This window comes from Helicobacter fennelliae (assembly GCF_900451005.1).
GTDB lineage: Bacteria > Campylobacterota > Campylobacteria > Campylobacterales > Helicobacteraceae > Helicobacter_B > Helicobacter_B fennelliae.
Map to the genome: position 1 here is coordinate 400,699 of NZ_UGIB01000001.1, position 230,686 is coordinate 631,384.

Consider the following 230,686-nt stretch of genomic DNA (forward strand, 5'->3'; position numbering starts at 1 on the left):
AGTTTTGGATTCTGGAGAATTAGATTTTGCGCGAAATCCTGCTGATTGTGCTGGTTTTGTGGATTATGGGGTGGATTCTGGGATTGTAGATTCTGATGTATTGATTGGGTTAGAATCCATACTTTTGCATGGATTTTGTATTTGGTATAAGAATGCTTAAAATCACCGATAAATGTGTAATTTTGGGGTTGATTGGGTTGCGGTGGGATTTGCGGGATTTGTGGCAATGATTGTGCGATTTGTGGTAGATTATAAAGATTATTGTAGAGCTTTTGGCTGGCTTTGATGAGTGCGATTTGTTTTTGGCTTTTATCAAGGATTATGGCTAGATTTAGAGTTAGATTCTGGTAGAGTGTTTTTTTATTTATGCCAAAAAGTTGCCAGCTTGCCCTGCCTTTGCAGAATCTAGAAATAGGACAGATGAGGCATTTTGGATTTTTGGGTGTGCAGATAGTCGCACCTATATCAAGCAAGGCTTGATTATACTCAAAGCTATGGTGCTTATCTAAAAGTGCCTGCGCCAATGATGAAAGCTCATTTGGGGTGAGATTTTGCTTTGCAAAAAGTCGTGAAAAAACACGCTTAATATTAGCATCGACAAATCCTACACTCTGCCCAAACCCAAAGCACAAAATCGCGCCCGCACTATATGTGCCAATGCCCGGCAGTGCAAGCAGAGCTTTTGTGTTGTCTGGGAGATTGCCATAATGAGATTGCACGCAGATTCTGGCAGTTTTTTGCATATTTTGCGCCCTTGTGTAGTAGCCAAGCCCTTGCCATAATGCCAAAACCTCTTCTGTGTTGGCGTTTGCTAGAGAGGTGAGCGTTGGAAATGCATTAAGAAATGGAAAAAAATACGACTCCAAAACCCTTGAGACTTGCGTTTGCTGGAGCATAATCTCGCTGACATAGACTTTGTAAGCCTCGCTTCCATCGCGCTTGTAGTTTCGCCAAGGCAGATTTTTTCTACCAAATGCGCTATACCATTCTAAGATACATTGATGAAAAATTTTTAGATGAGCCTCTAAATGCGACACAATATCCATTATCTCTATGCCCTCATGTTTTTGTCTATTTATGCTTTTTGATTCTGTAAGATGAGAGATTGTGCGATAGAAAAATACGCTCTACCATAAAGCAGCAAAGAAGTCAAAACACTTACATAAATAATGACAATCACGCTACTGAAGCAAAAAATTGCCAATACATTATCTTTGATAAACAAATCAAATTCTTGTGTATCCATAATCTGTATGATGTATTGTAAATCCATTCCAAAAATCACCAAAACCCCCAAAACAAACAATATAACAATCCATAACACTGATGAGATAAACTTCACCCTAAAAGCACTCATAAATAGCGCAATACGCGTAAGATTTGATAGCTCTTTGGCGATTTTGTATTCTAAAAAAATCAGCCAAAGATTGAGAAGACAGCTTACAAACGCAATACAAGAAATCTGAACAACATAAGAATGAATAAAACGAATCAAAATAGCAATGCTAATCCCTAGCACGCATAATGTAAGAAACCTGCATAAATTATATAAAAAAATCTGTGAGTGCGTGAGCTTTGAGAAAATATATACTCCAAACATGTAACAAATAATGCCACAACAATAACATATCAAACTAAGCAAGATGAGATTTTGGATATAGAGCAGTGAAATAATGCTAAGCAGCACAAATAATGGGCGGAATATAAATCCATATTTCATAAAGTTTTTGGCAAGTCTAAATTCTTTATTGGCGATAGTGATATAAGCGATTTGCGTAGTTTGTGAGGCTTGCGTGGCTTTCGTGGTGGATATAATTGGCGGTGCAGATGGCATAGATAGTGTGGGCTTATGTGGTGGTTTGTGTGATGTGGGCGGCGCAATTTGGGCGGGCATTATTTTCCTTATTTTCTTTTAGAGCTGTTTGACAAATCTTTACACTATACCTTACAAATCCCTATATTGCAAATCTCGTTCCTTAAATTGCATTTTGCAAAGCAAAAAATAAAATTAGTGTAATGTAAGTAAAGCAAATCAATACATTCCAAATACATTTAATAAAAAACAAAACTAACCAATCGAATGAGCAATAAGCTGCAAAAACTCTGTCCTTGTTTTTGAATCACTCTTAAAAAGTCCGCGCACGGCACTTGTTTTGATCGTGACGTTTTGCTTTTGTAATCCACGCATACTCATACATAAATGTTTGGCTTCACACACGACCATAACGCCTTTGGGCTTGAGTATCTCCATAATCGTATCTGCGATTTGGTTTGTAAGTGTTTCTTGGATTTGCAATCGCCTTGTAAAAACCTCGATCAAATGCGCCAAACCACCGATTCCAGCGATGTATTCATTTGGCACATAGCCGATACTAATAGATCCAAAAAATGGCAAAATGTGATGCTCGCACATTGAATAAAACTCAATATTACGCAATGTAATCATCTCATCAATGCCATTATTTTTAAAAAGACTGCCTAAAGCTAGCGCGGGATCTTTTTTGTATCCACCATACAAAAACTCCTCGCATTCACGAAGTCGCTTTGGGGTTTGGAGTAAGCCCTCGCGCTTAGGATTCTCGCCTATGCGATTACAAAACTCTTCAAATGCTGTTGTATCCATTGTCTGCCTTTATTGTCGCAATCACATTATCACATTATCACATTATCAAATTGTATTGCTTCTGTGAAGGAGCGATTTGATTCTGTTTTTGAGGCTTGGGTGCGTGCTAAATGCATCGCTAAAGTCAAAAATATACGCCGCTCTTCGCGTTGGATTAGAATCTAGCGCACTTGTGTGGTGGGTTGCATAATGATTAGAGATTTTTTGGAGTGCGGAGATAAGCGGGTGTGGATCGCCCATAATGTAGGCTGAACCACCATCAGCCATATATTCTCTTGATCTGCTCAAAAACATCTGCAACCACATCGTCAAAAGAGGCAGGACAAATTGCAAAACAAGTAAAATCATCTTCGCACTTTGCGCGCCAGAATTTCTATTGCCACCCATAAATAAATATGTCGCGCTATTGCAAACAAGCAATAAAATATTACTCAAAATCCCTACACACATCGTGAGGCGAATATCACCATGCCGAATGTGGCTTATCTCATGAGCTAAAACTGCCTTGAGCTCATCATCATCTAGATTCTGTGCTAAGGGCAGAGTGATTGCTACAAGCGAGTTTTCCTCTTTCCACCCGCTTGCAAAAGCATTCATATAATCTGCATAAATCAAATATAGCTTTGGTTTTGCCTTGAAATTTGCTAGCCTTAGCACTTCATCAAATGCGCTTAATATCCGCCTTTGCGTGACGTTTGGGTTAGAGAGGGATTGGAGTAATTCATATTCTTCACCTTTAAGCATAATCACATCAAAGCGATTAAGCGTCCAAAGCACGATAAGTCCGCCTACGCACGCCATAATGCAAGTTACTAATGGAAATTCTTGAAAGCTTAGCAATGCTGCAAATCCGCTACTTAAGCTCAACGCATCAATGCGCACAATATCAACAAGCAAGCCTATCACAATAAAGATTCCGATATAAAGGGCTAAAACGATATAGGTTTTGAGTGTGTTTGTAAAAAAAATCCTCTCAAGACTCATTGTTTCTCCTTTGCTTTTTGATTTATTCTTTGGCAAATGTATTATGTGATATTTCTTCCAAAAATGTTGTCGCGTATGAGCCTTTTGGCAGGCTAAAGCTAAGCTCAAAATGTGCTTCTTCAGGCTTATAAGTATAGCTTATATCACTCGCCCAAACCCACGCATAACGGCGACTTCCAATACAAGAGAGCGCAGAATCTAAAAATATCTTCTCCACTTCAAATGCTGCATACTTTGCGACTTGTAAATTTTTGCCACTTAGCGCACCTGTGGGCGAGAATCCTGTGTTATGAAAGCGCATATACTGATCTTTTGAAATGCAAGATTCTAGCGAGAAAAATTTTCCATACGGATAATGACAGCATAATTCCCCGCCAAGAAGCTTGAATCGCTGCGGCTGGGCTTGAATAGCTTTGATAGAATCCAAACTCAAATCTAGCCCTTCTGTTTTGAGTGCGCTTTGGGCTTCTTTGGCTGAAAATTGATGAAGATAAATGCTTAAAATAATGCGTTTATTGAGCCATTGATTAAATAAATAACTCTGATAGCTTGAGATGAGAAAATCTTTGATTTTTCTATTTTTGAGTGAGGCTTTTTTGTGTGCCAAATCTCTTCCAAGTTTGTAATTATCGCCATCAGTGCCAAATCTCTGGAATCCAAAGAAATTTGCAAACCCAAACTCTCCCACCTCATCAATGACGCGTTGAAGCTTTGTGGCATTGAGCTTATTGACATGTTTTAGGCGCACAAAAAACGCATTGCCCTTGAGATGTCCTAAGCGGAGTTTGTTATTATGAAGTGTGCTTGAGATAAGCTTTATATCAGAATCAAGATTAGAATTAAGGTGCGCGATTTTTGATTCAAAATCGCTCGCATATACATTTGGAAGTGAGATAAATTGCGTTGTTGTCGCGCTTTTGTCTTTGAGCCCTGCATAGCCGATACTGCTTAGCGGGCAGCCAAAAGATGCGCTAAGGATTTTGAGCATTTCAAAGGTGGTGAGGTTTTTTTTGCGAAGTTGCAAGATTCTATGCTCGCCACTTCCGCTGAATTCATAGAGTGGAATCTCACTCACGACAAAATCTCTAGACGTATGCGAAAAATAAAAATCAATCGGAGCGTGCGAATAAAGAGAGGCTCTGTTTTGGGCTAGATTTTCTGGATTCTGAAGTTCTAGATTCTGATTTTGATGTGGTGCTAGGTTCTGATTTCTCACTAGATGACAACTCGTTTCAAAAATGGTGAGAGATGAGTAAGGATCACATAAGGAATCGTCCTAAAAACGCGGGCAAATCCTGTTACATCATCAAACACGCAGATTCTGTCTTTTTGGCTCTCACAAGAGAAGCAATCCATCGACATTATCGGCAAAATCTCCTCTCCGCTCGCGCAAAAAAGCTTCCCAAATCCACGCGCCAATCTTGGCAATCCATCGCCATAGCCGACATCATAAGTGCTAAAGATTCCTTCTTTTTGCACGACACTTACGCCTCCATAGCCTATTTTGTCGCCTTTTTTAAGATGTTGAGAAGAGATTCTATCTGCCCAAAGACTCGCGATAGGTTTGAATTCTACATCAAGCGGAATCTCGCTTGTATGATACCCATACGCGCCTATGCCAATACGCACCAAATCATCAGTGATGTGTTTTGAGCGCAATGTCCCGCTTGTGCTTAATGAATGGAATCTAGGCTGTGAGAGATTGTGTGTGGCACAAAAGGTGCTGACTTTTTGCTTGATGTGGCTAAAAGTGCTTTGAGAAGTAAAAAACGTCTCATCATCATTATCGCCATAGCCATTATGCCCAAACACCCCAACCAAGCGCAATGATCGCTCGATAATTATACGCAGTGCAGAATCTAGTTCGCTAAGTTCTATACCATTGCGATTCATTCCGATATTGACTTTAAGCTCGATATTGCAATGAGAATGGAGGCTTTGGAGCTGGCTTAGTGAGGCTATCGAGCAGTAGATATTATCTGGGCAGCTATCTGGCACGCCTCCATAAAGCACAGAGATAGATGAGAAAAGATCTTTGATTTTTAGAGCTTCTGCATAGGATTTGACAAATACATTACAGATTCCATAGGTTTTTGCCATTTGAGCTATCTCTACTAATCCATGTCCATACGCGTTATCTTTTAGCACAAGTGCTAGTTTTTGGCGGGATTTGATGTGATGAGCTATACAATCAAGATTATGTATAAAGCGCGCAGAATCTAAAATAATCTCTGCCATTTCAAATCCAAACTTGACTTATATAAGCGATATGCGCGACATAATCGGTGCGAGTGATTAATGTGCCACAAATTGTGTGAAATTATGTGATGAAATCGTGCCATTGTTTGTATCATTCAGTCATATCAGGTGCTTCTTGTCTTGAGAGAAAGACTTGCATTTGCTTGCCTTTTAAGATCATTGATTTGTCATTAGGCTGAAGCACGATAAATGAGCCTTCTAATTCGCGTATAAACCTAAAATCAAAACGCATAACTTCATTTGGCTTGCATATTTTGCGCGTCTGTCCTCCGGGCGTGATGTTGATGATTGTTTTTTCAGTCCATGTGTAGCTTGCAAAATAAGCACTACAACCACTTGAGCCAGAGATTCTGCCATTTTTTTCATCAAAATCCATTGTCGCTATGCCATCAATTTCTGCAAGCTCTTGCAATGTTGTTTGGGATTGGGTAGCTTTAGATTCTGCAGAATCTGCGAGATTATCATCAGGAATATCATCAGAGGTGTCATTTGGCGTATGAGTTGGGGTGCTATCATTGTTATCATCAATTGTGTCATTGAGCTTATTTTGGAGTTTGTCTTGTGCGATTTTGGCTAAAACCTGCGGGGCTTGATATTCTTGATTATCAACGATAATTTTATCCACTCTCCAATGCAAGCCACCTTTGATTTCTCCTTCATTGAGCTTTTTTTGGACGATATTAAGCAAAGAACAGCTTCCAAACAACATAACCATACAGCCAAATATAACAACCGCACCAAGCCTTTTAGCAAGTTTTCTACCCCAAAATATATCACACATATATCTCACCCAAATCCTCAAAAATTTTTCTCAATATTATCTCATTTATTCTAAAAAATAACATAACTTTTGGCAATAAATCTCAAATTTAATGCGATGGTATTGCGTGATATGTTTGTGATTATTTTGTTTTTGTCCTGTTTAAAATCTCGCGACAAAGGGCATTTGATGAAAAAGGACATTTAAATGAAGGCTGCACGCTCAAATCATTTGGCTCGATACTAAAGGTTGTTTTTTGGCTGAATGCTTTGGCGATAAATCTTGATTTTTCAAACCCTAAAAAGCAATTTTTGGATTCAAAATGATGAGATTGAATGAGCGCAAATACTTTATTCTGATCGATGTGGCTTTGTGAGAGTGTGGCTTTGGTATAAAAAAATGAGAGATGATTTTGTAGATTTGAGAGATTGTGCGCGAGCTTTGTATAGCATGCTTTTTGCGGAATCTGAAGCTTTGGAATCACAATACCTAGCAAAATCCCAAACAAAGCGAGTATAAAGACAATCTCGATAAAACTAAACGCCTTAGAATGTTGTGTTTGCAAGGTTGATATTTAATGGTGTAGGATAGTTTTTTGCAAGCTTTACACAAAGCGGAGAATTTGGAAGATTTTGCACAGAGACTATAAGATGAAGATTGGTGATGTCGATTGAGACGCAATTATTTGTAGTGTCAATCGCACCATTTTTGGCAAGTCGCACGCCATTTGTAGAAGCGATCCACCGCGATGGCGAAAGCCCCGCTACTTGCATAATCAACGCTCCATTGAGCGTTTGACTACCAAGATCTGTGGTGAGTGCGTGAGCTTGGATAGAGCTAATGATTGTCTGCATATCGCTATTTATTGCTACATATTGCGCATCAGATCGTGTCGCAGTAAGCTTTGGGATCGCAATAGCTGCCAAAATCCCAATCACAGCGATCACAAATACAAGCTCAATCAAGCTAAACGCCTTGGATTTATCGTGCATGAATCCTCCTTCATTTATCTGCCCTTATCTGCCCTTGAATTTATCGCCCTTGATTGTTTGTTATTGCTTATTTGATGATTTTGTCAATCATTTTTTTGACAAATTGCGCGCTTATTTTGGCTGAAGATTCTAAGAATTCATCAAAGCTCACATCTGCCTCTCCATCGGCACTATCGCTAATGGATCGCAAAATACAAAAAGGAACGCCCAGACAATCGCAAGCCACAGCCACGCTTGCTCCTTCCATTTCGACTGCTATGGCATTGAAATGCTTGAGAATCCATTGTTTTTTTTCTATTGAATGAATGAATTGATCGCCTGAAGCGACAACGCCTTCATAAAGGTGGATACCAGAATCTTTAGCCACTTCTTTGGCTATGGCATTGAGACTAGAATCTGACTCGATAAATACTTGACTCTCAGGAATGAACCCCAAAGGATGACCAAATGCGCTAATATCCACATCATGCTGACAAAGCTTTGTAGCAAGGAGCAAATCTCCGACTTTTAGCCCTTGCAATCCTCCTGCTACACCGCTAAAAATGATTTTTTCACATTTGAATTGTAATATCATACTGCTTGCAGTAATGGCAGCATGGACTTTTCCTATTTTGCTATAAGCGAGGTAAATTTCTGTATTGTTGTAACTAATACGATAATACACATTCTTTCCAAACTCAATTTTTTCGTGCGTATCAAAAAGCTTCAAAAACGGCTGAATCTCTTCATTCATCGCCCCAATAATGCCAATAATCATTCGCGCTCCTTTTGAATATATGTGATTGTATCTTGAAGTGTGGCTATATTTGAGATGTTTAGGGTTGGCTTATCGCTAAGTCGTTTATTAAGCCCTTTTAGGACGCTATTATGCCCTAGCTCGATATACACATCAATGAGATTATCAATCGCCAAAATAGACTGCTTATATAGCACTGGGCTTGTGAGCTGCAAAGTCAGAAGATCTATGGCTTGTGTGGCTGTCCGATATGGTTTTGTTGTCGCATTTGAGATGATAGGAAGGGCAAATTCTGATTGAAGCATCGGGCTAATGATGTGTTTAAATTCTCCACACATAGGCTCCAATAAAGGACAATGGCTTGCTACTGACATCGGCAAAATGATTGTTTTTTTGGCGCCAAGCCCTTTGAGTAGAGATTCTGCTTGTGCTAAATCCGACTTTTTACCTGCCAAAACCACTTGTCCATTGCCATTATAATTCGCACACCAGATGCTTTTGCCATCATTTTGAAGATTTTTGCATGCGCCCTCTAGCACAGAATCTTCTAATCCCATGACAGCCATCATTCCCGCATCTTTTCCTTGACAAACCGCACTCATAAGCTCGCCTCGCTTTTGAGTAAGCTTCATACCATCTTCAAACCCAATCCCAAGAGCCACACATAGCGCGCTAATCTCTCCCAAAGAATGCCCCAAAGCAAGCTCTGCCAAAATAGGTGCTTCTTGCTGCAAAATACTATGGGCAATCTGACTAACCAAAAAAATCGCTGGCTGCGTGAATTGGGTTTGATTGAGATTGTCATTTTCTTCAAACAAAAGCTTTTTGAAATCAATCCCAAGAGCATCACTTGCATGCTCTATCATTTCTTTGGCGATCTCAAAGTTGTCGTAAAACTCCTGTCCCATTCCGATACCTTGCGATCCCTGCCCCGGAAAAATAAACGCATATTTCATCATTTAAATCCTTAAAAAATTAAAATAAATGCTGATTGTAGCAATTTCTTTCTTAAATTTAAAAATTCTCAAAATTTCTTAGAATCCTAAGATTGTGTTTTAGAGTCTTTGACTTAGAGGATCGACAAAACGACATAAAATCTAGAATCTATCGTTTTTGTCGTCATTACAAAGCCATTTAGGGCTGTGGCAATCTATTTTGACTAGATTGCTTCGTCCTATCGTCCTCGCAATGACAAACCTGCCCCTCAATTGCGAGCAAAATTTTCAAATTTTGCGTGGCAATCCATAAAATCCACTTTAGATTCTACACAAACACAAAAAGAGTGTTGGGGCTTTGCAAGGCGAGCAAATGAGTCGCTACTTTTTGTGCGTTGCAATGAGATAGCCAACGCAATCCGCAAAATTTACCCAAAAGCTAGAATCTTTTATGCTTTCTTTTATGCTTTATATTTTTACTTTGTATGTTTATATCTTAAACCACCTCATACACAGCTACAACCGTATGTCCATTTGCATTTTTGGGGATTTTTATAAAAGGCTTGACACACTTGCTTAATTTATTGACAACTTTTCGATAGATTCCGACATCAAGAAGTGATTTTTCACCAAGAAGTAAATGCGCTAACATTGTGCTTTTGTAAAAATCATAATGTTCTTTTTGGATAGGTTCATGATAGAGTGTGATAAGCTTGAGTGAGAAAATTTTTGCGATATTTTGCAAAGTTGTATCGCTAAATCGCGAAATATGATGAGGAGGCATATTTAAGATACCATTGGTAACATAATGCAAAAATGAATCTTCACTTGGAACTGCAATAATAAGCAAACTAGAATCTATTTGCCCCCCCCCCCCCGACAATATCGCTATTTGAGGTAGAATCTGAAGTGGAATCTGATAAAGACTTAAGCACCTTAATTTGTGAAGCAATAAAACTATGCGGATCGCTCACATGTTCTAATACCTGAAAACTGCAAGCGACATCAAATTTCTCTTTCTGACTTTTTTTTATATATCGCAAAGCCAAATCTTCAATGCTTATGTTTTGTATGTTGATGCCATTTTTTGCTGCCATAGTTTTTGCTTCAGTGCTAAATTCTAGTCCTGTGTAAGTAGCTGATTGTGGAATATATTTGGCAAACGCCCCCTTACCACAACCAACTTCAAGCACAGAGGCATTTTCTTTGATAAAATCTTTGGCAAAGCTGTATTCGTTTTTCTCATCAAAATAATACCAATCAAGCTGATTGAGAGCATTATAAAAATCATTATCACCAGTTGGAATACTTCCATCAAGACAAGCAAAAAATCGCAAATCGCAATCTTGACAATGCATATATGCCAAATCAGTATGCAAAAGTCGCTCTATATCAATCCCAAAATTCTTACGATAAAGAGAACTTAAAGTTGCCTTGCTAATGCTTTGAATATCCACAATTTGCGAGCTATGACATAATATACAATGCATATTTTTCCTTTATGGTGTGATAAAAGCAAAATTATAACCAAAAATCTTATTGTTCTGTTATTACTTCTGTGTTGTCAAGCTTGAGTGGTATTGCACGTAGCCTATGCAACCTAATGTTGTTAATTTTAGATTTAGTAGAAAGAGTAAATAATGGCGGACAGGGAGGGATTCGAACCCTCGGTAACCTTGCGGCTACGCGTCCTTAGCAGGGACGTGGTTTCAGCCAACTCACCCACCGGTCCAAAGTGTAATCTTTAAGCTATCTAAAGAATTGAATAAAAAGAATAATAAAATTTGGATTCTAAAATAAATTCAATAAAACAAACCTTAATTTTGTGTTTATTTATAGAGGATTTCTTTACGCTCGTTTGTGTTTGTGTAGAATCTAAAGTGGATTTTATGGATTGCCACGCAGTTTTACAACTGCTCGCAATGACGGGGCAGGTTTGTCATTGCAAGGACGATAGGACGAAGCAATCCAGTCAAAATGGATTGCCACGACTTCCTAGCGAAAGCCTCGCAATGACGATAAAAAAAATAATATAGAATCTAATTTCCATAGATTCTAAATCCTCTCTTTTTTGCATATTTCAGGGAGTTTGAAATTTTTAGCCTACAAACCTACAATGAACGCTTAATGTTACACTTTTGTGTTTTTGCTTGTCTAAAAATTTCTACACAACCCTGACTAAATCTGCCTAAAAATAGAGGATTTCTTAACGCCCCTTTGTGTTTTCATGGATTCTAGAATCCAGATTCTATCATCTATATTTTGCACTCAGCTGCCTCAAAAGCTCCATAAAAACTTCATAAAGCCCTTCGACTTCTTTGATTTTGACGCGCTCATCAATACTATGGATTCTGTCATTACACACGCCAAATTCCGCGACTGCGATGTTGTATCCTGCGCAAAATCTCGCATCGCTTGTCCCACCACTTGTGCTTAAAGTAGGCATTGTGCCACAGATATTTTGGATACTTTGGCTTAGGGCTTGTATAAGTGGAGATTGTCTTTGTGTGAGAAATGGCTTTGAGCTTTGATTGAGTGTAAGCTCGCATACAATCTTAGGCTCATTGCGCTTGATTTTATCAATCACCCCCGCAAAATAATGCTCCACATTTTCTAGTGTTGTATTTGGAGAATTGCGGATATTAAACATTATTTTAAGCTCATTTGGCGTTACATTCACAACCTCCATTCCACCGCGCATATCTGTAATCACAATCTTTGAGGGCGCGAAATTTTCATCTCCAGAATCTAGCTTTACTCCTGCTATCTCGCCCAAAACTCCGCCAAGTGCTTCGGTAGGATTGATACATTTTTGTGGATACGCGACATGCCCTTGTTTGCCTAGAATCTTTAGCACACCATTGATTGAACCTCGCCTGCCGATTTTTATCATATCGCCTAGATTCTGCACGCAAGTAGGCTCTGCGACAAGTGCCATATCAGGAAGTAAGCAAAGCTCGCTCAATCGCTCTAATACAATGCGCGTGCCATAAATGCCTGCGCCCTCCTCATCGCTTGTAAGCAAGATAGAAAGCGTTGGCAAGGGAAGTGATTGGGCTTTACTTTGAGCCAAAAAATCTTTGAGCGCACAGACAAAAGCACTCACACCGCTTTTCATATCTTGTGCGCCTCTGCCATAGATATAGCCATCTTGAATAAGCCCGCTAAATGCCTCTACACTCCAGCCTTCGCCCGGTGGCACGACATCAATATGCCCCATAAAGCAAAAATGCTTATCAAGCGCGCCTTTTTTGTATGCGAAAAGATTTTGGACGCCATGATCGCTAATGTGTATAAATTCAAAGTCATTGAGATATGATTGTATCAATTCATAGATTCCGCATTCTTTGGGCGTTATGGTTGGGTATTGTATGAGTTTTTGAAGGAGAGAGGCACATTCTTTCATAGCTTATTCCTATCGCTCTAGTTTTTGGGATTTACGCAAATGGATATACAAATGTATCACATCAATGCTTGCTGGCGTTATGCCACTGATTTGCGAAGCTTCAAAAAGCGTGCTTGGGCGATGAGTGCTAAGCTTTTCTATAACCTCCAAAGAAAGCCCCGAGATTCCGCTATATATGAAGTCTTCAGGGATTTTGACTTGGAGCATGGTGTGCATATTTTGGATTGAGTTTTGTTGTTTTTTGATATAGCTATGGTATTTAGATTCTATGTGGATTTGCTCTAATACCCTTTGGCTCATATTTGCAAAATCTGGAATCGCGCTAGAATCCTTTGAGTCTTTCACATCTTTTAAAGCTTGAGAATCTTTATATTGAGATAAAAAATCCTGCAAGGTTTTGAAATCTTTTGTGCTAAATTCATCGCGCCCGACAATAAGCAACATCGGCGATTTGTCATTGAGCAGGCTTTGGTGTATGGATTCCAAAAACGCATTTGTGGGTTTATTTGGCGTGAGGAAATGGGTTTGCAAAAATTCAAGTGATTGTTTTATATCGCACATATCTTGCTTAAACAGCCTGTAATGCGACTCTTCAATGGTATGCAGAGCTTTTGCGTATTTAAGCATTCGAAAAATCGCATTATCCTCGCGCAAAAGCAATCGATACTCAGCTCGCGAGGTAAATACGCGATATGGCTCTTGTGTGCCTTTGGTAACCAAATCATCAATCATTACGCCAATATACCCCTCATCGCGCGATAACACCAAAGATTCTAAGCCAAAGTCAAATCGAGCAGAATCTATCTCTTGCAAGCTCAAAGTCGCATTGATTCCAGCCATAAGCCCAAGTGCGCCGGCTTCCTCATAGCCTGTTGTGCCATTAATCTGCCCGGCAAGATAGAGGTTTTTTATTTTTTTGGTCTCAAGCGTGTGATATAGCTCGGTTGGATCGACATAATCGTATTCTATCGCATAGCCATATCGCGTGATTTTGGCGTGCTCTAATCCGCGAATTGAAGCGATCACTTTTTCTTGAATATCCACAGGCAAAGAAGTCGAAAGCCCGTTTATGTAGTATTCTACGCAGTCTTTTGTCTGTGGCTCTAAAAACAGCTGATGACTTGACTTTTCTGAAAAGCGATTGACTTTGTCCTCAATGCTAGGGCAATAGCGCGGTCCTACGCCTTGAATCTGCCCTGTAAAAAGTGGCGCACGATGAAAATTATCGCGGATAAAAGTATGTGTGCGCTCATTTGTGTGCGTGACAAAGCAAGGCAGTTGGGTTGGCTTAAAGTTATTTGCAAAGCCTGTGTGGTAGCTAAAATAAGGCGGATTGCTATCGCCATTATGCTGCTCTAAAATCCCAAAATCAATACTTCGCCCATCAATCCTTGGGCAAGTGCCGGTTTTTAGCCTACCCATTTTGAGTCCTAAACTCGCAAGCGATGTGCTTAAATCATAGCTCGCACTCTCGCCAAATCGCCCATTTGGAATCTGATTTTCCCCGATATGCACTAATCCCTTAAGAAATGTGCCTGTTGTGATGATTATTTTGTGTGCAGTGTAGGTTTTGTTGATATTTGTGCGAATGCCTATGGCTTTTGTTTGCGACTCATCAAGCAGAATCTGCGTTGCCATTTCTTGCGAGATACTAAGGTTTGGGGTATTGAGCGCGAGATTGCGTGCATAGATTCTGTATGCGTCCATATCGATTTGTGCGCGCGTGCCTCGCACGGCAGGTCCTTTTGAGGCATTGAGTGTGCGGTATTGGATTCCGCAATGATCGGTGATAATCCCCATAACTCCGCCCAATGCGTCTATTTCTTTGACTAAATGCCCCTTACCAAGTCCGCCTATGGCTGGATTACAGCTTGCAAGTGCGATATTTTCTACCAAAAGCGTTAGCAAATGCACTTTTGCGCCCATTTTAGCAACAATGCACGCCGCTTCAAGCCCTGCATGCCCGCCACCTACGACAATCACATCAAAATCCATTTGTATTCCTTAATCTTAATATTTTATAGTTGATTATGTTTATTTGTTTGGCAACTTTAAAAAACTTCAAAAATGAAATATTACAACATTTTGCAAAATCTAACCCAAAATCTAAAACCGCAAAAAGCAAAACATAATCTCACATAATCTTTGCGCTAGATTGTGTAATTTACAAAATATAGATAGAATTGCGCCTAGCTGTTTTTGCAGTCAAATCATAAATTTGGAGACATAATGAAAAAGCAATTAGTAAGCGTTGTTCTTGCAGGAATTTTGAGTGTTGGTTTTGTAAGCTTTGTGGAAGCAAAGGTTTTGGCAGTTGTTGATGGAGTCGAGATCACAGAAGATGTATTTGATGAGATCAGAACGCAAAATCCCGGGTTTGACTTTAGCAAACTTCCAAGCGCACAGCAAAAAGAATTAGTCGATCAAGCTATCAATAATGTGCTTATCGCCAAAGAAGCGCAAAAAAACAAGCTTGATTCTACAAAAGAATTTCAAGATGCATATAGCAAAATCACAAAAAGCATAAAAGAAAGACTGCTTATCCAAGCATGGGCGCAAACTGAAATCCGCACAATCGCACAAAAGACAAACATTACAGAGCAAGACGCAAGGGCGTATTTTGATTCTCATAAAGCAGAATTTGACAAAGAAAATATCCATGCGCGCCATATCGTCGTAAAAACAGAAGCAGAAGCGCAAAAGATTATCGATGAGCTTAATAAAACCCCAAAAGGCAATGTCGAGAAAAAATTTATCGAGCTAGCTAATAAACAAACTATCGATCCAGCCAATAAACAAGCTCAAAATGGTGGTGATTTGGGCGCATTTGAAAGAGGCAATATGGTTAAACCATTTTCTGATGCGGCATTTAGTATGAATAATGGCACATATTCAAAAACGCCTGTAAAGACAGACTTTGGGTATCACATTATCTATGTAATCAAAAAAGCAAATGCCTATGACTTCGATCAAATCAAACAACCCCTTATGAATATGCTAGGAGAGCAAAAAGTCCAGCAAGAAATGAAGCAAAAAGTCGATGATTTGCGTAAAAAAGCAAATATCAAACTCTCAATCTAAGGAGGTCTGCGATGTTGGTGAGTGGAAATGAGATTCTGCAAAAGGCTCATAAAGAGCATTATGGTGTAGGGGCGTTTAATTTTGTAAATTTTGAAATGCTCAATGCAATTTTTAGCGCAGCAGATGAAGCGAAATCACCTATCATCGCGCAAACAAGTGAGGGAGCGATCAAATATTTAGGCATCGATATGATAAAAGCGATGATTGATGTGATGGCAAAACGTTATCCTCACATTCCTGTGGCACTTCATCTTGACCATGGCACAAGCTTTGAGTCCTGCAAAAAAGCCATAGATTCTGGTTACACATCAGTGATGATTGATGCTTCTCATCATTGCTTTGAGGAAAATCTAGCACTAACTTCACAAGTCGTAGAATACGCTCATAGCAAAGGCGTAAGCGTGGAAGCGGAGCTTGGGCGACTTATGGGGATTGAGGATAATATTTCAGTTGATGAAAAAGATGCGGTGCTTGTCAATCCTGAAGAAGCGCAAGAATTTGTCGCCAAAAGCAAGGTTGATTATCTCGCGCCTGCGATTGGCACAAGCCATGGCGCGTTTAAATTCAAAGGTGAGCCAAAGCTTGATTTTGAGCGATTACAAGAAGTCAAACATAGGACAAATATTCCGCTTGTTTTGCATGGTGCAAGTGCGATTCCAGATTATGTCCGCGATGCTTTTCTCTCCACAGGTGGCGATCTCAAAGGTAGCAAGGGCGTGCCTTTTGAATTCCTCAAAGAAGCTGTAAGAGGCGGGATAAATAAAGTCAATACTGATACAGATTTGAGAATCGCGTTTATGGCAGAGGTGCGAAAAGTCGCAAATAACGATCCAACACAATTTGACTTACGCAAGTTTTTTACTCCAGCAATGGAAGCGATGAAAAAGGTGATGGTTGAGAGAATGCAGATTTTAGGAAGCGCTGGGAAAATATAGGCAGAATCTAGAATCTAAAAATCTAGATTCTATTTTGTTATATCTTAAGACTTACTAGAGCAATCCAATAAATCCAAAATCTGTTTGAGATTCTGGATTTATTTTATCGCTATTGCAAGCAGGGCAAGCCTTGTAGCAATAAAATCCCTAATTTATTCCTGTTTTGTCTGTTTTAATGGCAGACTCGCAGAATCTAAATCCAAACCAAAATAAAGGAGCAAAAATGGCAATCGGAATGAGTGAGCTCAAAAAAGGGCTCAAAATCGAAGTTGATGGGATTCCTTACAAAATCGTTGAGTATCAGCATGTTAAGCCCGGCAAAGGTGCGGCATTTGTGCGCGCAAAAATCAAATCCTTTCTTGATGGCAAGGTGATCGAAAAAACTTTCCACGCAGGTGATAAATGCGAAGAGCCAAATATCTTAGAAAAACCTATGCAATATTTGTATTTTGATGGGAGTTATTATCAGTTTATGGATCCAGAATCCTACGAGCAGATCGCACTCACGCAAGATCAAGTCGGAGACGCGAGCAAATGGATGCTTGATGGCGCGTCTATGCAGGTGCTTTTTTATAATCAAAAGGCAATTTCTGTAACGCCACCACAAATTGTCGAGCTCAAAATCACTGAAACACCGCCAAACTTCAAAGGCGATACTTCAAGTGCGGGCAAAAAGCCTGCCACGCTTGAGACAGGCGCGGTCGTGCAGATTCCATTTCATGTGCTAGAGGGTGAGGTGATCCGCGTGAATACTGAGACGGGGGATTATGTTGAGAAGGTGAAGTAGATTTTAATCTACTTTTACATAGAATCTAAATTCTAGCTTTTAAGCGATTTGAGCTGCGAGTTTGTTTTTCGTTTCGTCGATAGGCGACTAGCCTTATCTCCTTTCTCAAAATTTCACAATTTATCAAGCCCTTGCAAACTCATCTTAAAATCTAGAATTTTTTACACGCTCTTTTTGTTTTCATAGAATCTATCTTTGTCGTCATTGCAAGGCTTCCGCTAGGAAGTCGTGGCAATCCAGTAAAACTAGAATCTAATCTGTCATTCTTAAGCGCAAGCGAAGAATCCAAAAATAAAAAAATAAGAAAAGAGATAAATTAGATTCTATGGATTGCCACGCAGTTTTGCAACTGCTCGCAATGACAAGCCTGCTCGGTCATTGCGAGGACGACAGGACGAAGCAATCTAGTCAAAATGGATTGCCACAGCCCTAAAGGGCTTTGCAATGACAACAAAAATGGTATAGAATCTAGATTCTATACAAACACAAGAGAGCGTAAAAAAGTTTTCTATTTTTAGCTTATTTTTGTAGTTTTGCAAGTTTGGCGTAAGATAAAACCAAGTGAGTCGCTACTTTTCGTGCGTCGCCAAAATAACACAAGATAAGCCAAACGAAGCAATCTGCAAAAAGAAAAGATTTAAATTCTAAATCCAAAATCTAAAAAAAAACGAGGTGAATAATGAGTAAACAAATCTTAGTTCCATTAGCAGATGGTTTTGAAGAGATCGAATTTACAAGCATAGTTGATGTGCTTAGGCGCGCAGGGCTAGAGGTGCTTATAGGCGGGCTCAATGGAGCGCGATTATACAAAGGCGCGCATGGTATTGAGATTGCTGCGCCAAAAGCAGTAGATGAAATAGCGGTGGATTCTTTGGAGGGCATTGTCTTAGCGGGCGGATTCCAAGGTATGCTTAATCTCAAAAATAGCCCAAAAATCCTGCAAATAATCCAAACACTCCACGCCTCAAAAAAACTTGTAAGCGCAATTTGCGCTTCACCTATCGTGCTAAATGAAGCGGATGTTTTAAGCGGGGCATTTACTTGCTATCCGGGGTGCGAAAAGGAGTTCAAAAACTTCGATAACCAAACAACCCAAAGACTCAATCAAGCAGTCGTAATTTCCAAAAACATCATCACTTCAGCTGGTCCAGGCACGGCTATTTTGTTTGGACTAGAGATTGTCAAATATCTTTTGGGAGAATCCACCTACAAACAACTCTATGATGAGCTTTTGGTCTCGCTTGCGATATAGCAAGAGGGAGTTAATTTAAGCTATGGTTGCATAATGCCTCCTCACACACAGCCCACAGACAAAGCTTATGAGTCAAGCCAAACGCTTAGCACGCGCCAAAAAGTAATGCCCTCCACACTCAAAGAAGCCAAAAAATGCATTTGGGCGCAGCGGTGGCGCACTTTTAAATCCAACAAACGCGCGTATTATTCACTGATCCTTTTTAGCTTGATTTGCGTTGTGTGCTTGAGTGCAAATATTATCGCAAACCACAAGCCATTTTTGATTTATCATAATCATCACTTTTATTTTCCTTTGTTTAAAGTCTATCCTGAGACTGCTTTTGGCGGAGATTTTGAGAGTGAGCCAGATTATAATGATCCTTATATCAAGCAACTTCTCAAAGATGACATCGTGATTAGGGCGTTGATTCCATATAGTTATGAAACGATTATTATGGATTTGCAAGAGCCCTCGCCAACCCCGCCAGATTCTAAGCATTGGCTAGGCACGGACGATCAAGCGCGCGATGTGCTAGCAAGGCTTATTTATGGGCTACGGACTTCGATTGTTTTTGGGCTGATTTTGAGTGTGTGTAGTATGGTGATTGGGGTAGGCTTTGGGGCTTTGCAGGGGTATTATGGCGGGGCTATTGATCTGCTTGGGCAACGAGGCATTGAGATCTATTCAAGCATTCCGATTTTGTTTTTATTGATTATTCTCTCAAGCTTTATTACGCCAAATTTTTGGTGGATTTTATGTATCGTGCTTTGTTTTAGTTGGATTGGGCTTGTAGGAATCGTGCGCGCAGAGTTTTTGAAAGCAAGAAATATGGACTATGTCAAAGCAACCAAAGTGCTTGGCTTTGGATCGTTTTATATTATTTTTAGACATCTTTTGCCAAATGCAATGGTCGCTACAATCACTTATATGCCATTTCTTATGGTAAGCTCGATTACGACTTTGATCACTTTGGATTTTTTGGGGTTTGGCATGCCTGTGGGAAGTGCGAGTCTTGGTGAGCTACTTGAGCAAGCCAAAAACAACCTCAATGCGCCTCATTTGGCACTTTGTGGATTTGTCAGCATAGCAGTTTTGCTTTCTTGTCTTGTATTTATCGGAGAGGGCATACGCGATAGCTTTGACCCGCACGCCCATGCTTAAGATTCGCAATCTTTATGCGCGATTTGAGGATTTTTGCTTGCAAGATATTTGCCTTGATGTGCCAATAATCCAGAATCTAGCAAAACCCACTCAAAGCCCTAATCAAAGCTCCGCACAAACTTCCACGCAGAATCTAGCGCAAAGCTCCGATCAAAGCCCTGCGCAGAATCTAGCCCAAAAAATAGCAATAGTCGGAGAATCTGGAAGCGGGAAAAGCATTTTAGCCAAGCTTATTTTGGGGCTTGTAAAGCCTAGTCAAATCAGCGGTGAGATTGAGTTTTGCGGCAAATCACTACTCCATAATCCGCAAATCCGCAAAATTAGAGGGCAAGACATCGCCTACATTCCGCAATCACCCCTCTCCGCGCTCAACCCGCTCCACACGATAGAAAAGCAGATTCTTGAGATGTTTGAGCTACATCATTCGCGCCATAGCCAACTTAGCGCAAAGCAAAAGGTGAATTTGCTTGATGAGACGTTGCATAAAGTTGGATTAGCACTTGAGATAAAAACGCGATTGCCACACACTCTAAGTGGTGGGCAGGCACAGCGCGTGATGATTGCGATGATGAGTATTTTAAAGCCTAAGATTCTGATTTGCGATGAGCCGACAACAGCACTTGATGCAAATATCCAAAAGCAGATTCTCAATCTTTTATCTTCATTTACAGATACAAGTGTTGTGCTTATTAGCCATGATTTAGAGATTGTCAAGGCATTTGCGCAGCACATCATCGTGATGAAAGAAGGACAAATCATCGAAGAAGGCACAAAAGCTAGAATCTACACTTCGCCCAAAGCCCCTTACACAAAGCTTTTGCTTGATTCATTGCGACTTCCTAGAATCCAAACCACCCCGCAGTCAAAAGAATTGCTAAGTCTTACTGATTTTGGAGTGTTTTATACAAAGCGGAAGTTTTTTAAGTCTAGCCAAATAAAAGCCCTAGAGCATGTAACCTTAAGCCTAAAGCAAGGCGAGAGCTTTGGGATCATCGGAGAATCTGGAAGTGGCAAATCAAGCCTTGCGCTTGGGATTTTGGGATTAGAGCAAACTTTTGGGCAGTGTAGATTTGAATCGCTTGCTCTTCCATCGATGAAGCGGGATTTGCGCTTTAGGGACAATGTGCAGATTGTGTTTCAAGATCCATTTTTTGCGCTTAATCCGAGGTTTTGTGTGTATGAGATTATTTATGAGGCTTTATGCCCGCAATCATCGCGATCATCGCATATATCATCACAATCATCACCCATACCATCGCGCGCACACCAAGCCCAAGCCCTTAGCACCATTAAGCGTTTGCTTCAAAATGTCAAGCTTGATGAAGGGTTTTTGTATCGCTATCCACACACTCTAAGTGGCGGGCAAGCACAGCGCGTAGCGATCGCAAGAGCACTTGCCAAAAACCCGCAAATCCTTATCCTTGATGAGCCGACAAGTGCGCTTGACAAAACGACTCAAAAGGTGATTTTGGAGCTTTTGCTAGAGCTTCAAAAATCCTATGCGCTAAGCTATATGTGTATCAGCCACGATCTTGCCGTCATCGAGGCGATGTGTCATAATGTCATCGTGCTTAAAAATGGTAAAGCCATTGAGAGTGGAGCGACAAAAGAAGTGTTTGAGAATCCAAAGAGTAAATACACAAAAAGTTTGCTTGATGCTCGCGTTGTAGATTCTACTTTGCAGAGAATCTAAATTCTAGCTTTTTGGTAAATTTTGCGGATTGCGTCGGCTCCCTCATTGCGACGCACGAAAAGTAGCGACTCATTCGTTCGCCTTGCAAAGTTGCAAATCTCCTTTAGATTCCAAATCCTCTCTTTTTTGCATATTTCAGGGAGTTTGAAATTTTTAGCCTGCGATGAATACTTAATGTTACACTTTTTTATATTTTTTGCTTGCCTAAAAATTTCTACACAACCCTAAAATCTGTCTAAAAATAGAGGATTTTGTAATGCGCCGCCATTGCATCGGGTGGAATCAAAATCTAGAATGTCTTAATGCGTCATTGTGTTCGCATAAAATCTAGATTCTACGGCATTTTTATCGTCATTGCGAGCGAGTAAAACGAGCGTGGCAATCCAAAATCTAGTGTATTTGGATTTTTTGGATTCTTCGCTTAGAATGACGACAAAATAAACATAATTTGTGAATATCAAACCCCAGAATCTATTTTTAGATTCTGTGCTCTTCGGGCTAACTGCCCTAAGACAGATTTGAGGTTGTTAAGATTTAGAAAGTATATTTAAGTTCTGCGCGGGTTTTGGTGAGGTTTATATCACCTGCCATGACCGCTGCAAACACATTGATTTCAAGGTTTTTTGTGAAGTTATATGCGATTGAAGGAGTGATTTCTACAAAGTCTATGTTTTTAAATCGTTGCGAGTGATTCAAAAGCCCACCATTACTATTGTATGAGATCGCTCCGGCTTTTGTGCTATCGCTTGCAGAAGAGAGGATTGGCAAGTTATTATTTCCGCCGACATAAGTTGTATCAAGCGCGATTTTGATGTTGTTTTTGAATTTATAGGCGAGGTTGAGATAGGCTAGCATAATGTCTGTGCCGTTTTTTGAGCCAGAGCCAAGTATGCCAAACCCTTCATAAGTGGCAGTAAAGTATTCATTCCATGCTTTTCCTGACGCATCGATTCCGCCTTTGGTATCAAAGATCACCCCATAGCCATCGCCAAAGCTTCCCAAATACCCGATTTTGCTTGTAAATCCGCCGACTTTATAGCTCAAATTGACATTATAGATTCCGCGAAATTTCGCATAATCATCGGCATTGCTCCAGCCTAAAGGAAGCTTGGTGTTTGTGTTACTTGTAGAGTAGCCGACTTGGAGATTGTTTGGATCAGAGTTTATCCCTGTGGCGACAACTTGTGCTTTGAGTGCCAAACCACTTTTGCCAAATTTATACCCACCCTCAAGAAGTGCCATATAATCGACAAATTCATACGCATTTGCCAATGTCGCATTGAAGCTAAATCCACCAAAATCTAGATCTTTGCCTTCTTTGTTTTTGCCTGTTTTGATTGTAAGGACTGCGAGGTTATTACCGATACCCACAGCGCGCCCACTATTTGGCACTTCAGAACTACTTGGAAGCCTCCTGCGCAACGCATATGAGGTTTTATCCGGAATCCAGCTGTCATAATACCCTAGCTCATAGGCTATTTTCCCGCTCTGAAATGCCACAAATCCGCCCGTCCCTAAGTCTAGATTTTTGTCATTGAGCGCGGATTTGAGATTGAGTCTTCCAAGCTTTATTGCAAGCTTTGAGTCATTGCCAAATTCAATATCTTTATTTGCGCTAAATACGCTTATCCCAAATCTATCCGAATAATTGCCATTATCGACATAGCCACGTGAGCCTTGTATAGAGCCATGTGTTGCGTATCTGCTATCTGGTGTTGATGAACCTTGAGAGAAAAATATCCCACCTGTTATGCTGTAACCATTGACTTTTCCTGTGGTTACATCAAGCTTGAGGCGGTATTGTTGGCTATAACCTTTTGCGTCTGTGCCAAAATTTCCAAAATAGCGCGCAAACCCAAATCCTTCAAGCTTTGTGCCACTGACGATTTTTTGGGCTAGGCTCTCTTGTTTGGGCGGTTGGGCTTGTGTCGCTATGCTGTCTTTGCTTGCTTCTTGTGCCTTTACTTCTTGTGATTCTTGTGCGCTTTGAGGCTGAGCTTGTGGATTTTGCAGCTCAGATTCTAAGTTTTGCGCTTGTGCAATCGCAAGACTTGCAAGACTTGCGATACCTAATGTCTGTATTACTTTTTTCATTATTATCTCCTTGTGATAGATGTAGTGGAATTGTAAAAACGCGTCGTAAAAACTACAAACATCTTAAGTAAAGTCCATGTAAAATTTATATGAAGTGCTTGTGTGCTTATATTAGGCTAAAGATTTGTGCTCTTTTGCACCCTTAGAAAGAAGCAATCCAGTCAAAAATGGATTGCCACAGCCCTAAAGGGCTTCGCAATGACGACAAAAACAATAGAATCCAGATTCTATGCAAACACAAAGGGGTGTAAGGGGTGTAAAGAAATCCTCTATTTTTAGACAGATTTTAGGGTTGTGTAGAAATTTTTAGTCAAGCAAAAAATATAAAAAAGTGTAACATAAGCGTTCATTGTAGGTTTGCAGGCTAAAAATTTCAAACTCCCTGAAATATGACTTCTCAAGCAAAGCCCAATGAACGCATAGCAAAAAAGAGAGGATTTAGCTCTCATGGAAATTAGAATCCAGATTCTACAAATATATCTAGAATATGCTATAATCCTAGCTTTTTAATTTAATCCCAAACAAAAAGGCAAAAAATGAAAAATAATGAATATACAATTTGCTTTACTTGCGATGATAATTATATAAAATATTGCGCTGTGGCAATGAGTAGTATAATCTCTGCAATAGTAAATCAAAAAAATCAAGCAAATAATGCTTCAAATAGCCATATTATCGAGGGGGGGGGGGCAATATAACCTTAAAAATTTAGCAATAGATTCTGCTGATTCTATTTTAGATTCTGCGTCTAAACCCAAATCAGATTCTCATTTTTCACAAAATCTAGTAAATAAAATAGATTTAGATTCCACATTAAATTCCGCTTCCAAAGATTCTATCTTTCAAGATTCCGCCTCAAATCTTAATCTAACCCAAAATCCAAACACTCCAAACCAAAATAACTCTACATTAAATCACACTCCTATCGCATTTCATCTTATCACTGATACACTAAAGCCAAGCACGATTGCTAAACTTCGCAAACTAGAATCTAAACTTAATGCACTCTACCCCGCAAGTATCACACTACATCATCTAAGCCAAGATGAGTTCAAAGATTTACGCTCTTGGGGAGAAGCAGGGCAGAATTGGTGTGCGTATTTTCGCCTAAAGCTTGGTGATATTTTAGCTCCCTCGCTAAAAACCTGCCTTTATCTTGATGTTGATACATTTGTTTTACAAGATATTCGTCCATTGTTTGAGATGGATTTGGAGGGCAAAAGTATCGCTATGGTGCGTGATGTTACAAATATCACATCAATAGTCAAAGACAATGTTGTCAAATCCACTGATTATTGCAACTCTGGCATGTTGTTTATCGATCTTGACAAATGGCGCACAAAAGATATGAGCCAAATTCGCGGATTTAAATACAATGAGGCTCCCGATCAAGACTTTATCAACTATATCTTTAAAAATGAAAAAAAGATTCTGGCATTTCAATGGAATTTCTTATGGTTTGATGAGAGGAGATTACGATTTGATTCTGATAAACAAATCATCAAAAATGGCTTCAATGGAGCCTTTGATGTAATACCTTGTGTGTATAGTTTAGAAGAATTCCGCCAAGCACTCCAATCTCCTGTAATAGTGCATTTTATATGTGGTTACAAACCATGGGAGAAAATTGACTGGAATCCAAATGGCAAACCAGAATTTGTAAAGCACCCTTATGATAAAGCTTGGTGGCAAATAGCAAAATCTACACCTTTCTTTGCAGAGATAAAGAGATCTTACACAAAGCGATCATTTAAAGTTAGCACTCTTGCATATCTCAAATATTACGCACCATTTGTGTTTTATACCCTTCGTGCGATAAAGCGCGCATTGAAGGGGGTGAAGGTATTGCCAGCGCACAAAACACATCAAGAGTGCCAAGCGTATAAAACACGCGAGACGCAAAATCAAACACAAAATCAAGCCCAACAACATAACGCGACACACAAAGGAGGCATAATGCAAACCCCCTTACACTCACAAATTTTTAATCTGCGCTACATTAATCGCAATAGTGACAACGCGTTTTTGTCGTTTATGCGTAAAAATTACAAAAAATTTATCACAGATTCTCCCTCGCGTATGCTTAAGGTATGGAGGCTTGCCTATCTTGCGCCATTGCTTGTGTTTCGCAAATGTATTGTGATATTTTCGCTTCGCAAAAATGCGTGGCTACAATGTGCGTTTTTGACTAAGGATTATAAGGATTCTAGGCTGTGTTTTGTGTATTGTTTTATGCAAAAAGTCGCGCGCAAGATTTTGCTTACAAATTTTATCGTGCTATTTTTGCGCCCGTATTTTCGGTTTCGCGTGTGGCGTGGCAAGGTGGATATTCCGTATTTTGAGCTTGTGCTTACTACGCGCTGCACGATGCGCTGTGAATCGTGCAATAACCTTATGCAATATTTTGACTCTAATAATGCCTACACTTGCACGCTTGAAGGCATAAGAGGGGCATTAGAAAAGCTATTTGCAAATGTGGATTCTATCTCGTATGTGCGGATTATCGGCGGTGAGCCACTTTTGTTTAAAGACATCGCAAAAGTCGTAGAGATACTAGACTTCGAGCCAAAGGTAAAAAACTTTGACATCGTAACCAATGGCACGATAATCCCAAAGCAAGATCTGCTTATCGCACTGAGTCGATCATATAAAAGCTGGGTGAGTATCAGCGACTATTCCACCTCGCCAAATCTCAAAATCAAGCTTTATCAAGAAAAAATCACGCATTTGCTTCAAGAATACCGCATCGCCTATCATCTGATATGGCAGCAAGAGGGCGCGACTTGGTGGGATCCGGGCAAAATCTACAAAAGAGGACGCGACAAAGAGGAGATCATCAAAAATTTCAAATCCTGCCTTATGCCCTGCGTAAGCGTGATGAGCAATGAAGCAATAGCTACTCATACAGAGGCAGAATCTAGCGCAAAATCTACAACACAGGCTGGCTTTGTGGCAGAATCTAAAATAGATTCCATAGATTCCATAGATTCTGTGGAGTCTGTGGATTTTGCGGAATCTATGGATTCTAGGATTAATCCTTTAGATTCTAAGCGCGATTCTGTGGAATCTTTAGATTCTAGGATTGACCATTTAGATTCTGGGTGCGATCCTGCGGTGAGTCTGTGGCAAGGGAAAGACACGCAAAAATCTTGCGGGCAGATATTTATATGTCCGATTGCTAGCTCACTCTCAAGGCTCAAAGGGTTAGCGGCATTTGAGGGGGATTTTGTGGAGTTAGATTCTACTTTGAGTAGGGAGAAAATCTTGCGCTTTTATGCGCAGGAATTTTTCGAGGCGTGCGATTATTGCCACAATATGTGGGAGCAAAAACGTCCGATAAAAATAGCAATCCAAACAGATAAAGTGCTAAGCTTGACAGAATAAAATAACTCGATTTATTGTTTAGCATTTTTGTGTAGCAATCCGCTTTTAGAATCCCATTTACAATCTTAATTGCAACGCTCGCAATATTAATAGATCCTTAAGCGCACAAAGGCTTTACTCTCCAAACACCCGCTTATAGATAGAATCCACGCTCTTTGTGTAGTAGCTAAACTCAAAGCACTCTTTGATTGCCTCTTCTCCAATAAGCTCCACAAGTTTAGAATCTGCAAGTAAGTATTGCAGATATAAGCTCTCACCCTTTTCATTCAAAGCACTTTTGCCCTCTTGCAAATCCTGCCATACCTTCATCGCATTAGTCTGCACGATTTTATAGGCTTCCTCGCGCGAGATTCCCTTTTTTGGAAGTTCTAGCAAGATTCTTTGTGAAAAGACTAGCCCACCTGTAAGATTGAGATTTTTTAGCATATTTTTTGGATACACGACAAGCTTTTCAATGAGGCTTTTTAAGCGCGCAAGCATAAAATCTGTAGTGATAAAGCTATCAGGCAAGATAAAGCGCTCCACGCTTGAGTGGCTAATATCACGCTCATGCCAAAGCGCTACATTTTCCATTGCTGGTAGCACAAAGCTTCGTATCATACGACAAAGCCCTGTGATATTTTCGCTTAGCACGGGGTTTCGCTTATGAGGCATTGCGGAGCTTCCCTTTTGCCCTACTTCAAAGAATTCCTCTGCCTCATACACTTCAGTGCGTTGCAAATGCCGAATCTCTACTGCGATTTTCTCACATGAGCTAGCCAAAAGCGCTAAGTCTGCTATCACGCGCGCATATCTATCACGTTGAATGACTTGATTACTCACAGGGGCAGGTTTTAGCCCTAGATTTTCGCATACAAGCTCTTCTAGCTCTATTGGTGTGTGCGCAAGATTTCCCATTGCGCCGCTAAGCTGTCCTACGCTAATGCCTTCAAGGCTAGATTCTAGCGCGCGTAAATGCCTCCCTAGCTCATCGAACCAAATTGCTAACACAAGCCCAAAGGTAATTGGCTCGCCATGAATCCCATGACTTCGTCCTACCATAAGCGTGTATTTATGCTCCATTGCGCGCTGTTTTATCACCTCGCGCAAATCCCGCATATCGCGCAAAATAATCTGCATAGAATCGCGAATCTGCAAGGCTACCGCGGTATCAATGCAATCACTCGAAGTAATCCCATAATGCACCCAGCGCGATTCCTCGCCCAAAGATTCTGCCACGCTTGTAGTAAAGGCGATTACATCATGCTTGGTAACTTTTTCGATTTCATCTATGCGTGCGATGTCAAACTTGGCGTTTTTACAGATTTTCTCGCAATCGCTATCAGGGATTAGCCCTAGCTTATTCCAGCCTTTTACTAGCGCGATTTCTACCTTTAGCCACGCGCTATATTTTGCCTCCATGCTCCATAATGCCTTCATCTCCTCTCGTGCATAGCGCTCTACCATTGTTGCTCCTTACTTAAGATTCTATGCTCCTTTTTTGTCATTATCGCTCTTGTCATTTTTGTTCCTCAAAGATTTTTATTTTTGTGATTTTACTTTCTTTTTGGTTTGGTGAAGGTTAAGCGGGGTAAATTTGTGTATAATTACTTTGTAATTATTATTACAGATTCTAAAGGGGCAGAAATGACAAGCTTAATTAAAATTGGCAACTCTCAAGGTATCCGCATACCAAAGGCGCTCATCGAGCAAGCGCATTTGCAAGATGCACTCATTGAGCTAAAAGTGCTTGATAATGGCTTGCTCCTGCAGCCACAAAAAGCCGCAAGGCAGGGCTGGAATGAAGCAAACGTGCAAAAGCTTGCCAAAAAACACGCCAAAGAGGAGCGGGCTTTGAATGAAGAATTTGAAGGTATTAGCAAGGATTGGGAGTTTTGAGACTACAACGTTTTGAGATTTATTGGGTAGATCTTAATCCCACAAAAGGCTATGAGATAGCCAAAAAGTGCCCTTGCGTTATCATTAGCCCAAATGAGCTTCATTTTTTGCAAACAAGGCTCATTGCGCCCATTACCTCAAAGGGCTTTGATGCGCCTTTTAGGGTTGATTTCACGCTGGAGGGGCAAAAAGCTCGTATCCTTTGCGATCAGATCCGCTGCATTAGCACTGAGCACTTTCTCTCAAAAATCACCACACTTGAAGACACAAAGCAAGAGGAGCTTTTGGCGATATTAGCGCAGATGTTTATGAGGTAGCAGAGGTAGCAAGGGGGCTTTGCACTACTTCTTTATAGGCTTTCATTTTCTTTTCGTTCCACAAAACGACATTTTTAATCACTTCTTTTGTGAGTTTCACATAAAATTCCGCATTGAGATAAGCATTTTATAGCGCAAAATCATCTTATTGAGTGCGTTTGCGATGTTGTTTTTGGCATCTTGGCAGAATCCTTGAATGTCATTGCTTGGCAAATGCAAGGCTGAAAGCATAAGATTCTGGCAAATATGCGCCATACTTCCCTCAAACAAAATCCCCACATAAGGCGATTTAGCTGATTTTTTCGCGCAGATGTCAAACACGCAATCCACCCACACAAAAAGCTCTTTTTTGGTTGTGATTGGCGTTTGGAGCAGGTTTTGTAATTGCGCTTTGTATTGCAGAATCTCGCTTAGATAAAAATCATCGCGAATATCTGTAAAAATAAGCTTTTTGTCTTCTGTGAAATAGCTTTTGATTTGCTTTATGTATTTTGATTTTTTATTTTTTTTGAGCTCAAATTCACTCGGCTTTGTCGGGCGCGCATGCTCGATGTAGATTCCATCGCTTAGGTTGAGCGCGACTTTTGGCTTGAGGGTTTGTATGGCTTGAGAGATCATTTGCGCAGAGAGCAAAAAAATCGAATCACTATACACTTCAGAATCAAAATTTCCGCGCACTCGTATCGCATTTTGCGGAATAGCAACTTCTTCTTTGCCATACATTGAATTGCTTGCGTGCTTTGTTTTGCCTTTGATATATCCGCAGTCAAGCCCGCACATAATGATTTCACTTGAGAGCTGGCAAGCAAGCCCAAAGCCCGCATTACCCACAAATGGAGCGCAAAATTCCATCACATAGGGGCTTTTGAATATATAGCCACTCGCGCTTCCTCCGCGCATAAAGAGGTATTTTTCTTTTGAAAGGGCAAGCGCGTCTGGATTGACCATATTGCCACAAAGCAGAGGTGTTTTGTGTAGGATTGGCTCTAGATACTCTTTGAGATACTCAATACGCTCAATCTCTATCTGAAAATCAGGCTCAATGCCATAGTTTTTGAGCGGTTTTATCGCCGTTCCACAGCTAAAAATAATCATTTTGTCTTGGTTTTGCTTGATAAATTCTAGGCTTGCATCTAGGCTCGCGCCATTGCCGACAACGCAAATTGGCATATCGATTTTTTTGGGGTTTGCTAGAAAGTAGTTTTTTTTCTTTTTTTGTGGTAGGTTTTTGAGCGTGTTTTCAATGCCGATAAGCTCATCTTCAAAGCTTCCCCACCCACGAGAATTACTCGCGTATTCTTCATTGATAACTTGCAAGGCAGAATCTATTTTAGGGCTATCATAAAGCTTTAGTTCTAGGCGCAAAAAATTATTTGTGATTTTTTGTCTTGCAAAAAAATTGCGGATAAAAAAGCGATTGATAAGATCTTTGACAAAGAGATAGCACGCGCCTTGTGAGACATTTTCAAATAATTTAGGATAATCCACAAAATAGCAACTCACCCGAAACATATCGAGATTTTCTTCAAAAATCAGCAATGAGTGAAAAAATACCCCACGCTCGCGGATAAATTCCAAAAACATTCCACCCAAAAGCCCAAAAAGAGTCGTGCAAGGCAAAAAATCTTTGCTTAAAAAATATTCTTTTATACCATTGTGCTGAAACAAAAGATCAATAAAACTATTACAGGCTTCACCGGTTATTGGGAGCTTTTGCTCGTCTGTTTTGTCGAGGTAGATTCCATTAGAGTGGATTGTGTATTTTGGATTTTTGAGCGGAGAGAGGCTGAGTTCTTCATTGACTTCAAGCATTGTTGATTTGCCATTATTTAGCGGATAGACAAGCTCGTTATTGGTGAGATTTATGATGTTTATGCCTTGGGTATTGATGATGAGGTTGTATTCTTTTGATTCGTTTTTGAGTGCGTCAAAAAGCTCGGGAGAGGTTTTGTGAAAAAACTCCATATTGATAATAAATCGCTTGGAGATTTCTTTGTTAATCGCCTCTGTATCGTGACTTTTGAGTAATTCAAGTAGCATTGCTAATCCTTGGCTTTTATCGGGAATTTTAGGTGAGATTATATTGTAATTTTGTTGTGTATTGATTGAATTTTGTGATGAGAGAATTTAAATTCTATGCAAACACAAGCAAGCATTAAGAAATCCTCTATTTTTAAGTAGATTTTGGGGTTGTGTAGAAATTTTTAGGCAAGCAAAAATACAAAAAAGTGTAACATTAAGCGTTCATTGTAGGTTTGCAGGCTAAAAATTTCAAACTCCCTGAAATGTGGCTTCTCAAGTAAAGCCCAATGAACGCATAGCAAAAAAGAGAGGATTTAGCTCTCATGAAAATTAGAATCTAGATTCCAGAGTTGAATTTAAGCAAAATGCAGAATCTAAATTTAAGATTGTCGTTCAAGATTCTCGACTCTATTGCCATATTGCTTAAAAATATCTTGTGTGATTTTGTAACTACAAAATTTCGGTCCGCACATCGAGCAAAATTCCGCTTCTTTAAACACTTCTTGTGGCAATGCCTCATCATGATATTCGCGCGCTCTTTCAGGATCAAGGGCTAGCTCAAATTGCCTATTCCAATCAAAGCTATATCGCGCATCACTCATCGCATCATCTCGCTCTCGCGCTTTGATTCTACCGCGCGCTATATCTGCGGCGTGTGCAGCGATTTTGTAGGCTAAAATCCCCTCGCGCACATCTTTTGCATTTGGCAAGCCTAAATGCTCCTTTGGGGTTACATAGCATAGCATCGCCACGCCTTTCCATGCTGCCACACACGCCCCAATCGCACTTGCGATATGATCATATCCAGCAGCAATATCCGTAACCAATGGACCCAACACATAAAAAGGTGCTTGATTGCAATATTCTTTTTGGAGTTTGACATTGCGCTCGATTTGATTAAGCGGAATATGTCCCGGACCCTCAATCATCACTTGCACATCAGCATTATAAGCCCTTTTTGCAAGCTCACCTAGAATCTGCAATTCACTAAATTGCGCCTCATCGCTTGCATCAGCCAAGCAACCCGGACGCAAAGAATCCCCAAGTGAGAGTGAGACATCATATTTTTGACAAATCTTTAAGATCTCATCAAAGGCTTCATAGAATGGATTTTCTTTGTGATAATGAAGCATCCAGCTTGCCATAAGGCTTCCGCCCCGAGAGACGATACCCATTTTGCGCTTTGAGACAGCGGGCAAATGGCGGAGCAAAAACCCGCAGTGAATGGTGAAGTAACTCACGCCTTGTTCTGCTTGCTTGCGTAGCACCCCAAGCATCGTGTCAATATCAAGCTTTAAAATATCATTATTCACATCATGCAGAATCTGATACATAGGCACAGTGCCAATAGGCACGCTTGATTCTTGAATGATTGCTGTGCGGATTTTGTCTAGATCGCCACCTGTGGATAAATCCATAACCGTATCAGCACCATATTTGATAGAAGTTTTGAGCTTTTGCACTTCCTCATCGATAGAATGGATAATTTGGCTTGATCCGATATTAGAATTTATCTTTGTGCGCAAAGCGACGCCAATACCCATTGGCTGTAAATTTTTGTGGTTGATATTTGCAGGGATAATCAATCTTCCTTTGGCAACTTCATCGCACACCACTTGCGCGGAGATATTTTCGATATTGGCGATGTATTGCATTTCTTCAGTGATTATGGATTTTTTAGCATAATAAAGTTGTGTTTTTATAGTGTCATTTTCTCGTTTTTGTATCCATTGTGTTCTCATAGTTTGACTCACTTATATAAAGGTAAAGCCAAATTATAACAATAAATCAAAAGAAATCTTATGAAAAAATCTAACTAAAATTATGAATAAAAATATCAAATAATAATTTTTATCATTTAGAAAATAGTCTTATAATTTTTCATATTTCAAAAATAAGGAGACAACATGAGTAAAAAACTAACAACAGCAACAGGCACGCCCATTGGCGACAACCAAAACTCACTCACAGCGGGCAAAAGGGGACCCACACTTTTGCAAGACACATGGCTACTTGAGAAGCTCGCACATTTTGACAGAGAGCGCATACCTGAGCGCGTCGTGCATGCAAAAGGCAGTGCGGCGTATGGAGAGCTCACCATCACTAATGACATTACGCAATATTCAAAAGCTGATATTTTTAGCCAAATAGGCAAAAAGACAAAGGCGTTTTTGCGCTTCTCCACCGTGGCAGGCGAGCGGGGCGCAGCAGATGCGGAGCGCGATGTGCGAGGCTTTGCGCTCAAATTCTACACAAATGAGGGAAATTGGGATATTGTCGGCAACAACACGCCTGTGTTTTTCATTAAAGACGCGGTGAAATTCCCGGATTTTATCCACACACAAAAGCGCGATCCAAAGACAAATATGCGAAGCGCAACTGCGGCGTGGGATTTTTGGAGCTTACACCCAGAATCTTTGCACCAAGTAACAATCCTTATGAGTGATCGCGGGATTCCGCGCAGTTATCGAGAAATGCATGGCTTTGGTAGCCACACTTATAGCTTTATCAATGCCAAAAACGAGCGCTTTTGGGTGAAATTCCACTTCAAATGTATGCAAGGAATCCACAACCCCACTAATAAAGAAGCCGTGGCGATTATTGCAAACGATAGAGAAAGCCACCAAAAAGATTTATTTGAAAACATTGAGCGGGGCAACTTCCCCAAATGGCGATTCTGTGTGCAGGTGATGCCTGAAAAAGACGCGGAAAGCTACCGCTTTAATCCTTTTGACCTTACCAAGACTTGGAGCCATAAGGATTACCCGCTCATTGAGGTGGGGATTTTGGAGCTTAATAAGAATCCAGAGAATTACTTTGCCGAGGTTGAGCAAGCGGCATTTAACCCCGCAAATATCGTGCCGGGCATTGGATACAGCCCTGATAAAATGCTGCAAGGTAGGCTCTTTAGCTATGGCGACACGCAACGTTACCGACTAGGCATTAACCACACTCAACTGCCTGTGAATGCGCCCATCGCACCTGTGGCAAACACGCACCGCGATGGCTTTATGCAGATGGGCAGCTTTGGCGGCGCAAGGAACTACAACCCAAGCATGTATGATGATTACAGCGAGGATAAAAACGCAATCGAGCCGCCGCTCTTTATCAAAGAAGGCGAGGTAATGGATCATTACAATCACCGCGAGTATGAGGAGGATCATTTTAGCCAAGCAGGCGATTTGTATCGCCTATTGAACGCAGAGCAAAAAGAAGTGCTTTGCCAAAACATCAAAGAGGCGATGGAGGGCGTGCCCACAGAGATTAAAAAGCGCCAAATTGAGCATTTCAAAAAGGCAGATCCTGCCTATGGTAAGCGCATAGAAGAGCTTGTGCTTTGAGATAGTTTTATTATGTGCTTGCAATGCAAAATTGCAAGCACAAATCCTTAAGTCTCTTAAATTATTTTTCTTATTATTTTACTTTTATTATTTAGCGCATTGTTTTGATTTTGACGCATTAATCTAGAATCTAAAATAAAATTGATATAAATTTTTGCTTTATATGTGTTTAATTCTGCTAGAATAACCCCCGTTACAATCAAAAATAAGGAGCTTGAATGAAAATATATAATCGCATAACTGATATTATAGGCAACACGCCAATTATTAAGATAGAAGGCATTAGCGGGCAGATTTATGGTAAATGTGAATATCTCAATCCAAGCCATTCTGTCAAAGATAGGGCAGCATATGCAATGATAAAAAAAGGGCTTGATGAGGGCAAAATCAATAAAGACACTATCATCATAGAATCTACAAGTGGCAATATGGGTATTTCTTTGGCGATGATTTGTGCGGATTTGGGCTTGCAGATAATCCTCACTATGCCAGAATCTATGAGCATAGAGCGACGCAAAATGATGAATTTTTTTGGCGCAAAACTCGAGCTTACTCCTGCAAGCGAAGGTATGAAGGGCGCGTTTAATAAGGCATTAGAGCTTGTCAAAACCACTCCAAACTCATTTATGCCAAGCCAATTTGAAAACCTTGCTAATAAAGAAGCCCACAGGCGCACAACAGCCATTGAGATTTATGAAGCGTTTGAGGGATCGCTTGATTATTTTGTGGCAGGATTTGGCACAGGTGGCACGATTAGCGGTGTAGGCGAGGTGCTCAAAGAAAAAATCCCAAATATCAAAATCATCGGTGTTGAGCCTGCTGCTTCGCCATTGCTAAGCAAAGGACAAGCAGGACCACACAAAATTCAGGGCATTGGGGCAAATTTTGTGCCACAGATTCTCAACAAAGACATTATGGATTCTATCATGTGCGCAGAAAATGACGAAGCAATCGCTATGGCAAAAAGACTTGGCAAACTCGGCATAATGGTTGGAATCTCAAGTGGCGCAAATGTCGCTATCGCTGAAAAAATCGCAAAAGAAAATCCGGGCAAAAAAATCCTTACAATGCTTAATGATACAGCTGAGCGGTATCTCTCGACAGATTTGTTTGCATAGATTCTAGAATCTAATTTGCATAGATTCTAAATCCTCTCTTTTTTGCTATGCGTTCATTGGGCTTTGCTTGAGAAGTCATATTTCAGGGAGTTTGAAATTTTTAGCCTGCAAACCTACCAAACCTACAATGAACGCTTATGTTACACTTTTTTATATTTTTTGCTTGACTAAAAATTTCTACACAACCCTGACTAAATCTGCCTAAAAATAGAGGATTTCTTTACACCCCTTACACCCCTTTGTGTTTGCATAGAATCTGGATTCTGTCTTTTACTTCAATTCTCTTCATATCTTAAGCTTTTATCAAAAGCCTAAGAATCCAAAAATTTGTCATTACAAAACTTAAAACCAAAATAACACAATCCATAAATAAACAAAATAGATTTAGATTCTAGTTTAAAATCTTATAGTATCAGATTCTGTTTTTTGTCAAAAGCATTAAGATATGACGAAGTTATACATCATTGCGACGCACAAAAAGTGCGACCCACTCGCCAAACTCGCAAAACTACAAAAATAAGCTAAAAATAGAGAATTTCTTTCTGCTCTCTTGCGTTTGCATAGAATCTAGTTATAGAGCAAATCTAGATTCTCTTTTGCCGTCCTATCGCCCTCACAATGACGAAAAAACGATATAGAATCTAGATTCTCACTCTTTCTACCCTTAAATTCCTAAAATTTCTTTTTATTCACATCGTTGAGTATTTCTTCTGCTATGCCATTGACTTTTTGAGTGATTGTATTGGTGCTGTTAGCAACATTGACATTTTCATTTGTTACAGATTCTAGCTGGGCTATGGCTTTGTTGATTTGGTCTAATCCTTGCGTTTGCTCTTTGATAGAGTCGCTCATTTCATTGACTGATTGCACGAGGACATTGACATTTGCTTCTATCTCGCCTAAGCTCTTAGAGGTGCGCTCTGCAAGCTTTCTCACCTCATCAGCCACGACTGCAAACCCTCTTCCATGCTCGCCTGCCCTTGCTGCTTCAATCGCCGCATTGAGTGCCAAAAGATTTGTCTGATCAGCAATGTCTTTTATCACGCTTACAATATTTCGAATATCCTCCGCTTGCTTGGTGCAATCATCTGTTTTGTTGCTGATATTTTGCATTGAAGAGCTTATCTCCTCTACCGCAGTAGCACTTTGCTCTAATGAGCTTGCTTGCTCTTGTGAGCCTTGCGTTAGTTTTTCCATTGAGGCTTTTAGCTCATTGCTTTGAGAGCTTAAATCTTTGGCAAAGCTTGAGCTAGCAGTGAGCATTTTTTTGATCTCTTCACCCAAAGCATTTGTAACAACTTCTACTCTCCCTTTAGCATCTTTTACTTCAGTGGTAAAGTCTAGTCGCGTATAAGAATTAAACACCCTTGCTATTTCATTTGTATCGCTACCTATTTTTTCTTGCAAGACATCAAGCATATGATTCAGCACATTTTTAAGCTCTACTAGCTGAGGATTGCTAGGATTTTTGACAATACGCGCTTTGAGGTTGCCCCCTTCTATCTCTTTGGCGGTTTGGGCAGACTGCATGATTGCTTCTTTGTCTTGTAGCAAAGAGTCTTGCGTGCGAGAAATATTGCGCTCAATCGCTGCTGACATCAGCCCAAATTCATCTTTTGTGTTAAGGCTTTCAAGCTTAGGCGTGTTTGTCTCGTGATTGATATAAGCAAAAAAGCTTGCGATATTGCCTCCTAGGATTCTCACGCTTTTCATAATGTTGGTATAAAAAAGAAATGCCAATGGCAAAAATAAAATCAAAAATATCCCCATAGAAAACCACACAGCATTATCTATCGCGTCAAAGAAAGGCTCTATCACCTCATTAATAATGCCTTCTGTATGATTCTCAAGCGTATCGACATACTCGCCTGTGGAAAGCCAGATATTTTGCGTGTTGGGTATGAGCTCTGCATAGCCTATCTTTGGCACAGTGCCTAGAGTGCCATCAGGCAGTGGCTTTGAAAATGTAAAATGCACGAATTTACCCTCAGGCGAGTCATCTTTGGCACTTTCAAAAAGCTCGCGCACATAATACACGCCTTGATTATCTTTGAAATCATAAAGCGATTTACCAAGCAGATCTTTTCTCGTTGGGTGTGCGACTACACTATATTCTTTATAAGCAAAAAAGTAGCCTGATTTGTCATCATCAAATCTAAAATGCTCTATCGCCTCAGCGATGATTGCAATCTGCTCGCTCTCACTCTTGCCTTTGACAAGTTCACCTAACGCCACTGCTAGAGAATCTGTCGCGAGTTTTAGCTTTTGCTCGATCTCAGTTGTTATGATATGCTGGATCTCAGATTTGGCTTGTCTATCAAGGCTTTGTTTATTAAACATAATAATACATACAAGTGCGAGCAAGCTTATAATCGCTCCGCTAGAGAGGATAAGTATTTTTATCTTGAGTGAGAAATTTTTATAGCAAAATGGCATTTTGGCTCCTTTTTGTTTAAAGTATTGATATATTAAAGCCTTTATTTTACTAAAATAACACAAAATGTCTTTTTATTCAATAAAAAAGCAATCTCTTTGTAATTTATTTTGAAAGCATGTATTTTTTGAAATTTTTGTTACTATATCAATTTTTTGGATTCATTTTTATGTATAATCAAACAATCGTTTTAAATTTATATTTTAATTAATTTCAAGATTTTAGAATCTAAATTTATTTGTAGAGTTTTATTTTAGGAGATTACAATGCTTACTTTAGGCATAGACATAGGCAGCACCACCGCCAAGGTCGCCCTGCTTGATAATGATGAGGTGATTTACAGGAAATACGAGCGGCATTACTCAAAGGTGCGCGAGAAGAGCATCGAGATTGTAGAGGGCTTGCGCGAGCTCATTGGGGATCGTGAATTCAAGGTCTCCATCTCTGGCTCTGCGGGCTTTGGAATCTGCAAGGCTGTGGGGATTGACTTCGTGCAAGAAGTCTTTGCGACAGCGGAGGCGGTGAAATTTTTAGAGCCAGACACGGATGTAGTCATTGAGCTTGGCGGGGAAGACGCAAAGATTTTATTCCTAAGTGGTGGCACAGAAGAGCGTATGAATGGCTCTTGCGCGGGCGGCACGGGCGCGTTTATCGACCAGATGGTAACCCTGCTTGCCATTGATGCCAAAGAATTTGATGAAATCTCACTGCATAGCGATAAAATCTACCCTGTGGCTTCGCGTTGTGGCGTGTTTGCAAAAACTGATGTCCAGCCATTGCTCAATCAGGGCGTGAATAAAAAAGACATCACCGCTAGCATTTTTCAAGCCGTTGTTGATCAGACTATTAGCGGGCTAGCCCAAGGGCGCAAAATTGGTGGCAAGGTAATGTTTTTAGGCGGTCCGCTCTTTTTCTACAAGGGCTTGCAGAAGCGATTCCAAAATAGCCTGAATCTTGATAATGAGCATGCGATTTTCCCAGAATACGCGCAATACAGCGTGGCTATTGGCGTGGCGCTTTGCGCGCGTGAAAATGCGAGCTCCTACACATGTGAGAGCCTCATCAACAAACTCATAGAATCCAAAAATGTCGCCTCCAAAAACAAATACCTTGAGCCACTTTTTGTAGATTCTAAAGAATACGAGCAATTCCTCGCGCGCCACAGAGACGCAAGTGTAGAATCTATCAGCATTGATGAAGCCTTTGAGGCAAGCGGATTCCAAAAAATTCCCTGCTACCTTGGCATAGACTGCGGCAGCACGACCACAAAGCTTGTCATCATCGATGAGTTCGCGCGCATACTTTATGAGTTTTATAACTCCAACCAAGGCAACCCTGCGAGCGTGATTTTTGAGCAGTTAAGCTCAATTTATGAGCGATTTGGCGATAAAATCACAATCAAAGGCAGTGCCGTCACAGGCTATGGCGAGGAGCTCATCAAGGCTGGATTTAATTTAGATTCCGGGCTTGTGGAGACTATGGCACACTTAAAAGCCGCACAACACTTTAACCCGCAAGTGGATTTTATCATTGACATCGGCGGGCAGGACATCAAATGCTTTTATATCAAAAACCAAACCATTGATTCTATCATGCTTAATGAAGCCTGCTCAAGCGGCTGCGGGAGCTTTATTGAGACTTTTGCGCGCTCAATGGGCTATGATGTGGCAACCTTCTCAAAGCTGGGGCTAGAATCTAAGCACCCTGTCGAGCTTGGTAGTCGTTGCACGGTCTTTATGAATAGCTCGGTTAAGGAGGCGCAAAAAGAGGGTGCGTGCATTGAGGACATCAGCGCCGGGCTTTCTATGAGCGTGGTGAAAAATGCAATCTACAAGGTCATTCGCGCGCGCGATGCGGATGATTTGGGCAAGCAAATTGTCGTGCAGGGCGGGACATTTTATAATGACGCGGTTTTGCGCAGTTTTGAGAAAGAAATCGGGCGCAATGTGATACGTCCCAAAATTAGCGGGCTTATGGGTGCTTTTGGCGCGGCACTCTATGCTCAAAGCCTAAATCTTGCGCAATCAAGTATCATAAGCCCTGAGGCACTCAAAAACTTCCACCACACAGCAACAGCGACAATCTGCAAGCTCTGCGGGAATCATTGCAACCTCACGATAAATAAATTTGGCGACACGCAAGGCGCAAAAAAATTCATCTCTGGCAATCGTTGCGACAAACCGCTAGGCTTCAAGAAAGTCTTGCATTTGCCAAATATGCATGACTACAAGCTCACAAAGCTAAAAGATCTCTTTGCGTATAAACATTACGATAAAGCGCGCTCCGTGGTGAAATTTGGCTCGCGTGGCAAAATCGGGATTCCACTTGGGCTAAATATGTATGAGAATCTGCCCTTTTGGCATACGCTTTTAAGCGAGCTAGGCTATGAAGTGGTAGTCTCAGACATCACCACGCGCAAAACCTACGCACAAGGGCAATACAGCATACCAAGTGACACCGTGTGCTACCCCGCAAAGCTCCAGCACGGGCATATCGAAAATCTGATGAACCAAGGAATTAAGCTTATTTTCTACCCTTGTATGGGGTATAGCTTTGCCTCAAGCGCGCATAATAACGACACAAGCACGAATAACTACAACTGCCCTGTGGTAGCGTATTATCCAGAGCTACTAAATGCAAATGTCGATAGACTACGTGAGGTGAGATTCCTTTATCCTTACTTTGGCTTGCATAAAAAAGATGAGTTTTTTAGCAAATCGCTAGAGTTTTTCAAAAAAGAGCTGGGTGCGAGCAAGGGTGAGTTTAAAAAGGCGCTTGAAAGGGCATACACTTTCCGTGAAGATTGGCTAGCTGATGTGCAACGTGAGGGTGAGAGAAATCTAGCCTACATTAAAGAGCATAACCTCAAAGCAATTGTGCTTAGCGGACGCCCTTATCACATCGACCCTGAGATAAATCACGGCATTGATAAGCTTATAAATTCACTCGGGCTTGTGGTTTTGAGCGAAGATTCTATCGCGCATTTGGCGACTGCAAAAAATTTGCAAATTCTAAACCAATGGAGCTACCACTCACGGCTTTATAATGCTGCGGAATTTGTCTGCGAGCATGAAAACATCGAGCTAGTGCAGCTTGTGAGCTTTGGCTGCGGGATAGATTCTATCACCACTGATGAAGTGCGCGCGATATTAGAATCTCGCGGACGCTTTTACACACAGCTAAAGATTGATGAGATAAGCAATCTTGGCGCGGTAAAAATCCGCATCCGCTCACTGCTTGGGGCTATGGAAGAAAAGCTAAGCGGCAAGAAGCCAAGCTTTGCGCAAAGCATTTTGTTTCACAACACCTACGCGCAAAATGAGATCCGCAAATTTATGGCATTGACAAACTAAATCAACAAACTAAAATCTAAATAAGGAGACAATATGACACAAAAAATGAGCGCACCAAATGCGACAACAATGAGCGCACCACGAGATAATTCAGCATTTGTAAATTTCCGCCCAAGCAGAGAATCTAGTCCAGAATCTAGCGCAAACTTTCCAAACATAGGCAAGTGGAATGTCGGCTCAAGCACGGAGAGCATTTTAAAGACAAATCGCGAGATCACCAAAGTGCCATTCACAAAAGAAATGAAAGACACGCACACAATCCTTGTGCCTATGATGCTACCTATCCACTTTCGCTTTTTAGTCAATATTTTGCATTTGCATGGCTACAAGGCAGAATTACTACACAATGAAGGTGCTGACGTGGTAAATGAGGGGCTAAGGAATGTGCATAATGATACTTGCTATCCTGCGCTTTTGGTTATAGGGCAGATGATTGACGCACTCAAATCTGGCAAATGGGATTTAAGCAAGGTCGCACTGCTTATCACCCAAACAGGCGGAGGCTGTCGCGCGAGTAATTATATCCACCTTTTACGCAAGGCACTTAATAAAGCGGGATTTGGCGAGATTCCAGTCATCTCGCTAAACTTCAGCGGGCTAGAGAGCGAGCAGGGATTTTCTGTCTCGCGCCAAATGCTCCAAAACTTCCTCTCAGCCATTCTTTATGGTGATTTGCTTATGCATATCTCAAACCAAACCAAATCCTATGAGATAAACAAAGGCGACACAGAATCTAAGATCGCCAAATGGGTTGCGCGCATCACCACGTCGGGCACAAATGCAGGACTTACAAACTATAAAGTGCTCAAAAAAGATATGAAAGAGATTTTAGATGATTTTGCAAGTATTCCTATGAAGCGCGAAAAAAAGGTGCAAGTAGGAATCGTGGGAGAGATTTATATCAAATTCTCTCCGCTAGGGAATAACAACCTTGAAGACTTCCTCTTGGGCGAAAACTGCGAAGTAGTGATTCCGGGATTTTTAGACTTCTGCTTGTATTGCATAAATGACAGCATTGTCGAAAACAAAATGTATGGTGGCAAGCTCTCCACAAGGCTCATTTATCGCATAGCGTTTGAATACTTCTGCAAAAAGCAAAGTGATATGATAAATATCATCAAAAAGCATGGTGCATTCCGCGCACCAAGTGCATTTAAGCACACAAAATCACTTGCGCGTGGCTATGTAAGTGAGGCGATGAATATGGGTGAGGGCTGGTTGCTTACTGCTGAAATGCTTGAGCTCATCGAGCAAGGTGTAAATAACATCATCTGCACGCAACCTTTTGGTTGCTTGCCAAATCACATCGTAGGACGCGGGATGATGAAAACTATCAAAGAGAAAAACCCGCAAAGCAACATTGTTTCAATCGATTATGACCCAAGTGCTACGCGTGTAAATCAAGAAAATCGCATAAAGCTTATGCTAAGCAACGCAAGAAAAGAAATGCAAGAAAAAGCATTACAAGAAGCATAAAATATAAGCCAAGCACCTTTAGATTCCAGAATCTAAAGGTGCTGCAAACACTTGATTTCACTACAATCTACTAAAATCTCAACAATCACTAAAATTGCTAGACTTTAACATTATCTTTTTGAGGCACTAAGCGCATACACAAGATTGCGTAGCTCAAAAATATCATCATTTGGTGCTTGAATGCCATGTGGCAAATTGCTTGGCATAAAAACCTCACCATTACAACCATACCCATCAAACTTGCTAACTTTTAGCGTGCCAAGAACGATGTTCTCTCTTGCTCCTTCCCAAACTTGAGCAGTGTCTTTAATCTTATCGTTTTTATTTGGCACAACAAGTGTTAAATCAAACTCCACAGGAGCTTTTGATAACGCTTTTTTGAATGCAGATTCTAAAAATTCATCATTTAGCCCATCTAATTCCTCTTTGCTTAAACCCTTTATGCCAGCCTTTGGGATAAAGCTAAAGCGCGCCAAAAGCAAATCTCCATTTGATTGTAAAAACCCAAATGTATGCACGCTATGATATGCGCTATTTGCGAAGCTAGGTGTAATTGGCAGAGATTGGACTTCTTTGGCAAAGTTTGCAAACGAGCGCACTTTTGCCCGTTGTTTATCTGCCTCATCTTGCGTGATTTTACCCTCTTTTTGTTGCACTTGTAATCGCATAAACTGCTTAAACTCACTTGCATTGGTAGCAAAATTTATCCTCGCATTTGTCATTGCCATTTCCCAACTATCATTTTTGCCCTGTATTTTTAGTGCTAAGGAGCGATTTTTTGATTTATCGCTTTGTTTTAGATTCCCACCTGCTAGAGAAAATCGCACTTTCACCTTGCTTTTATTATGCAAAAGCGGGATAGCAAAGTCCTTTGCCACTTCTTTATTAGGGATAAACTCTCCAATAGCGCAAAAACCCTTAGCGTGATTGATTTTTTTATGTGGATTTGCCTCCTCTGCATTAAGTGTGTAAAAATACTCTACAATCTCTTGTGCATCATCTAGCACATCTGCTCTTAGCACACCAACAAATCCCAAAAACACCACAACAAGCACTTTTAGCCCATTCCAAACAAAAGTTTGTGAAATTCTTTTTTGCATTCTTACTTCCTTACAATAATTTCTAACCCAAACATTGTAGCATAAAACTTTCTTTAGAGAATCTTCGCACCCTTTGATAGCATGTTTGTTATACTCTTCGTATCGCAAAGCATTTCACGCTTTATAGAATCTAATCCTAGCATTAAGATTCTAGCCCTTGCGTTTTTAATCCTTGTTGGTGTTACGCTTGTAGCAGATAGTATACACTTCCATATACCAAAGGGCTATATTTATTTTGCTATTGCCTTTTCTAATGTGTGTGCGAGCTTTTGTGTAAAGACTTAAAAACACTCTTGGATAGTTTATTGATATAAATAAACTCAAACTCTAAATCAATACCAAAATACACAAAAAAGCTTTTTTATATAAAGCTTATGATGGCTTAATTTTGGCGATTTCTTCGGTAAAATAAAAATGCCACGACACAATATCTCAAAGGCAAACACCTTCTCCACACCGCCCGAGCTTTACGAGAGTTTTAATGCAACTAAAATTTTACTTAATCCTCCAATGAAGCAAAAATCTCTAATGCCCGTGCTATCGCCTTATCCATATCATAATATTTATATTCTCCCAAACGCCCTATGAAATATGTATTTTTTAGCTCTTTTGCCTTGGTAGCGTATCGTTCATAGATTTGCGCGCTTTGTGTAGTCGGCACAGGATAGTAACGTTCATCGCCTAGATTCCAAGATTTTGGATACTCATAAGTGATGATTGTATGTGGGGATTTTGTATCAAGGAAATATTTATGCTCGATAATGCGCGTAAAATCGTAATTATTTGGATAATTTATCACGCTATTTTGCCCAAAATATTCGCGCTCAATCTCCAAAGTCTGCAAAATAAGGCTTCTATAAGGCAACTCACCAAAGCAATAATCAAAATATTCATCAATCGCTCCACTATAAAAAATCCTATCAAATTTACTCACATCGATGCTTTTAAATTCACATTCAAGCTCAAGTGTGATGAGTGGATTGTCTATCATTTTTTCAAACATCGCGCTATATCCATTCTGTGGAATTCCTTGATAGGTGTCATTTGGAAAATATCTATCATCTTTACTAAGCACGATTGGCACGCGCAAAAACACACTAGAATCTAGCTCTTGTGGCGTGCATTGCCATTGCTTAAGTGTGTAGTGCAAAAATATATTTTCATAGATAAAATCCGCAATCATTTTGCAATTTTTATGCTTAGCAAGCTCCAAAATACTTACTTTCGCGCCAAATCCAAAATGCTGCAAAAGCGTAGATTCTGTGTCTTTTGCGAGCGAATGCGGAAAAATCATATAAAGCGAATTGAGATTAAAAGGAATAGGAATAAGCTTGCCAGAGACTAGCCCTATGACTTTATGCATATATGGATAAAACAATGTAAAATTTTTTAAGTAATCCCATACGATTTTATTTTGGGTGTGAAAAATATGTGCTCCATAAGTATGCACGAGGATTCCATTGTGATTTTTATCTACACAATTCCCGCCGATGCTCTTGCGTCTATCAATGAGTATTACTTCTTCTTTTTTGACATTTGCAAGCCGCTCTGCTAGCACTAGCCCGCTAAGCCCAGCTCCAACGATAAGATTTTTCATTGTATTTTCCTTTTTTTGATTCTTAGCCTTAAAAAATAAGTTCGCTTAAAGCCATTTTCAATGCTACTTCCAAACCATCTATGGATAGGCTGGCTAATCTCCCAGTGATTTTTTGTTTGTAGCTCTAAATCGGACGCAAAATCTCATTACCAATGATAAGAGGAATGGCTTTGTGGTAGCATACAAGGATATTGACTTTTGGTTTAGTTGTTTTGCTCAATTATTGTCCTTTGTTTTTAAAGCTTTGATTTCCATACGCGGACTCCAAAAAGAAAAAGTCGTTTATATGCACTATCATATTCAAATCCAAATTTTGGTCTATATTTAGGTGTGAAAATAATAGGCGCATAGGTAATCTTTAGTTGTGGTAAAGCTTGCGCTTTGTAATTTACCCATATATTCAATAATCTCTCTGCCAAAAATCCAAAAACTCTTGCTGCGTGTGTGTCATAGCTTTTATAATCTATCTTATCCTGCACTCCAAATAGCACATCAAAAATCCATTCGCAATATTCAAAATATAGCTCTTTTTTCATGATAAACATATTAGCTATGCTCCATCTTACTGGTTTCGTATAAAGAGTTTTTTGCATAGATTCTCGCATTTGTGGGTAATGCTCGTTTATGTGGTTTATACATACATCAAGATCTCTGATATTATGCGCGTTTTTATAGTGCTCGTATATACACATATTTTCATAATCGAGATTGTTTTTAGAATCTATATGATGATCTTTATATCGCGCCGATACGATTATGTCGTATTTGGATATTGTTTGGGTGGCAAGCTGTGGCTCAAGTCCAAATTGTTGCTCTATTTTTTTAAAGCTCATTAATGGAATGGTTATAGGCTCATTTTTGTAATTTTTCTCATCAAATTTCAAATCAAACACCCTTCGATAATGAAACAATCCATAATAATCAGAATCTAGATTTTTCCACGCCCAATACATCGCAGTAAGTTCGCAAAAGTAAGGGTTAAGTGTGGAGATATTTGGGCAAGTAGGGCTTTGAGGAGATTGAAAAGAGTGTATAGATGAGGTTAGATTCTGGTTGTTTTGGGTATTTGTAGATATGGGGCTATCATCTCGCCATAGTGTTACGCTAGACTTGCCTACTTTTTGCTTGTCGCATAGGGATTGGAGTTTAGAGATAATTTTTGGATTTGCATTGCTTGCACCTAAAAAAATCGGACGCAAAATCTCATTACCAATGATAAGAGGAATGGCTTTGTGATAGCATACAAGGATATTGACTTTTGGCATTATAGACTCCATAGAAATAATGCGTGATTATAGCAGATTTTGCTAAGAGTAGAATTAAGGCTTAGGTTTGAAATAATTGCAAAAAAAGTGCTTCCCATTGTGCTATCACGGCTTCTTGTGAGAAGTGCTCTTTTATCCGCTTATGTGCGTTTGCTCCTATTTTTGCGCGGAGTTTTTCATTTTGCATTAGGATTTGGAGTTGTTTAATGAATTGTTTTTTATCATTATCTTTGATAAGAAATCCACTGACATTGTTTTGAATAATATCTCTTGGACCAGTAGCGACATCATAAGCTATGCTTGGAAGCCCATAAGACATGGATTCTAAAAGCACCATAGGAAGTCCCTCAAATCTACTTGTCATCACATAGATAGAGGCATTAAGATATTCTTTTTGGACATCGTTTGTAAATGGATAAAATTTGATAAAATCCTGCATTCCAAACTCTTGCACCCTTTGGATATATTGCTGCTTGAAGTGCCCATCACCCACTATTGCAAGCTCCCACTGTGGATATTGTTTGGCTATTGTGGCATAAAGCTCTATAAGCCGATCAAATCCTTTTTGAGTCTCTATCCGCCCTACGCTTAGGATTCTTTTTTGAGAATAATCTGTCAAAACATCTGGAATCTGTGGCAAAAAATTTGGAATCACAACTACATGAGTGCAAACGCGTTTATACAGCTCAATCTCCATTGTTGATAAAACCACAAGCACATCATAAAATCTTACTTTAGCAAAAAAGAATATCCTTTTATACCAAGGTTTGCGAAATTTATAAAACGACCAATCAAACATCAAATGAAAAAATCGAATATAGCGAGTGTTTGATTTTTTGATATAAGGATAAAAATAAGTGTAGTTTGAGATAAGGATATTTTTCCCTTTTGACTCAAGCAAAGCATTTATTTTAAGATTAAATTTGATTCTAGAGAGAAGGTTTGTATGTTTCTCATACGAGGGATCATTGCTTAAAAAAATGATTCTGACGCGATTATCAATTACAAATGGAATCTCTGCATTACTTTTGCAATAGTTAATAATACTTACTTGATAACCCCTTGAAGCAAAGGCATTTGCCATATTTGCTACGACTCGCTCTGTCCCACCGATAGTTGTCATATCATGAAATGTGAGATAGATATGTGGTTTTTGAGTAAATGTGATATATTTCTTTGGTCTGTAGGCAAGCAAAATCCCAAAAAGCAAAAATAAATAGAGATTATTCCACCTCCAAACAAGGCAATCAGTAAGCATAGCCACACTTAAAGTGATAAGAAAAATACTAAGTCCAAAATAAAGAAGTGATTTGAGATCTTGTGGTCTCTTATATGCGGATTTGTGGCTAAGGTTTGTTAGAGGTATAAGCAAATATATACAAAAAAGCCCTATGGCTACAAATCCAATAATTCCAAGCTCAAAGAGAAGTGAGAGGATTTGATTATGAGGATGCCAATATCCTTCTAGAAGCAAAGGAGGAATACTTAATACATATGGGTGATTGAGAGAATCTCTTGGAAATACAGCTTGGATATTTTTATAATACTCCAAAAACCCAAAGCCATTTGGGCGAAATGGATTCTGTGCTATGGCAAGGAGAGTGGATTTATTCATAGCGATACGATTAAGCGAGCTTGACTCCCAGCTAAGATTAGGATCAGGCTTTTTGCCTGAATAATTTGAGCAAGTTACAAAAGTTCCAAAGCAGAGTTTATCAAATCTTCCCATTTCAGCGGGCGCATAGCTCCACACAAGGCTAAAATTATCAACCATTTTTTTGAAATTATATCGATCATCCCATTTGGCACTTAGATGATAAATACCACCTCCAAATACACATAAAAGCACGATTAAAGAAGCGAGAAGTTTGATTCTGTGTCTAAAGTGCAAGATAAAAAATGGAGCTATCAATGCGACAAGTGCAGCAATAAAAGTGCCTCGAGAATTATTTGCACAAATCCCAAGAATAGAGATTATGCATAATATTATCCCTAGAATCTTAAAACCTTTTAGTTTTGTAGTAAATTTATCACCCCAAACAAATGCAAGCGACAAAGAAAACGTCAAAAGAAGCACAAAGCTATATACAAGCTCTTGAGGATTGCCAAATCCAGTCGCACGATAGCCTAAATGCCCACCACCATTGACAAACCAGCTATAAATCGTCGCTAATGGCTGTATAAATATCCCGATACAAAGGAATGTAAAAAAGATTTTAAATCCTTTGCTATCAAGTCGCTTCATAATCAAATATGCCACAATCATAAAAAGTGATGGCTCAAGTAGATAGTGGCGGATATTGTCTTTTGTCGCTTTCACATCATACGCCCAATGCAAAGAAATATATGCCATAATAATCACCACAATCACACAAGCCAAAGGAAACCAAATCGCTTTAAATTCTCTAAAATCTATATCTTTGATATGCGAGATAAGAAACAATCCTAAGGCGATATAGAGCATTTGTATAAGTGGCTTGAGTGAAATATAACTCAACGAAAGAGGCAAGAGGGCAATGCAGCAAGCAAGTAGCACAGCACTTATAATAAGGCAATAATATTTGGCTTTAGATACATTCATAACGATCTCCTAGAGTGCAGATAAGCCGGATAAGAAAGATGAGAAAATAGAGGGGACAAAAAAGCAGAAATATGCAATATGATAAATGATTTATGTCGGAGTGATTGGTTAGTATAAAAAGGCAAAAAATATGCAAAATAAAAAGATGTATGTAAATGCTTGCGTGAGAAAAATGCAAAAAATGAAGTCAGAAAATAAAAAAACCCAGAATCTAGAGTGTCTAGAGTATTATGAGAAGCAAAAAAGCCAAGTCTTGCAAGACTAGATTCTAGTCTCGCCCCCCCCCCATTGGCATTAGAGGCTATTTTTTCATACAATGTATAACCAAAAAGTCGGATTATATTGTAGTTTTTGTGAAAAAGCCTGATACGGAAAAATCGCTTGAATATGTTTGTATTTAGAGTGAGTCGTTTGTATAGAAATGAATCCATATCAACTGCCTCCATAAAAGCACGCATAATATGATTTTTAGCAATGACAGCAGAGGGAATTTTTAGTTCTTTAATAAGATTTTTGGCTGTATGAAAATATTCTTGTTTATTGATTTCAAATCCACTAAAAGTATAAATAAGCTTAAATGGCAAGCCGTATTTATATAGAAAATCATAATGTTGATACCATTGATAAATTGATTTAAAAGTATCTAATGGTTCAAGTGGAATTTTTTGACTTTGCTGGATATAACCTATTGTAGAATCTTGTCTTTGACGATAATGATAAATACTACCTTGATAAAAAATAATATATGGCGCAAAACAAATATAACGATACAAAAAATCAGAATCTTCGGCATTAGAGCGTCCTATCGGAAAACGAATAGAATATTTTTGGATAATTTTGTATTTAAAAAGAGAATTTGTTACATAAAAAGAAAGATTATCTATAGAGCATGGATTTAGTTTAAAAGAACCATTTTTTTTGGGATAAAAACTTGTAGTAATTCTTTCTTGAATTTTTGTATTAAAAAGCACCCTATTTGTATTAATTGCTGTATTCTGTTTATCAGATTTTCTCACCAACTCCTCAATATATCCCAAATCAATCCAATCATCAGAATCTAAAAAATAAATATATTCTCCATTTACATAATCTAAGCCTTTATTTCTAGCAACACTTTGCCCTTGATTTTCTTGCTCAAAGTATCGTATCCTTTTGTCTTGAGAAGCATATTCTTTAGCTATATCTCCACTTTTATCAGTGCTTCCATCATTGATGAGGAGAATCTCTAGATTCTGATAGCTTTGATATATCACAGAATCTAGGCATTCTTTGAGATATAGCTCTACATTATAGATTGGGATTATGACAGAGACTAGGGGATTAGGCATTAGAATAACTCATATATATCTGTTCTAAAATCTTCAAAACTTGTATATTTTATAACTTCGCCATTTTGAGCTTGCTTGATAGCTTTGAGGAGTTTTTTGCTTGGCTGTTTTTGGTTGTTTATCATAAGGTTAGCATTTGTGGGTTTGACTATATCTTTGATAGCTTTTGTCAAATCGCTATTTGCATTTTTTATGACTAGAGTCATCTTTGCTCCTTATCTACAATCATCTTTCGTCCTTGTAAAGTATAACAAATCCAAACAAAATAATCACTTTAAGATTTTTGGAAATCCTGATTCTAAAAAGAGTTTTAAAGGCTTGCTTAAATCCTTGATGAAACCCCTTTCTTAAACGATAGGTGAAAAGATTTGGGCTTGTGATAATAAAATAAGTAAGCGGATCGGATTGGAATAGATCTTGAGGGTATTTACTTAGAACTTCTTTGGCTTTTTTGAAAAATATATTTGCATTGTTAAAGTATGGGTTTGCAAAACAATCTGTATCATCGCGCCCTCGTATGAGAAAAAATGGTAAATCATATCGCTGTAAAAGATTATGATTTTCATACCATTTGATAGAGCTTTCAAATAAATCAACGATGTCGATAGGTCTTATGTGGTTTATGCGAGTTTTGCTGGTGAGTGAATCTGGTCGCTGATGCTGGCGGTAGTGATAAGGTAAGCCATAAATAATTTTTATACTTTTAATCATCGTAATGACACTTAAAGCAAATAATTCATCTTCACACATTTTGCCATCTAAAAATCGCAAATACAAAGAATCTATCATGGATTTTTTGAAAAGGCGATTCCATACTACACCAATCACTTCTTGGTAAATAGTATTAAGATTTTGACGCGTTATGTATATTATTTTGCTTGTATATTGATTTGATTGAGTGATATGCGTCGTGCTTGGTGCTGGGGCTATAAATGGTATAAAATGTATATTACACACCAAATCAGAATCCCCCTTCAGGCTCTCTCCAACCAACTCCTCAATATATCCCAAATCAATCCAATCATCAGAATCTAAAAAATAAATATATTCTCCATTTACATAATCTAAGCCTTTATTTCTAGCAACACTTTGCCCTTGATTTTCTTGCTCAAAGTATCGTATCCTTTTGTCTTGAGAAGCATATTCTTTAGCTATATCTCCACTTTTATCAGTGCTTCCATCATTGATGAGGAGAATCTCTAGATTCTGATAGCTTTGATATATCACAGAATCTAGGCATTCTTTGAGATATAGCTCTACATTATAGATTGGGATTATGACAGAGACTAGGGGATTAGGCATTTTGACTCCTTGATAGTTGCCCTAGCAAGATTCCAAATAATGCAAAAATCATCAAAATAGATTCTCGTGTATAGTAGTTATGAAAAAATGCACTTGCACTAAGCCCAACAACAAACAGCACACCAAAAAAATCTATTATATGTTGATTTTTAAGATTGCTTTTTTTGAGTGATTTTATACACATTATCATGACATAAAGCAAAAAAGCTCCAATACTTAGCACGCCCAAAATCCCAAGCTCTAAATAAATAGACAAAACATGATTGTGTGGCTGATTGAATTGCTGATAGGTATTTATAAAGTTTCTAGGGTTGAACATTCTTGGATATGGCACATCTTTTGAAGGATTTTCTAATGAATCATTAAAAATGTGGTTGATAGTCCGATCAAACATCAAATAACCAAATCCTTGTGGAATAAATGGATTAGGCTTTTGGGCAGTGATTATGGATTTTGCCATAGAAATTCTTGCTAATGCACTATCATCGATAATGATTGAATCATCAAGTTGATTTCCAGAATATACAGAGCAAAGAAAAGTACCATTAAAACAAAGCCTATCGAATCTCCCCATTTGTGCTGCACTTAGATTCCAGATTGTTGAGAAGTTATTAAGCATAACGGCGAGATTATATCTTGGGGTAAGAGTTTTGCTGTATTGGTAATAAGAAAAAATAATCATACAGCAAAGCAAAAACCATATCAAAAACCCCCTAAGTGTTTTGATAGATTTGACAATAAATGCAATAAAAATCATACTAATAAAAGCAATATATACGCCTCTTGTGCCATTTGCATACATTGCCAAAATAGAAATAGCAAGTGATATGTAAGCAAGTATGGATTTAGGATATAAGAACACATACGCAATGCTAATGGCTAATGGAATAATGATCCAAAGTCCATATACAATAATGTCTTGATACCCAAAACCTGTTGCTCTAGAGTGATGATGAATGAAGAAATCATAAATACTTGCTATGGGATTTAAAAATATGCCTACAACAAGCAAAATATAAAAAAATTGAAGTGATTTTTGTGTGGAATTTGATACCAAAAAATATGCAACAAGCATAAATAGACTAGATTCAAATAAAAATTTTTTTATCGCGTATTTTGAATTTGCTATATCAACGCTATACCAAAGAGAGATAAAAGCCAAAATAATTACTACACAAATACAACCAATAGGAAACAGCACAACACGCCACTTAATGCCTTTGGATACAATCAAACCTAACACCAAAAACCCAAGACTTATATACAAAAAATTAACAGCTATTTTTATGTGTGTGTTAAGGATTGGAAGTAGGGTAATGCCTATGGCAAATGATATGATGGCAATAAGCATATTAAAACTTTTAAGATTCTCTAAAGCTTCCTTAAAAGCAAAAGGAGTTATTTTATACATTTTATTTTGACCCTAACAGCGATTTTGTCTATCTTTTTCTCTCGCGCCATAGGCAAATTTCACATATATCGCAAGTCCGATGAGAAGCACTGCCACACCGCAAGTGAGATATACCGCATACAGAATCTTATCTGGCTCTGAGATAGTAAATTTAAACACAAGCATCAAAGCCTCAATCGCAAGCGCGATGATGATAGAGCCAAGAAAGCGGATCATTGTGCGATGCACGGTGCGGTTATTATCCCCGCCGACATTGCGCCCTAGCACTTCTTCTTCAAATATCGCCTTGACTAAATCCACAATCGCAAGTGCAAGTGTCAGCAAAATCGTGGATTCAAAAATCTCTTTGATGTCAAACTGCCTAAAATGCCAAATCGCCTGCCAAAAGCTCGCCATTCCTTTGATGATGAGCAAAATCGCAATCAGCCCAAGTAGCACCGAAAGGATAAAATACACAATCGCATTAATCTTAGAAAATCCCTCAAATAGCTGGCTTGGCGAGCTGATATTAATCGCGTCTTTGAGCTGTATATCCACACATACAACAAAAAGCAGCTCATCTTTTTGGTTATAAACAGGATACGCAGCAGTGACTACAAGCATTCCGCCATTTTGCGTGGGGTAAGGATTGGTTAAAATCGTGCGCCCTTCTCTAATTGTCGTATAAAAATACGCCTTATCAGAATAATTGACATTCTCTTCGTGCGCTATATGCGGTATTTTGCCTATATTTTCGCTAATTTGATTACCATTTGCATCAAGCACAAAAATCGCATCAAAAACTTTAATCTCATCTTTGATTCTCTCCACCCCTTCTAAGACTTTTTGCAGGGTTTGTGAGGGCATATGATTTTGGATATTTTGCTCAAACAAATAGCACATATACGCGCGCAATTCATTGCGAATCTTTGAATAAGTGATAATGTCTTTTGAGAGCATACAAATCCTTTCACCCAAATGCCTAGAGCAAATATCAAATAAAAGTGGCTATTTTATATTGTTTTAGTTTAAACTTAACTATAATACAGGTCGTTTTTTTTGATTTTTTAGGATTTTTGGGCTTTGTAGTGGGTTAAAATGAGAATCTAATTTCCATAGAATCTAAATCCTAAAATTTAGCTTTTTGTGTTTGTGTAGAATCTAAAATAGATTCTGGCTTGATTTTCTCTGGATTCTTCACTGTCGCTTAAGACATGACAATAAGAATGACTAGAATCTAGAATCTATTTATGGATTGCTTCGGCTTCACGTCTCGTAATGACGGGGCAGGCTTGTCATTGCGAGCAAAATTAAAAATTTTGCGTGGCAATTCATAGAATCCACTTTTAGAATCTATGCAAACACAAGTAAGCATTAAAAAATTCTCTATTTTTAGCTTATTTTTGTAGTTTTGCAAGTTTAGCAGTGAGTCGCACTTTTCGTGCGTCGCCAAAATAATACAAGATAAGCCCTAAACGAAGCAATCTGCAAAAAGAAGCAAAAAGAGAGGATTTAGAATCTATGTAAAGTAGAATTTAGATTCTATGACAAACGCGACTTAAAGGGGTTTTTATGCTATATTATTTATATTCTGTCTTTGATATTAACATCTTCAAATACCTCACCTTTCGTGCGGGGGTGAGCTTTTTTGTGGGCTTTATACTTTGTGCGTTTTTGATGCCTAAGTTTATCGCTTGGGCAAAGCGCACAAAGGCAAATCAGCCCGTCTCAAAATTTGTCCCCGCACACAGAGGCAAAGTCAATACCCCAACAATGGGTGGTGTGGTATTTGTGCTAAGCACGATTATCGCATCGCTTCTGTGCGTGCAACTTGCAAATCTCTTTGCTGTGCTTGGTATGGTGGCGTTGGTTGTGTTTGGGCTTATTGGTGCGCGAGATGATTATGTCAAAATCATCGCCAAAACCAACGCCGGAATGAGCGCAAAAACAAAGCTTATTTTGCTATTTATCGTCGCACTTGCTATGAGCTTGGCATTGTATTATGGCGCGGGATTGGCGACTGATTTGTATATACCATTTGTCAAAAAGTCGATTTTTAGCCTAAGCAAAATGCCTGTGCTGATGATGGGGTTTTGGATTCTGGTGTTTTTGGCTACGACAAATGCTGTAAATGTAACAGATGGGCTTGATGGGCTAGCGACAATTCCTAGTGTTTGTGCGATTTTTACGCTTTGTGTGTTTGTGTATCTTTCTGGAAATGTGGAGCTTGGCGGGTATTTGTTTTTGCCAAAGGTTAATGCCGGCGAATTAATGGTTGTTGGAGTTGCGCTGATTGGCTCGCTTTTGGGGTTTTTGTGGTATAACTGCCACCCCGCACAAATATTTATGGGAGATAGCGGAAGCTTGGCTATTGGCGGATTTATGGCGTATATGGCGATTGTTTCAAATAATGAGATTTTGCTTTTGGTGATAGGATTTGTATTTGTAGTCGAGACGCTTTCTGTGATGCTTCAGATAGGTAGCTACAAAACGCGCAAAAAAAGGGTTTTTCTTATGGCACCCATTCATCATCATTTTGAGCAAAAAGGCTGGGCGGAAAATAAAATCATCGTGCGCTTTTGGATCATCGCTGTGCTAACAAATATCATCGCGCTAATGAGTATCAAGGTCAGATAATGCAAAATCCATTTCTTACATATCTTCAGAATCTAGGCAGAATTAGCGTTTTTGGATATGGCGTTACGAGCAAGCCACTTGTCAAATGGCTCAATACTCAAGGCATTGCTTGCGATATTTATGATGATAAGTTTGATCGTGCTAATCCTACTAAGCTTGCCAATCCTGCGTGCAAAAATAAATCAAGAGATGAGATGAGAGATGGACTTAATACTTTTGCCCCGCCAAGTAAATTTGATCCTAGCACTTCAAAGCTTGAATTTATAAGCCCCGGCATAGCACCTCATCATCGGTATTTTTCAAAGGCTTTGCATATCATAAGCGAATATGATTTTGTCGATAGGCTTTTGGATTCTAGCGCGGATTCTAATGCAGAATCAAGCCTAGATTCTGGAGATTGCGATTTGGATTCTCAATCTTTACAAACTAAAGTCCCGCAAACCAAAACCCCGCAAATCATCTGGATAAGCGGGACAAATGGCAAAACAACCACCACACAAATGCTTAGCCTTCTACTTGAAGACAAAGGCGCAAAAGCGGGCGGAAATATCGGAACACCACTCATTGAGCTATATGAAGAGGGAGCAAAGATTTGGATTCTGGAGACAAGCTCGTTTGCGATGCATTGGAGCAAGGTCGCAAAGCCACAAATCTATATCCTTTTGCCTATACGCGAGGATCATATCAGCTGGCATGGGAGCTTTGAGGCATATATCGATGATAAGTTGAATGTTTTGGTGCGAATGGAGGCAGAATCTAGCGCAATTTTGCCACTTGAGCTACAAAATCATCGCTTTGTGAAAGCATTTAGAGGCAAGGCGGTTTTTTATGCGGGATCTTGTGATTTGGAGCGGTTTTTGGGGCTAGAGTCAGAATCTAGCACAGATTCCAACACAAAATCTAACTTGGCGGAATCTAATTTAGATTCTAGTCTAAAGTCTTGTTTAGATTCTAACTTAGATTCTAGCGCAGGATCTAACACAAAGTTAAAAATTTCTTTTGGTGAGCCATTTTTGCTTGATGGGCTTTTGGCATTATGCGCGCAAAAAATCCTTTGCAACACCTACGATATAGCAAAGCTCAATACCTTTCATATCGGCGCGCATAGGATTGAGGAATTTTTGGATTCTTATGGATACATTTGGGTTGATGACTCAAAAGGCACAAACACAGATGCGACACTTCAGGCTATCAAGCGATATGAGGGCAAGAGTTTGTATATTGTTTTGGGTGGCGATGATAAGGGGGCTGATTGTGAAGAGATATTTCAGCTTTTGCAATCACGACAAAATGCAAGCCAAAATACGCAAAAAATCGAGGCTTCACAAGCGCACAATCAAGATAATCACCCTTGCCAAGCCCAAAAGCAAAAAGTCATAACGCATATTTTTACCATAGGCACAAATGAGCCAAAACTGCTCCATTTCGCGCAAAAATACCACATCAAAGCCACTGCTTGTGAGAATCTCAAAAATGCAGTTATGCAGATAAAATCCCAAATCAAGCAGGATTCTACGAGTAAAGATGAGTTTATAGGGTTATTATCACCCGCCGCAGCAAGTCTTGATCAGTTTGCTTCTTATAAAGAACGTGGCAAGCTTTTTAAACGATATGTGCTAGAGGACTAAGGTGCGATAAATGCGACTTGGATAAATGCATGCAAAGTTTGAAAAGTATAATAATAGGGCGTTCATCGCAAGCCAAAATTCAAGCTCCATGAAATACGCAAAAAAGAGCAGGATTAATAAACCTCTTGCAAGCCATTTTGTGTCAAGCGATAAACTTTACTGCATTGCTTGGCGATATCCTCATCGTGCGTGGCGATAATGAGTCCGGCTTTGTAAGATTTGAGATAGAGATGGATAGAATCCATTACATTTTTGGCAGTTTGCTTGTCAAGATTGCCTGTTGGCTCATCAGCAAAAATAATTTGAGGCTTTTTTATCAGCACGCGGGCGATTGAGAGACGTTGCTGCTGTCCGCCTGAGAGTTCGGCGCAGTTTTGGTGCAAAGTATGCGCAATCCCTAGATTCTCTAATAATTGCATATCAATAGTTTGATTGGATAAAATCGCGCCAACTTCGAGATTTTCTTTGGTGCTAAAGCCTCGCAAAAGATAATGCGCTTGAAAAATGATCCCTAGCTTATAGCGCAAAAGCTCTAGCCTTTGGCCACTTTTGAGCGCGTAAATGTCCTCATAATCAAAAAGTGAGATTTGCCCGAGATTTGGCTGTAACATCGTGCAGAGATTGGCAAGCAGGGTGGATTTACCAGAGCCAGAAACGCCCAAAATAGCGATACTTTCACATCGATCAAGCGTGAGGGTGATATTTTTGTAAAGCAATGTATCAAATGAATGAGAAAGATTTGTGGCGCGCAAAAGCATTAGAATCCTTTGTGTGAGTTTGTGTTTTGGCTTGCGTGTGCTTGACTCGGGCTAAATGGCGAGAGTGTGTAAGTAGTTGGCATATCACCAAACAAATACGGCGTGATGATACCAGATTCTGAACGATTTGTCGAATGCAAAATAAAGCTGTGGTTGAGCCTTGCGTAGTATTTGAGAAGCATTCGCTGCAAGTGTGATTCTATGCTTGGAGCAAACCAGCCATTGTTGCTAATCATCACGACAAATTGCGGTGAGTGCGATGAGTGCGTGGGTTGGGTAGAATCTACATTGCGCACAGGGGTAGATTGCGCGGAATTATTTTGTTGTATTGTAGATTCTGCGGAGGTTGTGGCTTTTGCAGAATCTATATTTTTGCTTGCGTCTTGTGCGGGAGTTGTGCGTGGCGCATAGATTTTACTTGTTGTGCCCTCATAGCAGATCGCATTTCTAAATGTGTATCCAAATAGCTCAAAATCTTGAGGCTCTGAAGCAAAAAAAAGCGAATCTTCCATGCCAAAAAATATCCGATACAAAGGCTTAGCAAGGAAATCTGGTAATGGGATTTTCTCGCCAAAAGGTGCAAGCACGACTTTGTTTAGGATTTGGACTTGGTGGCGATAGAGGACATAGGTGCTATTGTAGATTCTGTCTTCTTGCTGGCTAAAAGAGCCGATGACAATGGCAATATGGCTGGATTTGTCTTTGAGGATCTCAAGTATCGTGCGCGAATACGCAGAATCTGCATTCAGCACAAATGGCAACATTGTTTCAGGAAAGATAATCATAGCACTTGATTCTCTTATGGCTTTATCAATTTGACTCAAAACATTTGTAACGATGAGATTGAGTGATTGCTGATTCCATTTGAGATCTTGAGGGAGATTGGTTTGGATAATTTGTGTTTTTTGTGTGAGAAAATCATCTGTTTTGTGGATTTGAAATGTCGTAGAATCAATGCTACATACAAAAAGCACAAGCCCCAAAAGCATAAAAAATTTGCTCGATCTTACCAAAAAAAGCGCAATGGCGCATTCTAAACACACAAAATGCCACCACGATACCCCAAAAAAAGAATACGACAGCAGCGCAGGAGGCATAAACCAATCAAACCCAAATGGGTGGATAAAGCTCATAAGCACAAGTGTAATGAGGCGATAGAGTTTGCTCTCATAATACAACGCAAAAAATATCAGCACGCCATACACAAGCCCGATACAAAGTGGCACAAAAAGCCCCACAAAAGGCAGTGGTGAATACCGAAACGAAAGCCCAATCCAATAAAACAAAAATACCCCACAAAAAAACCCAAACCAAAACCGCAATGCTTTTGGGACAATAAACCATACCGCAATGCTTAACATCGCGCATATACTCATAAGTGTCGCGCCGATATAATTTTGCGCACTTAATGTTTGGCTTTGGGGGATTATCACATCAGGCATAGATTCTGGCACAAAAGCAAACAAATCGCTACACAGCGCAAACACATACACGCCCAAACAAAAAAGAAATGCAAAAATCGCACTACAAGCAATCACAACAGAAAATGCAATCCACTCTTTTTTTCGGAATTTTAAAAGCTTTTTGAATGTGGGTGCTTTAAAAGTTTCAGAAAATACAAAAATATTCAAATATTTACCTTATTTTTAGTTATTTTTAGTTAGCATACCAATTCGTAATTTTAGCCAAATTTTCGTTAAAAGAGTGTGTATGAATTATATTGATGTTGCTTTGATTGTTATTATCGTTGTGATTGGATTTAGGGGATTTGCGACTGGATTTATCGCAGAGTTATGCAGTTTGATTGGAATCTTGCTTGGTGTGTATTTGGCTTCGATTTTTGCTAAGCCAGTTGGAGATGCTTTTGAGAAAATCTATAATTTCAATAGCCCAACCATTCATCTTGTTTTGGGATTTGTGCTTGTATTGGGGATATGCTGGATTGTGTTTTTGGCGATAAGTTTGCTTCTTTCTAAGAGATTTCAATTTGGCGGACTTGAATTTATCAACAAAGCTTTGGGCTTTGTGTTTTCGTCTGTGAAGGTATTTTTTATCTTTAGCTTTATCGCGTATGTGCTCTCTCATATTAATTTCTTGAAAGAAAATTTTGTCGCCACGGCCGAGCAAAAAAGCCAAATGTATGTGAATATGATAAAAGTTGCGCGAGGCTTTATGGATTTTTCTATAATCAATAAAACACGCGAGAACATTCAAAATTCTATAGAGAATCCAGATCAATCCAAATCAATCCAAGACGCGCCAAAACAGCTTAAAAGCGATGCAAAAGATGTGCTAGATTCTGCGTCAGATTCTCTAGCGAAGTAGGCACAAATGTTTCATGGGACTTACATTCAGCAACGTATCCAAAAAGCAAATCAACTGCGAGAACAGCAAGCCAACCCATATCGAAACGATGCTATCCGCACAATCACCAATAAAGCATTTTTGCAAAAATATCATTTTTTAAAAGAAAATCCAGAATCTAGCGACAATCACACTCAATCAAATATTCAAGCCCAAAGCCAAACAAAATCTCAAATAGAATCCCAAACAGAATCAATAGTGGGGCGATTAAAATTTATGCGTATGATGGGTAAAGCCTGCTTTCTTAAAATCGAAGATGAAAGTGGCGTGCTTCAAGCCTATCTTTCCAAAGATGATTTAGGCGAGGAGACATGGCATATTGTCAAAAAGATTTTAGAAGTTGGAGATATTGTCAATATCAGCGGATTTGCGTTTGTAACCAAAACACAAGAACTCAGTATCCATGCCAAAAGTTTTAAGATTCTCACCAAATCAATCGTGCCATTGCCTGAGAAATTCCACGGGCTTACAGATGTCGAGCTCCGCTATCGACAGCGATATGTGGATTTGATTGTGAATCCTTCAGTCAAAGAAGTGTTTGTTTTGCGTAGTAAAATCATCTCTTATATTCGCAAATTTTTTGAAGAAAAAGGATTTTTAGAGGTTGAAACGCCAATGCTTCACCCAATTCCCGGCGGTGCAAATGCTAGACCATTTATCACACATCATAATGCCTTAGGCGTAGATCGGTATCTAAGAATCGCGCCGGAATTGTATTTGAAGCGATTGATTGTTGGCGGGTTTGAGGCGGTTTTTGAGATGAATCGCAACTTCCGCAATGAAGGTATGGATCACTCACATAATCCTGAATTTTCGATGATTGAATTTTATTGGGCGTATCATACATATAAGGATTTGATCGCTTTGACAAAAGAATTTTTTGCGTATTTGCTTCAAAATCTCAATTTGCCACGCAAGATTCCGCATGCAGATGGCGAGATTGATTTTGATGAGTGGAGGGTTTTGGGCTATCAAGAGAGCTTGATAGACATCGGGCAGATTCCGCAAGATGTCGTGCAAAATTGCGCTAAATTGCGCGCTTACCTAGAATCTAAACACATCGTACTTGAGGCAAATATGAATTATGGGCAGTTGCAAGATGTCGCATTTAGCGAATATGTAGAATCTAAACTCATCAACCCAACTTTTATCGTGGATTATCCGATTGAAATTAGCCCCTTGGCGCGCAGGAGCGATGTAGATTCTAGTGTTGCTGATAGATTTGAGCTTTTTATCGGTGGCAAAGAGATCGCAAATGGATTTAGTGAGCTTAATGATCCACTCGATCAATACGAGCGATTTATGGCGCAAGTCAGGCAAAAAGACGCAGGCGATGAAGAGGCGCAATATATGGACGAGGATTATGTATGGGCGTTAGGATATGGAATGCCCCCAACCGCAGGCGAAGGCATAGGCATAGATCGCTTGGTTATGCTTTTGACACAGAGCAAAACCATTAAAGATGTGATTTTGTTTCCTGCGATGAAGCCTACAAAAACAGAATCACAAGAAATAGCACAATCACAAAAAGCACAAAAAATAGATGCTAACACAACCCTAACTTCAACACCACAAAGGAGCAAACAATGAGCTATAAAATAGAGCAAGTCGATAAAGAAATTTATGATCTTATCGCATTAGAGCTAAAGCGTCAAAACGATCATTTGGAGATGATTGCAAGTGAGAATTACACTTTTGAAGCCGTTATGGAGGCAATGGGAAGTGTTTTGACAAACAAATACGCTGAAGGGTATCCAAATAAGCGGTATTATGGCGGTTGCGAGTTTGTAGATAAAATCGAATCACTTGCTATTGAGCGCGTGAAGCAGCTATTTGGCTGTGCGTATGCAAATGTGCAGCCACATTCTGGCTCTCAAGCAAATGGTGCGGTTTATAATGCGCTTTTAAAGCCTTATGATAAGATTCTAGGAATGGATCTAAGCCATGGCGGACATCTCACACATGGCGCAAAAGTAAGTATGACAGGGCAAGTGTATCAAAGCTTTTTTTATGGCGTTGGGCTTGATGGCAGGATAGATTATAATCAAGTGCGAGAAATCGCAAAAATAGTCAAACCTCGCCTTATTGTGTGTGGATTTTCAGCTTATACGCGCGAGCTTGATTTTGCGAAATTTAGAGAGATCGCAGATGAAGTGGGAGCGTTATTAATGGCTGATGTCGCTCATATCGCCGGGCTTGTTGTCGCTGGAGAATACCCCAATCCATTTCCACATTGTGATATTGTAACCTCAACCACACACAAAACCTTGCGAGGTGCAAGAGGCGGGATTATCCTCACAAATAACGAAGAAATCGCTACTAAAATAGATAAAAGCGTATTTCCGGGACTTCAAGGCGGTCCTTTGATGAATATCATTGCAGCTAAAGCGGTTGGATTCAAGGAGAATCTAAAGCCTGAGTGGAAGATTTATGCTAAACAAGTCAAAGCAAATATCAAAAAAATGGCAGAGGCTTTGATACAAAGAGGATATGATCTTGTGAGTGGTGGAAGTGATAATCACTTGATTTTGATGAGCTTTTTGGATAAAGAGTTTAGCGGAAAAGACGCAGATATGGCTTTAGGAAATGCCGGAATAACCGTGAATAAAAACACTGTTCCGGGTGAGAAAAGAAGCCCATTTGTTACAAGCGGGATTCGGATTGGCTCGCCTGCACTTACATCAAGAGGTATGAAAGAGAAAGAATTTGAGTGGATAGCTGGAAAAATCGCTGATATTTTGGATAATATTAACGATACCAAACTACAACATACAATCAAAGAAGAGATTAAAGAGCTCAACAAAAATTTTGTGGTGTATAAAAAGCCTATTTTTTAGAGAGTAATTTAAGAGGCAAAAAGGGGCAAATATGACTGAAATGGATATGAAACTCATCAAAATGTATACATCTTTTTATTATAAAAAGGTTGATGGGCTTGGTCAGAAAATTCAGTATATGGGAAGGCTACTTTTTGATAGATACGAGAGAGTCGATAGTATGCTTACAAGCCAAATCATCAGAGATCATTTAGCAAGAAAAATAGTTGTCGCGCACAGCTTGATTTTGCCAAATAACAAAATAGAAAATATTGTGTTTGATTATAATGGCAGAAATCCTGATAGATTCTACCAAAAAGCACAACTCATGCTACGCAATGAAGGGTTTATTAACTTTACTGCATATAATTCTAAAACTTCTGGTCATCTTCATCTGTATATCCACAAAGGACATACAGATTTGGGCGAGGGGCAGAGATTGGCACAATTACTTTCTTTGAAATTAGGACAAAAGATTCCGCTTGAATGGAGAATGTTTCCAAACAACAATCTACCTAAGGATTTTAATATTTTAGCGTTGCCTTATGAAGTGTTTGCAAAAGAACGTGGAGCTTCGTGGGCAAGACATATGTAACCACCAATAAGGAGTGTAAGTCATGGAAGATCGAAAAGAATTAAATGAGATTTTGTTAGGTGAGAGAAAAAAATCCTCAAGTGGCAAAAAAGCCGTATTTGTAGTGCTTGTAGCCGTCATTGTTATCGTTGTCATCGCATTTGTGATGTGGAAGGTATTAAGCCCAAAAGAAGAGTTACCTACAACCCCTAATGTTGGCATTGATTCTACAACAATGAAGCCTTTAGATTCATCAAATGGAGACAATATCTTTGGCAATGGCTTTGTGGATTTTGATTCGCTTAATACTGATACAAATCCTGCCAATACAAGCAATCATACACAATCAGAGCCAAATGACACAAAGCCATTTGATATGAATTTTGGTTCTGAAAATGACACAAAAGAATCAAACCTAGAATCCGCTCTGCCATCAAATATAGAATCTAGCACGCATCAAGCAAGCAAGAAAGAAACAGACATTGATGCAGCGATGAAAAATATCCCCGCTTTGATAGAAGAAGCCCCAAAACCAAAGCAAACTACTAGTCCTGCCAAGCCAACTACAAATCCTAAGCCACAAAAAGACTCACAAAGCATTCAAGCCCCTAAACAAACCCAAACCCCGCAGACACAAAAGCCAAAAGAGCCTATCGCAACGCCCACAAAGCCCTCACACACAAGCACTACTCAGACATCAAATACAAATAACACAAACGCGAGTGCAAATAATGGCTTAGCACCGACAAAAGGATTTTATTGGCAGATTGGTTCATTTGAAAAAGATCCAAATAATGAATTTTTGACACTCATCAAAAAATACCCTTACAGAATCCAGCACACCAAAAAAGACAATACGCCAACGACACGATACTTACTTGGACCATACAAAACCAAAAACGAAGCTCCAAATAAACAAGAAATAGCAGATTTGTTTAAAGAAAATCCAACGCCTGTTGAGATTCCATAATACAACGCCCGCAATGTTTATTGTGGGCAAAATGCAAGACCCCTTCATCTAGCGGTCAAGGATACTGCCCTTTCTAGGCAGTTACGGAAGTTCAAATCTTTCAGGGGTCGCCAAAAGTGGAATTAAAATTGCTTCTCTTTAGAATCAAAGTTAAGGAGGCATTATGGTTTCATTTGCAGTAGAATCTAAAATCTATCCACTTGTTTATAAAGCATTAGACTATCGCTCTTTCCGACAAGATCTCATCGCAAGCAATATAGCCAATCAAGATACGCCTTTTTATCGCCCAAGAGATATTGAATTCACTCAGACATTAGCCACGCAAGAAGCCGAGATTCTCGATCATAAAGCTCCACAAATCCTCCAAATGGCACAAACAAGTAGCAAGCACCTTAGCCTAGAAAATAGTAGCGTTTCTAAATCTGTATATAAACCAGATTTATTCTTTCGAGATGGGCATTTGGCTAGAAATGACGGCAATAGCGTTGATTTGGATATTGAGACAACAGAGCTTGGCAAAAACTCTGTCGTGTATCAAGCACTCACAACAGCACTCAAAAAGCACAAAGGGCTTTTAAATTACGCGATTGAAGCCGGAAAAAATATTTAAAGGGTAGATTATGAATTTTTTTAACTCATTTGATATTAGCGGATATGGCTTATCAGCCCAACGCATTCGAGCAAATCTCATCTCTGCAAATATCGCTAATGCAAATACAACAAGAACCGATGAGGGCGGACCTTATAGAAGACAGATGATTTCTTTTCGGGCATTTGATTTTAATAAACTTTTGAATGAAAAATTGGGTAAAAACTCCAATAATACAGAATATGAAGACCCATTGAATGAGGGAGATTTGGGCGAGTTACCAAAACCTGCTATAATGGGCGTTTATGTCGATAAAATCATTCGAGACGATAGACAGCCATTGATGAAGTATGAGCCAAGCCACCCAGATGCAAACTCTGAAGGTTATGTCGCTTATCCAAATATCAATCCAGTTGTCGAAATGGCTGATTTGATTGAAGCGACACGGGCATATCAAGCAAATGTCGCAGCATTTCAAAGCGCAAAAAATATGGCAAGCAATGCGATTTTGATGATGCAAGCGTAATGATTTGCGACAATTAAGATTAATGATTACAAATAAGGGTTTTTATGGAAGAGATTAAAAACATTGGATTAGCTCCAAATCTTAGCACACATTCTAAAACTTCTCACATCTCTACACAAAGCAAAGATAGTGGAGAATTTAGCAAAATGCTTAAAAAATCTATCGATGAGCTCAATCAAGTGCAAGAGACATCAGATAGAGCATTAGCAGATATGGCAAGCGGACAGCTCAAAGATTTACATCAAGCAGCTATTGCAATCGGCAAGGCTGAAACAAGTATGAAGCTTATGCTTGAAGTGCGCAATAAGGCACTTAGCGCATATAAAGAAATCCTAAGGACTCAAGTTTAGCTTGTGATTGAATGGACGACAAAATCAATAAATCACAATGTATTTTAATTATTTTTGCTTTTTTATGCCTAGCACTTTTGATTTTCATCATAGTTTTGTATTTCAAAATCATTCTTCCTCGCAAAATGCCAACTCTTATAATCCAAAAAAACGATGTCGCAGTGCGTGGAAGTGTTTTAACACAAGATAATTATTCCCTCGCTCGAAGCAAAAAGCTCTACAAACTCGGCTTTAATCCACGATCGATTGATCCTGATAAAAAAGAGCTTTTTGTAAAACTTTTGAGTATTTATAGCGACATTCCAGAATCCACCATACAAGAAGCCCTCAAACAGCCTAAATATAGGATTCTCTCCTATGCCATAAGCCCCAACACAGCTGCAAATCTCAAAACACTCAACGCAAAACTTTTGACATATAATGTCTTTCAAGATTATGAAGATGAAAGTGGCAAGCTTATCCAAAAAATGGGCTTAAGCGTCGAAGTGAGCGGGGTTGATAGAGAATACCCATACGAGAATCTCTTAGAGCCAATTGTCGGCTACACACAAAAAGATCAAAATGGCGATATGACAATCCCAAAGGGCGTAGGAGGCATAGAGAAATTCCAAGAAACAACGCTTAGAGCCATAAGCGATGGCTTCATAACCGGCAAGCGCGACATCGGCTTTAATGTCATCTACAACAAAATCTCCCAAAGTCAAAAACGGCTTGATGGATTTGATGTGCGTTTGGGTATCTCTTTGAGGCTTCAGCAGCAAATCGAGGAGATTTTAGATTCTGTGTTCCAGCAATATCAATCCGAAGAGATCATCGCAGGAATCCTTAACCCAACCAACGGGCAGATTCTAGCCCTTGCTACAACAAATAGATTTAACCCCAAAGCCATAAAAAAAGAGCAATACCCCAATCTCAACATTAAAGCCATAGAATCTTTTGAGCCCGGAAGCACGATAAAACCTCTTGTGTATTCACTACTCATCGAAAAAAAGCTCATCAATCCTTTGGCGCATATTGATCTTAATAATGGCTACTATCGCGTCGGAAAATATATGATTAGAGATGATGTGATTATGCCTAAAAACCCTACGATTGAAGATGTGCTTTTGCGCTCAAGCAATGTCGGAATGGTCAAACTCTCCATGCTTTTGAGCGGAAAGGAATTTTATGATGGCTTGCGAGATTTTGGATTAGCACAACTCACAGGCATTGATTTGCCCTATGAAAAAGATGGCATAATCCCATCTATCCGAGAATTAAGCCAAGAATCCTCCGCAGCTAAAGCCTCCGCTTCGTATGGATACAAAATCCGCGTTACATTTATGCAGCTTTTGCGCTCTTATGGGGTATTTTTAAATGGCGGTTTTTTGGTTACGCCACACATTACGCAAAACTTCATCGCACCTGATGGGCAAATCTATGTCCCGACACTTCCGCAGCCAAAGCAAGTGCTATCAAGCTTGAGTGCCAAAAAAATAGAGGAATTGCTCGTGCGTATTGTAGAAAATGGCACAGGTAAGGCAGCCAAAGTAGAAGGCATTATAGTCGGTGGCAAAACAGGCACCGCAAGAGTGGCGACGACAAGCGGTTATGGCGAAACTTACACTGGTTCATTTTTTGGGTTTGCTAAAGATAGAGAGAATACATATATAATCGGTGTTGTCGCATTTGGCTCTCACGGAAAGCATTATTATGGCGGGCAGACGGCTGCGCCTATTTTTAAGCATATTGTAGAAGCAATGGTTACACAAGGCTATCTAAAATTACAAAAGGATAAAAAATGAGAAAAACATTACCATTAGGAATTTTTATTTTGGCATTAGGATTTGTGGGATTGGGGCATTTGTATGCTGATAATGCCGCAATCACTGAGGTTTTTAAATCGCGCGGATATGATGTGAAAATTATCAGCACTCAAGATTCTGGGCTCAAAGATTTTGAGTTTGTGATTGTTGCGCAGGAGAATTTCTGGATTCCATTCCTAGCAAGTCAGAGCAAAAAAGTCCTCATCGGCGTAACGCCTGATACGATTTTGAGCGAGGATAGTGGGTTTTCAAAACATCTCACAGAGACGATACAAAAAGTGCGCGACCACAATCAAACAATCACAGATAATGCCGTTGTGGCTATATTTGAGAAATACAAAATAAATGTCGTGCATTTTGCGGGCAAAAATGCAAAATCTGAATATCTTGTTTTGGATATAAATTGTCCGCATTGCCAAACAGAAATCACCCAAAATTTTGCAAAACGACTCAAAAGTGGCGCGAATGTTTATGTGCTAGTTGCGGGCGTTTTGGGTATGGATTCTGCCAAAAAAGCGGCGACTTTTTATCAAGAGATAGAATCCAAAAAAAGCGACAAAGAAAAACAAGACTATATCAATGAGGTGTTTTCAAAAGGTATCAAGCCAAAAGACAATATCGATATAACAAGAATTATGAATATCACCATAGAGCTAGGAGCAGCTGGGCTTCGTGGCGTGCCTTATGTGATTGAGCGATAGAGGTTAAGTGCCATTTGGTGTCAAATCACAGAATCTAGATTCTATATCATTTTTGTCGTCATTGCGAGACTTCCGCTAAGAAGTCGTGGCAATCTAGTAAAACTAGAATCTAATCTGTCATTCTTAAGCGCAAGCGAAAAATCCAGAAATAAAAAAATAAGAAAAGAGATAAATTAGATTCTATGGATTGCCACGCAAGGATAAACCTTGCTCGCAATGACAAGCCTGCCCTGTCATTGCGAGGACGACAGGACGAAGCAAAAGAGAATCCAAAAATAGAGAATTTTTACACGCTCTTTTGTGTCTGCATAGAATCTATCTTTATTGTCATGTCTTAAGGAGTGCATAGCACGACTAAAGAATCCAGAAAAAAGCAATAAATAGAAATAAAAAAATCAAGTCTGCATAAGCAAAGCCTAGATTCTTCGGCAAGCCTCAGAATGAAGAGGTAATGCGTCATTGCGAGCAAAATTTTCAAATTTTGCGTGGCAATCTGCTTTTTGATTTTAGATTCTATAAAAACAAAAAGAGCGTGTAAAAATTCTAGATTTTAAGATGAGTTTGCAAGGGTTTGCAAGAGCTTGATAAATTGTGAAGTTTTGAGCAAGGAGATAAGGCTAATCGCCTATCGACGAAGTAAAAAACAAACTCATAGCTTAAAATCGCTTAAAAGCCAGGATTTAGATTCTAGAATCTAGCTTTAAATCGCGACTACTCCCACACGATAGCAACAAGTGCGGTAAATGGATTAGGCCCATCGCTGCTTGCACTCTCTCCGCCAAATGGACGCAGATCAAGCACACTCATAAGTAAGCCCATTTTCTTTCTATCATCAAGATAGCCAGAAAGACATTCTTCTAAGCATTTTGGCGCGGATTCTATATCTTTGAGATTAGGCTTTCCTTTTGGCGCATACACAAGCGGAATCACAAAAAGCGCAACTTTAAAGCTCGCACCATTAGCCAAAGAAACCATCTCCACTTTAGCACTTTTTATGTCTTTGAGTTGATTGAGTGCTTTTTGTATGCGCTCACAACACGCACTATCAAACTTCCAGCGCGCATTTTCGCTGATATTAAGCCAAAGTTTTTTGGATTCTATATAGGCTTCAAATTGCTTATTTGTGCTCATACACCAAAAATCTACAAACCGCCATTTATCCTTAGGCTTGCTTTCTTTGCCCTCGCTTGACATTGGCTGCTTGATATCAACGTGGCATTCACTCCAAGCATAAGGCGTGAGCGAATGGATTGCGTAAGAGATACTAGAATAGGCCTTTTTCTCCTCATAGGCAAGCGGAAACTCGCCGATGTCCTCATAGATTCTAAGATTTAGCACAAAAACCTGCTCGCCAAGCTCTTTAAAAAAGCCCTTAAAAGCCCGCCCATTTGTAAGGCTATCAGATTTGTAGTAAGAATCTAGTAGCCTCACATTTGCATTGCTTGGAAGTTGGTAGGTCATGATTAAATATCCTTTTTAAACTTTTTCTTTATATTTGACATCGCCTTCGCTCTCATAACCACAACTCTTGCATTTCCAAGTGATCCTTTTAACGCCCACTCGATAATGTTCCTTCTTGTTGTTTGCGATTTTAGAGATAGTGGATTCTGTAATAGTTTTTGTATCTAGATAGTCTATACAAAAAACTTTACCACATTTTGGGTATTTGCTTTGATTTTGAAAATACATTATCATAAGATTTCCAACAGGCACGCAAACAATAATAGCAATAATGCCAACCCAAAAAGCTCCACCAAACTCCATTGGTTTATCATCTAACATTTGTTAGCTTCTTAAAGCTTGCAAGATTTTATTGAGATTATCTTTTTTGATCCCCTTCCATACAAGAAACAAATCCACTATTATCCACACCAAGCCAATCCAATACATTATTGCTCCTAAACAAGTTACAATATCTATTTTACCTGCATCGCCTATAGCTGCTATATCAACCTATGACAAGCACAAGCTTAATAATACCAAGCAATGTATCGCCTTTATAAAATCTATCTGCTCCAAAACCACCCAAAAAAATTCCTAGCACAAGTCCTACAATCTTTGACTTAAAAGGTATTAGATTAAGTCTATTGGCTTTGTCTTGTGAGAGATTAGCAAGCTCATTTTGTAGCATATATGTTGATTCTTGTGGGATTTTATCCTGCCGCACTGCAAGTAAAGTTTGCACCTGATTAGATTCCATTTGTTACTCCTTAATTTGAATTGAGTCCAAGATCAAAACACTACATAACTTAAAAAACATCAAAGGAATATTTCCTTATATAAACTCAATATCAAGCAATTATTACTTTGTTATAAATTATGAGAAAAATTACTACACTTTTTCAAAAACCTCAAGGATTGTATGTCTAAATATGATAAGTTGCGCACATCTAAGCTCTCTCAGCGTGATATTGCAGGGATTTTGCAGATTGATACAAAGCCACTTTAGAATTGGCGTAAAAATAAGCCCGAACTTTATGCAATCGTAATGCTTAGATTTCGCTTCAAAGAATTGCTTGAGCTACAAAAAGCGCACTATGAAGAGTTGCAAGAGATAGAAAAAAGGTTTTATACCCGAAAAATCCAGCAATTAAACAAAAAGTATAGATTCGCAGAATCCAAACCCCCTCATTATCCCCTCTTGCCTATTTATTCCACCCGCCAATCAAAAGGAGTCTTGCCTGCTTGCTGCAAAATCTGCTGGGCTTTAAGAAACACTCCACTACCTACAAATCCCCTTGCCAATGGGCTTGGGTGCGGGGCTGTGATGATAAAGTGCTTGCGCGTGTCTATGAGCGGAATTTTTTGCTTCGCATAATTTCCCCAAAGCATAAAAATAATGCCCTCGCGCTGCGTTGAAAGGCGAGTGATAACCGCATCGCTAAACTTCTCCCAGCCAAAAGATTTATGAGAGCTTGCCATTCCTTTTTGCACGCTAAAAATAGAATTTAATAACAATGCTCCCCTTTTCGCCCACGCGGTGAGATCGCCTGTATTTGGCATTACAAGCCCTAAGCTTTGCTCTAGCTCTTTATAGATATTTTTTAGACTTGGTGGTATAGGCACACATCGTGGCACACTAAAGCTTAGCCCCATAGCTTGCGGAATCTCACGCAAAACCCCGCAATCATTATACATATAGCTTCCATGATAGGGATCTTGCCCCAAAATAACGATTTGGACTTTGTGCGGAGGTGTGAGATTAAAGGCATTAAATGTAAGCTCTCGTGGTGGAAAAATAATCTGTCGTTGCGCTATGGCGTGATTATAATGTTTGATAATTTCCTTAAAATATGGCTTTTCAAACTCATCGCCTAAAAATTCTATCCATTCAGGGCTTAGTGTTTTGGGAATTGACATTGCGTTTATATAGCGTTAAACCCAACGCTTTTTCCTCCATCAAAGTTGCCGCTTATCTCGCGCTTGATTTCTTCGATAAAGTCATTTTTGCTAAATACAGGACGTTCTCTTGTAGCGACTTTGTAGGCGGTATTTTTGATGATGAGTGCGATTTGAGCCCCGCTAAGATCATACTCACAAAGCTCTTTTGAGAGTGAATGAATCGTATCATTTTTGGCATATGTGGCGTTTTGTGGAAGGTATTTTTTCCAGATAGATTCTCTTTGTTCTTGTGTTGGACGCCTAAATTCTATTTTGTAATTAAATCGCCTTGAAAATGCAGAATCTATGGTCTCTATCAAGTTTGTTGTCGCGATGAGGATTCCGCTAAATTTCTCAATCTGCTCCAAAAAAATATTTTGCATTTGGTTATGCATTTTTTCTGTGGCATTGCCACTGCTAGCGCGCAAGCTCAAAAACTGATCCGCCTCATCGAGCAAAAGCACAGGTTCGTTTTTGATTTTTTTGGAGATTTCTTTGTAATCATCAAAAATTTTTCTGACATTTTTTTCAGATTCTCCGACATACATTGAGAGGATTTTAGAGCAATCAAAGCTTAGAATCTGCTTTTTGAGAGCTTTTGCCAAGCCTAATGCGCTTAATGTTTTGCCAGTCCCCGGAGGTCCAAAAAACAAAATCTTTGCCTCAATGCCCTTATTTTTGTCTTTGATTCCCCATTCTTTGAGCCTTGCTATGACCCTAGAATCCACTTGCTGCAAAATAGATTCTAGCATACTTTGCGTGTGTGGGGGCAGGATAATGTCTTTGAGGCTTGTTTTTGGCTCTAAAAGCTCAAAGACTTCTTGATTTTTGATTACAGATGCAAGGGTTGTGCGCGGGGTGGTTTTTTTGGCATTTTGGTGTGTGATTTTTTGGAGTATTTCTTCTGGGATAAAAAATGTGCGGATAATTCCACCAAAAGGATTAAGCATTTCATCATAATCGATAAGGTTTTTTTGGATAAGGGGCGATTTTTCATCAAGCAAAGAGCGGTTTTTGATTTTGTCGTATTCATCGATACTAATAAGCTCTATGAGGGTATTCATCTCTCTATAAATGCCATCGCCACCGGCGTATTCTTCTTTCAGCAATGCAAAAAAAATAATTTCTTCTTTGAAGTTGAGATTGTTTTCTTTAATGAGATGAAGCACAGAAATATTTGCTGTGGTGATCGCTAAGCGCGCTTTTATGCGCTCTTCTATGATTTTGAGCTGATGAGTCATTCGCGAGACAGAGAGCCCTTTAGAATCTAGATTGATTTTTTTGAGCATATCAATACGCAAAAACTGATCTTTTAAGAATTCTAAATGATCGCTATAAGGCGTGATTTCAGGAATGTCGATTTTTGGTGAGCCTTCTTCTAACAGCCGATAAAATGATGGCGAAAGGCAAACTTCAGTGCTTAGTAGCTCTAAAAGCGTCCAATCTTTGGTGCGGATAAATCCGCTTGAGATGATCCACCCAGAATCTAGTAAGTTTTTGATTTTGGGAAGATGTGCGATTATGGTGTTTTGCTCATTGCCAAAGCATGCTTTAAGGAGTTGCAAAATCTCAATCTCATTGCTTCCTTCAAAAAGCATTTTTGTCATAAAAAGTAAGATTCTCGCTTCATCAGCAGAGCATTTGAGATGTGGGTAAATGGCGGTTTTTTTGATGTCTTTGTGCTTTAAAAAATCATTCAAATATTGCATTGTGTTCCTTATTTATTTTTTGAGATCTTGAATGATTTTGAGATTGTCTTGATTAGAAAAAAGAGCTTGGATAGATTCTTGCTCATCAAGACTTAGCGCGTTTTGGTGCGTATTTTGGTGCGTATTTTGATGTGATTCTTCTTCCTCTTCCTCTTCTTCTTGCTGAAATGCAACCTCAGGATCAACGCGCGAAAAAATCACGCGCACACCAATGATAATCTGATAAATCCCATCAATGCTAACCTCAACAAAATTTCCTTCATCATCAGATCCAAACCCCGCTTCAAATGTAACCTTATCATCCCTTATATACAAGCTCTCAAATGTATAGCCCGCTAAGATAAAATGCGGAAAAGGACCAAATTTTTGCACGATTTCCTCAGGCAGTGGTGGATTGAAGCTGACTTTACTGATATGGCATACCATAGAAAAGTAGAATCTATTATCATACAAATAGCGCAACATATCGATACAAAAGGTATTGTAGATGTTTTTAAATTGCTTATATAACATGCAAAAGCCTTTTTTGCAACTCTTGAAATTCTTGAAGCATTTTTTGGACTTCTTTGATACCGATTTGCCAGAATCTCTCATCTTCTATATCAAATCCAAATGTCTTGATGAGATCTCTTGGCGATTTGCTTCCGCCAGCACTTAAGAAATTCGTATAGAGTTTGACAAAATTTTTGCACTTGCCACTTTTGTATAGCCCAAACAACGCAAGCACCAAAAGTTGCCCGTAGCTATACGCATAGCAATAAAATGGCGAATGGATAAAATGAGGAATGTAGCTCCACCAGCGATCATATCGCTTTGTAAGCGTGAGACTTTCGCCAAACATTTTTTGATTTTCCTCTCTCCAGATTCTGTCAAAATCTTGGATTTTGAGCTCATGCTCTTGATTGTGGATTGCGCGCTCAAAATTTGTCATCACAATCTGCCGAAAAAGCGTTGAAAATATATCCTCAAGCTTTGAAGAATAGATACTTAAAAGTTCTTGGGTGTTAAGATTTTGCTTGAGATAATCAAAAAGTAGCATTTCTCCAAATACAGAGGCTGTTTCTGCAGTTGTAAGCGGTGTATCGTGATTGAGACAGCCCACAGATTTGCTTAATTCTTGATGTATCATATGCCCAAATTCATGCGCTATGGTGAAAGCATCTCTGCGATTGCCAGTCCAATTCAAAAGCACATACGGGTGCGCGCTAGGCACGCAACCATGACTAAATGCGCCACCTCTTTTGTTTGGCGTTGGGTGTGAGCTTACCCAGCCCTCTTTGATCGCTTTTTTGGCGATTTCACCAAATGGCTTAGAAAAAGCACTATATGTTTGTATCACAAGCTCTAAAGCTTGGTTATATTGCAGAGTTGTATTACTTTGATAAATAGGCGCATAGCGATCATAATCTTTGAGCTTAAATCCCAAAACCTGTGATTTAATCGCATAGTATTGATGCACGATGTGAAAATTTTTATTCACGATTTTAATCATCGTATCGACACTTTTTTGGGTGGTTTGATTAGCAATATGCCGGAAAATCTCTTTATTAGGATAGTTTCGCAAACGTTTTTGAATGCTTAAATCCTTACGCACCATATTTAAAATATAACTAAGAAGCGCGCTAGAATCTTGCAAGGATTTAGAGAAGTCTTTTTGCGCTTTTTTGCGGACTTTTCTATCATTGCTATATAGCAGGGCTAAGACTTCCTCCTCGCTTTGTTTATGCTTGCCAATTTTTAGGCTTGCAAGATGCTCATCAAAGAGCCTACTAAACGCATTGACTCCGACAGCAGAAGTCGCCATAAGGGCTTTTTCGACATTAAGCTCAAGCTGATAGACTTTTTGGGCTAGTAGATTCTGCAAATAAAAGCTGTATTTTTTGGAAGCTTTGATAAATGATTTTTGGATTTTTGCAGGAAGATTGCAAAACTCAAGCTCAAAAAACAGCAAATGCTCATAAATTTCATTGCTTAGCATTTCGTATTTGCCATAGAAATCGCCCTTTGTCGTATCCTCTGCAAATACCAAAAACGCATAAGTCATAATCCTAGAAATGCGCTCAATGAGCGATTCGTATTGCATAATAGAATCTAAAAATTCATCAGGCATAAGCTTTGCAAGAGAGGAGGAGTATTTTTTTTCAAAGGCTAGGACTTGCTTTTGGGTTTCTTTGAGAAAAGTATCAAGGGCTTGTTTGCTTGCAAATAATGGTGTAAGATTCCATTTGTGAGTAAGAGATGTAGTAGCAGATGAGCGCGAATGAGGCGATGTGGCTGATGATGAAAAATTGGCTAAGGTGGCTGGTGTAGTTTTTGACATTAATTGTCCTTTGTGTAAAATTTGCGTAAAATCTGTGAAATCCTACAATTTTGCTATAAAATTTTGTATAAAAGCTTGATTGTAACACAAATTCAAAAATTAAATACTAAGCGTATGAAAAGTGTGTGAAAAATCCTAGATTCTAGAATCTACATTTGATTCTCTGGCATAATCTTTGCAAGCACACTCACAAACCTCACCCACCAGCTTGTATCCGGCGAATGCGTAAAACAAAGCGTTTTATTATCGCTTTCATCATCATAAGCACACCAAGTTGTTTTGTTATTAATCCGCTTAAGCTTCCAAGCTTTTTGCATATCGATTTGGATAAGCTTTGTCATTTCTTTTGCAAATTCCTCATTATCAAATATCGCCACAACTTCAGTATTAATCACACTTGAACGTGGATCAAGATTAAAGCTCCCAACACAAGATATTTTATTATCAAACACAAATATTTTGCTATGCAAGCTCGCCCCAGAGCTTACTTTACCGCGGATTTTGATTGTACCCTCACTTTTTCTGTATTCATAGATATTGGCATTGATTTTGACTAATTTATCCCTATACCGCTCCCACGCAGAATACACCGCCAAAACATCAGTGCTTGAGAGCGAATTTGTCAAAATAAAATAATTAATCCCTTTTTGCATAGATTCTTTAATGCCCTCAAAGCCCTTTTTGCCCGGCACAAAATACGCCGAAGAGATATACACAGAATCTGTAACATTCTCAAGGATTTTTGTAAGCTGTGCTAGAATCTTGCTTGTCGGATTCTTAGCATCAATTTTTTCTGGAGAATCCGCCACAAGTACGCCATTACCCCAATAGATTTTATTTTTTTTGTGCTGGTAATTATCAATAAAAACTTGCATAACATCGTGATATTTTTGCCATTCTCCTGTATCAGATTCTAGCTCTTGAATGACTTTTGAGTAATTTTTCAAAAATTTTTTCATCTTGCGTTTGGAGGGCAAAAACTCAACAGGAATTGAGCGATGATATTCCCAATATTCCTTGAAACTCTCTTGCGCTTCTTTGGCGACCTGCCCTAAGAAAAACGCATCTGTATCAGAAAAATTCACCCCCAAAGTATTGTCAAAATAATTATCAGCGATATTGCGCCCACCCACAATGAGCGCAATCCCATCAACGATAAACATTTTGTTATGCATTCGACGATTGACACGTTTAAAGTCAAGCACCATTTCAGAGAGGCGAAAGAGCTTGATTCTATTGCGATAAGGATTAAATATACGCACTTCGATATTTGGATGGTTATTGAGCGCGATAATGTCTGAATAATCAGAATCTAGCCCATTATCATCGACAAGGATTTTGATTTGCACGCCACGATTTGCTGCCTGCCAAATCTCGTGCATAAGCACCTGTGAGGCGATGTCGTTTTTGTAGATGTATGTTTGTATTTCGATTGAATACTTTGCCATTCTTGCTAAAGTTGCTCGATGAAGGAGTGCGTATGAGCCATCAGAGATAAGCATCGCTCCACTTTTGGTGATGTCTCTAAGCTCTTCAAGATAGGGCAGTGAGAGCGGGCTACTAAGCGGATTATACGCATTGAAGCTACTTTTTTGCAAAGGCTCTTTGAGATGATGAGTCGAAGGCACGATAGAAGCGCAACCCGCCAAAATAAATATACAAATAACAAACGTTGCCGTTACATAAGCATCATTCATATGCGCTCTTTTAGATTTGGATTTTAGTTTTAAGATTTTAGATTCTAGCCAAAAAAGAGCTATTCTAGCATAAATGCGCTAAATACAAAAATCAAATCCCGCAAAATCTCTACGCAAAATTTTTAAAAAAGTATTGAAAAATTTTTTAGCATGTCGATTGTAGTTTTTGTCCGAGGCAAGGAAGCCTTAGGTTATATTAATAAAAGGAGTTACAAATGGCTTTTCAAATTAACACAAACATAAATGCGCTTAACGCACATGCTTCAGGTGTAGGCACACAATTAGGTCTTAAAAATTCTTTGGAAAAATTAAGCTCAGGGCTTAGAATCAACAAAGCAGCAGATGATGCTTCTGGTATGACTATCGCTGATAGCTTAAGAAGTCAAGCAAGTGCTCTAGGTCAAGCAATCAGCAACACAAATGATGGTATCGGTATCATTCAAATCGCTGATAAGGCAATGGACGAAATGCTTAAAATCCTTGACACAGTGAAAGTCAAAGCGACACAAGCCGCACAAGATGGACAAACCAAAGACTCAAGAAAGGCTATCCAAAGCGACATTATTCGTTTGATTCAAGGGTTGGATTATATCGGTAATACAACATCTTACAACGGACAAGCTTTGCTTTCTGGTCAATGGACAAACAAAGAATTCCAAGTTGGTGCGTATTCAAACCAATCAATCAAAGCATCAATCGGAGCTACAACATCTGACAAAATCGGGCAAGTGCGCTTAGAAACAGGTGTGATGATTACAGCTTCTGGTGAAGTTGCATTGAAATTCCGACAAGTTGATGGAGTTAATGACGTGCAACTTGAAACTGTCAAAATCTCAACTTCTGCTGGCACAGGTCTAGGAAACCTCGCTGAAATCATCAACAAAAGCTCCGATAGAAGCGGAATCCGCGCAAACGCAGTTGTGCTCTCAACTTCAGATTCTGAAGTCAAAGCTGGTGAGATCCGCGGAATGGTTATCAATGGCTTTACAATCGGTGATATTCTCGGTATCAAGCAAGCTGATAGCGATGGTCGTTTGGTGCAAGCAATCAATGCTGCAAGCTCTGAAACAGGTGTAGAAGCATTCACAGATAATAAAGGTCGTTTGAATCTTAGAAGTATCGATGGACGCGGAATTGAAGTCAAAGTCAACCAACAAGGTGGTGGAGCTGGTGGGCAACAACAAGGCACTCTAGCGATCTCTGGAATCAATGGTCAAGATCTAGCTGGCACAGGCTCTGTAAATTATGGTCGCCTTTCTTTGACAAGACTCGATTCTCACGACATCATCATCACTGGGACAAATATCAGTGCAACTGGATTTGGAGCTAACCAAAATGCTGCTGAAACCATTGTCAATCTCCGTGATGTTTTGGGTTTCTTTAATGAATCTGTGCGATCTGCTGCTGGTGCAAATGAAAATAACGCTATTGCTGAGGGTAATGATGTGTTAGGTGCTGGTGTTACGACATTACGAGGCGCAATGGTCGTTATGGATATCGCAGAATCTGCTCAAAAAATGCTTGACAAAATCCGCGCGGATCTTGGTTCTGTGCAAGGGCAATTCACTGCGACAGTCAATAACATCACCGTAACTCAAGTGAATGTCAAAGCGGCTGAAAGTCAAATTCGTGAAGTGGATTTTGCAAGTGAGTCTGCAGAGTTTAACAAATTGAGTATCCTCGCTCAATCTGGAAGCTATGCGATGAGCCAAGCAAACGCCGCTCAACAAAACATCTTAAGACTTCTTTCTTAAGGCTTTAAGCTCCTTTTGGGGCTTAAATCTTTTTATTTTTATATTTTTCTCAATTTTTATCATTCCAATACACTAAACATACACCAAACACAGAATCTATTAATAAAGCACCAATCTAAAAACTTAAAACTAACCGCGTTATTTTGAAATGCAAACAAAAAATTCAGAATCTAAGAATCTAAAAGTGGATTGCCACGCTTAGCTTCTGCCTCGCTCGCAATGACAAACCCGCCCCCTCAATTGCGAGGACGATAGGACGAAGCAATCTAGTCAAAATGGATTGCCACGACTTCCTAGCGGAAGCCTCGCAATGACGACAAAAATGACAGATTCTAGTAGAATCCATGCAAACACAAAAAGAGTATAAAGAAATTCTCTATTTTTAGCTCATTTTTGTAGTTTTGCGAGTTTAGCAGTGAGTCGCACTATATCGTGCGTCGCCAAAATAAAACAAGATAAGCTAAACGAAGCAATCTACAAAAAAAAGCAAAAAGAGAGGATTTAGATCACATGGAAATTTAGATTCTAGATTCAAATCTGATGCGCACTTATACTTTTGAAAAAAAGCTCTCCATACTCGCTTTTTTGGCTTATAACTTTGCAACTTTGGATAAGATCCAAATCCTCCATCAAGCACGCAAGCAAAATCTCCATAATAAAGCACGAATCTTTTGGGTTGATGTGAGCGGGGCATTTTTGGGCGTTTGTGTAGTAATGGTGGATTCTGCGGATCAAGGAAGTATTGCGAATCTCAACGATAAGCATATCAAGCGGAACTTTAAAAAACATCAAATTTTCTTTGATATTAATCGAGAGATAAAACATTTCAAACCCATAGATTTTCTTATCATATGAGTCAAAGAAGTAAAGAGTTTTATTGAAATTATCCTTAAAAGTGTGGATCATCAATTCCAAAATCGCGATTTTTTGCTCTTTTGAATAAAAATTCCCAATCGGCGAGAAGCAAAATTCAAGCAAAGCCTTTATGCTATACCACTCACTCACCACAAAAGAATAATCCCGAATCTTTTCACCTCGCCTTTTGCGCGCGATTTTTACCTCTTCGCTATCGATGTTTTGATACACAAAAGGCATAATAAAATCCCGATAAGCTGGGTTTGGAAAGGTAGCATGAAGTATGATTGAGCCTTCATTTTCGTTTTCAAAAATATATTTTAATCCCCCTTCATAGCCTTCATCTATGATTTTTATCTCTTCATTATTGAGGTTGTTTAATATCGAGTAAAAATGCGTATTGTCGCTTTTCCAAATTTCTTTTGGGTAGCGAAAATGCTCGCAAACTTTGGATTTTATGCCATCATCAAGCTCTTTTTTGTGATCGCTCTCAAGCCAATTCGCAATCGTTCTCCTGTCTCTTCCAAGCAAAAAAGAAAACTTACTCAAGCTTAAGCCTGATTTTTTAAAAATCTCAAACAATCTTTCTTTGGAATTTAGCATTTCTCTACCTTATTTTTTGCTTGTTTTTGTCTAATTTACCACTTGATTTTTTTACTCAAAATTCAATAATTACTTTTTGTAACAAAACAAATGCCCTTGCTTTGAAAAATATTATGAAAAATTTGTGTAAATAACTCGACAAATTCTCAAAAATTGCACAAAATTTATACATTTTTTAAATTTTAGTTACAAATTCAAAGGCGATGTAACCAAATTTGGCATAGCTTTTTTGCATTCTTGCACCTATAATCAAAGAACAACTTGAAAAAAGGAGTGAGCTTATGAGTATTTATGCGCAAACTTATCAAGAATCCATTAGCGACCCAGAGAGATTCTGGGCTGAAGCCGCTAAAAAGGTGCATTGGTATAATGAATGGGACAAAGTGCTTGACTCAAGCGGAGAGCATTATAGGTGGTTTGTTGGAGGCTGTATGAATACCTGCTACAACGCCCTTGATTTGCATATTCACAATGGCAAGGGCGATCAAATAGCATTGATATATGATTCGCCTGTAACAGACACAAAGAAAAAATACACCTACAAAAAACTTCGCGATAGAGTCGCAAAAGTAGCCGGAATCTTGGCAAATAAAGGCGTTGTCAAAGGCGATAGGGTTGTGATTTATATGCCTATGATTCCTGAAGCTGTGATTGCTATGCTTGCTTGCGCGAGACTTGGCGCGATTCATAGTGTCGTGTTTGGAGGATTTGCAGCACACGAGCTTGCCGCAAGGATAGAAGACGCCAAACCGCGCGTGGTGATGAGTGCGAGCTGTGGCATAGAAGTAAGCAATATCATAGAATACAAGCCTATTTTAGATGAAGCGATCAAAAAATCAAGCCACAAACCCACTACTTGTATCATCTGGCAACGACCGCAGTTTAAAGCAAATATGTTGCCATGGCGTGATGTGGATTGGGAAAGCGAAGAGGAAAAAACAAAAGGAGTCGATCCTGTGCCCGTAGATGCTACTGATCCGCTGTATATCCTCTACACTTCGGGCACGACAGGCTCACCAAAAGGCGTCATACGCTCAAATGGTGGACATTCTGTGGCGATGAAATGGTCTATGGATAATATCTATAATGTCAAAACCGGCGATGTCATACTTACTGCTTCTGATGTAGGCTGGGTTGTGGGGCATTCTTATATCGTATATGGTCCTTTGATGAATGGTGCTACAACGGTGCTTTATGAGGGCAAACCGGTGCGCACACCAAATCCGGGGGCGTTTTGGCGAATGGTAGAAGAGCATAAAATCAATGTGCTTTTCTCTGCGCCTACTGCGTTTCGTGCGATAAGAAAAGAAGATCCAAAAGCCCAATGGCTCAAAAACTTCAATCTTGAGAGTTTGAGGGCGATTTTTGTAGCCGGCGAGCGATGTGATAGCGATACGCTCAAATGGATACAAAAAGTTACCCAAAAGCCTGTGATTGATAATTGGTGGCAAACAGAAACAGGCTGGGCGATCGTGGCAAATCCTTTAGGGCTTGAACCTCAACCAATCAAGCCCGGAAGCCCTACAAAGCCAATGCCCGGCTTTAACCTAAAAGTGCTTGATGAAAACGGAAAAGAACTCAAACACGACAAAAAAGGAGCATTATGCCTCAAACTTCCTTTGCCACCTGCAAGCCTTATGGGAATTTGGGAGAATGATGAGAGATACCGCCGAGGCTATCTTGATCAGTTTCCGGGATATTACATCACGGGCGATACAGGCTATATCGATAAAGACGGCTATGTGTATGTTTTAGGCAGAATGGACGGAATCATCAATGTCGCAAGGCATAGGCTCTCAACCGGAGAAATGGAAGAAATCATAGCCAAGCACCCCGATGTGGCAGAATGTGCAGTTATCGGGGTGAATGATGAACTCAAAGGCGAAATTCCTATGGGCTTTATCGTGCTTAAAAACGGTATAGAAAGAGATCATGATGGCATAGTTGAAGGCGTTGTGGCATTAGTCAGACAAGAAATCGGAGCGGTGGCGTGTTTTAAAATCGCTTGCGTGGTTGAGGCATTACCCAAAACACGAAGTGGCAAAATCCTAAGAAAAACGCTTCGAGAAATCGCTGATGGAGTGGATTTTAAGATTCCAGCAACTATTGAAAACGAAAGTGTTTTGAGAAATTGCGAGGGGGTAATCCATAAATTAGGCTATCCAAAAAAGCTAGATTCTAGTAAATTCTAGGATTTCTTTACGCTTCTTGAATTTGCATAGAATCTAAAATCTAGAATCTAAAACGAAACATCTCAAATTTTAGATTTTAAGATGAGTTTGTGGGTTGTGCAGAAATTTTTAGACAAGATAGAACATAAGCGTTCATCGCAGGCTAAAAATTTCAAATCTCCCGCAAAATCGCTTAAAAGCTAAAATTTACTCTAGAATCTAAATAACTCAAAAAAGGAGAAACAATGAAAAACCAAACACAAAGTGCAGGCAAACGTTTTAGAGAAGCGTTGCAATCAAGCTCACCGCTTATCATCGTAGGCGCAGTCAATGCATATGCAGCCTTGCAAGCTACAAAGCTAGGGCATAAGGCTATTTATCTTTCAGGAAGTGGAGTAGCAAGTGCAAGCTATGGACTGCCAGATCTTGGGATTGTAGGGCTTGAAGATGTGTGTATTGATGTCAGACGCATTACCTCACGCGTGGATACGCCTTTGCTTGTTGATATTGATACAGGCTTTGGCGGGGCGTTTAATATCGCACGAACAATCAAAGAAATGACAAGAGCTGGTGCTGCGGCTGTGCATATCGAGGATCAAGTCGCACAAAAAAGATGTGGGCATAGACCGGGCAAGGAGCTTGTCAGCAAAGAAGAGATGTGCGATAGGATAAAAGCCGCAATGGACGCAAAAATCGATAATGATTTCGTGGTGATGGCTCGGACAGACGCACACGCAAGCGAAGGACAACAAAAAGCTATTGAGCGAGCGTTAGCGTATGTGGAAGCGGGTGCGGAGATGATATTTGCAGAGGCTATCCATACTTTAGAAGAGTATAAAGAATTTACAAACCTCATCAAAGTGCCCGTGCTAGCAAATATCACAGAATTTGGCAAAACGCCGTATTTTAGCGCAAAAGAGCTTGCAGAAGTTGGTATTGCTATGGTGCTATATCCGCTCTCTGCAAATCGCGCTATGGGACGCGCCGCGCAACTTGTCTATCAAAGTATTTTAGAAAAAGGACACCAAAAAGATGTGCTTGAGATTATGCAAACGCGCGAGGAGCTTTACCAAACGCTTGATTATTACGCGTTTGAAAACAAACTTGATGAATTATTTAAAGGAGGCAAAAAATGAGTATGAGCGAAGCAAAGAAAAAAACAGGCGGTTTGGCTGGAGTTGTAGCTGGTGAGAGTGCGATATGCACTTGCGGGCTTGGAAATGGGCTGAATTATTATGGCTATGCGATTGAGGATTTGGCACAAAATTGTGAGTTTGAAGAAGTGGCATATCTTTTGCAATACGCCAAACTTCCAAATAATAAAGAGTTAGAGGATTACAAAGAGCAAATCATCGCGCAAAGAAGCTTAAATGAGAATCTAAAAGCGGTTTTAAGAGCCATACCAAAAAGCGCGCACCCGATGAATCTTATGCAAGCTGCGGTAGCGACTTTGGGAAGTGTAGAGTCGGAAGAAAATAACTTTAGCGATCAAGATTCTAAAATTATCAGGCTTTTGGGGGTACTACCTAGCGTGCTTTGCTATTGGCATCATTATGCAAATTTTGGCAAGGAGATTAGCTTTGATTCAGATCAAAAAAGTATAGCGGGATATTTCTTAGAAAAGCTCAAGCTTAAAACCCCAAAAGAAGAATTTATCAAAGCTATGCACTGCTCGCTTATCTTGTATGCAGAGCATGAATTTAACGCCTCAACTTTCACAGCTAGAATCTGTGCTTCGACAAAAAGCGATATTTTTAGCTGTGTGGCTGCAGCGATTGGGGCTTTGAGAGGTCCTTTGCATGGAGGGGCAAATGAGGCTGCAATGCACCTTATCGAAAGCTTTGCAAGTGTAGATTCTGCGATTGCAGGTGTCAATAAAAAACTAGAAAACAAAGAATTGCTTATGGGCTTTGGACACAGAATCTATGGGCTTGGTGGCGATCCTAGAAACGCACTCATCAAGGTATGGAGCAAGAGGCTTGGTGGCGATACACTGCTCTTTGAAGTCAGTGAAGCGATAGAAAATCTCATGAAAGAAAAAAAGCCAAACTTGCCACCAAATGCGGACTTTTATAGTGCTTCGACATATCATTTTATGGGGATTCCGACAGATTATTTCACGCCGATTTTTATCATAAGTCGCGTCAGTGGCTGGTGCGCTCATATCAAAGAGCAAAGGGCAAACAACAAGCTAATCCGTCCAAGTAGCACATACATAGGACCAGAACCTAGAGAATTTACACATATAACCAAACGATAAACGACAAAGGAGTAACAATGAATAATATGGGAATCTTAGAAGCAAAACGACCTGATTTTGATGCACTTTTGACAAAAATCGCAACATACGCGAGCGAATACGAAATCACAAGTGATTTGGCTATGCAAACAGCGCGATATTGTCTTATGGATACTTTGGGCTGCGCTCTTTTGGCTCTGAAATACCCAGCTTGCACGAAGCTTTTGGGACCAAGCGTTGAAGGAGCTGAATTTCGTCCATTAGGCGCAAAAATACCCGGCACTTCATATCAGCTTGAGCCTATACGCGCGGCATTTAATGTCGGTGCTATGGTGCGATGGCTAGATTTTAATGATACATGGCTCGCAGCTGAATGGGGACACCCAAGCGATAATTTAGGAGCGATTTGGGCGGTGGCAGATTATATCAGTCGCAAAAACATTTCTGAGGGCAAAGCGCCTTTGAAAGTGGGCTGTGTGCTAAAAGCTATGATAAAAGCGCATGAGATTCAAGGCGTTTTGGCACTTGAAAACTGCTTTAACAAAGTTGGGCTTGATCATGTTTTGCTTGTAAGAATTGCAAGTAGTGCTGTGGCTGCAAAGCTTTTGGGTTGTGATTTTGAAGAGATCCGAAATAGCGTCTCGCATGCATTTATTGACGGCGGGGCTTTGCGGACTTATCGCCACGCTCCAAACACAGGAAGTCGCAAAAGCTGGGCTGCTGGCGATGCTTCAAGTAGAGGTGTGGATCTAGCCCTAAAAGCCAAAACTGGTGAAATGGGCTATCCATCTGCTTTGAGTGCTTCATTTTGGGGATATGAAGATGTGAAAATGAAAGGGCAAAAGCTCACCATTCCTCAAGAATTTGGCACTTATGTAATGGAGAATGTGCTATTTAAAATCTCTTTTCCTGCTGAATTCCACGCGCAAACCGCAGTAGAAGCCGCGCTCAAACTTCATAATGAAGTCAAAGATCAACTAGATTCTATCGAAAAAATCATCATCACCACGCAAGAATCCGGACACAGAATCATCAACAAAGTAGGCGAGCTTGCTAATCCTGCCGATAGGGATCATTGCATTCAATATATGGTCGCGGTGCCTTTGATTTTTGGGCGTTTGGTGGCTGATGACTACGAAGATAGCGTAGCCAAAGACAAGAGAATCGATGCATTGCGCGAAAAAATGGTCGTTGAAGTTGATGAGAGATATACCAAAGAATACCTACAAAGCGATAAAAGAAGTATCGCTAATGCTGTGCAAATCTTTTATAAAGACGGCTCAAAAAGCCAAAAAATCGAGGTAGAATACCCAATAGGACACAAAAGAAGGCGAGATGAGGGCATTCCTGTTTTGATAGAGAAGTTTAAAGGCAATTTAGCTGTAAAACTTAGCCCAAAACAATGCGCAAAAATCCTATCAATCTGCCATGATCAAAACACCCTAGAATCTATGAATTTCAATGAATTTAGCGATTTGTTTTGGCTTGGGTGATTATAAATTAGGTGAAATTGCAAAAATTATAAGCAATAATACAGCCACTTATAATGCAGAATCTAAATGTGATTCTGCATAATTTCATAGACACAAAAATTAGATTTTAGATGTTTTGTTTTTCTGGATTCTTTGGCAAGCCTAAGACATAACAAAGGTGGCAAAGTATTTTATTTTAGATTCTAGCTTTTTGACAAGCTCTACTCTTTGTCATTCTGAAAGAATTTTGCAAGGCAAAACGACTGAAGAATCCAAAAAACTCACAAAAAGCCAAAATAAAAACAACGCAATATTTTTGTAAAACACAGAATCTAAATTCACATTAGATTTTGTGTTTCTTGGATTGCAACGCTTGCACTTAAAAATGACAACAACACCTGACTAGAATCTAGAATCTAAAAGTAGATTCTTATAGATTGCCACGCAAGGATAAACCTTGCTCGCAATTGAGTGGCGGGTTTGTCATTGCGAGGACGATAGGACGAAGCAATCCAGTCAAAAATAGATAAAAGAAAAATGCGATGTCTTATGTATGTGTATTGATTGGATTCTTCGCTTTCTGCGAAAGCTTAAGTAATGACGAGTAGAGTGCGTCAAAACAATATAGAATCTAGATTTTAATTTTTCTCAAAAAAGTCGAAATGAAAAATAACAATTCATAGCAAAAAAGATATTTTAATCATCGCTCATCAAGCAAAGGAATAAAACTTGCTAAAGAATAAATATGTTAAAATATCTGCTTCAAAGCTAAAGAACATAAAAGAGTAGGAATGAATATTAGGTATTGTGATCGGTATGTGCAAATCGAATTGCTTAAAGATACAAAGATATTGGGAAAGGTTTTGGACTATGCGTCAAAGCATTTCTCAAAGCGGTATCATTTATCAAGCTCTTTACTGATTCTTGATGATGGGGAGCGATTTAAGAAGGATTATCTAATCAACTGGACATATCATGCGACTTTGCAAAGCACTGATGGGGTTGATTTGGAGGAGATTTTAAAGCATAGCTATCTGCCAATCCGCATAAAAATCATCAGCCCAAATGATATGCTCAAAAAAGTCAAAGTGCATATCCACCTCTCAAATCTCGGTCAAGTGATTTTACGCTTAGATGAGGATAATCGTGTCGCCAAACGCTATATCCGCACGATTTTTGGCAATAAAATCGTATATGAAATGGAAAATGAATTTTGTATCAATGGTGTCGGATACAGCCAATCAATGTGGGAGGATCTCATGGAGCTTGTAAGCTCTAGGATTATCCATAATGTCGCTTTGGAGTTTGAATACCAAAAACCAGAATCTAGCGATTCATTTCTCACAAGAGAGGAATATTTGCTTCGCAAAAGTTATAGCGAACTGAATGCAAAATACAATGATGACTTTGAAAATATCAAAAAGCAATACTTAAAGCTTGCGAAGCTTTTTCACCCAGATAATGCGCATGGCAAAGATGAATACACGATTCAGGTATATCAAGATCGGTTTAATAAAATCTCACAAGCCTATCAGATGATAAAAAACACAAAAAGAACAATCGCGTAAGGCTTTTGGAAGCAGAATAATGGGCAACAAATATATAAAAATATGTTTTGGTATTTGGAGTGCGATATGCTTGATTGCATTGGGAAGTGTGTTTTATTTGGAGATACAATCAAAATCCGGCGCATATGAAGCGCAGATGATTGTTAAGAATCAATTAGAAAAATCTCCAGAGGATTTTGCAAAAATAAGCTTGCTCACCCCCCCCCCCAAAGGCGTTTTATAAGTATGATATAAAACTTAAGTTTTATACAAATATTTTTCGCCCACAAGCTCCAAATATTTTGCTTACACCCATTTCTAATCCGATTGATACCATAGCAGCACATATTGATAAGAGTGAAATTCTAAGTTTAGAAAATCATAATCGCGCTCATCATTATACTTTGATAACAACAAAAAAATTAACACAAGGCGATATGCTTGGTGTGTTAGACTATGCTATTGAGGTGCGATGGAAGTCAATATGTATGCAGATTTTGAGTATTTATATTTTTCCTATTTTGCTAGCACTGCTATATTTTGGGTTGCTAAAGCTAGAATCTAGGCGACTTTTTCCTTTTTCTAAAATCTCAGAATCTAAACCTATTGTGCCATTTGCTCAAAATTATCCCAATACAAAAATCTTATTGTGTATGTGCGGGGTTATTTTTGTTTGTGGCTTGTTTATGCGGTTTTATTATGCAAATCAAAAAGAGATTTTGTTTGTCGATGAGGCATGGAGTATTGCTATTGCATCAAGCTCAAAAGGCTGTATGGCTTTAAGTAATGATGGGTGTCAAGATAAAATTTATTATGATGAATTTGGCAAAACAATCAAGGAGCAGGAATTATGGAGAGATAAGAGCTTTGCTTCAGCTTTTATTGATATTAAAAACCTTTATCTTACAAATAATGGCGACGCGCATGCGCATACAAATCTCTACTATACGCTTTTTAGATTGTGGAATATCGGGGTGCAGACAGGAGATTTGCAGTGGATTATGCAAAGAGGCATAGGACTTAATATTGCTTTTTATTGTTTATCTTTTTTATTTGGGTTTTTGTTTGTAAGGAAACTTATTGGCTTTAATTATCTTGTTCCATTGTTTTTGGGTGTGGTGTTTTTAAATGGTGCGAGCGTTTCAAATACTCTTTTTATGCGAGAATATGCATTGCAAGAATGCTTACTTCTGGCTTTTTGTTTGATGTTGTCTTTGTTTTATTTTAATCAGAAAAATTCTTTCAAATTTCTTGGTTTGTTTGTGCTTGTAACGAGTTTATTGTTGCTATCAGGCTATTTTATGATTGTTTTTGTGGCTTTGTGCTTTGGAATCATTGGATTTTTGACTTTAAGAGAGCATAAGCCTAGCAAGTTTAAAGTGTTATGTTGTGTCGGTGTAGTAGCACTTGTTGGTTGTGAGCTGTTATTTCCTCTTTATTCGCGTGGGTTTTTTGGCGGTCATGCGCATTCTGCGACATCTAAGGTTAGCAATGCTACATTTTCTAATCTTACAAACTCCTTGGACGCGTATATTGAAATATTACATGTGCATCTGTTTAATTTTATAACACTTATTGTGCTTTTTATGCTTTTTGTCTTTAAGCCATTCATAAAAGACAAAGCTTTTATGCAGAGCAAAAATGCTGTAATGTTTTTGGTTTTGATTGTGGTGGGTTTTGCTTTTGGAATTGTTATTATATATTTGGCTCCTTGGAAAATGTTGCGATATGTGGTAGCTTCTTTGCCTTTAGTGGGGTTAGTCGTAGTGCTTGTTTTTGTCCCGTATCTAGCCAAAAAATACACAAAAATAGGCATTAGCGCAGGGGTAGTGCTCCTTGGTGGATTGATATATTATCAAGAGATTGGATTTTTGAAGTTTCCAGAGCCAAGAATGTATGGAATGGAGTTTGTTTTACAAGAAAAAGATGATATTGAAATTCCTACAATCTATAATGTTCGTTCTTCTTATCTTGCTTGTCATATCATTCCTTATTTTAGCGATTTTCGTAAGTATTATTTTATTGATAATGTAGATGATGCGATCAAAAAAGTCAAAGAATTTAAACAAGTGTATTTGATAACGCAATATCCTATTCCAGAACAAGAATTGCAGATTCTCTCAAAAAAGGATATTTTTATAGATTCCAGAATCTATCTTATTCAAAACTAATCACTTTTTCAAATCAACAGCTTTTATCAGAGAGTTTATACAACTTCATTTCACAGCTTTTTATGTTAGAATATTTGATCCAAAACAAACACAAAGAACAAAAATGAATCAGCCAATTTACAAAATCGGTGCTATTGTCCGCCCAAAAAGTCCCGAGCTTAAAGATTCTTGTGTGGAGATTTTTCGGATTCTAGCAGATTCTGGGATTGAGGTTTGGTGCGAGAGAGAGTCAAGCTGTATGCTCGGATTGCAAGGCGGGGTAGGCTTTGAGGAGATTTTAGATTCTGCTGATGCGATTTTAAGCATTGGCGGAGATGGCACGCTTATCTCTGCTGTGCGCAAAAGTATCGGAAGCAACCTGCCTATTTTTGGTATCAATATGGGAAGTTTAGGCTTTTTGACAGCGATTAAGCCAAATGAAGTCGCCTCATTTGCATCTTTGCTTGTGAGCGGAGGATATAAGCTTGATTTTCATCGTATGTTAGAAGCGAGATTTGTGGATTCTTCAGAGAAATTCTACGCACTCAATGAAGTATTTATCACCAAAAATAATCATTGTGGCATGATAAAAGTTGGCGCAAAAATCAATAATGAGTTTTTCAATACATACATCGTTGATGGGCTTATCATCGCTACGCCGACAGGATCAAGCGCGTATAATATCTCTGCGGGCGGCTCTGTGGTATATCCTTTTTGTAGCAATATCTTACTCACGCCTGTTTGCGCGCATTCGCTAACCCAGCGTCCGCTTGTGATTAGTGATGATTTGGAGCTTGAGTTTGTGCTTAAAGAAGATGGAATGATCCTTATTGACGGACAGCAAACAATTACCTTTCACAAAAACAAAACCCTAAATGTGCGCAAAAGTTGCAATATTCCTCTTATCCAGCACCCAAATCGTAGCTATTTTGCGGTATTGAAAGAAAAATTTAATTGGGGAGGTGGGAGTTGATACGAAAATTTGCCCTAGAACAATCACCTGTTTTTGAGAGTGTGGAGCTAAGTTTCAAAAAAGGATTCTGCGTATTTAGCGGTCCGAGTGGAAGTGGAAAATCCGCACTGATAGAATCTTTGCTTGCTTGCTTTGGGCTACGCGAGCCAAATGCCCTGACAATCGAGACGGATTTAATCCTAGATAAGCCGTTTTTAGAGGATTTTGGGCTTGAAGGCGCGGATTTAAATATAAAAATCGTCAAAAAAGACAAGGCGCGCTATTTTGTGAATTTCACGCCCATTGCCAAAAAACGTTTAAGCGAAGTACTAGGCGAATATGTCAAACATATCCATTCAAGAGGGGGCGAAGAGCTTGAGTCGGAGTTTATTTTGCAGACTTTAGATTCTCTCATCGCACAAAAGATTCCGCAATATCGCGATATGCTTAATGAGCTAGAATCTAGCTATAAGGCATTTGTAGAGCTTGATGGCAGGATAAAAGAATTAGCAAGCCAAGAGAGCCAGATCCAAAACCTCAAAGAAATGGCAGAATTTGAAATCGCTAAAATCACCTCTGTGAATCCAAAAGTAGGCGAGCATCAAAAGCTTCTTGATCTCAAAAAACTTCTCTCCAAAAAAGAAAAAATACAAGAATCCATAAACAAAGCCAATCAAGCCTTTGAGGTCGCAAATGATATTGTGCTTGCACTCGGGCAGATCCAATCAACAGATTGCCAAACGCTCCAAGAAACGCTTAGTGAAGCTCTCAATGACGCCCAAGCGCGACTTGAGGAGGAGAATCTAAAGTTAGGTGAATTAGATGAGCTAGATTCTGAAGAGATTCTCAATCGCCTCTCGCTCTTATCAGATCTTATCCATCGCTATGGAAGCATAGAAGGCGCGCTAACTAAGCTTGAAGAGCAGCAAAAAAAGCTCCAAGAGCTTGAAAATTTCAGCACCAACAAAAATGCACTTCTTCAGCAATTAGACTCATTGTATCAGAATCTACACACCTGCGCAAAAGCGATAGATAAGCAAAGAGAGGCGCATTTAGCGGAGTTTGAATCTATGCTTAAGGAATTATGTTTGGCACTCAAGCTCAATACCCCAAGCATAACACTTCAAGAAACCCAAATGTCTAAAAGCGGGGATACAACCTGCCAAATCACACTCAAAAATAGCCATATAAGCACGCTTTCAGCAGGAGAGTTTAACCGCTTGCGATTAGCGATGATGTGTATTGCTTCAAGGATTTCCAAAAAGCAAGGCGTGCTGATTTTGGACGAGATTGATGCGAATTTGAGCGGGGAAGAGAGCGAGGGAGTTGCAAAGATTCTCAAAGAACTTTCGCATTCTTATCAGATTTTTGCGATCTCTCATCAACCGCATATGCCCGCTCTTGCGACACAGCATTTTTTGGTCAATCGCGCAAATGGCAAGAGTTATGTTACTTTGCTTGACAAAGAAGGCAGAATCCTAGAGTTAGCGCGAATGATTAGCGGTGCGACAATCACGCAAGAAGCGATAGATTTTGCCAAAAAACGTTTGAGTGAAAATGCGCAAAACTCATAATCGCGCAGATAATTTAGAATCTATATTAGGCGCAAAATTTGGTGTAAAATGAAGTTTGAGGAGCTTTTGGCACTAAGCCAGATATTGAGGGATTCTGCTAGAATCCACCACATCAAGCGCATCAATGACAATCTCATCAAGCTTGAATGCGGAGGCGCACTCTATGGTGAGAGTTTGTATTTTGATATGATGCGCTCGCAGAGTTGCGTATTTGTCGCGCCCCCACATCTATCACTCATCGCCTCAAAGTCCTATAACGCGCCATTTGATATATATTTGCAGAAGTTGTGCCAAGCGCAAATCCAAGACTGCTTTATGGTTGGTGGCGATAGGATTTTGCGCTTTGTGCTTTTAATCAGCAAAGCCTATAAGCAAGAGCACGTTTTTTTGCAGTTTGAATTCAGTGGCAAGCACACAAATATCATTGTTTTGAATCAAGATGAGGTTGTGCTTGAGGCATTGAGGCATATTTCGCCAAATAAGAGCTTTCGCTGTGTCAAAGTCGGCGAGAAGCTTTTAGGCATTCCGCTAAATCCAAACATCACAAACCAAAAACCCACGCATACAAATTTGCAGAATCTAGCCCAGAATCCAAACACTAAGAATCCAAATCCGCAGAATCTAAAATCACAGAATCTAAATCCACAAACCACAAATCGCGCCTTAAGCGCACCAAATATCCAAACACCAGAAATAAACAAAGATATGGTATTTGCCCTCCTTGCCAAAAACTATCAGCACAAAATCACAAAAGAGCTTCAATCTCAAAAACAGATTCTCATCAATTCGCTTACCAAACAATGCACAAAGCTAGAGCAGATTCTGCGCTCACTTCCACGCAAAGATGATTTGCTTGCAAAAAGCACTCTGCTTCAATCTCAAGCGACTTTGCTTTTGGCGCGTATTCATGAGATCACAAACTATCAACAAGAAATTTGCGTGCAGGATTTTGAAGGTAAAAACACTAAAATCACATTGCCAAAGGCAAATACCCCAGCTTTAGCCATTGATATGATGTTTAGAGAATCTAAAAAGCTTAATAAAAAAGCCCAAAATATCCATATCCAACAAGAAAATATCCAAAGCAAAATACACTTTTTGCACCAAGAAATCGCCTTTATCACGCATACACAAAGTATTGATAATATAAAAATCCTCAAACAGCCAAAATCTAAGCGCAGTCATGATGAGCGATTTGAATGCTTTTTTATCGAGGGCTTCAAAGTCTCTTTAGGACGCAACAAAGCCGAAAATCAAGCCCTACTAGAATCTGCTAAGGCTGATGATTTGTGGTTACACATTCGAGATATTCCTTCATCGCATATGATTATCCATTGTGGTAAGCAAAAACTCACCAAAGAAGTCATACAAAAAGCAGGCGAGATTCTCGTTGGGGTATGCTCGATTCAAAGTGGGGATTTTTGGGTCGATTATACAAAAAGGAAGTTTGTAAAGATAATACAAGGAGCAAATGTTATATACTCAAAACAGCAAGCCTTATACTATCGCAAGCATTCATAACCTATACACCTATACCATCAAGGCAAGGAGGCACAAATGGCAATCTCACAAATAGGTAATATCACATATATCAATCAAAATATGCAAACAACTTCAGCCCAGCATGCTAACGCAATGCAAAGGGGTGATTTCATACCTGACGAGTTTGAGGATAAGCTCAAAGAAATCGAGGAAGTCCGCCCCACAGAGCAGAATCAAGCTATCAATAAAGATTCTAAAAGTAAGCAAGAATTCACACAACAAGAGCAAAAAAACAAATCCAAATCCGCTCAAAATGATGATGAGACACAAGAAGATTCTGATGTGTTACGAAATGGATATATTCTCAATATTAAGATATAAATAAGTGTGAATAAATTTTAAATCATGTTACAATCCATAGTTATTACTAAAATATAAAAAGTAATATAAAAAATTTTAGGATTGTAAAATGAGTTTTCAAGCATATCGGGCGTGTCGTGTGTATCAGATAGTGGCGATTGTGTGTGTATTTGGGGTGATGAGTGTTTGGGCTGATGAGCTTTATCAAACAACAGATACAAATGCAGAATCCAAAAAAGAGCAAAATCCACAAATGCAGAATCCAAAAAGCGAGCAAGACAAAAAAGCAGAGCAGAATCTAAAATATGATGACATCATGCTTGACAACATCGTGAGTGTCGGCACCAAAGTTCCAAGCACAATCGAGCAAACGCCGGGCAACGCAAGCATAATCAATCAAAAACAAATCAAAATCCGCCCAAATTATCGCTTCACAGATACTTTGCGTGGAGAGGAGGGCATTATCCAGCCAAAAGGCAGGGGAATGGAGACTTTTGATAATGTGATGGTTCGCGGAATTAGCAATGGTGCGCTCATTATGGTTGATGGTGTGCCACTCAATGACATCAACAACAACACAAAAATGCTTACTGCAATGCGCGCACACGAGCTAGAACGAGTAGAGATCGTGCGAGGACCAAGCTCTGTGCTGTATGGCTCAGGGGGTTTAAGCGGAGCGGTAAATTTCATCACAAAAATGCCAAAAGAGCTAGAAGTATATGGCTCTGTGGGCTATGGCAATCCATTTACTAATCAAAACGCCCCGCAGAATTTCACGCAATGGTATTTGAGCGCAGGAGATGCGTTTTTTGATAAGCGATTTCGAGTCAAAGCTAGCTATGGCGGGAGTTTTTCAAATGGATATGCTGCTGATAATGCGTGGGTGAATACCACAGGTAATGGGCTAGATTCTGGCATTACAGGTGCGATTCCTTCGCAAAATCCGCAAGGGACAAATATTTTGATTGTCGGTGATATGGGACGACAAAAATTCCAAACCCATGATGCAAGAATCAAACTAGAATCTGACATAAGCGAAAATGGCATACTTTCAGCATGGGTGCAGTATTCAAATTATAATTACATTCATCATAATCAAACAAGCCTCTTAAGAGATGCTAATGGTAATGTTACATGGGGGAATCTAAATTCTAGTTCAAATGGACCGGGCACTGCTCCTTATGCGTTTGTAGGCGGTATGGGAAATGAAAAATACAATCAAATCATCGCTGCTTCAAGCTATAAACATTATTTTGATGAAAATGAACTTAGCGTGCTTGTCTCTTATATGTATGGCAATGATATATGGGCTGGACCAAATGCTTCCGCAACTATCGCGCCATCGCCATTTGGCGGAAGCGGGAATCTATGGAATTATACGCATAATATTCTTAATATAGAATCACATTTTAATTGGCAGGTTACAGCCGCACATAGTGTGCTTTTTGGGGTGCAAGAGAAGTTTTTGAATTATCAGCAAAATGCCTATGTGATGAGTGATTGGCGGGATTTTGCAAGCGCGCCACAAACGCAGGCAAATCGCACAGATAATAGTGGCGGAAGCAGTAATTTTATCGGCGCGTTTGTTGATTGGCGAGCACAATGGCTTGAGTCTTTAAGCACAAGTCTTGGCGTGCGGTGGGATTTGTGGAATGGATTTGGGTATTATAAAAATACGCGCACAAGTCTAGAATCTGCATTTTTGACTTCGACAAATATCGCAGATAATACCCGCAATCAATTCTCACCCAAAGCAAGCCTTAATTATGCGCCCATATCCACGCAGAATCTAAAGACTTTATTTAAAGCATCATTTGGGCAGTCTTTTCGCGCGCCGACTTTTAGTCAAATGTTTCGTGAATACACGCGCAATGATGGCGTTACATTTCTTGGGAATCCATACCTAAAGCCTGAAGTGCTGACAAGTTATGATATTGGGTTTGAGCAGCATTTTGGGCTAGATTCTGGATTTGGCGGGGTGGTGAAGTTGTATTATTTTGATAGTTTTTTGAATAATGCAATAACTATCCTCAATAATAACTACACAAACGCGCAAAAAGCTAGAATCAATGGGATTGAACTCTCCTATAATCAAGCGTTTTGGGCTGTTTTGGGACTGCGCTTAACTTACACTTGGACAAATGCAAAACTCACGCAGAATCTAGGCGATATACAAGCGGGCAATCACTTGCCAAATGTGCCAGAGCATAGCGGATACGCGCAGGTGTATTATGATGATTCTAGATTCTATGGAAGTTTGGGGGTTGAGATGGCAAGCAAGCAGTATCGATCGCTTGATAATGCTTCACAAAAAGTATGGGGTGTGTATGGCGCAAGCGATGCGTATTATATTATGGATATGCGTTTGGGGCTTCATTTGCGACATTTTGATGTGAGTGCAAATTTTACAAACTTGCTTGATTATACTTATTATGCGTATTATAGAGCACCGGGGCGCGCTTTTTATGTGGAGATTGCGACAAGGATTTGAGATAAAATAGCACTATAATTTAGGATAAAATGCAAAAATATAATCAATAATCAAACAAAAAACAAAAATCGGAGCAAAAGTGAAGACATTTATTGTAGTGCTATTTGTGTGTATTTGGGGGGTTTTAGATTCTGCGAAAGCAACATCGTTTGAGTCTTTAGAATCTATGAAGCCTTTAGATTCTGTAAGACTTGCAGAATCTACACAATTAAAAGAATCTAGCGCGCATTCACAAGCGCTTTTGCAGACTCAAGCGCATTTTCCGCTTGAAATCAAGGATTTTTGGCATAGCACGATTTTTGATGCGCCTGCCAAAACGCACATTTTTCTAAGCTTTTGTGAGATGATTGCTATGCTTGATATTTGGGAGGGTGCGCGCGGTTTGAGCCGACATGTTTTTTATGAGCCACTTTTAAGGCAGAGCTACCCATTGATTGATACACTGCCAAAGATTGGCGGTGGCAATGGAAGCACAATCAACCCCGAAATGCTTAAACGCATAAATCCTGATGTGGTGTTTGTATGGGCGGGCGATAAAAAGCTTGTTGATTTTTCGCGCAAGCTTGGGGTAAAAATGATCGCGTTTTATCCTCAAAGCATATATGAGCTTTTTGCCACGCTTTATCGCATAGCACTTGTTTTTGACAAGCAAGAGATGTATCTCAAAAAGCAAGATAAGGCATTTGAGATGATAGAGCTCATCACATCGCGCACCAAATCACTGCCGCACAAAAAGCGTGCGATATATATTTGGGATAAGCTCACTTCCATATCGGGCAGAGTCGGTATGGTAGGCGATATGCTAGAGATTGCAGGGCTAGATTCTATGGGTAAAGATATGCGCGTTGATTCCTATCAGACAAATGTAGAATCTATTTTGCGATTTGATCCTGAAGTGATTTTTATTTGGGGAGGATCAAGCCTCAATGAAGCGACTTTATATGCAAATCCTCAACTCAAAAACATTACCGCCATACAAAACAAAAAAGTCTATAAACTGCCTATTTGGGATAACTGGGGACCGCGAATTGTGCAAACCTCACTTCTTGTCTCTGCATTGGCATATCCTACGCTTTTTGACAAGCAAGAAGTGCGCACACAAATCCAGAATCTTAATTTAATGTGGTTTGGGCTTAAGGAGTTTCCTACGACTATTCCATTGCTTGATGAGCCACAATGACACAAAAAATAAAATAACAAGATACAAACTTAAAAAGATGAAGTAATAATGAAAAAAGGCTATATGATCGCGAGCATAAGCGCTTTGGTGCTACTTATGTGTGTGGGGGTTTTTTGGGGAAATGGCAGTTTGGGTGTGGGATCAAAAGACATTATGCTTGAAGTGCGATTTCCTCGAGTGCTATTAGCGGTGTTGGTTGGCGCGAGCCTTGCAGGAAGTGGGGCGATTATGCAGCTTGCGTTTCGCAATGTTTTGGTTGATCCATTTTTGCTTGGCATTTCTTCAGGAGCGGCGTTTGGCTGTGCGTTATCAATCTGGCTTTTTGACTCAAGTATGCTTAGTGTGCTAGCGTTTATAGGGTCGTTTGGGGCGATTGTGTGTGTGATGTGTATCGCTCATATTTGTGGTAAATCCACAACTGCTTTGATTCTCTCTGGCGTGGTGTTATCGGCTTTTTTTAGCGCGCTAAGTGGGTATATCAAATTTTTTGTCGAGCCACAAAAAGCACAAGCGATTGTCATTTGGCTTTTGGGTAATCTCAATACCGCGCAATGGAGCGATGTATGGGTGGCAAGCATTGGCTTTGTGGTGGGGTTTGTGCCATTGTGGCTTATGCGCTGGAAGCTTAATGTTTTTGCCCTTAGTGATGAGCAGGCTTTAAGCTTTGGGGTTTCAATTAGGAGATTCCGCTTGTTTGTGCTATTTTGTATAAGTTTTGCGATAGCGTTGTGCGTGAGCGTGAGTGGGGTGATTGGCTGGATTGGATTAGTTATGCCTCATATTGCGCGCGCAATTTTTGGAAGTGATATGAGGGTTTTACTTCCGGGAAGTTTGGTATTGGGTGCTATTGCGTTGCTTGTGGCTGATAGTATAGCTAGAAATATCGCAAGTTTTGACATTCCTGTTGGGATCATTACAGCGATTTTGGGCGCGCCTTGCTTTTTGTTTTTGCTTATAAGGCTAGGCTATGTTAAATCATAATTCAGTTTTAGAGATTGAAAATCTTTCCTTTAGCTACACGCAAAATGCATTGAAAAAAGATGTTTTAAAATCCTTATGTGCGAGATTTTATGGCGGGGAGATTTGCGGGATTTTGGCTGCTAATGGTTCGGGTAAAACGACATTATTTCGCCTTATTTTAGGATTTCTCAACGCTCAAAATGGCACAATCACACTCAATCAATCCTATCAGCCCAATCAACCTAGCCAACTTAATAAAGCACACCAAGTGCGCCAATCATGCCAAAATATCGCACTTCATGCAATGAGCGCGCATAAAAGATCTTCATATATAAGCTATATGCCGCAATTTATAGAGACACCATTTGATTACAAAGTGCTTGATATGGTGCTTATGGGGCTACATTTTGGGTATTTTGATATGCCAAACCAAACTATGAAAAACAAGGCATTAAAGATTTTAGATGAGCTTGGAGTGGGAGATTTAGCAGAAGAATCAATCACAAAGCTAAGTGGCGGGCAAAAGCAAATGGTATTTTTAGCGCAGATTCTCATCAAACAAAGCCCTATTATTTTACTTGATGAGCCAAGCTCGCATTTAGACATCAAAAACAAACTTATGCTTTTTGATATGATCGCCTACCAAACCAAAAAACACAATCTCATAACACTTGTTAATATCCATGATATTGAGCTTATCAAGCATTATGGCGATAGAATCTATATGCTTAAAAACGCAGAAGTGTATAAAAGCGGGGATACATCGATATTGTCTGACGATATTGTAAGGGAGTTTTTTGAGCTAGAATCTAGATTCTATGCAAACACAAGAGAGCGTAAAGAAATCCTCTATTTTTAGGTAGATTTTAGGGTTGTGTAGAAATTTTTAGGCAAGCAAAAATACAAAAAAGTGTAGCATAGAAGTTCATCGCAGGCTAAAAATTTCAAACTCCCTGAAATGTGGCTTCTCAAGCAAAGCGTTCGGGCAAAGCCCTAGAGTTGCATAGCAAAAAAGAGAGAGAATTTAGATTCTTATATGAATTAGAATTTAGATTCTAGAATCCTAAGATTTTGTGCTAGATTCTGTATCTTCTTTATACCATTTTGAAATAGGCTCTGCCAAGCCATATTGAGGGTATTTAAAGCTATCAAGCACGACTTGAGCCATTGTGTGATTGTCAAAGTTAAATACCACAGGAGCGAGAAAATTTATCGTAGAGTTTTGAATTGGATTTTGCATAACCATTATATTAGCGACAAGAATGTTTTTGGAAGTATCAAGATCAAGGAGGAGCTTTATTGCTGTTGGCACTTCAAAATCATATTCTCTTAGCACAAAAGGATTGATAAGCACAAAAACAGGCGCGATCGCCTCGGTATTGCTTAGACGCATAAAAATGTCGTCTATTTTTTCTAATTTCATTTTTGAGACATCTTCAAAGCCTAAGATTGGTGATTTGACATCAAAAACCATAAATCTACACCTTATAATTATGAATTTGCAAATGTAAAAACTTTTGCATTTTATCTAAAAAAATATTCATAATCAAATTTTATTATCAAATATTTGCTTTTATGACTGATTTTGTAAAACAAAAATCATACATATATTTTGTAAAAGTTTTAATCAAAGTTTGAAAACATGTGCTAAAATCCGAAAAGTTTAAATTTTTCTTAAATTTACAGATAATCAAATCACAACATCAATACAACAAGTATCAAATTGTTTATAAAGTCATTATTTTGTTTGGACTTTTATTATATTTTGAGTTTAAAGGGGAAAGAGAATGCAAAAAAGAATTTATCTTGATAATAATGCCACGACAATGGTCGATCCAAAAGTAAAATCCGCTATGGAGCCGTTTTTTTGCGATCTATATGGGAATCCAAATAGTTTGCATAAATTTGGCACAGAAACCCATCCGGCCATAGCCGATGCTTTGGGAAAGATTTATAATGGCATTCATGCAAGAGATGAAGATGATGTCATCATTACAAGTTGCGCGACAGAATCAAATAATTGGGTGCTTAAGGGTGTGTATTTTGATCTGATTCATAATGGCAAAAAAAATCACATCATTACTACTGATGTTGAGCATCCAGCAGTCGGAGCGACTTGTAGTTTTTTGGAAGGTTTGGGTGTAAAGGTTACGCGCCTCAAAGTCAATAAACATGGAAATGTATATCCAGAGCAAGTGCGAGAATCTATCACCAACGAGACTGCATTAGTTAGCGTAATGTGGGCAAATAACGAAACAGGAGCGATTTTTCCGATAGAAGAAATCGGAGCGATTTGCAAAGAAAAAGGCGTGCTTTTTCACACTGATGCAGTGCAGGCTATCGGTAAGATTCCCGTTGATGTGCAGAGCGCAAATGTGGATTTTCTAAGCTTTAGCGCGCATAAGTTTCATGGACCAAAGGGTATCGGCGGGCTTTATATCAGAAATGGGCTTGAGCTTACGCCATTGCTTCATGGTGGAGAGCATATGCGAGGAAGGCGAAGCGGGACGCTTAATGTTCCTTATATCATCGGAATGGGCGAGGCAATGAAGCTTGCAGTGGATTATTTGGATTATGAAAACTCGTATGTGAAAAAATTACGAGACAAACTAGAATCTGGATTGCTAGCGATTAAAGATGTAGTCGTGATAGGTGATATTATACATCGTGTGCCAAATACTATTCTTGTGAGTGTGAAAGGGATTGAGGGTGAGGCGATGCTTTGGGATCTCAATAAAGCTGGGATCGCTTGCTCTACTGGAAGTGCGTGCGCGAGTGAAGATTTGGAAGCAAATCCTATCATGGTGGCTGTGGGTGCTGACAAAGAGTTGGCACACACTGCGATTAGAATCTCACTAGGGCGATTTAATACAGAAGAAGAGATTGATTATACGCTTGAAGCGTTCAAAAAAGCAGTTGCTCGATTACGCAATATTTCGAGCTCTTATATGTAAGGAGAATACATGCAATATACAACAATACAAAATCAAATTTTAGAGGCTATGCGCTTTCGCTATGCGTGCAAAGAATTTAATGGAGCAAAGATTCCGCAAGAGGATTTAGAGGTGATTTTGCAAGCTGGGCTACTTGCGCCAAGCTCTTTTGGGCTTGAGCATACGCGATTATTAGTCGTGCAAGATACAGAAGTCAAAAAAACTTTGCAAGAAGCAAGCTTTAACCAAAAGCAAATCACCACTTCAAGCGAAGTTGTTGTTTTTGTCGGATTAATTGGTGCATTAAGGACACCAAGTAATTATATCGATACAATGATTAGGCGCAAAACAGGCAAAGATGAAGCACAATATCAAGCCTACAAAAAAGCCATAGAATCTAAAATCAATAGTCTTAGCGATGTTGAGCTTATACATTGGAGCTTGAAGCAATCGTATTTAATGGCGCAGGCAATGATGGATGCTGCGGCGTTTTTGGGTATTGATTCTTGTCCTATGGAAGGCTTTGACAAAAAAGCAGTTGAGCGGATTTTGGGGATTGATTCTTTTAGAGAGCAGGTTTCGCTGATTGTTCCTTTTGGATATAGAAAAGCGCAACCAACCCAACCAAAAATCCGATTAAATTATGATGAATTAATCAAATTTATATAAATACAAGATAGTAAATATATGCAAAGATAAAGCAAAAGGCAAAAAAGGATAAAAAATGGCAAAAAATGACTTAGTAGGTGGCGCACTCTGGGATGCGTATTCAAAAAAAGTAAGCGATCGAATGGATAATCCAACGCACCTTGGCGTGCTAACGCAAAAAGACGCAGAAGCTAAAGACGCCAAACTCATCGTAGCAGACTATGGCGCAGAATCTTGTGGCGATGCGGTGCGGCTGTATTGGCTTGTGGATAAAAATGATGTAATCATTGACGCAAAGTTTAAGAGTTTTGGTTGCGGGACGGCGATCGCTAGCTCTGATATGATGGTGGAGCTCTGCCTTGGCAAGAAGGTGCAAGACGCGGTGAAAATCACAAATCTTGATGTCGAGCACGCCTTGCGCGATGATCCTGATATGCCCGCAGTGCCGGGGCAAAAAATGCATTGCTCTGTCATGGCGTATGATGTGATAAAGCAGGCTGCTGGGCAGTATCTAGGCAAAAAGCCTGAAGACTTTGAAGATGAAATCATTGTGTGTGAGTGCGCGCGCGTGAGCCTTGGGACGATAAAAGAAGTCATTAGGCTAAATGATCTAAAAAGCGTGGAAGAAATCACGCAATACACTAAAGCCGGTGCGTTTTGTAAAAGCTGTATAAAGCCCGGTGGGCATGAGAAAAGAGACTATTATTTGGTAGATATACTCTCTGAAGTACGCGCAGAAATGGAATCTAAAAAACTCAAAAATAATCTCGAAAAAAGCGCGCAAGGCATACTAGCTTTCAAAGAAATGACGATGGTGCAAAAAGTAAAAGCTGTGGATAAAACAATCGATGACACAATCCGCCCAATGCTTATGATGGACGGGGGCAATATGGAGATCATCGACATCAAAGATACAAGCGATGGACATATCGATGTGTATATCCGCTATATGGGCGCGTGCGATGGCTGTGCGAGCGCAGCAACTGGCACGCTTTTTGCAATTGAGAATGTATTGCAAGAAAACCTTGATCAAAATATCCGCGTTATGCCAATTTAGATTCTAGATTCTGTGGTTTTTTGCAAGCTTAAGAATATGAGATTCTCTTAAGGCTTCAAGCAAACATTTCAAGCACTTCCAAAATGGTATTTTTGGGAATGTCATTTTTAATCACAACATCGCCGATACCATTTGGCAGGATAAATGTAAGATTGCCTTGGTGTGATTTTTTGTCGAGGAAAAACTTCTGATAAAACTCATTAATATTTTGGATTTTGAAATCAAGATTGAGATTGTAAGTTTGGAGGAGTTGCTTTATCCCATCGCGTTGGCTCTGTGTGATGAGGGCGAGTTTGAGTGCTAATTCATTTGCCATAATCATACCCATACCCACCGCTTCTCCGTGCAGATAGGTTTTGTAATGCGTGAGATTCTCGATGATATGCCCAAAAGTATGTCCGTAATTTAGTGCAGCGCGAATGCCACTCTCTCGCTCATCTTGACTGACGACAGCAGCCTTTGTCTTAATAGCTTTTTGGATAAATCGCTCTAGCTCATTAGGATTATATAAATTTGCTTTTTGTAATGCGTAGAATCCATCTCTATCAAAGCAGATTGCCATTTTTATCATCTCTGCAATGCCCGCATTAAGCTCTCTTTTGGGTAATGTCTGCAAAAACGCAGAATCCACATACACTGCTTTTGGCTGATGAAAAAGTCCGACAAGATTTTTGCCATAGGCATTGTTGATTCCGCATTTGCCACCCACAGAAGCATCAACTTGCGCCAAAAGTGTAGTCGGAATCGAGACAAAATCAATGCCTCGCTCATAGATTCCGCTTGCAAATCCGACCATATCACTTATCACACCTCCGCCAAGTGCGATCATAAGCGACTTTCTATCAAGTTTATTGCTAAAAGCACATTCTAAAATCTGCTCGATACTTTGCATAGTTTTAAACCTCTCGCCATCAGGAATACTACATACAAACACTTCCTTAGCATCGATACGAGAGAGGACTTTTGATAAGTAGAGCCCGCCGACTTTTGGGTTTGTAATAAGCAAGACTTTTGAGTTGTGCGTGATAGATTCTAGTGCGTTGATGTGGATTGGATAGCTTTCTTGCTGTGTGTTTATGGTGATTGTAGGCATTGTTGTCCTTATTCTATGATTGGGATAAAAATTTGCGGGTGATCATTAAGCAATATCGAGAGGCTCTCACTGCGTGTAGATATGAGAGAATAGATTTTAAACTGCGTGATACATTCCTCAAACGGCAAAAATTGTAGCACTGCCTCTTTGCTCTCTTGAAGATAGAATATAGGATTTTTGATTGAGGTTTTGATGAGTGTGATTTTTTTATCAAGATTTCTACCCATTGTTTCGTAGTCTTTAATGATATTATTTTGGTGATGTCCATCAGGATCAAAGTCATAGACACAGACATTGAGTTTGATTTGGATTGAGATGTCAAAAATCACTGATGAGATATTCTCGCCCTCATTCATTTGAGAATTCAGCACGACAAAGCTTGTCTTCACGCTCTCTAAGCTTCGTTTGGCGATTTTTAGCACAGGAGAATCTATCGCAAAAAGTGCTTTACGATTTTTACGCGATTTAAAGATTTCATTACCCACGATGACAAGTCCTATTTTTTTCTCGCTATCTTTTTTGAGCTTTTCTCTAAAATCCATTTCGTGGTATTCAAAGATGAGATTGATACTCATATCAGCCCCACAAAGCTCTTGTATATGGTAGATTGTCTGAAAATTTGTCGGGTGAAGGACATTGATGATGAGTTTTGTTGATTTGATATGCGAATGCACAAATATCGCCTCTTTGATATTATGGATAATCACCTCATCACTTTGCAATAACATATCCACATACAGATAAATATCTCGCCCAAAAGGTGCTGGAAACTGCCCGATATTTGCTTTGACTTGATTATACACAGAAGTTAGGGCTTTGGGATCGCCAGCCACTAGGATAATATCTTGTGGCTGGATAATGAGTGAAAAAGTCGCTAATATCAGCTCATTTTGGCGATACACACCGATGATTTTGTATTTTTTTTGCTGGATTGAGCCTATATGTCGATAGGCAAATACACTTCCAAAAGGCACGCCAATCTCCATAATCTCGCCTAACCCAAGCCCAAATCCATTTGGAATAATCGGCACATTTGGCAGTCTTGAGATAAACTGCCCTGCAACTAAATCATTTCTATCGATAAAGACATTTTTTTCATCTTTTTTGGCATCATAATCCTCAAACCCATCTAAAAAAGTAATCACGCGCGCATCTTTATATAACTCTCGCATGATCTCAAACACAGCCTTTTTTTCGTGGGTATTTTCCATAATGATAAAAATATCGCTCACATCGCCCACTTCATTTGATACAGATTCTAGTCGAAATCGCGAAGTCGGATCGAAGCAAAAAAAGCTAAAAGAGCTTGGAATTTTAGCAGGAATGAGATTTGGCTCGTTTGTAATCACGATGTAGAGATTATTACTAAAGTATTTTTCTAAAATCGTGTTGAGGAATTTTTTTGCTACAATTCCCTCTAAAATCAGCATAACCTTTTTCAAAATAACCCCTGAAATCATAATGTGTTGTTAAGAATGAGGAATTATACCAAAGGTTTGATATGTTTTTTAAAATTGATAGCAAAGATTCTGCCGCAAGGGCTGGCACGCTTACTTTGGCACATTCTGTGGTGCAAACGCCTGTGTTTATGCCCGTTGGCACGCAAGCATGCGTAAAAAGCATAGATGCACTTGATATAGAATCTATCTTAGGCGCACAAATCATCTTAGCAAACACTTATCATACTTATTTGCGACCGGGCATTGAGACATTAAAGCACTTTGGTGGCGTGCATAAATTTAGCGGTTTTAGCGGAAGTTTTTTGAGCGATAGCGGCGGATTCCAAGCCTTTAGCTTAGGACAAAATGTCAAAAAGCAAGATAATGGAATTGTGTTTTCTTCGCATATTGATGGTAGCAAACATTTATTCACGCCAGAATCTGTGCTTGATATTCAATATGCGCTCAATAGCGACATAATGATGGTTTTAGATGATCTTATCGCCCTGCCAGCTGATAGCAATCGCCTCAAACAAAGCATAGATACCACTATAAAATGGGCAAAACAAAGCATTAGCTATCACAACCAAAACAAGCAACAAGGCTTAAGCCTTACAAACAATCTCTTTGGTATCGTGCAAGGCGGAGTGGATTTGACATTTCGTAAGCAATGCGCGCAAAGTCTTGTAGAGCTTGAATTTGACGGCTATGCTTTGGGTGGGCTTGCTGTGGGCGAGGAGACAAATGCAATGTATGATACGATTGCTTTTAGCGCGCCATTACTTCCAGAATCTAAACCGCGCTATCTTATGGGCGTTGGCACACCGCAAAATCTAATCGAAGCGATTGATCGGGGGATTGATATGTTTGATTGCGTGATGCCGACACGAAATGCGCGCAATGGCACGCTTTTTACAAGCTTTGGCAAACTCAATATCAAAAACCAAATACACAAAAACGATGAGAATCCAATTGATTTACAATGCTCTTGCTATACTTGCAAGCACTTTAGTAGGGGATATTTACATCATTTGTGTAAAGCAAGAGAAATTACTTATTTTCGTCTCGCAACTTTGCATAATTTATGGTATTATCTTGAGCTTATGAGGAATGCAAGAGAAGCAATACTTCACCAAAAATGGAATCAATTCAAAAGTGAGTTTTATATCAAATTAAATAAGGAGCACACATGAAATACGAAACTATCACAAAAGAAGGACTTGATCGGCTTATGGATCTTTTTTATGGCAAGGTGCGAAAAGATCCAAATTTAGGACCTATTTTTAATGGCAAAATCGGCACTGATGAGGAGAGCTGGAAAGCACATAAGCAAAAAATCTCTTCATTTTGGGGCGGAATGTTTCTAGGAGAGTCAGATTATCATGGAGCACCACTTAAGGCGCATTTGGATCTTCCGCCTTTTCCTCAAGAGTTTTTTAGCATTTGGCTGAATCTTTTTTCAGAATCTTGCTCGCAGGTTTTTGAGCAGACCCCAGCGCAAATGCTTCTTTTTAGGGCTCAAGCTATCGCCGAGCGATTTCAAAAAATGCTCTATGAATTTCCACATTAAGATAAGTAGTGAAAGTAGATTTTTTGGATTTAAAGGCTCAATTTAGCGACATCAAAGAAGAGGTTATGGAGGGAATCTCTGAAGTTTTGGAGAGTGGGGAGTTTGTGCTTGGACGCGCGCTTTTGGAGTTTGAGCAGGAATTTAGTGATTTTATCTTCGCGCAAGAGACAAAAAATCCTAGCACAAATATAGATATTGATGAGGCGATACATTCTAGAATCCAGCACATGTATAAGCAAAATTATTGCGTGGGTGTGGGGAATGGCTGCGATGCGCTAGAGATAGCACTCCGCGCACTTGAGCTACCACAAGGAAGTGAAGTTATCATTCCAGCAAACACTTACTTTGCTTGCGCTGAAGCGGTGCTTAATGCCGGACTTAAGCTAGCGATTGTTGATTGCGAAGATGACGGAGGATTTGTGCCAAAGACAAGTATGCTTAGCGCAGAATCTAGGGCGATTATCGCGGTGCATTTGTATGGCAAAGTCTTAGAGCTAGAATCTTTTGAATCTTTTGCAAAAGCGCATAATCTCAAGCTAATCGAGGATTGCGCACAAGCTCATGGAGGCGTGGATAGACATGGTCGCAAAGTCGGAAGTATAGGTGATGTGGGTTGCTTTAGCTTCTATCCTGCCAAAAATCTAGGCGCATATGGCGATGGCGGGGCAATCGTCTCAAAAGATATGGCATTACTTCATAGAGCAAGACAAATCGCAAATCATGGACAAGTCTATGAAAACTCTATTCCAAATCCGCATTGGCAAAAAAACAATCACATCTACATAGGGCGCAATTCACGACTTGACTGCGTGCAAGCCAAAATCCTACATATCAAGCTAAAAAACCTCCAATACCACAACACTTATCGCGTCCGATGTGCGCGCGAATACAATCATTTTCTTGAAGAGTTTTCATTTTTGCGACTTCCCGATGCGTTTGCGCAAAGTATATGGCATTTGTTTGTGGTGGAGTGCCAGCACAAAGCGCAAGGCAGACGCGATGAGATTATGGCATTTTTGAAAGAGCATAACATCGAGTGTGCGGTGCATTACCCGCATGCACTTAGCGATATAGAAGTGCTCAAAAACAATCCACAAGTCAGAATCCAAAGCACGCCAAATGCCTCAAGGCGAGCGGCAAATATTTTGAGCTTGCCAATTGGCGAGCATTTGAGCATGGAGCATGTAGAATACATCGCCTCTGTAATAAAAGAGCTAGAATCTAGATTCCATAGTTTAAGTTAGTTAAGGATTATTATGACTCAATTTTTAAAAAGTGTGATACAAGCTTCAAAGCAGATTATTCCTTGTATCACAAGTCGCGATGAAGCCATGCTTAAATCATACGGAAAAGGCGTGGGTGGCGATATAAGCAAAGGTGTGGATTTATTTTGTGAGAAGGTATTTTGTCAGAATCTAGTGCATATCGCACATATAGATTCTGAAGAATCTGGCTTCATACAATCCAAAAGCAAAAGCAGTGATGTCATCATTCTTGATCCACTTGATGGAAGCGATAATTATCTCTCAAATATCCCATATTATGGCGCGTCCTTAGCATTGTGCGATAAGCATGGCAGAGTCAAAGAAGCAAGTATTATTAATTTTTGTTTGGGCGAGGTGATTTATGATAGCACCACAGCAAATGCCCCACGCAAGCTCAATATATTCACAAATCAAGAGATTCCAATAGGCAATACCATTTCAAAATGTGGTATTTTTGAAAAAGCCTACTACCACCCCAAAATCGCCAAAAAACTTTACAAGCAGAATCTAAAATTTCGATCGCTTGGAGCAAGCGCGCTTTCTTTGGCGTATGCGCTCGAAAACAACTTTATGCTTTTTGGTGGTAAAATCCGCAAATACGACTGCAAAGCTGGGCTGTTTTTGTGTCGGAATCTTGAAGTGCTACACAAAAAAGATTTTTTACTCATAAGTCAAAATAAGAAAGTTTTTGGTATGATACACAAAATCCTCCAAAAATAAAAAGTGCAAAAACAAAACAAGGAAAATAGGAAACAAAGGGAGATAAATGGGGTTTGTTGAGTTTCTAAAAAACCTAAAGCGCAATGAAGAACGAAGTGCAAGAGATACTGCTTCACATTGGATAAAATGCCAAAAATGTAACGCTCTAATGTATCACAAAGAAGTGATCGCACATCAGCAAGTCTGCCCAAAATGCAATTATCACTTCAGAATCTCCGCACAAGAGAGAATCGCTCTAATGTGCGATGAAGAGAGCTTCATCGAATACGATAAAACGCTCGCCCCAATCGATCCGCTTAATTTTGTCGATAAAGAAAGCTACAAACAACGTATCAAAAAACACGAGAGCAAAACAGGGCGCCCAAGCTCAGTAATCGCTGGAGAAGGGCTTATTAATCGCGTGCCAATGCAAATTGTAGTCTTTGATTTTGCTTTTATGGGCGGGAGTTTGGGCTCGGTTGAGGGTGAGAAAATCGTGCGCGCTATCAATCGCGCCATACAAAAAAGACAATCTCTAGTCATCGTATCTACAAGTGGTGGTGCGAGAATGCAAGAATCTACTTATTCTTTAATGCAAATGGCAAAAACTTCAGCAGCACTCAATCTCCTATCACAGCATGGGTTGCCGTTTTTTTCTGTGCTTAGTGATCCGACTTTTGGCGGAGTGAGCGCGAGCTTTGCGTTTTTGGGTGATGTCATCATTGCAGAGCCCGGAGCGATGATTGGATTTGCAGGGGCTAGGGTGATTAAGCAGACTATCGGCTCTGACTTACCGGAAGGCTTTCAGACTGCGGAATTTTTGCTCGAACACGGGCTAATTGATATGATTGTAAATAGACAAGATTTGAGAAAAACTTTGAGCGATTTAAGCCTTTATCTCAACCCAAACGCGTATGAAAATTCTACTCTACACTATCTCCAAAGCTAAGCACACAGAATCCATTGAAATGCATTACCAAAAACAATGTAAGCAATTTGGCGCAGAAGTCATCATAGAAGATGTATTCACACCACATATTCACACCGCCCAAAAGCTCTCAGCACAAAAAGCACAGCTTGCTTATACTCAAGCTTTTTTGCCATATTTAGATTCTGGGCTTAATGTCGCTTTGCACCCAAAGGGCAGGGAGCTTGACACCTTGAAATTTGCCAAAATGCTAGAAGGGCAGATACAGGTGAAGTTTTTTATCGGTGGGGCTTTTGGATTTGGGGAGGAGTTTTTGCAAAAAACTTTGCCAATAAGCTTAAGTCGCCTTACTTTCGGACACAAAATCGCTAGAATCGTGATTTTGGAGCAGATTTATCGCGCATTAAGTATCATCAATAACCACCCATATCACAAATAAAGGAGAATCTTTTGGGCAAATATAGTGAATTTGAGGAAATGTTACAAAAAAGAAAAGAGACTTTACTTGAGATTTTGGATATGAGAAATTCAAATATCAAAAATATCCACTCAAGCCATCTCAAAGAAGACAGCGATTTGATTGCGGCTTCGATTCAAGGGCAGCTTGATTCATTGATTATTGAAAAATATCATTTAGAATTAAAAGAAGTCGAGAAAGCATTGCAAAAAATCGCACAAAACCTCTATGGAATCTGTGAAATGTGTGATGATGAAATCGATATAGAGCGACTCAAAATCAAGCCTCACGCGCGATTTTGCATCATTTGCAGAGAGCTGTATGAAAAATCTCAAAAAAACAAAACAACAGCAAAACCAAAAAAAGATAAAAACAAAAAAGATGAAGGAGATGAAAATGAAACTTAAATATTATGTCATTTTTTCGCTGGTATTTTTGGCGATTACATTTTTGATCGTTTTTGCTATAACGCAAGAAGAATACAATCTAGGCTTTGGCTCTCTTCCTATCGCACTATGGTTTTGCATAGTTGTGGGGTTGTTTTTTGTATGTTCGATTGTGTTTTTTATGGCGGATTGGCTGAAAGAAAAGTTTGCCCAAAGAAATAACCAAAAAGACTTTGACATCATCATCGATCAAATCATCTCTCAAGATCCAGACCAAAAAAATCTCTCCAAAATCAAAAATGCTTATTTTGCTAAATTTTCAAAAATCTTGCAACGATACGAGCTCAAGCCAAAGCTTGATACGCCAGATTCTACGACAAGCAAAATCGATAAGGTTTTTAATATTTACAAAAATATCAAAAACGGTGTCCAAGAGGATCTGCATAAAATCTCTTCAAAGCATACCGAATACGAAAGGCTCAATGATTGTAACTATGCCTCAAAAGGCAATAAAAACGCGCTAGAAATACTCAAAAATACTTCCAAACCGCTTGAAGTCCGACAATTTGCGTTTCATGTGATTTGCGAATCCAAAAAAGACAAAGATATATTTAAGGCTTTAAGCTATGTGCAAGATTGTCTCAATAAAGATTTAGTCTATATAATCGCTAATCAACTCACAGAGCTAAAGCTTGAATCATCACAGATTTCGGAGTATTGCAAGCAAGTGGGATTTGAATGCGATGATTATGTCAAGCTTGCCCAGAATCTACACACAAAGCTTAGCCCTGATGAATGGTTGAAGCTTTTTGCGGATTTGGCACACCTTGATGAAAAAGCCCAAAAAGCGTATATATATGTGCTACTTGAGCTTGAGATGATTTCTCAAGCCACTGATGAGCTTAAATCCAATCAAAATGACGAGCTTTTAGGATTGCGCGCTTATATCGACCTCAAAAAAGCAGGCAAAAACTACCCCCTTGAATTATTTACGTGTTAGATCTTTTTAGATTCTGGGACTTGATGAGGTTTGATTATCACAAAATCTCATCTGCTCCTAACACATAAACCCACACATAAATAAAATAAATCCCTAGAGAAAACCTCATAGATTTGAACTTCATAGTATCAATATATTATTCAAGATTTTTGCATTATTTTTGATTTAAGACTTTTAGATTCTCACACTTTAAGATTCTTAGGCTTATTATATGCGATTTAATGCACTATTGTTTTGTGTATTTTATATGTATTTTCTATGATAAATTCATAAACACATATTGTGTTTGTATATAAAAGTAACACTAAGCTATTTATTTTTATAAATTTTGATAAAACACATATTGTGTTTATAAAAAATAGATTAGAATCACTCTTGTATTAAAAAAAAATAACAAAGGATACACAATGGCAAATCTTACACATCATAATTTCACACCAAACACTCTAGCACTTCATGCTGGATATGAATACGACTCACAGAGAACACTCAGTGTGCCGATCTACCAAAGCAGTGCTTATAACTTCGAGAATCTAGCACAAGCTAAAGCGCGATTTGGGCTTGAAGAATTAGGCAATATCTACTCACGACTCACCAATCCAACGATTGACATTCTTGCCAAAAGGCTTGCAGCCGTAGAAGATGGCGCATTTGGCACGATTACAGCAAGTGGAGGCGCGGCTATATTTTATGCTCTTGTCAATCTCGCTCAAAACGGCGATAATATCGCGTTTTCAAACAAAATCTATGGCGGGACGCAAACGCTCATCGTGCATACATTGAAACGTTTTGGCATAGAAGGAAGGGTATTTGATATTGATGATTTGAGTAGCTTAGAAAAAGTGATAGATTCTAAGACAAAGGCTATATTTTTTGAATCTCTCTCCAATCCGCAAATCTCAATTCCTGACATTGAGGTCATCACGCGCATTGCCAAAAAATCTGGCATCGTTACAATCTGTGATAACACCGTGGCTACACCGATTTTATTTCGTCCTTTTGACTTTGGGATTGATATTTCTGTGCATAGTTTGACAAAATACATCAATGGTCATGGTAGCGGATTAGGTGGGGCTATTATCGAGCGTGAGGGCTTAAATGATCTCATCAAAGGTAACCCTCGCTATGAAGCGTTTAACACCCCTGATGAAAGCTACCATGGGCTTGTGTATGCAAGCCTTCCGCTACCTATTTTTAGTATTCGCATTATCACAGAATGGCTACGCAATATCGGCGCGACTCTAAGCCCGCAAAACGCGTGGATTCATCTGCAAGGATTAGAGACATTAGAGCTTAGGATCAAACAACACAGCGATAATGCCCTAAAAGTCGCGCAATTCCTAGAATCTCACCCAAAAGTTACGCAAGTTGATTACCCAGCACTAGAATCTAACCCCTATCATAAATTATTAAAAAAATATTTTGTAGGTGGGCTATCAAGCGGACTTTTGAGCTTTGAAGCACAAAGCTATGAAGCTGCACAACAAATCTGCAACACTTTGGAGCTTTTCTCAATTACCGCAAATATCGGGGATTCTAAATCATTAGTGATCCACCCATACTCAACCACGCATTCACAACTCAGCGAAGCCGAGCTTAAATCCTCAGGAATCACGCCAAATACAATAAGACTTAGCGTGGGATTAGAATCCGCAAGCGACTTGATCGCTGATCTCAAAAAAGCGATTGAAAAATAAGCTCTATAATACGCAAAGTATAAATAAGCCTTTTGGCTTATTTGAGCCTTAAAATAAAATACAAGTAAATAAACAATTTTGAAGTGAAAGGAGCAAAATGCCACTTATTATTCCCGAGCAGATTCCAGCGTATAAACTTCTGAAAGATTATGTATTTATCATCGGGCAAAAGCGTGCTATCATGCAAGATATACGACCACTAGAAGTGCTTATAGTCAATCTTATGCCTATCAAAATCCAAACAGAAAATCAGATTCTCTCTTTGATTGGAAACTCGCCATTACAAGTTAATATCACACTTCTTGCGACGCAGAGCTACAAAGGCACAAATACGCCACAAAGCCATTTGGATAGATTCTATACAAAATTTAGCGATATTGTTGGCAAAAATTTTGATGGCGCAATCGTTACTGGCGCGCCCATCGAGCATTTGGCATTTGAAGAGGTCAAATATTGGCAGGAGCTTAAAGAAGTGATGAACTATTTGCGCAAGCATTGCACAAGCACGATGTATCTTTGCTGGGGAGCTATGGCTGGACTTTATCATTTTCATCATATTGACAAAATCGCGTTGTCTCATAAGTTATTTGGCGTTTTTAAGCACCGCGCTACCGCAGATGATGTGCTTTTAAGTGGGCTTAATGATACGATAAAAATTCCGCATTCTAGGCATTCAGGCATTGATGAGAAAAAAGTCAGGGCATTAAGCAAGCAAGGCACTTTAAAAATCCTGCTTGAAGGCAAAAAAAGCGGCATAAGTATCATCAAAGATCACAAAGATATTTTTATACTCGGACACCCCGAATACAGCAAAGAAACGCTAGATAACGAATACAAGCGTGACAAAGCCAAAGGGCTTTCTATCTCCAAACCAAAAAAATATTACGACAAAAATGGCACACCGCAAATGACTTGGCGATCTGATGCAAGTGTGATTTTTGCAAATTGGCTCAATTTTAATGTTTATCAAGCCACACCTTTTAAATTCTAGATTTTGGCTATAATGCAATCTACAAATTAAAAAGTTTTGCTAAAAGGATTTTGCGTTTATGATAAATATTGTCGCTTTTGTTGTGCTTGGGCTAATTGTCGCTTTATTTGGCGTGCTACTTGTGCGGATATTTATCCAAAAGCAAGACATCATCAAAGACTATCACCACCTCAAAGCTATACTTGAAAATGAGCTTGCTACAAAACTTAGCCTACAACAATCCTTGCAAAATGCAGAATCTCAAAACCTTATCCTTAATCAAGAAAACGCCAAACTCCAAGAGCGTCTCAAAGCACATCTTGAGACATCACAAAACCTCCTTAAAGAAAAAGATTCTGCGATGGCAAAAGCGCAAAACGACTACAAAGAAGCACAGGCAAATCTTGAAAGCAAATACGAAAAAACCCTAGAGCTTATCAAGCAAGAACTCCAAGAGCGATTTACAAAACAGCAAGAAGCATTGCTTAATGAAAATCGAGTCGCGCTCAATAAAGATTCTAGAAAGCTTATGGACGAAATCTTTACGCCCATACAAAAAAGTATCAAAGAATACGAAGATCGACTCACAAAAAACGAATCCGCGATCAAAACAAATATCGAAAAAATGTTTGATTACAGCAAGCAGATCAAAGATGATGCTAATAAATTTGCCAGAATCTTAAGTGGCGAGAAAAAAATCCGCGGAAATTTTGCCGAGATCCAGCTCAAAAGCGTGCTACAAAATAGCGGACTTCTTGAGGGCGAACATTACAAACTCCAGCAATCTTTCAAATATGAGGGCAAAACCTACATCATTGATGCAGTTGTCAGCCTTGATAAAGAAAAAAGCTTTGCTGTCGATGCGAAATTCTCCCTCCCTGATACGCAATCACTGCAAAATCAAAACGACGAATATGATGATAAACCTCAAGACACAAAAGCCCAAGAGGCTCAAAAAGAAATCCTTTGCAAAGAATTAGCCCAGAATCTCAAAGCGCGTATCGATGAGCTTGCAGCAAAGCCGTATGAAAAATACAATCTCTACACCTATGATTTTATATTTCTTTTTATCCCCTACCAAAATATCCTTGATCTCGCGCTTAGTGCTGATAGCACGCTATATCAATACGCTTCCAAAAAAAATATTTATCTTGCAACTCCATATATACTTTTTATGGCTCTTAAGGCAGTCAATATCTCTTGGCGACATACCGATAGCAATGAAAAAGTTATGCGCGCGTTTGAAGAGATAAAAAAAATCCGCGATAAATTTAATGGCGTAATTGATGATTTTGAAAAAATCAAAAGAAACATTGGAACTCTGAATAACTCAATTGGTGATTTAGACAAAAAGCTCCTCAGCGGCAATGGTAATTTCCATAAGCGACTTCAAGACATCGAAGCACTCGAGCTCAAAACCCAAAAAGCAATCGCTGAAAATTAGCATTTGCAATGGCAAGTTAGAATCTAGATTCTAAAATAGATTCTGGTTTGATTCCCCATAGATTCTTCGGCAAGCCTAAGATATGACAAGAGGGTGGTAAGGTATTTTGTCCTGGAATCTAGATTCTATGCAAAATATAGATTCTAGATTGTGGTAGATTTTATAAAGCAAACTTTAGAGAAATTTTTTATTTCAGGAGAAATGTAGAAAAATGCAGGGCTACATTTTATCGACACATACCCAAAAAAACGAGGATCTCATCGTCAAAATCCTCACGCAAGATTCCATAGAAAACCTTTATCGCTTTTATGGCGCGAGGCATTCGATCGTGCATATTGGGCATAAGATTGACTTTATCAAAGAACATAATGGAATCTTTATGCCAAGATTGCGTAATATCATTCATTTGGGCTTTGGCTGGGAGAGAGACCTTGAGAGAGTGTATGCGTGGCAGCGATTTATGGAGCTTTTAAGCGCGCATTTAAAAGACATTTATCATATTGAGCCGTTTTATTTTGAGATTCTAGATTCTGGAGCAAAAAAGCTTCACAAACAAAATCCTTATCGCGTGATGCTTGAGATGTATGCGCAAATACTACACAACGAAGGACGCAATCCTCTTAATAACGATAAATGCCTGCTGTGCGGAGGGGCTTTGTATGCACAATCTAACACCACAGAATCTAGCGCAAAATTAATTGCAGAATCCAACACACAATCCATCTCGCTTATTCGTGGATTTTTACCGATACACACGCACTGCTCACAAAGCACGATGTGCTTTAATGCCTCTCAAATTTATACATTTTTTACACAACTCTCAACCCTGCATTTAGACGATGAAGACATTATCAAACTCTATAAAATCCTTCTTTTGGGCTTATAAAATTAGTTTATTAAGCAGGCTTTAATGAGGCTAGCTTAATATAAATTCATTTTTAAGACTTAAATTGATAACATTATGCGTTTTTTGCTTTTATGTATGATAATTTTCGAATGGGACAATCTTAGCTTTAGGATAAAAATGCAATATATAAGATTCTGGATTTTTGCGTTATGTGTGGTATTGCTTGGCTCTTGTGCGCTACCTCCAAAGCCCACAGCACAAAATAGCGCGACACTTAGCATTGACTTTTATAGTGAAGTCATCACAAATCCCAAATCCAAACCCATACACCGCTCTGTGCTGACATATTGGCGCAAGCTAAATCCTGATGGCACAAAAGGCGATCGCTTTGCTATCGGTGGGGCAAATGCGTTTAATCGTGCGATGAATACTTCGCGCTTTCGTAAGCAAAAAGAAGAGAATCTAAAGCTTGATGCGGGGTTGTATTATTTGGATTCGTTTGAGGTGATGGATAGAGATAATAAGCAGATTCTCATCTCCCAAAGGGGAGATTATACAGAGCGCAATGGCTGGAATGATGAGACAAATCAGCCGCGGTATTTTATGCTTAAGCTCAAAGAAAACCAGCACCTCAAACTTCAAGCCAAAGTTAATGCTATCGATAGTATTGATAGTATCGATAGTAGCGCCACTACAAGCACAACTAAAAAGCACATACAATTTGTATTTACACATCTCACACCAAGCGATGTTTATACGCAAATCCATAAGGGCGTAGAAGTTGAAGTGATTTTTGATTCTGATATATCTAATCAAGCCAACCAAATAGAGCAAGCAGAATCTAGTAATACATTAGAAAATTAACAAACACGAAATTTAACAAACATAAGGAGGAATTTTGCAGTATTATAATCAACCTAAAAAGCAATCCAAAAGGAATATGAATTGCTTTGCAAACACAGAAATATCATTCACATTTATCATACATAGAGAGTTGAGAGGATTCAATAGAAAAATCAATGGAGTGTTCAATGGCTGAAATCATCACAATAACTTCCGGAAAAGGTGGCGTAGGTAAATCAACTGCCACTGCAAATATTGCTGTCGGATTAGCACAAATGCAAACTAAAGTCGTCGCGATTGACTTTGATATAGGATTGCGGAATCTTGATATGATTTTGGGATTAGAAAATCGTATCGTATATGATGTGGTTGATGTAATGGAAGGCAAATGCAATCTCGCACAAGCCCTTATCCAAGACAAAAAAACGCCAACACTTTATTTTTTGCCCGCAAGCCAAAGCAAAGACAAAAACATTCTTGACAAAAACAAAGTCAAAGCCCTCATAGAAGAGCTCAAAAAAGATTTTGATTATATTTTGCTTGATTCTCCTGCGGGCATAGAGGGTGGATTTGAGCATGCTATTTTTTGGGCTGATAGGGCACTCATTGTCGTAACGCCAGAAGTAAGCTCTGTGCGAGATAGCGATAGGGTTATAGGTATCATTGATGCCAAATCCGACAAAGCCGCCAAAGGACAAAAAATCCAAAAACATCTCATCATTAATCGCATAAAGCCAGAGCTCGTCAAAAACGGACAAATGCTCCAAACTGAAGACATACTCAAAATCCTTGCTATTCCACTTATAGGGCTTATCCCTGAAGATGAGCAAATCGTCTCTGCGACAAATCGCGGTGAGCCAGTGATTTATGACAAAAACAGCATAAGCGCGCAATGCTACAAAAGAATCGCGCGCAGAATCGCAGGCGAAGAAGTGCCATTTGAGGAGCTGAAAGCTCAAGGCGGAATCTTTAGCACTTTCAAAAGGCTATTTCAATGAGCTGGTTAAAAATATTTGCTAAAGATTCTAGCGCAAATGTCGCCAAAGATAGACTCACGCTTGTTTTGGCGCATGAGCGCAGTATCAAGGTCCCATATATGGACGATATGAAACGAGAGATTTTAGAAGTTGTCAAAAAATACACAAACGCTAATGCCGACAAAATCACGATCAAAGCGGATTCTAATCAGCATATCAATACCTTAGAAGTTGAGATAAAATTGGAGCAATAATGAATAGTAGCAGACTCCTTAAAACACTCAAAATCATCAGCACCATTGCGGCAATTGCGATATTGTGTATATGCGGGTATTTTGGGTATGAATTCTACCAAAGCCAAACACACCAAACACAAGAATCTACACCCAAAATAGCAGAATCTAGCCCAGAATCTAACCCCATACAATCCAATACAGAATCAAATACACAATCCTCAGCAGAAGCCTCGCCACTTGATAAAATCACAACAGATCTTGATGAGCAATGGGCAAGTATTTTAGACAAAGCCCAAAACGCCAAACAATCCCAAGAGCAAGATAGCAAACAAGACAAAGATCAAAATAGAGAACAAAGCAAAGAGCAAGCCCAGAATCTAGAATCTAGCCAGCCACAAAATCCAAAGCATTCTGCCAAAGCAACTAAGTCAAAACCACAAGCCACAACTTCCAGAGCAAAAAAGCCTTACCTTGCGATCATTATGGACGATATGGCATACCAAAGCCAGCTCTCTGAGCTCAAAAAACTCAATCTCCGCATAACGCCATCGTTTTTCCCTGTGAGTGAGGATTCAAAAGATACTGCCAAAATGGCAAAAACAATGCCGTTTTATATGGTGCATCTCCCGCTAGAAGCAGAGCATGCGCAGCACTCTCACCATCAGTGGATTCTCACAGGCTCAAGCCTCCAAAGCATTAGAGACAATATCGCGACAATCAAAAAAGACTTCCCAAATCTCCAATACATCAACAACCACACTGGAAGCAAATTTAGCGCAAGCCTCATAGATATGCAGAATCTTTTATTTGTGCTAAATGAATATGGCATTGATTTTGTGGATTCTCGCACGACTCCACATACCGCCGCGCCAGAGATTTATAAACAAAGCAAGCGCGCATTGCTCTATCGCGATGTGTTTTTGGATAATGAGCAAAACACCGCCTATACGCTTAAGCAACTGCAATTAGCGATTTCTATCGCCAAAAAGAAAGGCTATGCGATTGCGATTTGCCACCCACACACAAGCACTTTTAAAGCACTCAAAATCGCAAAAGAAAAGCTTTTTGACGAAGTGGAGCTTGTCTATATCAAAGATCTACCAATCGCGCAAAATCGACCACCTTTGCATATCACAATCAGTGCGGAAAATGCGGAGTTTTTGCCACATAGCCAAGCCACAAAAGATTCTCTTCTATCAGAATCCACATCAAAAACCGCAGAATCTGCAGAATCCATAGAGCGACAACGACCCTCAAAAATCGATCAAAGCGTATTTGAGGAAGTCAAGCGCACACAAGCATTACAACAAAAGCAAAATCCAAAATCCAAAAATCCCAAATCCACAAGCCACAATCCCGCAACATACACGACACAAGAGACCATAACGGCAACTACACAAGAATGCGAGCAAAGCGAAATAGAAGCATTTATATCAGGCTGTCCTATGCCTAAAGGATACAAAGAGCAGAGCGGGTTTATAAATTTGCAATGGAGCAAAGAACAACACACAAAAGAAAACACAAAAACAAACAAAAACAACAATTCTACGCAAATATCACATAAGCCAAAAGATTTTCTTGATATAGAAAACACGCAATAAATGGATAATGTATGAATAGTGGTTTTGAGGCACAATCACTCTCTCAAATCCCACATCAATTCAATATCCTTAGCACCCCTCCAAAGCAGTTGTTTTATACAGGCGATATATCTTTGCTTGACAAATCCCCCAAAATCGCTATCATAGGCACAAGAAAACCAAATGTGTATAGCAAAACCCTTACTTCATTTTTGGCAAAAGAAATAAGCCAAGCAGGCGGAATCGTCGTAAGTGGCGGGGCATTAGGAATCGACATCATCGCACACAACGTCGCCTTACCTCAAACAATCCTCATCTCACCTGCAAGCCTTGATACAATCTATCCTGCATTTAACGCGCCTATCATCAAGCAAATCGCAGAATCTGGGCTTATCCTTAGCGAATATGAAAGCAACACACAGCCCAAACAATACGAATTCCTCCATAGAAATCGCCTCATCATCGCACTTAGTGATATAGTCATTATCCCGCAAGCCGATCTCAAAAGCGGCTCGATGCATAGCGCAAAGCTTAGTCAAACCTTGCAAAAACCATTGTTTGTGTTTTCACATCGCATAGGAGAATCTCAAGGCACACAATCACTTTTGCAAAACAATCAAGCAAAGCCTATTTATGACATTGAGGCATTTTTGCAAGAAATCAACCTCAAAAAAGCCCTAAATAATGCAGAGATAACTTCAGATGAGATTTTGGAATTTTGCAAATCAAACCCAATCTTTGAAGAGGCGTATTTACGCTTTGGAGAAAGTATCCTTGAATACGAGTTTGAGGGCAAAATTATGCGACAAAACGGAAGATTATTTATACATAATCCATGAGAGAATCTATGCAAGATCTGACAAATCAAACAATAATAGGCTGTGATATTGGGCTAAAGCGCATAGGTTTGGCTAAAATCTGCAATGGTATTATTTTGCCACTTGCCCCACTCTTACGCAAAAACAGAAATCAAGCAGCACAAGAGCTATCAAAACTCTTAATAGAGCAGAATCCTATCACACTTGTAGTCGGTATGCCAAGCCAAAATCTCGAAATGCAAAAACGTATTAAGCATTTTATCTCGCTTGTGGCATTTGATGGGCAAATAATCTACATCAACGAGGATAATACAAGTCTAGAAGCCCTCGAATCACTTTGTCATTTCTCAAGAGGCAATAAAATCAACGCACAAAAAAATGGCAAACTCGACTCTCTAGCAGCATGCAAGATTCTAGAGAGATATATTGCAAATACCACAAACAAGAGTGAATTATAGATTTTTTGCGAGATTCTAGATTCTGCAAAATCATATTTACCAAATTTATATTTACAATGTTCCCAAAAATGCCTCTAAGGCTTGCAATTCATCTTTGCTAAGATTGAGCTCATGAAGGAGATTATCAGTTAGAGGAAAAAGCGGGTCGTTTTCTTGCTCTGGGGTTTTTGGCTTGAGATGATACATTCCTTTGTTATAAGCATTCAGCACGCCTTTGAGATGAGGAAACTTACCATTATGCATATATGGCGCGCTCTTTGCTACGCCTCGCAAGCTTGGGGTTTTAAATTTTCCAGAATCTTGCGGATTTTTGGTTACTTCATATCGTCCTAAGTCTTGATACTTTCTTCCATACCAGCTCAATCCTAAATTATGATACCCCTCATCACTAAAAGCCACGCCACTATGGCAATTCATACAGCGCGCTTTTGTGCGAAAGATATGTAGCCCCCACACCTCCTCATCGCTTAATGCCTTAACATTGCCTCGTATAAATCTATCAAATCGTGAAGTCTTTGGCATAAGGCTTCGCTCATAAGTAGCGATTGCCTGTGCGATGCGCTCACTATTTATAGCACCATCACCAAAAGCCGCTTTGAAATCTGCTTTATAAGATTCTATTTTATTGAGTTTTTTTGCGGCTTTGCCTATATCATAAGCCATTTCTTTTTTGTCAGCGATTGGAAAGCTTACTTGTGCTTCCAAAGATTCTGCGCGCCCGTCCCAAAACTTCTCCTTACCAAACGCACTCATCACTACACTTGGTGCATTGCGTCTGCCAAGAGCCCTATCATGCCCATAGCTTACACTGCGCCCATTTGAATACCCCTGCTCTTTGTCATGGCAAGAGGTGCAAGCGATTTGGTTTGAGAGTGAGAGTTTGGGGTCATTAAATAATCTCTCGCCAAGTTTTGCCTTTGCCTCGCTGTATGGGTTAGATTCTGGATAGGGGGCTTCATCAGGAAGTGCGCCTATTTCTTGCCACTGCACGCCTTCATCGACAAGCGGCTTCTCCCAATGGCTAGAATCTTTGCTATACATTTTTCTTATATCATCTATATCTCGTGGTAGCTCTATACCAAAAGCACTCTCACACATTACTATCGCAATACTTAACGCAAAAATATTCCTTATCATTTGATCTCTCCTTTGTTGTGGTTGTTTGTGGTTGTTTGTGGTTGTTGTGTGTTGATTATAATTTATAGCCTACCTGTAGCCAAAACTGCCGCCCTAGCTCATAGACTGCAATCGCAGTGCTAGAAGCTATGCCTGTCACTGCGCCACCTGTAATTCCGCTTCCTTGCAAGGCTGTGAGATTTTGCGTATTAAGCACATTATAAATATCAAGATTCACATAGAGCGTATTTTTATGCCACATATCCACTTCAAAGCCTATGCGCATATCCCAAGTGAAAGCGCCCGGAAAGCGCATTTTGGCATATTGCTGAATGGAGGGGTCTATGCTTGTATTATATCCGGGCTGATTTCTGCTAATTAGCACCATTCGCTCATACCCATCGCGATAGCGAAAAAAGTTATTCCACAGCCATTTTGTGCGCCAAATGTTATAAGTGTGCGTTGTGGTAAGGCGCAGGGTAAAAGGGCGCGCCCAATTTTCGGTAGGTCTATCGCGGTAGTTTATAAGCTGCCCGTCATAATAGATTTGATTATTTTCGATATAGGCATCATCGGCAGCATAGATATTGTAGCTGCGCCTTGTGTTTGTGTAGTCAAAGGCAAAAAGATAATGGTGCGTGATTCCAAAAGTTTGTATGGGCTTTACATTTTGCACCATAAGGGCGATAATATCACTTTGCGAGCTACCATCATTACTCCAAGAGCTTACTGCATTGCTCCCGCTGCCTGTTTGTCTTTGCATTATCTCATCTTTGCCGCTTCTATGGATATATTTTAGGCTTGCATTAAAGAGCCAAAGATTTTGCGTGATTCCAAAGGTTAGCTCATCATCATAGGGGACATTAAGCTTTGAGAATGTATAGCCTAAGTCACTAGTATTTGTGGTATTAAGCGCCCAATCTCCGGGCGTTTGCCCAGCGGTAATACTGCGTTTGTAATTTTCTCTATTTGTTATCGCTTCTGCATAGAGCCGATAGCTTAAGAGATTGCGCCCATAGTAGCGATTTGCTCCAAAAATAAAAGTCGTTTTGTAGGAATCCTCCCAAGGCGCTATATGATTAAGTGAAAATCTTGGCGCTAAAGTATGCTTACTCATATAAGTATCGCCATCTAGCCTAAGCCCAAAGCGTGCATTCATGCTTCCTGCATTGCCAAAGTCAAACTTCATATCATCTTCTACATAGCTTCCATAGGAGAAAAGATTAAAGCCAAAGTTGCCCGCTTTCCAAATATATATTTGGTTTGCATACTGCCCAACCGAACTATTTTGCCCAAAGACAGGCGACATAGAGCATAAATCAAGCCCCAAGCTATCTACCCCGCAAGTTTGACTGCTTGTTAGAGGCTGTGGATTCCCTTGCACTGCGGTTAGGTCATTTAAGCGATTGCGTGCGACATCTTGGTAGGAAAACTCCGCACCCACCCTAAAGGTATTTTCAATGCGCCAAAAGCTAAGGGGCTCAAACTGCATATCTGATTTGTAATTTAGCGTATGCTGTCTTTGGTCTATATCGCCATAGCCACCTTCAAAGACTATGCCCGCTCCTGTGGTAGCGTTGCTTGTCCCGCCCCAGTTTTTCTCTGCACTTCTGCGCCACTGATAAAAGTAGTTTGCATCACTGCGCCTTGAGTTTTCAAGCCATGAGTAGCTTAGCGTATTTGTCCATAGCCCCAAGTCTGTATCCCATAGCGCTTTTAGCCCACTTTGCACGCCTCCGCTTTGCATAGCATAGTAGCTATTTCTTGCTAGAGGGTTAAAGTAGGTATTATCTTGTGGCATATAGGCTAATGTTGCTTCAAGCGTGAAAGATTCAGTAGGGTTATAATTTGCCTTTAGGTAGTAGTTATAGCTTTGGCGCTTTTGCTCCCTGCCTTGTGCTACATCATCGCCAGCATTTGAGTAGTTTGAGCGATAGCTTGCCAAAGGGATAAAGCTTTGCGTGGTGGAAAAGCTTGCAATTAGCCCTAGATTCTTTGTGATATAGCCCTCTGTATTTGCCCGCACAAGGTGCTTTACAAAATTTGGCTGATAGTTTTCCTCCGCACTTGTGGCAAACATGGATTCTGCACTTGGGTGGATAAAGTATTGCGTGAATTTATCGCTTGTGTATTGATAGGAGACATTTGCATGCCAGCCATCAAAGCGAGGCTTGCGCACATTTGCTTCTATCACGCCACCAGTGAATCGCCCATACGCCGCAGAGATATTGCTATCCTGCACGACAATAGATTCTAGCAGGCTTGTATCCACCGCTAAGCCTTGACTTCTACCACCGCGGATATTACTTTGATTATTCGTCGTGCCGCCATTTGGATCCAAGTCATTATTCATATTGAATCCATCAAGTTGGAAATTATTTTGATAGAAAAGCCCGCCACTAATGCTGACATTTGCGGGGTCGATTTCGCCAGGCGTCGTGCTTCTTAGCTGCGCGTTGTCATACTGCACATTTGGCAGGATTCTAAGGATTGAGGTAATATCGCCATTCCCGCTAGGGTTGGAATCTAGCATTTCTCTATTGATAGAGCCAGCGGTATTTTGGTATTTGTCATCGCTATTTTTCTTGCCAAAAGCGGTAACTTTTTTGAGCTGATAGTGAGAATCTTGATTGGCTTTTAAAGTTGTATTTGCCCCCCCCCCTTACAGAAAATATGGCATTATCGCTAGCTTGATTCTCCTCTAGATTGTCCGCATAACTTAGCATAAAACTCATACAAACCCCTACGCATATCTGATACACATTACTATATTGCGTTATTTTGTGCCAATTCATTTTATTTGCCTTAAATATTAAAGATAAATTGGAATCATTCCTATTATTTACTTAAATAAAAATAAATAATAAGAATAAATATTGAAAAATTCTTAACACTTACTTGAAACCCAAAACCAACCTAAAGCCTAGACTACTAGAATCTAGTTGTAGAGCAAATCTAGATTCTGGATTGCTTTGGCTTCACACCTCGCTTCGCCTCGCCTCATAATGACAAAAATGGCATAAAGCCCAGAATCTACTAGAATCTAAAAATAGCGATTTGTTTCATATTGTAAAACCATTTAATCTAACATTCTACAATCACTACTCACACTTGATTTAGTATCAAATCTTACTAGCTAAAGGAGGATCTCATGAAAACCTTATTGAGTTTAGCCCTTATTTCTGCATTTGTCTCTACATTGTCATTGCAAGCGTATTCGATCTCTGAAATGCCAAAGCCAAGCAAGCGCGTCAATCCGATAGGAGATTCTAATATCGTGTATTCTTATCATGACGCGATCAAAAACGCAACGCAAGCTGTCGTCAATATCTCGACACAAAAAAAAGTCAGCAACCAAATCAATGCAAATCCAATGTTTAACGATCCGTTTTTTCAGCAATTTTTTGGCGATCTCTATAACCAAATCCCGCGCGATCGCGTAGAGCGATCATTAGGAAGTGGAGTTATCGTCTCAAGCGATGGCTACATCATCACCAATAACCATGTCATCGATGGTGCGGACAAAATCATCGTAACGCTTCCGGGCGATACCAATGAATACACTGCAACGCTCATAGGCACAGACAAAGAAGGCGATATAGCAATCATTAGAATCAATAAAAACAACTTGCCTTTTATTAAGTTTGCCGATAGCTCTGATGTCAAAGTCGGCGATGTCGTGTTTGCTATCGGAAATCCATTTGGAGTCGGCGAAACGGTAACACAAGGCATCGTCTCTGCGACAAATAAAAATATCCAAATCAATGCGTATGAAAACTTTATCCAAACAGACGCTTCGATAAATCCGGGTAATTCAGGCGGTGCGCTGATAGATTCTAGGGGCGCGCTCATCGGCATGAATACCGCCATACTCTCGCGCACAGGGGGCAATCACGGCGTAGGATTTGCCATACCTGCAAATATGGTCAAAGAAGTCGCTAACTCACTTGTCAAAGATGGCAAAATCCAACGCGGCTATATCGGCGTAGGCACACAAGATATTTCGCAAAACCTCCGCCAAAACTATGGTGATACGCAAGGTGCGGTGGTCGTCAGCATAGATCCAAACTCACCTGCCAAAAAAGCCGGGCTTCTTGTATGGGATCTTATCACTGCGGTTAATGACACATCAGTTAAGGATTCTGCGCAATTACGCAACGCCATAGGAAGTCTCAAGCCAAATTCAAAAATCACACTTAGCATTATCCGCGATGGCAAACCTCAAAAAATCACCCTCACTCTAGCAGAGCGCAAAGATGGAAGCTCAAGTGCGCCTGTAAGCGTGCCAGAATCTAGCGAGGAGAGCTCGCTTAAAGGTATGCGCGTAGAGCCATTGACTGCGCAAATCCGCCAACGATATAGGATTCCTGATGATATTGAGGGTGTGATTGTTACAAATGTAGCAAACAATTCACAAGCCCAAGAAGTAGGCTTCGCGCAAGGCGACATCATCGCTCAAGTCGAAGACATCACGATCAAGGATACTGCCGACTTCACAAAAGCACTCAATAAATACAAAGGCAAGACAAAAAGATTTTTGGTGTATTCTGACGAGGGCATAAAAACAATCGTTACAAAATAATAGATTCTACGATAGGAGAAGTTTTAAGATTCTCACAATAAGATTCTAGCTAGAGATTCTGCGATAATCAATCCAGAATCTCAAATCCTAAAGCCTAATCCAAACACAAAATCTATAAGCTTTAGATTTTATAAATGTAGATTCTGCTTGTCGCATTTATCACTCCAAATAGCCAAATCCATAAATCTATGCTGAAACTACACACTATAAATCCATAACCACAAATCCATAATCGCTTAACGCAACATCACAAAGCAAGGGTTTAAAGGATTCTTTGGAAGATTCTTAGCTGCTAATTACTAAGTTTTTTAGGCTAGATTCTACAACCATTTTGTATTTGCCGTAAAACTCACGCTGAGCCAAATTTTATAACTTGGAATCTGCAAGGCTTTTTCTATGCGATCTCTAATATCATCAAGCTCGCTTACAGAGCTTATCTGAAAACTTTTGGGAATCAAAATATTCACCTCAACCATATAAAACCTTCCATTTTTGGCTACATGCGCATCATAATCCTCAAACCCAAATTCTTCACTTAGATTCTCCATAATGATTGTGATTTTTTCATCTATCTCTTTTGGCGCGACCATAAGGAGATCTTTGAGATTCTCGATACATATCCGCAATGGCGAAATACACAAAAATGCTGACAAAATAGCCAAAAGTATCGGATCGATATAATGCGCAAATAAGGTTTTGTCAAGCTGCTCGATAGAGCCACCAAACTCCAGCACAACCACCGCATACACAATGCCAAAAGCAAAAATAGTGCTACAATACAACACACAATCGATTTTCCATTCGGTATTATCAACCTTAATCAAATCAGAATCCCTCACAAAGGCACGCGTATAAATAAAAAGCACCAAGCAAAAAATAAACGCAAATGCAGCATACACAACACCAAATCCAAGCTCTATCTCATAACCGCCTCGAATGATATTATTTATCGCACTCACAAAAGCATACAAACACAGCACCACAAGCACGCTTGATTTAAAAAGATTTACCATGGGCTCAAAGCGCACATATCCATACTGAAACACATCATCATCTTCTTTGTAAATATAGCGCGAAGTTACAAGACTCAAAAGTCCAAGTCCCACACTCACAAATGCGATAAAGCCATCAAAAATAACCGCCAAAGATTTGATCGCCACGCCAAAGCTAATGCCAAAAATCGCTAATATCAGCGCGCTTAATGTAGAAACTTTGAGCACGGATTGCTCTTTTTGGGCTTGTGCCTGCAAATCAGAATTTGTAGTATTTGATTGCACTTGCTTATTGCGCCTTTTGCGCACTCTTTTGCTATAATTTTTAAATATTTTATACATGTGATTCTCATTATATTGTATTAAAAGTGCAGATATTGTAATACTTTTTGGTTATTACTTTTAATGTTGAATCGATTTTTTTGTGAATATGTGAGAATCTCTCACTTTATGCGAAATGTCTCTATTCCAAAATATTTTGCATAGACATTATTTGGCCACTCAAGTGGGTTTTTGCCCGGATTAACCCAATCCCCATAACCCCTATAAAATGACTTGAAAGTATCAGAATCTACCACTATATCTTTCGCGCCCAAATCTTTTTGCCCTTCAATATAGCCTACCATTTTTTGCCATTTGAAGCTCATATCTATACACGCTGCGCCAACATAAATCCCATACCCAACACAAAGCAAAATAATTATGCTCGATAATCCACGCGCTAGCAAGGGTCTATAATGCCAAATAGCACATATAATCACTACACATATAGCCACTTTAATCAATGTGTAATGAAGCTGCGCTCTCCCAGGAAGCCCAACTTGAATCGTCGCACTGATATAAAGCATATACAATGCAAACAAACTTCCAAGGATAAAAAACAATCGTTTTTGATACGATTCGTTTGCGCTAAAGCTTGCCACAAAGCAAAATAATGTGCTTAAAGATAAAAGCAAAAGTCCATTTTTACGCAGAATCCAAGCTATACCAACGCCAAGCACAATAAGAAAAAATGTAAGGAAAATTTTTTTAGAAATTGCAATATTTACTCGCGCCTTTGCCCACAATACCACCCACAAAATCCAGCATACATTGATAATAAACACCCATTTTGAAGACAGCCTACCAAAAGTATTTTTGATATGCGTAAATTTTTGAGCCAAGCTCATATCCCATAAATCGCGCAAACTATAATAACCAAACCCAAGCTGCCTATAAAGTGCTGCTCTCTTTGCGCTTCCGGGGCTAAAATACAACAAAAGCCAACCAGCACAAAGCCCAACTACCCCAGCAAAATACCATAATGGCAGTCTAATATGGACTTTGCGAACTTTAAGTGCATAGATGATAAATAGAGTATGCACAACCAAAATGACAATCCCAAGCTCACTTCCCCAGCCAGCCATAAAACTCAATAAAAATATGGTTATAGATTTTGCAAAACTTACAAACAAAGAGTCATTGCTATGAGTAGAATCTTTTTGTGTATTTTTAGAATCTAATTTTATAGATTTACTTGCAAAGACTCTCCCCCAAAATAAGCGATATGGAATCAAATACAAACATAAAAGCAAATACATCCAAAGATAACTAAAACTTCCAGCAGCCCAGAAAAATATAGATCCAAATGTAGCATCGCTCATCATCAGCAACAAAATAAGACATAAAAATGTCAAATCAAAAAGGCAGGCTTTAGGCATTCTCCCAAAAACAACTACAAAAAATGCAACTATAAAGCTCAACCCAACAAAAGCATTGATGAAAGGAAAAAGGAGCGTTGTTGCCATATAGCTCCCAAACCACAAACCCAAAAAAACACCAAAACGACCATTTAAATTCATATAAAAATCTATAGCTCTTTGAATATCTATAGAATCTATACCAATATCATCACTTTGAGTAGGAAAGATAGCATTAAGAAAAAATAAAAACAGATATATGCAAGCCAAAAAGGCTATGAGATAAGAGGTATTATATCTATTTTTTTGGGGGGGGGGGCAGAAAAAATACTGACTATTTTTTGAGTGAGATTATTATGTTTTCTTTTATTTTTTACCACTGGATTTGATGATAGCATGGATAACCCTTAAATATACAAAATAACTTTATTTAAAAGTCGTTCCGCCATCAATAACGATAGTCTGTCCTGTAAGCCATGCGCTTTGCGTAGAATCACAAAGAAAAAATGCCGCGCCTGCCAAATCCTCAGGCGTGCCCATACGATTAAGAGGAGATTGCTCTTGGACTTTGGCTCTGACTTCTGCATAGTCTGGAAATGCGCGCAATGCATCTGTATCAATCGGTCCTCCACTCACTGCATTGACGCGGATACCCCATTCGCCAAGCTCTACTGCGGCATATTTAACCATTGTCTCCACAGCGTTTTTAGAATTGCCATGTCCTGCGTAGTTTGGCATATACACGAGATTCCCCGTAGAGCTAAGAGATACGATTGCACCGCCTCCAACTTCTTTCATTCGCTTTGCTGCTTCTTGCGCCCCTACGACAAATGCAAGAACAGTGGCAATGTAGATGTTATTAAGCCCTTTTGGACGCAAACGCATAAAAGGCGCAAAGCCACCTGCTACACTTTTGCCATAAATAATCGCATTTGAGACAAAAAAATCCACGCGCCCAAAATCTTCATCAATTTTTTTAAATAACTCGATGTATTGCTCGGGTTCAAGGACATTAAGCGGGTAGAATCTTGCTTTGATTTTGTATTTAGATTCTACATCGTGAGCGATTTTTTGGGCTTCCTCTTCGTTTTTGTTATAAGTGAAAGCAACATTAACTCCATTTTGTGCAAACTTATAGAGGATAGCTTTGCCTATGCCCCTTGTCGCTCCACTAATTACAAGGGTTTTTCCTCTCATAAAGTCTGTTGTATTTTGATCATTTGTCATTTCTTCACCTCATATTTTTGTAGCACTTGCTCGATTAACTGCATATTAGCTCCACTTGGTGCAAGCAATGGTAACCGATATTCAAGATTAGGTATCAATCCAGCTATAAACATCGCGGCTTTAATCGGTATCGGATTGCTCTCGCAAAATAATGTTGTATTTATATCATAAAGTTCATTATTTATAGCTTTAGATTCCAACATTTTTCCCTCCATCGCCAAATGTGTGAGTTGAGCGATTTTATCAGGCAGTAAATTACCCGTAACTGACACAACTCCACTGCCTCCATTTGCCAAAATAGGATAATTAATCATATCCTCACCGCTGAGAATCTGTAAATCACTTGCTTGGGTATTAAGCTCAATAATGCGCTCCATAGATCCGCTTGCTTCTTTGATCGCTGTGATATTTGCGACATCTCTAAAAAGTCGTATTGCAGTTTTTGGCGCAATATCCACGCCTGTGCGTCCGGGAACATTATAGAGCATAAGCGGAATCTCCACAGATTCTGCCACTGCTTTATAATGCTGATACAAGCCCTCTTGCGTTGGTTTATTATAATACGGACTCACGCACAATATTGCGTCAGCTCCGCATTTTTGGGCAAATTGTGCTAACTCGATCGCCTCTGTTGTCGCATTGCTTCCTGCGCCAGCTAGCACTTTTGTTTTGGTCCCCTTACACACACTCACTGCGATTTCTATGCATTCCATGTGTTCTTTGTGCGTAAGTGTCGCTGACTCTCCTGTCGTGCCTACTGGCACACAAGCGTCCATTCCGTATTTTATCTGTCGCTCAATAAGAGTGATAAAAGTTTGAGAATCTATTTTTCCATTTTTAAATGGTGTGATTAATGCACTCATCGCTCCACGCATTCTTTTGCTCCTATTTTTTCAAAATACCAACACTCAAAGTATCTTGATTAAAATACTTCTTTGCGACTTCTTGAATATCTTTTGCGCTCAGTTTAGCAAATCTCTCTTCATATTCTAATAAAGGATTAAGATTTCCGCGCACCAAAAACGACCCAAAAAGCGAAGCAACAGAGCTTGAACGCTCAAAAATCGATACAAACTTTGCTTTCATATTGAGCTTGACTTTGTCAAGATCTTCTTGAGTGATGCCTTCTTTTTTGATTCTATCAAGGATTTTGATGATCTCTTTTTGCATTGTTTGGGCTTGAATGTCTTTATTGCCAACCGCAGTAATCACAAACACCCCATCATCTCTAAGTGCCATAGGATAGGCTGAAACCTCACTTGCGATCTGCTGATTATGCACAAGCTCAACCTCAAAAATAGAAGACTGCCCATCACTTAAAATATCTGCTAACGCTGAAAGCGCGACTTGATCTTTATGCTCAAAATTTGGAATCTTATACCCCATCATAAGCCACTGAATCTGCGTGTCTTTTTTGATAATGATTTCACGATAGCCATCTTGTGGTGGTTCTTTTTGCCATGCGTCTTGCAATGGGCGGGTATTAGCAATAGATGCAAAATGCCTCTTTGCACTCTCAAATACTTCCTTAGGCTCGATATCCCCAGCTACAAGGATAATAGCATTACTTGGCTGATAAAAGCGTGTATAAAAATCCTGAATATCCTCCAATTTCCAATGCAAAATATCCTCCATAAATCCAATAGGCGTCCAATGGTATGGGTGATAGGTGAAAGCGGTATTGAAAAATTTAAAATACAAATATCCAGCGGGCGAATTATCCGTGCGCCATCTTCGCTCTTCTGCGACAACTTGTCGCTCTGAAGCAAATTCTTGCTCTTTGAGATTGAGATTACTCATAAGCTCTGCAAATAATTCAAGCGATTTATCGACATTTTGCGCGCTTGATCTGATGAAATATCTTGTGTAATCAAAACTTGTAGAAGCGTTATTAACCCCACCAAATCCTTTGACAATCTCATCAAATTCTCCAGCTTCAAGATTTTTGGTGGATTTGAAGCTTAAATGCTCTAACATATGCGCGATACCACTTTTGCCCATAACTTCATTGCGTGAGCCAACTTTATAAAACACATTTGTCTCAATCACATTGCTTTCATTATGTATAGGAATAACAACGACCATTAGCCCATTATCAAGCATAATTGACTCAGACTTTGGAAGCACACTTTTTGCAAAAACAACACTCATAACAACCCCCAAACACAATAAAATCTTTTTCATACATCAACGCCTATGGCTTGTGAGATATGCTCAAATCCATCTCTTTGAAGCAGAGAATCTAACTCTTTAGCAATAGAGCGACAGATACTTGGACCTTTGAAAATAAGCGCGCTATAAAGCTGAATCAAGCTCGCACCCATTCGGATTCTCTGATATGCTTCTTGTACGCTATCGATTCCACCTACTGAAATGAGTGTAGTGCGCTTAAAAAACGCTTTTGCAAGATGAGAAAACACTTCATGGCTTTTTTCGCGTAATGCAAGCCCGCTAATCCCGCCACTAGATTCTGGATTCTCTACAACAGAATAATCAATCGTTGTATTTGTAGCGATAATCCCGCTTGCACGAGAATCTATGGCTTTTTGGCAGATTTTAAGCATATTGTCTGTATCCATATCTGGAGAGATTTTTAGAAACAATGGCTTTTTGGTTTTTTCACTTGCCATAGCAAAAAGCTCGCCCACAAAGCTTTCATTTTGCAAATCTCGAAGCTTTGGGGTGTTTGGCGATGAGAGATTAAATGTATAATAATCTCCGATTTCAAGCATATCTTCAAGTGCCTTTTGGTAATTAAGCAGTGAATCTTCTTGTGCGATTGCTTTGTTTTTGCCTATATTAATGCCAATAGGTATGCAAAAAGGATAATGTTTTTTCAGCCTTGAAGCGAAGCTAAAACTGCCATCATTATTAAATCCCATTGAGTTTTGCAAGCTCTCTTCTTTTATGTGCCGAAAAATGCGTGGTTTTGGATTGCCTGCTTGCGCGATTTTTGTGATCGTGCCTAATTCCAAAAACCCAAATCCAAGCCCACAAAGACTCTGAAGCATTTTTCCATTTTTGTCAAATCCTGCTGCCAAACCAATAGGATTATAAAAATCCATATTGCATATTGTATTTTCTAACCGCGCACTTTCATAGCCTCCAATGCCTATAAACACATCATCAGCAAATGGAAGTTTCCTTATATATCCCAAAGTATTAGTGATGAGATAATGCGCTTTTTCAGGATCGAGTTTAAATAATAATGGTCGTATTTTTTGATAAATTTCCATTAATTGCTATTCTCCTTTTAGATTCTCATTGTAGATTTTAAGATTCTCCAATCATTCGTTGCAAGAGTTTTTTTGCCTTTGCGTCCTTGTCTTTTTTGCTTGAATTATAAATCTCATTGACATAGCATTCATACACGACTTGAGAAGAAATCGCTTTGTCTTTTGGGGTCGGAATCTTTATGTATTCTCCATTGCTTTGAAGCTCATGCATTTGGACATTATCGCTAAGTTGGATTGTCAAAATCTCAATAAGTCGTGAAGCGATTGTTTCATTTGTAGCGGGCGTGAGAATCTCGACACGACGTTCAAGATTGCGTGGCATCATATCTGCGCTTGAGAAAAATACCTTTTCTTTTGCGTGGCTAAAATAATAGATTCTGGCATGCTCTAAATATTTGCCTATGATAGAAAATACGCGGATATTTTCGCTCATTCCCTTCACGCCCGGACGCAAACAACAAATCCCGCGGATAATCAAATCAATCTGCACGCCTGCTTTTGACGCCTCATACAATGCCAAAATCACATCTTCATCAACAATCGCATTTGCTTTCAAAATAATGCGCCCTTCTTTGCCATATTTAGATTCTGCTTTGATAAGCTCTAAGAGCTTTGGCTTGATCTGAGTTGGCGCGACGCAGAGGGTTTTGAGCTCAGTTTTATAAGAGCTTCCGGTTGAGAGTGAATGAAAGAGCTTGATAACATCATTTGCGATGTCGGCATTAGCTGTAAAAAGGCTTATGTCTGTGTAGATTTTAGCTGAAGCGGTATTGTAATTTCCTGTGCTTAAATGCACATATTCAATCAATCTATCGCCGATTTTTTTGATTACAAGCGCGACTTTTGCATGCACTTTGAGTCCGGGCACTCCATAAATCACATGTGCGCCCGCAGATTCTAGTGCCTTTGCCCAATGCAAATTATTTTCCTCATCAAATCGCGCCTTAAGCTCGACAAGCACGGTAACTTGCTTATTGTTTTCTGCGGCTTGTATTAGAGCTTTGACAATCGGTGAATTTTTGCCGACACGATAAAGCGTCATACGAATAGATAGAACATCAGGATCTTTTGCTGCGGTTTGGATAAAGCTCACGACAGAATCAAAGCTTTCATAAGGGTGAAATAACACAACATCTTGAGAATCTATCACTTCAAGCGGATTGCTTTCTGGATCAAATGGAAGTAAGATTTTGGGATTAAACGGCACTGAACGCAAATGCGCGAAATCTTTTGCACCGACAAGCTCCCATAACGATCCGAGATTAAGCGGAATATGATAATCATATATATCTTCAGAGACAACCATAACTTGCTTGCGGACAAATGCTTTGAGGCTCTCTTTGCCCTCGCCCACTTCAAGTCGCGTAATCTCACCTTTTTTGCGCGCTTGTAGCCCCTCACTCATAAGCTGCATAAAATCATCAGCTTCATCTTCTTCTATTTCAAAATCCGCATTTCTTGTTACACGAAATGGAATATAATCCCGCACACTATACCCCAAGAAAAGCTCGCCTGCAAATTCTCCAACAATCGTCTCTACCGGCACAAAAAGTCCTTTGTCAATCTCGACAAATCGCTTCAAAACTCGCGGAATCCTTACAATGCCAAACTTAATTTCTTTTGTCTCGATATTTTCAAGCTCGATGACAATCCCAAAACTCAAATTATTTAAATGCGGAAATGGGTGCGTAGAATCTACAACAATAGGCACAATGACTGAATAAAGATATTTAGTGAAGTAATCTTTGAGCCAAAGTTTTTGGGTTTTATTAAGCTCGTTGAGATTTTTGATAGCGAAATTTTCTTTATCAAGGGCTTGCTTGATGTCATTAAAGAGTGTTTGGAGCTCTTTTTTTTCATTATGCACATACGCCCGAATGCTCTCTAACTGTTGCGCTGAAGTCAGCTTATCTGCACCCGTTTCGCTAATACCGCTTGCATAGAGCCTCTTAAGCCCTGCGACACGAATCATATAAAATTCATCTAAATTTGTCCCATAAATTGCCAAAAATTTCAATCGATCAAGCAATGGAGTAGAGCTATTTCTTGTTTCATTGAGCACACGCGTATTAAATCGCAACCACGACAACTCACGATTAAAAAATTTTGCTTCTGTTTTCATTTATGCTCCTTTTTGGTTTATTTGGCACAGCACATAAAGGTATATTTTATCTAAAATATTAATTTTCAAGCTAGATTTTAGTTATATTTTGATTGGATTTTGATACTTTAAGCTAAATTGAAAAATCATAAAACGCAAAGCTTACGATAAGCGAATACCCTAAAAATATAGGATTCCCGTATTTAGAAGCATCAACACCGCGCAAAATTCCCATTGGATACAACGCCTTTGCTTCAAACTTCAGCCCAAATCCACGATACACATTGACAAATAACCCCATATCATAATGCAAGCCATGGATATTGTATTGTGCAGAATCTTGCGGAAATTGTATGTGCTGAAGTCCATAGCCAAGCCCAACGCTTGGTATAACATATCTCCATAATACATACGAAGCCCTCATTCCAAACCCCAAAGAATAATCATCGCCTGCCACACCATAAAGATAGCCACCAAACATAAAATTTTTAACCATGCTTCCGCGCTCTAGCCCAAACAACGCGCCATGTGCGCTCTTTTTGTATGAGGATTTTGCGTTTTGAAGAGAGATTTTGTCAGTGAGGATTTGATTGTATGAATAGCCTATCGAAAATGAAGCATAGGTGGTTTTGGTGATAGAGATTGGCTGATAGATTTTAGAATGGGCTTTGGTGGTGTGAGTTTGTGCTAGATTCTGCCCTAGATTTTGTGGAGGATTTTGCAACCGCCTAGAATCTATTTGTGGATTTATTTGAGAATCCGTAGCTAAATTTTTATTAGAATCCGAACTAGAATCTAATTTAATATGAGTTTTGGATTCTGGTTTGGATTCTGCTTCTAAAGGCTCTGAAGGCTCTATGGAAGGGTATTTTTTGATGGGTGGGGCAGAGGAATTATCAGAGGCATCATTGGCTAAATTGGCTAAATTGGCTAAATTGGTTGAATTTGTATCAGACGAAGGATTATCAGCAGAAAAATCATCAAGCATATAAACAAAAGCTAAAGTGTCGTTATAGCTATTTTTTTGTTTATTTTGTGGATTTTGCGCTGTGTGGATTTGGTGAGTTTTGGCAATATCATCAGTGCTAAAATTGCCAAATTCACTTATATTTTTAGCATATACGCCACTTACCAAACAGCTTACAATCATATATACTTTGTATATATCTTTTTTGCTATTCATCACAAACCCTCATCATTCACAAACTCCTAATCAGATTCCCAAGCACTTGTCTAAACTCTTCAAAACTTCCCAAATCCATACATTCATTGAGAGAGTGTGGATACAAAATCGTAGGACCGATTGAAGCCATGACGATACCACGCAAACCCATTGATGCAAACCTTCCTTGCAAAATCCCGCATTCAAGCCCAGCATGGATTTGAGTGATTTCTGTGTGTCGCCACCCAAATGCGCGGATTATTTTTTGCAAAATCGGGTGATCTGTATCTAAATCTCTTTGCCAAGGCATATACAAATGACTAAATGTAAAGGTGGTTTTAGGGCTACAGGCTGTATGGATTGCGTGCTGGATATGCTCTTTTATCTGCGTGAGTAAATCCTGTGTGTTTGCCCTTGCTTTGAGTGTTATTTTTAGATTCTTATTATCCTCTTGTATCATTGCGATATTGAGCGAGCTTAGGATTTGATGATCTTGCCAAACATGCACGCCATGCTTGAGTGTATGTATAAATTTCACAAATGTGTCTTTATCATAATAAGTCGTAGATTTTGGATTATTGATAAATTTTAATACAAACCCAGAATCTGCATTGATATGCACCCTCAAAGAATCGTATCGTTCATCATAATCACATATAAGATTCTTATTTTTGTTTTGCAAATAAATATTATTTATATCGTTTTTATCGCTTTGTGTTAAGCCTTTTTGCAATGCTGCGATAAATGAATGCTTATGCTGCGCAAAGTCCTGCTTCAAGCCAAGAGTTGCTTGAAGTGAGACGGGAATAGAGTTTGACTTCTCACCGGCACAAATAGAGAGAATCTCACTTTCTGTCTGCTCTATCAATAAAGCAAATGCCACGATACTTGATGGGATATTTTTGTGAATATCAACGCCACTATGTCCCCCGACAAACCCAAACGCACTCACTTCACAAATCCATTGAAACTCCTCTGTTTGAAACTCTGTTTGGATCTCTTTTTGATTCTGTGCTTTAGCATTTTTTGTAGTCTTTTTTGTAATTTTTTCTTGCGTCTTTACAATCTCTGCTTGAGCCTGCGCAAACTCTATCACGCTATCAAATCCGCCCGCACAGCCTACAATGATTTCACCAAAAAATTCACTATCAAGATTGAGTAAAAAGTTTGAACGAATCGGAAGTGAAAGTGCATTTGCGCCATCAAGCCCGACTTCTTCATTATTTGTAAAAAGCACTTCTATGTCTGCATTTGCCTCTATAAGCTCCAAAATCACCGCTATTGCTGCGCCATTATCTGCGCCAAGAGATGAATTTTTGGCACGCACATATTGCCCATCGATATAAATCTCCAAAGGCTTAAGCAAATCCGCCTCGCCCACACCGACCATATCATAATGAGATTGAAGGCATAGTTTTGGTTTGTTGGTTTTGCTTGCGTAGATGTTTTTGGCTTCATCAATTTTGACTTCATAACCATATCTTTGACAAAACCCACTCAAAAACGCAAACATTTCTTGCGTGTGATAAGACTTATGCGGTATCTGACAAAGTTGTTGAAAAATCTCAAATGCGCTCACTCATCGTTCCTTAGATTCTATCTTTTTGACTTTTGCTTTTTGATTGGCTATTTTCAATCCTCAAATTATATATTGTTATGTTTTAGATTCTGTAATGCTTTGTTTATATTGCTTTTGGTTTTTGATATATCAACCACCAAAAGGCAGGGCAAAAGCCCCGCTGCCTTAGTGTTTGAAATTAATCTTCACTTTAAGTCTAAAGAGTTTAAAATTTAGATATAATGCAAACCTAAGGCGTCTGTTATTCTTACACATAACAAACCCTTTTGGTTGGTTTTGCCTCCGATCATACGATTGGGGGCTTTGTCATTATAGCACACCCATTTATTTCTTTTGCTTCTGTATTTTTTTGTTTTTACGTTTGATTCTAGATGTTTTGTATATTTTTGAGGCTATTTATATGCAGACACCCTATAAATTCTCATTTTCAAGTCGCATTTTTCTTTTTGAGAACTCCACGATTTTTCCATGATAGCGCGCATAAATTTGTGCTAAAGGCATATCTTTATACAATCGATGCAAATCCCCCAAAGCTAAATCCATAAACCAAGATTGAAGCTCATTGTATTCGTATATTTCTATGCCTAATTGCTGCAAAAGACGAAAGCTATACTTATCAACAACCATAACTTCCCGCCCGCAGGCATAATTCAAAATACTATCAGCACTCTCAAATCCTATGCCTTTTTGCAAGAGTAGCCATTCTCTTTCTACATTATCACAAAACCCACCAAAATCCCCAAAATCACTCTGCATAGCCCTCGCAAGCGCAATAAGGCGCGATGATTTTTGGCGATAAAACCCACTTGCAATGATATGATTTTCAATACTCTGACACAAAGCAAGATTGTGCAAACTCTCCTCATCATCATCACTTAAGATTCTAGCTACTTTTAGATTCTGCAAGGATTTTTCTACATTTTCCCATTTTGTGTTTTGTGTCAAAACAGCACCTATGACAACCTCAAAACTTAGCGCATTTGGCCACCACCATACATCACGATCTTTTAATAAATCCAGCCCCTTCAGTCGCTCTAAAATCCACAAACTTTCCAAATAACAATCTCCAAATCAAATCACAAATCAAAATCTCGTATTTCTTTACTATCTCCAATCACCATAACCGCATCATCTTTATGTATAATCTCATCTTCATTTGGATTCAGATCCCAAGACTCATCAAGCTTTTTAAACGCTATAATCTTAATCCTTTTAGCAATGTCTTTTATCATTTGTCCGGAAGTTTTTTGCGTAACTTTGATTCTAGCGATACTCATTGTATTTGAAATATCAGTGATCTCAAAATCAGGGTGCGATAAAAACCCTTTAATCAACGCGGCTGCGGATTCTCGCTCAGGATAGATGATTTTATTTGCTCCAAGTTTGGCTAGAATCTTGCCATGCACAGGGGTAATGGCTTTGGCGATGATTTGCTTTATCTCAAGCTCTTTGAGTGCCATTACGGTTAGAATACTAGATTCTATATCCTCACCAATGCTTACAATCACATAATCAAGTCGGACAAATCCAGCCTCTTCAAGTGCAGACTTATCAGTAGAATCTAAAATATATGCCATACTTGTGAGATCGGCAAATTCCTTGACTTGCGCTTCTCCTTGATCAGCGACAATTACACTTTGCCCTTGCTCTATTAGCCCCTTTGCGACATGGAATCCAAACTTTCCAAGACCAATCACACCATAAGTTAAACGATTTTTCATAATAACACTCTCCCTTCAGGATATTCAAAATTCTTTCGTTTTTGTTTGGCAAAAATAGCAAACGAAAATGCCAGCACGCCAACCCGCCCACTAAGCATAAGCAAAATAATTAATATTTTACCACCGCTTCCAAATGAGTTTACCAAACTCAAACTTCCGCCATCACCAATCGAGACGCCAACCGTCCCAAACGCCGAACAAACCTCAAACACAAGCCCCAAAAATCCCCTTGAGCCACCTTCCTCAAAAAACGAAAGAAGTGTAATACAAATCGCGATATACGAAGCTGCGACAACCATAATCAAAAACGCATCGTCTACAGTTCTTTGAGGAATTTTTTTATTAAACACAACGATATTGTTTTTCTCTCGTAAAATACAATACGAATACACAAGCAAAACCGCAATAGTTGTAACTTTTATCCCGCCTGCTGTCCCTCCCGGAGCTCCACCTATAGCCATAAAAATAGACCCAAAAAGCAATGTCCCGTCCTTGAATGTGCTTAAATCAAGGGTATTAAACCCTGAAGTTCTGAAATTTACTGAAGTAAAAAATGAGCTTAGAATCTGCTCATATAAGCTTAGCTCTCCTATGCTTTTATTGTTATGGTATTCAAACAAAAATACCATTAATGTGCCTAATACAATTAATGTTGCTGTCGTGATAAGCACTATTTTTGTGTGAATAGAGAGATAAAAAAATCTCTTTTTTTGAAACATATAGCACTCAAGAAGCACAAGATAGCCAAGCCCACCGATGATTATCAGCGAACAGATTACAAGATTGATGAATAAATCACCGCGATAATGCATCATTCCGCCATCAAAAATCGTAAAGCCAGCGTTATTAAAAGCCGAAATAGCGTGAAAAATCCCTCCCCACAATGCCTCCATAAATGGATAATCAATCATAAAACGCAAAGTCAGCAAAACCGCTCCACACCCCTCAAAAATCAACACAAACACAATCACTCTTTTTACAAATCGCATCACGCCATCAACGGTTGGGTGATTGAGCGATTCTTTGAGGATAAGTTTGCTTTTGAAATCAAGCTTTATCCTAAAAATAATGTACACTAAACTCACTATTACCATATAGCCAAGCCCGCCAATTTGTATCAAAAACGCGATGAGAATCTGCCCCCAAATCGTAAAATCCACAGGGGTATTTTTTACGATAAGCCCCGTCATACTCACTGCTGAGCTTGCTGTGAAAAACGCATCAATAAAAGAGAGATCACCCTTATGCATAACCGGTAGCATTAGCAATAATCCAGCCAAAATAGCTATCCCCAAATAGCCAAGCAATAAATATCTTGCCGCTTTTCTCCGATCCAAACTATCTCCTCACATCAATTTGCATTCATTCTAAAACATTAAATTCTCTAGAATCTCTAAAAATTGAAAAATGATATTATAATGCAAACTCCAAAAAGTGATACAAAAAATCAAGAAATTTTAAATATTTAAGGCTTAAGAATAACCCTTAATTAATTTGTGTAAATTTATAAAAGTATGTTATTTATACTACACAAACCACAACAAACAACCAGAATCTAAAAAGAGGAAAATATGCTTACAAAAGAGCAACTTTTTTTATCTGCTTGCATAGACGAAGCGTGGAGTTTTCAAGGACTTACCCTTCCAAATCCTGCAGTTGGAGCTATGATTATTGACAAAAACTTCAATATCCTAAGTATCAAAGCACATCAAAAAGCAGGTGATGCTCATGCTGAAGTTTTGGCATTACTCGAAGCATATGAAGCCCTCACACAGCAAAAAACCAACCTCACAGATCCAGCACAAATCCATGAGTTTCTCTCCACACATCACAATGGACTTTTTTATGATAAAACAATCTTTGTAACCCTTGAACCTTGCAATCATTATGGTAAAACCCCACCTTGCGCCAAACTTTTATCCACGCTCAAACCAAAGCAAGTTGTAATTGGCGCACAAGATATTTGGGGACAATCCGCCGGTGGCAGTGCGAGGCTCAAAGAAGCTAAAATCTCGACATTATTTTTGGATTCTAAGGCTGATATAAAGCGCGCAACAGATCTGCTCTATCCATTTATGTGCCTCAAAAACTCTCATCATTTTAATCTTTTTAAGCTCGCTATGCGCATAAATGGCGATTATAAAAGCGGTATTATCTCTTGTGAGGCATCAAGGATTTTTACTCACAATCAACGCACCATAGCCACTTCGCTTATCATCTCTGGAAACACCATTCGCCATGATAGCCCAACGCTTGATTGTCGGTTTGCCACCTATGCAAAGCACAATCCAAATATCCAAATCCTAACCAAAGATTCTAGCTTGCAGAATCTAAATGCCCTGCGCAACGCCCCGCTATTTGCTATCCCTAATCGAGAAGTCTTAATCGCACACTCTCCAAATGACCTCATCTTAGATTCTGGTTACAATATCATTGAAGGCGGGTTTGGGCTATTTGCTAGCCTATCACATCACATAGATGCTTTGCTTATACACATCTCGCCGACACTAGCACATACACAGATATTACACAGCGCGCTAGAATCTATACATTCTTACAAGCTAGAGTTTGAAATCCTCCATACAACCCAATGCGACAAGGACACTCTCTTATGGCTCAAACCAATCAGATCCTAAGAATCTATCAGCTCACAAATGGCTATGCCTACAATAGCGATAGCTTTTTTTTGGTGGATTTTGCAAAGCAATGGCTCAAAGCAAAGCACACGATTTTAGATCTAGGAAGTGGAAGTGGCGTTGTGGGGCTATTGTGTGCGAGGCATTTTGGAAGTGCAGTAAGCCTGCTTGACATAAACCCGCTTAATGCCTTTCTCTCAAACCTCAACGCCCAAACAAACCATATCCAAGCACAGATTTTTCATCAAGACTTTCTCACTTCGCATGCTACTTTATCTGCCATACCTACTCCTAAAGCCTTACAAAATGCCCAATCAACGCACGCCACGCAAATCACACAAAATCCACAAACATTGCAGAATCCACTCATTACAAATACATCAAATCCATTTAGCACATATCCATTTGACGCATTTCTCACACTTCATAAATCACACAAATTTGACTTCATCATCTCAAATCCGCCATTTTATCGCACAGAATCCGTCCAATCCCAAAACCACCTCCTCGCCCAATCCAAAAACGCAAACTCAATGCCACCAGAGAAGTGGATTCCGCGCACAAAGCGATTTTTGAAGCCCCGTGGTGGTATTATTTTTTGCTACCGCCCTCACGACCTAGAATCTATCTTAAGCCTATTGCAAGAGCATAAATTTAACTGCGAAACGATACGCGTAGTCTATCCTTTGCTATCGCGAGAGGCGAGTTTGGTGCTACTTTTTGCGCGGCTAGATTCTAGGACGCCATTGCGTATCCTTCCGCCACTCATCACGCATAATTCTAGCATTCAGACAGACTTTAGCGATGAAGTGAAATTCATCTATGCGACATACCGCACACATAGCATTAAAGTGCATTCGGAGGATATTGTTTTGCCAGAAGCATTAGACATATTTTAGGTTATTTGGGTTTATTATTTAGATTTTATAGAAGACTTTAAAAAAATAATTTATCTTAGAATAAGTCTTAAATTGGAAATTAGAAATTTATATAGGCATATAATACACACTTAATTTTTGAGTATAAATTCCTCATAGCTATTCATAGGCATAATATCTATATTGTAAATTCCTTGCTTTTCTTTATTGATAATCACAGAATCAAAGCCTAAATTTTCAAGCTTTTCTAAGGTTGCTAATTCTCCAGCTTTGAGTTTTAAAATTTTTCTTAAAAGCCAATTTGCAAGAGCCTTGTTTGGATTACTCATCAAAGCTTTTGAATTATCTTGACAAAGTTTTGCTTGCAATTCTTCTTTTATATGATAAAAAGAATTTTCTATCCCATATAAATCTTTTGCAAGCTGTATTCGCTCGTTTCTAAGTCTTGCAAGTTCTAAACTTAAATCTCTTTTTGTCTGTAAGTGCTTTCAATGATTTGGATTTTTTATTAAATTCTGCAACTTTTTCTATCTTTGAAGTTTTTTCACAAATAAAAGTTTTTAATCCTATGCCTATTTTCTCAATTTTTGCATCAAAAGCAGTATCAGAACGACTTAAGTTTTCAGCCCCAAAACAAGAACAAAAGAGATTTTCCATAATTCTATAATGCAAAAATGGAACTTGATTTTCACTAAAAAGCTTCGAAAGACTAGCGATGATTTTGATAGTTTCTGCATAGTTTGATTTATTTGTCTCATCTCGTTTAAAAAAATCAATCATTATAACACCTTAAGAATTTCATTTGCTATTTTTTTTACAAGTGGGTAAGTAATACTATTACCAGCTTGCATATAAAGCTTTGAATTTGCAATATTTGGGAGTTTAAAGGATTTTGGATAACCTTGAAAATTAAAGCATTCTCTAGGAGTAAGCTTTCTAATGCCAAAATCATCTTTTATTATAGGCACATTGTGCCCTGCTATACTAAAAGCTTGACAAGGAAAGCCAGCACATAAAATATCAAAATGTTGCGGGATATTGTCTTGCATTTCTTTTAAGGTGATGTCTCCAAAAAGTAGAGTTTTGGGGAAGTTTAAATGATAGGTTTTTTGCGCGCTAGAATCTATCTCACTTGCAAAAAGACAATGAGCGGAGCTATTTGCCTTAGTAAAAGCAAGATGAAAACCTCCAACACCTGCAAACAAATCGATAAAAGTTAAGTTTTTCATATCACCATATCTTTTCATTATGTATGCAACTTGTGTGTCTCATGCTCTATCCTTATTTTGTATCTTGCCCAATCAAGCTATGTTGCTATAAGCACGAAGTGCAGATTTTATCTAAAAATACCTTAAAGCTTAGGAATGATTTTGAGAAAATCTAATTCATCCAAGTTTTACCTGCTATCTAATGCAAGAATCTGTTTATTAAGTCCCATAATTCTAAAGCAGTGTTAAATTCATTTTCTTTTAAACTTTTAGATTCTGCGCCCCATTTGGCGTGCAAGTAGGGGATCTTTGCTCTTTGTGCTGCGCCCCTGTCTTTGTTGCCATTGCCCACAAAAATGCTTCTCTCAAATGGCGCATTTTGCAAAATTAGCTCTATCATCATAGGGCTTGGCTTAGATTCTCTGCCGATTTTTGAGCCCAAAACCGCACTAAAATAGCCCAAAATATTAAGCCGCGCCAAAATCGGCTCTAAGCTCTCCTCAGGCGCATTGCTCGCAATCGCTAGATAACAATTTTGTGCCTTGCATTTTTGCAGCACGCAATCTACCCCCTCAAAAAGCTTCGCTTCCTTATAGGCTGCTTCAAAATACGCCTCAAAGCCCACTTTGTAGCTTGGTGCGATAGAATCTAGCTCGTAAAAAATCTGCGCGCAGTTTAGCCCCGGCGTATGCGTGGATTCTTTAATAAAGCTATGCGTAAGCGGGACTAAGCCTCTATCTTTGCGTATCGCATTTACTGCCTTGCAAATGCACTCCTCACTATCAATGAGTGTGCCATCCATATCAAAGATGATATTGAGCATAGAAACCTCCTTGCATATCACCTTTGCCTACCGCTTCTTGCCTCTGCCTCATCATAACTCATTTTTTCTACTTGTGATTTGTGAATATAGCCTATGAGCGCAGATTCTGTCTTATTTATATTTGGCGGAAAATACAGCACTTTGTGCCATTCATTTTTATTATTTCCAACGTAGGGCAAAACTTGATCATAATATTCCCAAATTGTATCTTGATCGACTTGACTAATATAATATCTCCAAACTTTATGCTTATCGATAAGTCCAATAAGAAGTATATTGTCTTTTTGGCTTGTTGGAATCTGTGTTAGGATTTTACCATTTGGGCTTTGACGCAAATTCACAAATTTATCCTTATCTTCAAGAATAAGCCCGTAGCCAAAAAGCATGTCGACTTGTTGATATGCTTTTTTATCAACTATCTTTTCACTTATTTTTCGAATCTGTAAATTTTTCACATTAATCTTGCTTGTCGTAAAATCGCATAATGCTTGACCTAGTGCTAATGCAATCTTTGCTCTATGTGGCTTTGTAATGCCCTCTTCATCATAATGCGAAGAAGCAATATCTTCCTCTCTATTTTCCACCTCAAAGCTTACTTGGAATCTTACTTCTCCAGCCACGCCATCTAAAAACCACTTTGGAAGTTGGGATTGCATCTGCTCTGCTATTTGCTTAGAATTCACACTTAAACGAAAAGTTTTTAGAAAGTCAAATCCTTTAGAATCTGATTCAATATATAAACGTGATTGCATATCACTTTGATCGCATTCGTCAAATTGCGCGAGATTCTCAAAAACTACCTCACCTTTTAGCTTTAGTGGTTTTTTTAATGTATAGTAAGCATAGAGTTCACCTGTCCCATCATGCTCGATTTGACACATTCCATCGCTAAACTTCCAATCACAGCCTCGCAAAATTGCAAAATATTCATTGAATGTATTTTCTTGAAATGTATTTTCTATTACTTGGCTAATCATAGCACCTGAAGCACCTTCCTCTTTAAATTCTATAGTTGAGCTAAATACAAAATACATTAAGAATTATTGCTAAAAATAACTCTTTCATTTTTGTCCCTTTTTAGAATCTACAAATTAAAATCCACAAATAAAAACCTGCATTGTAGCACAAAATACATAAAACCGCATAACCAAAAACCTTATTTGCGCAATATCCACAAATATTCTTTGATGAATTTATCGCCTTTGTTGTGATTGCTTTTGAATCTGGGATATTTTATCTCTTCAAAATGCAGCTTGGCATCTTGCTTTAAAAGGGATTGTTTTAAAAGCTTTTCAATCTCTTCTTTTTGTAATAAACCTTCGCTATTGTAGCTTAGGACTAAATATTTATAATTTTTCAATTCAAGAATCTTTGTAAGTGCATTTAAGGCAGTTTTTGCGTTACAAAATTGCGATTTTTGTTGCTGCCATTCTCTTAAACCTGCAATGCCTTTAATGTTTGGATTATCATATCTTGCGATAGTTTCTATGAGGTGATAATTGGGCGCGTATTGTCGTGCATTATATGGTGGGTCAAGGTAAAGTATGTCAAAAGTTTTATATTTTAAACTTTCTAAAATGTCTACACTATCGCCACAATAACAAAAACATTCTTGCGCACTTTGCAATAAATTTAACTCTTTGAGCGCAAAAGTTTTCAAAGCCCTTTTGTCCCACGTCTTACAAAATGCGGCATACACCCCAGCCACATTGGCATAAAATGAAACAGATTCTATGAGTGTGGCTAAGAGGATAAAATATTCATCCTCATTGATTGCCCCTTCTTTTTTCCACACTTCAATTTGTAAGCGAATGGCATCAATTTGCATCGCATTTTCATCACTAAAATACATTCTAGGGTTAGCTAAATCCAGCGTCCCACTTGGTGCATAGTTTTGATAAATAAAGCCCTGTTTTGGTTGTATATCATTCAAAAAAGCAAGCAGTTTTTGGTAATTACTAGCGAATAAATCGCGGGTATTTTGACTTTGTGATGATATATCCAAGCCCTTAAAGCATGGCAAAGCATTATTTTGTAAATACGCCCTTTGCAAACAATAAGAAAAATACAGCAAATCGCAACTATACACACTAAAGCCCTTTGCCTTAAAAAATCTCCCCACACTAGAGCTGCCAGCGAACATATCAAAAAATCTTTTTGAATCTTGTATGATATTGTGCTTTTCTAAAATCGTATAAATTTGGGGGATAAGATTTTCTTTATTGCCTATAAAACGCATCTTCTGCCTTATAGTTTGTGATTAAAACCTCACAAGTTTTGCTTTTGTCTTTATGCTTTGCTTGGTAATTGGCATTCGTATAATCCATGGAAAGAAAATAGAGATTGAATCCACATTTTTCTGCCCATTGTGTTAAAACTGTATTTTCTCTGTCTTTATGGCTCGAGACATTAGAAAGGGCAAATTTTATGCCTTTATCATGAAGCTCTTTTAAAGCACAAAGCAGCTTGCTTTCTAGTTTTTCATTCCAGCCGCTAAAGCCCCTTTTGCCGTCATTATACGTGCCTTGTGCGATAAGATAGGGCGGGTCAGCATACACAAAGCTTTGTGTATTTAAGGGGATATTTTTTAAGGCTTCTGTGAAATCCAGCTTGAAAAACTGCATATTTTTATGTTGCAATGCCTGTGTGAAAGCGATTAAATTTTGCCTCATCTTCGCGTTAAAACTTGAGCGATTCTTGCCAAAAGGCGTGTTAAATTTATGCGCACTATTAAAGCGGATTTGATGATTGAAGCCAAAGGCAATGAGGACAAATAAATTCAAAGGCGATTTTGTCTCATTATAATCAGCCCTTAAGGCATTATAGCCCTGTGCATTTTCTTTATTTAAAGCATATTTGGTGATGATTTGTTCTATATATTGCAAGGTTGTATCAATAGAATGCCCTTGCAAAAAAATATAAAGCTCTATAAGGTAGCTTAAATTGTCATTGCAATAGAACTTTTGCGCCTTGTAATTTATCGCCACATCCAGCCCACCACAAAATAAATCCACAAAGGTGTGTATATTTTTAGGGAAGAGTGGCAGAATCTGTGGTAATAATTTATACTTGCCACCTATGTAATTAAGCGGAGATTTTATATAATTTTTGTTTGATGTATAGGGTTTTGTCATGCTTGTTTCCAAAAGTCAAGTAAATTTTTTATTGCATAAACAAAAAGCTTTGGGGCTTGTATGCCAAGTATCATTTTACCTTTGCTGTTCAGCAAAAAACCTATTTCAACTTCTATGACTTTTTCTTCATTTGAACCAAACAAAACCACAGTGCGGATAATTTTATATTTTTCATAATGTTTTGCAATGTAAGTCTTTTCTATAAAATCATAATTTTTTAATTCGTCTATGCCTTGATTTTTGTTTTCATATTTTTTGCCCTCTGTGTTAATGATTTCTAGGTTGTCAATGTCTAGCAAAATCAAGTCTGGGATAAAAAGCCTAGCATTTTTATTGCCTTGTTTATACAAATCTTTATCCTCATATTTTTGCAAAGCAATAGGCTTGCCTTCACTGGTAATAAAATATCCCTTTTCACAACCCGCGTGATTTTCAAAAATAGCTGATGCACCCGTAAAATTTTCTGCCACAAGATGAATAAAAATCGTTGCTAATTTTTCGCCCTTTTGTTCATAATGCCAATATTCTTTGTTCATGTCAATCTTAGGAATACTTAGCCCCTCTAATGTTAAATGTAAAAGATTTGCAAGAATCAAAAATTTATTCTTTTGTTTTATATGTTGTTGCAAAAGTCCGTGAGCAATGATTTCTATTTTACCACTAAAACCAAGCTTCCTTAAAGCCGCTGCTATACCACTTATTGCCCCTATATTTGGGTCATGAGCTAAGGCATTGTTTTTGATTAGTCTTGCTGAAATTTGGATTTTATTGTTTGGTGTATATATGCTAATATCATCTTCTGCAAGCGGACATTCTCTGACATCAAAACTAGAATCAACAAGTTTTATTTCAATAGGTACATTGCCTTTTGGGGCTTTTCGCATATTCGCTTTAAACTTAATAAGCTCAGCTATATTTTCAAATGGTTTTAAGGTGTAACAATCAAATTCTTTTCCTGCTAGCCCTACTCCTAAGGTGCGTAAAAGTTTTGTCCCAAAAATAGAAGTTTGCGTTGGCTTTGCTTTTTGTGTGATAGAAAGATTATAAAGCATGATTTTTTTAGTGTTTGGGTAGAAATAGCTAAGATAGACAAATTTTGAAATCCTTTGATAAACACCAGTATTTCTGCTTTCACTATCATCTGTTTTTGTTTCTTCTATGGCATAAAGTGGGTTATCACTTGCTTTTGGTTCTAGCTCTTGAAAAAATACCAAATAATCCACAAAGCTAGAATTCCCGCTAATAATTTTAAGATAAATCTTATTAAATTGTTTGCATTCAACGCCCGCTACTTCATAGCAAAAAGTAAATTTTTCATTTTCTATGATGGGTAAAATTTTAAGATTATCAATAAAAGCACAAAATTTTTTATCTTGTAAAAATCTTTTGATGATGAAATTTAAAACTTTATAAACTCTTATCATAATTTCTTTTGTAATAGTTAAATTATAACTTAACCTATCTTAAAATATTCTATCAATATAATAGTAAAGATTTAATCTACAAAATCTCACATTCTCGCTAGCTTCAATACCAATGCATAGGGCAAAATGCGCGCTAAGATTCTATAAATTTTATAAAACACACTTGGCGTGTAAATGCGCTTATTTTTGAGTGCGGCTTTTAGCGTGCCAAGCGCGACTTTTTTGGGGTCTAGCTTTAAGAGTTTACGAGCATTTGGGCGCGCTTGCCCCAAGTTGGCAAACATTTCAGTTTGCATAAGCCCTGGGCAAAGCGCAGTTACGCTGATATTTTGCGCCCTTAGCTCCTCGCCTAGTCCCAAACTAAACGCGCTCAAATATGCCTTACTCGCGCTATATACGAGTAGATTCACATTTGGCGCAAAGGAGCTCACAGACGAGACTTCGACTATCTTGCTAGCGCTTTGCATAAAAGGCAGGCAGATTTTAGTAAGCGCGGTCGCAGCGGTGATATTTAGCGCGATAATCTCAAGTGCGCTTGCCAAGGAGATGTCGCTAAAGCTCCCATAGTGCGATACTCCAGCGTTGCTAATAAGCAGGCTAATGCGCGGGCTTTCATCTTTTAAAATCCTCTCTAACTCCGTGAAGCTTGCCATATCCGCCAAATCAAGTGCTAAGATTTTAAAACTCTTTTGTGGGAATCTGCGCGCTAGAGCTTCTAGCCTCTCACGCCTGCGGGCGATGAGCCAGATTTCATTTATTTGGGAAAATGGGGTTTGAAAAAATGGATTTTTTGCGCTGCATTTTGTGGCGTGCGCATTGTGATTTGTGTTATGATTTGCGCTGTGAGCGGATTTTTGGACGCAAGATTCCAAATCAGAATCTAATTTGGAATCCAATGTAGAATCTAAATAAAAATCTGCATGAGATTCCACATTGCAAGCCTGATTAGATTCTAGCGCAGAATCTAGCCTAGATTCCGCCCCACACTCGCTTAATTCCACTAAAGCTTCCACAAAGCATTCTCCAAGTCCCGAGCTTGCTCCGCTGATTATGGCAATATTTTTCATTGTGGCTCCTTCCTTGTATAGAATCTAGATTCTAGCACTTTTTGGGTGGATTTTATAGGTTTGGCTATAATGCACGCTCATTTACACAAAAAGGCGCACTATGCAAAAGCAAGAACTTTATAATACAATCTGAAAAGTGGCAACTGACCTTCGCGGAAGCGTCGATAGCTTGGACTTTAAGTCGTATGTCTTAGGATTTTTATTTTATCGCTTTATTAGCGAAAATCTCTGCGATTTTATAGCATTCTAAAATGGTTTTGATTTGATTTGTCGCGGTTACGCTTCTGTCAAGTTCATTTTTCTTATATTCCTTATCCTCATCAAAGCTTTGATAGAAAGTCTTTCGCGTTTGGCGGTTGTGCACAGGGAGGCTAAAGTCGCTTTCTATACGCCCTCCTTGCTCGCTTATCTTGGTTTTTATACGAAAAATATCAAAGCCTACATTGACGCCATCCATTATGGACTTTTCAAGGTTGTATTCACTCACCACATTTTGCCCAAAAAAGCCTAAGGTATGCTTTGAAGGCGTGGCAGTTAGCCCTATGATAAAAGCATCAAAATACTCAAGCACTTGCCTCCACTCGCCATAAATGCTTCTGTGGCACTCATCAACGATGATAAAATCAAAAAAACTATACCAAAAGTCGGATTGTATTCAAGCTCTTGCGTAAAAGTCTTACCCACCTCACTTTTATCATTCATCACAAACTCACGCACCGCTACGGCTGAAATGCTCACACTTGGCGCAATGGCTAAGCGGTTAAAATCCACTCTATCTTGCACCACAAAGCCAGCTTGCTCTAAAAGCGTGTTATCCTCTATCTTGCGTTTGATTCTAAGCTTATCGCAAACTTCAAAATTTAAAAATAAGCCCACATTATACCTCAAAATTTTGCTTAAAGCCCTTGACAAACACTAGGTGTGAGGCGGTATAATACGCGTTTAGATTTTGAAAAATGTAGAATCTAAAACCACACAATCTCATAAAGAAATTTAAAAATATAATGCGAGCGGATTTGAGAGATATAGATTTAAGTAGATCTCAATAGATTCTAAGTGGATTCTATGAATTCTTAAATCCGCACAAACGCGTAAATAAGGAGAATCTATGGCTTACACAATTATTGAGGTTGAGCGCAGGCTAGGTATCCCTTCGCGCACATTGCGCTTTTGGGCGAGCAAGGGGATATTTGACAATCTCGAGCGCGACAAAAATGGTGTGCTTTACTTTAGCGAATCAGGGCTAGAGCAGGTGATTTGGGTGGATTGCTTGCGTAAGGGCGGTATGAGTATAGAGCGGGTGCGTGAATACATTAATCTCATCGCAGAAGGAGCAGATAAGCACAATCTCAAAAAACGTCAAACAATGCTACGCGATCAGTTGGTGCTTCTGCGCGAGGAGCTTAAACGTTTGGCACTTGTGGAGGATATGCTTGAGGGTAAGCTGGAGTTTTATGAAGAATATATAAAACTTGGCAAAAAACCTAAAAATTTCAAGTGTAAGGGGTTTTGCGAAGTGCAAAAGCGTCTCAAAAAAGCACTCAATGTGCGCTAGAAATAAAATCTACAAATAAGGGACGCAAAAGATGAAAATTTTTATAGGCTTGCCCACTTGGCTTGGCGATAGCGTCATGGCAAGTGCTGCTTTGCACATGATTTTTGAGCATTTTTTAGCGCTTGATGAAAAGCTTAATAAAAAAAGTGAATTTGTGCTTTATGGCTCATTTGTCAGCACCGAGCTTTTTAAAGAAGCCAAAAATGTGCGCGTGTATGTGGAGGAGAAAAAGCATAGATTTACAAACTTTTATAAGCTCTCAAAAGCCTTAGGGTGCTTTGATTACGCCTTTTCTTTCCGCTCAGCATTTTCGGCAAAACTTATGCTTTTTATGCTTAAGTCTAAACATAAATTCTGCTTTGATAAGGCTAAAAATAGAGATTTACATCAAGTGTTAAAATACCTCTATTTTGTAGAAAATGCACTTAAAGTGCAGGCAAAAAATAGCGATCTTTTTTTGCCGATAAAAGCATTTGAAAATCTAGGCCAAGAGGCGCAAAATAAGCTTTTTGAGAAATTTAATATCACAAAAGGTAAAAAGCTCTTAGGTATTAATGCTGGCGCAAAATATGGCTCTGCGAAACGATGGAGCGAGGAATATTTTGCCAAAGTCGCGCAGGATTTTAGCGCGACACATCAGATTCTTATTTTTGGCGTGGCAAGTGAGGGTGAGATTTGCGCAAAAATAGCGCATATTCTTGCGCAAAATGGAATTAGCGCGCTCAATCTTTGTGCCAAAACGAGCATTAAGGAGCTTTGCGAGCTTATCTCAGCACTTGATATTTTTATCAGCAACGACAGCGGCGCTATGCACATAGCTGCAGCGTATGCGACCCCGACTATTGCGGTTTTTGGTCCTACGAAATTCACCCAAACTTCTCCTTGGCATAATAAAAACGCGCGGCTTGTGTATTTAAATCTGCCCTGCCAGCCCTGTATGCAGCGCACCTGCCCATTAAAGCATCATAAATGCATGCAAGACTTGCGCCCAGAGCTTGTAATACAAGAAACCCGCGCATTGCTTGCAAATACTAAGATTTTTTAAAATTTTTGCATTTCCCCCTTGACAAACATCAAGTGTAAGGCTTTATAATGCGACTTTTATTTCAAACTAAAAGGAACATTTATGGAATCCATAAACACACAAAACACAGCAAAGCCCGCAGCAGCGGCAAAAAATGCAGCAAATCTGCCAAATAGTAACCCAAAAACCCCGCAAGATGCAGATTCTAAACGTCGAGAGTTTTTAAAAGCCAGCGCGCAAATGGGTGCATTAAGTCTAGGTGCGCTAAGTCTCTCACTTTTGGGCTCAAGCACACTTAGCGCAAAAGAGCCAGCGCACAATATCGCAAAAACGCCACAAACCTAAGCCAAAGCGACATAGAATCCATAAACGTCGTGCTCAAAAGTGGCGCGCCCATCCCAGCGCGTGGCTACGCAACAGAAAGCAGCAAATGGCATTTTAGCCCCTTTCGCTTCACGCGCCACGCTTTAGGAGAGCGCGACATTTTGATAGAAATTCTCTACGCTGGCATCTGCCATAGCGATTTGCACGCAGCAAGCGGGGATCATCACGCACCAACTTTCCCCATTGTCCCAGGGCATGAGATAGCTGGGCGCGTCATTGCCGTGGGTGCAAAAGTGCGCAAGTTTAAAGTCGGTGATTTTGCGGGCATTGGCTGCATGGTGAATTCTTGCGGAGAATGCGAGGCGTGCAAAAGGAGCGAGGAGCAGTTTTGCCAAAACGCCAAAACCGTCTTTACTTATAATAGCAAAGATGTCTTCCACGGCGACATAAACACCTATGGCGGCTATTCAAACAATTATGTTCTCAGCGAAGATTTTGCGCTAAAAGTGCCCAAAAATGCCGACATCGCCAAAGTCGCCCTGCTTTTGTGCGCTGGCATCACCACTTACAGCCCGATAATGTATAGCAAGGTAAAAAGAGGGCAAAAAGTCGCCGTAGCGGGCGTGGGCGGGCTAGGGCACATGGCGTTAAAATACATGGTAGCCCTTGGCGCAGAAGTTACTTGCTTTGACATAGTCGATAAAAAAGTTCTGTGCTAAAGCTCGGCGCAAAGGAGTTTATAGACGCCAAAGACAGCGCAAAAATGGCAAGCATTAAAGACAGATTTGACTTCATCATCAGCACCATTCCCTACCATTACGATATAAATATGTATCAAAAAATGCTTAAAATGCACGGCGAAATGGCAATAGTGGGCTTGCCCGCAAATAAGGACAATCCAAGCTTTAATGCCAATGCCTTTATTTGGAATTTTAGGCGCAAGATTTACAGCTCGCTTATTGGCGGGATAAAAGAAACGCAAGAAATGCTAGATTTTAGCGTGAAAAATAATATCTATCCAGAAGTGGAGATGATGGCCATAGACGCGCTAGATTCTGCTTATCAAAAGGTGGCAAGAGGTGAGGCGAAATTTCGCTATGTCATTGATATGAAAACCTTAAAATCTAAAATTTTAATTAAGGATTGTCTTTTGCGCGCTTTTGCAGGAGTTTGCAAAAATGAGGACTGCGGCAGGTTTCTTACCTAGCCTTGCCTTATTTTTCCTGCACAACCTGCAAAATCATCGCAAAAATACTTCGCCTTAATAGTGACTTAAGTCGTCATTGCGAGCGCGTCAGCGCGTGGCAATCCACAAGCAAATTTTTCAAAAGTTTTACATTAGCCCCTTGACAAACACTAGGTGTAAGGCTTTATAATACGCTTTTTATGTCAAGATTTTTCACAACAAAGGAGGGCAAGCATGCCACACAAAGCACAAAAACGCAGGGAGTTTTCAAGACTTCGGCGAAAATCGCAAGCTTTAGCCTGCTAGCAAGCCCGCTCATTCTAGCAGAAGCCAGCGCACAAGATTCTAAATGCGCTTCACACGCAGCCAACACCAAAGGAGCAAGCATGCCACAAAACAGCCCAAATAGCTTATTTGACACGCAAGATTTTCACGCACTCACCCAAAGCGACCCTGAATTCATCGCCAATATGCGCTATTTTGTAGAATCTGAAGTAGCGCAAGCTAGCAGCCACATTGATTCACCCACAAGGGCAAAGATAAGCCTAGCAGCCACACTTGGCGCGCAAAGCACAAGCCTTTTTAGCGCGCTTTTAGATTCCATGCTTATTGCAGAATCTAGCCAAAAAGACGCACAAAATACGCCACACATCACCCCCATAGAAACAAAAGAGATAATCTACCAAGCCACGCACTACATCGGGCTAGTAAAAAGCCTAGAGTTTCTTAAGCTTTGCAATGCGATTTTTAAAGCAAAAGGCATAAAGCTACCCTTAGAATCGCAGGGCAAAATCACGCGATAAGAGAGGCAAGAAAAAGGATTGGAATCTCAACGCGCGATTTTTGGCGAAGCCATAGACAAGGGCAATGCCACCGTGCCAAAAGATGTGCAGCATATCCGCAGATTTTTAAGCGCAAATTGCTTTGGGGATTATTACACGCGAGGCGGGCTTGATTTGGAAATGCGCGAGTTGCTTACGCTTGTCTTTTTAGTCTCGCTTGGCGGGGCAGATTCTCAAGTCAAGTCGCACATTCAGGGTAATCTTAATATGGGCAAAACGCGCGCATTTTTGATAGAGACATTCAGCGCGATTTTGCCATTCATCGGCTACCCTAGGACGCTAAACGCGTTGAGTGCGCTAGATTCTCTAACTCTAAATAAGGAAGCAAATTGAAAACTTTAGTCGCATTTTTTAGCGCAAGTGGCATCACAAAAGAAGTGGCACAAACTTTGGCGGGTGTAGCAGGCGCAAAGCTGTATGAAATAGTGCCAAAAGAGCCATTACAGCAGGGCAGATTTGGACTGGACAAATGAGCAAAGCCGCACGAGTTTAGAATCTAAAGATAAATTCTCGCGCCCGCAGATTCTAAATATTGATGCGCTTAATATCGCGGAATTTGATGTGATATTTATAGGTTTTCCCATTTGGTGGTATTCCGCGCCGCACATCATTTTTAGTTTTTTAGAAAGCTTTGATTTTAGCAAAAAAACCATCATTCCTTTTGCACAAGTGGCGGGAGTGAATTAGGAAGCGCGCCAAGAGATATGCAAAAATGTGCGCCAAATGCGAGCTTTAAAGCAGGCAAAAAAATTAGCTTTGGGGCAAGCAAATCAGCCCTGCGCAAATGGCTAGCGGAGCTAGGGAATGTAAGGAAGCAAAAATGTAAGAAAAGAACACAAGAAGAGAATTTTTAGAAAAGAGTTTGAAATTTACAGGCGGTGTAAGTCTCTTGGGGCTTATGACACAGCAGAATCTAACAGCACAGAATCTAGCACCAAAAGAGTCAAACACAAAAGATTCGGCCACTTTGCCCCAAAGAAAACTAGGGAATCTAAGCGTGTCTGCTTTGGGGCTTGGCTGCATGGGTATGAGCCATGGGCACGGACCTGCACGCGACACAAAAGAGATGATAAAGTTAATCAGGCAAGCCTATGATTTGGGCGTGCGCTATTTTGACACAGCAGAGATTTACGGACTGCACACAAACGAGCTTTTGCTAGGCGAGGCGCTAAAGCCCTTACGCGATAAAGTCCTCATTGGCACAAAATTTGGGCTATATTATCCCTTTGGCAAGCAAATGCAAGATTCTAGTAAAAAGGCGATTTTAGGGCGATTGATGCGAGCCTTAAACGCTTGCAAAGCGATTATATCGATATTTACACCCAACACCGAGTGTATACCGACACGCCCATTGAAGAAGTCGCCGACACGATGAGAGAGCTTGTAAAAATGGGTAAAATCCGCCACTGGGGCTTAAGCGAGGCAGGGGCAAGGGCGATTGAGCGTGCGCATAAGGAGTTTGCCCTTACAGCCGTGCAAAGTCAGTATTCAATGAGCTTTAGGGAGCATGAAAATGACGGGGTGATACCCACTTGCAAGAGGCTTGACATAGGCTTTATAGCGTATTCGCCCTTAGATAGGGGCTTGCTTACTGGCGTTATGACGCCTGATTTTACATTCGTAAAGGGCGATATGCGGCTTTCTTTCCCGCGTTATACGCCTGAAGCGCTGAAGGCAAATCAAGCCATAGTTACATTTATAGAAAATATCGGCAAGCAAAAGGGTGCGACCATCGCTCAAACCGCGTTAGCGTGGATTCTTGCGCAAGGCGATTTCATCATGCCAATCCCAGAGACGACAAATCCCGCGCATTTGGTGGAGAATCTAAAAGCGGTAAATTTTCGCTTCAGCCAAGAGGAATTGCGCGCCGTTGATGAGGCATTACAAAAGATAGTCATCGTGGGTGAACGCTTTGCGCCGGGCTCTGATGCGGCAAAAAGCGTGGGTTTATAAGGAGTTTGAAATACAAAAATTTTGTTTGATTGCGCTAAGTTTTTTAAGCCTTATGGGCTTTGTAAAAGGAGAAAATATGCAGATTATTATGAATGTTAAAGGTGCGGAATTTGTGCTAGAGCTAGAGGACAACATCGCTACGCGCGATTTTTTAACGCTTTTACCGCTAAGTTTAGAATTTAGCGATTATGTGGGCAAAGAAAAGATTGCGCCAAAATTGCCAAAAAAGCTAAACACGGCAGGGCTAAATGGATATACACCCAGTGTTGGAGATTTCTTTTATTTTAGCCCGTTGGGCAATCTTGGAATCTTTTATGAAAAGCAACCCTTTCATAGCGGGCTAGTCAAACTCGGCAAGCTAGATTCTAAAGCCCTAGCGATAATCAAGGCACAAGATTCTAATTTTGTGATTGAGTTTAAACAAATAAATTAAAAAAGGAGCAAAAATGAATATTTTTGAAAAAGACTTAAGCGGGCAGCCTGTAAGCCCACAAGATGAGGGCTTTACGCAGATTCTAGAGATTATTGAAAATGCGCAAAAAATCACCGCACATTTAAATAACACACATCACAGCAAAGAGCAGGTGCGCGCCATTTTTAGCGAGCTTATCGGCAGGGAAGTGCATAGCAGTTGCTGGATTATGCCGCCTTTTTACACAGATTTTGGGCGCAATATTATTTTAGGCAAAAATGTCTTTATCAACCATTGCTGCACTTTTATGGACAGAGGCGGGATAACCATCGGTGATGGCGCATTCATCGGTCCCAAAGTCAGCCTTATTACGATAAATCACGACATAAATCCCCACAATCGCGAGACTACAATTTACAAATCCATAGTGTTAGAATCTCGCGTGTGGATTGGCGCAAATGCGGTGATTTTACCCGGTGTGAAAATTGGCGAAAACTCCATTATCGCCGCGGGTAGCGTGGCAACAAAAGATGTGCCAGCCAATGTAATAGTGGGCGGGAATCCAGCGAAGATTCTAAAACGTATACAGCCTTAAGGACTAAAGCGCGGGGGTTAGATAAAAATACTAAGACAAAAAGATAATATAAAAACGCGCAGATTCTCAAAAGTTTTATATTAATTTTAGCCCGATACCCTTGACAAACACTAGGTATAAGGCTTTATAATATAGCTTTTATTTTAAAAACAAAGCCCTAATAAAGTTAGCATTGCTAAGAGATCTGAGATGGCAGATTGTGTTAAACAATAATACAAAACGCTAAAAAACCTCACACACAAAAATCAGCTCTTTATGCTCTTTAAAATCAGTCTTTCCACTACTAAAAGCCTTAAAAGGAAATTCATAAAGAGTGGTTTTGCCTTTGCTTTGAAGTAGGCTTTTGATTTGCTCTAGGCCCATTCTTGTATTGCTTCTTGCATTGGCTGAATTTGTATTATTATAAGTGATAACTAAAAGCCTACTAAAACTTGAAAGGGTGGTTATTAAATCCTTAAAAGCCTCAAAGGCTTGAGCTTTACAATACGCACTTAAATTACTTGGCTTTGGCTTTAAGGCTACTCCGCTTAAAATGGGCTTATTATTAAGGCTTAAAGTTTCAAGCAAGTGATAAAAGCGTGAATACTGCCTTGAATTATAAGGCGGGTCTATAAAAACAAGGTCTAGCTTTTTAGCTTGCTTTTTAAAATCTAGAGCAAGTTTTTTAGCCAAAACATTGCTATCAGCTCTAAAAATTTCTATATTTTTATGCGTGATGATTGGCTGTATAAGCTTAAAGCTAAAGCTATCTTTTAGGCTTACATTTTTGCGGTAAGCATCATAATGTCCCACGGTGTTAGCAATTCTGTCGCTACTATATATAAGGCTTGCTAGAAGTATATAAAATTCTTTTTCATTAAGGACTTTAACACTTAAAAGCTTATCTAAATGCTCTCTAATATGCCCTATGACAAGGCTATCATTAAATGAAAAAAACTTACCTGCAAAATGCCTAGAATAATAATTTGCTTTTATATGTTGAGGCTTTAAATTTTGATAGCTTTGGGCTAAATCTTGTAATTTTTGCCAATCAAAGCTTTCTTTTGCAAAAAAAGCCTGATAAATAGCAAAATTTGAATGCAAAAAATCATTGATATAAAAATGCCTAAAACAAGGCTCATTCATCAAGGCTTCACTTACCACGCCTGTGCCAGCAAAGACATCAAAAAAACTTAGATTTTCTTTTGGGCTTGGCAAATGCGTGTTTATCACTTCTTTGATTTGAGTTAAAAGCTTAGTTTTAGCCCCTGTATAGCGACGGGAGGAGAGTTTGAAAGACTCATAAGGAGTTAATAAAAGATTTGACTTCGCTGTCATACCACTTACTCCCCCAATCATTCTTGCTTTGGAATAATTTTTGAAAAGATAAAACTAAGTCTTTGTAAGCTACATTTGATTCTAAAAGCAATATCAAATCCTGCGTGCTTAAAGGCAATATATTCATACCTCTAACAAATCCTGAAGTATCTTCAAAATAAGTATATATCCTAGCTCTAAAATCATTGAGCACATTTTTATCTAAATACGGAGCGATAAAAATACCAAAGGATTCTTTTTGAAAGCTTGCATCTAGGCTTAAAAGCATATTGCCTAAATGCCTTGAGATGCTTTCCATTTCCGCTCTTCTTTGATTTGTTTTCTCAGTTAAAGTCGCTTCTATCATTACATTATGAGTTTTATACGCAAATACAAAATCAGCCTCACCTCCTATGGTGTGACTTTTTGGTAAAAGTTTAGAATCAAGACTAAGCTTGGCATCTAAAATACGCTCCAATTTACACTCATCAAAATAATACCAAGCAAGAGCAATAACATATTCAAAAATAGTAGGAATGCTTGCTTCAGTCGTGGTAAGCTCGCTTATTGTTTCGTCATTTTTTCTATCGCTAAAAAGCCTTAAAAGCTCTATAACTCTTTCTTTTTGGAATTTAGAATCTATAAGAGCTTGGAGTTTTTGTTTATCAAGCTTTCTTTTATATTCTTTTAAATCCTCTGCTTTTGTGATATTATAGGCTTTAAAAAAGTCTAAGAATTCTTTATCATTAAAATATTCACTTAAAAGTCCTTGCGAAATTTCACTTGTAGCGATTTTTACCAAAAGTTCTTTATAACAAGAATGGGCTATAATCATCTTAAATATAGGCTCTAAGCTTATTTTATTATTAGAAAAATCAAATATACCTGTAAGATTTAAATATCTTCGGTTTAAGTCATAATAATCGCTTAAGTTAGCCAAAATTCTAGTATTGTATATAAGGGTATAAAATCTTATGCCAAAGTCTTTTAAATTTCCTTCGGTGATAAAAGTAGCAAGCTCTTTAAGCCTTTGTTCTTTTTTAGAGCTTTTAAAAAAAGACTTCAAATAAAGCTTTTTAAAATCCAAAAATTCTATTTTGCAAGAAGGAGAAAGCAAATTTTCTAAAAGCTTTAAGTCTTTACTATCTCTATATTTTAAAAAAACTTGCTCTAAGGTAGCAATAATGCTTTTTGCTGTTTTATCTCCTTTTGCAGTTCTAAAATACTCAATTTTCAAGCTTTTAGTTTCTAGATCACTAAGCAAAAGTTCTAAATTTTGCTCATCTATAAAATATGATAAGATTTTTTGCTCTTTTATAGCCTGTATAAATTCCTTAGTATTTGTAAAATTATTAACAAGAGGTAGAAATTTAAAAATTTCAAGGCTTAACTCCCCTTTAAATTCCTTAAAAACTTCTAAATATTTATACAATAAATCTTTAGACTTAGAAAAATTCAAAGTAGCTTTAAGAAAAAATAAAGAAATCAAGTCAATTTGCAAAAAGTCATTAGTGATTTTATAAGCCTCATTTTGCAGAAGTTTTAAAAGCTCATAACCGCTAGCTGTGATAAGTTTTTCTTTTCTTTTGATGAAATTATAATCTTCAAGTGGGGCTGATTTTACTCTTGCATCCTTAGTGCCAAGCTGGGCTGTTTTATTCTTATTTTCTAAAAGTTTATGCCTTTGCAAAAGTTCTAAATAGCGAAGTTGAAGCTCTGAATCATTGCTCCAAATATCTTTTTCATTAGCATTTGAAAAAAGTTCTTCAAATAAAATAAGCTGACTTTCAAAATTATAAAGTAAATTTTTAACTCTTAAGCTTGTATTGCCAAAATAATCATATCTAACTTCCATAATTCACCACCAAAACTTCCCTGCTTTCTAGCCTTTTGCTTTGATAATTGCAATTTTTATAGCTTTTGTTTAAAAAATGCACTTTAAAGCAAGGATTTTCTTTAAGCCAAGTTTGCAAAAGCTTGTGTTCTTTACCTTTGTGAGTAAGCACATTAGAAAGGGCAAATTTTATGTTTTTACTCTCTAAATTTTGCATAAATTCAAGCAAATCCTTTTCATCTTGTTCGCTCCAAGCCTTGTTTTCATTATAGCTTGCTAAGCATAAAAAATAAGGCGGGTCCATATAAATAAAAGCATTTTTATCTAAATTTTCTAGTTTAAAAGTTCTAAAATCCTCGTTTTTAAAGCTGATATTTTTTGATTTTAAAGCCTGAATAAAGCCTTGAAGTTTAGCCTGCATCTTAGCGTTAAAATCCCTCTTGCCACAAGGCAGGTTAAACTCACCTTTAGCATTAAAGCGGATTTGATTATTAAAAGAAAAGATGATTAAAACAAAAAGTTTGAGTATATCTTTATCTTCATTATAGGCTTTTCTTAGGTTTAAAAATCCTTGTTTATTGTAGCTTGATAAGCCCTTAGCACTATCACATTTATAAAATTCATAGCCAAATTTGGTGCTATTTGAAAGCTTAAATTCATTTATTAAGACATCAATTTTTTGTTTTATCATAGCAAATTCTTCTTTTTGAAAAAGCTTTAAAAGCTCCATTACAACCTTATTTTCATCATTTAAGATGATATTTTGTGCTTGTATATTTACCCCAACATTACCTCCCCCACAAAACAAATCCACAAAAGTGCTTATTTGCTTTGGAAAAAGCGGTAAAATTTGACTTAAAAGCGTAAATTTACCCCCTGTGTAATTTAGCGGACTTTGGATAATATTTTTCCTTGACTCTAAGGTGGGCTGGATGCGATTGTTGTGCCTTGTGTCTTGCATGGTATATTTAGAGCTCGTGAGATTCTTGGGCATTTCACAATGCCCACCAGAATCCACATAGCTTAATAGCAAATGCGCGACACCGGGCTTCTTTTGTCTCTGAGACTTTCTTTCTTGCCATCTCTCTACGTTGAGCCCGTCTCTGGCGTTATCTAGCCCCTTTGGCACTGTTTTTACTCCTTGTGATGCCCAGATTCCTCATTATTTGCCTGTGTTATTTACATCACATGATTCTAGTTCAAGGTGCCTTAAAATCTCTTAATGTTCACAAAAAAGCCAAAACTTTACTAAAGTTTTACATTAATTTTAGCCCCAAGCCATTGACAAACACTAGGTGTAATGCTTTATAATCGCATTCATAGAATCAAAGCTTAGATTCTACACCTCAACACAAAGGAGAGCAATGGAGCAAGATTCAAAACGCAGGGAGTTTATCAAAACCTCTACAAAGATTGTGGGCGTGAGCCTCCTAGCAAATACAGCGCTTTTTGCAGAATCAAAAAACGCGCAAAGCACACAAATTTCTAAAAACACAAAGGAGAAACATGGAATTTCTAATATTAAACACCCTCAATGGTGGCGTAAAAATGCCAATTTTGGGCTATGGCGTCTTTCAAATCGAGCCAAAAGAGGCTCAAAGATGCGTAGAGGATGCGCTAAGTGTGGGTTATCGCAGCATTGACACAGCGCAAAGCTATTTCAACGAAGCAGAAGTGGGCGCAGCACTCACAAACGCGCTAAAAGGCGGGGCAATAAAGCGCGAGGAGCTCTTCATCACCACAAAGCTTTGGATAAGCCACGCCAATGAAAAAGACGTAAACAAAGCCTTTGAAACTAGCCTTAAAAAGCTAGGGCTTGAGTATTTGGATTTGTATCTAATTCATCAGCCCTATAATGACGTGTATGGCGCGTGGAGGGCGATGAGCAAACTCCACAAAGAAGGGCGCATTCGTGCCATTGGCATGAGCAATTTTTACCCCGATAAAATCAGCGATTTTGCACTTTTTAACGAGATAAAGCCAGCGATAAATCAAATCGAGCTGCACCCCTTTTACCAAAAAGAATATGAGCAGCAAATAAACGCGGAATTTGGAGTAGCCACGCAGTCTTGGGCGAGCTTTGCGGAAGGGAAAAATGATATGTTTAATAACCCCGTTTTAAAGCAAATCGCACAAAAGCATGATAAAAGTGTGGCACAAGTCATTTTGCGCTGGCTCACACAAAGGCAAATCGTGGTAATTCCAAAGACGACAAAACTAGCACGCATGCAAGAAAATTTCAATGTCTTTGATTTTACGCTCAATTCTACTGATTTAAGCGCGATAAAAAGCCTTGATACAAATAAGACCTTATTTATCGACCACAGGGATGTTGAGCGCGTAAAATGGCTTGTGGATTACAGCAAGGATTCTAGGTTTAAGGAGTGAAAATGCAAAACCTGCATCTTATCGCCCTAGCGGGCATTTTTGGGCTAGGCAATATGGGGCTTTTGCACGCGGACTCTGTGGATTCTCAAATCACAGAATCTAAGGCGCGAGAAGCTAAAACTGCAAAATTGGCAAAATTAAAAGTGAGAGAATTTAGCGCGCAGGAACTGACAAAAGCGGGGAGTTTGGGAAGCTTTACGGGCGATTCCAAAATCTTTAGCGGTAAAGTCAAAGTGAGCGCGATGTTTAAGGCAAATGCGTGGCGAGCCTTTAGCAGCGGCTTAGTAGAGTTTGACAAAGGTGCAAGGAGTGCGTGGCACACGCACCCAGCAGGGCAAACTCTAATCGTAACAGAGGGCGAGATACTCACAGGCACGGCTGATGGCAAGGCGTGGCTAGCCAAAAAGGGTGATGTGATAAGCTGCCCGCCAAATATCAAGCATTTTCACGGCGCAAGCACGGACACAAAAGGCGTGCATATCGCGCTAACGGGTGTCAAAGATACACAAAATGTAAAATGGCTTGAGCTTGTAAGCGATGAGGAGTATAAAGAGGCGATGCAAAAAGCGCGGAAAGAGAGCAACTAAGGGTGCAAACTGCTAAAGCCCTTGATACTTAAGATTTTGTAAAAACCTTATCATACTATCTACGCTAAACCCAACACAACAAACTTATACGAATTTAATAAAAAAGGAAAAATATGAAAAAGACACTTTGTGTGGGATTTTTGCAATTTTTGGTTTGTAATGTGGCTTTAGCGTGCCCTTTGATATAGACAAAAAGCACTCAGCTATAAGCTTTAGTCTCACGCATTTGGGGATTTCAGAGCAAAATGGCATTTTTAGGGAGTTTGGAGGGAGCCTTGAGATTGATACTGGCACAGCGCATATCAAGGCTTTGGAGGGTTGGGTAGAGATTGCCTCCATAGATACCAACACAAAAGAGCGAGATACCAATCTCCAAAGTGAAGAATTTTTCTCCACAAAGAGTTTCGCTCGAGCGTATTTCAAAGCAAAAGAGATAAAAAATGGTAGTGTTTTGGCGGATCTAACGATAAAAGGAATCACAAAAGAGGTGTTTTTTGACTTAAAGATCTCACAAATAATCATCAATCAGCGCACCAAAAAGCCCACGATAGACATCATGCTCACAGCTACGATCAATCGCAAAGACTTCAAAATCGGCGAAGATGTGCTTAATGCTGTATTGAACGATAAAATCGCGCTAAAAATCCAACTCCAAGCAACGCAAAAAGAATAAGATAATCAAGGTAGTAAAAGGGGCAATGGAGCAATGGATTAATGCCTTATGCGATCAGAATCTTTATAACTCTCACCCCAGCTACTTAGGCTTTGTAGCACGCCCTCAAGGCTTTGTCCTAGCGGGGTGAGCGAGTATTCGACTTTTGGCGGGACTTCTGCATAGACTTTACGTTTTATGATTTTTGCGCTTTCTAGTTCTTTGAGGTTATCAGTTAGCACTTTTTGGGAAATAGTTTGGTTTTTGCTCGCGCCTATGGAGGCGCGTAGCTCACCAAATCGTTTTGTGCTAGAGAGCAAATCGCGGATAATAAGCATTTTCCATTTGTTGCCAATGAGATTTAGGGTAGTCTCTACAGGGCATGGTGAATGGTATTTTTTCATAAGTTTTTCTCCTTATTATTTCTTGTTATTTTTTCTCATCAGATTATAAATTTTCAAAAATATTATATCTTATAATATCAAATATTACGCAATAGTTTCAAAAATAATACTATATAATAAATTTATTCCTACTTGATTTTATAAACTAAGTTTGCTAAAGTTTCAGCACTCAAAAAATTTGAGAATCCAAAAAGGGAGTAGAGATGAAAAATCTCACAAAACAAAAAATAAATAGACGAAGTTTTTTAAAAACTTCAGTTGTAGGGGCACTAGCCCTGGGAGTGGGCTTTATGCCAATTTTTGCAAAACCAAATAAAAAAGGAGACAAAATGAAAATTGCAATCTTAGCAGCTAGCGGAAAGGCTGGCAAACTCATCACGCAAGAGGCGCTAAATAGGGGCTATGAGGTCACTGCATTTGTGCGAGATAGCACAAAAATGAGCAAGTTTAAAAATCTAAAAGTTGTGCAAAAAGATATTTTAGCGCTAGATTCTAAGGATTTAAGTGGCTTTGATGTCGTCATTAGCGCCTATGGCGTGGTAGCGACACCGCAGGATTATGAGCCAATTTATAAGCATTTAAGCGCAATTTTAGCAAATAATCCCGCGAGATTTTTAATCGTAGGCGGTGCAGGCAGTTATTATATGGATAAGGAGCGCAAAACGCAGTTCATCGACACACCCGAATTCCCTGATATTTATAAACCAGTGGCAAGCGCGCACAATAAGGTGCTAAGCTTTTTGCGCACGCAAGATTCACTAAATTGGGTTTATGTCAGCCCGCCAGCGGACTTTGTCTTTGATGCGCCAAAAAGTGGCAAATACAAAATTATCGGCGAATATTTTGAGGTAAATGAGCGCGGAGAATCTAAGGGCTCGTATGCGGACTACGCGAGTGCGATGCTTGATATTGCAGAGGATTCTAAAATTAATAAGGAGCGCGTAGGGGTGATTGGGTTGTAAAATTCTAGCTTTTGAGCGATTTTGTGGGAGTTTGTTTTTCGCGTCGTCGATAGGCGTTTAGCCTTATCTCCTCACTCAAAACCGCACAACCCACAAACTCATCTTAAAATCTAAAATTTACAGCACATTGTATGCTTTCGCACCCATTTGCGGGCTAAATTTTCGTATGATTGTGTCTAGTTTATTGCCACAAAGAACGGAATCCTGTGCGTCATTGCGAGCCGATTTATCGGCGTGGCAATCCAAAATCTAAAGCGCAAATTTTGCGCCAAATTTACAAAAACCCCTTGGCATACACTAGATGTAATGCTTTATAATCACATTTTTTAGTTTAGATTCAATCCACAAAGGAAAATCCATGGCAAAACTTTCGCGTATTTTGTATTTTTTATTCAGCATTAAAAGGAGTGAGCTACAGCTCTTTTTTGCCTCTTTTAGCTTTATTTTCTTGCTTTTTTGCGCATATAGTCTGCTGCGTCCTGTGCGCGATGCGCTGGGTATTGAGGGCGGGAGCAGAGCGCTAAAATGGCTCTTTTTAGGCACATTTATATTCTGTATACTTGCAAGCCTCGCGCTTATGTTTGTTGGCTCAAAAATTAGGCGCAAATTTTACACAGATCTTGTGCTTGGCTTTTTTGTGCTGAGCTTGCTTGTGTTTTATCTTGCGCTACTTAGCGTGAGTGAGGGCAGCAGCGGCTTTTTGTGGCTGTGCGCGGCATTTTATATTTGGGTGAGTGTTGGGAATCTCTTTTTGTTTAGCTCGGCGTGAAGCCTGCTAGCAGATGTTTTTAGCAAAGAATCAAGCGCGAGACTTTTTGGATTAATCGCAGCAGGTGCGAGCCTTGGGAGCATAGCAGGCGCGAGCTTGGCTAGGATTTTATCAAGCTATTTTTCGCTTGCTTCTTTCTTTTTGCTTTGCATTATATTTTTAGCATTTGCATTTTTGTTTAAAATATACATTATAAAAATCGTAAAGACAGAATCTAGCATGCTCAAAATTGCTTTAGAATCGCCTATAAACGCGAAGAATCCATTCATTGGGTTTAAGCTTATTATTAAGTCAAAATATCTTTTGTTTTTAAGCCTTTTTATCTTGCTTTTAACAAGCGTTTCGACATTTTTATACATGGAGCAAGCGCGCATTATAAAGGAGCTTTTTCCGCAGCGAGAGGCGCGCATAGCAGCCTTTGCAAACATCGATCTTGTGGTGCAGACTTTGAGCTTTTTTATTCAAATCTTTTTAACCGCAAAAATTGCCAAATATTTTGGGCTAAGTGCGCTTTTAGGCGTAGTGGGCTTTGTGCTAGGCTTTGGCTTTATTATTTTGGCTTTCACGCATCCTACGTTTTGCCATTAGCGATTGTGATGAGTATGCGCAGAGTTGGCGAATATGCGCTAGTTAAGCCCGGGCGCGAAATGCTTTTTGTGCCTTTGGGCGCTGATGAAAAATACAAAGTAAAAAGCTTTTTAGATTCTGTGCTTTACCGCGCAGGCGACGCATTTCAGCACAAATTGAGGGCTTACTGGCAAGTGTAAGCATTGCTTTAGTGCTTGCTTTTAGCTCTCTTATTTCCTTCATCTGGGGCGCTTTGGGATTATTCCTAGGCAGGTCGTATAAGGGGGATAGGTTTGGGTAAAAACATTATAATCAATCTTTTAATTCCTCTTAATGAGCTTAAATATGAAAAATTTATTTGTAAGCCTCAATATTTTTATTTTGAGTATTGCGCTTTACGCGTGTGCGAATCAAAATGGTTTTATCAGCATAGAAAAACAGGGTTCGTTCTTTGCGGGTGGCGTGGTGCAAAAGGATGCCAAAGGGCACACTAACCACGCAGACCATGCCTATGTCTTTTGGCAGATTCCCTTAAAGGCGTATAAATACCCGCTCATCTTTGCGCACGGCATAGAACAAAGTGCCAAAACCTGGCAAAGCACGCCCGATGGCAGAGAGGGCTTTGACACGCTCTTTTTGAAAGAGGGCTTTGGCGTGTATCTCGTTGACCAGCCAAGGCACGGCAAAGCGGGCAAGAGTAGCGAGGAGGTGCTGCTAAAGCCAAGCTTTAGTGATGAGATGTGGTTTAACCACTTTAGATTGGGTATTTACCCGCGTTTTTTTGAGGATGTGTCCTTTCCAAAAGATGCGGAGAGTTTGGAGCAGTTTTTAAGACAGAGTACGCCAACCATAGCAAAAACGCAGGATTTGGAGGTTTATGCAAGGGCTTATGTGGCATTGTTGGAGCGGCTTGACAACGGTGGCATTTTAATCACGCACTCTCAAGGCGGGGCCGTGGGCTGGAAAGTGGCTTTGCAAAGCGATAAAGTCAAGGGCATTGTAACTTATGAGCCCGGCGGGGATCTGCCCTTTCCAAAAGGAGAGATGCCAGAGCTTGGCAGGACGCTCACGCGTGCAGGCACGAGCGAGGGTATAGAGATAAGCAAGGAAGAGTTTTTGCAATTCACAAAAAACCGATTGTGATGTATTTTGGCGACTTCATACCAAAGAGCAGGAAGGAGGCGAGGGAATATCCGCTCAGTTATGCGTGGAATGTGCGGCTAGAGCTTGCCAGAAAATGGGCGGAGCTCATAAACGCTAATGGTGGCAATGCCAATGTAGTGCATCTGCCCGAAATTGGGCTAAAGGGCAACACACATTTTCCTTTTGCTGACTTGAATAATCGTAAAGTTGCCGCACTTTTAAAGACATGGCTAAAAACAAAGGGTTTTTATGAATGATTTGGGAAAGGCAAAATATAGGCTTACACGATAAAAGTCCTCTTAAGTCGTATAGTGTCGTTTATATGTGAAATATTAAGGAGAAAAAATGACAAGCAAAACAAACGATACAAATTATATGTGCCACATAAAAGCGCGCATAGAATCTTCACCAAATTTTAAAAATGGCAGGGCACAAAATAGAGGCCAATAGGGCGCGTGAGATTGAAGCACAGAATCTGTGTCTATAACGCCAGATCTGAGAGGCAAGATTCTGTACTTTCTATGTGAGAATCCAGCGCGCAGAGATACAGGATATAGGACTTTAATCTATTTTTGATGCTTGATAGCACCAAATCCTACTGACTATGTCCAAAGCTTTCCTATACACCAGCGCAGTGGAGTGTTGAGATGATTAGCTATATATTATTTGCTCCATCTCTTTTGTGCTCAAATAAACTCCAAAAATATGCTTTATTTTTCCACTTATTTTTACTAACATATCGCCTGAATCCGTGAGCTTTTCTGCACCTTCTTCGTCTAAAATAATTTTAGATTCACTAGCTTTTTGCACTTTCAATACAACGCTTGAAGGAATATTATTGCGCAAACCTTGAAGTAGCTTACCATCTGGTCTCTGTGTGCCAAGCACAAGATGAATACCTGCTTGTCTAGCTTTTTCTGCAAGCCTTGCTATTTTGTCTTTACGTGTCTTATCGTTTTCTATAAGGTTATTTAATTCATCGATAATTACAATTTTATATTTAAAACCTAATGCTAAAATATCATCACTTTTTGCTTTAGCTATGTGCAAATAGCGAGATTCCATTTCTTCTATTAGTGAGTCTAAAGTAGCATTAGCTTGTTGCATATCATAAATAAGTTCTGCTTTTTTGGCAAAAACATCAAATCCGCCCGCGCCATTTTTTGGGTCTATAATGATGACTTGTGTATTTTTGTTGTTTAAAAATGTGGCTACCATTACCTGCAAAAATACACTTTTGCCACTGCCTGTTGTACCTGCCACAAAGAGATGAGGACATTTAACTAAGTCAAAGCAAAAGGGTTTCTTATCTACACTCATACCAGCGAAAACGCCTAATGCAAAATTGTTTTTTTGCAAAGATTCTAAGCCGATTTTGTATTCCTTCATACCTAAATTCTGGTGCTCTAATTTTGGTTTTGTCACTTGGATGTTGTAGGTTTTTGAAAGTCCAGCACAAGATTCTATCAGCACAGGAAAACCAAGTTCTTCATCTAGGTCCTTAGTTTTTTTATGAAAATGATTAATTTTGGCAGAATCATTAAGCTCAATTTTGCATATGCGATGCCGATAAGAATCTTCTTCATTGACTAATTTTATTTCAATTGCAAAATTCTTAAAATACTGCTGGATTTTTGGAAAATAGATTAAGTTTTGATCGTTGTCTTTTGGGATGTCTAAAATTTGTTTTTGTTTTAAGTTTTCTTCACCAAAATCCAAATTATCAAGTAGCCACTGATAAAAACAATCCCTAGATTTAAAAGAAATGCTCATTTCATATAGTCCGCGCTGGATGTATTTACTAAGAATCTCTATATATGTCTTTTCATCTTCAAAGATATTAATATTGTTGTTTTCTAGTTCTTCTTTATGTTGAATACTAAAAAATGCTCGCAATAAAATATCAAAATCCTCATTTTTATCTTTCCCCTTACCTGTGATTTGTTCCAAATGATACTCTTTGCCTCTTTCACCTTTCATTTTTTTATTTTCCCAATCACTTGAATCCAATGATAGTTTTTTGCAAACTAAAGCCCTGGCGATAGCGATACGCAAAATAATATACTTAGGCAAATCGTTTCCTTGCATATTAAAGTCCAAACCATCTTTGCCTATGATTCTATTGATTAAATTCTCCTCATGATTGGTTGTATAGAAATCTGCCATATTTACTCCTTATAATATTTCTTCTATATCTACAGCGACTTTTATTGTAGCGTGGCTTCTGTCATCGTTATTCTCGATTTTATAAAGTCCTGCCAAGTAGGGTTTTGCATATTCGTATTCTTTTAGACTCATTTCTCCACTGTGTGGTAAGATAATCACTTGTTGGTTTTTGGCATAATAGTTTTGGATAATATTTGCACGATTTTTGGCATCGATTCTACTTAAAGGAGTATCAATGATAAGTGGAATTTGTGAGCGTGACAATTCATTCAGAGCCCAAAATATTGATATGGCTAAAATTTGTTTTTGTCCACTACTTTGACTCTCAACAACAATTGTTTCACCTTTATTGTTGTTTAGGCGCATAGCAAAGCTTTCATCGATGCTTAAATCAGTAATATTGTCATTGGGTAAAAGAAGTTTGTAGTTTTCTATTATTTTATTTTTTAATTCACCTCGCAAGGTATTAATTAGTTTATTTTTATAAGCTTGAATCGCTACACAAAGATTCTCCAAAATCTTTAATTTTTTATCGACTCGTTCTGTATTAATATTTTGTTCGAGATTATAAATACTCCTTTGCAATTCTTCTTTTTGTTTTTCTAAATCCTTTAGACTTTCTTTTATCTTATCTTTTTGCTGTTCTTTTTCATCTTTTTTGTTGGTGAGATTCTCTATTTCTTTTTCTATTTCTTCTTGCCTAGATTTTACATAATCATCACTATTAAGATGATTTAGCGCATCAAAGATTTTTGTTTGTTGATTTTTAGATTCTTTTATCTTTTGAATATCACTTGCAAGTTGATTATTCTCTAACTTTGCAAGTGATACCCCAAGCGATCCTATTTTATCACTTGGAATAAATGAGCTTATAATATTTCTTTGTTGTAACTTCTTAGGTAATTGTTCTAAAATATTTTCAAAAAGTTGTTTGATTTTATCTTGGTGTTCTAGATGCTCCAAATTTGTTATTTCCTTACTCGCTATTTCTCTTATGTCTGGCATAAGTCTTTTAAGCGCCTCTAAATCATCATTTTGTACGCTATTTTTTAAATTTTCAAGTTCATTTTCAAGCTTTTTACAAATTTCTTTATTGCCTAGAAAAATTATAGATTTTAGTTCTTCCTTCAATGAACTTTTTAAGCTTGCTATATTTTCATCTATGATATCTTTGTCATTTTGCAATTCTTTTATTTCGTTACTAAATTCCATACCAAGTTTTTGATGTTGTAATATTTTCTGATTGATCTTATTTTGTTTTTCATTAATATCTTGTTCTACTATTTTGAGACTTTCGGTGTGGTTTTCAAACTCTTGTTTTTTTGCTTGAAGTTCTAATTTTTTGGCTTGCAACTCACCTTTTAATTTTTCATCTTCGTTTTGGCTATCTCTAAGTTTTTCTTTAATTTCTTCGGCTTGTTTGATAATAATATCTAGAGGTTTGATCTGTAAAATTTCCTCGATTTTATCGCGTAATTCACTGCGCAAATTTTCACTAATATTTTCAATCTCTTCACCATCAAAAAAGAAAAATTCCACAAAGTTTGGTGGTAGAATCTTATTGATATAGTCTTGCGCTTCTTGGTTGTAAAAATATTCACCATCAATTTTTAACAATAATTTTTCTTCTGGTTGAGTGTATATATTTTCAAATGATCTTTGCAATATAAAATTTCTATCATCTAATTTTCCTTCAAACTGCACAAAGAATTGTTCTTTAGCCTCATTGATGGCATTTTCATTTAAAATTCCGCGCCAATTATTATCGCCCTTAAGAAACTTAGTTGCTAAAGCAATCTTATGTTTTGCAAATCGTGAAATAATACCAGGGACGCTATTTTCTTCCAATCCAACACCAGCAAAAAGCAATTTTGCGCAACGAATAAAGCTTGTTTTGCCAAAGCCATTATCACCATAAATACAATATAATCTTTTGTTTGGTAATTTATTAAATAAAACGCTCACTTCACCATAGTAGGCAAATAAATTACAAATAGTTATCTTTTGTATAAACATATTTATTACTCCCCTAGTTTTGCGCTCTTATCATCAAGGAGTTTTGCGATTTCATCTTTGATTTGCATTTGTGCATTATTTTTGCCTTTCAAACCCGAAGTATTAAAAATCTCAATACTCCTATTTACAAGATTTGAGAGATTCTCAAAACTTACATCTTGATTTGCCACCTCTTCTAAAAGTTCTGGGTGTAAAATTTTATTATCTGCCATGGTCTCCTCCTGTAATCTATGGAATTGTTGTGCAATTCTGATTGCTGATTTGCACATATCAAAGTCTTTATCCCATTCTGCCTGGATTGCTTTAATTTGTAAATCTGTTATGAGATATCCTGTATTGTTTTGCTTAAAACTATTTTCTGTTTCTAAGAGTTTGTAAAAGATATCTTTACGCACAGAGCTTAAAAATGGTCCTAAGCCTCCTACTCTGTATACTGCCCTACCATCGCGTTTATAATCCGCTCTTGCATTCGGATTTTCACGCAAAGCTTTAAGATAGTTGCGAAATTCATTTAGTGGCTTCAAATGCAAATCGCCTGATTCTATGAAACCCTGCATGGATTTATCTTCACTTATCACTGTGCAAACCCAACAACCAAAACGTGAGCCACCGCAACTACTTTGACTTAAATCCGTGATAAATTGACACTCATCACCACTTGCCTTAGAATACAATGCAAACAATTCACTATGATCTTTCTGCCATTTAGGTTTATGTGTAGCAAGATAACTCCACACATCATCAGTTCTCCATTTCGCAATGGGTGAATAAGTCATTGTATTTGGAAACTCATGATGTTGTGAATAACCATCTTCATTTAAAATTCGCTTTTGCATAGATTTTTTGCGATTATTTGATTCAGCCTCTCTTGTGCCAAGACATAAAATAACGCTTCCATATTTATGAGTGAGTTTAGCAACTTCAGCCTTTGCGGGTGTAATTTTAAGTCTATCCGTGCACCAACGAAATGTGCGAGTGGGGCTTGGATAGCCCTTGCCAATAAGATTCACCCAAAAATCATCTTTTAAACTTGGACTAACTTCTATAATTTTAAAAGGAATATTGTTTTCTTTTGCGTGTGTATTGATAGAATTTATTACAGATTTTAAGAACTTCTCAATATGTGGAGCTTCTACGAGTGTGTTTGACGCGATAGCAAAACTAGGTCTCCTTTGTGCTTTAGGCAAATTTAAAAGCATTTCATAAAAAAGCTGCAAGACACATGTAGAATCTTTCCCTCCACTAAAAGTGATTACAAAAGTTTTTGTGCTATTTAAAAATTTTTCTTTTAAATCATTTTGTGTTTGTGTAATGATTGAGTGACTAGTTATTTCTTTTGTTTTATCAATGTTTTCTTGTGTTTTTATGTTGTGTTGAGGCAAGGATAACGCATATTCTATCGTTTCTTGTGTTTCAACAATGGGGATTGTAGAATCTAAGAGTGCAAAAATGCTACAATCAAGATAATAAATGGCAGAATGTGGGTAGAAATTTTTTAGATTATTAGCCATTAAGTTTTTTTGAAAATCAAGCGCAAATTGCTTTGCTTTATAGCTTGAGTAACATACAAAAAGTATAGGCTTAGAAGATTGAGCTTGCAAATAATCTAATACTTGCCTCATGTTTTGCAATGAGAGAGAATGTGCGATATGTACATTTGCAAAAGCGAGTTTGGAGCGAATATCAATCACACAAAAATTGGTGAATTGTGCTTGAAAATCTATCAATGATAAAGCGTGTGTTTGCACAATATCTCCCGATTTTGTGGATGTTTCAGAGGGCATATTCTAATATAAAATCTTTTGATAGTCAAGAATAATAAGTCTAAATCATTGCTTGTTAAAATTTGCTATGATTTACTGTGTTATTAAGGAGCAAAAAATGGAGAATTTGATACAAAATGAATTTTTGTATTCGCCCCTGCACGCCAAAGCGCGCATAGAATCTTCGCCAAATTTTAAAAATGGCAGGGCGCAAAACAGAGAGCCAATAGTGCTGGGGAACAAAGACACAGAATCTAGCGCGCAAGATTTGGCACAATTACTACAACTTTACAATAAAGATTCTGTAATGTCTCATATTACACCTAGTGAAATTCCGCAGAGTTCGCACGATTTAAAAACACGCAATTTGCAATCTTCACAAAATCATAAAACGCCAAAGCCAAAAAGCCTACTTCGCGAGCTTTTAAGCCCTGATAGAGTGATAATTCCAAGCGTAAAAAGTGATTTGCTGCAAGCCCCAAAAGAGGATAGTTTTGTGTGGTTTGGGCACTCTTCCTTGCTTTTGTGGCTCAATGGCAAAACGCTGCTTGTCGATCCTGTGCTAAAATCTTGCGCTTCGCCCCTGCCTTGGGTGATACCACCATTTGCTGGTGCGGATATTTACAGTGCGCATGATTTGCCAAAAATCGATTATCTACTCATTACGCACAATCATTACGATCATCTAAGCAAGCGCACTTTACGCGATTTACGCGGTAAAATTGGGTGCGTGATTACACCACTTGGCGTGGGAAAATATCTTGTGCGATTTGGGATAGAGCCTTGCCAGATTATCGAGCTTGATTGGGATGAGCATATAAAGCTAGATTCTACTTTGCGCGTGCATTGCCTCACAGCACGGCATTTTTCGGGGCGCGGGATATTTGATAGGGATAAAAGTCTGTGGACGTCGTTTGTGCTAGAATCTCAAAATAAAAAGATATTTTTAAGCGGTGATGGCGGCTATGGCGCGCATTTTGGTGAGATTGGCGCGCGCTTTGGAGGTATTGATTTTGCCTTTATCGAAAATGGGCAGTATAATCTCAAATGGGCGCAGGTGCATTCTTTCCCACACGAGAGCCTGCAGGCGCTAAAGGATTTGCGTGCTAAAAAGGCGATGCCAATTCATAATTCAAAATTTAAGATTTCAACGCACAGCTGGCGCGCCCCGCTAGATTCTCTGCTTGCGCTTTATGAAAGAGATTTGAGCGCAGATTTTGTCCTGCTTACGCCAAAAATTGGCGCAATCACGCCTTTATGGCAGGATATAAAAACCCCGCGCTGGTGGCAAGAAGTAGCAGAATCTAAATAGATTCTCATAGTAAGCTCTAATGTCATAATTTAATACTTTTTATGCTTAAATACGCTCTAAAATACCTAAAATACTTTTAACTCTAGCCAAAAAGCTGTGAATGCGTGCCTAGCCTTGCAAGATAAATCACATCTCCTTAAATCTTAAAGACGACAAGCTTATCGCTTTCCTATATGAAACTCTTTATACTTTTTCCATTCGCCTTTTAGCTCATGAAGCCTTGCTTCTTTTGGCAAATCCTTGCCTTCGCAAAGCAAACTCAAATATTTTGCAAGCCTGCTAAATTCACTATCATTCAAATCAGTCTTTTTAAAGTCTTTCACAAAGCTTTTTTCTCTTCTAAGCTGATACATGTTTAGTCTTTTTGAGCTCTTCGTATTCTGCTTTCAGCTACTCTATGGTAAAGTCTTCTAGATCCACGCCATTTTCGATATTCTCTATCGCTTTTCTAGTTTCTGCATTTGGGATATTGCCTTTGCTTTTTACCTTAAAAGGTATGGCACTTTCTTGGATCACTGCTTTGGCAAAGATATTAAACGCCGCGCTTAGGCTTAGCCCCATATCTTTGAGTAGCTCTTCAAATCGCTCTTTTTCGGCTCTATCCATTTTGAAGCTCACGCTGACATTATTGTTTCGGATATTTTTAGTATTTTGCATGTTATGCTCCTTTTTAAGAAAATTGCTAGCATTATACTATTAAATCGACATAAATTTACTATGATTTTGACTGCTTATTTTAAGCATTAAGAGCTTTAAAGCTCAAAAGCCTTTCTCTGTAGTATTCATACTGCTTGTGTCGCGTTTCTAATTCTGTGAAGGTATCAAGAATTTTTACTATTTCATTTTGGATTTCTAAAGGTGGCAGGGGGATTTGGAGTTTTTTAATATGATTGCTATTTAATGCAGGAATTCCTGCCCCGTATTTTAAAGACATTAGATTATTTTCTAAATTTTTAAGAAAATAATAAAGAAATTTATTGATTAAATTCTTATTATTTGGCTTAACTACATAACAATGTGCTCCAGCCCAAAATTTTGAAAACATAAAATTAACATACCCTGCACTTGCGCCACCTTGTGAAATTGTAATTGTATTTTCTGTTTCATTAAAATTTTCAATATAGCCAGATGGGTAGATTCCACCATTTATAACAGGATAAGTTCCTATTTCTTGCATATCTCTTTTGTTAAATTGTTTTCCTGTGTAAATTTCTACATTATCCCCCAAAGCCTTAAACTCCACTCCATTGGGGCAAAGTTCCTTGATGAGTTTTTCTATATGATTCATTTAGATTCTCCTTTTTGTTTGGTTTTTGTCAGTGAGCTTGCCCCGTCATTCTGAGGGAGGCGATAGCCGACCGAAAAATCCACTTCCGATTGTGTGGATACTTTGCTACGCTCAGAATGACGAGTAGATTTAATCTTGCTTGCGATGATGATATGATAAATATTAGATGCACAGAGCAATTCCAAGATTTGCGATGAGAAATTGCCACAAAGAGATTCTGCGAATGAGGCGCACTTGCTCGTGCGCCACAGTAAAGCAGAAGCGATGCGTGGTGATTTATCGCGCAAAGCTGAATTGCTTGCAAACTTACAGGCTGTATTTTTCATAGAATTCCCTAAACGCTTGCAATATCTTTGCCTTCTGCTCTTTGCGCCTCTCTCCAGCCTCGCCAAAAAACCCAAAATCATTGGGCAGTGTCTTTTCTATATCCTCTCCAAGCTCTTCTACATAGCCGTTTTTGAAGCTATTGTCTGCAAAGATTTTGCTTTCTTTTTCGTTAAGGTTAAATTGCTGTATAAGCTGTGTGAGGTCTTTTTCTTTTTGTGTGGCGATAAAGTGTGTGAATTGCTCTTGGATAGTATCGCTGTTGTTGTCGCTATTTGGCGTAAATGTGCTTATAAATGCGTGAATAAGATCTTTTTTGCTTCTCAACTTTAGGCTTGAGTCTAGAATCTTATCAATATTTTCAAGCTCTTTTGTTGTGTCTTTGTGGAGATTTTGGGCGATTAGTGTAAGGATATAGTCTATATTTATATCGACTTGTTTTATTAGCTCGATTTCAAAGACTATGTCATCGTTTATGTTTGTTTTTTCTTGTTCTTTTGTTTGCTTTATCTCATCACAGATTCGCAGATACGCGCTTTGTAAGTCTTGCTTTTGGCACAGGGTGAGAAGCTCTTCTTCTTTTTCTAATTCTTCAAATTCATCAAAAGTGCTAAGGACATTATTGAGCTTTAAAATCTCATTAAAAAGCTTAATGAAGGCTTTTTTCTCTTCTATGGTTTGGAGGTTTTGAGGCTCTTTAAAGTTAGATTTTAGCTCATGTATGAGCTCTTTGTAGCCTTTATGCTCCTTACCGGACTCATCGATGTATCCTTCTAAATACTCTCTAAAGCTCTTAAGTAGCACGATAGAATCCGCGCCCTCATCGCTAAAAAGCGCGATACTTTCATTTGTGGCACTTTCTAGATTCCGAAAGCAGATGATATTGCCAAAGGTTTTGATAGAATTTAAGATTCTATTTGTCTTGTCCTAGAGTATGCCTGCAAAAGCCCTTGATAACGCAGATTTTTATCAACTCAGAGTGTGTTTAGTGTCGTGGCATCAAAGCCTGTGAGAAACATATTTACCACGATAAGTAAATCAAGCTCTCGCTCTTTCATTTTGTGTGAAATGTCTTTGTAGTAGTTATCAAAGCTATTGCTACTAGAATCTAGCGTGTATCCACTTTGAAACATAGCATTATAATCTTGCATAGCGGATTCTAGAAACTCTTTTGAGCTAGGATTTTCTATCCCATCGCCCTCATCTTCGCTTAGATCTTCATTTGCCACAAAGCTATAAATGATAGTGATTTTTTGTAAATACCCTCTGCTTCGTATTGATTGATGACTTGGAGGTGGTTATTTTGGAGATTATTTTTATCGATGATTTTTAGATTTTTTACCTTGCCATCATCAAAAGTAAAATCTTGGATATAGTTTTCGTGCGAGATATAGCTTTATCCTCGATATGATCGCTTTTCTTAGCTAGCACAAAGCTAAAAAACCGCTCCCATTCACTTAGGGTAAATTCGCAATTATTGAGCAAATTTGATAGACAAAAGTCTCGAAAAAGCCAAGCTTTTAAAGTAAAGCTTGCTCAAATCCGCTTTTAATGGGGAGCTTGATGAGTTGTGATAATGACTTTGGTGGTGAGCCCTTGTGCGATGAATTTGTTTTTACATGGGCTTGATAATGATACATCTTTGGTGGAGAAGGGAGATTCTTTACTTGAGCTTGGTAATAGACGTTTTTGTATGGTGCTTACTAATCTGCCTTTTGGCAAAAAGTCAAGCACGAAAATAATCAGCGATGATGGCAGTGTAAAAAGCGAGCAAGAAAGCTACACAAGAGAGGACTTTTTTGCGAGCACTTCAAACAAGTAGCTGAATTTCTTGTAGCACATAATGAGCCTTTTAAAGATAGGTGGTAAGGCGGCGGTGATTTTGCCTGATAATGTTTTGTTTGAGGGTGGAGCAGGTGAGAAGGTGTGAAAAAAGCTTTTGAGTGAGTTTGATTTGCATACCATCTTGCGTTTGCCAACGAGTATTTTTTACGCGCAGGGCGTGAAAGCAAATGTGCTATTTTTTGATAAATTTGAGCCTTTGGCAAGGGGATACCGCACAAGCAAACTTTGGGTGTATGACTTGCGCACAAATGTAAATTTAAGCCTTGTTGGCAATCCTTTAAGTATGGAGCATTTAAAAGACTTTGAGCAAAGTTTTTGTGCGACAGATTTTGGCGTGGAATTTGAGGCTTTAGCGCATTTACCCTAGAATACCCAAAGCCTGTCAAAATGCGAGATTCTAAATAAACCACAGAATCTAAAAACAAAGGAGCGCAAATGCAACGACAGATTGAAAAACTTATCCTTGGCACTCAGGCCATCGATGGCGCGGGCGTGAAGCTCACGCGCGTGCTGGGCGCGCAGAGTATGCAAGACTTCGATCCATTTTTGATGCTCGATAGCTTTGATAGCACCAATCCCACTGATTATATAAAAAGCTTTCCTATGCACCCGCACAGGGGGATTGAGACGATTAGTTATATCGCGCAGGGCGCTATGACGCACAAAGACAGCCTGGGCAATGTCGATACAATACGTTCTGGCGAAGTGCAGTGGATGAGTGCAGGCTCTGGAATCTTGCACGAGGAAATCCTGCCAGAGAGTCCTAGGATGCTGGGCGTGCAGCTCTGGCTCAATCTCCCCAAGCAGCACAAGATGAGCCAGCCAAGCTATAAAAGCATAAAGCAAATTCCCACGCTCACGCTTGAGTACGCAAGCCTTAAGCTCATAAGTGGCGAGTATCAGGGCGCTCAAGGCTTTAAACCAAAGTTTTTACCGCTGGATTTTTACGACATCCACCTTGCGCCAAATATGAGCCAAACCATCACGACTAAGCCTAGCCAAAATGTCGTGCTCTTTTTGCTGCAAGGCGATGCGTTGGTGCAAGGGCAGCTCGTGCGCGAGAAAACGGCGATAAAGCTTAGCCCCGGTGGAGATCTCAGCCTCTCTAGCATGGACAAAAACGCGCAGATTCTCTTCCTTAGCTCAATCGCGTTGCACGAGCCTACCGCGTGGGGCGGACCTGTGGTAATGAATACTAAAAAGGAATTGCAAGAGGCGTTTAAAGAGCTACGTGAAGGTACTTTCATAAAGCACAGCACGCGGATTTCCTAGCGCTTACTGCAGATTTTAAAATTTGTTACAAAATTTTAAAATCCCTCTTGACAAATACCAAGTGTAAGGCTTTATAATGCGACTTTTATTTCAAACTAAAAGGGGCATTTATGGAATCCATAAATACACACAAAGGCACAAAGTCCGCCATAATGATTACAAACGCAAGTTTAAAGAATGATAAAATTCATCAAACGCGAATGCAAGAGGCTATGGCAAAGAGCATAGTGGGCTTTCTAGCTGTATCTTTGCTAGAATTTAGGGCATAATCTAACGTTTCAAGCTCTGCCCAATCTCTCGCTCGTTAAGCCATTTAATCGTAGCGGGGTTATTGTGGTCTAGCATTTTTGTGGGCGTATCAAGTTTGGCGATTTTTGCCATATCTTGCGCGCTTAAAGTAAAATCAAAAATGCCAAAGTTTTCTCTCATGTGCGCGATTTTTTTGCTCGCCGCAATAGTTACAATGCCGCGCTGCACGATGTAGCGCGATATCACCTGTGTCGCGCTTTTATTATGCTTTTTGCCAATATTTAATAGCGTTTTATCCTGCAAGATATTATCGCGCGCTTGCTTAAGCGGGCTCCATGCCTCCATTTGCACATCCAATTCCTGCATGAATTTTTGCGCCTCTATTTGCTGAAAATACGGATGGCATTCTACCTGATTTACCGCTGGCTTTATTGCCTGATTTTGCACAAAGTCCATTAAACGCGCATTGTCAAAATTACTCACGCCAATGGCGCGCACTTTTTTGGCATTATAGAGCTTTATCATACCGCGGTAAGCCGCGTAAGTGTCATTCACAGGCTGATGGATTAAGAACAAATCCGCATAATCAATGCCTAGCTTTTTGCACGACTCTTCATAACTTTTTTGTACCTTTTCTTTGCTCGCATTTGCCTTAAAAAGCTTTGCGGTGATGAAGAGCTCCTCACGCTTTAGCACCCTATTTAAGGTATTTTTAAGCGTATAGCCCACGCCCTCTTCATTACCATAGCTTTGTGCGGTATCAAAGAGCTGAAAGCCCACTTCTAAGGCTTACTCAACATATTGTTGCGTCTCTTTTTGGCTGCCTAGCTTTAATGTGCCAAAGCTCAAAATTGGCATAAAAATGCCATTGTTTAGTTTCACGCTCGGGATTCCGTTAAAAAGCGGGTTAGATTCTGTGCGCTTTGCCAAAGCATTAGAATCCACAGAATCCGCCTTGCTAGAATCCCCTAGCTTGCAAAGCTCCACAAATTCCGCGACCTTTTTTAAACTCATGCCGCTCTCGTGCATACATTGCACCAAGTCCACCACTGCAAATCATATTCGCTAAAATAGCGGATATTGTTTTCATCGCGCTCAATGTGTGAAAACAGCCCCATTCTTGCCAAATGCCTTATCGTGTGTGCGCTCACGCCTGTTTTACTCTCAACTTCTCTTATCGTGTAAGCCATAGATTTTTCCTTGATTTTTCCTTGATGTATGTATTTGTAATGTATGCGTTTGTCTGCGTGTATTTATGATTATATATATTTTTAGAATCTATATTTTTAGAATCTAAACGCGTATTATACCGCCTCATATATAGTATTTGTCAAGAATTTATCATTGAATAATGTATTTTGCATTTACCTCAAAATAGCCAAAGCCTACTAGAATGTGAGATTCAACAAAAATCCAAAATGAGAATCTAAATGGCTCACTCATCGAATATATCAATCTCATCAACTTCATCAATGCCCGCGATCTTTGTCGGGCATGGCTCACCACTTAATGCCATAAGCGATAATGCTTTCACGCGCGCATGGGAGAGTCTTGGCGCGCTCTTTGCGCCCCGCGCGATAGTGGGGATCTCTGCGCATTACCACACACGTGGGCTAAGGATAAACTCCACGCCAACACCCAGACAAATCTATGATATGTCAGGCTTCCCGCGCGCGCTCTATGAGCTAGCCTACCAGCCAAAGGGCGATCCCGCGCTAGCAGAGCGACTAAGCAAGATTCTAAGCCCTTTTGACGCGCAGCTTGAGGACTCATGGGGCATTGATCATGGGCTGTGGAGCGTGCTTTGCAAAATGTATAAAAACGCAGACATTCCGCTAGTGTGCTTAAGCGTGGATCTAAGCGCGAGTTTGGAATCCCAGCTTGCTATCGGCAGGGTGCTAAGTGTTCTCAGGCAAGAGGGTGTGATGATTTTGGCAAGTGGCAATATCGTGCATAATCTCTCGCTCCTTGAGTGGGAGCGCGAGGACTTTGGCTATCCGTGGGCGCTTGAATTTGATCGCTATATCATCAAGCGCACATTAGAGCGCGATGTGCAGGGCTTGCTAGAGTTTGAGAAAATCGATGGCGCGAGGGCGTGCGTGCCGACTTTGGATCATTTCTTGCCCTTTCTTATAGCATTTGGCGCGAGCACGCCAGAGGATAGCATTAACGTGTTTAATAGATTCTATACCTGCGGCGTGATTTCGATGACTTCGTTTGTGTTTGCATAGAATCTAAATCCTAGCTTTTTGGTAAATTTTGCGGATTGCGTCGGCTCTCTCGACTAGCGACGCACGAAAAGTAGCGACTCATTCGCTCACCTTGCAAAACCCCAAAATTTATTCAAAAATCTAGAATTTCTTTACACTGGTTTTATCATTTGCTTTTTGTGTTTGCATAGATTCTAAAATCTAAATTGAGTAAAATCCACAAATGTCAGCCACTCATTATCAAAAAGATATGTAGCATTTGGATATAGTGCTAGGATTGTTTGAATGCCTTTTTGATTACGCAAATTTTTGGTGCGATTTTTGGCTTTTTTGGAAGCATTCACATCATCTGCACCAAGAAAGATAAAATCTACATTTATAACTTGCGGATAAAATCCTGCGCCCCTATCATAAACCACCCTTTTATCGCCACCATGATTACCCTCATAATCCCCACTATTTGGACTCTCAAGCAAATCAATATTATCTAATTTATAGCTTTTAGCAAGCTCTAGGCTTGATTTAAAATTATCCGTTTTGTGCTTATAACCCACGACTTTATTGTTTTGCAAAAGCGCAAAAAGATTGGGCTTTATGGACTTAGATTCTAGGGTATTTATCGTTTGCATGATAGCCTCTGCTTTTGTGTAATCTGGCACTTCTCTTGTATTTACCTCATCGCAAGGTATCACATCATCTTTGCGGACAAACCCTTTGACTGAAATCTGATTTGTGTTGTTTTTTGTATTTTGATAGAGGACAACCTCATAAAAATCGCTATCTTTTGGATTTTCTACTTGTCGCTTAGCTAGAATCTGACTTGTTTGGTTTTCTTCTTTTTCTGGCGAGCTAATGGCTTTGAGCGAGCTTCTGGTAAGCAAAAACTTATCGATAGATATTTGAGGTATTTTCTTTTTTGAGGGGCTTTGACTTGGATTTTCTGTATAGATTGTAAGGCTTTGCTGATAGAGGAGATTGCCACCGATACAGAGTTGAGTATTTTGCGAAAGCCCCTTGGGCGCGTGCAAAGAAATAATCTTAGGAACATGTAAAGAAATGAGCTTGACTTCCGCTTTGCTATCGATATAGCTTTGAAAATTTGGATCTATATCTACAATCAATGGCACTTCAAATGAGGTTTTGCCACGATTTTGGGCTTCTGACACAAGCTTGAAACGCTCTTTTTCAGAAAGGTAAGCGTTTATATCATCGCTTATCGGAAGCTTTGTAATAAGCGATAAATCCTTTAATTCAATGCGCTAGGTCGTGCTATCAAACACAGCTTGGATCACCATAGGAAAGCTTGCATGATATTCTTGGCGCAGAGATTCTAAGCTTGGCTGGATATAAAAAAGCCTATTGGGTTTATTAGATTCTGCGAGTGGTTTTTGAGGCGGCGAGGAAGGCTTTAAAGGGGAGGACTTTATAGAAGAGGGTTTTATAGACTTTATAGAAAGATATCAATCTTTTTTGAATCAAGTGCAATATACCCCCAAAAATACACACTTTCATCGTGAATTACAATCGCTTGATAAAAGCTTTCTTGATTTTGGCTTTGGCTTTGATCTTTTTCTAATCCCAAAAGATAGATAAAATCCTTATGCGCTTGAGAATCAGCCCCAAACACTTCAGACAAAATCACTTCAGAATCAGCTCGTGGCTCTTTATAAAGCTTTGGCAAGCGAGAATCTAAAGTGTGAGAATCTAAAATCCTAGAATCCAAAGAAAACGCTCTCAACTCACTCTCACTCAAGCGCAACGCCAAAAAATCCACATCAGGCACATCGCTATATTTTCCTGTCTGCACGGATTTATTTTTCTCATTATCTCCATAGCCAAAATACTTATAAATCAGTCCGATATTTATTTGGGTATTGTTCTGATTGCTTTCTTTAGCACTCAATGTGTCTAATTTATCAATGGAGAGAATCTTTGGCTTTGCGCTTTTTTTGTAATCAATCACAATACTTCCATGTGCCATAATACAAAGAGGCTTTTTGTCGCATACAAATTGCGTTTGAATTTTTTGTTGTCCTTGTCTTGTTTATAAAAAACAAACACTTGATTGGGCAAAATATAAGGCGGATTTGTGAGATTGATTTTTGTGCTGCTGACTATCTGACAGAAAATATATAGCTTCAGAATCTACAATCCACACACCATAAACAAAATCCCAAGCCTTAAGAGTAGAAAAACCAACAAATAAAGCCCAAACACATACAGACCAAAACGCAATACATTTTGTCATTATTGCTCTTTGCTTGAGTCTAGCTTTGTCTGGCTTGACTCTGTATCTAATATATCAAGCAATGGCGCAAACAATACAGGTTTATCTGCATAGATTGGGTCAAGATTCATCAATAGGTGGTGCGCTGATAGGGCATTTTATCGCACTTTTTTTGACAAAACCATTCACTGGCGTGATAGATTTCATATAATGTAGCGCATCATTTGTGTTGCCTTGATTAATGAGCGATTCTTTTACTTTTACCATTTGAGGATAGACAATCACTTGATAAAATTTCTCATCACTGCTTTTGGCAATCGCAAATACAATATCGTTTTTGTCTAGGCTACCAAGCGTTTTTGAAGAAGTGTTTGGCAATGCATAGATTGGTGATTTTGGTTTGAACTTTTCCTCATAAGGCATAAAGCAGCCTACCCCAAAAGGCACATAGCAGAGACTTTTAGATTCTTTGTCGGCTACGATTCCCTGCTCATCTTTATCTACAAAAAAATAAATCCAAAACGCAATCGTATCATCATAAGTATCCTCTGCCCACTGCATATCAACAACATCTCACGTTGGTGTAATGGTGTATGCTTGCGAGTTGGCAAGTAAATCCATTAAATCCATAGGAGAATCTAGCGATGAATCTGATGAGAGAGAATCTAGCAAATTTGCGGGTGAATGTGCAGATAAATTGATACTTGATTTTTTTGCGCTAATTATCGCATCTTCCCAAGGATTTGATGCGCTTTGATAGCCTGTATCAAGCAAATGCCTAACCCAAACAAACTGAATAAAGACATCAAGATTATCTGTATAGCCGTTTTGATTTGCTTGATATTTTTGCTCTGTAAAATCCTGCGCTTCTTGTTTATCTTTTTGCATATCTTGTGCTTGAAGGACGCAGCTCATAGCTACCAAAAATGCCAAAGCACAAGCGATATGACACTTGAAAAATCCCATATATACCTCCTTAGATTTGCCATATTATTTATTTGGTGTCAATCTCTTGGTGATTTTCTGAAATGTTGGTGGGTTGTGTGAGTGTTATTTTCTGTCGATTACAAAGTGTAGAATCTAAAAAATCCATAAAAAATTCCACACCTAATTTTTCACGGATTTTTGCATTAACTTCAAATATTTTGCTCTGTTTATTAAGTAGGTTTTTTAGATTATCATAATCTAGATTCATAATATTTAAGGCTTTTTTATAGTAGTCTTCTTCACAAAAAGCTATGGTTTGAGTAAAATCTAAAACAAGCTCTTTATACTCATTAAAGCTTATAGCAATTTCAGATTCTAGCTCTTGGATTGTGGATTTGAGATTGTGAAGTTTTTGACTCATATTTTTGTGCCATTGCAGGTAAGATTCTGTCGATAGTCGCAATGCCAAACCTTTGGCTTTGGCGATGTATTCTATCCGACTTTCACCCTGCTCCATAGGAAAGCTATCTGCCCAAAAATCAATAATATGCCCATAAACTCCGCTATCAACATACCCTGCAAAATAAAACCGCTCAAGCAAAGCAGAATCTATTGCGATGATTTTCTTTTTGATCTCAGCCTCATTGCCTATGCCACAAGCCAAAAACACATAATGGCTATTCTCGCGTAAAAGCTTACAAATCACCTGAAGATAGCGCACAGAATCTATCTTTGTCAATCGCCCTATCACACCTATGAGTTTTTTATCTTTTGGAAATCTAGCTCGCTCGCTATCAATCACCTCTTGCGCGACATTTGGCGTATAAAATAAAGAATCCATTTTTAGCGGAATCCCCAAAAACTCATACCCTTGATGTGTGATTTGTCTTTGATTATCGCAAATATGTGTCATTCTAAAATCAATACCCAAAATATCATACACATAATTGCCATGCGTATAAAAAACCTGAATCGGCGCACTTCGCGTAGAGAGCAAAAAATCGCTAATCCCATAGCCATTATTTGGGCTTATCAGCACAGATACTCCGTCTTCTTGCATTTTTTGGCGAAGTGCTAGGGCTTTTTGCAAATGTGAATTATGATATAAAGCCTTATTAAAAGGCTCACCCACATCAAAAATACTCACGCCTAAATCCTGCAAACTTTTTATCACTTGAAGATTATTTTCTGATTTTTCGATAAGGCTCATCGTGTAGATTCTGATTTCATATTGTTGATTAAATTTGTGATTGTTTATGAGGTTTTTAATCAAACTATATTCGACTTTAAATGGTGAGTTTTCTACAATCCTATCTCGTAAAATAGCTATTATTTTAAGTTTTTTATTAGAAAAAGTAGGAAGAAAAATAGGAAGTAATAAATGATTTTTTTGTGCAAAATCTTGATATATGATCGTTGCTTTTTTGGAGATCTCATCATTAAATTTTCTCCATTGATCTTGCGATGTAAAGCTATTTCCACACATATGATAGATAAAAAACTGAATATAAAGTGCCTCATCTATGCTTTGTGTATTATCAGAATCAAGCACAGCATAAAAAACCTTTTTCCAATCCTCATACAGATTGAGCCATGCTCGCGTATTGAAATACAACTTTATATTCCAAAATACATGCAACTGCCAATTTAACATATTTCTTCTATGAAGCGCAGAATCCACAGATTGCATAGCAAATCGCAATGCGCACTCAAGCCACCCAAAATCCACATGAAAAATTGCAAAAGATTCTGTGATGAATTGTGAAGTTTTTTGTGCGCTAAAGCTTGTAATATCGCAAAATACGATATGAGAAATCAAAAAACATAATCCATCATCAGCACTATATATTGCGTTTTGATCTATCGCAAATATTTGATTTTTAGGGTTTTTGAGAATCCTAGCCATAGCTCCAAGCTCAACAAGCATTACATATTCTTCATCGCTGACATTTTCTTTAAGCATTGTATCAACGAGTTTTACAAAAACTTCAAACCTTGAATCCTCCTCAAGATCGCGAGAAATAATAAATCCAAGATACAAAAACACAGAATCTAAAATATCCCCATTCTGAAAAATCTCAAAGATTCTATTGCGTAGATTCTGGCAAAAAAGCTTATAAAGTGCAAAATCCGCTTCAGATATGTGTGCTAATTTCACTGCTTCCACAGCTTTAAGCACAACATACTTTAACTCTTGTTTTGTCTGGGCAGATTGTAATGTATCAAGTAAATGCTGCATAAATCAAAATGGTGTTTTGTCTTGTGGCAGGGTTTGCGATGGCACTTTTGTATCAACAAGCCAAATATAATCAAGATCAAAATTCTTTGCATATGGCTTCACTTGCGCTGTGATATAGCCATAATCATGACTCACGGAGACGACTTCGCCGACTAAAACTCCCTTGATAAAAATGCCATCAAGCCCACTTGTAAAAACCTGATCGCCAATGTGAATTTCTTTCCATGAAGGAATAAAATCCGCAACTATATTTTCTGGAGATAGGCTATTGTAATGAATGATGGCTGGAATCTTCTCATCACCGATAAATACGCTATAACTGCTTTGCTTTTCACCATTGAGTAACCCAACAAGCTTCCTATCCTTGACAATAGCTATACCCAAAGCTTTTCCATCCTGAACGATTCCAAAAAGCCGTCCTTCTGGATAATGGCTTGTATCAAAGTCAATCCAAACTCGATTATAATTTCCCATTCCCACATACAAATACGCTCGAGCAGGCAAAAACTGCGCATCACGATAAAAAGTCTGCTGTGTATCAAACAACGATAAGGCATCGATTTCATTACGCACATTTTTGAGCTCTAGCTCAAGCTGATCGTAATCTTTGAGCTTTTCTTGGTATTTTTTTATTGTATGGGCTTGGTTGATGTATTGATTGTATTTTAGGGCGATCGCGTCTTTAGAATCTAGCACAAAAATTTTAATACCACCTCCGATACGCATGATATGATTTTGCAAAAAACTGCTTGAATCTATCGCAATAAAAAGCACTGCTATACATATAATCGTGATCGCAAGTGATTGGTATTTCATCGGTGAATTGTGGATTATTCGTATTTGCTTGTGTTATACAAAGTATCAAGCTCTTCGATAGCCTTTCCTGTGCCTTTTGCGACAGCAAGCAATGGCTCATCGCCGATAAACACAGGAAGCTTGATCGTGTCTGAAAGATAGCAATCAAGCCCGCGAATCAACGCACCTCCTCCTGTAAGCGTGAGTCCATTTTCTACCAAATCCCCTGCCAAATCTGCCGGCACAGATTCTATGACACTTTTGATAGCAGCACCGATTTCTCGTAATTGATCTTTAATCGCCTCGCGCACATCTTCGCTTGTAAGCTCGATAGCATTGAGTAATCCGCTCACCTGATCCCTTCCTTTGATCTGCATAGAAAGCGGTGTTTCAAGAGGAGCAGCCGCACCGATTTGGATTTTGATCTCTTCTCCTGCGCGCTCACCGATCAAAAGATTGTATTTTTTTCTGACATAATTCACAATTGCCATATCAAGCTTATCGCCAGCTACACGAATGGATTTAGAAATCACCAAACCTCCTAGTGAAATCACTCCAATCTCTGTGGTCCCACCTCCAATATCAACAATCAAGCTTCCTTGCGGTTCTTTAACAGGCAACCCAGCCCCAATCGCTGCAGCCATAGGCTCTTCTATCAAATACACTTCTCTTGCGCCAGCGCTCATAGCGGATTCTTTAACCGCCTTGCGCTCAACTCCTGTCAATCCATACGGCACACAAACCATAATCCTAGGACGAATGAGAGACTTTCTATTGTGTGCTTTTTCGATAAAATAGCGGATCATTTTTTCTGTGATGTCAAAATCTGCGATGACACCATCTTTCATAGGGCGGATAGCCCGAATCCCGCTTGGAGTTTTTCCTACCATTTCTTTGGCTTCATGCCCGACAGCCAAAATCTCGCCACTCTCTCTATCAAATCGATCAACGCGAACTGCCACAATAGATGGTTCATTGATGATAATTCCTTGTCCTTTGAGTAGCACAATCGTATTTGCTGTCCCCAAATCTATCGCAATATCATGCGAAAACATTCCAATCAATTTATTTAAAAACACTCTATGCTCCTTTTATTTTAGAGATTTTTTTATGTTTTATAAGCAGTGGTTTAGACTTTTTCTCTACACAATCTTTGGTAATGACAACCTCATACGATCGCAAAGATGGCAAATCAAACATAATATCTGTCATAAAGCCCTCGATAATAGCCTGCAAGCCCCTAGCTCCCGTCTTTCTTGCAATAGCTAAACGCGCTATTTCTTTTATGGCTTCTTTTTCAAACACAAGCTCAGCCCCATCAAGCTTAAAAAGCTTTTGATATTGTTTGATGAGTGCATTTTTGGGCTTTGTAAGAATATCAATCATCGCTTCTTGCGTGATCGCATCAAGCGTAGTAATCACATGCAACCGCCCGATAAGCTCCGGAATCAAACCATAAGCGACTAAATCATCTGGCTCTACATGATGAAGAATCTGCTCTTCTTGCTGAATCTTTGTCTGTTTTTCGCTACTAAATCCAAGCACATTATTACCCATTCGCCTTTTGATAATCTCACTCAATCCATCAAATGCCCCACCACAAATAAATAAAATATTGCTTGTATCTATTTGTATAAAATCTTGATTTGGGTGTTTTCTCCCACCTTTTGGTGGAATATTCACCACACTTCCTTCGATGATTTTAAGCAATGCCTGTTGCACGCCCTCGCCTGAAACATCTCGAGTGATTGAGCGGTTTTCTGAAAGTCTTGAGATCTTATCAATCTCATCGATAAAAACTATCCCTCTTTGTGCTTTTTGCACATCACCATCAGCGGCTTGAAAAAGTCGTGTCAAAATATTTTCCACATCTTCGCCGACATACCCAGCTTCTGTCAAACTTGTCGCATCTGAAATAGCTATAGGCAAATCCAAAAAGCGCGCCAAAGTCTGTGCCATAAGGGTTTTACCGCTTCCTGTGGGTCCTATAAGCAAAATATTTGATTTTGATATTTCGACATCATCAGAATCATCAGTGCTAGAATCATCACTATTGAGATTACTTAGAATCCTTTTGTAGTGGTTATACACTGCCACAGAAAATACCTTTTTGGCTTCTTCCTGCCCGATGACATATTCATCTAATTTGGCTTTGAGCTCTCGCGGAGAGGGTATTAAAGTAGAATCTACTGAAATTTTTTCTTTTATCGTTGATATGGATTTATCAGCCTTATTTTCGCCAAACGATCGCTGTGCGATGATGTGTTTATAAAATGCACTAATACAAACAAGACAAATCTTTGCCCTCACGCCGACATAATCCCTAACTCTGTCAGGATTAGTCAGAAGCGGAAAATCTTTTGTTTTTTCTCTACCGCAAAAATAGCATACATCTTTATCCATTAATGTCCTTTCGGATAGGTATTCCTCTTTGAGATTCTAAAATAAAATAGCATATTTTCTCTATGGATTCTAAGGCAGGTTGTGAGTCAAGCTCTTCTTGTGCGATTTGTCGTAATGGCGCATCAGAATGAAATAATTTGCGATAAAAGCTACTTATAGCATCAATTTCTTCGTGAGAAAATAGCTTTCTCATTCTGTGTTTATTGAGTCCGCGAATCACTGCGCGATTGCCTTCAGCCATACAAAATGGCGGAATATCTTGAGATAGGGCAGAAGCACCAGCTATCATCGCGCCATCGCCAACTTTGACAAACTGATGAACAGGCGTCATTCCGCCGATATTAACATAATCGCCAATTTCTATATGCCCGCCCAAAGTCGCATTATTTGCTAAGATACAATGATTGCCTATGATACAATCATGAGCGATATGCACAAATGCCATAAATAGATTCTGGTTGCCTATGATTGTTTTTTCGATACCACCTTTTGTGCCGGGATTAAACATACAATGCTCTCTAATCGTATTAAAATCTCCAATAATAAGCTCGACTTTTTCGCCATTATATTTCAAGTCTTGAGGTATAGTGCCTAAAACTGCATAAGGAAAAATTGTGTTGCTTTGTCCGATCGTTGTATGCCCCAAAATCGTTACATTATTATAAAGCTTTGTGTGATCGCCGATGGATACATCTTTGCCTATGACGCAAAACTCTCCAATCTCTACATTTTTACCAATTTTTGCGCCATTTTCGATAACTGCACTTTTGGCGATTTTGGCTCCGCACATTATTTTTCCTCTGTACTATCTGCAACCATAGCTTTAAGCTCGGCTTCACAGACTAATTTGCCATCGACAAAGGCTTTTGCGTCCAAAGACCAAACAGCACCCTTGTGTTTCAGCACTTCAAGATGATAATCCAATCTATCGCCCGGCACGACAGGAATACGAAATTTCACTCTATCAATCGTCATAAAATACACAATCTTACTTTCAGCAGCACTTATATCATCTCCCCAAGTGCTTACAAATGCCAAAACTCCTCCTGCTTGCGCCATTCCCTCTATAATCATCACGCCCGGATAAATCGGTTTGCTTGGAAAATGCCCCAAAAAAATCTGCTCATTTGCTGTTACATTTTTGTAACCTTCAACACATACATCTTTTTCTAACCGAGTAATCCTATCAACAAGAAGCAAAGGATAGCGATGTGGCAGAATCTTTTTGATCTTATTAATATCCATAACCATATCCATAATTTGTGCCTTTCTTATTTGTTACCTTAAGTTTCTATTGATTTTAAAAATCTAAATTATACATAATTTTTTTTAATTAAAACACTAAAATCTAAGAGATTGCATTTCATTTAAGATTCTATCTTTGATTTAGATTCTAAGTAATTGGATTCTAGAATGTAGATTCTGGTATTTAGCTCATAACATAATCTCTATTTATCTCTCATCTTTGATTGAAATCTACAAAATCTACAACTTGAAAGATTTTTTCTTCTTGAAAAACACTTTGTATTGTAATTTTTACATTATCGTATATGGGGTTTTCTATGATAATTATAGGATTTATGCTCTCATCGCCACAGATGATTTTTCGTATATGCAATTCGCATTCATAAGATAGCGGATTATAAAGCATATCGACAATATCTTTGTATGATGTTTGTGCCAAAGTATTCAAAGAATCCAGCGTCAAATACACACTATCATCTTTTTTGCTGATTCCGATTAAGAGCTTTTGACAAAGTGGGGGGTTTTGAGATGTGGTATTATGGGTAGCATTGTGAAATGTTTGAGTTGCAATTTGAGTATAACCCCAAAATATTTGCCCTGATTTACAATCCTTAGAATCTGAATGTGCCAAAATATAGCTTGGTATGACATTGCCATTTTGTGAGATTTTGCCTGATAAAAGCCTCCAAGTGATTTTTTTTCTTTGAGTGAGGATATAGTGCTGATTGTTTTTTTCAAGCATATCACGCAACGCAAAAATCTCTTGTCTTTCCTCAATACTTCCGGGTAGTTTTCTGCCTCCTATATCGCTTATCATCTCGAGACTCAAGCGGTTTTGCTTTTGTCTTTGCTGAGAAAGTGCAAAGGTGCAACCACAATAATTCTGTCTATATAAATTATCTTGCTTTGCAAGTTCATTTTGTCGCTGGACGCCACCATTAGATCGGACATTGACTTTGATAAAATCTAAGCCCATTTGCATACCGATTTGATCGCCTTGCTTGTAGAGAATCTCTTGCTCTTTCATGGGACTCGAAAGCAAAGTGGTTGTAAATTTTTGCTCTCCTAATTCTTGGGCTTTTTTGGCACTTTCTGTGAGCCGAATGTCAAAACATTTCAAGCACCTCTCGCCTTTTTCTGGCTCATTTTCCATTCCCCTTACGCCCACAAACCAATGCCTATCATTATATGCACCCTCGATAAGTCGGATACCAAGCATATCACAGCTTCTTTGCACATCACTTAGCCGCAAATCATATTCAGATTTTGGGTGTATGTTTGGATTATAAAAAAATCCCACAAAATCTTCATCTGGATATTTCTTTTTAAGCTCACTTAAAAAATAATGACTATCCACCGAGCAGCAAATATGCACGAGCATTACAAATCCTTTTTGTTATTGACAAAATAAATATACACAGCCACGCTTACGATCAAAAATACAGCCAAAAATACCAACAATACAATTTCCAATGGTTCCATTTTACTCCTTTATCGTTGTTTTATAAGTTGTTTCATGTGAAACGCAATCATCAAGATGGATTTTTTTCTCACGAAGTTGCCCACAAGCAGCGGAAATATCAATCCCTCTAGATTCTCGAATAGTAGCAAGCAATCCCTTATTTGTCAAAAAATCTGCAAATACCCTCACTTTTTGTATATCGGGTCGCTGGAATTTGGTGCGAGCATGAGGATTAAACAAAATAAGATTGACTTTTGCGCTGATTCCATTGAGGAGCTTAAGGAGTTTTTTTGCACTTGTAAGATCATCATTGATGTCTTTAATCACCAAATACTCAAACATAACTTTTTTTCTCGTATCGATAGGAAACTTCTTCACTGCCTCAATAATATTTTCAATATTGTATGTTTTATTCATAGGAATAAGCTGTGAACGTAGCTCATCATCAACCGCATGCAAAGAAATCGCAAGCTGCACGCTAAGCTTGAGCTCACCTAATTTATCTATAAAGGGGCTGATTCCGCTTGTCGATATAGTTTGTCTTTTTGGAGATATAGAAAGCCCGTCAAGCTCAGCGATGATTTGTATAGCTTTGACTACATTATCAAAATTATGCAACGGCTCACCCATTCCCATATAGACTATATTGACTCTCTTTTCTGGTGGAATCTTATTAAACTTTTTGAGATTGACAACTTGCTCGACAATCTCACCAGAATCTAAATTTCTTATAAATCCACCTTTTGCTGTCGAGCAAAAAGCACAGCCGACTTTGCAACCAATTTGACTTGAAATACAAAAAGTATATTTTTCGCTTTCCAATATTTTTCCATTTTGATCGATTTTTTTATCTTTCATTTTGAGAAAAACGCTCTCAAAAGTATGTCCATCTTTTGTTTTGAATAAATATTTTTTTGTCCCATCGACACTATGCTCTTGGGCTATACATTCAAGATTCTGAGCTGAAAACTCTTGGCTTAATTGCTCCCGCAATGTCTTTGGTAAATTCTGCATTGCCAAAAAATCTTTTTCATATTTTACATAGAGCCAATTATAAAGCTGTTTGGCTCGAAATGAAGGAGAGCAAATGGCAGACAAATCAGATAAAGAATAACTATAAATATTTTTTGTATTCATTTGCTATGTATTTCTCAAGCTCAATTTTTGCGCAACTTTGATTAATCAAAAAATCTCTATGCGCATTTTCATTGCAATAATTTGTGATACAAAAAATTCCACAAGCAGGAATATAAAATTCCTGTGCCACTCTCAAAACAGCAAAAAATTCCATATTTTCTATAAAGATTCCAGCATTTGTCATTTTGTTGGATACATTAGAATTGGTCGTGATGTAGTTTGAAGAATTGACTAAAATATGAGAATATGTTTCATGTGAAACTCCGGGCTGACTCTCAATCGCTATGCAATTTTCAAGCGGTGTATAACACTCTCCAAATAAAAAACCTGATTCGATTTGGGTCGCTTGAGTGCTCGTGCAAATAGAAAGCAATGGAATATCATAAGAATACGATCCTGCTGTGCCGACAAAAGTAACTTGCTTGACATTTTCTTTGAGACAAAGCTGAGTCAGTCCGATACTTGCCTCGACAAGTCCAACACCAATCGGTATGGCATATTTAATCATTTCATTTCGTCCAGCGCAAATTAACATCTCAAATCCTTATGGGAATATTTTGTTGTTTGAGGAATATTTTTAAATCGTGTATAGAGATTTCATTATTATGAAAAATACTCGCTGCCAATGCGGCATCAGCAAGATTTGCCTTAAAAATTTCTGCAATATCTTCCTTTTTGCCCGCTCCACCAGAAGCGATAATCGGACGACTTGTGCTTTGCCTCATTTGCTTCAATGTCTCAAGATCATAGCCTTGCTTTGTGCCATCAGTATCCATACTCGTCAATAAAAACTCTCCCGCTCCTTTGTCCTCACAAATTTTTGCCCAAGCACACATTTCAACATGTGTATTTTCACGCCCGCCTTTGATATAGACTTCTTTTTTGATTTGTTTTGCAGAATCTAACTTATCAGAATCTACCGCACTTCGCACATCAATCGCGACAACGATACATTGAGAGCCAAATCGCTTCGCACCTTGCGTGATGAGATCTGGATTCTGGATTGCTGCGCTATTTAAGCTTATCTTATCAGCCCCCGCATCAAGAAGCAAATACATATCCTCCAAATCTCTAATGCCCCCACCAATAGTCAGCGGAATATAGACATATTTAGAAATCTGTTTAATCAGCTCCACGATGATCTTTCTATGCTCAAAAGTCGCTGTAATATCCAAAATCACAATCTCATCTGCTCCAGCGTCATTATAAAATTGTGCCAATGCGACAGGATCGCCCATATCTTTTAAGCCGACAAAATTCACACCCTTTACAACAGAACCATTTTTAATATCTAAACAAGGAATAATTCTCCGAGCAAGATTATCCATATAATTTCCAACTCCATTAATTTTTTAAAATCATACTTTGAATTTACAAATAATTAATGAAAAAATTGATACAATAATTTTCACATTTTTAAGAGGGATTGATACTGCAACCTGAAGCTAAAAAATACTTTGGGCAGAATTTCTTAAAAGATTCTGCCGCTCTTGATAGGATCGTCCAATCGGTCTCCGATATACGAGAAAATAATAAACTCATAGAAATCGGGGTTGGCTTGGGTGATTTATCAGAAAGGCTATTGAGACTCTCGAGTCTAAAGACTTACGAAATCGATACCAATCTGTGTTCTTTTGTTTTGCGTAAATTTCAAAAATCACACAAAGATATGAAAAATAATTTCACATTAATCGAATGTGATGTGCTTTCACTTCCATTTCAGGAAGGTTGGCTTGAAAATGAAAAATATATTTTAGTATCTAATTTGCCATACTATATCGCGACACGAATTGTTATCAATGTCATCAAAGATCCATTATGCAGAGGATTTGTTGTGATGACACAAAAAGAAGTAGCTCAAAAATTTTGTGCGAATGAAGCAGATAAGCAATTTTGTGCTTTAAGTGTTTTGGCACAAAGTGTCGGAGAAGTGCAGATTCTCTTTGATGTGGCACCAGAGTGTTTTGAGCCTATGCCAAAAGTTTTTTCATCAGTATTTAAACTAACCAAATCCGATGAAACGCGCATTGAAGCAGGATTTGAAAATATGCTCAAAATCGCTTTTAATGCGCCTCGAAAAAAGCTACTCAATAATCTAGCGACACAATATGACAAACCAAAACTAGAATCTATTTTTACACAATTAGGTATTTCGCTTGATAAAAGACCGCACGAAGTTTCTACGCAAAACTATCACCATATTTACCAATACATAAAGGATTAGCGATGAATGAACCAAACCAAAATAACGAACCAAAAAAAAGATTTTTTCGTCCAAAATTTAAAAAGCCAGATTCTCAGCATACAGAGACAACTAAAGAAGCGCAACCTACGCAAAAAAGACAATGGCCAAACAAAAAGCCACATTCCCAAAGCCAAACCCATAGTGGCGCAAGAGAAGTGCAAGGAAGCAATGAAAGAGGCAATCTTGCATTCCATAAAGATCTCAAAAAAGGCGTTGAAACCAACACTAGAATCCAAAAAAACAGCCTCAATCCACATAACAAACTTGATCTCAACACCAAAGCAAAAGTAAGGATAACTCCTCTTGGTGGATTGGGTGAAATCGGCGGAAATATGATGGTAATGGAGACAGAAAATTCTGCGATAATAATTGATGTCGGAATGAGCTTTCCTGAAGAAAATATGCATGGAGTGGATATTTTGATTCCTGATTTTAGTTATTTGCAAACCATCAAAGACAAAATCGCTGGCGTTGTCATCACTCACGCACACGAAGATCACATTGGAGCTGTGCCATATTTATTCAAAGAATTGCAGTTTCCGCTTTATGGGACACCTTTGGCTCTTGGAATGATTGGCAATAAATTTGATGAGCATGGACTTAAAAAATTTCGATCATATTTTCGAGTCGTCCAAAAACGCCAACCCATTCAAATCGGAGATTTTGAGATTGAGTGGATTCACATCACGCACTCTATCATTGACTCATCAGCACTTGCTATCAAAACAGAAGCTGGGCTCATCATACACACTGGGGATTTCAAAATCGATCATACACCAATTGATAATCTTCCTACTGATCTTCACAGACTCGCACATTATGGCGAGCAGGGCGTTATGCTACTTTTAAGTGATTCGACCAATTCACACAAAACCGGTTGCACGCAAAGTGAAGCTGTGGTTGGACCGACATTTGATGCGCTATTTAAAAACGCAAGCGGAAGAGTGATTATGAGCACCTTTAGCTCAAATATCCACCGCGTCTATCAAGCCATAACTTATGGTATCAAATACAATAGAAAAGTCTCTGTCATAGGGCGATCAATGGAAAAAAATATCGACATCGCACGAGAGCTTGGCTATATTAATCTTCCAAGCAATATTTTTATCGAGGCACACGAGATTGAAAAATACCCTGATAATGAAGTGCTTATCGTAACTACCGGCTCACAAGGCGAGACAATGAGCGCATTATACAGAATGGCAACTGATGAACATCGCCATGTCAAAATCAAACCAAGCGATCTTATCATTCTTTCTGCCAAAGCCATTCCGGGCAATGAAGGTTCAGTCTCAGCGGTGCTTAATTTTCTTATGAAAGCAGGAGCGAGTGTCGCATATCAAGATTTCAGCGAAATCCATGTCAGCGGGCATGCCGCACAAGAAGAGCAAAAACTTATGTTGCGTTTGATTAAGCCAAAATTTTTCCTTCCTGTGCATGGCGAATACAACCATGTCGCCAAACACAAAGATACTGCAATCAAATGTGGGGTGCTTGAAAAAAACATATATCTTATGGAAGATGGCGATCAAATCGAGGTCAATCCAAGCTATATGCGCAAAGTGCGTAATGTAAAATCTGGCAAAATCTTTATCGATAATCAAGCCAATAAAGAAATCGATAATCTCACAGTCCAAGATCGAAATGATCTCGCACAATCTGGAATGGTTAGCATAGTTTTATTTATCAACAAAAACGAGCAAAAAATCCGATCACTAGAGCTTCAAACAATCGGCGTAGTCAGCACAAAAGAGCAAAAAGAAACGCACAAAGAGATAGAAGGCACACTTGAAATGGCTATCCGAAGTATGAAAAAAGAAACGCTTAATGACAAAAAATTGCTTGAAAACGAAGTGCGCAATTTGATACGAAAGTTTCTTTTCAAAAAAATCAAAAAATATCCAATTATTCTTACACATATTTTCACAGCATAATGGATACACAATGGATTATAGTCAAATTGCCAAAGAGATTTTAGAGCAAGAAGCAAAAGAGCTTTTAGATTCTGCAAAAAAATGTAGCACAATCCAATGGGATAAAATCATCACAGCAATCCTAGAATCTAAAGGCAAACTCATCGTGTGTGGAGTAGGAAAAAGTGGTCATATCGGAGCAAAAATTGCCGCCACACTCGCTAGCACTGGGACACCAAGCTTTTTTCTCCACCCGACAGAAGCCTTGCATGGTGATTTAGGAATGATCCAAAAAGAAGATATTGTTTTGGCTATCAGTTATAGTGGCGAAAGCAGTGAGATTCTAGAGATTTTTCCTCATCTCAAACGTCTAAGCAAAGCCACTATCACGATGAGTAAATCCATAGATTCTCCATTGAGTCGGCTTGGGGATTATTTTCTGCCGATTGCTATCTCCAAAGAAGCTTGCCCGATCCAAACAGCTCCGATGAGCTCAACAACGCTCACGCTTGCAATGGGTGATGCTTTGGCCGGGTGCTTGATGAAGGCACGAGGCTTCAGTAAAAAAGACTTTGGCAATCTCCACCCCGGCGGAAGTCTTGGCAAAAGGCTTTTTATCAAGATTTCAGATATTATGCAAACAACAAACCTTCCGATCATCACACCAGAAACTCCACTCAAAGATGCAATTGTCATTATGAGTGAAAAAAGATTGGGCAACGCAATAATCGCAAAAGATAATACACTTGTAGCAGTTCTAAGCGATGGAGATTTGCGAAGGGCAATGATGCGTGATGATTTTGATGTAAATGCGCCAGCACTACATTTTGCGACACACAACCCAAAAGTATGCACCAACAAAGATCAGCTCGCAAGCCAAACGCTAGATTTTATAGAGCAAAACAAAATCCAGCTTTTAGTCATTGTCGATGAAAACAATAAAATTTTAGGTGCTGTGCATATACATACGCTTATTAGCATAGGAATCAAACCTTAAAACAAGCAAAAGGAGTAGAATTATGTTTGAAAAAATCAATGAAATTATCGCTAGAATCGAAGAGATTCGAGATGAGATACAGATTCTGCTTGGAATGGGTAAAATCAGCTTTGTGGATTATATTATGATTAAACGTGGCTCTATGGATATGCCCGAGCATTTGCAAATGTCTGTTTTGGGGCAGATAAACGAACAAGTCGATAAACTCAAAGAGCAAATCGACTTACTCAATAAAATCAAACGCGAAATGCTTGTTTTTTAATCAAATCCAACTACTTTGGCACTCTCTCAAACTATAATACAAAAGGTCGATTCAGCCCGATACCAATCTCAAGCATAAGCACGAAATTATGAGTCGTAGGATAATAAAAAGCGGGCGTATCAATAGGATTCATATGATAATAAATACCCTTAAGATTCATATAAAAATCCGGCGTCTCAAAAATACTTTTGGCTCGCTGGCACCTCTTGTGCCATAGCATTTCCTCTACGCAATATTCCAAAAGAAGCCTCGATCCTATAACTACCATCAAATCTCTTGCTAGCCCTTGCATCGGATACATAATAGCGATGTCTCACATTAGTAGTAAAGCTCACTCTAGATTCTAGTCCAAATGTCTGCGTTAGCAAGGTGCGATTAAAAATACCTCCACCTATAAAAAACATATAATTTGCAAACCGCGTATTTGTATCATCAAGTGCTACATCATAAGATTCAAGAGGCATGGCAAAGTAAATAAAAGTCGGTGTTCTCAAAGAGCCAAGATTTATCCCGATACGAGGCTCAACAGCCAAAAGCTAATTTGTGTCTTTTTTGGACGCACCGCCTTGCTTCATATCAAGATAAGAAGCCCCATATCCACCTCTAACAACACCTCCAAAATAAAACCACTTGAAATAATGATCATCTGATAGTGATAAATACCCGCCTACATTATCTGAAGTTACAGCATTAGAGCCAAAGCTTGAATAATACCCTCCAATCCCCAAACGCCCATCTTCACAATAAAAATCCTCAGAGCATTTATATGCCAATGCGCTACCACACAATAAAGCAACACATAATACATGGTTTATAGCAAGCTTGCAAATATTCATCACATCTCCTCAATCATCAAAAATAAAATGGATTCATACTATACTATAAATGCTTAAAATCTATATAAAGTCAAAATCATGAAAATAAAAAGTGATATGAAAGACAAAAAGTGGTGGCTCGAGGCGGAATCGAACCACCGACACGGAGATTTTCAGTCTCCTGCTCTACCGACTGAGCTATCGAGCCTTATATTTGAGAGATAAAAGATTTAAAAATAGGATTTTGCCTAAGATTGTTTAAAAATTTGCTTAAACGATGAAAATCTGTTAGAATGCGACTTTAAAATTAACGATAGACAATATGGATTCTAGTGAAATACAAATTACAAGGATTCCAAAACATACAAAGCAGAATCTAGAATCTATGCAAACACAAAAAGCAAATGATAAAACCAGTGTAAAGAAATTCTAGATTTTTGAATAAATTTTGGGGTTTTGCAAGGTGAGCGAATGAGTCACTACTTTTCGTGCGTCGCTAATTAAGAGAGCTGAAGCAATCCGCAAAACCTACTAAAAAGCTAGAATTTAGAATCTAGATTTTCAAACAAAGGAAAAATATGAATCTTATATCATGGAATGTCAATGGTCTGCGCGCGTGTATGAACAAGGGCTTTATGGAGTTTTTTAACGCCATTGACGCTGATGTCTTTTGTATCCAAGAATCTAAGATGCAGCGCGATCAGGCAAGCTTTGACTTCCCGCGCTATGAGGAGTATTGGAACAGCGCGCAAAAAAAAGGCTACTCAGGCGTGGCGATCTTTAGCAAGACAAAGCCCTTAAGCGTCTCCTATGATATGGGTATCGCACACCACGACCTTGAGGGGCGCATCATCACTGCTGAATACAAGGACTTCTATCTTGTCAATGTCTATACGCCAAACAGCAAGCGCGAGCTTGAGCGGCTAGAGTATCGTATGGAGTGGGAAGATGACTTCCGCGCGTTTGTCAAGAATCTCGAGAAAACAAAGCCTGTGGTAATCTGTGGCGATCTCAATGTCGCACACAAAGAAATCGATCTCAAAAACCCCAAGACAAACCGCAGGAACGCAGGCTTCACCGATGAGGAGCGCAAGAAATTTAGCAAACTTTTAGATTCTGGCTTCACAGATACCTTCCGCTACTTCTACCCAGATAAAGAGGGTGCATATAGCTGGTGGAGCTACATGGGCAAAGCGCGAGAGAACAACACCGGCTGGCGGATTGACTACTTTTTGTGCTCACAGATTTTAGATTCTAGGCTCAAAGACGCTAGAATCTATCCTGAGATAATGGGGAGCGATCATTGTCCTGTCGGGCTTGAGATTGATATTTCATAATGATTCTTAAATCTTTAGCGATTTTTATACTTAGTGCATTTTTGGAAGTTGGTGGCGGGTATTTGGTTTGGCTTTGGCTCAAAAGCGGCAAACCGCTTTATATCGGGCTGTGTGGCTGTATTTTGCTGACTCTTTATGGTATAGTGGCTACCTTTCAGGCTCAAGGATTTGGGCGCGTGTATGCGACTTATGGGGGCATTTTTATTGCGTTTTCTATTTTGTGGGCTATGTGGTTTGATGATTTTAAGCCCGATAAATGGGATATGATAGGCGCATTTATCGCACTTTTTGGGGTTGGTATCATTATGTATATGCCACGCGACTAGATTTTTGCTCGCTAGATTCTCGCACACATAGAATCTAAGAGCAAGAATCTTTGCTGTTATTTAAGCAAATTCAGAATCTAAATCTATTTCATCTATTATAAATGCTTTACTTTGGCTTTAAAGTCTTATGATAACAACTCCTCCTAGATTCTTCGGTCAGCGATTGCCCCTCACTCAGAATAAATAAACCTCCTAGATTCTAGACTTTATCAATCAAACTTTTTTCCTCAAACTTTTCCTCTTGAAGAAGCACTTTTTCTATCTGCTGTATTTGCTTTGAATGCAATGCGACATAAAATTTCAGATGGTTTTTAACCTCCATATATTTGGTGCTTATATTGCTTTGCAAATCGTTTGCATTGCTTAAATCGCGCTCATCGCTTTCAAATAGCCCACACTCAAAGCCAAGCTGTATAAGCCTTTTAGATTCTGCTAAATCTTGGGCAAACAGCCCATAGCCCAAACCAAAATTTCCCCTCAAAGCCTCATTGCCAACGATATAAAATCCGATATGAGATTCTAGTTTCGCATTGTTTATAGTCGCGAGATTGCTCTTATCTATCCTCGCGATATTTGTCTCAAAAAGCGAAGCCTTCTCCAAAGACAGCCCATGCGTAATCGCATAATCAATCTTGCTCGCCTGATAAAGCGCATAGACGCATTTAGCCTCATCGTCCAAAAACGGCAATCTCCGCGTCCCATGAGAGATTTTGCTATACACCGCCTCAAAATCCACATCACGCAAGACTTTGCTATTTGCTCGCACCGCACAAAGTGCTGCTTCATTGACAAGCGTAGCGATCATCGCTCCGCTAAAGCCTGAAGTTTTTTGTGTGATTTCTTGTGTGTCGATTTGGTGTGGTTTATCGCGCAAATACATCTCAAGCATTTCTTTTCGCTCCGTAAGATTTGGTAGCTCAATAAAAATCCGCCTATCAAATCTCCCACTTCGCAAAAGCGCGCTATCAAGTGCTTCTATATGATTTGTCGCACCAATGACAATCACACCACTATTATCGCTAAATCCGTCCATCTCCATCAAAAGCTGATTGAGCGTGCTTTCTCGCTCGTTGTTGTTTGATTCTAGTCCGCGCTTCTTGCCTATCGCATCAATTTCATCGATAAAAATAATAGAAGGCGCGCTAGCCTTTGCTACACTAAAAAGCTCTCGAACTCTTTTTGCGCCCACGCCCACATACATTTCAACAAAGCTTGCGCCACTTTGATAAAAAAACGGCACGCCAGATTCTCCTGCTAACGCTTTGGCAATTAATGTCTTGCCAACTCCGGGCGCGCCAGAGAGCAAAACACCCTTTGGCAAAGTGATATGAAGTTTTTGGTATTTAGAGGGGTTTTTGAGAAAATCCACAATCTCCAAAAGCTCCTCTTTTGCTTCTTTGATCCCAGCTACATCTCTAAAGGTAATATGTGAATGTATCGGTTGGATTCTAGATTCTATGGAATTTGACATAGAAGAGATAGGTGAAGTAACTTTAGGCTGATACGACAATATATAACGCGCGATAAAATACACAATTACAACAACCACAAAAACTATAACCAAGAAAAATACCCATGTAATATTTGACTTTACTTCGATTGGCAGCTCGGCAAGCTTGGGCATATTTGGATTTATCTGCGATTTTGGCACTCGATAAAAAAATTCATCGCCAAACTTATTATAAGATTCTAGATAAAAATATTCACCTCGTATATATACTTTATTTATCTCATTGGTTTGTAAAATTTTTTGAAATTTATCAGCTGAAACAATCTGTGAGCTATCACGCAAGACCAAAACAGCACTCAAAATAAGCAAAATAATGCACCCGATAATAACGACTAAAAGATGCTTAGATTTTGGCATAATTCATATCCTCCTGCACCTCGTATTTTTCTAGGCAAAACCACTGCGGAAGTCGCGCATTTGATTCTATAACAATCTTATTAAAAAATTCATCTAATCCATAATAACAATCGCCAATTTGTTTCTCAAGCAGAATCCAAAGCGGTTTATTTTGGGCTTTGTGTGCTTGTCTAAATGCAAGATTCTTGGCTTTGATACATTCGCTTAATGCATGCAATCTTTGCTTTGCCTCATCTCCGCGCACTTTTGGGCTCATAAGAGCTGAAGGCGTGCCATCGCGCACCGAATACACAAACGGATGAATATGTGTGAGTGGCAAATATTTTGCATTTTCTAGTGCTTCTTGCCATATTTGCTCGCTCTCACCCGGGTGTCCTACGATAAAGTCCGTCCCAATCGCATAACCTAGTTTTGCAATGCGCTCCAAAAGCAAAAAATCACTCTCTACGCGATTGATTCTATTCATTTTGGCTAGAATCTCATTTTGCGTGTATTGTAACGCGATATGCAAATGCTTCTCAAGCTTTTCATGTCCTAAAAGCGTGAAAAACTCCTCGTCAATTTGGCTTGGCTCAAGGCTTCCTATGCGGATTCTTTTGAGTTGTTTAATCCTAAAAAGCTCTCTAAGCAATGCAGTAATACTACTTTTTTTATCCCTCCCATAGCTTCCGACATTTGTCCCTGTAAGCACAATCTCAAGCACACCTTTCTCTACTAGAATCTCAACTTGCTTAATAATCTGTCGCATATCATAACTTCGCGCCGCTCCTCGCACTGAAGGAATAATACAATAACTACACGCAAAATCACAGCCCTCTTGGATCTTGATAAATGCTCGAGACTTGCCGACAAATTCGCTAATAATCGTAGAATCTAAATGCCTCTCTTCAAGCCTGTCTTCATAAAAAAACCGCTCATTTAAAAGCAATGCGCGATTGAGATTCTCCTTATGGCTATGTCCCAAAACCCCACTGACAAGATGATTTTCAAAAAGTGCCCTGCCTTGTGTTTTGACCCCACAGCCTGCAAATATCACCCTCTTGCCATCGTTGTGTGCTTTTCTAATATAATTACGCACCCCAGAATCTGCGCCATTTGTTACCGTGCAAGAATTCACAACCACAATCTGTGCTTCTTGTTCGCTCTGCGTGCATTCAAAATCACTAAGATTCTCGCGCATCACTTGTGTATCATAAAGATTAGTGCGACAGCCAAAAGTCTTAAAAAATACTTTTTGCTTAGACATCATTATCCTTATTGTCTTGAGTATCTGTGGCGATTGCTCGTTTTGTAATGTCTTTATTACCAAAGCCATCATTTGGAGTTTGGACAAATTTTGTCGTATCATATGCGATGAATATATCAGGCTCTTTTAAAATAAGCTGCATAATCTCCAAAGAAATAGTCGATCGCAATGATAATGTAGCATAAGAATTTGTCTGATACCATACTGAGATTTTGATCCCATTTGGCTCGATAAAGCTATAAGTTCGAGGCTCTGTGTTAGAATTACGCAATGAATATTTATCGCGCATTTTGCGGAGTTGTTTTTTTGTTACTTGTGTGTAGCCTTTGGAATATTTAATAGCCACTTCTGTGGCGATTTTGACAGCTTTTTGGTAATTAGAATCAAATGTAATGCTAAAATCTATCCCGTCCCAAACAGTTCTCATTCCACCATGTGTGTAGTTTGCGATCATCATTGTGAAAATATAATTATTTGGTATAAAAATAATTCTTCCTGCGCGTCTATTAGTCATATAGCTTGTGAGTGTAATATCTTCATGGATTGTGATACGAAGCATAGAAATATCAAGCACATCGCCGATATAAATTGAGCCATCTTTTTCAACCCTAATCCTATCGCCTACATGGATACTCCCACCAATCACAATCACAATCCAGCCAAGCACGCTCATAAATAAATCTTTCATCGCAATAGCCAAGCCCGCTGAAGCAAAACCTAGCACCGCAACGACATAAGTTACATTTTCCATATAGCTAAAGAGCAAAATAAGCACGATGATTGTGATATTAAAAAAATTAATCACCTTACTAAAAGTATATGTGCGCTCATTATCTTTGATATAGCGACGCACGATGATTTTTAGCAGCAACGCAAGCCCAATACTAATCAAAACCGCCATACCAATATAGCCAAGCTTTAGGATTTGCGTCTTGATTCCGCTATAAATTTGCCCATACACCTCATCATATTTTTTGTTATAAATATCAATTGTTGTTGAGAGGATATTATGCGCGCCTTGAAACTCCAAAAGCTCAATCTGCACAGAATAAATATCTTCGATAATTGTTGGCGATTTATCAACCTTAGAAAGCTCAATCAAGAGATTGTATTTATTATTGACAAGTGCCATAACGCCATTGAGGCTGTTTTTTGTAGATTCTAGTGTATTGCGCTGGGTTTGGAGATTTTTGATGTAAGAAATACCACTAAAAATAATCAAAGGATTACTGATGATTGGTGGTTCTGGAATTTCTGGTTTTTGTATGAGATCTTGAAATGGATTGTCTTTGTAGTCTTTAAGAATATCAAGCTGTTTTTCTAAAGTCTCAAGTATGTGCTTTTTTTCTACGATGAGTTGCAAGCTTTGCGGATTTGAGCTATCGATATTTTTGAGATCGTCTTTGATTTTATCAATCTGATTTGATATGGTATGGTATTCTGTGTAGTTTGTGTATCTCTTAAGCCATACGCTATCATTTTTTTGCAATGCAGAATCTATATTCTCAATCTGTGTCCTTAGATTTTTGGCAAGCGGATTTGGTGATATTTGCATAGGGCTTTCATCTATCTTTGCTGCGCTTAATACTCCACACAAACAGCACACACACACAACATAAAAACTTGCATTTGTTATTTTCACTTGATAAACCTCATTCAATACTCATTTATCTTGGCAAACTTATTCTTAATTGGATTTAAGGATTTTGACTTGAGAATTTCCACACTTAAGAATTATCACTTTGGTTGTAGCATTATAGCTTATTTACAGCGACAAATTTATACAAAGATAAGAATATGATTTATTTTGGTTTATTTATCCAAAAAAGCCTTTTTTAAATCACAAGCTGCCCTCTTTGGATCGCTAGAATCCATAATCGCTCTAACAACAGCGATTCCACTTAGCCCGATCCCGCGAAGATCGGTGATAATATCTCTATCTATTCCGCCGATAGCCACCACAGGCAAAAAAGTGCGATGGGTGTGAGAAGTGCTGGGCTCTTGTAGATTCTGCAAGGCTTTTAGATTCTGTGGATTCTGAAAAATAAAATCTTGCGGATCTTGTGAAGTCATTTGTGAAGCGCGCAGAATCTGTGAGGCTTGATGTATTATGCTTTTGAGTCCATTTATACCGATAACAGCACTATCATTTTTGCTTGTTGTCGCTCGCACTGCACCTACACCCAAATAATCCACACTGCCAATATCACCACTCTTTTGCAAATCACTCAGATGCTTTGGCTCTCTCACGCTAAGCCCGATGATCTTGTCATCTCCTAGAATCCTACGCGCCACGGATAAGGGCATATCATCTTGCCCGATATGCACGCCACTAGCATTGCACGCTAAAGCGATATCGATTCTGTCATTGATGAGTAATGGAATCTGGAATCTATCGCACAGAATCTTTACTTTTGTCGCAAGATGATAAAACGCCTTGCTGCTTAAATGCTTTTCTCGAAGCTGAATAATATCCACACCGCCCTCAATGGCTTGTTTGATGATAGAGAGAAACTCCTCTTGGCTTCTATCGCCTTGAGTAGCGACAAGATAAAGGCTTAAGGGCAGGGCTTTTGGGCTAGATTCTGGCATTAGACAATCTCTTAGGCAATCTCATTCTCATTACACATAGCCTCCATAGCCCATTACAATCCACATCTTAAGATTATAAGCACCTAAATCCTAATCCTCAATAATCACGCGTCCATTGGCTTGTTGTACGGGGCGATTGTTTTTGCCTATAATGTTTGTAAATTGCTCTATTTGATCTTTTGAGGCACTCATGGGCTCTTTTGGAATAATCCAAATCACGCCCTCTGTGCAAGGTGGCGTTGTCAAAGAACCATCAAGGCGATAATATGGGGCATTGCTTTTGACTAGATTTGCAATATCCACCACTTCTATATTATTTGTTTCTCCGCTTTTTTGAGGCATTTTATCCCAGATTTGTTGGATTGTTGGATTCTGCTTTCCTTCTTGAAACATCACAGCCACCACAAGCATTTGCCCATCGCTACTTTTATGCACAAGATGCGCTACCATTGGGTAATGCTTATTGTCGATTGTGTATTCTGATGGCGTATGAAAATGCACTTGCACGAGCTCAAATTTTGTATTTTGCAGTGTAAAGCTTGAGCCACTTTTGAAATTCACCTGTATAGAATGCCCGTTATTCACGACATTTTGGGCGGTATTATTGAGATAGCTAAAATGCAGATTATTTTTGCTTTTTGCAGGGATTATGTTTTGAGATTCTATGTTGATTGGCGATTGGTATTTGCCATATTTGCACGCGTGAAATTCATTTGCAATATCACCCCATTTTGATACCTCATCATACGACCAATGCTTATGCTCCTCCGCATATCCAAAACTTAGCAAACCGCAGATAATTGCACCCATTACATGTAATTTTTTTGTATTTTTCATATTTACTCCTTTTATTCTTGACTAAAAGTTAAAATACTAAACCCTTTTATATTAAAGCACAATAAAATATTTCCAAATTTTTGAATAAATTGTGAAGTTACACAAAGCATAATATGATTTTAAAGTGTTTTAGGTATAATCTCGCATTTAAAAAGGAGGCAATATGCTACTTTTCACACCCGGACCAACACCCGTTCCAGAATCCTTGCGACAAGCAATGGCTCTGCCAACCATACATCACAGGACAAAAGAATTTGAAGCGATTTTTGCAAAAGCACGAGAGGAGCTAAAAGCACTTTTAGGATTGCCTGAAGTGCTTATGCTTGCAAGTAGCGGAAGTGGTGCTATGGAGGCAGGCGTTCTAAGTTTATGCAAATCCAAGCTTTTAAGCATAAATTGCGGTAAATTTGGCGAGCGATGGGGCAAAATTGCCAAAGCGCATAAGATTCCAAACACAGAAATCACACATCAATGGGATACTCCAGCAAATGTAGATGAGGTGCTTGAAGCCCTAAAAAGCGATTCTCAAATCGATGCAGTAGCTATCCAGATATGCGAATCTGCCGGTGGATTGCGCCACCCAGTCGAAAACATAGCAAAAGCTATCAAATCCTTTAACCCAAATATCATAGTCATCGCTGATGCGATCACTGCAATGGGTGTTGAGCCTATCGATACAACGCACATCGACGCGCTCATTGGCGGAAGCCAAAAAGCCTTTATGCTGCCTCCGGGAATGAGTATCATCGGGCTTTCACAATATGCCATAGACATCATAGAAGAGCGCAATGTAGGGCTGTATTTTAATCTTGCTACCGAGCTTAAAAATCAGCGCAAAAACACAACCGCTTGGACTGCACCGACAACCATTATCATCGGACTTGTGGCGTTTTTTGATCTTGTAGCCAAAAATGGCGGAATCCAAAATCTCTACGTACACACAAAAAAGCTCTCTATTGCCACACAAAGCGCGTTAGAATCTTTAGGGCTTCGTATTTACCCCAAAGAAAAAGCCCTTGCGATGACGACAATCTATGATGAAGCAAATGCTGCAAACATACGAAGCACGCTCAAAACATTTGATGTGAATGTCGCCGCCGGTCAAGATCATCTCAAAGAAAAAATCTTTCGTATCAATCACATGGGAATCATTCCAATTTATGAGGCTACGTGGGTTGTCAATGCGGTAGAGCTAAGCCTTGATGTGCTTCATATCAGGGCATTTGATGGCAGTGCCAATAAAGTATTTTTGGATTCTTATTACAAAAGCTAATGCCAACAATTCATTCAAAATCAAGCACACCAAAAACTAATGTGCCAAAATCTAACATTTCAAAATCTTTAGATTCCGGCGCGCTAGATTCTCACACTTCAGATTCTCACACTTCAGATTCTCACACTTCAGATTCTCACACTTCAGATTCTCCTGCTTTAGATTCTCAAATGTCAGAATCTAGCCAGCAAACAAACCCAAAACTTCATCTCATCTCGCTTGGTTGCACCAAAAATCTTGTCGATAGCGAGGTAATGCTTGGCAGACTACAAGAATACGAGCTCACCCCGCACATCGCGCAGGCTGATATTATCATCATCAATACCTGCGGATTTATCCAATCTGCCAAACAAGAAAGTATCCAAACAATCCTCAATGCCGCAAAGCAAAAAAGCAAAAATGCGATTTTGGTTGTGAGCGGGTGCTTGAGTGAACGTTACCAAAAAGAGCTTGAGGAGCAAATGCCAGAGATTGATATTTTAATCGGCGTGCGAGATTATGACAAAATCGATACATTTCTCGCCCAAAAGGGCTTTGCTTTTGCCACTTCTGCGCACACTACCAAAACCAAAAATACCCCCGCACATATTTCTACAAATCTATCTACAAACGCTAATAACGACAGAAAAGCACAAGGAGCGCATATTTTGCAATCCTTGCAACCGCCAAACCCACAGAATCTAAAAACTCCGCCAAACTCAACAACCCCGCAGAATCTAAAATCCTTGCAGAATCCACAAAGCCCTATATCACGCAACATTGCAATCAAAAATTTTTCTACCACAAACTCCTCTGCCACAAACTCCACTACTAAAAATTTCTCGACAAATAACAAAGTCTTTCTTGCCACAGAATCTGACAAAAGAGTCATCACAGGCTCATCTATCCACGCATATATCAAGCTCTCTGAAGGTTGCAATCAATCCTGCTCTTTTTGCTCGATTCCAAGCTTTAAGGGCAAACTCCAATCAAGAAGCATAGAATCTATCCTCAAAGAAATCGAACTCTTAAGCGCGCAAGGATTTAGAGACTTTAGCTTTATCGCGCAAGATTCTAGCTCGTATTTGCGCGACTTTGGGCTCAAAGATGGCTTAAGTGCGCTCATCAAAGCCATAGATTCTCAAAACATCGCCAAAAATGCCAGAATCCACTACCTCTACCCAAGCACCACATCGCCCAAACTCATAGAGTCTATCATAGATTCTCCTATTATCCAAAATTACTTCGATATGCCAATCCAGCACATTTCAGATTCTATGCTTAAACGTATGAAGAGAGGTGGCGGCAAAAAAGATATTTTGCAGCTTATCGCGCTTATGAAGCAAGCCCCAAACGCGTTTTTGCGAAGCACATTTATCATCGGACACCCGGGCGAGAGTGAGCGCGAATTTGAGGAATTATGCGATTTTGTCCGCGAGGGGTTGTTTCATCAGCTTAATCTTTTTGCGTTCTCCTCTGAAGAAGGCACACTTGCTGACATGATGGAAGACAAAATCCCTGCCAAAACCACAAATGCCCGCCTAAACACACTCAATAAGATTCTCAAAGCCCAAAACAAAAGCCAAAACACCGCGCTTAAAGGGCAGATTCTAGAGGTTATACTTGAGGGCAAATCAGCAATTAGTGAGTTTTTTTACAGCGCGCGCGATAGAAAATGGGGCGTAGAAATTGATGGCGAAATCCTCATTAATGACACGCATATCTCAAATCTCACACCCGGATTCTACCAAGCACAAATCACAGATTATAAGCAGAATCTGCTCTTTGGCACGATTCTAAAATCCCTATAATAGCGATGATACAAGAGTTATAATGTGAGAGCCATGTGAAAGCCAGAATAATAGGATAAACAAAATGAAAGTTGCAATCATTGGGTATGGGTATTGGGGACGCAATGTCCTTTTAGCTGTGCTAAAGAGTGATTTTTTTGAGCTTGCGTGCGTATTTGATGAGGATTATTCACAAATCCAAGCCGCAAAGCAAATATATGACTTTCAAGAATACAGCTCATTTGAGGCTATACTCAAAGATAGGACGATTGAAGCGGTAATGATTATCACGCCTCCGCAAACCCACTTCAGCCTCGCCAAGCAAGCCCTTGAAGCGCACAAACATACTTTTGTAGAAAAGCCCCTCTCCACAAGCCTGCAAGAATGTCAGATTCTGTATGATTTAGCTCATCAGCAGCACTGCATTTTGCATTGCGATCATATTTTTTTGTATAGCCCAGCGGTGCAATGGCTCAAAGCACATTTGCAGGATTTTGGCGAGATTATTTACTTGCAAGCAAGACGCATTAATCTTGGGTTATTTCAGACAAATGTCGATGTGATTTGGGATTTGGCGATTCATGATTTGGCGATTTTGGATTATTTATTTGGGCTTGAGATCATCTCACATCACACTTTACGTACGCATTATCGGCATTTTTGTGCGCTTGCTGATATTCACTTAGAGCTCAAAAATCCAAACGCCAATCAAAACACAAATAACACTCACATAAACGCCAATATCAATGTCTCGTGGCTCTCTCCGATCAAAGTGCGCGAGCTTATCATCGGGGGTGAGAAAAAAACAGCCATTTATGATGAAACCAAAAAAGACAAAATCACGCTTTTTGATTGCGGGATTGTGATTTCTGAAGAGTTTGAAAAAGACAATCTTTATAAAAAAATGGTGCAATACTACTTAGGCGACATTACCTATCCAAGCCTAGATTCTCGTGCGCCATTAGAAAACTCTATACAAAAATTCCAAGACCAAATCACAACAGATTCCATAGATATAGCCTTACAAAATCATACATTGCGCGTGATAAAAGGGCTAGAGATTATCTCATATTGATTAAAAATTTTGCTAGAATACACATCACAACCCAAAGAGAGATAAGAAAAAAAGGAGAAAGCATGAATACTAAAAGCACAAAAAACAGAAGCAAAGTGTGTTTATTTTTATCATTATTTGCTGTATTGTTTTTTGGAGCAAAAGTTATGCTTGCATCTGAAGGCGCGCAAATAACAGAATCTAATAAACTATCAGAATCTAGCACATCACAAAATGCTACACATAATATCTTACAAAACATCTTTAGCTCTCACATCTTTAATCCTCAAGACAATGCAAATTATCTACGAAAATTTGGAGACACAGCGCAATTTCTGCCCGCTCTTAGCATAGGATATACTTTGCTTATTAAGGATTTTGTCGGGCTCAAGCAGCAAATCATCGCAACCGTAGCCGTTGTGGCTACAACTTATGTGATTAAATACGCATTTCATGGACTTGCTTCTGTCAATACAAATCTAGCCACTATCAGCAAACGACCAAATGGCGAAAGCTATGAGGGCTTTCCTAGCGGGCATACTTCAGCGGCGTTTTCAGCGGCAGGGTTTTTGCAGAAGCGATATGGCTTGAAGCTTGGCTTGCCAGCTATTGCGATTTCAAGTTTGGTTGGATTCTCAAGGGTTGAAGCAGAAAGGCATACGACATTGCAAGTGATATGTGGCGCACTGCTTGGATTTTGTTTGAGCTTTTTTCTCACAAGCGCAAAACCCAAAAATCGCCCACATAATCGTAAAAATCACAAACTAGATTCTCGCACGCAAATCATAGAATGCGCTGTTTTGGCATTATTATTTATCTAAGGAGAGCGTATGCAATGCTCACACTGCCATTTAGAATATGACCGCCAAGAGCTAAAACACATCAAGCAAAACGGGCAGGATTTGTATTTTTGCTGTGCGGGCTGTGAGAGTGTGTATCATATCCTTTCAGATAGTGGGTTTGAGGGGTTTTATGAGCGATTAGGAAGCACGACTCTTTCGCCTCCAAAATCGCCAAGCTCACTAGATTCTCATCAGCAAGATTTCTCCTATCTCAATCACCAAGAATTCCTTGATAAAAACACCAAAAAAATCCAAAACAATTATGAAGTAAGCCTCATCATAGAAGGGATTCATTGTGCGGCTTGTATATGGCTCAATGAAAATATCTTAGGCGCGCAAAAAGGTATAAAAAAAGTGCATATCAACTACACAAATAATAAAGCAAAAATCCTTTTTGATCCACAAATAATTCCGCTCTCACGCATTTTTGAACTGATAGAATCTATCGGTTATAGCGCGCATATTTATGATCCAAGCCTGCAAGAGAGACAAATAAACAAGCAAAAACGAAGCTTTTTTATTTCGTTTGTTGTTGGCGTATTTTGCACGATGAATATTATGTGGATTGCTGTGGCGCAGTATGCGGGGTATTTTTCAGGTATGAGTCAAGATATGAAAGATGTGCTTAATCTCATCTCATGCCTCCTTGCTACACCTGTGCTGTTTTTTACTGGAAGGGTGTTTTTTGTCAGCGCGTATTATGGGCTAAAGCATGGTTTTATCGGTATGGATTTTTTGGTCGCATTTGGGGCGAGCTTAACTTTTATATACTCTTTGTATGCGGCGATTTCTCGAAGTGGCGAGACTTATTTTGAATCAGTGGCGATGATAATTTTATTTGTCTTTAGTGGTAAATTTTTAGAAATGCGCGCCAAAAGTGCCGCGGGGGATAGCTTAGATGGATTGCATTGTATTATGCCATCACTTGTGAGCGTAGAATCTAGTGGCAAACTTATCCAAAAAGATGTCAAACTCATCAAAAAAGATGAGATTATCCGCATAAAGCCCGGCGAAATGCTTGCATGTGATGGAATCTTGCTTGATGATTATGCCTTGCTTGATATGAAATCTTTGAGCGGAGAATCTATGCCGATAAAAAAAGAAAAAAATCAAGAAGTGCTCTCTGGAAGTATCGCGCTTGAGAGTGGATTTCGGTATAAGGTCTCAAAGCCTTATGAAAGCTCTATAATGTGCCATATTATAAATCTCTTAGAAGAGAGCCTTCATCACAAACCCTATATCCAGAATCTCGCAAACTCGCTCTCTCAAACTTTTTCACGAAGCGTGCTTTTTATCGTTTTGTGCGCCTTTATAGGCTGGTATCTGTATGATAGGGATTTTGAGCACGCGCTTATTATTGCCATTTCAGTAGTTGTCATCTCTTGTCCATGTGCGCTTGCTCTTGCCACGCCCATTGCAAGTGTGGTTGGCATTGCCAAAGCATACAAAAACGCTCTGCTTTTCAAAGAAGCGCGATTTCTAGAATCCATAGCCAAAGCCAAAGTGGTATTTCTAGACAAAACAGGCACACTCACAAAAGGCAAACCAAAGCTTTATAAACAAATCACGCTCAAATCCTTTGATGAGAATCTTTTGTATAATTTCCTCTCTTATTCCACACACCCGATCTCAAAAGCACTTTTGCAGACGCTTAGTACCAATGCCAAACTTCCAATCACAAACTTTAGTCAGATAAATTCCAAAGGCATTTGCGCTCAATTCAAAAATCAAGGGCATTGCCAAGAGCTTATCGGAGGCAGTATAGAATTTCTCAAAGAAAGGCGGATTTTGCATGATGAAAATCTCCCAAAAGACTTGCAAGACTTTGATATGAGCGTATTTGGATATGCGATTGATAGTGAGCTAGTGGCGTTGTTTTTCTTTGAAGATGAGCTAAAAGATGGTGCAAAAGAGTTCATAACCTATCTCAAACGCCACAACAAAACCCCAATAATCCTTAGTGGCGATCGATACGAAGTGGTGGCAAATCTTGCCAAAGAGCTTGAGATTGCGACTTTTTATGCTAACCTTTTGCCCGAGCAAAAATCTAACCTTATCACAGAGCAGCAAAAAAGCGGAGAGCAAAATGTGATGATTGGCGATGGGCTCAATGATATTTTAGCATTACAGCAAGCAAATGTCGGAATCTCAATGGGCGCAGGAAGTGATGTGGCAATCGCTTGCTCTGATGTCGTGATCCTTGATGATAGCCTAAAGAACGTGCAAAAAATGTTTGAAATCTCTTTGACAACTTATAAGAGAATCAAGCAAAATATCGCCCTAAGCATTGTGTATAACGCGCTTATGATTCCTTTGGCGTTGGCAGGATTTATCATTCCGCTTATCGCTGCACTTAGTATGAGTCTCTCCTCGCTTCTTGTCGTGGGCAATTCTATGCGTAAATAATACAAAGCTATCAAAAAAGCCACCAAAAATTATCAAAGCAGAATCCAAAACAAACAATCAAACATTCAAAAATCGCGCATGAGATGAAAAACAAAATGAAAACAATTCGCACGCGCAAGACAAGTAAAAATTAAGCTAGATTCTGAAATAATACAAGCTTTTATTTTTGTTAAGGATAAGCTATGAAGCATCAAATAAAGCATCAAAACCTCAAAAATCTCGGTAGGGGGGGGGTAGAGCGACAGCATAGTTCCAAATATAACTCCTCTTCCTCCAAAACCACATCATCAACCATATCATCAAGCACCTCATCCCTTGTATCTTATTTTAGCCACACATCTGACAATTTTTTAAATCTTATTTTTTGGTTTGTCATCATTGTATATGCGCTTTTGGTTTGGCTATGGGCGGATTTTGGTGTAATCGATGATCATACATTCACCAAAACTCTTTTCTTAGGGCAAAATATTCCATTTATTATTATCCCAAGTATCGGTAGATTTTTCCCGCTTGATGGGCAAGATCTCAATATTTTAAGCTTTTTGTTTGCGCCAAATGCAAGTGTGTTTTATGGGTTTAATGCCTTGTGTATCATCATTACCGCGCTTGCGTTGCGATATGCGTTTATGGTATTTTTGGATTCTATATACCCTCGGAATCCAAAAAATCCACACCCAAAAGCAAACGCCACCCTCACGCTCGCGCTAATCTTTCTTGTGCTTTTTAGTCCAAGCTTTGTTACTGCAAATTTAAGACTTTTTTGCCCCGAGCGAATGGAATTTGTGTTTTTAAGCTTATTCCTAGCAAGCTATGCGTATGTGTATAAATCCACCACAAATGCCACCACAAGTCCAATCTCAAACTCTACTTTTGTCTGGCTCGCACTTCTTTTTGGCTTAGTGTTTGCAAATTTGAGTTTGTATTACAAAGAAACAGCCTTTGCTATGCTTTTAGCATTTGGTGGGGTAGGGTTTATTTTAGGATTCAAGCAATCAAAGCTTTCAAGCCTCCCGCTCAAATTCTTTCACTTCTTGCTGATTCTCTCAAGTGTGATATGGCTTGTTGTGTATTATTTTGCCGTTGTGATTCATCAGAGTTCGCGCTATGGCGAGACTCCTTATAATCAGCTTATTGTCTTTGCAAAAGTGGCTTTTAATTATATGCTTAATGAGCCATTTTTGTTTATCGCATTGCCTTGTTTATTTTTGTATAGAATCTATGCTTGCACAATCAAAAAACAACAGCCAATTTTCTTGCTTGATGCCTCGATTATCGCGAGTCTTGTGCTGATATGTGAATATTTGGTGCTTCGCATAGGTGATACACACTATCCGCTTCCAGCATATATATTTGGGTGCGTTGGCATTGGCGGATTTTTGCTGCTTTATGGACGCTCTCTTTGGGTAAAGATTCTGTATGGATTCTGCCTTGTGCTCTTTGTCTGTAATGCCCTACCATACAGCGTATATCAATTTAATTTCTACAAAGCAGTCCCGCATAATTTCCAATCAAGTCTTGAGTTTTTGAGTGGCTATCTCAAGCAGCACCCAAATAGCAACATCTATCTTGAAGGCGTAAATCGCGCTTCTGGCACTGAAGTGCATCACAGCCTTAGCTCATGGCTGAATTTCTATGGAGTTAAAGATTTTGACTTGCGATCAGACATTGGCATTGATAATGCTTATCTTGGCAAGCCCGATCCCAAATCGCCTTATAGCGCACTTCAAAGCAATGCAATAATCCCTAAACAAAAAGGCGATATTGTCATCATTTGCCCTTATACTTTGCTCAATGTCGATACGCAATTTTTGCAGAATCTAGATTCTCAATACGAGCTTCTTTATGTCAGCGACTTTGGCTTTAATCTCCCCAAACTTGGCATTAAGCCATTTCTCAAATCTCAAGCGATCAAAAATGGCGCAAGCCAAACTGATGTGGTAATGAGTGAAAATATATGGGGATTGCCACTATATTTTTATATTTATAGAGTTAAGTAGTGCGTTTATCATTAGATTCTAGAATCTATTTTTTGTCATTGTGAGATGTTTTGTAGAATCCACCCGTTTATTTTGATTCTGCGACAAAGTCTAAGAATCTAGCAATACAGAATCTATTTAGATTCTGTATTTTGCAGGGTGCGATATTGCAAGATGTTTGCGCCTAAAACGATTAGATTCTAGAATCTAAAACAACGCCCTATCCATTTCTTTTGGAATCTCTAACCCCATGATTTTAAGCACACTTGGTGCAATATTATTTAGCGCGCCACTTTGGATAGATTTCACGCCATCAGCCATTACAAAGCACCACACATCGCCGACAGAATGGTTTGTCAATACCTCACCTTTTTCATTTTTCATCTCTTCGCAGTTTCCATGATCGCTTGTCAAAACCACAGCATAATGAAGCTCCTTGGCAAGCGCAAAGATTCTGCCTAGCTCTCTATCTACAGCTTCCACAGCTTTGATAGCCGCCTCAAGATTCCCTGTATGCCCGACCATATCGCCATTAGCAAAATTTACAACGATAAAGTCATCGCCCTTTTTCATAGCAGTCAAAACACTATCGCCGACCTCTTTTGCGCTCATCTCTGGCTGCAAATCATAAGTCTTGACTTTTGGCGAGGGTATCAGCACCCTGCTTTCATTGATAAATGGCTCCTCAACTCCGCCATTGAAAAAAAATGTTACATGGGCGTATTTTTCTGTTTCAGCGATATGGCTTTGGGTTTTGCCATTGAGCGAGATTATCTCTGAGAGCGTATTTTTGGGCTTTTGCTTCTCAAATAATATCGAATATGAAAATCGCTCATCATATTCACACATTGTAACAATATGCTTAAATCGTTTAGGATGCTCAAACTCGCTAAATCCCTCATCTCCCAAAGCTTGGATAATCTCCCTTGCTCGATCAGAGCGAAAATTTGTCATAACAAGCCCGTCGTTTTCATCAAATCCACCAAAGCCAAAACTCGCAGGCTTAATAAACTCATCAGTGATATTGTCTTTGTATGAATGCTGTATGTATTCTAATGGCGTAAGTTGCGAGGCTGGCTTCCCAAAAGCCAAAAGCATATAAGCTTCTTGGATTCGATCCCAACGCCTATCCCTATCCATAGCATAATACCTTCCGCAAATAGTTGCGATGCGTATCTTGCCATTTGAGCGCGCGCAGAGGTTTTGCACGGATTCTAGATATGTCGGCGCAGAAGTAGGCAACACATCTCGCCCATCGGTGATGAGGTGCAAAAACACCTGCTTTTGCTTGTCTGCAAAAATCTGTGCGAGTGCCAAAAAATGCTCGATATGCGAATGCACGCCACCATCGCTCATAAGCCCCAAAAGATGAATATTATTGCTTTTTTTGGCTAGATTCTCAAGCAAGGGGTGAGAATCTAACTCTTTATTTTTAATGCTAAGCGAAATACGCACCAAATCCTGATAAAGTACCCGCCCTGAGCCGATACTCATATGCCCGACTTCAGAGTTTCCCATTTGCCCGCAAGGAAGCCCCACGCTCTCTCCATAGGTATGGATAAGACTATATGGAATATGCTTAAATAGCCAATCATAAGTAGGCTTTTTGGCGTTAAAAAACGCATTATAAGGAGAATCTGGCTTGAATCCTATGCCATCTGTTATCACCAAAACACATTTTTGACTCATTTTTATCCCTGATGTAAAGATTATCGCTTTGTTTTTTCTTTGATCATTTTGACAAGCAAAATCGCATTTTCTCGTGGCAAATCCGGAATCATTCCATGCCCTAAATTAAAAATATGCCCTGCTTGATTACCCATAATCCTAAGAATCTCATCTACACCATCTTCCATTGCGTTGGCATTATAGAGCCTTGCTGGCTCAAGATTGCCTTGAAGCACATATCTATCGCCTAGAATCTGCTTTGCTCGTTGCATACTCACACCCCAATCCACGCCAAACACATCAAATTCTGCCCCACTACAAAAGCTAATCTCCTCCAAATACGCCCCAACACCCTTTGGAAAGAGCATTACAGGAATGTGTGGGTATTGAGATTTTATGTCTTTGGCGATTTCTAGCATATATTTCCAACTAAAATCCATATACGCGCTCATCTCTAAAGCCCCACCCCATGAGTCAAATATCTGCACTGCGTCCGCGCCGGCTTTGATTTGAGATTTGAGGTAGCCTTTGAGCTCTTGGGTGATTTTATCAAGCAAAGTATGAAGCAATGCAGGATCAGAATAGAGGATTTTTTTGCTTTGATGATAGGTTTTGCTTCCCTCGCCCTCTATCATATATGTCGCCAAAGTCCAAGGAGAGCCGCAGAATCCTATCAATGCCTTATCTTTGGCAAGCTTTGCTCTAATGCTAAATAGGCTATCATACACATAATCCAAATCTTTATAAGCATTGATTTTTAGTGCATTGATACTTTGAAAATCTCTTGTCGTGTCTAAAAATTTCGGTCCTTCTCCTGCGACAAATTCCAATGGAAGCCCCATTGCCAATGGAACAACCAAAATATCGCTAAACAAAATCGCCGCATCAACATCAAGAATTTCTACGGGTTGGAGCGTTACTTCTGTCGCCAAGGCGACATTTTGACAAAGATCCAAAAAGCTTCCAGCTTTTGCTCTTGTAGCTTTGTATTCGCTCAAATATCGTCCTGCCTGACGCATAAGCCAAATAGGCGTATAGGGGGTTTGTTTTCGTAATGCCGCATCAACAAAGATCATTTTGTCTCCAAATCTAGCAGTAAATCTATAAAATTAAACCAAAATAGTAGCAAACAACTCTAAATCATCATTAAGTCAAAAATAATGATATTTGAGGAATGTATGTAACCAAAATCAAGCCTATAACCATCACCATAAGCCATGGCAGGACAGAGACAACAACATCTTTGAGGTTAAGTCCTGTCAGTGAGCTTGCGACAAAAAGATTTAATCCCACTGGTGGCGTTATCATACCTATTTCCATATTGACAACCATCATAATCCCAAAATGCACAGGATCAATCCCAAGCGATACGGCAATCGGCAAAAGCAATGGCGTCATAATCATCACCACAGAGCTAGGCTCCATAAATTGCCCCATGATAAACAAAATAATATTTACAGCGATGAGAAACATCCACCGGCTCATATTTTGCTCAATCAAAAACTGCGCGATATGATGCGGAATGCGCTCGCTTGTCAAAAAATGCGCAAAAACAACCGCAAATCCGATAATAAGAAAAATCATAGAAGTCGTAATAGCTGCATCAAGGCAGACATTATACAAATCTTTGAGCTTGAGATCTCTATAAACAAATACAGAAATAATAAAAGCATACACAACCGCAAATCCAGCCGCTTCTGTCGCGGTAAAAAATCCACCATAGATTCCGCCAATGACTATAAAAATAATCAATAACGCCCAAAATGCCTTGCCAAATGATTTGAGTCGCGCTTTGGGTGATTCTTTTTGTGTCGCTTTAAATCCTAATCTTTTCGCGCCAATATACGCATACAACATCATCATAAAGCCAATCATAAGCCCCGGAATAATCCCGGCTTTGAAAAGAGATTCTATCGAGACTGAAATTTCTTTTCCATTGAGATCAGTAAGTCCGCTAGCTGTAACTCCATATACGATCATAACAACTGAAGGCGGAATCAATATCCCAAGACTTCCTGATGTCGTAATCGCCCCTATGGCATAGGATTTAGGATAGCCTGCTTCTTTGATAGCCACAAACATCACGGATCCTATCGCTACAACCGTAGCCGGCGAGCTTCCACTCACAGCAGCAAAAATAATACAAGCCAAAATAGCACTCATAGGAAGCCCACCGGGCAAATGCCCTACAAGTGATTTCGCAAAATCTACGATTCGCTTCGCTGCACTTCCTTTACTTAGAAGCGATCCGGCTAAAATAAACATCGGAATTGCCATAAGTGTGGGCTTGAAAGCTGAGATAAAGATTTCTGGAATGCCTCCTATATCGTGCGAAGTAAATAAAAGCATACACACAAGCGCACTCACCCCCAACGCGATAGCGACAGGCACACCAATCAAAATTAACGCAAACAGAACTATAAAAAGAACCGCTATACTCATTTTTTCTGCCTTTTTCTTCTCTCCGTGATGCTTTCTGCACCAATCCCCCAATTATCTGTCTCAACCTCATCAATCACAACAATTGTTGTTTGTGGATTTTTGTTTAAAACTTTTGATAAAAGCTCTGTTACCCCACTGATGAGCTGCTGTTTTTGCGTCTGTGTTGGCTCACCATTTTCGCGAGTGATTTTTATATTTACAAATGGCATTTTTATTCCTTAATCGCGCTATCGTGTATGATTTCATCTTGTGTCGCTTTGACGACTTTGTCTGCTGGCATCCATGAGACTTCATAGATTTTTTCTATAACACGATAAGTAGCACCCAAAAAAGCCAATGGCAAACAAACTAAAAATATCCATAATGGTACATTATGAAGTGCTTCTGAATACCTGCCTAATTCAAAATTAAGCTCACACACCAAAAATCCCGCCCAAGCCATAAAAAGCAAAAAACAAGCACTCAAAATATACGAAAACAAAACGCAAGCTTTTGCTATATTTGACGGAAATCGCTCAACTAAAATCATCACCGAAATATGCACGCCTTTGCGGAATCCATAAGCCGCTCCAAAAAGCGCACTCCAAATAAAGCAATAGCTTGAAACCTCTTCACCCCAAGTGAGCGAATATACTTCAGGATAAAAGCCAGATATAAAGCGCGTTACTACATTTACAGCCACGATCAAAACACCAATCACAAGCCCAAACACAGCGATATTTTTATTGATTCCAGCGATAATCACATCTAAAATCTTAAAAAACCGATTGACACCCGGACTCAAATGCGCCCATTTAAAGGGCTTTTGCACCCATAAAAGAAAAGCTTTCATTCACCCTCCTTTGATGTTTATTGTGTTTGGATAGTTTGTTCGATCAAATCCTTACTAATCAAATCATAAAATTTTGGATAAATAGCCTGCATAACTTCTTTCCATTGCTCTTTTTGCGCATCATCAAGCGTATAAATAGTGAGTTTTCCTGTTTCTTGAGCGTATTTTTCTAGATTCTCAAACAAGTTTTTTTCTTCTTTTTGGCTTTCTTCTCGCTCATATATTGTGGCTTCATCTAATGCTTGTTTGACTACATCTTTCATATCTTGAGGCAATTCTTCCCAGAATTTCTCACTTGCGATCACCAAATACCCTAAATATCCGTGATTTGACATTGTTATAGATTTTTGCACTTCATAGAATTTAGAATTATAGAGGTTAGAAAGTGGATTCTCTGCACCATCGACAACACCTGTTTGCAACGCAGAATACACTTCACCAAAATTGATGATTTGTGGATTTGCACCTATGGCTTTGATTTGCTCTTCTAAGACTCTTGAGCTCATAATGCGGATTTTTTGTCCTTTTGCATCTTCAGGCAAAACAATCGGTTTTTTGTTTGTGCTAAATTGCTTAAACCCAGCGTCCCAATAATCAAGTGCGATAAATCCTTTTTGCGAAATCTTATCTTTGAGAATCTGTCCCACTTCGCCGTCCATTACATGATGAAGATGTGTTTCATCTCTAAACAAAAAAGGCACATCCCAAAGGTTAAATTCTTTTACAATAGGCGTAAATTTAGAAAAACTTGGTGCTGCCATTTGGATATTGTTGCGTTTAAGCTCTTGAAATACTTTATCATCATCGACAAGTTGCGCTGAAGGAAATACCTCAACTTTGATTTTGCCACCACTAAGCTCTTCTGCTCTTTTGGCAAACAAATCAGCAGCCTTGCCCTTTGGAGTCCCAGAGCTTACGACATGCGCAAATTTAATCGTCCAAGTCTTGTTTTCTGCTTGTTTTGTATCTTTAGCCTGATCTCCACACCCTGCAAAAATCCCTATCAATCCAGCCAATAAAGCCAATCGTAATGCTTTTTTCATTCTTGTGTTCTCCTTTTGTATGTAGGTAATTTTGATTCTATGTTAAAACTCTAAAAATACCTAAAGTTTTATGTATTTTTCTGACACTTAAAAATAAAAGTTTTCATTTTTTAACATTTTTGTATTTCGTTTAGTTTTTATCTATGCTTGAAGCTTGTAGTTGTATTATTCTATTTATTCAATGAGTTTGTAAAGGCATTTTGTATATTATTCGTTTTTATGGGACTTTTGGGGCTTAATGCTGCGACAATAGACACAGCTGGAGCAAGTGCTGGATTTAGTGCGTTTAAAACAGCAAAAAAACTGAAAGTCGATGGCACTTTTGATAATATCACTTTCAAATTTGGTAAGAAAAATGACTCGATTGCTTCGACATTAGAGGGCGCGAGCGCGACAATGGAAGCGATGAAAATCAACCTCAATGATGAAGCCAAAAACACAAGCCTTAAAAATTCTTTTTTCTCTCAATTCAAAAAAGACAAAAAAGGCAGACAGCTGATAAAAGTTACTTTTAGAAATGTGATAGAGGGTGAAAACACAGGAACTATACTCGCTTCAGTTTCTATGAATGGCAAAAGCCAAAAAATCCCTATGCAATACACTATCCAAGATGGCAAAATCATGGCTAAAGGTGTGATTGATGTGCTAGATTTTGGGCTTAGTGAAGCATTTGCCAAGCTTGCAAAAGCATGCAAAGATCTCCACGAAGGGCTTACTTGGACGCAAGTAGAGATTTATTTCACTGCACCTGTGAAGTAATAATCACACGCTAGAATCTAGATTCTAAAATCTAACACCACTACTATTAGCGCAATGAGCAATACACACCAAAACAAACAGAAGCAAATTCCTCTCTAAACAAAATTCAAGCAATCCACAGCTATAATTTTTAATCATTCTCTATTCAAGGACGATCAATGAAAGCACTTTTGAGCGTAAGCGACAAATATGGCATTGTAGATTTTGCACGAGGACTTTTGGATTTGGGCTTTGAGATCCTCTCGACAGGTGGCACACTCAAAACCCTCGCCCAAAACAACATACAAGCCACTGAAGTAAGCAAATACACCAACAGCCCAGAGCTTTTTGGCGGGCGAGTAAAAACTCTCCACCCCAAAATCCATGGCGGAATCTTATTTCAGCGCGACAAAGAGCAAGACGCAAAAGAAGCAAAAGACGCAAATATCGAAGAGATAAGCCTTGTGTGTGTCAATCTCTATCCTTTTTATCAAACTACGCTTAAGACTGATGACTTTGATGAAATTATCGAAAATATCGATATTGGCGGTCCTACTCTTATCCGCGCAGCAGCAAAAGCTTACAAAGATGTCATTATCGCAACATCGCCGAGCGATTATAAGCACATTTTGCAAGCCTTGAAAACAAATCAAAATACTCTTGAATTCCGCAAAGATCTGATGATAAAAGCTTTTTGTCATACTGCGCATTATGATAGTATAATCGCAAATTATATGAATCA

General features: G+C 39.0%; 221 protein-coding genes, 3 tRNA genes and 7 pseudogenes (2 of these 231 running past the window's edge). 111 read left to right on the plus strand and 120 right to left on the minus strand.

From position 1 onward, the window contains the following. The 14 genes from mutY to DY109_RS02060 all read right to left on the minus strand — a co-directional run. Positions 1–1,046 carry the 5' portion of an A/G-specific adenine glycosylase gene (gene mutY / locus DY109_RS01995; protein WP_023948739.1) on the minus strand. The gene continues 211 nt to the left of window position 1, outside the view, so 1,046 of the gene's 1,257 nt are visible here — the first part of the coding sequence; its start codon is at positions 1,044–1,046; its stop codon lies beyond the left edge, outside the window. Between the two features lie 29 nt (positions 1,047–1,075). Further along, positions 1,076–1,894, minus strand: a complete 819-nt coding sequence (locus DY109_RS02000) for a hypothetical protein (RefSeq protein ID WP_034549992.1) — start codon at positions 1,892–1,894, stop codon at positions 1,076–1,078. Between the two features lie 174 nt (positions 1,895–2,068). Continuing rightward, complete coding sequence (folE, locus tag DY109_RS02005; RefSeq protein ID WP_023948733.1) at positions 2,069–2,623, minus strand: GTP cyclohydrolase I FolE; 555 nt, start codon at positions 2,621–2,623, stop codon at positions 2,069–2,071. Positions 2,624–2,668: 45 nt separating this feature from the next. Further along, a complete protein-coding gene (gene htpX / locus DY109_RS02010) occupies positions 2,669–3,607 on the minus strand; it encodes a zinc metalloprotease HtpX (protein WP_023948731.1) in 939 nt (312 codons plus the stop codon). A gap of 22 nt (positions 3,608–3,629) precedes the next feature. Further along, complete coding sequence (truD, locus tag DY109_RS02015; protein ID WP_023948729.1) at positions 3,630–4,823, minus strand: tRNA pseudouridine(13) synthase TruD; 1,194 nt, start codon at positions 4,821–4,823, stop codon at positions 3,630–3,632. Beyond that, a complete protein-coding gene (locus DY109_RS02020; protein ID WP_023948727.1) occupies positions 4,823–5,845 on the minus strand; it encodes an alanine racemase in 1,023 nt (340 codons plus the stop codon). The genes truD and DY109_RS02020 overlap by 1 nt, the downstream gene beginning before the upstream one ends. Positions 5,846–5,957: 112 nt before the next feature. After that, on the minus strand, positions 5,958–6,647 hold the full coding sequence (locus tag DY109_RS02025) for an META domain-containing protein (protein ID WP_147277887.1): 690 nt from the start codon (positions 6,645–6,647) through the stop codon (positions 5,958–5,960). A gap of 121 nt (positions 6,648–6,768) precedes the next feature. After that, positions 6,769–7,191: a type II secretion system protein gene (locus tag DY109_RS02030; protein ID WP_023948720.1), complete on the minus strand. Its 423-nt coding sequence runs from the start codon at positions 7,189–7,191 to the stop codon at positions 6,769–6,771. Further along, on the minus strand, positions 7,172–7,618 hold the full coding sequence (locus DY109_RS02035) for a type II secretion system protein (RefSeq protein ID WP_023948719.1): 447 nt from the start codon (positions 7,616–7,618) through the stop codon (positions 7,172–7,174). Before DY109_RS02035 ends, DY109_RS02030 begins: the two co-directional genes overlap by 20 nt. Before the next feature lie 67 nt (positions 7,619–7,685). Further along, on the minus strand, positions 7,686–8,375 hold the full coding sequence (locus DY109_RS02040) for a 5'-methylthioadenosine/adenosylhomocysteine nucleosidase (protein WP_023948717.1): 690 nt from the start codon (positions 8,373–8,375) through the stop codon (positions 7,686–7,688). Continuing rightward, complete coding sequence (gene fabD, locus DY109_RS02045; RefSeq protein WP_034549986.1) at positions 8,372–9,310, minus strand: ACP S-malonyltransferase; 939 nt, start codon at positions 9,308–9,310, stop codon at positions 8,372–8,374. The genes DY109_RS02040 and fabD overlap by 4 nt, the downstream gene beginning before the upstream one ends. 475 nt (positions 9,311–9,785) lie before the next feature. After that, complete coding sequence (locus tag DY109_RS02050; protein WP_147291155.1) at positions 9,786–10,172, minus strand: hypothetical protein; 387 nt, start codon at positions 10,170–10,172, stop codon at positions 9,786–9,788. Then, positions 10,141–10,779 carry a class I SAM-dependent methyltransferase gene (locus tag DY109_RS02055; protein ID WP_115737744.1) on the minus strand — a complete coding sequence of 213 codons (639 nt, stop codon included), beginning with the start codon at positions 10,777–10,779 and terminating at the stop codon, positions 10,141–10,143. The genes DY109_RS02050 and DY109_RS02055 overlap by 32 nt, the downstream gene beginning before the upstream one ends. Before the next feature lie 151 nt (positions 10,780–10,930). Further along, positions 10,931–11,021, minus strand: a tRNA-Ser gene (locus DY109_RS02060). A 157-nt stretch (positions 11,022–11,178) separates the two neighbouring features. On the opposite strand from DY109_RS02060, the gene DY109_RS11270 reads away from it, so the two are divergent. Next, the gene (locus tag DY109_RS11270) at positions 11,179–11,325 is read left to right on the plus strand and encodes a hypothetical protein (RefSeq protein WP_158413024.1); all 147 of its coding nucleotides are present in this window, start codon (positions 11,179–11,181) and stop codon (positions 11,323–11,325) included. Positions 11,326–11,540: 215 nt separating this feature from the next. Here DY109_RS11270 and dapE read toward each other — a convergent pair whose 3' ends face one another. Both dapE and mnmG read right to left on the minus strand, forming a co-directional pair. Further along, positions 11,541–12,695 carry a succinyl-diaminopimelate desuccinylase gene (gene dapE / locus DY109_RS02065; RefSeq protein ID WP_023948706.1) on the minus strand — a complete coding sequence of 385 codons (1,155 nt, stop codon included), beginning with the start codon at positions 12,693–12,695 and terminating at the stop codon, positions 11,541–11,543. 9 nt (positions 12,696–12,704) lie between these two features. Beyond that, a complete protein-coding gene (gene mnmG / locus DY109_RS02070) occupies positions 12,705–14,696 on the minus strand; it encodes a tRNA uridine-5-carboxymethylaminomethyl(34) synthesis enzyme MnmG (RefSeq protein WP_115737745.1) in 1,992 nt (663 codons plus the stop codon). A 228-nt stretch (positions 14,697–14,924) separates the two neighbouring features. On the opposite strand from mnmG, the gene DY109_RS02075 reads away from it, so the two are divergent. The 6 genes from DY109_RS02075 (at position 14,925) to DY109_RS02100 (ending at position 21,586) form a co-directional block, all read left to right on the plus strand. Beyond that, positions 14,925–15,776: a peptidylprolyl isomerase gene (locus tag DY109_RS02075; RefSeq protein WP_023948700.1), complete on the plus strand. Its 852-nt coding sequence runs from the start codon at positions 14,925–14,927 to the stop codon at positions 15,774–15,776. Between the two features lie 11 nt (positions 15,777–15,787). Beyond that, positions 15,788–16,711 (plus strand): class II fructose-bisphosphate aldolase, encoded by a 924-nt coding sequence (locus DY109_RS02080; protein ID WP_023948698.1) that lies wholly within the window; start codon positions 15,788–15,790, stop codon positions 16,709–16,711. 223 nt (positions 16,712–16,934) lie between these two features. Next, complete coding sequence (gene efp, locus DY109_RS02085) at positions 16,935–17,498, plus strand: elongation factor P (RefSeq protein WP_023948696.1); 564 nt, start codon at positions 16,935–16,937, stop codon at positions 17,496–17,498. A 679-nt stretch (positions 17,499–18,177) separates the two neighbouring features. Further along, entirely contained in the window at positions 18,178–18,750 is a 573-nt protein-coding gene (locus tag DY109_RS02090) for a DJ-1 family glyoxalase III (RefSeq protein ID WP_023948691.1), read from the plus strand. 105 nt (positions 18,751–18,855) lie between these two features. Continuing rightward, positions 18,856–19,893 carry an ABC transporter permease gene (locus DY109_RS02095; protein WP_051404649.1) on the plus strand — a complete coding sequence of 346 codons (1,038 nt, stop codon included), beginning with the start codon at positions 18,856–18,858 and terminating at the stop codon, positions 19,891–19,893. A 37-nt stretch (positions 19,894–19,930) separates the two neighbouring features. Then, the gene (locus DY109_RS02100) at positions 19,931–21,586 is read left to right on the plus strand and encodes an ATP-binding cassette domain-containing protein (protein WP_181894613.1); all 1,656 of its coding nucleotides are present in this window, start codon (positions 19,931–19,933) and stop codon (positions 21,584–21,586) included. A 299-nt stretch (positions 21,587–21,885) separates the two neighbouring features. On the opposite strand, the gene DY109_RS11275 is transcribed toward DY109_RS02100, so the two are convergent. Both DY109_RS11275 and DY109_RS02105 read right to left on the minus strand, forming a co-directional pair. After that, positions 21,886–22,047 (minus strand): hypothetical protein, encoded by a 162-nt coding sequence (locus DY109_RS11275; protein WP_023948683.1) that lies wholly within the window; start codon positions 22,045–22,047, stop codon positions 21,886–21,888. A 73-nt stretch (positions 22,048–22,120) separates the two neighbouring features. Beyond that, positions 22,121–23,680 carry a hypothetical protein gene (locus tag DY109_RS02105; RefSeq protein WP_023948681.1) on the minus strand — a complete coding sequence of 520 codons (1,560 nt, stop codon included), beginning with the start codon at positions 23,678–23,680 and terminating at the stop codon, positions 22,121–22,123. A 536-nt stretch (positions 23,681–24,216) separates the two neighbouring features. On the opposite strand from DY109_RS02105, the gene DY109_RS11280 reads away from it, so the two are divergent. Together DY109_RS11280 and DY109_RS02110 are read left to right on the plus strand one after the other, a co-directional pair. Further along, complete coding sequence (locus DY109_RS11280) at positions 24,217–24,378, plus strand: hypothetical protein (RefSeq protein WP_181461789.1); 162 nt, start codon at positions 24,217–24,219, stop codon at positions 24,376–24,378. After that, on the plus strand, positions 24,335–27,064 hold the full coding sequence (locus DY109_RS02110) for a glycosyltransferase (protein WP_115737746.1): 2,730 nt from the start codon (positions 24,335–24,337) through the stop codon (positions 27,062–27,064). Before DY109_RS11280 ends, DY109_RS02110 begins: the two co-directional genes overlap by 44 nt. A 114-nt stretch (positions 27,065–27,178) precedes the next feature. Here the strand turns inward: DY109_RS02110 and purB are convergent, their stop codons facing one another. Then, positions 27,179–28,510 carry an adenylosuccinate lyase gene (purB, locus tag DY109_RS02115; RefSeq protein WP_023947810.1) on the minus strand — a complete coding sequence of 444 codons (1,332 nt, stop codon included), beginning with the start codon at positions 28,508–28,510 and terminating at the stop codon, positions 27,179–27,181. A gap of 180 nt (positions 28,511–28,690) precedes the next feature. Between purB and DY109_RS02120 the strand changes: the two genes are divergently transcribed. Together DY109_RS02120 and DY109_RS02125 are read left to right on the plus strand one after the other, a co-directional pair. Continuing rightward, entirely contained in the window at positions 28,691–28,942 is a 252-nt protein-coding gene (locus tag DY109_RS02120; RefSeq protein ID WP_023947809.1) for an AbrB/MazE/SpoVT family DNA-binding domain-containing protein, read from the plus strand. Further along, positions 28,939–29,259, plus strand: a complete 321-nt coding sequence (locus DY109_RS02125; RefSeq protein WP_023947808.1) for a type II toxin-antitoxin system PemK/MazF family toxin — start codon at positions 28,939–28,941, stop codon at positions 29,257–29,259. The genes DY109_RS02120 and DY109_RS02125 overlap by 4 nt, the downstream gene beginning before the upstream one ends. Before the next feature lie 96 nt (positions 29,260–29,355). On the opposite strand, the gene DY109_RS02130 is transcribed toward DY109_RS02125, so the two are convergent. Both DY109_RS02130 and thiC read right to left on the minus strand, forming a co-directional pair. Next, the gene (locus DY109_RS02130; protein ID WP_115737747.1) at positions 29,356–31,299 is read right to left on the minus strand and encodes a motility associated factor glycosyltransferase family protein; all 1,944 of its coding nucleotides are present in this window, start codon (positions 31,297–31,299) and stop codon (positions 29,356–29,358) included. Positions 31,300–31,661: 362 nt separating this feature from the next. Then, positions 31,662–33,023, minus strand: coding sequence for a phosphomethylpyrimidine synthase ThiC (gene thiC, locus DY109_RS02135; protein ID WP_023947806.1), 1,362 nt, complete (start codon positions 33,021–33,023; stop codon positions 31,662–31,664). A 165-nt stretch (positions 33,024–33,188) separates the two neighbouring features. Between thiC and DY109_RS02140 the strand changes: the two genes are divergently transcribed. Both DY109_RS02140 and cysK read left to right on the plus strand, forming a co-directional pair. Continuing rightward, positions 33,189–34,622 (plus strand): catalase, encoded by a 1,434-nt coding sequence (locus tag DY109_RS02140; protein ID WP_115737748.1) that lies wholly within the window; start codon positions 33,189–33,191, stop codon positions 34,620–34,622. Positions 34,623–34,840: 218 nt separating this feature from the next. Further along, positions 34,841–35,740 carry a cysteine synthase A gene (gene cysK, locus DY109_RS02145; protein ID WP_023947803.1) on the plus strand — a complete coding sequence of 300 codons (900 nt, stop codon included), beginning with the start codon at positions 34,841–34,843 and terminating at the stop codon, positions 35,738–35,740. A gap of 672 nt (positions 35,741–36,412) precedes the next feature. Here the strand turns inward: cysK and DY109_RS12300 are convergent. Next, positions 36,413–38,176: a methyl-accepting chemotaxis protein gene (locus tag DY109_RS12300; protein ID WP_115737749.1), complete on the minus strand. Its 1,764-nt coding sequence runs from the start codon at positions 38,174–38,176 to the stop codon at positions 36,413–36,415. Between the two features lie 264 nt (positions 38,177–38,440). Between DY109_RS12300 and DY109_RS02155 the strand changes: the two genes are divergently transcribed. Together DY109_RS02155 and DY109_RS02160 are read left to right on the plus strand one after the other, a co-directional pair. Then, positions 38,441–41,527 carry an acyl-CoA dehydratase activase gene (locus DY109_RS02155; protein WP_023947795.1) on the plus strand — a complete coding sequence of 1,029 codons (3,087 nt, stop codon included), beginning with the start codon at positions 38,441–38,443 and terminating at the stop codon, positions 41,525–41,527. 33 nt (positions 41,528–41,560) lie between these two features. Then, positions 41,561–43,003, plus strand: a complete 1,443-nt coding sequence (locus DY109_RS02160) for a 2-hydroxyacyl-CoA dehydratase (RefSeq protein ID WP_023947794.1) — start codon at positions 41,561–41,563, stop codon at positions 43,001–43,003. A gap of 110 nt (positions 43,004–43,113) precedes the next feature. On the opposite strand, the gene DY109_RS02165 is transcribed toward DY109_RS02160, so the two are convergent. Beyond that, positions 43,114–44,103 carry a catalase gene (locus DY109_RS02165; RefSeq protein ID WP_023947792.1) on the minus strand — a complete coding sequence of 330 codons (990 nt, stop codon included), beginning with the start codon at positions 44,101–44,103 and terminating at the stop codon, positions 43,114–43,116. Positions 44,104–44,205: 102 nt separating this feature from the next. On the opposite strand from DY109_RS02165, the pseudogene DY109_RS11665 reads away from it, so the two are divergent. Continuing rightward, positions 44,206–44,388 (plus strand): annotated as a pseudogene (locus DY109_RS11665) (hypothetical protein); the annotation flags it as partial. A 214-nt stretch (positions 44,389–44,602) separates the two neighbouring features. Here DY109_RS11665 and glf read toward each other — a convergent pair. From glf to DY109_RS11105, 9 genes are all read right to left on the minus strand, one after another. Beyond that, on the minus strand, positions 44,603–45,700 hold the full coding sequence (gene glf, locus DY109_RS02175) for a UDP-galactopyranose mutase (protein ID WP_023947788.1): 1,098 nt from the start codon (positions 45,698–45,700) through the stop codon (positions 44,603–44,605). A 236-nt stretch (positions 45,701–45,936) separates the two neighbouring features. After that, positions 45,937–46,965, minus strand: a complete 1,029-nt coding sequence (locus DY109_RS02180) for a DUF4422 domain-containing protein (RefSeq protein ID WP_181894614.1) — start codon at positions 46,963–46,965, stop codon at positions 45,937–45,939. Positions 46,966–47,026: 61 nt separating this feature from the next. After that, the gene (locus DY109_RS02185) at positions 47,027–49,546 is read right to left on the minus strand and encodes a glycosyltransferase (RefSeq protein WP_023947785.1); all 2,520 of its coding nucleotides are present in this window, start codon (positions 49,544–49,546) and stop codon (positions 47,027–47,029) included. Then, complete coding sequence (locus DY109_RS02190) at positions 49,543–50,874, minus strand: glycosyltransferase family 2 protein (protein WP_023947783.1); 1,332 nt, start codon at positions 50,872–50,874, stop codon at positions 49,543–49,545. The genes DY109_RS02185 and DY109_RS02190 overlap by 4 nt, the downstream gene beginning before the upstream one ends. Next, positions 50,874–51,080 carry a hypothetical protein gene (locus DY109_RS02195; protein ID WP_023947781.1) on the minus strand — a complete coding sequence of 69 codons (207 nt, stop codon included), beginning with the start codon at positions 51,078–51,080 and terminating at the stop codon, positions 50,874–50,876. Before DY109_RS02195 ends, DY109_RS02190 begins: the two co-directional genes overlap by 1 nt. 19 nt (positions 51,081–51,099) lie before the next feature. Further along, positions 51,100–52,176 (minus strand): glycosyltransferase family 2 protein, encoded by a 1,077-nt coding sequence (locus DY109_RS02200; RefSeq protein WP_023947779.1) that lies wholly within the window; start codon positions 52,174–52,176, stop codon positions 51,100–51,102. Next, the gene (locus DY109_RS02205; RefSeq protein WP_023947777.1) at positions 52,169–53,587 is read right to left on the minus strand and encodes an O-antigen ligase family protein; all 1,419 of its coding nucleotides are present in this window, start codon (positions 53,585–53,587) and stop codon (positions 52,169–52,171) included. The genes DY109_RS02200 and DY109_RS02205 overlap by 8 nt, the downstream gene beginning before the upstream one ends. A 12-nt stretch (positions 53,588–53,599) precedes the next feature. Beyond that, positions 53,600–54,526: a PDC sensor domain-containing protein gene (locus tag DY109_RS02210; RefSeq protein ID WP_023947775.1), complete on the minus strand. Its 927-nt coding sequence runs from the start codon at positions 54,524–54,526 to the stop codon at positions 53,600–53,602. A 277-nt stretch (positions 54,527–54,803) separates the two neighbouring features. Beyond that, a complete protein-coding gene (locus tag DY109_RS11105) occupies positions 54,804–55,019 on the minus strand; it encodes a hypothetical protein (RefSeq protein WP_147291157.1) in 216 nt (71 codons plus the stop codon). Between the two features lie 119 nt (positions 55,020–55,138). On the opposite strand from DY109_RS11105, the gene mraY reads away from it, so the two are divergent. Together mraY and DY109_RS02220 are read left to right on the plus strand one after the other, a co-directional pair. After that, the gene (gene mraY, locus DY109_RS02215; protein ID WP_023947771.1) at positions 55,139–56,203 is read left to right on the plus strand and encodes a phospho-N-acetylmuramoyl-pentapeptide-transferase; all 1,065 of its coding nucleotides are present in this window, start codon (positions 55,139–55,141) and stop codon (positions 56,201–56,203) included. Continuing rightward, positions 56,203–57,831 (plus strand): Mur ligase family protein, encoded by a 1,629-nt coding sequence (locus DY109_RS02220; RefSeq protein WP_023947769.1) that lies wholly within the window; start codon positions 56,203–56,205, stop codon positions 57,829–57,831. The genes mraY and DY109_RS02220 overlap by 1 nt, the downstream gene beginning before the upstream one ends. Positions 57,832–57,944: 113 nt before the next feature. Here DY109_RS02220 and DY109_RS02225 read toward each other — a convergent pair whose 3' ends face one another. Next, positions 57,945–58,589 carry an ABC transporter ATP-binding protein gene (locus DY109_RS02225; protein ID WP_023947767.1) on the minus strand — a complete coding sequence of 215 codons (645 nt, stop codon included), beginning with the start codon at positions 58,587–58,589 and terminating at the stop codon, positions 57,945–57,947. After that, positions 58,589–60,220 carry an apolipoprotein N-acyltransferase/ Copper homeostasis protein CutE gene (locus DY109_RS02230; protein ID WP_023947765.1) on the minus strand — a complete coding sequence of 544 codons (1,632 nt, stop codon included), beginning with the start codon at positions 60,218–60,220 and terminating at the stop codon, positions 58,589–58,591. Before DY109_RS02230 ends, DY109_RS02225 begins: the two co-directional genes overlap by 1 nt. A gap of 79 nt (positions 60,221–60,299) precedes the next feature. Here DY109_RS02230 and DY109_RS02235 point away from each other — a divergent pair, with 79 nt between their 5' ends. The 12 genes from DY109_RS02235 (at position 60,300) to DY109_RS11285 (ending at position 69,622) form a co-directional block, all read left to right on the plus strand. After that, positions 60,300–60,914: a CvpA family protein gene (locus DY109_RS02235; protein WP_023947763.1), complete on the plus strand. Its 615-nt coding sequence runs from the start codon at positions 60,300–60,302 to the stop codon at positions 60,912–60,914. Between the two features lie 6 nt (positions 60,915–60,920). Further along, positions 60,921–62,543 carry a lysine--tRNA ligase gene (gene lysS / locus DY109_RS02240; protein WP_023947761.1) on the plus strand — a complete coding sequence of 541 codons (1,623 nt, stop codon included), beginning with the start codon at positions 60,921–60,923 and terminating at the stop codon, positions 62,541–62,543. After that, a complete protein-coding gene (locus tag DY109_RS02245) occupies positions 62,540–63,790 on the plus strand; it encodes a serine hydroxymethyltransferase (protein WP_023947759.1) in 1,251 nt (416 codons plus the stop codon). Before lysS ends, DY109_RS02245 begins: the two co-directional genes overlap by 4 nt. Positions 63,791–63,821: 31 nt before the next feature. Further along, positions 63,822–64,364, plus strand: a complete 543-nt coding sequence (locus tag DY109_RS02250; RefSeq protein ID WP_023947757.1) for a DUF1882 domain-containing protein — start codon at positions 63,822–63,824, stop codon at positions 64,362–64,364. A 22-nt stretch (positions 64,365–64,386) separates the two neighbouring features. After that, positions 64,387–65,313 (plus strand): SPOR domain-containing protein, encoded by a 927-nt coding sequence (locus tag DY109_RS02255; RefSeq protein WP_023947755.1) that lies wholly within the window; start codon positions 64,387–64,389, stop codon positions 65,311–65,313. 37 nt (positions 65,314–65,350) lie between these two features. Next, a tRNA-Glu gene (locus DY109_RS02260) sits at positions 65,351–65,426 on the plus strand. A 50-nt stretch (positions 65,427–65,476) separates the two neighbouring features. Beyond that, positions 65,477–65,923: a flagellar basal body rod protein FlgB gene (gene flgB / locus DY109_RS02265; RefSeq protein ID WP_023947753.1), complete on the plus strand. Its 447-nt coding sequence runs from the start codon at positions 65,477–65,479 to the stop codon at positions 65,921–65,923. 10 nt (positions 65,924–65,933) lie between these two features. Beyond that, positions 65,934–66,428: a flagellar basal body rod protein FlgC gene (gene flgC, locus DY109_RS02270; RefSeq protein WP_023947751.1), complete on the plus strand. Its 495-nt coding sequence runs from the start codon at positions 65,934–65,936 to the stop codon at positions 66,426–66,428. Positions 66,429–66,472: 44 nt separating this feature from the next. Next, positions 66,473–66,778 (plus strand): flagellar hook-basal body complex protein FliE, encoded by a 306-nt coding sequence (fliE, locus tag DY109_RS02275; protein ID WP_023947749.1) that lies wholly within the window; start codon positions 66,473–66,475, stop codon positions 66,776–66,778. An 11-nt stretch (positions 66,779–66,789) separates the two neighbouring features. Next, on the plus strand, positions 66,790–68,562 hold the full coding sequence (locus DY109_RS02280; protein ID WP_023947747.1) for a peptidoglycan D,D-transpeptidase FtsI family protein: 1,773 nt from the start codon (positions 66,790–66,792) through the stop codon (positions 68,560–68,562). Further along, a complete protein-coding gene (locus DY109_RS02285; RefSeq protein ID WP_023947745.1) occupies positions 68,559–69,284 on the plus strand; it encodes a hypothetical protein in 726 nt (241 codons plus the stop codon). Before DY109_RS02280 ends, DY109_RS02285 begins: the two co-directional genes overlap by 4 nt. A 182-nt stretch (positions 69,285–69,466) precedes the next feature. Further along, complete coding sequence (locus tag DY109_RS11285) at positions 69,467–69,622, plus strand: hypothetical protein (RefSeq protein ID WP_023947741.1); 156 nt, start codon at positions 69,467–69,469, stop codon at positions 69,620–69,622. Positions 69,623–69,995: 373 nt separating this feature from the next. Here DY109_RS11285 and DY109_RS02290 read toward each other — a convergent pair whose 3' ends face one another. From DY109_RS02290 to DY109_RS02330, 8 genes are all read right to left on the minus strand, one after another. Next, on the minus strand, positions 69,996–70,745 hold the full coding sequence (locus DY109_RS02290; RefSeq protein WP_023947738.1) for a hypothetical protein: 750 nt from the start codon (positions 70,743–70,745) through the stop codon (positions 69,996–69,998). A 15-nt stretch (positions 70,746–70,760) separates the two neighbouring features. Continuing rightward, positions 70,761–71,066, minus strand: a complete 306-nt coding sequence (locus tag DY109_RS02295; protein ID WP_023947736.1) for a hypothetical protein — start codon at positions 71,064–71,066, stop codon at positions 70,761–70,763. A 166-nt stretch (positions 71,067–71,232) separates the two neighbouring features. Next, positions 71,233–71,484 (minus strand): TM2 domain-containing protein, encoded by a 252-nt coding sequence (locus DY109_RS11810; protein WP_023947734.1) that lies wholly within the window; start codon positions 71,482–71,484, stop codon positions 71,233–71,235. A 449-nt stretch (positions 71,485–71,933) separates the two neighbouring features. After that, complete coding sequence (ung, locus tag DY109_RS02310; protein ID WP_023947733.1) at positions 71,934–72,644, minus strand: uracil-DNA glycosylase; 711 nt, start codon at positions 72,642–72,644, stop codon at positions 71,934–71,936. A 5-nt stretch (positions 72,645–72,649) separates the two neighbouring features. Beyond that, entirely contained in the window at positions 72,650–74,374 is a 1,725-nt protein-coding gene (locus DY109_RS02315; RefSeq protein WP_023947732.1) for an ATP-binding protein, read from the minus strand. Between the two features lie 12 nt (positions 74,375–74,386). Beyond that, positions 74,387–74,887: a hypothetical protein gene (locus DY109_RS02320; protein ID WP_023947731.1), complete on the minus strand. Its 501-nt coding sequence runs from the start codon at positions 74,885–74,887 to the stop codon at positions 74,387–74,389. Beyond that, on the minus strand, positions 74,877–76,694 hold the full coding sequence (locus tag DY109_RS02325) for a M3 family oligoendopeptidase (RefSeq protein WP_023947730.1): 1,818 nt from the start codon (positions 76,692–76,694) through the stop codon (positions 74,877–74,879). Before DY109_RS02325 ends, DY109_RS02320 begins: the two co-directional genes overlap by 11 nt. A gap of 149 nt (positions 76,695–76,843) precedes the next feature. Beyond that, complete coding sequence (locus tag DY109_RS02330) at positions 76,844–78,391, minus strand: phospholipase D family protein (RefSeq protein WP_023947729.1); 1,548 nt, start codon at positions 78,389–78,391, stop codon at positions 76,844–76,846. Between the two features lie 215 nt (positions 78,392–78,606). Here DY109_RS02330 and DY109_RS02335 point away from each other — a divergent pair, with 215 nt between their 5' ends. Beyond that, the gene (locus tag DY109_RS02335; protein WP_115737751.1) at positions 78,607–80,145 is read left to right on the plus strand and encodes a flagellin A; all 1,539 of its coding nucleotides are present in this window, start codon (positions 78,607–78,609) and stop codon (positions 80,143–80,145) included. 531 nt (positions 80,146–80,676) lie between these two features. Here the strand turns inward: DY109_RS02335 and DY109_RS02340 are convergent. After that, positions 80,677–81,603: a hypothetical protein gene (locus DY109_RS02340; RefSeq protein WP_115737752.1), complete on the minus strand. Its 927-nt coding sequence runs from the start codon at positions 81,601–81,603 to the stop codon at positions 80,677–80,679. A 281-nt stretch (positions 81,604–81,884) separates the two neighbouring features. Between DY109_RS02340 and DY109_RS02345 the strand changes: the two genes are divergently transcribed. The 16 genes from DY109_RS02345 to DY109_RS02415 all read left to right on the plus strand — a co-directional run bounded on the left by DY109_RS02345 (position 81,885) and on the right by DY109_RS02415 (position 101,040). Continuing rightward, positions 81,885–83,795: a propionyl-CoA synthetase gene (locus tag DY109_RS02345; protein ID WP_115737753.1), complete on the plus strand. Its 1,911-nt coding sequence runs from the start codon at positions 81,885–81,887 to the stop codon at positions 83,793–83,795. A 224-nt stretch (positions 83,796–84,019) separates the two neighbouring features. Beyond that, positions 84,020–84,910, plus strand: a complete 891-nt coding sequence (gene prpB, locus DY109_RS02350; protein ID WP_023947718.1) for a methylisocitrate lyase — start codon at positions 84,020–84,022, stop codon at positions 84,908–84,910. Next, positions 84,907–86,034, plus strand: a complete 1,128-nt coding sequence (locus DY109_RS02355) for a citrate/2-methylcitrate synthase (RefSeq protein ID WP_023947716.1) — start codon at positions 84,907–84,909, stop codon at positions 86,032–86,034. The genes prpB and DY109_RS02355 overlap by 4 nt, the downstream gene beginning before the upstream one ends. Before the next feature lie 17 nt (positions 86,035–86,051). Next, on the plus strand, positions 86,052–87,506 hold the full coding sequence (prpD, locus tag DY109_RS02360; RefSeq protein ID WP_023947714.1) for a 2-methylcitrate dehydratase: 1,455 nt from the start codon (positions 86,052–86,054) through the stop codon (positions 87,504–87,506). A gap of 157 nt (positions 87,507–87,663) precedes the next feature. After that, positions 87,664–87,807, plus strand: coding sequence for a hypothetical protein (locus DY109_RS11290; RefSeq protein WP_023947711.1), 144 nt, complete (start codon positions 87,664–87,666; stop codon positions 87,805–87,807). Between the two features lie 469 nt (positions 87,808–88,276). Continuing rightward, a complete protein-coding gene (locus tag DY109_RS02365) occupies positions 88,277–89,053 on the plus strand; it encodes a J domain-containing protein (protein ID WP_023947709.1) in 777 nt (258 codons plus the stop codon). Between the two features lie 19 nt (positions 89,054–89,072). Continuing rightward, the gene (locus DY109_RS02370) at positions 89,073–89,276 is read left to right on the plus strand and encodes a hypothetical protein (protein WP_115737754.1); all 204 of its coding nucleotides are present in this window, start codon (positions 89,073–89,075) and stop codon (positions 89,274–89,276) included. Positions 89,277–89,334: 58 nt separating this feature from the next. Beyond that, the gene (locus DY109_RS02375) at positions 89,335–91,203 is read left to right on the plus strand and encodes a hypothetical protein (RefSeq protein ID WP_023947705.1); all 1,869 of its coding nucleotides are present in this window, start codon (positions 89,335–89,337) and stop codon (positions 91,201–91,203) included. Between the two features lie 103 nt (positions 91,204–91,306). Further along, positions 91,307–92,155, plus strand: a complete 849-nt coding sequence (locus tag DY109_RS02380; protein WP_023947703.1) for an NAD(+)/NADH kinase — start codon at positions 91,307–91,309, stop codon at positions 92,153–92,155. After that, the gene (locus DY109_RS02385; RefSeq protein WP_034549444.1) at positions 92,152–93,708 is read left to right on the plus strand and encodes an AAA family ATPase; all 1,557 of its coding nucleotides are present in this window, start codon (positions 92,152–92,154) and stop codon (positions 93,706–93,708) included. The genes DY109_RS02380 and DY109_RS02385 overlap by 4 nt, the downstream gene beginning before the upstream one ends. 48 nt (positions 93,709–93,756) lie before the next feature. Beyond that, positions 93,757–95,229, plus strand: a complete 1,473-nt coding sequence (locus tag DY109_RS02390) for an NFACT family protein (RefSeq protein ID WP_023947699.1) — start codon at positions 93,757–93,759, stop codon at positions 95,227–95,229. 36 nt (positions 95,230–95,265) lie between these two features. Further along, the gene (locus tag DY109_RS02395; protein ID WP_023947697.1) at positions 95,266–95,571 is read left to right on the plus strand and encodes a hypothetical protein; all 306 of its coding nucleotides are present in this window, start codon (positions 95,266–95,268) and stop codon (positions 95,569–95,571) included. 88 nt (positions 95,572–95,659) lie between these two features. Beyond that, complete coding sequence (locus DY109_RS02400) at positions 95,660–98,041, plus strand: TonB-dependent receptor (protein ID WP_023947695.1); 2,382 nt, start codon at positions 95,660–95,662, stop codon at positions 98,039–98,041. Positions 98,042–98,120: 79 nt separating this feature from the next. Beyond that, complete coding sequence (locus tag DY109_RS02405) at positions 98,121–99,221, plus strand: ABC transporter substrate-binding protein (RefSeq protein ID WP_023947693.1); 1,101 nt, start codon at positions 98,121–98,123, stop codon at positions 99,219–99,221. Between the two features lie 48 nt (positions 99,222–99,269). Next, positions 99,270–100,202 (plus strand): FecCD family ABC transporter permease, encoded by a 933-nt coding sequence (locus DY109_RS02410; RefSeq protein WP_023947691.1) that lies wholly within the window; start codon positions 99,270–99,272, stop codon positions 100,200–100,202. Continuing rightward, positions 100,189–101,040 (plus strand): ABC transporter ATP-binding protein, encoded by an 852-nt coding sequence (locus DY109_RS02415; RefSeq protein WP_023947689.1) that lies wholly within the window; start codon positions 100,189–100,191, stop codon positions 101,038–101,040. The genes DY109_RS02410 and DY109_RS02415 overlap by 14 nt, the downstream gene beginning before the upstream one ends. 204 nt (positions 101,041–101,244) lie before the next feature. On the opposite strand, the gene fliW is transcribed toward DY109_RS02415, so the two are convergent. Beyond that, entirely contained in the window at positions 101,245–101,655 is a 411-nt protein-coding gene (fliW, locus tag DY109_RS02420) for a flagellar assembly protein FliW (protein ID WP_023947685.1), read from the minus strand. 313 nt (positions 101,656–101,968) lie between these two features. On the opposite strand from fliW, the gene DY109_RS02425 reads away from it, so the two are divergent. The 3 genes from DY109_RS02425 to DY109_RS02435 are packed head-to-tail and all read left to right on the plus strand — an operon-like array spanning position 101,969 to position 104,819. Further along, positions 101,969–103,135, plus strand: coding sequence for a NifS family cysteine desulfurase (locus DY109_RS02425; RefSeq protein ID WP_023947683.1), 1,167 nt, complete (start codon positions 101,969–101,971; stop codon positions 103,133–103,135). 9 nt (positions 103,136–103,144) lie between these two features. Further along, entirely contained in the window at positions 103,145–103,783 is a 639-nt protein-coding gene (locus DY109_RS02430; protein WP_023947681.1) for an NAD(P)H-dependent oxidoreductase, read from the plus strand. Between the two features lie 55 nt (positions 103,784–103,838). Beyond that, complete coding sequence (locus DY109_RS02435) at positions 103,839–104,819, plus strand: iron-sulfur cluster assembly scaffold protein (protein ID WP_023947679.1); 981 nt, start codon at positions 103,839–103,841, stop codon at positions 104,817–104,819. A 55-nt stretch (positions 104,820–104,874) separates the two neighbouring features. Here the strand turns inward: DY109_RS02435 and aroB are convergent, their stop codons facing one another. Further along, positions 104,875–105,912 carry a 3-dehydroquinate synthase gene (aroB, locus tag DY109_RS02440; RefSeq protein ID WP_023947677.1) on the minus strand — a complete coding sequence of 346 codons (1,038 nt, stop codon included), beginning with the start codon at positions 105,910–105,912 and terminating at the stop codon, positions 104,875–104,877. An 8-nt stretch (positions 105,913–105,920) separates the two neighbouring features. Beyond that, the gene (locus tag DY109_RS02445) at positions 105,921–107,354 is read right to left on the minus strand and encodes a COG3400 family protein (protein ID WP_235148545.1); all 1,434 of its coding nucleotides are present in this window, start codon (positions 107,352–107,354) and stop codon (positions 105,921–105,923) included. Positions 107,355–107,413: 59 nt separating this feature from the next. On the opposite strand from DY109_RS02445, the gene tgt reads away from it, so the two are divergent. The 18 genes from tgt (at position 107,414) to ruvX (ending at position 123,526) form a co-directional block, all read left to right on the plus strand. Further along, complete coding sequence (gene tgt / locus DY109_RS02450) at positions 107,414–108,544, plus strand: tRNA guanosine(34) transglycosylase Tgt (protein WP_023947673.1); 1,131 nt, start codon at positions 107,414–107,416, stop codon at positions 108,542–108,544. Then, complete coding sequence (locus DY109_RS02455; RefSeq protein ID WP_023947671.1) at positions 108,541–108,921, plus strand: group III truncated hemoglobin; 381 nt, start codon at positions 108,541–108,543, stop codon at positions 108,919–108,921. The genes tgt and DY109_RS02455 overlap by 4 nt, the downstream gene beginning before the upstream one ends. 8 nt (positions 108,922–108,929) lie before the next feature. Beyond that, positions 108,930–110,165: a DegT/DnrJ/EryC1/StrS family aminotransferase gene (locus tag DY109_RS02460; protein WP_023947669.1), complete on the plus strand. Its 1,236-nt coding sequence runs from the start codon at positions 108,930–108,932 to the stop codon at positions 110,163–110,165. A 12-nt stretch (positions 110,166–110,177) separates the two neighbouring features. Beyond that, on the plus strand, positions 110,178–110,906 hold the full coding sequence (locus tag DY109_RS02465) for an inositol monophosphatase family protein (RefSeq protein WP_023947667.1): 729 nt from the start codon (positions 110,178–110,180) through the stop codon (positions 110,904–110,906). Between the two features lie 46 nt (positions 110,907–110,952). Continuing rightward, positions 110,953–111,834, plus strand: a complete 882-nt coding sequence (gene accD / locus DY109_RS02470; RefSeq protein WP_023947665.1) for an acetyl-CoA carboxylase, carboxyltransferase subunit beta — start codon at positions 110,953–110,955, stop codon at positions 111,832–111,834. Continuing rightward, positions 111,800–112,252: a 23S rRNA (pseudouridine(1915)-N(3))-methyltransferase RlmH gene (locus DY109_RS02475; RefSeq protein ID WP_023947663.1), complete on the plus strand. Its 453-nt coding sequence runs from the start codon at positions 111,800–111,802 to the stop codon at positions 112,250–112,252. The genes accD and DY109_RS02475 overlap by 35 nt, the downstream gene beginning before the upstream one ends. Positions 112,253–112,263: 11 nt before the next feature. Next, a complete protein-coding gene (dksA, locus tag DY109_RS02480) occupies positions 112,264–112,677 on the plus strand; it encodes an RNA polymerase-binding protein DksA (RefSeq protein WP_023947661.1) in 414 nt (137 codons plus the stop codon). Continuing rightward, positions 112,667–113,656, plus strand: a complete 990-nt coding sequence (locus tag DY109_RS02485) for a Frag1/DRAM/Sfk1 family protein (protein WP_023947660.1) — start codon at positions 112,667–112,669, stop codon at positions 113,654–113,656. The genes dksA and DY109_RS02485 overlap by 11 nt, the downstream gene beginning before the upstream one ends. Positions 113,657–114,063: 407 nt before the next feature. After that, positions 114,064–115,353: an O-acetylhomoserine aminocarboxypropyltransferase/cysteine synthase family protein gene (locus tag DY109_RS02490; protein WP_023947658.1), complete on the plus strand. Its 1,290-nt coding sequence runs from the start codon at positions 114,064–114,066 to the stop codon at positions 115,351–115,353. A gap of 97 nt (positions 115,354–115,450) precedes the next feature. Further along, positions 115,451–116,344, plus strand: coding sequence for a homoserine O-succinyltransferase (locus DY109_RS02495; protein ID WP_023947656.1), 894 nt, complete (start codon positions 115,451–115,453; stop codon positions 116,342–116,344). Positions 116,345–116,402: 58 nt separating this feature from the next. After that, positions 116,403–117,767, plus strand: a complete 1,365-nt coding sequence (locus tag DY109_RS02500) for a DNA recombination protein RmuC (RefSeq protein ID WP_023947654.1) — start codon at positions 116,403–116,405, stop codon at positions 117,765–117,767. Between the two features lie 211 nt (positions 117,768–117,978). Further along, positions 117,979–118,653 carry a recombination protein RecO gene (recO, locus tag DY109_RS02505; RefSeq protein ID WP_023947652.1) on the plus strand — a complete coding sequence of 225 codons (675 nt, stop codon included), beginning with the start codon at positions 117,979–117,981 and terminating at the stop codon, positions 118,651–118,653. Between the two features lie 138 nt (positions 118,654–118,791). Beyond that, on the plus strand, positions 118,792–119,478 hold the full coding sequence (locus DY109_RS02510; RefSeq protein WP_023947650.1) for a hypothetical protein: 687 nt from the start codon (positions 118,792–118,794) through the stop codon (positions 119,476–119,478). 167 nt (positions 119,479–119,645) lie between these two features. Continuing rightward, positions 119,646–120,455, plus strand: a complete 810-nt coding sequence (gene minD, locus DY109_RS02515) for a septum site-determining protein MinD (RefSeq protein WP_023947648.1) — start codon at positions 119,646–119,648, stop codon at positions 120,453–120,455. Then, complete coding sequence (gene minE, locus DY109_RS02520) at positions 120,452–120,688, plus strand: cell division topological specificity factor MinE (RefSeq protein WP_023947646.1); 237 nt, start codon at positions 120,452–120,454, stop codon at positions 120,686–120,688. Before minD ends, minE begins: the two co-directional genes overlap by 4 nt. Next, positions 120,688–122,271 (plus strand): divergent polysaccharide deacetylase family protein, encoded by a 1,584-nt coding sequence (locus DY109_RS02525; protein ID WP_023947644.1) that lies wholly within the window; start codon positions 120,688–120,690, stop codon positions 122,269–122,271. Before minE ends, DY109_RS02525 begins: the two co-directional genes overlap by 1 nt. An 11-nt stretch (positions 122,272–122,282) precedes the next feature. Continuing rightward, complete coding sequence (dprA, locus tag DY109_RS02530; RefSeq protein ID WP_023947642.1) at positions 122,283–123,089, plus strand: DNA-processing protein DprA; 807 nt, start codon at positions 122,283–122,285, stop codon at positions 123,087–123,089. Between the two features lie 8 nt (positions 123,090–123,097). Then, positions 123,098–123,526, plus strand: coding sequence for a Holliday junction resolvase RuvX (ruvX, locus tag DY109_RS02535; RefSeq protein ID WP_034549483.1), 429 nt, complete (start codon positions 123,098–123,100; stop codon positions 123,524–123,526). 51 nt (positions 123,527–123,577) lie between these two features. Here ruvX and DY109_RS02540 read toward each other — a convergent pair whose 3' ends face one another. Genes DY109_RS02540 through DY109_RS02550 form a run of 3 tightly spaced genes read right to left on the minus strand, consistent with a single transcriptional unit; the run spans position 123,578 to position 127,437 of the window. Further along, positions 123,578–124,663 carry a cytochrome-c peroxidase gene (locus DY109_RS02540; protein WP_023947638.1) on the minus strand — a complete coding sequence of 362 codons (1,086 nt, stop codon included), beginning with the start codon at positions 124,661–124,663 and terminating at the stop codon, positions 123,578–123,580. Positions 124,664–124,718: 55 nt separating this feature from the next. Continuing rightward, positions 124,719–127,175 carry a TonB-dependent receptor gene (locus DY109_RS02545; protein ID WP_115737755.1) on the minus strand — a complete coding sequence of 819 codons (2,457 nt, stop codon included), beginning with the start codon at positions 127,173–127,175 and terminating at the stop codon, positions 124,719–124,721. 43 nt (positions 127,176–127,218) lie between these two features. Further along, positions 127,219–127,437: a hypothetical protein gene (locus tag DY109_RS02550; RefSeq protein WP_114996660.1), complete on the minus strand. Its 219-nt coding sequence runs from the start codon at positions 127,435–127,437 to the stop codon at positions 127,219–127,221. A 356-nt stretch (positions 127,438–127,793) separates the two neighbouring features. Between DY109_RS02550 and DY109_RS02555 the strand changes: the two genes are divergently transcribed. Continuing rightward, positions 127,794–129,224, plus strand: coding sequence for a Do family serine endopeptidase (locus tag DY109_RS02555; protein WP_023947636.1), 1,431 nt, complete (start codon positions 127,794–127,796; stop codon positions 129,222–129,224). Positions 129,225–129,544: 320 nt separating this feature from the next. Here DY109_RS02555 and DY109_RS02560 read toward each other — a convergent pair whose 3' ends face one another. The 13 genes from DY109_RS02560 to DY109_RS02615 all read right to left on the minus strand — a co-directional run bounded on the left by DY109_RS02560 (position 129,545) and on the right by DY109_RS02615 (position 144,258). Then, the gene (locus DY109_RS02560) at positions 129,545–130,558 is read right to left on the minus strand and encodes a cation diffusion facilitator family transporter (protein ID WP_023947635.1); all 1,014 of its coding nucleotides are present in this window, start codon (positions 130,556–130,558) and stop codon (positions 129,545–129,547) included. A 101-nt stretch (positions 130,559–130,659) separates the two neighbouring features. Beyond that, positions 130,660–132,165, minus strand: a complete 1,506-nt coding sequence (locus DY109_RS02565; protein ID WP_023947634.1) for a DUF6056 family protein — start codon at positions 132,163–132,165, stop codon at positions 130,660–130,662. A 5-nt stretch (positions 132,166–132,170) separates the two neighbouring features. After that, positions 132,171–132,293 (minus strand): hypothetical protein, encoded by a 123-nt coding sequence (locus DY109_RS12305; RefSeq protein ID WP_280524214.1) that lies wholly within the window; start codon positions 132,291–132,293, stop codon positions 132,171–132,173. 28 nt (positions 132,294–132,321) lie between these two features. Beyond that, positions 132,322–133,122, minus strand: a complete 801-nt coding sequence (locus DY109_RS02570) for an enoyl-ACP reductase (RefSeq protein ID WP_023947633.1) — start codon at positions 133,120–133,122, stop codon at positions 132,322–132,324. Continuing rightward, positions 133,119–133,997 carry a 4-hydroxy-tetrahydrodipicolinate synthase gene (dapA, locus tag DY109_RS02575; RefSeq protein ID WP_023947632.1) on the minus strand — a complete coding sequence of 293 codons (879 nt, stop codon included), beginning with the start codon at positions 133,995–133,997 and terminating at the stop codon, positions 133,119–133,121. The genes DY109_RS02570 and dapA overlap by 4 nt, the downstream gene beginning before the upstream one ends. Positions 133,998–134,007: 10 nt before the next feature. Beyond that, on the minus strand, positions 134,008–135,306 hold the full coding sequence (locus DY109_RS02580) for a M16 family metallopeptidase (RefSeq protein ID WP_023947631.1): 1,299 nt from the start codon (positions 135,304–135,306) through the stop codon (positions 134,008–134,010). Next, on the minus strand, positions 135,303–136,358 hold the full coding sequence (locus tag DY109_RS02585; RefSeq protein ID WP_023947630.1) for a quinone-dependent dihydroorotate dehydrogenase: 1,056 nt from the start codon (positions 136,356–136,358) through the stop codon (positions 135,303–135,305). Before DY109_RS02585 ends, DY109_RS02580 begins: the two co-directional genes overlap by 4 nt. 37 nt (positions 136,359–136,395) lie before the next feature. Continuing rightward, positions 136,396–138,480: an RNA degradosome polyphosphate kinase gene (locus tag DY109_RS02590; protein ID WP_023947628.1), complete on the minus strand. Its 2,085-nt coding sequence runs from the start codon at positions 138,478–138,480 to the stop codon at positions 136,396–136,398. A gap of 112 nt (positions 138,481–138,592) precedes the next feature. Further along, a complete protein-coding gene (locus tag DY109_RS02595; protein ID WP_115737756.1) occupies positions 138,593–139,642 on the minus strand; it encodes a hypothetical protein in 1,050 nt (349 codons plus the stop codon). Positions 139,643–139,658: 16 nt separating this feature from the next. Next, positions 139,659–141,200 carry a M28 family peptidase gene (locus DY109_RS02600; RefSeq protein WP_023947624.1) on the minus strand — a complete coding sequence of 514 codons (1,542 nt, stop codon included), beginning with the start codon at positions 141,198–141,200 and terminating at the stop codon, positions 139,659–139,661. 411 nt (positions 141,201–141,611) lie between these two features. Further along, positions 141,612–142,256: a 3-methyladenine DNA glycosylase gene (locus tag DY109_RS02605; protein ID WP_023947620.1), complete on the minus strand. Its 645-nt coding sequence runs from the start codon at positions 142,254–142,256 to the stop codon at positions 141,612–141,614. Positions 142,257–142,276: 20 nt separating this feature from the next. Then, positions 142,277–142,921, minus strand: coding sequence for a potassium channel family protein (locus DY109_RS02610; protein WP_023947618.1), 645 nt, complete (start codon positions 142,919–142,921; stop codon positions 142,277–142,279). Beyond that, the gene (locus DY109_RS02615) at positions 142,918–144,258 is read right to left on the minus strand and encodes a TrkH family potassium uptake protein (RefSeq protein ID WP_034549441.1); all 1,341 of its coding nucleotides are present in this window, start codon (positions 144,256–144,258) and stop codon (positions 142,918–142,920) included. Before DY109_RS02615 ends, DY109_RS02610 begins: the two co-directional genes overlap by 4 nt. 234 nt (positions 144,259–144,492) lie before the next feature. Between DY109_RS02615 and ribD the strand changes: the two genes are divergently transcribed. Both ribD and DY109_RS02625 read left to right on the plus strand, forming a co-directional pair. After that, on the plus strand, positions 144,493–145,557 hold the full coding sequence (gene ribD / locus DY109_RS02620; RefSeq protein ID WP_023947613.1) for a bifunctional diaminohydroxyphosphoribosylaminopyrimidine deaminase/5-amino-6-(5-phosphoribosylamino)uracil reductase RibD: 1,065 nt from the start codon (positions 144,493–144,495) through the stop codon (positions 145,555–145,557). Continuing rightward, a complete protein-coding gene (locus DY109_RS02625) occupies positions 145,533–146,456 on the plus strand; it encodes a tRNA1(Val) (adenine(37)-N6)-methyltransferase (RefSeq protein ID WP_023947612.1) in 924 nt (307 codons plus the stop codon). Before ribD ends, DY109_RS02625 begins: the two co-directional genes overlap by 25 nt. 110 nt (positions 146,457–146,566) lie before the next feature. On the opposite strand, the gene DY109_RS11820 is transcribed toward DY109_RS02625, so the two are convergent. The 9 genes from DY109_RS11820 to DY109_RS02665 form a co-directional block, all read right to left on the minus strand. Then, positions 146,567–146,803 (minus strand): hypothetical protein, encoded by a 237-nt coding sequence (locus DY109_RS11820; protein WP_023947610.1) that lies wholly within the window; start codon positions 146,801–146,803, stop codon positions 146,567–146,569. 70 nt (positions 146,804–146,873) lie between these two features. After that, positions 146,874–147,215, minus strand: coding sequence for a hypothetical protein (locus DY109_RS11825; RefSeq protein ID WP_023947608.1), 342 nt, complete (start codon positions 147,213–147,215; stop codon positions 146,874–146,876). Beyond that, positions 147,215–147,664 (minus strand): DNA cytosine methyltransferase, encoded by a 450-nt coding sequence (locus DY109_RS02635; RefSeq protein ID WP_023947606.1) that lies wholly within the window; start codon positions 147,662–147,664, stop codon positions 147,215–147,217. Before DY109_RS02635 ends, DY109_RS11825 begins: the two co-directional genes overlap by 1 nt. Positions 147,665–147,842: 178 nt before the next feature. Further along, complete coding sequence (locus tag DY109_RS02640) at positions 147,843–148,466, minus strand: HAD family hydrolase (protein ID WP_023947602.1); 624 nt, start codon at positions 148,464–148,466, stop codon at positions 147,843–147,845. Positions 148,467–148,483: 17 nt separating this feature from the next. Beyond that, positions 148,484–149,443, minus strand: coding sequence for a hypothetical protein (locus DY109_RS02645; protein ID WP_147291158.1), 960 nt, complete (start codon positions 149,441–149,443; stop codon positions 148,484–148,486). Positions 149,444–149,622: 179 nt separating this feature from the next. Then, positions 149,623–150,705, minus strand: a complete 1,083-nt coding sequence (locus tag DY109_RS02650) for a DNA adenine methylase (protein WP_023947598.1) — start codon at positions 150,703–150,705, stop codon at positions 149,623–149,625. Continuing rightward, positions 150,686–151,600 (minus strand): DNA adenine methylase, encoded by a 915-nt coding sequence (locus DY109_RS02655; RefSeq protein WP_023947596.1) that lies wholly within the window; start codon positions 151,598–151,600, stop codon positions 150,686–150,688. Before DY109_RS02655 ends, DY109_RS02650 begins: the two co-directional genes overlap by 20 nt. After that, positions 151,597–153,024: a hypothetical protein gene (locus DY109_RS02660; RefSeq protein WP_023947594.1), complete on the minus strand. Its 1,428-nt coding sequence runs from the start codon at positions 153,022–153,024 to the stop codon at positions 151,597–151,599. The genes DY109_RS02655 and DY109_RS02660 overlap by 4 nt, the downstream gene beginning before the upstream one ends. 86 nt (positions 153,025–153,110) lie before the next feature. After that, complete coding sequence (locus DY109_RS02665) at positions 153,111–154,091, minus strand: SDR family NAD(P)-dependent oxidoreductase (protein ID WP_023947592.1); 981 nt, start codon at positions 154,089–154,091, stop codon at positions 153,111–153,113. Positions 154,092–154,191: 100 nt separating this feature from the next. On the opposite strand from DY109_RS02665, the pseudogene DY109_RS11670 reads away from it, so the two are divergent. Then, positions 154,192–154,332 (plus strand): annotated as a pseudogene (locus tag DY109_RS11670) (type I restriction-modification system subunit M N-terminal domain-containing protein); the annotation flags it as partial. Here the strand turns inward: DY109_RS11670 and DY109_RS02675 are convergent. Further along, on the minus strand, positions 154,291–154,746 hold the full coding sequence (locus tag DY109_RS02675) for a DEAD/DEAH box helicase family protein (protein WP_115737757.1): 456 nt from the start codon (positions 154,744–154,746) through the stop codon (positions 154,291–154,293). The pseudogene DY109_RS11670 and the gene DY109_RS02675 overlap by 42 nt on opposite strands. Continuing rightward, complete coding sequence (locus DY109_RS02680; RefSeq protein WP_034549439.1) at positions 154,632–154,979, minus strand: hypothetical protein; 348 nt, start codon at positions 154,977–154,979, stop codon at positions 154,632–154,634. The genes DY109_RS02675 and DY109_RS02680 overlap by 115 nt, the downstream gene beginning before the upstream one ends. Positions 154,980–155,199: 220 nt before the next feature. Here DY109_RS02680 and DY109_RS02685 point away from each other — a divergent pair, with 220 nt between their 5' ends. From DY109_RS02685 to DY109_RS02730, 11 genes and pseudogenes are all read left to right on the plus strand, one after another. Then, complete coding sequence (locus DY109_RS02685; RefSeq protein WP_023947585.1) at positions 155,200–155,646, plus strand: MerR family transcriptional regulator; 447 nt, start codon at positions 155,200–155,202, stop codon at positions 155,644–155,646. Positions 155,647–155,677: 31 nt separating this feature from the next. Then, the gene (gene waaF, locus DY109_RS02690; protein ID WP_023947584.1) at positions 155,678–156,691 is read left to right on the plus strand and encodes a lipopolysaccharide heptosyltransferase II; all 1,014 of its coding nucleotides are present in this window, start codon (positions 155,678–155,680) and stop codon (positions 156,689–156,691) included. 81 nt (positions 156,692–156,772) lie between these two features. Beyond that, a complete protein-coding gene (locus DY109_RS02695; RefSeq protein WP_023947582.1) occupies positions 156,773–157,015 on the plus strand; it encodes a hypothetical protein in 243 nt (80 codons plus the stop codon). 50 nt (positions 157,016–157,065) lie between these two features. After that, positions 157,066–158,108 (plus strand): annotated as a pseudogene (locus tag DY109_RS02700) (NAD(P)-dependent alcohol dehydrogenase); the annotation flags it as partial. Between the two features lie 272 nt (positions 158,109–158,380). Beyond that, positions 158,381–158,983: a hypothetical protein gene (locus DY109_RS02705; protein WP_023947574.1), complete on the plus strand. Its 603-nt coding sequence runs from the start codon at positions 158,381–158,383 to the stop codon at positions 158,981–158,983. Between the two features lie 18 nt (positions 158,984–159,001). Further along, complete coding sequence (locus DY109_RS02710) at positions 159,002–159,355, plus strand: carboxymuconolactone decarboxylase family protein (protein ID WP_023947572.1); 354 nt, start codon at positions 159,002–159,004, stop codon at positions 159,353–159,355. Further along, entirely contained in the window at positions 159,352–159,495 is a 144-nt protein-coding gene (locus DY109_RS12310; RefSeq protein ID WP_023947570.1) for a flavodoxin, read from the plus strand. Before DY109_RS02710 ends, DY109_RS12310 begins: the two co-directional genes overlap by 4 nt. Then, positions 159,479–159,876: pseudogene (locus DY109_RS12475) on the plus strand (flavodoxin). The gene DY109_RS12310 and the pseudogene DY109_RS12475 overlap by 17 nt, the downstream one beginning before the upstream one ends. 212 nt (positions 159,877–160,088) lie before the next feature. Next, positions 160,089–160,975 (plus strand): annotated as a pseudogene (locus tag DY109_RS02720) (aldo/keto reductase). Positions 160,976–161,051: 76 nt separating this feature from the next. Next, the gene (locus DY109_RS02725; RefSeq protein ID WP_034549474.1) at positions 161,052–161,408 is read left to right on the plus strand and encodes a cyclophilin-like fold protein; all 357 of its coding nucleotides are present in this window, start codon (positions 161,052–161,054) and stop codon (positions 161,406–161,408) included. A gap of 13 nt (positions 161,409–161,421) precedes the next feature. Continuing rightward, positions 161,422–161,982, plus strand: a complete 561-nt coding sequence (locus tag DY109_RS02730; RefSeq protein ID WP_023947558.1) for a sugar O-acetyltransferase — start codon at positions 161,422–161,424, stop codon at positions 161,980–161,982. A 222-nt stretch (positions 161,983–162,204) separates the two neighbouring features. Here the strand turns inward: DY109_RS02730 and DY109_RS02735 are convergent, their stop codons facing one another. From DY109_RS02735 to DY109_RS02745, 3 genes are read right to left on the minus strand one after another with little or no spacing between them, the layout of a single operon-like run. Further along, positions 162,205–163,299 (minus strand): DNA adenine methylase, encoded by a 1,095-nt coding sequence (locus DY109_RS02735; protein ID WP_023947556.1) that lies wholly within the window; start codon positions 163,297–163,299, stop codon positions 162,205–162,207. Then, positions 163,262–165,133 carry an AlwI family type II restriction endonuclease gene (locus DY109_RS02740; RefSeq protein ID WP_023947554.1) on the minus strand — a complete coding sequence of 624 codons (1,872 nt, stop codon included), beginning with the start codon at positions 165,131–165,133 and terminating at the stop codon, positions 163,262–163,264. The genes DY109_RS02735 and DY109_RS02740 overlap by 38 nt, the downstream gene beginning before the upstream one ends. Next, positions 165,123–166,241 carry a DNA adenine methylase gene (locus DY109_RS02745; RefSeq protein ID WP_023947552.1) on the minus strand — a complete coding sequence of 373 codons (1,119 nt, stop codon included), beginning with the start codon at positions 166,239–166,241 and terminating at the stop codon, positions 165,123–165,125. The genes DY109_RS02740 and DY109_RS02745 overlap by 11 nt, the downstream gene beginning before the upstream one ends. Positions 166,242–166,618: 377 nt before the next feature. Here DY109_RS02745 and DY109_RS02750 point away from each other — a divergent pair, with 377 nt between their 5' ends. The 3 genes from DY109_RS02750 to DY109_RS02760 all read left to right on the plus strand — a co-directional run bounded on the left by DY109_RS02750 (position 166,619) and on the right by DY109_RS02760 (position 168,760). Next, complete coding sequence (locus DY109_RS02750) at positions 166,619–167,500, plus strand: aldo/keto reductase (protein ID WP_034549438.1); 882 nt, start codon at positions 166,619–166,621, stop codon at positions 167,498–167,500. Positions 167,501–167,643: 143 nt separating this feature from the next. Further along, positions 167,644–168,087 carry a cupin domain-containing protein gene (locus tag DY109_RS02755; protein ID WP_034549471.1) on the plus strand — a complete coding sequence of 148 codons (444 nt, stop codon included), beginning with the start codon at positions 167,644–167,646 and terminating at the stop codon, positions 168,085–168,087. A 172-nt stretch (positions 168,088–168,259) separates the two neighbouring features. Then, entirely contained in the window at positions 168,260–168,760 is a 501-nt protein-coding gene (locus tag DY109_RS02760; RefSeq protein WP_023947544.1) for a YceI family protein, read from the plus strand. 38 nt (positions 168,761–168,798) lie between these two features. On the opposite strand, the gene rrpB is transcribed toward DY109_RS02760, so the two are convergent. Continuing rightward, positions 168,799–169,143, minus strand: coding sequence for a MarR family transcription factor RrpB (gene rrpB / locus DY109_RS02765; protein ID WP_023947542.1), 345 nt, complete (start codon positions 169,141–169,143; stop codon positions 168,799–168,801). A 329-nt stretch (positions 169,144–169,472) separates the two neighbouring features. Here rrpB and DY109_RS02770 point away from each other — a divergent pair, with 329 nt between their 5' ends. The 6 genes from DY109_RS02770 to DY109_RS11675 all read left to right on the plus strand — a co-directional run bounded on the left by DY109_RS02770 (position 169,473) and on the right by DY109_RS11675 (position 172,841). After that, positions 169,473–170,105, plus strand: a complete 633-nt coding sequence (locus DY109_RS02770) for an NAD(P)-dependent oxidoreductase (RefSeq protein ID WP_034549470.1) — start codon at positions 169,473–169,475, stop codon at positions 170,103–170,105. A 358-nt stretch (positions 170,106–170,463) separates the two neighbouring features. Then, entirely contained in the window at positions 170,464–170,874 is a 411-nt protein-coding gene (locus DY109_RS11835) for a hypothetical protein (RefSeq protein WP_023947538.1), read from the plus strand. Between the two features lie 54 nt (positions 170,875–170,928). Then, on the plus strand, positions 170,929–171,462 hold the full coding sequence (locus DY109_RS11840; RefSeq protein ID WP_235148547.1) for a hypothetical protein: 534 nt from the start codon (positions 170,929–170,931) through the stop codon (positions 171,460–171,462). A gap of 8 nt (positions 171,463–171,470) precedes the next feature. Beyond that, positions 171,471–171,641 (plus strand): hypothetical protein, encoded by a 171-nt coding sequence (locus DY109_RS11845; RefSeq protein ID WP_235148536.1) that lies wholly within the window; start codon positions 171,471–171,473, stop codon positions 171,639–171,641. Positions 171,642–171,786: 145 nt separating this feature from the next. Further along, positions 171,787–172,584 carry an alpha/beta fold hydrolase gene (locus tag DY109_RS02780; RefSeq protein ID WP_023947534.1) on the plus strand — a complete coding sequence of 266 codons (798 nt, stop codon included), beginning with the start codon at positions 171,787–171,789 and terminating at the stop codon, positions 172,582–172,584. Next, positions 172,581–172,841: an alpha/beta hydrolase family protein gene (locus DY109_RS11675; RefSeq protein ID WP_200864624.1), complete on the plus strand. Its 261-nt coding sequence runs from the start codon at positions 172,581–172,583 to the stop codon at positions 172,839–172,841. The genes DY109_RS02780 and DY109_RS11675 overlap by 4 nt, the downstream gene beginning before the upstream one ends. Positions 172,842–173,235: 394 nt before the next feature. Here DY109_RS11675 and DY109_RS02785 read toward each other — a convergent pair whose 3' ends face one another. The 3 genes from DY109_RS02785 to dndC are packed head-to-tail and all read right to left on the minus strand — an operon-like array spanning position 173,236 to position 178,514. Continuing rightward, entirely contained in the window at positions 173,236–174,750 is a 1,515-nt protein-coding gene (locus tag DY109_RS02785; RefSeq protein WP_023947531.1) for an FtsK/SpoIIIE domain-containing protein, read from the minus strand. A 9-nt stretch (positions 174,751–174,759) separates the two neighbouring features. Further along, the gene (locus DY109_RS02790) at positions 174,760–176,766 is read right to left on the minus strand and encodes an AAA family ATPase (protein WP_023947528.1); all 2,007 of its coding nucleotides are present in this window, start codon (positions 176,764–176,766) and stop codon (positions 174,760–174,762) included. 5 nt (positions 176,767–176,771) lie between these two features. Then, complete coding sequence (gene dndC / locus DY109_RS02795) at positions 176,772–178,514, minus strand: DNA phosphorothioation system sulfurtransferase DndC (protein WP_023947526.1); 1,743 nt, start codon at positions 178,512–178,514, stop codon at positions 176,772–176,774. Between the two features lie 133 nt (positions 178,515–178,647). Between dndC and DY109_RS02800 the strand changes: the two genes are divergently transcribed. After that, complete coding sequence (locus DY109_RS02800) at positions 178,648–179,841, plus strand: MBL fold metallo-hydrolase (protein WP_023947524.1); 1,194 nt, start codon at positions 178,648–178,650, stop codon at positions 179,839–179,841. A gap of 158 nt (positions 179,842–179,999) precedes the next feature. On the opposite strand, the gene DY109_RS02805 is transcribed toward DY109_RS02800, so the two are convergent. From DY109_RS02805 to DY109_RS12480, 7 genes are all read right to left on the minus strand, one after another. Continuing rightward, positions 180,000–180,194 carry a type II toxin-antitoxin system RelE/ParE family toxin gene (locus tag DY109_RS02805; protein WP_023947522.1) on the minus strand — a complete coding sequence of 65 codons (195 nt, stop codon included), beginning with the start codon at positions 180,192–180,194 and terminating at the stop codon, positions 180,000–180,002. A 37-nt stretch (positions 180,195–180,231) separates the two neighbouring features. After that, complete coding sequence (locus DY109_RS02810; RefSeq protein WP_023947520.1) at positions 180,232–180,498, minus strand: type II toxin-antitoxin system RelB/DinJ family antitoxin; 267 nt, start codon at positions 180,496–180,498, stop codon at positions 180,232–180,234. A gap of 79 nt (positions 180,499–180,577) precedes the next feature. Beyond that, entirely contained in the window at positions 180,578–181,129 is a 552-nt protein-coding gene (locus DY109_RS02815) for a restriction endonuclease subunit S (protein WP_023947519.1), read from the minus strand. Next, positions 181,126–181,455 carry a hypothetical protein gene (locus DY109_RS02820; RefSeq protein ID WP_023947517.1) on the minus strand — a complete coding sequence of 110 codons (330 nt, stop codon included), beginning with the start codon at positions 181,453–181,455 and terminating at the stop codon, positions 181,126–181,128. The genes DY109_RS02815 and DY109_RS02820 overlap by 4 nt, the downstream gene beginning before the upstream one ends. Continuing rightward, positions 181,436–182,257, minus strand: coding sequence for a type I restriction endonuclease subunit R, EcoR124 family (locus tag DY109_RS02825; RefSeq protein WP_023947514.1), 822 nt, complete (start codon positions 182,255–182,257; stop codon positions 181,436–181,438). The genes DY109_RS02820 and DY109_RS02825 overlap by 20 nt, the downstream gene beginning before the upstream one ends. A gap of 170 nt (positions 182,258–182,427) precedes the next feature. Beyond that, positions 182,428–182,682: a type I restriction enzyme subunit R domain-containing protein gene (locus DY109_RS02830; RefSeq protein WP_023947512.1), complete on the minus strand. Its 255-nt coding sequence runs from the start codon at positions 182,680–182,682 to the stop codon at positions 182,428–182,430. After that, a complete protein-coding gene (locus DY109_RS12480; protein WP_114997839.1) occupies positions 182,664–182,843 on the minus strand; it encodes a type I restriction endonuclease in 180 nt (59 codons plus the stop codon). The genes DY109_RS02830 and DY109_RS12480 overlap by 19 nt, the downstream gene beginning before the upstream one ends. 213 nt (positions 182,844–183,056) lie before the next feature. Here DY109_RS12480 and DY109_RS12430 point away from each other — a divergent pair. The 3 genes and pseudogenes from DY109_RS12430 to DY109_RS11295 all read left to right on the plus strand — a co-directional run bounded on the left by DY109_RS12430 (position 183,057) and on the right by DY109_RS11295 (position 184,839). Continuing rightward, positions 183,057–183,665 (plus strand): annotated as a pseudogene (locus DY109_RS12430) (HsdM family class I SAM-dependent methyltransferase). Positions 183,666–183,733: 68 nt separating this feature from the next. Beyond that, positions 183,734–184,570 (plus strand): pirin family protein, encoded by an 837-nt coding sequence (locus DY109_RS02845; protein WP_023947502.1) that lies wholly within the window; start codon positions 183,734–183,736, stop codon positions 184,568–184,570. 110 nt (positions 184,571–184,680) lie between these two features. Then, positions 184,681–184,839, plus strand: coding sequence for a hypothetical protein (locus DY109_RS11295; protein ID WP_023947500.1), 159 nt, complete (start codon positions 184,681–184,683; stop codon positions 184,837–184,839). 1 nt (position 184,840) lies between these two features. Here DY109_RS11295 and DY109_RS02850 read toward each other — a convergent pair whose 3' ends face one another. The 4 genes from DY109_RS02850 to DY109_RS11300 are packed head-to-tail and all read right to left on the minus strand — an operon-like array spanning position 184,841 to position 186,137. After that, entirely contained in the window at positions 184,841–185,599 is a 759-nt protein-coding gene (locus DY109_RS02850; RefSeq protein ID WP_023947498.1) for an aldo/keto reductase, read from the minus strand. A 9-nt stretch (positions 185,600–185,608) separates the two neighbouring features. Further along, positions 185,609–185,848, minus strand: a complete 240-nt coding sequence (locus DY109_RS02855; protein ID WP_147291159.1) for a MerR family transcriptional regulator — start codon at positions 185,846–185,848, stop codon at positions 185,609–185,611. Then, complete coding sequence (locus DY109_RS02860) at positions 185,830–186,009, minus strand: MerR family DNA-binding transcriptional regulator (protein WP_023947494.1); 180 nt, start codon at positions 186,007–186,009, stop codon at positions 185,830–185,832. The genes DY109_RS02855 and DY109_RS02860 overlap by 19 nt, the downstream gene beginning before the upstream one ends. Beyond that, complete coding sequence (locus DY109_RS11300) at positions 185,994–186,137, minus strand: hypothetical protein (RefSeq protein WP_023947492.1); 144 nt, start codon at positions 186,135–186,137, stop codon at positions 185,994–185,996. Before DY109_RS11300 ends, DY109_RS02860 begins: the two co-directional genes overlap by 16 nt. A 112-nt stretch (positions 186,138–186,249) precedes the next feature. Between DY109_RS11300 and ygiD the strand changes: the two genes are divergently transcribed. Further along, on the plus strand, positions 186,250–187,050 hold the full coding sequence (ygiD, locus tag DY109_RS02865) for a 4,5-DOPA-extradiol-dioxygenase (protein ID WP_023947488.1): 801 nt from the start codon (positions 186,250–186,252) through the stop codon (positions 187,048–187,050). Positions 187,051–187,223: 173 nt separating this feature from the next. Here the strand turns inward: ygiD and DY109_RS02870 are convergent, their stop codons facing one another. From DY109_RS02870 to hisF, 15 genes are all read right to left on the minus strand, one after another. Continuing rightward, entirely contained in the window at positions 187,224–188,195 is a 972-nt protein-coding gene (locus tag DY109_RS02870; protein WP_023947486.1) for a hypothetical protein, read from the minus strand. Between the two features lie 281 nt (positions 188,196–188,476). Continuing rightward, the gene (locus tag DY109_RS02875; protein WP_034549437.1) at positions 188,477–188,992 is read right to left on the minus strand and encodes a hypothetical protein; all 516 of its coding nucleotides are present in this window, start codon (positions 188,990–188,992) and stop codon (positions 188,477–188,479) included. Positions 188,993–189,073: 81 nt separating this feature from the next. Continuing rightward, positions 189,074–189,277: a hypothetical protein gene (locus DY109_RS02880; protein WP_023947482.1), complete on the minus strand. Its 204-nt coding sequence runs from the start codon at positions 189,275–189,277 to the stop codon at positions 189,074–189,076. A 99-nt stretch (positions 189,278–189,376) separates the two neighbouring features. Beyond that, entirely contained in the window at positions 189,377–189,817 is a 441-nt protein-coding gene (locus tag DY109_RS02885) for a hypothetical protein (RefSeq protein ID WP_023947478.1), read from the minus strand. 12 nt (positions 189,818–189,829) lie between these two features. After that, complete coding sequence (locus DY109_RS02890; RefSeq protein WP_023947476.1) at positions 189,830–190,222, minus strand: hypothetical protein; 393 nt, start codon at positions 190,220–190,222, stop codon at positions 189,830–189,832. A gap of 28 nt (positions 190,223–190,250) precedes the next feature. Then, complete coding sequence (locus DY109_RS02895; RefSeq protein ID WP_023947474.1) at positions 190,251–192,422, minus strand: glycosyltransferase family protein; 2,172 nt, start codon at positions 192,420–192,422, stop codon at positions 190,251–190,253. A 3-nt stretch (positions 192,423–192,425) separates the two neighbouring features. Beyond that, positions 192,426–193,238 carry a rod shape-determining protein MreC gene (mreC, locus tag DY109_RS02900; protein WP_023947472.1) on the minus strand — a complete coding sequence of 271 codons (813 nt, stop codon included), beginning with the start codon at positions 193,236–193,238 and terminating at the stop codon, positions 192,426–192,428. 14 nt (positions 193,239–193,252) lie between these two features. Then, positions 193,253–194,296, minus strand: a complete 1,044-nt coding sequence (locus DY109_RS02905; protein WP_023947471.1) for a rod shape-determining protein — start codon at positions 194,294–194,296, stop codon at positions 193,253–193,255. Between the two features lies 1 nt (position 194,297). Then, entirely contained in the window at positions 194,298–195,620 is a 1,323-nt protein-coding gene (clpX, locus tag DY109_RS02910; protein WP_023947469.1) for an ATP-dependent protease ATP-binding subunit ClpX, read from the minus strand. Further along, a complete protein-coding gene (gene lpxA, locus DY109_RS02915) occupies positions 195,613–196,410 on the minus strand; it encodes an acyl-ACP--UDP-N-acetylglucosamine O-acyltransferase (RefSeq protein WP_023947466.1) in 798 nt (265 codons plus the stop codon). The genes clpX and lpxA overlap by 8 nt, the downstream gene beginning before the upstream one ends. Continuing rightward, positions 196,410–196,871 carry a 3-hydroxyacyl-ACP dehydratase FabZ gene (gene fabZ / locus DY109_RS02920; RefSeq protein WP_081714884.1) on the minus strand — a complete coding sequence of 154 codons (462 nt, stop codon included), beginning with the start codon at positions 196,869–196,871 and terminating at the stop codon, positions 196,410–196,412. The genes lpxA and fabZ overlap by 1 nt, the downstream gene beginning before the upstream one ends. Before the next feature lie 208 nt (positions 196,872–197,079). Beyond that, positions 197,080–198,246, minus strand: a complete 1,167-nt coding sequence (locus tag DY109_RS02925; protein ID WP_023947463.1) for an epoxyqueuosine reductase QueH — start codon at positions 198,244–198,246, stop codon at positions 197,080–197,082. A gap of 102 nt (positions 198,247–198,348) precedes the next feature. Beyond that, positions 198,349–199,464: a dual-specificity RNA methyltransferase RlmN gene (rlmN, locus tag DY109_RS02930; RefSeq protein ID WP_023947461.1), complete on the minus strand. Its 1,116-nt coding sequence runs from the start codon at positions 199,462–199,464 to the stop codon at positions 198,349–198,351. After that, entirely contained in the window at positions 199,442–199,999 is a 558-nt protein-coding gene (locus DY109_RS02935) for a phosphorylase family protein (protein ID WP_023947459.1), read from the minus strand. The genes rlmN and DY109_RS02935 overlap by 23 nt, the downstream gene beginning before the upstream one ends. 1 nt (position 200,000) lies before the next feature. Continuing rightward, positions 200,001–200,792, minus strand: a complete 792-nt coding sequence (gene hisF / locus DY109_RS02940) for an imidazole glycerol phosphate synthase subunit HisF (protein WP_023947457.1) — start codon at positions 200,790–200,792, stop codon at positions 200,001–200,003. 98 nt (positions 200,793–200,890) lie between these two features. Between hisF and rsmA the strand changes: the two genes are divergently transcribed. Genes rsmA through DY109_RS02960 form a run of 4 tightly spaced genes read left to right on the plus strand, consistent with a single transcriptional unit; the run spans position 200,891 to position 204,881 of the window. After that, on the plus strand, positions 200,891–201,688 hold the full coding sequence (gene rsmA, locus DY109_RS02945) for a 16S rRNA (adenine(1518)-N(6)/adenine(1519)-N(6))-dimethyltransferase RsmA (protein WP_023947455.1): 798 nt from the start codon (positions 200,891–200,893) through the stop codon (positions 201,686–201,688). A gap of 2 nt (positions 201,689–201,690) precedes the next feature. Further along, complete coding sequence (locus DY109_RS02950) at positions 201,691–203,643, plus strand: ribonuclease J (RefSeq protein WP_023947453.1); 1,953 nt, start codon at positions 201,691–201,693, stop codon at positions 203,641–203,643. A 10-nt stretch (positions 203,644–203,653) separates the two neighbouring features. Beyond that, entirely contained in the window at positions 203,654–204,619 is a 966-nt protein-coding gene (locus tag DY109_RS02955; protein ID WP_023947452.1) for a KpsF/GutQ family sugar-phosphate isomerase, read from the plus strand. Between the two features lie 22 nt (positions 204,620–204,641). Next, on the plus strand, positions 204,642–204,881 hold the full coding sequence (locus tag DY109_RS02960; RefSeq protein WP_023947451.1) for a DUF2443 family protein: 240 nt from the start codon (positions 204,642–204,644) through the stop codon (positions 204,879–204,881). 176 nt (positions 204,882–205,057) lie between these two features. Here the strand turns inward: DY109_RS02960 and DY109_RS02965 are convergent, their stop codons facing one another. From DY109_RS02965 to DY109_RS02975, 3 genes are all read right to left on the minus strand, one after another. Beyond that, complete coding sequence (locus DY109_RS02965; protein ID WP_023947449.1) at positions 205,058–205,414, minus strand: hypothetical protein; 357 nt, start codon at positions 205,412–205,414, stop codon at positions 205,058–205,060. A 3-nt stretch (positions 205,415–205,417) separates the two neighbouring features. Beyond that, complete coding sequence (locus DY109_RS02970) at positions 205,418–205,717, minus strand: hypothetical protein (protein WP_023947448.1); 300 nt, start codon at positions 205,715–205,717, stop codon at positions 205,418–205,420. 111 nt (positions 205,718–205,828) lie between these two features. Next, positions 205,829–205,904 (minus strand) — tRNA-Phe (locus DY109_RS02975). Between the two features lie 370 nt (positions 205,905–206,274). Between DY109_RS02975 and DY109_RS02980 the strand changes: the two genes are divergently transcribed. After that, positions 206,275–207,033 (plus strand): exodeoxyribonuclease III, encoded by a 759-nt coding sequence (locus DY109_RS02980; RefSeq protein WP_023947447.1) that lies wholly within the window; start codon positions 206,275–206,277, stop codon positions 207,031–207,033. Next, positions 207,033–207,359, plus strand: a complete 327-nt coding sequence (locus tag DY109_RS02985) for a YnfA family protein (protein ID WP_023947446.1) — start codon at positions 207,033–207,035, stop codon at positions 207,357–207,359. Before DY109_RS02980 ends, DY109_RS02985 begins: the two co-directional genes overlap by 1 nt. A 199-nt stretch (positions 207,360–207,558) precedes the next feature. Here the strand turns inward: DY109_RS02985 and DY109_RS02990 are convergent, their stop codons facing one another. The 5 genes from DY109_RS02990 to DY109_RS03010 form a co-directional block, all read right to left on the minus strand. Then, positions 207,559–209,226 (minus strand): AAA family ATPase, encoded by a 1,668-nt coding sequence (locus DY109_RS02990; protein WP_023947445.1) that lies wholly within the window; start codon positions 209,224–209,226, stop codon positions 207,559–207,561. Next, the gene (gene mtaB, locus DY109_RS02995) at positions 209,213–210,475 is read right to left on the minus strand and encodes a tRNA (N(6)-L-threonylcarbamoyladenosine(37)-C(2))-methylthiotransferase MtaB (protein ID WP_034549435.1); all 1,263 of its coding nucleotides are present in this window, start codon (positions 210,473–210,475) and stop codon (positions 209,213–209,215) included. Before mtaB ends, DY109_RS02990 begins: the two co-directional genes overlap by 14 nt. Continuing rightward, on the minus strand, positions 210,465–212,027 hold the full coding sequence (locus DY109_RS03000; protein WP_051404623.1) for a mechanosensitive ion channel family protein: 1,563 nt from the start codon (positions 212,025–212,027) through the stop codon (positions 210,465–210,467). The genes mtaB and DY109_RS03000 overlap by 11 nt, the downstream gene beginning before the upstream one ends. Positions 212,028–212,284: 257 nt before the next feature. Continuing rightward, on the minus strand, positions 212,285–213,064 hold the full coding sequence (gene thiE / locus DY109_RS03005; protein ID WP_023947439.1) for a thiamine phosphate synthase: 780 nt from the start codon (positions 213,062–213,064) through the stop codon (positions 212,285–212,287). A 90-nt stretch (positions 213,065–213,154) separates the two neighbouring features. Beyond that, the gene (locus tag DY109_RS03010; protein ID WP_023947437.1) at positions 213,155–213,901 is read right to left on the minus strand and encodes a carbonic anhydrase; all 747 of its coding nucleotides are present in this window, start codon (positions 213,899–213,901) and stop codon (positions 213,155–213,157) included. Positions 213,902–214,064: 163 nt separating this feature from the next. Between DY109_RS03010 and DY109_RS03015 the strand changes: the two genes are divergently transcribed. From DY109_RS03015 to DY109_RS03040, 6 genes and pseudogenes are all read left to right on the plus strand, one after another. Continuing rightward, positions 214,065–215,174, plus strand: a complete 1,110-nt coding sequence (locus DY109_RS03015; RefSeq protein WP_023947435.1) for a pyridoxal-phosphate-dependent aminotransferase family protein — start codon at positions 214,065–214,067, stop codon at positions 215,172–215,174. 170 nt (positions 215,175–215,344) lie between these two features. After that, positions 215,345–216,574 (plus strand): annotated as a pseudogene (locus tag DY109_RS03020) (radical SAM protein); the annotation flags it as partial. 454 nt (positions 216,575–217,028) lie between these two features. After that, complete coding sequence (locus DY109_RS03025) at positions 217,029–218,018, plus strand: Gfo/Idh/MocA family protein (protein ID WP_023947431.1); 990 nt, start codon at positions 217,029–217,031, stop codon at positions 218,016–218,018. A 62-nt stretch (positions 218,019–218,080) separates the two neighbouring features. After that, positions 218,081–218,818: a phosphatase PAP2 family protein gene (locus tag DY109_RS03030; protein ID WP_023947429.1), complete on the plus strand. Its 738-nt coding sequence runs from the start codon at positions 218,081–218,083 to the stop codon at positions 218,816–218,818. A 9-nt stretch (positions 218,819–218,827) separates the two neighbouring features. Continuing rightward, positions 218,828–221,245, plus strand: coding sequence for a heavy metal translocating P-type ATPase (locus DY109_RS03035; protein WP_112058162.1), 2,418 nt, complete (start codon positions 218,828–218,830; stop codon positions 221,243–221,245). 182 nt (positions 221,246–221,427) lie between these two features. Next, positions 221,428–223,242, plus strand: coding sequence for a hypothetical protein (locus tag DY109_RS03040; RefSeq protein WP_115737758.1), 1,815 nt, complete (start codon positions 221,428–221,430; stop codon positions 223,240–223,242). A gap of 186 nt (positions 223,243–223,428) precedes the next feature. Here DY109_RS03040 and gpmI read toward each other — a convergent pair whose 3' ends face one another. The 6 genes from gpmI to DY109_RS03070 all read right to left on the minus strand — a co-directional run bounded on the left by gpmI (position 223,429) and on the right by DY109_RS03070 (position 229,206). Then, positions 223,429–224,910 carry a 2,3-bisphosphoglycerate-independent phosphoglycerate mutase gene (gene gpmI, locus DY109_RS03045; RefSeq protein WP_023947419.1) on the minus strand — a complete coding sequence of 494 codons (1,482 nt, stop codon included), beginning with the start codon at positions 224,908–224,910 and terminating at the stop codon, positions 223,429–223,431. 20 nt (positions 224,911–224,930) lie between these two features. Beyond that, positions 224,931–225,965, minus strand: coding sequence for a uroporphyrinogen decarboxylase (gene hemE / locus DY109_RS03050; protein WP_115737759.1), 1,035 nt, complete (start codon positions 225,963–225,965; stop codon positions 224,931–224,933). 70 nt (positions 225,966–226,035) lie between these two features. After that, positions 226,036–227,331 (minus strand): TRAP transporter large permease, encoded by a 1,296-nt coding sequence (locus DY109_RS03055; protein ID WP_023947415.1) that lies wholly within the window; start codon positions 227,329–227,331, stop codon positions 226,036–226,038. Next, a complete protein-coding gene (locus tag DY109_RS03060; RefSeq protein WP_023947413.1) occupies positions 227,328–227,540 on the minus strand; it encodes a 2-hydroxymuconate tautomerase family protein in 213 nt (70 codons plus the stop codon). The genes DY109_RS03055 and DY109_RS03060 overlap by 4 nt, the downstream gene beginning before the upstream one ends. A 2-nt stretch (positions 227,541–227,542) precedes the next feature. After that, positions 227,543–228,163: a TRAP transporter small permease gene (locus DY109_RS03065; RefSeq protein ID WP_023947411.1), complete on the minus strand. Its 621-nt coding sequence runs from the start codon at positions 228,161–228,163 to the stop codon at positions 227,543–227,545. Between the two features lie 17 nt (positions 228,164–228,180). Continuing rightward, on the minus strand, positions 228,181–229,206 hold the full coding sequence (locus tag DY109_RS03070; protein ID WP_023947409.1) for a DctP family TRAP transporter solute-binding subunit: 1,026 nt from the start codon (positions 229,204–229,206) through the stop codon (positions 228,181–228,183). 219 nt (positions 229,207–229,425) lie between these two features. Between DY109_RS03070 and DY109_RS03075 the strand changes: the two genes are divergently transcribed. Further along, positions 229,426–229,965: a YceI family protein gene (locus DY109_RS03075; protein ID WP_023947407.1), complete on the plus strand. Its 540-nt coding sequence runs from the start codon at positions 229,426–229,428 to the stop codon at positions 229,963–229,965. A 158-nt stretch (positions 229,966–230,123) separates the two neighbouring features. Beyond that, positions 230,124–230,686: the beginning of a bifunctional phosphoribosylaminoimidazolecarboxamide formyltransferase/IMP cyclohydrolase gene (gene purH, locus DY109_RS03080; RefSeq protein WP_023950145.1), read on the plus strand. Its footprint extends 967 nt past the window's final position; 563 of the gene's 1,530 nt are visible here — the first part of the coding sequence; the start codon lies at positions 230,124–230,126; its stop codon lies beyond the right edge, outside the window.

Bases quoted from the DNA above. Each gene is read 5' to 3' on its own strand.
- mtaB (WP_034549435.1), bottom strand. From the start codon at position 210,475: ATGATGTCTAAGCAAAAAGTATTTTTTAAGACTTTTGGCTGTCGCACT.
- DY109_RS02000 (WP_034549992.1), bottom strand. From the start codon at position 1,894: ATGCCCGCCCAAATTGCGCCGCCCACATCACACAAACCACCACATAAG.
- DY109_RS02210 (WP_023947775.1), bottom strand. From the start codon at position 54,526: ATGCTCTCAAAAGACATTATCACTTATTCAAAGATTCGCAATGAATTG.
- DY109_RS02380 (WP_023947703.1), top strand. From the start codon at position 91,307: ATGAATCAGCCAATTTACAAAATCGGTGCTATTGTCCGCCCAAAAAGT.
- DY109_RS03055 (WP_023947415.1), bottom strand. From the start codon at position 227,331: ATGAGTATAGCGGTTCTTTTTATAGTTCTGTTTGCGTTAATTTTGATT.
- DY109_RS02320 (WP_023947731.1), bottom strand. From the start codon at position 74,887: ATGTTATATAAGCAATTTAAAAACATCTACAATACCTTTTGTATCGAT.
- DY109_RS02290 (WP_023947738.1), bottom strand. From the start codon at position 70,745: ATGACCTACCAACTTCCAAGCAATGCAAATGTGAGGCTACTAGATTCT.
- recO (WP_023947652.1), top strand. From the start codon at position 117,979: ATGCAGGGCTACATTTTATCGACACATACCCAAAAAAACGAGGATCTC.
- DY109_RS02560 (WP_023947635.1), bottom strand. From the start codon at position 130,558: ATGTATAAAATATTTAAAAATTATAGCAAAAGAGTGCGCAAAAGGCGC.
- DY109_RS02555 (WP_023947636.1), top strand. From the start codon at position 127,794: ATGAAAACCTTATTGAGTTTAGCCCTTATTTCTGCATTTGTCTCTACA.
- DY109_RS02040 (WP_023948717.1), bottom strand. From the start codon at position 8,375: ATGATTATTGGCATTATTGGGGCGATGAATGAAGAGATTCAGCCGTTT.
- DY109_RS02485 (WP_023947660.1), top strand. From the start codon at position 112,667: ATGAAACTTAAATATTATGTCATTTTTTCGCTGGTATTTTTGGCGATT.
- DY109_RS02695 (WP_023947582.1), top strand. From the start codon at position 156,773: ATGGAATCCATAAACACACAAAACACAGCAAAGCCCGCAGCAGCGGCA.
- DY109_RS03015 (WP_023947435.1), top strand. From the start codon at position 214,065: ATGCTACTTTTCACACCCGGACCAACACCCGTTCCAGAATCCTTGCGA.
- DY109_RS02750 (WP_034549438.1), top strand. From the start codon at position 166,619: ATGGAATTTCTAATATTAAACACCCTCAATGGTGGCGTAAAAATGCCA.
- DY109_RS02075 (WP_023948700.1), top strand. From the start codon at position 14,925: ATGAAAAAGCAATTAGTAAGCGTTGTTCTTGCAGGAATTTTGAGTGTT.
- thiE (WP_023947439.1), bottom strand. From the start codon at position 213,064: ATGCCAGAATCTAGCCCAAAAGCCCTGCCCTTAAGCCTTTATCTTGTC.
- DY109_RS02080 (WP_023948698.1), top strand. From the start codon at position 15,788: ATGTTGGTGAGTGGAAATGAGATTCTGCAAAAGGCTCATAAAGAGCAT.
- DY109_RS02780 (WP_023947534.1), top strand. From the start codon at position 171,787: ATGAAAAATTTATTTGTAAGCCTCAATATTTTTATTTTGAGTATTGCG.
- DY109_RS02410 (WP_023947691.1), top strand. From the start codon at position 99,270: ATGAAAAAAGGCTATATGATCGCGAGCATAAGCGCTTTGGTGCTACTT.
- DY109_RS02225 (WP_023947767.1), bottom strand. From the start codon at position 58,589: ATGCTTTTGCGCGCCACAAATCTTTCTCATTCATTTGATACATTGCTT.
- DY109_RS03065 (WP_023947411.1), bottom strand. From the start codon at position 228,163: ATGAAAGCTTTTCTTTTATGGGTGCAAAAGCCCTTTAAATGGGCGCAT.
- DY109_RS02200 (WP_023947779.1), bottom strand. From the start codon at position 52,176: ATGCCTAATCCCCTAGTCTCTGTCATAATCCCAATCTATAATGTAGAG.
- lysS (WP_023947761.1), top strand. From the start codon at position 60,921: ATGTTTCATGGGACTTACATTCAGCAACGTATCCAAAAAGCAAATCAA.
- DY109_RS02090 (WP_023948691.1), top strand. From the start codon at position 18,178: ATGAGTAAACAAATCTTAGTTCCATTAGCAGATGGTTTTGAAGAGATC.
- DY109_RS02860 (WP_023947494.1), bottom strand. From the start codon at position 186,009: ATGGCTTACACGATAAGAGAAGTTGAGAGTAAAACAGGCGTGAGCGCA.
- DY109_RS02635 (WP_023947606.1), bottom strand. From the start codon at position 147,664: ATGAAAAACTTAACTTTTATCGATTTGTTTGCAGGTGTTGGAGGTTTT.
- DY109_RS02370 (WP_115737754.1), top strand. From the start codon at position 89,073: ATGGGCAACAAATATATAAAAATATGTTTTGGTATTTGGAGTGCGATA.
- DY109_RS02400 (WP_023947695.1), top strand. From the start codon at position 95,660: ATGAGTTTTCAAGCATATCGGGCGTGTCGTGTGTATCAGATAGTGGCG.
- DY109_RS12305 (WP_280524214.1), bottom strand. From the start codon at position 132,293: ATGCTATCATCAAATCCAGTGGTAAAAAATAAAAGAAAACATAATAAT.
- DY109_RS02340 (WP_115737752.1), bottom strand. From the start codon at position 81,603: ATGCTAAATTCCAAAGAAAGATTGTTTGAGATTTTTAAAAAATCAGGC.
- DY109_RS03040 (WP_115737758.1), top strand. From the start codon at position 221,428: ATGAAGCATCAAATAAAGCATCAAAACCTCAAAAATCTCGGTAGGGGG.
- minE (WP_023947646.1), top strand. From the start codon at position 120,452: ATGAGCTGGTTAAAAATATTTGCTAAAGATTCTAGCGCAAATGTCGCC.
- DY109_RS02725 (WP_034549474.1), top strand. From the start codon at position 161,052: ATGCAGATTATTATGAATGTTAAAGGTGCGGAATTTGTGCTAGAGCTA.
- DY109_RS02790 (WP_023947528.1), bottom strand. From the start codon at position 176,766: ATGTTTATACAAAAGATAACTATTTGTAATTTATTTGCCTACTATGGT.
- DY109_RS02130 (WP_115737747.1), bottom strand. From the start codon at position 31,299: ATGCTACTTGAATTACTCAAAAGTCACGATACAGAGGCGATTAACAAA.
- ung (WP_023947733.1), bottom strand. From the start codon at position 72,644: ATGTCAATTCCCAAAACACTAAGCCCTGAATGGATAGAATTTTTAGGC.
- DY109_RS02490 (WP_023947658.1), top strand. From the start codon at position 114,064: ATGGCAAATCTTACACATCATAATTTCACACCAAACACTCTAGCACTT.
- DY109_RS02935 (WP_023947459.1), bottom strand. From the start codon at position 199,999: ATGTTAATTTGCGCTGGACGAAATGAAATGATTAAATATGCCATACCG.
- DY109_RS02890 (WP_023947476.1), bottom strand. From the start codon at position 190,222: ATGGGATTTTTCAAGTGTCATATCGCTTGTGCTTTGGCATTTTTGGTA.
- flgB (WP_023947753.1), top strand. From the start codon at position 65,477: ATGGTTTCATTTGCAGTAGAATCTAAAATCTATCCACTTGTTTATAAA.
- mraY (WP_023947771.1), top strand. From the start codon at position 55,139: ATGCTATATTATTTATATTCTGTCTTTGATATTAACATCTTCAAATAC.
- DY109_RS02435 (WP_023947679.1), top strand. From the start codon at position 103,839: ATGGCAAAAAATGACTTAGTAGGTGGCGCACTCTGGGATGCGTATTCA.
- DY109_RS02985 (WP_023947446.1), top strand. From the start codon at position 207,033: ATGATTCTTAAATCTTTAGCGATTTTTATACTTAGTGCATTTTTGGAA.
- cysK (WP_023947803.1), top strand. From the start codon at position 34,841: ATGAAAATATATAATCGCATAACTGATATTATAGGCAACACGCCAATT.
- DY109_RS11845 (WP_235148536.1), top strand. From the start codon at position 171,471: ATGAGTATGCGCAGAGTTGGCGAATATGCGCTAGTTAAGCCCGGGCGC.
- DY109_RS02255 (WP_023947755.1), top strand. From the start codon at position 64,387: ATGGAAGATCGAAAAGAATTAAATGAGATTTTGTTAGGTGAGAGAAAA.
- DY109_RS02815 (WP_023947519.1), bottom strand. From the start codon at position 181,129: ATGAATCATATAGAAAAACTCATCAAGGAACTTTGCCCCAATGGAGTG.
- DY109_RS02425 (WP_023947683.1), top strand. From the start codon at position 101,969: ATGCAAAAAAGAATTTATCTTGATAATAATGCCACGACAATGGTCGAT.
- DY109_RS11835 (WP_023947538.1), top strand. From the start codon at position 170,464: ATGGCAAAACTTTCGCGTATTTTGTATTTTTTATTCAGCATTAAAAGG.
- DY109_RS02895 (WP_023947474.1), bottom strand. From the start codon at position 192,422: ATGCAGCATTTACTTGATACATTACAATCTGCCCAGACAAAACAAGAG.
- minD (WP_023947648.1), top strand. From the start codon at position 119,646: ATGGCTGAAATCATCACAATAACTTCCGGAAAAGGTGGCGTAGGTAAA.
- DY109_RS11300 (WP_023947492.1), bottom strand. From the start codon at position 186,137: ATGAGGCGGTATAATACGCGTTTAGATTCTAAAAATATAGATTCTAAA.
- DY109_RS11825 (WP_023947608.1), bottom strand. From the start codon at position 147,215: ATGATTGATTTTTTTAAACGAGATGAGACAAATAAATCAAACTATGCA.
- DY109_RS02315 (WP_023947732.1), bottom strand. From the start codon at position 74,374: ATGCAATATTTGAATGATTTTTTAAAGCACAAAGACATCAAAAAAACC.
- DY109_RS11270 (WP_158413024.1), top strand. From the start codon at position 11,179: ATGGATTGCCACGCAGTTTTACAACTGCTCGCAATGACGGGGCAGGTT.
- DY109_RS02395 (WP_023947697.1), top strand. From the start codon at position 95,266: ATGGCAATCTCACAAATAGGTAATATCACATATATCAATCAAAATATG.
- accD (WP_023947665.1), top strand. From the start codon at position 110,953: ATGGGGTTTGTTGAGTTTCTAAAAAACCTAAAGCGCAATGAAGAACGA.
- DY109_RS02855 (WP_147291159.1), bottom strand. From the start codon at position 185,848: ATGCACGAGAGCGGCATGAGTTTAAAAAAGGTCGCGGAATTTGTGGAG.
- hisF (WP_023947457.1), bottom strand. From the start codon at position 200,792: ATGGATAATCTTGCTCGGAGAATTATTCCTTGTTTAGATATTAAAAAT.
- DY109_RS02805 (WP_023947522.1), bottom strand. From the start codon at position 180,194: ATGTATCAGCTTAGAAGAGAAAAAAGCTTTGTGAAAGACTTTAAAAAG.
- DY109_RS02155 (WP_023947795.1), top strand. From the start codon at position 38,441: ATGCTTACTTTAGGCATAGACATAGGCAGCACCACCGCCAAGGTCGCC.
- DY109_RS02180 (WP_181894614.1), bottom strand. From the start codon at position 46,965: ATGCCAAAAGTCAATATCCTTGTATGCTATCACAAAGCCATTCCTCTT.
- DY109_RS02095 (WP_051404649.1), top strand. From the start codon at position 18,856: ATGCCCTCCACACTCAAAGAAGCCAAAAAATGCATTTGGGCGCAGCGG.
- DY109_RS02970 (WP_023947448.1), bottom strand. From the start codon at position 205,717: ATGAATATTTGCAAGCTTGCTATAAACCATGTATTATGTGTTGCTTTA.
- DY109_RS02810 (WP_023947520.1), bottom strand. From the start codon at position 180,498: ATGCAAAATACTAAAAATATCCGAAACAATAATGTCAGCGTGAGCTTC.
- DY109_RS03035 (WP_112058162.1), top strand. From the start codon at position 218,828: ATGCAATGCTCACACTGCCATTTAGAATATGACCGCCAAGAGCTAAAA.
- DY109_RS03025 (WP_023947431.1), top strand. From the start codon at position 217,029: ATGAAAGTTGCAATCATTGGGTATGGGTATTGGGGACGCAATGTCCTT.
- DY109_RS02640 (WP_023947602.1), bottom strand. From the start codon at position 148,466: ATGCTCAATATCATCTTTGATATGGATGGCACACTCATTGATAGTGAG.
- DY109_RS02685 (WP_023947585.1), top strand. From the start codon at position 155,200: ATGGCTTACACAATTATTGAGGTTGAGCGCAGGCTAGGTATCCCTTCG.
- DY109_RS03030 (WP_023947429.1), top strand. From the start codon at position 218,081: ATGAATACTAAAAGCACAAAAAACAGAAGCAAAGTGTGTTTATTTTTA.
- DY109_RS02540 (WP_023947638.1), bottom strand. From the start codon at position 124,663: ATGATAAGGAATATTTTTGCGTTAAGTATTGCGATAGTAATGTGTGAG.
- DY109_RS03070 (WP_023947409.1), bottom strand. From the start codon at position 229,206: ATGAAAAAAGCATTACGATTGGCTTTATTGGCTGGATTGATAGGGATT.
- DY109_RS03075 (WP_023947407.1), top strand. From the start codon at position 229,426: ATGGGACTTTTGGGGCTTAATGCTGCGACAATAGACACAGCTGGAGCA.
- rrpB (WP_023947542.1), bottom strand. From the start codon at position 169,143: ATGAAAAAATACCATTCACCATGCCCTGTAGAGACTACCCTAAATCTC.
- DY109_RS02880 (WP_023947482.1), bottom strand. From the start codon at position 189,277: ATGACAAAATGTATTGCGTTTTGGTCTGTATGTGTTTGGGCTTTATTT.
- DY109_RS02730 (WP_023947558.1), top strand. From the start codon at position 161,422: ATGAATATTTTTGAAAAAGACTTAAGCGGGCAGCCTGTAAGCCCACAA.
- DY109_RS02740 (WP_023947554.1), bottom strand. From the start codon at position 165,133: ATGGAAGTTAGATATGATTATTTTGGCAATACAAGCTTAAGAGTTAAA.
- DY109_RS02625 (WP_023947612.1), top strand. From the start codon at position 145,533: ATGGCTCAAACCAATCAGATCCTAAGAATCTATCAGCTCACAAATGGC.
- DY109_RS02185 (WP_023947785.1), bottom strand. From the start codon at position 49,546: ATGAATGTATCTAAAGCCAAATATTATTGCCTTATTATAAGTGCTGTG.
- flgC (WP_023947751.1), top strand. From the start codon at position 65,934: ATGAATTTTTTTAACTCATTTGATATTAGCGGATATGGCTTATCAGCC.
- DY109_RS02610 (WP_023947618.1), bottom strand. From the start codon at position 142,921: ATGAAAAATCGTTTAACTTATGGTGTGATTGGTCTTGGAAAGTTTGGA.
- DY109_RS02345 (WP_115737753.1), top strand. From the start codon at position 81,885: ATGAGTATTTATGCGCAAACTTATCAAGAATCCATTAGCGACCCAGAG.
- DY109_RS11280 (WP_181461789.1), top strand. From the start codon at position 24,217: ATGAAAAATAATGAATATACAATTTGCTTTACTTGCGATGATAATTAT.
- fabD (WP_034549986.1), bottom strand. From the start codon at position 9,310: ATGAAATATGCGTTTATTTTTCCGGGGCAGGGATCGCAAGGTATCGGA.
- DY109_RS02355 (WP_023947716.1), top strand. From the start codon at position 84,907: ATGAGTATGAGCGAAGCAAAGAAAAAAACAGGCGGTTTGGCTGGAGTT.
- DY109_RS02120 (WP_023947809.1), top strand. From the start codon at position 28,691: ATGACAAGCTTAATTAAAATTGGCAACTCTCAAGGTATCCGCATACCA.
- DY109_RS11810 (WP_023947734.1), bottom strand. From the start codon at position 71,484: ATGGAATCTAATCAGGTGCAAACTTTACTTGCAGTGCGGCAGGATAAA.
- folE (WP_023948733.1), bottom strand. From the start codon at position 2,623: ATGGATACAACAGCATTTGAAGAGTTTTGTAATCGCATAGGCGAGAAT.
- htpX (WP_023948731.1), bottom strand. From the start codon at position 3,607: ATGAGTCTTGAGAGGATTTTTTTTACAAACACACTCAAAACCTATATC.
- DY109_RS02020 (WP_023948727.1), bottom strand. From the start codon at position 5,845: ATGGCAGAGATTATTTTAGATTCTGCGCGCTTTATACATAATCTTGAT.
- hemE (WP_115737759.1), bottom strand. From the start codon at position 225,965: ATGATCTTTGTTGATGCGGCATTACGAAAACAAACCCCCTATACGCCT.
- DY109_RS02980 (WP_023947447.1), top strand. From the start codon at position 206,275: ATGAATCTTATATCATGGAATGTCAATGGTCTGCGCGCGTGTATGAAC.
- DY109_RS02205 (WP_023947777.1), bottom strand. From the start codon at position 53,587: ATGTATAAAATAACTCCTTTTGCTTTTAAGGAAGCTTTAGAGAATCTT.
- DY109_RS02415 (WP_023947689.1), top strand. From the start codon at position 100,189: ATGTTAAATCATAATTCAGTTTTAGAGATTGAAAATCTTTCCTTTAGC.
- efp (WP_023948696.1), top strand. From the start codon at position 16,935: ATGGCAATCGGAATGAGTGAGCTCAAAAAAGGGCTCAAAATCGAAGTT.
- clpX (WP_023947469.1), bottom strand. From the start codon at position 195,620: ATGGATAAAGATGTATGCTATTTTTGCGGTAGAGAAAAAACAAAAGAT.
- rlmN (WP_023947461.1), bottom strand. From the start codon at position 199,464: ATGAATACAAAAAATATTTATAGTTATTCTTTATCTGATTTGTCTGCC.
- DY109_RS02665 (WP_023947592.1), bottom strand. From the start codon at position 154,091: ATGAAAAATATTGCCATAATCAGCGGAGCAAGCTCGGGACTTGGAGAA.
- DY109_RS03010 (WP_023947437.1), bottom strand. From the start codon at position 213,901: ATGAAAAATACAAAAAAATTACATGTAATGGGTGCAATTATCTGCGGT.
- DY109_RS02325 (WP_023947730.1), bottom strand. From the start codon at position 76,694: ATGTCAAAAACTACACCAGCCACCTTAGCCAATTTTTCATCATCAGCC.
- DY109_RS02390 (WP_023947699.1), top strand. From the start codon at position 93,757: ATGAAGTTTGAGGAGCTTTTGGCACTAAGCCAGATATTGAGGGATTCT.
- fliE (WP_023947749.1), top strand. From the start codon at position 66,473: ATGGAAGAGATTAAAAACATTGGATTAGCTCCAAATCTTAGCACACAT.
- DY109_RS02570 (WP_023947633.1), bottom strand. From the start codon at position 133,122: ATGACAAATGATCAAAATACAACAGACTTTATGAGAGGAAAAACCCTT.
- dprA (WP_023947642.1), top strand. From the start codon at position 122,283: ATGAATAGTGGTTTTGAGGCACAATCACTCTCTCAAATCCCACATCAA.
- DY109_RS02845 (WP_023947502.1), top strand. From the start codon at position 183,734: ATGCAACGACAGATTGAAAAACTTATCCTTGGCACTCAGGCCATCGAT.
- dapA (WP_023947632.1), bottom strand. From the start codon at position 133,997: ATGCGTGGAGCGATGAGTGCATTAATCACACCATTTAAAAATGGAAAA.
- DY109_RS02455 (WP_023947671.1), top strand. From the start codon at position 108,541: ATGAAATACGAAACTATCACAAAAGAAGGACTTGATCGGCTTATGGAT.
- DY109_RS02510 (WP_023947650.1), top strand. From the start codon at position 118,792: ATGCAATATATAAGATTCTGGATTTTTGCGTTATGTGTGGTATTGCTT.
- waaF (WP_023947584.1), top strand. From the start codon at position 155,678: ATGAAAATTTTTATAGGCTTGCCCACTTGGCTTGGCGATAGCGTCATG.
- DY109_RS02495 (WP_023947656.1), top strand. From the start codon at position 115,451: ATGCCACTTATTATTCCCGAGCAGATTCCAGCGTATAAACTTCTGAAA.
- DY109_RS02800 (WP_023947524.1), top strand. From the start codon at position 178,648: ATGGAGAATTTGATACAAAATGAATTTTTGTATTCGCCCCTGCACGCC.
- fliW (WP_023947685.1), bottom strand. From the start codon at position 101,655: ATGGTTTTTGATGTCAAATCACCAATCTTAGGCTTTGAAGATGTCTCA.
- DY109_RS02335 (WP_115737751.1), top strand. From the start codon at position 78,607: ATGGCTTTTCAAATTAACACAAACATAAATGCGCTTAACGCACATGCT.
- lpxA (WP_023947466.1), bottom strand. From the start codon at position 196,410: ATGTGCGGAGCCAAAATCGCCAAAAGTGCAGTTATCGAAAATGGCGCA.
- tgt (WP_023947673.1), top strand. From the start codon at position 107,414: ATGTTTTTTAAAATTGATAGCAAAGATTCTGCCGCAAGGGCTGGCACG.
- DY109_RS02735 (WP_023947556.1), bottom strand. From the start codon at position 163,299: ATGACAGCGAAGTCAAATCTTTTATTAACTCCTTATGAGTCTTTCAAA.
- DY109_RS02545 (WP_115737755.1), bottom strand. From the start codon at position 127,175: ATGCTAGATTCCAACCCTAGCGGGAATGGCGATATTACCTCAATCCTT.
- ruvX (WP_034549483.1), top strand. From the start codon at position 123,098: ATGCAAGATCTGACAAATCAAACAATAATAGGCTGTGATATTGGGCTA.
- DY109_RS11295 (WP_023947500.1), top strand. From the start codon at position 184,681: ATGGAATCCATAAATACACACAAAGGCACAAAGTCCGCCATAATGATT.
- DY109_RS02160 (WP_023947794.1), top strand. From the start codon at position 41,561: ATGACACAAAAAATGAGCGCACCAAATGCGACAACAATGAGCGCACCA.
- DY109_RS11285 (WP_023947741.1), top strand. From the start codon at position 69,467: ATGGATTGCCACGCAAGGATAAACCTTGCTCGCAATGACAAGCCTGCC.
- DY109_RS02285 (WP_023947745.1), top strand. From the start codon at position 68,559: ATGAGAAAAACATTACCATTAGGAATTTTTATTTTGGCATTAGGATTT.
- DY109_RS02650 (WP_023947598.1), bottom strand. From the start codon at position 150,705: ATGCGTTTTATAGGCAATAAAGAAAATCTTATCCCCCAAATTTATACG.
- DY109_RS02220 (WP_023947769.1), top strand. From the start codon at position 56,203: ATGCAAAATCCATTTCTTACATATCTTCAGAATCTAGGCAGAATTAGC.
- DY109_RS02035 (WP_023948719.1), bottom strand. From the start codon at position 7,618: ATGCACGATAAATCCAAGGCGTTTAGCTTGATTGAGCTTGTATTTGTG.
- thiC (WP_023947806.1), bottom strand. From the start codon at position 33,023: ATGAGAACACAATGGATACAAAAACGAGAAAATGACACTATAAAAACA.
- DY109_RS02820 (WP_023947517.1), bottom strand. From the start codon at position 181,455: ATGAAAAATACAGCCTGTAAGTTTGCAAGCAATTCAGCTTTGCGCGAT.
- DY109_RS02140 (WP_115737748.1), top strand. From the start codon at position 33,189: ATGAGTAAAAAACTAACAACAGCAACAGGCACGCCCATTGGCGACAAC.
- DY109_RS02110 (WP_115737746.1), top strand. From the start codon at position 24,335: ATGCTTCAAATAGCCATATTATCGAGGGGGGGGGGGCAATATAACCTT.
- glf (WP_023947788.1), bottom strand. From the start codon at position 45,700: ATGAAAAATCTTATCGTTGGAGCTGGGCTTAGCGGGCTAGTGCTAGCA.
- DY109_RS02655 (WP_023947596.1), bottom strand. From the start codon at position 151,600: ATGACAAAACCCTATACATCAAACAAAAATTATATAAAATCTCCGCTT.
- DY109_RS02055 (WP_115737744.1), bottom strand. From the start codon at position 10,779: ATGCATTGTATATTATGTCATAGCTCGCAAATTGTGGATATTCAAAGC.
- DY109_RS02990 (WP_023947445.1), bottom strand. From the start codon at position 209,226: ATGCCAAAATCTAAGCATCTTTTAGTCGTTATTATCGGGTGCATTATT.
- DY109_RS02295 (WP_023947736.1), bottom strand. From the start codon at position 71,066: ATGTTAGATGATAAACCAATGGAGTTTGGTGGAGCTTTTTGGGTTGGC.
- DY109_RS02235 (WP_023947763.1), top strand. From the start codon at position 60,300: ATGAATTATATTGATGTTGCTTTGATTGTTATTATCGTTGTGATTGGA.
- DY109_RS02660 (WP_023947594.1), bottom strand. From the start codon at position 153,024: ATGATAAGAGTTTATAAAGTTTTAAATTTCATCATCAAAAGATTTTTA.
- DY109_RS02245 (WP_023947759.1), top strand. From the start codon at position 62,540: ATGAGCTATAAAATAGAGCAAGTCGATAAAGAAATTTATGATCTTATC.
- DY109_RS02105 (WP_023948681.1), bottom strand. From the start codon at position 23,680: ATGAAAAAAGTAATACAGACATTAGGTATCGCAAGTCTTGCAAGTCTT.
- DY109_RS12300 (WP_115737749.1), bottom strand. From the start codon at position 38,176: ATGCCATTTTGCTATAAAAATTTCTCACTCAAGATAAAAATACTTATC.
- dapE (WP_023948706.1), bottom strand. From the start codon at position 12,695: ATGAAAGAATGTGCCTCTCTCCTTCAAAAACTCATACAATACCCAACC.
- DY109_RS02330 (WP_023947729.1), bottom strand. From the start codon at position 78,391: ATGAATGATGCTTATGTAACGGCAACGTTTGTTATTTGTATATTTATT.
- DY109_RS02705 (WP_023947574.1), top strand. From the start codon at position 158,381: ATGTCAAGATTTTTCACAACAAAGGAGGGCAAGCATGCCACACAAAGC.
- DY109_RS02500 (WP_023947654.1), top strand. From the start codon at position 116,403: ATGATAAATATTGTCGCTTTTGTTGTGCTTGGGCTAATTGTCGCTTTA.
- DY109_RS02770 (WP_034549470.1), top strand. From the start codon at position 169,473: ATGAAAATTGCAATCTTAGCAGCTAGCGGAAAGGCTGGCAAACTCATC.
- ygiD (WP_023947488.1), top strand. From the start codon at position 186,250: ATGGCTCACTCATCGAATATATCAATCTCATCAACTTCATCAATGCCC.
- prpD (WP_023947714.1), top strand. From the start codon at position 86,052: ATGAATAATATGGGAATCTTAGAAGCAAAACGACCTGATTTTGATGCA.
- DY109_RS02195 (WP_023947781.1), bottom strand. From the start codon at position 51,080: ATGACTCTAGTCATAAAAAATGCAAATAGCGATTTGACAAAAGCTATC.
- DY109_RS02960 (WP_023947451.1), top strand. From the start codon at position 204,642: ATGTTTGAAAAAATCAATGAAATTATCGCTAGAATCGAAGAGATTCGA.
- DY109_RS03000 (WP_051404623.1), bottom strand. From the start codon at position 212,027: ATGCAAATATCACCAAATCCGCTTGCCAAAAATCTAAGGACACAGATT.
- DY109_RS02585 (WP_023947630.1), bottom strand. From the start codon at position 136,358: ATGGAAATTTATCAAAAAATACGACCATTATTATTTAAACTCGATCCT.
- mreC (WP_023947472.1), bottom strand. From the start codon at position 193,238: ATGAAATACCAATCACTTGCGATCACGATTATATGTATAGCAGTGCTT.
- purB (WP_023947810.1), bottom strand. From the start codon at position 28,510: ATGGTAGAGCGCTATGCACGAGAGGAGATGAAGGCATTATGGAGCATG.
- ribD (WP_023947613.1), top strand. From the start codon at position 144,493: ATGCTTACAAAAGAGCAACTTTTTTTATCTGCTTGCATAGACGAAGCG.
- DY109_RS02465 (WP_023947667.1), top strand. From the start codon at position 110,178: ATGACTCAATTTTTAAAAAGTGTGATACAAGCTTCAAAGCAGATTATT.
- DY109_RS02885 (WP_023947478.1), bottom strand. From the start codon at position 189,817: ATGCAGTGGGCAGAGGATACTTATGATGATACGATTGCGTTTTGGATT.
- fabZ (WP_081714884.1), bottom strand. From the start codon at position 196,871: ATGGTTATGGATATTAATAAGATCAAAAAGATTCTGCCACATCGCTAT.
- DY109_RS02595 (WP_115737756.1), bottom strand. From the start codon at position 139,642: ATGAATAGCAAAAAAGATATATACAAAGTATATATGATTGTAAGCTGT.
- DY109_RS02580 (WP_023947631.1), bottom strand. From the start codon at position 135,306: ATGAAAAAGATTTTATTGTGTTTGGGGGTTGTTATGAGTGTTGTTTTT.
- DY109_RS02645 (WP_147291158.1), bottom strand. From the start codon at position 149,443: ATGATTAGCCAAGTAATAGAAAATACATTTCAAGAAAATACATTCAAT.
- DY109_RS02475 (WP_023947663.1), top strand. From the start codon at position 111,800: ATGAAAATTCTACTCTACACTATCTCCAAAGCTAAGCACACAGAATCC.
- DY109_RS02025 (WP_147277887.1), bottom strand. From the start codon at position 6,647: ATGTGTGATATATTTTGGGGTAGAAAACTTGCTAAAAGGCTTGGTGCG.
- DY109_RS02165 (WP_023947792.1), bottom strand. From the start codon at position 44,103: ATGCAAAAAAGAATTTCACAAACTTTTGTTTGGAATGGGCTAAAAGTG.
- DY109_RS02925 (WP_023947463.1), bottom strand. From the start codon at position 198,246: ATGCTCGTGCATATTTGCTGCTCGGTGGATAGTCATTATTTTTTAAGT.
- DY109_RS03060 (WP_023947413.1), bottom strand. From the start codon at position 227,540: ATGCCATTTGTAAATATAAAAATCACTCGCGAAAATGGTGAGCCAACA.
- DY109_RS02785 (WP_023947531.1), bottom strand. From the start codon at position 174,750: ATGGCAGATTTCTATACAACCAATCATGAGGAGAATTTAATCAATAGA.
- prpB (WP_023947718.1), top strand. From the start codon at position 84,020: ATGAAAAACCAAACACAAAGTGCAGGCAAACGTTTTAGAGAAGCGTTG.
- aroB (WP_023947677.1), bottom strand. From the start codon at position 105,912: ATGCCTACAATCACCATAAACACACAGCAAGAAAGCTATCCAATCCAC.
- DY109_RS02955 (WP_023947452.1), top strand. From the start codon at position 203,654: ATGGATTATAGTCAAATTGCCAAAGAGATTTTAGAGCAAGAAGCAAAA.
- DY109_RS02950 (WP_023947453.1), top strand. From the start codon at position 201,691: ATGAATGAACCAAACCAAAATAACGAACCAAAAAAAAGATTTTTTCGT.
- DY109_RS02365 (WP_023947709.1), top strand. From the start codon at position 88,277: ATGAATATTAGGTATTGTGATCGGTATGTGCAAATCGAATTGCTTAAA.
- DY109_RS02250 (WP_023947757.1), top strand. From the start codon at position 63,822: ATGACTGAAATGGATATGAAACTCATCAAAATGTATACATCTTTTTAT.
- gpmI (WP_023947419.1), bottom strand. From the start codon at position 224,910: ATGAGTCAAAAATGTGTTTTGGTGATAACAGATGGCATAGGATTCAAG.
- DY109_RS02430 (WP_023947681.1), top strand. From the start codon at position 103,145: ATGCAATATACAACAATACAAAATCAAATTTTAGAGGCTATGCGCTTT.
- DY109_RS02550 (WP_114996660.1), bottom strand. From the start codon at position 127,437: ATGAATTGGCACAAAATAACGCAATATAGTAATGTGTATCAGATATGC.
- DY109_RS02590 (WP_023947628.1), bottom strand. From the start codon at position 138,480: ATGAAAACAGAAGCAAAATTTTTTAATCGTGAGTTGTCGTGGTTGCGA.
- DY109_RS02525 (WP_023947644.1), top strand. From the start codon at position 120,688: ATGAATAGTAGCAGACTCCTTAAAACACTCAAAATCATCAGCACCATT.
- DY109_RS02190 (WP_023947783.1), bottom strand. From the start codon at position 50,874: ATGCCTAATCCCCTAGTCTCTGTCATAATCCCAATCTATAATGTAGAG.
- DY109_RS02280 (WP_023947747.1), top strand. From the start codon at position 66,790: ATGGACGACAAAATCAATAAATCACAATGTATTTTAATTATTTTTGCT.